This window comes from Aquimarina sp. KJ22-3, assembly GCF_055808215.1.
The window spans coordinates 4,143,518-4,374,203 of sequence record NZ_CM147859.1 but is presented as its reverse complement, the minus strand read 5'-3'; the positions used below and the strand labels follow the sequence as shown (position 1 = coordinate 4,374,203).

Genomic DNA, 230,686 nt, shown 5'->3' with positions numbered 1-230,686 from the left:
ATGATAATGAATACATCGATATTACTATGGGGATGGGGTCTTGCATTTTTGGTCATCAGCCAGATTTTATCGTAGAGGCTATACAAAACCAATTACAAAAAGGAATTAACATAGGACCATTGGCTGAATTATCAGGAGAGGTAGCCAATTTGATTTCAGAAATAACAGGGATGGAGAGGGTATGCTTTGCAAATACAGGTAGTGAAGCAGTTTCTTTTGCATTGCGTTTGGCAAGATCGGTTACAGGAAAAAATAAGATCGTAATCTTTTCTGGGTCCTATCATGGACATTCAGAACTTATTCTGGGAGTTGCAGGAGATAGTGAAACAGATATCGAACCTATGGTATCAGGAATTCCTAAAAATATGGTTCAGGATCTAATTGTGCTGAACTACTCTGATGATGATATTTTGGATCAAATCAGGGCTCATGCAGACGATTTGGCTGGAGTAATGATAGAGCCCGTAAGAAGTAGATATCCCGGATATCAACCTATTGAATTGATCAAGGAATTAAGAGCTTTGACCAAAGAGTTGGATGTACCTTTCATTTTTGATGAAATGATCACTGGTTTTAGAATTATGCCAGGAGGAGCTCAGGAATACTTTGGAATAAGAGCAGATATTGCTACCTATGGAAAGATCGTTGGAGGAGGTATGCCGATCGGGGTTATCGCTGGTTCTAGCAAATATCTTGACGCTGTAGATGGAGGAAATTGGAATTATGGAGACGATTCCTATCCAGAAGCTAGTAAAACGCTTATTGCAGGAACTTTTACCAGACATCCTTTGGCCATGGCGGCATCAAAAGCAGTATTACTTAAGATTAAAGAAATAGGAGTAGAAGCGTATCAACAACTCAATCAAAAAACAGCAGATCTTATAGCAAGACTTAATCAATATTTTAAGAAAGAGTCTCTTCCTATCGAAATGCATCATTTTGGATCACTATTCTGTTTCAAATACAAAGGCAATTTTGATCTACTACTTTTCCGTCTTATCGAAAAAGGAATATATGCCTGGGCAGCCAATAATTTATTTTTATCATTTGCCCACGACGAAAAAGATGTTGAAGAAATTTATGAAGCGATCTGCGAATGTGTGCTTACGGTACATCGATTAGATGGCACTGGTTCAAGAGATATTGATCACAAAAACGTTTTGCCTTCTGTAAAGTCGCATGAATCTACTTTGGCTCAAAGACAATTGTTTTTATTAGATGAAATTAACAAGGAGCAGTCCTTGGGATATATATTGTCTTTTAGCATTGATATGAAAGGAAAGGTAAACCTTCAATACTTAGAAAAAGCATTGGATAGTTTACTCAATAATCATGAAATTTTAAAAAGTAAATTTTCTGAGGACGGGGAATTTTTGATCTACGATGATTCGATTACGATCCCACTCCACCAAATAGATATATCTGATGTAGCGGATGAAAATAAAGTTGAGAAGTATCAACTACTTATTAAAGAAGAGCTAGATCAGCCATTTTCTTTTACCGAAGGACCTTTGATCCGTTTAAATTTAGTGAAGCTGGATCAGGAACAACATGTTTTGTTAGTTTCTCTACATCATATTATTTCTGATGGTTGGTCGTGCGCATTGTTTATTGAAGAACTTACAGATGCTTATAAAGCAATAAGTAAAGGTGAAATTCCTAATAAAGCAGTTGAAGTTCAATTTTCGGATTATGTAAACTGGTTAAATGAGTATAAAGCAAGTCAGCGATGGAAAGAGGATGAAACATACTTTAATACATTGTTTTCTGACAAAAAACTTAAAATAGATCTTCCTTTTCACAGAGACACCAAGGCGAACGAAAATCAAAGTGATTTTGTAAAATGTGTGATTTCTTCAGAAGAACTTAATAACTATAAGCAATGGAGTAACAAGCATGGGTTGACGCTGTTTATGACTTTTCTTTCAGCATTTGAGTTGTTACTTTTTAAATTAAGCCAATCCAAAGATATTGTTCTAGGGATTCCGGTAGGAGGAAGAGGAATGTCGAATGTTGAAAAATCTATCGGTTATTTTTCACACATCATGCCTTTAACCTCTCATTATGATCCAAAAGAATCGGTAACAGCATATGTAAAAGATCTTAGACGTAGATTATTTGATGCTTTTGATCATCAGGATTATCCTTACGGTTATTTTATTGATTTACATAGGCAAGAAGGACAAAAGTTGTATGAGGGAATGAATGTGTATTTCAATTTTGATGTGGGTGTAAAACCTATTGAAATTGAAGAATTAACATTAAGCCTGGAAGAACATAGGACATTGTACACAGACATTGACCTGATGTTGAATACCATTGAAAACGACGATGAATTAATCATGAGCTTAGATTTTAGAAGTTCACTATTGAGTAAATCGTTGGCAGAACAAATTCTAGCATGTTTTAAGTATGTTGTTGATCAGATTACTACTGACGAAAATACATACCTGTCTGAAGTAAAAGTTATTTCGGAAAAAGATCAAAAACAACTGTTGACTAATTGGGATGCAGTAAAGTACCCAATCCCTTCAAATACCAGTGTTTTGACTTTATTTGAAGATCAGGTGTCGGCCAATCCAAATCATATAGCTTTACGTTTTGAAGATCAGGTAATTTCTTATAAAGAATTGGATGAACGTTCTAATCAATTGGCTCATTATTTGATTAAGAAAGGTGTGCAAAAAGAGGAGTTAGTTCCTATTTGTACGGAGCGATCTGTAGAAATGATTGTTGGTATTTTGGGGATACTAAAATCAGGAGCAGCTTATGTTCCAATAAGCACCAAAGATTCAAAAGCAAGAGCTCTTCATATACTTTCTGATACCAACTCCAAATTGGTGTTGAGTGATACGGCGAATAGATCCTTTATTGAAGGAGCTGAGAATTTAGACATTGTTTTATTAGATAAAGATTTTGAAGAGATTTCAAAAGAACCTATTGCAAAATGTGATGTTGTGATTGATACCAATCAATTGGCCTATATCATCTATACATCAGGTTCTACTGGTTTGCCAAAAGGGGTAATGATAGAACATCACGCAGTTTTGAATCATATTGTGTATCATAAAGATCAATTTGGTATTGATAGTACAGATACTATTTTATTATTTTCAAATTATGCTTTTGATGCTTCTGTAGAACAAATGTTCTTGGCATTAACATCAGGAAGCGCTTTGATCGTTCCAAAAGAAGACATACTACTAGATGTAGATGCTTTCCAAAAATTTATCAAGCAAGAGGAAATTACGCATTTACATGCTACACCAAGTTTTCTGATTAATTTGCCATTTGATGGAGGCTATACTGCTCTTAGAAGGGTTATCGCTGGTGGAGAATCTTGTCCACTAAGTCTGGCAAAACTGTGGGGTGGCACTTATGAGTTTTACAATGAATATGGACCAACAGAAACTACAATTACTTCGATAGCATGTAAATTTGATCCTACTATTGAGGAAGATGATATTCTTCCAATAGGAAAACCAATCGGAAATACACAAGTCTACATTTTAGGCGATAGTCTAGAGGTTTTACCAGTGGGAGTAGTAGGCGAGTTATGTTTAGGCGGATCCGGATTAGCCAGAGGCTATTTAAATAGAGAGGAATTAACTAGTGAGAAGTTTATCGCTCATCCCTTTAAGGAAGGGGAGCGATTATATAAGACGGGAGATTTAGCCCGATGGTTACCTGATGGTAGTATTGCCTTTGTAGGTCGTAAGGACGATCAGGTAAAGATTAGAGGGTATCGCATCGAGCTAGGGGAGATCGAGAGTGTTTTACATGATGTGGCAGGAGTTGTACAGGGCGTTGTTCAGGTGACTACCGATAGTCAGGGCGTAAAGCGTTTGGTAGGTTATGTAGTTGTAGAAGCAGATTTGGATCGAGAAGGGATTATAAGCGGTTTAAGTGAGCGCCTGCCAGACTATATGATCCCACAGTTATGGGTACTACTGGATAGTCTACCATTGAACCGCAATGGTAAGGTAGATAAGAAGTCTTTACCAAGTGTTGATGTATCCGAGCTACAGGGAGTTGAATATGTAGCTCCACAAACAGCTACAGAAGTAAAATTATCACAGTATTGGTCAGAGTTATTAGGAGTAGAAAGAGTGGGTATAGAGGATGATTTCTTTGTATTGGGAGGTCATTCGTTACTAGCGACCAGAGTAGCTACTTATATCCGCAGTGAGTTTGAAGTGGATATTCGTATTAGAGACTTGTTTAGTTACACCAGGTTAGTAGACTTGTGTAGTTATATTGATAGTTTAGAGAAGAGCAGTGTAGTAAGCATCGGTAGTGTTGAGCGTCCAAAGCGTATTCCACTATCCTTTGCACAGGAGCGTTTATGGTTCCTAGACCGATTTATCGAAGGAGATACTTCGTACCATATGCCCGGTGTCTTCAAAATCAATGGAGATATCGATATTGAGATCCTACAAGCTTCTATAAACGTAATCATCAATCGCCATGAAGTGTTACGTACTGTATATAAAGAATTTGCAGGAGAGGCATATCAACAGGCAATACCAGAAAATGAATGGCAATTAGAACCTACATTATCAATCGATGGATTGTCCTCAGTAGGGCTAGAGACCTTAATTAATAATGAGATTGAGCGTCCCTTTGATTTGAGTTGTGATCATATGCTACGAGTTACGTTACTAGAAGAAGAAGGTAAAGCGAAGTTATTGATCTTTAACATGCATCATATTGCTTCAGATGGTTGGTCTTTTTCCGTACTTCTAAACGAACTATTACAAGTATACGAATCTATATTGTCGAGTGTTGATTTACATTTAGCAACCTTACCGATTCAGTATGCGGACTATAGTATTTGGCAACGGGAGTACCTGTCAGGAGAGCGTTTGGATACGCAACTAGGATATTGGAAAGACACTTTAGATGGAGTTATTCCATTAGAATTACCGTTGGACTATGTACGTCCCAAAGAGCAAAGCCTGGAAGGAGCCAGCTTAAGTTTTGAGTTGGATAGTGATATTGTTGAAGGGATTAAAGAACTGTCTAAAGAACGTGGGACTACCTTGTTCATGACTTTGTTATCTGCCTTTAAAGTATTGATGCACAGATATAGTGGTCAGGATGATATTTGTATAGGTACTCCTATAGCAAATAGAGAACAGGAAGAGGTTTCCGAACTGATCGGATTTTTTGTAAATACCTTGGCTTTGCGTAGCGATTTGAGTGGTAATCCAAGTTTTGAAGAGGTGCTTTCTCAGGTTCGCGAAAACACCTTGGATGCCTACGAACATCAACAAGTTCCTTTTGAGAAGATTGTAAGTGAAGTAGTACCAGATCGCGACATGAGTCGTAGTCCCCTATTTCAGGTGATGTTTGCTTTACAAAATAATGAGGTGTCAGATAATGAGATGAATTTTGAGCTTGGAAACACCAAGATGATCAAACAGGATCTGGAAACTCGCACTTCACAATTTGATTTAAGTTTGGATGTTGTTGAGATAGATAATGTCTTAGAAGTAGATATAGAATATTGTACGGCTCTTTTTCGTAGACCTACAATCCAACGTATGGCGGCACATTTTGAGGTGTTATTGCGCAGTATTGTTAAGAATCCTGATGAAGCCATTAGTCACTTAGAAATACTTACAAGTGAAGAAAAAGAACGATTGTTATTGGAGTTTAATGCAACAACCTTTACTTATGATGAAACTCAAACAGTAGTTGATCTGTTTTCTAACCAAGTAAAGAAAACACCTAATAAAGTTGCTTTAATTTATGGCAACGATTCACTTACCTATGCAGAATTAGATGCTCGTTCAACACAATTGGCGTATCATCTAAGAAATAAAGGAGTTACAGAAAACACCCTGGTAGGGATTAGTATCTCTAGATCAATAGAGATGATTATAGGAGTTTTGGGAGTAATCAAATCCGGAGGCGCTTATGTGCCTATTGATCCAGAATATCCATCAGATCGTATCAATTATATGTTAGAGGATTCTGGAGTAGTGTTAGTACTAAGCAGTAGTATTGATACAGAATCAATATCCATCAAAGAAGGGTTGGATGTTATTTTACTGGATACTGATTGGAACAAGATCGGTGAAGAATCCACAGAAAGTATACTAACTTCTTTGCAACCAGAGGATACAGTTTGTCTCATCTACACTTCGGGTACTACAGGTCATCCAAAAGGAGTAATGGTGAAGCATTCTTCTTTATTGAATATTGCGTTAAGTTGGCAAGATGAGTATGGTCTGGATGAAGATACTAAATTATTGCAGATGGCGAGTTTCTCATTTGATGTGTTTACTGGCGATGTATGTCGTAGTCTTTTATTCGGTGGTACGATGGTGATCTGTCCCGCAGAGATTCGTTTTGATCCTGAAGGTTTCTATGAATTACTATCCTTACACCAGATCAATATCATAGAGTTAACTCCCTCGTTAGCCATTCCTCTAATGGATTATGTGTACGAAGAGTCATTACCAATTTCATGGTTACGTTTATTGATCCTGGGATCGGATTTATGTGCAACAGTTGATTTCAAACGTTTATTAGAGCGTTTTGGAGCTTCTGTTCGTATCATCAATAGTTATGGTACAACTGAAACCACCATAGATAGTTCATATTTTGAAGCTGAAGATATTTCTAGCTTAGATCGTTTATCGAGCGTTCCAATTGGTAAGCCATTATCCAATACTACTTTTTATATCCTGGATTCGAATCAGCAGTTACTACCGATTGGTATTGCAGGAGAGTTATACATCGGCGGTTCTGGTGTATCCAAGGGATATCTCAACAAAGAGGAATTGACTTCAGAAAAGTTTGTACCACACCCATTCAAAGAAGGAGAGTTGCTGTACAAGACTGGAGATTTGGCCAGATGGTTACCCGATGGTAATGTTGATTTTATAGGTAGAAATGACAGTCAGGTGAAGTTACGAGGATATCGTATAGAACTTGGTGAGATCGAGAGTATTTTGTTGGAATTAGAAATCGTAAAACAAGGGGTAGTTGCGATAAAAGAAGATGAGAACAATAGTAAACATTTGGTTGGATATGTTGTTTCTGAAGGAGAATTTAACAGAGAAGCAATCATAAGGCACCTTAGGGCTAAGTTACCAGATTATATGGTTCCTCAACTATGGATTGCATTGGACGAAATGCCACTAACCAGTAATGGAAAAGTAGATAGAAGAGCTTTACCAGGATTGGATATTTCTGCAATGTTGGATCAGGAGTTTGTAGCTCCTGGTACCGAGATAGAAATCAAACTGGCAGAGTTATGGCAGGATCTTCTGAAAGTAGATAATATAGGTGTTCATGACGATTTCTTTCTGCTAGGAGGGCATTCTTTATTAGTCATTAAGATCATATCTATTATTAATAATGAGTTTTCAATTAACCTACCCGTAGCAACATTTTTTGAGTATTCTAATATTTCCGATTTGGCAAAGTATATATCTATTATGCAACCAATCGAGGATGAAACAGAATTTGAATTATTTGATTTATAATTAAACTTCATGCAAAATGGAAATTACAATAGTTGACAAAATAACAAGAGAAGAGTTTTACAAAGAATTTGTAAACAAATCCAGGCCTGTCGTGATAAAGAATATGGCAAGTTCCTGGAAAGCTCTAGACTGGAGTAAAGAATACTTCAAGAACTTGGACACCGATATTAAAGTTCCGGTTAAGACCAAAGACATCACCAAAGGAAACAAAGAACAGATTCTTTTGAGCGATTACATCGGATTGTTAGAGGAACATGAAAACGATCAAAACAATAATGGCAAACCGCCAGCAATGTATCTTCATGATTATCCTTTCTTTTATCAGCATAAGCAGTTTATAAAGGATATAGAACCTTTCCCGGTAGAATTGTTACCCAAATGGTATTCCAAAAACTACGAAAACTATATTCAGTTTTTTATGGGAGGTAAAAACAGTTTAACACCGCTTCATTTTGATACGCTGTGTACGCATAATCTGTTTTTTCAAATCATGGGAAAGAAAAAATTTATTTTAATTCCTCACGATCAAAAAGAAGATTGTTACATGGATGGTTGGCGTTGGGCAAAATTCGATCCTAGTCAACCAGATTATAGCATTTTTCCTAATTCGAAGAATGTAGAATCAATGGAAGTTGTGATCGAGGGAGGAGATATTCTGTATATCCCTTCTGGAATGTTACACCAGGTTCATGGGTTAAGTTATTCCATCTCGTTTAACATAGATTGGCATACACCCTCTAGTGCGTTTAAAGGAATTCGAAGTATACTTAAAGGTGCACCTTTACAAAATTTGTATTACAACTTTTTGATTTTCCTTGGTGTTACGTGCAAAGTATCTCCAAAAGCGATATTCAAGTACTATAAGTCATATTTGAATTATACCAGCTAAAAAACGCTATAAAACAATACACTAGAATTATTGGTTTATGAGACGTATAAAAGTTCAAATAGCAAACAACACTCATTTGCAATACGCAAGAGAGATTAGCGAAATGCTAACCAGTTCTGCCGGGGTAAGAGGAACAGTTATAGCTATGCGTAGTCCAGCATATATTGCTTCAAAAATGAGTGCTAACGATGCAGTAATCGCGTTATACAAAAATCAACTGGCAGGTTTTTGTTATATCGAAGTGTGGGATAATAAGCAGTATGTGGCTCATTCGGGGTTAATCGTACATCCTAATTTTAGAAATCAAGGATTAGGAAAACGAATTAAAGATTATGTATTTAAGCTATCTTTAAAAAAATATCCAAACTCCAAAGTTTTTGGAATAACCACAGAACTTGCTGTAATGAAAATTAATTCTGATCTGGGGTATCAACCTGTGACTTTTTCAGAATTACCCAATGATCCTCAGTTCTGGAACGGTTGCAATACATGCACAAATCATGATATTCTTCTCGCAAAGAAACATAAAATGTGTTTGTGCACAGGAATGCTGTATACACCAGAAAAAAAATCCATAGAGAAAAAAGAATGGCTCAGTATTAAAATGCCTTTTTAATCTCTGGTAGGTATCATTACTTACCAAAACTTCAAAAGTGGTTAGTCCACTATTCAACTAGAAATCAAATTTCTAAATCATAGATCCTTAGACTTTCATGTCGAGTTGGACATAGGGATTACCTATGTTTCATTAGTATAATTGATGTTTACCATAAAACTATTATTGTGAATCAGAGCAGTCAAATTCTTGAATTATTACAAGAAGCAAAAGAAAACGGGGTTAATTTACTTTTAGATCAAAATAATTTAAAGGTAAAAGTAAATAAAGGGATTACTATAGATCCCAAGATATTAGCGAATCTTAAAGCCAACAAAGAAGCAATTATCACTTTTTTGGATAAAGAAGCTAATAATCAGAAGAAAAATGTATCCAAACTACCCGAAATAGTAGCTTATGACAGAAAAGATGAGGACAAGGTTCCATTGTCATTTTCTCAAGAGCAATTATGGTTCATAGACCAATTGGGAGATGGAAGTTCTAATTACCATATGTCAGGTATTTTTGAGGTTACCGGTGATATACATACCGAAATCTTGGAAAAGGCAATTCGTAATGTGGTAAATCGACACGAAGTGTTAAGAACGGTTTATAAGGATGAGGATGGAATAGGTTATCAAGAAGTATTGGATAGTGATGGATGGAATTTTGAAGAAAGTATAGCCATAGATCAACTGAACGAAGAAGAGATTAGAGCTATTGTAGCCAAAGAAACGGGGAAACTGTTTGATTTGTCCAAAGATCATATGCTTAGAGTTACCCTTTTGACACAAGGAGGAAAGACCAAGCGAATAGTCATTACTATGCATCATATTGCTTCTGATGGTTGGTCTTTGGGGATTCTTTTGAAAGAATTATTAGTATTCTATCAACAAGAATTAACCGGAGAGTCAATTGATTTGCCAAAGCTACCAGTGCAATACAGCGATTATAGTATTTGGCAGCGATCCTTTCTTTCAAAAGAAACATTATCAGAGCAATTGGCATATTGGAAAGATAAACTTTCTGGAGTTCCTGCTCTGGACTTACCCCTAGACTTCAAAAGACCGAAAGTTCAAGATACATCAGGGCGTACACTGAATTTTAAGTTCGATTTGGATGTATTAAATCGTCTTAAAAAATTGTCTAATGAAAAGGGGACTACTTTGTTTATGACCCTACTAAGTGCCTTCAAAATTCTGATGCATAGATATAGCGGTCAGGATGATATTTGCGTAGGAATTCCCGTAGCCAATCGCGAACAAGAAGAAATCTCGGGGTTGATTGGTTTTTTCATAAATACTTTGGCTTTACGAAGTGATTTAAGCGATGCACCTAGTTTTTCAGAATTACTTTCTCAGGTAAAAGAGACTGCAATGGATGCATATCAGTATCAGCAAGTACCCTTGGATAAAGTAATAAGAGAAGTGGTAAAAACCAGGGATACCGAAAGGAGTCCACTATTTCAGGTCATGTTTGCGATGGATACCAACGAAGGTGCTTCAGATAATTCCGCAATCAACGCAAATGGATTTGAATTAACAGAAATTCCATTCGATGATCATACGTCAAGATTCGAACTAAGTATGGATGTTTCCGAAGAAAAAGATGGGTTAGGGGTGATGATTACCTACGCGACATCTTTGTTTAGCGAAACAACTATTCAAAGATTGGTGGCAAATTTTGAAGAATTATTAAGATCTATCCTTATAGATCCAGAACTGGAAGTAGGGAAATTATCTATTTTACCAGATTCAGAAAAGGAAAAGCTTCTGCTTGATTTTAGTAACGAACACCAGCCAAATTCAACAGGAGAAACTATTGTTGATTTATTCAGAAAAACAGTAAAAAACCGTGAAAATGATACCGCATTGGTATTTGGTAATACAATACTAACCTATGCACAGATTGAAGAAAGATCGAATCAACTAGCGGCGCATTTAATCCAAGATCACCATATCCAAGTAGGAGATCTGGTTGGGATTAAGTTAGAAAGAAGTGAATGGATGATCATTGCTATCCTGGCTGTGATAAAGACAGGTGCAGCTTACGTTCCTATTGATCCTGCGTATCCAGAAGAACGCATTCAATATATGTTAGAGGATAGTGGGTGTACATTGTGTTTGGAGGAAGAAAAACTAGATAGTTTTATTGAAATCCAGGATACATTTTCTAAAGAATTTGTAGCTCCAAAAATTACCGATGAAGCTCTGTTATATGTAATCTATACTTCTGGAACAACAGGAAATCCTAAAGGAGTAATGATTCAGCATCGTTCGTTGGTAGCAAGATTGTTTTTCTATAAGGAATACTATGAGTTAACAGAACAGGATACCGCTTTGTTTTATCGATCTTTTAGTTTCGATGGAGCATTAGAAGAGTATATGATGCCTTTTATTCTTGGGGTGAAATGTATTATTGCAGCACCTGATTTTAAATACGATTTAAGAACAAACTTTGTATCCTATATCGAGCAATTTGGAATTACCAAAGTAAATATGCCGCCGGTGTTATTGCATGATTTGTTAGAAACGCTTAGCGATAGTGATATTGATAAGATTGCTTCGCTGAGACATGTGATATCGGGAGGAGACAAATTAGCGCATCAGGATTACATCAAGTTTAATGAAAAAATTGGGCAAAGAATTAATGCACACTTGTACAATTCATACGGTCCAACAGAAAATACGATCGATTCGACCATATTCAAGTTTGAAAATGGAAATACAAATACCACTGTCCCTATCGGGAAACCGGTAGGAAAATCAAGCGTTTATATTGTAAATGAAGCCAATGAATTACAACCTATTGGATGTGTTGGAGAAATCTGCGTGGCAGGACCAGGACTTTCGTTAGGATATCTTAACCGACCTAATCTAACCAATGAGAAATTTGTACAGAATCCTTTCTGTAAGAATGAGAAAATGTACAGAACAGGAGACCTAGGTCGCTGGTTAGAAGATGGCAATGTAGAATTTATAGGAAGAAAAGATGATCAGGTAAAAATACGAGGATATCGTATTGAGCTTGGAGAAATTGAAAGTGTTTTGAATGAAGCACCTTCTGTAGATCAAGGAGTTGTTCTGGTAAAAGAAGATGATAATGGAAGTAAAAAACTTATTGGGTATGTAGTAAGTCGAGGAGAATTTCAAAAAGAAGACATTATAACGCATCTTAAAACAAGGTTGCCAGAGTTTATGGTTCCTCAATTATGGGTGTCGTTAGAAACTATACCATTAACGAATAATGGAAAAATCGATAAAAAATCATTACCAGAACCAGATTTTGGGAGCTCACCAGATGTTTCGTACGAAGCTCCAAGAAATCCTTTAGAAGAAGACTTAATCGAAGTTTGGCAAGACCTGCTAGGGGTGCAAAATATAGGAATTCACCATAATTTTTTCGAATTAGGTGGAGATTCTATTATCAATATTCAAGTAGTAAGCAGAATAAAACGACTTGGATACCAGGTAAAACCAATGGATTTATTCAAACACCAATCCATTGCCGAGTTGTCTGGAGTGATATTGAATAATACTTCAAAGAATGCAAATGAACAAGGTATTTTGGAAGGGGAGAGTGAATTAATACCTATTCAGAAACGTTATTTTAAGAACGCTCATCTGGCAAATACGCATTATAATCAGTCGGTTAATTTGGCTATTGATAAAAGTGTATCAGCATCTTCTTTGAAAGATATTACCAGAGCCTTGGTAAAACATCATGATGCGCTTCGTTTTCAGTATGCACAGGATGGAGATGGAGTTTGGAAACAGTCCTATGGAAGTGATCAGGAAAATGCTTTTCAGGTAGAAGATATTCATACAATCCCAAGTATTTATTTAGATCAAGAGGTGACAAAAATTTGTAATCACTACCAACGTCAACTTTCTATTGAAAATGGAGAGGTGTTTAAAATAGTTCTTATGAAAACTGGGAATGATGAAACTATGAATCGTTTGTTTGTAGTTGCTAATCATTTAGTGATCGATGGAGTATCCTGGAGAATACTATTAGACGATATTGTTCTTTTGTTAGAAGGCGTGAATAAAGGGGAGTATACTATTGATTTGGGAGAAAAAGCTCTTCTTACAGACAATGGGCCGACGCACTCACAAATTATGCATTAAGTGAAGAATTAAAACCAGAAATACCATACTGGCAATCTGTTGTCGATGCGTATACAGAATTACCTGTAGACAAAAAGAATGGAGCTTCTGCGTCGAAGGATGTAAAAGAGTTTGCTGTTACATTGGATCAAAAGTTGACTAAAAAACTGCTTCAAAAGACCAACCATGCATACACAACAGAAATCAATGATATCCTATTATCAGCATTAACTAAAACAATAAATGACTGGTCGGGAGCTAATGAAGTAATCATTGGTTTAGAAGGACATGGTAGAGAAAACATTTCAGAAGCAATAGATGTTAGTCACACCGTAGGATGGTTTACCAACCTGTATCCGGTTTCATTAACCTCAGAATCTAAGATGACAGAGGGAGATATTGTTAAATCTACCAAAGAAGCACTTCGAAAAATTCCGAATAAAGGGATGGGATATGGTGCTTTGGCATATATGCATACTTCAGAAGAAGTAAGAGAATCGTTAACCAAACTTTCTTTTGATGTTATATTCAACTATTTGGGGCAGTTAGATAATGTTATTGGTAATAATGAATTTCTTGAAGTAGCTCCAGAATCAAAAGGTAAAGATGAAGGCGAGGATTTTCCTTTCAAAAGCAAATTTGTAATCAACTCTGAAATTATCAATGGAGAATTGCGGATCACATGGGGGTACTCGAATAAGCAATACAAGAAAAGTACAGTACATACTTTAGCGAACAATTATCTAATTAACCTCGAGGCCATTATTACTCATTGTAGTGCACAAACAGTTACTACACATACACCTTCAGATTTTGGATTGGGAGATCATGTGTTGTATACTTATTTTGATCTGTTTACACAAAAACTTGAAGATTTGGGAGTCAAAACTTCGTCAATCTATAAGCTTAGTCCTTTGCAAGAAGGGATGTTATTTCATGAGCTTTTTGATGATGAACCTACTAATTATCTGAATCAAACTATAGTGAGCTTTCCAAAGGGAATCAATATACCAGCTTTTGTGGCTTCCTGGGAGTCTGTTATCAAGAATCATACTATTTTAAGAAGTTCATTTTTTCATAAGGAATTACCTATTCCTGTTCAATGTGTACATGATGAGGTGAATTTACCGGTTTTTGAGTTGGATTACAGTGGGTTTAGCGAGACTGAGATAGCGACAAAGATGGCGAAGTTATGCAAAGATGACCTTGAAACGGGTTTTGAAATGGAGAAAGCGCCGTTGCTTCGACTTACCTTTATTAAGACAGGAAAAGAATCATATACTCTTTTATTTACTCACCACCATATTTTGGTGGATGGATGGTCAATGTCCAACATTTTTGATGAGTTATTAAGAGGTTACGAAATAATTGTACGGGGAGGGGTTGTAGAGCCCATAAAAGAAGATGCTTACAAGGACTATATCGATTATATCCAGGAAAAACAGGATGTAAGAGAAGAAGGTTTTTGGAAGGAGTATTTAAAGGATTTACACTCTACAACAGTTCTCCCCTTTACAAATATTGATAATAAAAGAAATAAAACAATCAACGAGGTTGTCGTATCAGATTTGTTATTGTCCGAAGAGTCAACTAACAAACTCAAAAGTTATGCACAAACCAATAGATTGACAGTAAATACAATTCTTCAAGGGGTATGGGCTTACTTGTTACATAAATACAACAATGCTAGTAATATATCTTTTGGAGTAACGGTTTCTGGAAGACCACCAGAACTGGAAAATTCTGATAAAAGAATTGGGCTGTATATCAATACATTACCGTTGTTTTCAAAACTAGATAGTAATGAATTGATATTAGATTGGCTGAACAATATACAAACAGAACATACCGTATGTAGAGAACATCAGTATACAAGTTTGTCGACTATTCAAAGATTGAGTGGTGTAACCAACGATTTGTTTGATAGTATCCTGGTTTTTGAAAATTATCCAATTGCAGAAGTTCTAAAAGAAAACAAACAGGTTTTGGATATTGATCATTATGAAAGTATTGATTCGTCGAATTACTTGATGACGTTGATTGCCAGTATGGATGATCAACTTAAAGTATTGTTTAGTTATGATGCTTCTCTATTGAATGAAATTGAGGTTGAAAATATCAAAAGACATTTTGCAAGTGTACTTGGGCAGATCATCAATGGTTCGGCAAATAAAACTTCAGATTTGGAGTTGTTATCACCTTCAGACCGTTCCCAGATACTAGATGGATTTAATGCTACGGCTTTGGATTATGGTTATGGATCATCGATTGTAGATTGTTTTAGTGCTGTTGCAGCAGATTATGGGGATCGTGTAGCGATCAAGGATGGAGAAACATCCTTTACCTATAAGGAGTTGGATGTTTTATCCAATCAGTTAGCACATTATTTATTATCCAATCACCAGATCGGTTTGGATGATTTGGTAGGAGTTAAACTAGAGCGAGGCTCTTGGTTATTGGTATCGTTATTAGGTGTTTTAAAATCAGGAGGTGCTTATGTTCCTATTGATTCTGGTTATCCAGCAGATAGGATTGCTCATATAGAATCAGATAGTGGTTGTAAAATTACTATTGACCCTTCTTTTATAGCATCATTTAGAGATGCTGTTTCAGATTTACCTACAGATTTACCTTCGGTTGTTATTAATCCAGATACTTTGAGTTATGTGATGTATACCTCTGGATCTACTGGTATGCCAAAAGGGGTAATGATTACTCATGATAATGTAGTTAGTTTATCCAAGAGTTGTGATTACATTCCATTAGATACCGATACAGTTTGGTTATCTACGGGTTCAGTATCATTTGATGCAACTACAATAGAGTTTTGGGGGACCTTACTCAATGGAGGATGTTTGATTTTAAGTGATATGGATTCACTATTAGATTCCTCATCTTTAGGGAATTTAATTGATACTCATAAGGTCACTACATTATGGATGACAGCCTCTTGGTTTCATCAGGTCGTGGAGGAAGATCTAAGTATTTTCTCTGGATTATCGTATTTACTAGTAGGAGGAGATAAGGTATTGTATAAGTATACCAATAGAATCAAGGAAGCTTACCCAGATTTGAAATTACTCAATGGATATGGTCCTACAGAGAACACTACATTTTCGACAACGCATACAATTTTAGGAGATCAGGATCAGGATCTTCCTATCGGTAAGCCGATTAAGAACAGTACAGCCTACATTTTAGACGATAGTCTAGAGGTTTTACCAGTAGGCGTAGTAGGCGAGTTATGTTTAGGCGGATCAGGCTTAGCCAGAGGCTATTTAAATAGAGAGGAATTAACTAGTGAGAAGTTTATCGCTCATCCGTTTAAGGAAGGGGAGCGTTTATATAAGACGGGAGATTTAGCCCGATGGTTACCCGATGGTAGTATTGCCTTTGTAGGTCGTAAGGACGATCAGGTAAAGATTAGAGGGTATCGCATCGAGCTAGGGGAGATCGAGAGTGTTTTACATGATGTAGTAGGAGTTGTACAGGGCGTTGTTCAGGTTACAACGGATGCTCAAGGCGTAAAGCGTTTGGTAGGTTATGTAGTTGTAGAAGCAGATTTAGATCGAGAAGGTATTATAAGTGGTTTAAGTGAGCGTCTACCAGACTATATGATCCCACAGTTATGGGTACTACTGGATAGTCTACCATTGAACCGCAATGGTAAGGTAGATAAGAAGTCCTTACCAAGTGTTGATGTATCCGAGCTACAGGGAGTTGAATATGTAGCTCCACAGACGGTTACAGAAGTAAAATTATCCCAGTATTGGTCAGAGCTACTAGGAGTAGAAAGAGTAGGTATAGAGGATGATTTCTTTGTACTGGGAGGTCATTCCTTACTAGCGACCAGAGTAGCTACTTATATCCGCAGTGAGTTTGAAGTGGATATTCGTATTAGAGACTTGTTTAGTTACACTAGGTTAGTAGACTTGTGTAATTATATCGATAGTTTAGAGAAGAGCAGTATAGTAAGCATCGGTAGTGTTGAGCGTCCAAAGCGTATTCCACTATCCTTTGCACAGGAACGTTTATGGTTTATCGATCAGTTAGAACAAGGGAGTTCTAGTTATCATATGCCAGGAGTTTTTGAGATCAGTGGGGTTTTAGATAAAGATGTATTAGTAGGCTCGATCAATAAGGTGATCAATCGTCATGAGGTATTACGTACGGTCTATAAGCAAGAAGACGGCGTAGCGTATCAAGAGGTAATGCCAGAGGATCAGTGGATATTAGAGAAGAACATCAAGATCGATGGTTTATCAAAAGAAGCTATCGATACATTGATCGATAAGGAGATTGCACGTCCCTTTGATTTGAGTAGTGATCATATGCTACGAGTTACGTTATTAGAAGAAGAAGGTAAGGCGAAGCTATTGATCTTTAACATGCATCATATTGCTTCTGATGGTTGGTCTCATCCGATATTGTTAGAAGAGTTATTAGGATATTACCGCTCGAGTATACAAGGCGAGGCTTTAGCGTTAGCTGATTTACCGATTCAGTATGCGGATTATAGTATTTGGCAACGGGAGTATCTATCAGGAGATCGATTAGCTACACAGCTAGGCTATTGGAGAGATACCTTATCAGGAGTTAGTCCCTTGGAGCTACCCCTGGATTATGTACGTCCTAAGGAACAGAGTATGGCAGGGGATAGCCTAAGCTTTGATTTGAGTTCAGATATCTTAGAAGGTTTAAAGGCTATTTCTAAAGATAAGGGGAGTACCTTGTTTATGACGTTGTTATCGGCCTTTAAGGTGTTGATGTATAGGTATAGTGGTCAGGATGATATTTGTATAGGTACCCCTATTGCGAATAGAGAACAGGAAGAGGTATCGGGCTTGATCGGCTTTTTTGTCAACACTTTGGCATTGCGAAGTGATTTGAGTGGTAATCCAAGTTTTGAGGCGTTACTGGCTCAGGTAAAGGATACGACTTTGAGTGCTTATGAGCATCAGCAGGTTCCCTTTGAGAAGATAGTAAGTGAGGTGGTACGCGATAGAGATATGAGTCGCAGTCCACTATTCCAGGTGATGTTTGCATTACAGAACAATGAGGTATTGGATAGCGACACGAGTCAATCTAATGATGGATTTGAGTTAGAAAAGTATAAGCACAATGAAAATACATCTCAATTTGACCTAAGTTTTAATGTGGTAGAAGACAATAATGAACTTATTGTAGATATAGAATATTGTACAGATCTTTTTCATAGATCAACGATTCAACGAATTGCATCTCATTTCGAAGTATTGTTGAGAAGTATTGTTCGTAATTCTACTAGTAAAATCATCGATCTAGAGATCTTAACAGAAGTAGAATCAGATCAATTATTGAACGATTTTAATGCTACAAATGTCACCTATGATCAGAACCAAACGATTCTTGATATATTCTCTAGTCAAGCCAAAAAGACACCAGATCAGATAGCTGTAATTTATGGTGATGATTCACTTACCTATGCAGAACTGGATGCACGCTCAACACAATTGGCGCATCACTTAAGAAATAAAGGAGTTACAGAAAATACCCTAGTCGGGATTAGTATCTCTAGATCGATGGAAATGATTATAGGAGTTTTGGGAGTTTTAAAATCAGGAGGTGCTTATGTGCCTATTGATCCAGAATATCCATCAGATCGTATCAATTATATGTTAGAGGATTCTGTAGTAGCGTTAGTGCTAAGCAGTAGTATTGATGCAGCCTCAATATCAGTCAAAAAAGGGTTGGATGTTATTTTACTAGATACGGATTGGGATAAGATTAGTAAGGAATCCACAGAGAATATAATAACTGCGTTAGAACCCAATCACTTGGCTTATATGATCTATACTTCTGGAACCACTGGAAATCCAAAAGGAGTAATGGTTACACATTCATCTTTATTGAATATTGCTTTAAGTTGGAAAGACGAGTATAGCTTAGACGAAGAGATACGACTATTACAGATGGCAAGTTTTTCATTTGATGTGTTTACAGGTGATGTATGTCGTAGTCTTTTATTCGGTGGTACGATGGTGATCTGTCCCGCAGAGATTCGTTTTGATCCCGAAGGTTTCTATGAATTACTATCCTTGCATCAGATCAATATCATAGAGTTAACACCCTCATTAGCAATTCCTCTAATGGATTATGTGTATGAGGAGTCATTACCAATTTCCTGGTTACGTTTATTGATCTTAGGATCAGATGTATGTTCTACAGTAGATTTCAAGCGTTTATTAGAGCGTTTTGGAGCTTCGGTTCGTATCATCAACAGTTACGGTACGACCGAGACCACCATAGATAGTTCATATTTTGAGGCTGAAGATATTTCTAGCTTAGATCGTTTATCGAGCGTTCCAATTGGTAAGCCATTATCCAATACTACATTTTATATCCTGGATTCGAATCAGCAATTGCTACCGATTGGTATTGCAGGAGAGTTGTATATCGGTGGGTCTGGCGTATCCAAGGGGTATCTCAACAAGGAGGAATTAACTTCAGAGAAGTTTGTACCACATCCATTCAAAGAAGGAGAGTTGTTGTACAGAACTGGGGATTTGGCCAGATGGTTACCCGATGGTAATGTAGATTTTATAGGTAGAAATGATAGTCAGGTGAAGTTACGAGGATATCGTATAGAACTTGGTGAGATCGAGACTGCTGTATTAGAATTACCAGCGATTACACGAGCTGTAGTTTTGGTTAAAGAAGATGAAGCTGGCATTAAGCGTTTGATCGGGTATGTTGTATCCGAGGCGAATTTTGATCGTGATATGATCGTAGAAGGCTTACAGGATAGGTTACCAGATTATATGATTCCTCAACTATGGATTGCATTAGATGAAATGCCATTAACCAGTAATGGAAAGGTAGACAGAAAGTCGTTACCAAATCCTGATATAGCAGAGTTATTAAATGATGCGTACGTAGCACCAACTACTGAAATAGAGCTGAAAATCTCAGAATATTGGAAAAACATTCTACATCTTGAACAAATAGGAATTCATGATGACTTTTTCATGTTAGGAGGACATTCGTTACTAGCAACCAGAGTGGCGACTTTTATCCGAAGTCACTTTAAGGTGAATATACGGATCATGGATTTATTTAGATACACTACCATTCATGATTTATCCAAGTATATCGAAACCCTGGAACAATCAGAGGTGTCAGTTATCAAAGCAGAAGAAAGACCGGATTTGATTCCATTATCATTTGCGCAAGAACGTTTGTGGTTCATTGATAAGTTAGAAGAAGGAAGTGCCAGTTATCACATGCCTGGAGTTTTCGAAATTTCAGGAACTTTGGATAAAGGGGTATTAGAGCGAGCGATCAATAAGATTGTTAATCGTCATGAAGTATTACGAACGGTATACAAAGAACAAGATGGGGTTACCTATCAAGAGATCATGCCAGAAGATGTATGGTCTTTTGAACCTATCATTGATATTAACGAAGTGCCTTCCGAAGAATTAGAAAAAACTATAAATAAAGAAATAAACAAACCTTATGATTTAAGTAAAGATCATATGCTAAGGGTTACTTTACTAGAAGAAAAAGGAACTCCTAAGCGATTGATTTTTAACATGCATCATATTGCTTCAGATGGATGGTCACAACCAATTCTACTTGAAGAATTATTAAAATTATATCGCAGTGAAGCTAAGGGTGAAAGCACAGATTTACCTTCATTAGCTGTTCAATATGCAGATTACAGTATTTGGCAAAGAGAATACCTTTCTGGAGATAGATTGGCAACTCAATTGGGATATTGGAGCGAGAAGTTGAACGATCTAAATACTTTAGAACTTCCGCTAGATCACGCCAGACCTGCAGAACAAACGATGAATGGAGCTAGCATCCAATATACCTTAGATGATGCCATAGTAAAAGGAGTTAAAGAGCTATCAGAGAGAAAGGGAGTCACGATGTTTATGACCTTACTTAGTGCTTTTAAGGTATTAATGTATCGTTATAGCGGACAAGAAGATATCTGTATAGGAACTCCGATTGCAAACCGTGAACAAGAAGAGGTTGCTGGTTTAATAGGGTTCTTTATCAATGCATTGGCATTGCGAAGTGATCTAAGCGGCAATCCAAGTTTTGAAGAATTGTTGGCTCAGGTTAAGGATACCACGCTAGAAGCGTATGAATATCAGCAAGTTCCTTTCGAGAAGATTGTAAATGAAGTGGTAAAACAACGTGATATGAGTCGTAGTCCACTATTTCAAGTAATGTTCTCTCTTCAGAATAATGAGGACTCAGAAATTGAAATTAGATACGAATCTGAAGGTTTTAAGCTTGTAGAATTATCTTACGAAACAGAAAATACACCTTATGATTTAAAGTATGATGTTTCTGAAACAGGAGACCAACTTGAAATTAATATTGAATATTGTACAGATCTATTTTCACCATCTACTATAGAACGCATGTTCTATCACTATGAGGAATTACTACGATCGGTACTGGCTAATAGTACAGAACGAATAGATGAATTATCCATCCTTTTAGATAATGAGCGCGATCTAATTTTAGGACGTGTTGGAACGGCTGATGGAGATTGGTTTAATGCAGGCAGTGTAGATTTGGGTAACGATCGTCCGATCAATGTTTGTTTTGAAGATATAGTGTCGGATTATAAGACTTCGGTTGCTGTTGTTCATAATGATCAGGTATGGAATTACAAAGAGTTAAATGAATATGCTAACCGATTAGGGCATTTACTTCGTAATCTGGGAGTAACTTCTTCAGATTGTGTAGGGGTGTATTTGGATCGCAGCCCAGAGTTTTTGGGATGTTTGATGGGGATCATCAAAAGTGGAGGTGTCTATACACCACTAGATACGCAAAATCCTTCACATCGTATAGGATTGATGTTATCCAAACCTGAGATGACTACGTTGATCACAACTAGCGAGTTGCTGGCAACTTTAGAAGATGTGCCTCAATCCAGAATTATCATAATTGATGAAATTGACAATGCTTTGGAAACAAGCACTAGCAAATCAGATGTTAAGGTCTATGATCAAAGAGATCTGCTATCAATGCCAGTTGATAATGTTGAGAATCAAAATCGTTTAGACAGCTGGGCATATGTATTGTATACATCCGGATCTACAGGAGAGCCTAAAGGAGCGATTACGCGTCACGACGGTGCCATGAACCATATTTTGGCAGAGTACGATCTTATGAATTTACCAGATGGTTTCAGATTTTTACAAAGTGCTGGGATAGGTTCTGATATTTCAGTGTGGCAGATGTTAGGGGCGATTTTGAAAGGAGGAACTTGTGTGATTGTAGATAAATATGATTTGTTGGATTACAATAAGTTGTTACATATCATTACAGAACATCAAGTAAATCTTGTCGAGTTTGTTCCTACCTATATGTGGGGCTTATTAGAGCATATAAACAATCTTTCATCTGGCATAGCACTTCCAGATTTGAACTGGGTGATGTTAACAGGAGAGTCTGTGCCGCCAATGTTGATTAACGAGTTAAAACGTTTATATCCAAATATTGGATTAGTGAATGGTTATGGACCCTGTGAGGCATCAGATGATGTGATTCAATATGAGTTTGTAGAAACATTACCATCAAATCAATCTCGTGTACCTATCGGAAAGGTTATTCATAATATGAATGCCGTGATTTTGGATAAACAAGGCAATTTATGTCCTATAGGAGTGATCGGAGAGATTGGTATTACCGGAGTAGGAGTAGGAGCTGGGTACCTTGGTTTGCCAGAGCGTACTGCACAGAGTTTTGTAGCAAATCCTTTTGAAGATTTGTTAGGAGATGTTATGTATAAAACTGGAGATTTAGGTCGCTGGTTACCTGATGGGACTATGGAATTTTTAAGAAGAATAGATAGTCAGGTTAAAATACGTGGACATCGCATAGAACTAGAAGAAATTGCATCATGCATTCGTAAAGACGAGCGAGTATCAGACTGTCATGTTATGGTGCATAAGAATAGTGAGAATAAAGAATATCTAATATCCTTTGTTGTTTTAAATTCGGTTTCTGAAGAAGTATCTAAGGTAATGGATGAATTACGCGAAGTATGTAAGGGGGAATTGCCTGCTTATATGCATCCATCACATTATTTGATTATAGATGAAATGCCTATTAATTTGAGTAACAAGGTTGATAGTAAACAATTACTGTCCATGTTCTTTACTCAGGAAGATTTAGGAGAATTAACAACAACGACTTATGTAGCTCCTCAAACGACTACTGAGGTTGCTTTGGCAGCGTATTGGTCAGAGTTATTAGATGTAGATCGAGTAGGGATAGATGATGATTTCTTTGTATTAGGGGGTCATTCATTATTAGCGACTAGAGTGGCAACATTTATTCGCAGTGAGTTTGGAGTCGATTTACGTATTCGAGATTTATTTAATTATACAAGATTAGTCGATTTATGCAACTATATCGATAGTCTTGAAAAGAGTACTGTCGTTCGTATAGGTAATGTGGATCGTCCAGAACGAATTCCTTTATCCTTTGCCCAGGAGCGATTGTGGTTTATTGATAGGTTTATCGAAGGAGATGCTTCTTATCATATGCCTAGTCTTTTTGAAGTAAAAGGAGAAGTTAATCCGGAACTTTTAAAGGATGCGATCAATAAGGTGATCAATCGCCATGAAGTATTGCGTACCGTTTACAAAGAATCTGCCGGTGCTGCGTATCAAGAAGTGATGCCAGAGAATACATGGGAACTAGAACGTAGCTTAAGTATCGATGGTTTATCAGATGATGCATTAGAACGTTTAATTAGTAATGAAATCGAACGTCCCTTTGATTTAAGTAGCGATCATATGTTGAGAGTTACGTTACTAGAGAGCGAAGGTCGAGCGAAGCTATTGATATTTAATATGCATCATATCGCTTCAGATGGTTGGTCCTATCCAATTTTGTTGGAGGAATTATTAGGATACTATCGTTCTGAATTAAAAGATGAAACATTAGATATACCGGCATTACCAATCCAGTATGCAGATTATAGTATTTGGCAACGGGAATATTTATCCGGAGATCGTTTAGATACTCAGTTAGGATATTGGAAAGATCAGCTAGAAGGGGTCGCTCCGCTAGAGTTACCTTTGGATTATACACGACCTAAAGAACAGAGTATCAATGGAAATTCTTTAGAAATTACTTTAAGTAAAGAAGTTTTAGATGGTCTAAAAGCGATTTCAAAAAATCAAAATAGTACCTTGTTCATGACCTTGCTAACAGCTTTTAAAGTGTTGATGCATAGATATAGTGGTCAGGATGATATTTGTATAGGAACTCCGATAGCCAATAGAGAACAAGAAGAAGTTTCTGGATTAATCGGCTTCTTTGTCAATACGTTGGCTCTGAGAAGTGATTTGAGTGGTAATCCAAGTTTTGAGGAGTTACTGGCTCAGGTAAAGGATACTACCTTGGGCGCCTATGAGCATCAGCAGGTTCCTTTTGAGAAGATCGTAAGTGAGGTGGTACGAGATCGGGACATAAGTCGCAGCCCATTATTCCAGGTAATGTTTGCACTTCAGAATAATAAATTTTCTGATAGCGAAATGAACTATGAAAATGATGGTTTTGCTCTAGACGAAATTTCTCATGCCGATCGTACAGCACAATTCGACTTAAGTTTTAATCTTGCCGAGGTTAACGAAGAATTAATTATAGATATAGAATATTGTACTGACCTTTTCTATAGATCCACTATAGAACGAATGGCTAAACACTTTGAGGTGTTGCTACAGAGCATTATCCTTGATTCGAGTCAGGTTATAGGGGCATTATCGATATTATCCAAGAAAGAGCAACAAGAAATTTTGTTTGACTTTAATCAAACCGAGGTTGCTTATAAAAAGGGTCAAACTATCCTTGATGTATTTGCTAGTCAGTCCAAAAAGACACCGGATAAGGTTGCAGTAATTTATGGAGAAGCGTCACTTACCTATGCAGAACTGGATGCTCGTTCGACACAGTTGGCACATCATCTAAGAAATAAAGGAGTTACAGAAAACACCTTGGTAGGGATTAGTATATCCAGATCGATCGAGATGATTGTCGGGGTTTTGGGAGTTATTAAATCCGGAGGTGCTTATGTGCCTATTGATCCAGAATATCCATCAGACCGTATTAAGCATATGCTCGAGGATTCTGAAGTAGGCATTGTACTTAGTAGTAGTGTTGATGCAGAATCAATATCCATCAAAGAAGGATTGGATGTTGTGTTACTGGATAGTGGGTGGGATGCCATTAGCAAAGAATCGACAGAAGATGTAGAGACTTCTCTACAGGTTGATGACTTGATTTGTGTAATTTACACTTCTGGAACGACAGGACATCCAAAAGGAGTGATGGTTACTCATGCTTCTTTATTAAATATAGCGTTAAGCTGGAAAGATGAGTATGGTCTGGATGAGGATACTAGATTATTGCAGATGGCGAGTTTCTCATTTGATGTGTTTACTGGCGATGTATGTCGTAGTCTTTTATTCGGAGGTACGATGGTGATCTGTCCAAAGGTTACAATGTTTAATTTTAAAGAACTGTATCAATTATTAGCCTTACATCAGATCAATATTATAGAGTTAACACCTTCATTAGCCATTCCTCTAATGGATTATGTATATGAAGAGTCATTACCAATTTCATGGTTACGTTTATTGATCCTGGGATCAGATGTATGCTCTACAGTAGATTTCAAGCATTTATTAGAACGTTTTGGAGACAGAGTTCGTATCATCAACAGTTATGGTACGACCGAGACTACGATAGATAGTTCGTATTTTGAGGCTGAAGATATTTCTAGTTTAGATCGTTTATCGAGCGTTCCAATTGGTAAGCCATTATCCAATACTACATTTTACATTCTGGATTCGAATCAGCAATTGCTACCGATTGGTATAGCAGGAGAGTTATATATCGGTGGATCAGGTGTATCCAAAGGATATCTCAACAAAGAGGAATTAACCTCAGAGAAGTTTGTACCGCATCCATTCAATGAAGGAGAGTTGTTGTACAAGACTGGAGATTTGGCCAGATGGTTACCCGATGGTAATGTTGATTTTATTGGTAGAAATGATAGTCAGGTGAAGTTACGAGGATATCGTATAGAACTTGGTGAGATAGAGACTGCTGTATTAGAATTACCAGCAATTACACGAGCTGTAGTTTTGGTTAAAGAAGATGAAGCAGGGATCAAACGTTTGGTAGGATACGTAGTATCCGAGACCGATTTTGATAGAGAAAACACCATAGAAATTCTAAAGGATAAATTACCAGATTATATGGTCCCTCAGTTATGGATTACATTAGATGAGATGCCTTTAACCAGTAATGGAAAGGTAGACAGAAAGTCATTACCAGATCCTGATGTAGCAGAATTATTGAATAGTGCGTATGTCGCTCCTGAAACAGAGATAGAGATAAAACTGGCGGAGCTATGGAGCAACTTATTGAAAGTAGAAAAAATAGGAATTCACGATGATTTCTTCACCTTAGGAGGACATTCTTTAATGATTGTTCGTTTATCAACTTTGATCAGTGATCATTTCTCCGTAGAAGTACCTATTCGAATTTACTTTGAATTTACAACGATTGCAGAGTTTTCAAAATATATCAAATTGATTACCGCAGATCAGGAAACCGAAGAATTCGAGGTATTAGATTTCTAAATCCATTAAGCATAAACATTTTTTAATTAAGAAACATAGAGTAGTATAGAACAATCTTGTTCTTACCAAAGTATATCAATACCTGATATATAACATCTTTTTCCGAACGGTAAAACTTCAATCAGGTTCGGGTCAAACAAATAGTATCAATCAGTAAAAGAATTAAGTATGAAAGATTTTTCAAAAATGCATCTTGCAGAGACGTCACGTATAATAACTTCAGAAGTACCAGGAAAAAGTCTAGGGAATTATTGCATCTCCAGCAAAAAATCGAAGGTAGTATTGTTTCCTACCCAAGAAAAATGCCAATAGCTATCAAAAAGGCCAAAGGAGCCATTATTGAAGACATGGATGGGAATCATTTTATCGATTTTTTTGCAGGTTGCGGGGTATTAAACGTGGGACATAGCAATGAAGAGGTTTTACAAAATGTAAAAGAACAAATCGAAAATGTGATCCATGTATTAGATTTTCCAACAGAAACTAAAATGGCAGTGATTGAAGAGATTTTGGATCAATTACCATCCTCTTTTAAAGGTCAGTATAAAGTAAGTTTTGGTGGACCTACGGGTTCTGATGCTATTGAAGCAGCAATAAAACTTGCTAAAATTAAAACCGGAAGGGATACTATTATTTCTTTTAGAGGAGGGTATCACGGAATGAGTTCTGGTGCTTTAGCCCTTACCTCGGATACTGGTTTTAGAAACAACATTACTTCCTTAATGCCAAATGTGCATTTCGCCCCTTTTAATTATCCGTATAGAGCCAAAGGAAACAACTATGATAAAGCGAGTTGCCTGGAATACTTTGAGAGTATTTTCAAAAATAGCCATTCTGGTATTCCTAAACCAGCTGCCATTGTAGTAGAGCCAATTCAAGGTGAAGGTGGTAATATCGTTCCAGAAAAAGGATATCTGGAAGAGTTAGTACGAATCGCTCATGAGAATGATGTGCTGGTTGTATTTGATGAAATTCAGAGTGGTTTTTTCAGAACGGGAGAGTTCTTGGCATTTATGAATACCGATGCGCAACCTGATATTATTACAATTTCTAAAGGACTAGGGGGTATTGGCTTACCATTATCAGGAATCATTTACAAGAAAGAAATCGAGGCTTGGGGGCCAGGAGCACATATCGGGACTTTTAGATGTAATCAAGCAAGTCTTGCAGCTGCCAAAGGCGCCTTCGATTTTGTGAAAAAATACAATCTAAAGGACCATGTAAAAAAGATGGAAGTGCTGTTGAAAGATGGTTTAAAGAGATTACAAAACCGCTATCCTGTGATTGGAGATGTTAGAGGTCAGGGACTAATGATAGGTGTTGAAATTGTAAAAGACATCGAAAGTAAAGAGCCTTTCCCAGAATTTGTAAGTCATTTTAGACAAGTATGCTTCGAAAATGGTTTGCTGTTTGAAGTAGGTGGGCATCATGATAATGTAGTCAGAATCGTACCACCACTCAATATTACACCAGAAATCATTGATTCTGCATTGAATATTATGGAAACTGCATTTAGAGCTTCTTATGATTTCTACTTTGAAAAAGAAGAAGCCAAGGTAATCGCCGAGATTTTTAACTCATAAATTAATTTGAAATGAAATTTTTTAAACTTTTAAACAAAAAATCCAACCTGTTTTTCGTTTTTCTAGCGCTTTTAGGTTTAATCGATAGTGTATGGATTACAATGTTACTTGCATTTATCGATACCAAAATCACAGGTGAACCATTACCTATTTCAATTGTAGAAGAGTATGATGCTATTTTTTATGCTGGAGCAATGGTTTTGTCCTTTATCGTTTCCAGATATTTTCAGTCTCATATGGTAAAACTGACGTGTACCTTTGGAACAGACCTGGCACTTTCTATTTTTGATAAATTACGATTTACTAATTATTATGAATTTCAGGAATTAGGTCAGGATAGAATACGAACGCTTATGGGAGATGTGGGAACTATCCAACGATTTCCAACCACATTTATTGAGGTTTTTAAAGCCGGAGTTATGACGCTAATAGGCGTTTCTTATATGTTTTATACGCATTTTTTCGCGGCGCTAATTTTATCCTCGGTATTGCTGGTACTAACCATAGTGTTTTATTTCAGGAATATATCTATCGGAAATGATATAGAAGACCTGCGAGATCTCCAGAATACCAACGAGCAACACACGAATAACTTTTTAAGAGGTTTTAAAGAAATCAAAACCAGTATTACAAGAAGTGGAGCTATCTTTAAATATATCAGCGAAGTGAGAAACGGAATGAAATCACTGAATATAAAGATATTGTCAAAGTATATTATTAATGAACTTTTGGCTAGTCATGCAGTATATTTGGTAATAGGGGTGATCCTGTTTGTACTTCCTGTATTGATGAGTGTTGAAGCTTCGGTAATTGCAAGTTTTATTATGATCATATTCTTTTTGACAGGGCCTCTTACAGTGCTGGTTTCCGAAGTTGAAGAATTCACTCGAATGAACACCGCGTACAAACGTGTGGACGAATTTAATCAGATCATTAATGCATCTCAATCCATTAGTATTGGATACGGGGATTTGACCGATATCAATGAATCTTTCCAAAGCCTGAGATTCGAAAATCTGGTATATGAATATACAGATAAGGAAAAACAATCTACTTTTACTTTGGGGCCTATTAACTTAACGATTAATAAGGGAGAGTGCGTTTTCATTACAGGAGGTAACGGAAGTGGGAAAAGTACATTTATCAATTTACTTACTGGTTTATATCTACCTATTTCTGGTAATATTTACCTAAATGATCATAAGATTAGTGCAGAAAATTACCCATTTTACAGAGATCAGATATCAAGTATTTTTACCGATACCTATTTGTTTGATGAAAACTATAATGGTTTCGATATTGATCCGATCAATGCAGAACTAAATAGCTTGATCGAAGAAATGAAGATCTCCAGTATCTTGAAAATAGATGATGAAAAGAAGGTGTTTAACCTAACCTTGTCAAAAGGACAGCAGAAAAGGTTGGCACTTATCTATGCGCTTCTCGAGAGAAAAGAGATTATTGTACTCGACGAATGGGCAGCAGAACAAGACCCAAGATTTAGAAAGTACTTTTACGAAAAGTTAATCCAAAAAATTACTGCTTCAGGAAAAACTTTGATCGCAGTAACACACGATGACGAATACTTTGATTGTGCAGAAAGATTAATTGAATTTAAGTACGGCAAAGTGTACAAAGATCATCAAATAAAACAATTACAAGAGGTCTAGATGATATTCATGTCAACTATACACCCGACGCATACAAATAATGATGTGATTATTGGTTGAAAAGCCATAGCATCTGTAGTCTTTTCTTCAGCTTATTTCACACAATTCTTTTAGAAGAAACGACACCGAAATTCATCCTTAAATACAAGATTTCTAACCTCAAAACTTTGCTTTTAAAAGGTTTTGAGAAGGAGTTCGCATCTCTTTTTTAGAGGTTTTAAGACAAAATTAAATTACAAATACCAATTCAAGAAAATGAACAATACAGCATCAATAAGTATCATAGATATATTTGACAAGGCTCTTGATAAAGGAATTACATTCTTTTTAGATGGAGATAATTTGAAAATTAAATTATCAAAAGGGAAAGAGTTGGATAAAGAATTTATGAGCTCTATAAAACCGTATAAAAATGAGATCATTTCTTTTTTGAAGAAATCTTCTACTGAGAATGAAACAGGTACTGTAAAAAGAGAAAAAATCACAGTTAATTCTAAAGCAAAGAAGGGAAAAATACCTCTTTCTTTTGCTCAGGAACGTTTGTGGTTTATCGATCAGCTTGAAGAAGGAAGTATCCATTATCATATGCCAGCAGTTTTTATGGTTTCAGGTCCAATGGATATGAACGTATTAGAAAGTTCTATAAGAACCATTGTGAATCGGCACGAAATCATACGTACCATATACAAAGAAGACAATGGGGTTCCTTACCAGGAAGTAATGGATAAAAATCAATGGGCTTTTGAACCTATTCTTGATATTTCTGGAAAAGACAAAAAGGAAGTTGAAAATATCATTGATGATGAAATCAACAAGCCTTTTGATTTGAGTACAGACCATATGTTGAGAGTTACCTTGTTAGAAGATCAAGGTGTGGTAAAGCAACTCATCTTTAATATGCATCATATCGCTTCAGATGGATGGTCTCAACCTATTTTACTTCAAGAATTATTGACCATTTACTGGGGAGAGGTTTCCGGAGAGAAAGATGTTTTACCACCTTTGGATATTCAGTATTCAGATTATAGCATTTGGCAAAGAACATATTTATCTGGCGAGCAGTTAGAAAACCAGCTAGCGTATTGGAATAATAAATTAGCTGATGTTACTCCATTAGAGTTACCATTAGATTATGGGCGTCCTCACGAACAAAGTATTGCCGGTAGAAATATTGATTTTGTTTTTGATGCTAAACTTTGGGAAGGCTTGAAAACCTTGTCTCAGGATCAGGGTACAACGATGTACATGACGCTATTAGCAGCCTTTAAGGTGTTGTTGCATAAATATAGTGGTCAGCAAGATATTTGTGTGGGTACTCCTATAGCCAATAGAGAGCAGTCTGAAGTGGCTGATTTAATAGGTTTTTTCGTTAATACTTTGGCCTTACGCAGTAATGTGAGTGGAGAGGAGAGTTTTGTTGAACTATTAAGCCAGGTAAAAGAAACCACTTTAGAAGCTTATGAATATCAACAAGTACCTTTTGAGAAAGTTGTAAATAAAGTTACCGATTCTAGAGATGTGAGTCGCAGTCCATTATTTCAGGTAATGTTCGTAATGGATGAAAACGAGGAAGCACTTGAAGAAGGAGGATTGACAGCTCATGATTTTGCATTGAAAGAAGTACATTTTGAAAAAACTATTTCAAAATTTGACCTCACATTTTTTATATCAAATACAGCTGAAGGTTTAGCGGTAACTATCGAATATTGCACAGACTTATTTACAGAAGCTACCATAAGAAATATGGCTTCTCATTTCGAACAGTTGTTAGGCGCTATTATTAGTCAACCCAATGGAGAAGTGAGTGAATTATCAATACTTTCTGAATCAGACCGTTCCCAGATATTAGATGGATTTAACGCTACAGATTTGGATTATGGTTATGGTTCATCGATTGTAGATTGTTTTAGTGCTATTGCAGCAGATTATGGGGATCGTGTAGCGATCAGGGATGGAGCAGTTGCTTTGACATATACGGAGTTGGATGTTTTATCCAATCAGTTAGCACATTATTTATTATCCAATCACCAGATCGGTTTGGATGATTTGGTAGGAGTTAAACTAGAGCGAGGCTCTTGGTTATTGGTATCGTTATTAGGTATTTTAAAATCAGGAGGTGCTTATGTTCCTATTGATTCTGGTTATCCAGCAGATAGGATTGCTCATATAGAATCAGATAGTGGTTGTAAAATTACTATTGATCCTTCTTTTATAGCATCATTTAGAGATGCAGTATCAGATTTACCTACAGATTTACCTTCGGTTGTTATTAATCCAGATACTTTAAGTTATGTGATGTATACCTCTGGATCTACTGGTATGCCAAAAGGGGTAATGATTACTCATGATAATGTAGTTAGTTTATCCAAGAGTTGTGATTACATTCCATTAGATACCGATACAGTTTGGTTATCTACGGGTTCAGTATCATTTGATGCAACTACAATAGAGTTTTGGGGGACCTTACTCAATGGAGGATGTTTGATTTTAAGTGATATGGATTCACTATTAGATTCCTCATCTTTAGGGAATTTAATTGATACTCATAAGGTCACTACATTATGGATGACAGCCTCTTGGTTTCATCAGGTCGTGGAGGAAGATCTAAGTATTTTCTCTGGATTATCGTATTTACTAGTAGGAGGAGATAAGGTATTGTATAAGTATACCAATAGAATCAAGGAAGCTTACCCAGATTTGAAATTACTCAATGGATATGGTCCTACAGAGAACACTACATTTTCGACAACGCATACAATTTTAGGAGATCAGGATCAGGATCTTCCTATCGGTAAGCCGATTAAGAACAGTACAGCCTACATTTTAGACGATAGTCTAGAGGTTTTACCAGTAGGCGTAGTAGGCGAGTTATGTTTAGGCGGATCAGGCTTAGCCAGAGGCTATTTAAATAGAGAGGAATTAACTAGTGAGAAGTTTATCGCTCATCCGTTTAAGGAAGGGGAGCGTTTATATAAGACGGGAGATTTAGCCCGATGGTTACCCGATGGTAGTATTGCCTTTGTAGGTCGTAAGGACGATCAGGTAAAGATTAGAGGGTATCGCATCGAGCTAGGGGAGATCGAGAGTGTTTTACATGATGTAGTAGGAGTTGTACAGGGCGTTGTTCAGGTTACAACGGATGCTCAAGGCGTAAAGCGTTTGGTAGGTTATGTAGTTGTAGAAGCAGATTTAGATCGAGAAGGTATTATAAGTGGTTTAAGTGAGCGTCTACCAGACTATATGATCCCACAGTTATGGGTACTACTGGATAGTCTACCATTGAACCGCAATGGTAAGGTAGATAAGAAGTCCTTACCAAGTGTTGATGTATCCGAGCTACAGGGAGTTGAATATGTAGCCCCTCAGACGATTACTGAAGTGAAGTTATCCCAGTATTGGTCAGAGTTATTAGGCGTAGAAAGAGTAGGTATAGAGGATGATTTCTTTGTATTGGGAGGTCATTCGTTACTAGCGACCAGAGTAGCTACTTATATCCGCAGTGAGTTTGAAGTGGATATTCGTATTAGAGACTTGTTTAGTTACACCAGGTTAGTAGACTTGTGTAGTTATATTGATAGTTTAGAGAAGAGCAGTGTAGTAAGCATCGGTAGTGTTGAGCGTCCAAAGCGTATTCCACTATCCTTTGCACAGGAGCGTCTATGGTTTATTGATCAGTTAGAACAAGGGAGTTCTAGTTATCATATGCCAGGAGTTTTTGAGATCAGTGGGGTTTTAGATAAAGATGTATTAGTAGGCTCGATCAATAAGGTGATCAATCGTCATGAGGTATTACGTACGGTCTATAAGCAAGAAGACGGCGTAGCGTATCAAGAGGGGCTGCCAAAGGATGAGTGGAGATTAGAGAAGCATATCAAGATCGATGGTTTATCCAAAGAAGCTATCGATACATTGATCGATAAAGAGATTGCACGTCCCTTTGATTTGAGTAGTGATCATATGCTACGAGTTACGTTACTAGAAGAAGAAGGTAAGGCGAAGCTATTGATCTTTAACATGCATCATATTGCTTCTGATGGCTGGTCTCATCCGATATTGTTAGAAGAGTTATTAGGGTATTACCGTTCGGAGTTAAAAGGTGAAGCTTTAGCGTTAGCTGATTTACCGATTCAGTATGCGGACTATAGTATTTGGCAACGGGAGTATCTATCAGGAGATCACTTAGCTACACAGCTAGGCTATTGGAGGGATACCTTATCAGGAGTTAGTCCCTTGGAGTTACCCCTGGATTATGTACGCCCCAAGGAACAGAGTATGGCAGGAGATAGTCTAAGCTTTGATTTGAGTTCAGATATTTTAGAAGGTTTAAAGGCTATTTCTAAAGCTAAGGGGAGTACCTTGTTTATGACGCTATTAAGTGCCTTTAAGGTGTTGATGTATAGGTATAGTGGTCAGGATGATATTTGTATAGGTACCCCTATAGCGAATAGAGAACAGGAAGAGGTATCGGGCTTGATCGGCTTTTTTGTCAACACTTTGGCATTGCGTAGTGATTTAAGTGGTAATCCAAGTTTTGAGGCATTACTGGCTCAGGTAAAGAATACGACTTTGAGTGCTTATGAGCATCAGCAGGTTCCCTTTGAGAAGATTGTAAGTGAGGTGGTACGCGATAGAGATATGAGTCGCAGTCCACTATTCCAGGTGATGTTTGCATTACAGAACAATGAGGTATTGGATAGTGATACGAGTCAATCTAATGATGGCTTTGAGTTAGAGGAGTATGGTTTTGGTAACTATAACACTAAATTTGATTTAAACTTTAATGCGGTAGAGACCGAAGAAGGTATTACTCTTCGAGTAGAGTATTGTACGGATTTATTCAAGGCAGAAACCATACAAGATTTAGTAGAACATTTTGAATTACTACTCAACAGTATTCTTATTGATCCAAGTACCGAAATAGGGAATTTGAGAATGCTTTCAGCAGAGGAGTCAGATCGATTATTATATAATTTCAATGAAACAACATTTGATTTTGATAAAGACCAAACAATCACTGATTTATTTTCGACTCAAGTAGCAAAAACACCAGATAATATTGCTTTGGTTTTCGAGGATAGAGAACTAACTTATAAAGAATTAGATGAACTGTCTAATCAATTTGCGAACTACTTGAAATCTCAAAATGATATTCAATCAGAAGATATGGTTGGAATACTTTTGGATCGAAGTGAATGGATGATGATTTCCATCCTAGCAATACTTAAATCCGGAGGAACCTATGTGCCTGTAGACCTTTCCTACCCTCAAGACAGAATAGATTATTTGCTTTCTGATAGTTCTTGCAAAATGTGCATAGATGAAAACGCTATTTCCGCATTTATTGAAACCCAAAAAGATTTTTCAAAGCAGTTCACAGCAACAGCTTCTATCTCATCTTCAAATCTGGCCTATGTAATTTATACATCAGGAACTACGGGAAAACCTAAAGGAGTAATGATAGAACAACGCTCTTTGGTTTCAAGGTTGCTTTTTTACAGAAAATTCTATGCTTTAGATACCAAGGATACCACATTGTTTTATCGTTCATTCAGTTTTGATGGGACATTAGAAGAATATATGCTCCCTTTGACTATAGGAATGAAATGCGTGATTGCTTCGCCAGATTTCAAATTTGATTTACAAAGAAATTTTGTTTCTGCAATAGAACAGCACCAGGTTACTTTGGTAAAAATGCCTCCAGCGTTACTTCATGAATTATTAGAAACACTTAGTGAAGAGGATATTTCAAGGATTTCTTGTTTACGTCATATCATTTCAGGAGGAGATAAACTATCATTACAGGACTATAACAAATTTAGCGAGAGAATAGGTTCGAAAATAAAAGCTAACCTATACAATTCTTATGGACCAACCGAAAATACAATTAACTCAACGATTCATAAGTTTGAAAAAGATACCACATATCATGTAGTTCCAATTGGTAGACCGATAGGAAATTCAAGTGTGTACATCCTTGACGAAAATAATAATCTGCAACCTTTTGGATTCGTAGGTGAACTATGCGTAGGAGGAGTAGGTTTGTCGAGAGGTTATTTGAACAAAGAAGAACTAACTAAAGAGAAGTTTATCGCCCATCCTTTTATTGATGGAGAACGCATCTATAAAACTGGGGATTTAGCGAGATGGCTACCAGACGGAAGCGTACAATTTATCGGGCGTAAAGACAGCCAGGTAAAAATAAGAGGGTATCGTATCGAGCTGGGAGAAATAGAAAGTGTACTACAAGAAGTCGAAGAGATAAACCAAGGCGTAATTGTAGTGAAAGAAGATGGCATAGGAAATAATTTCCTGGCTGGTTATATAGTGGCCGAAACAGATTTTGATAGAGAAAAAATAGTAGCACTACTAAAGAGTAGATTACCAGAATACATGGTCCCTCAATTATGGGTGCCATTGGATGAAATGCCGTTAACAAGTAATGGTAAGATCGATAGAAAATCGTTGTCAAAGGCCGAAATCAAAGATGTGTTACGGGTTGAGTATACCGAGCCTGAGAGTGAGTTAGAAATAACAATAGCTACATATTGGCAAGAGCTGTTAAAAGTAGAAAAGGTAGGTGTTGATGATGATTTCTTTGCCTTAGGAGGGCATTCTCTATTGGCAACTCGGGTTACTACTTTTATCAGAAGTCATTGTAACGTAGATATCCGAATAAAAGACATATTTAGATATACTACCATCCGAAACTTAGCTACCTATATCGAAACGCTGGAACAATCAGAAGTGTCTGGTATCAAAGCAGAAGAAAGACCAGAATTTGTTCCGTTATCATTTGCACAAGAACGTTTATGGTTTATTGACAAATTAGAAGAAGGAAGTGCGAGTTATCACATGCCAGGGGTTTTTGAGATCTCAGGAACTTTGGATCGAGCAGTTTTAGAACGTGCTATCAATAGAATTGTAAATCGCCATGAGGTATTAAGAACCATATATAAAGAACAAAATGGAGTTACCTATCAAGAGGTCATGCCAGAAGATTTATGGTCTTTTGAACCTACCATTGATATTAGTAAAATAACTTCAGAAGAATTAGAAAATACTATAGATAGAGAGATCAATAGATCTTTTAATCTAAGCAAAGATCATATGCTAAGAGTTACTCTGTTAGAAAATGAAGGAGTAGTTAAGCAGTTGATTTTTAATATTCATCATATCGCTTCAGATGGATGGTCACAACCTATTTTATTAGAAGAATTGTTGAGTTTTTATAGAGGAGAACTCTTGAATGAAGAAGTAAATTTACCTTCTTTACCTGTTCAATATGCGGATTATAGTATTTGGCAAAGAGAATATCTTTCAGGAAACAGATTAAAGACGCAATTAGGATATTGGAAAAATAAACTCTCAGGCGTTAAACCTTTAGAATTACCTTTGGATTTTGCCAGACCAAAAGAACAGAGTTTGGATGGGAATACGTTGGACTTTACACTGGATCGTTCAATAGTAAATAAGATCAAAGAACTGTCCAAAGAGCAAGGAGTCACTATGTTTATGACCTTGCTTAGTGCCTTTAAGGTACTAATGTATCGTTATAGTGGGCAAGAAGATATCTGTATAGGTACTCCGATTGCAAACCGTGAACAAGAAGAGGTTGCAGGTTTAATAGGATTCTTTATCAATGCTTTGGCATTGCGAAGTGATCTAAGCGGTAATCCGAGTTTTGAGGAATTACTGGCTCAGGTTAAGGATACTACGCTAGAAGCTTATGAATATCAGCAGGTTCCTTTTGAGAAAATTGTGAATGAAGTGGTGAAACAACGTGATATGAGCCGTAGTCCACTGTTTCAGGTAATGTTTGTGTTGCAAAATAATGAAGAATCAGAGATTGATGTACATTACGAATCTGAAGGATTTGAATTAGAACAACTATCGTTTGATCGAAAAATTTCTCAATTTGATTTAAAATACAGTGCAAGAGAAGATAATGGGGATTTACAAATCACCATCGAGTATTGTACAGATTTATTTACGCAATCTACTGTAGAACGCATGTTCTATCATTATGAGGAATTGCTACAATCTGTGCTTGCTAATAGCACGCACCGAATAGATGAGTTATCTATTCTTCTAGAGGATGAACGCGATCTAATTTTAGGACGCGCTGCAACAGTTGATGGAGATTGGTTTAATGCGGATAGTGTAGATTTAGGTAATGATCGTCCGATCAATGTTCGTTTTGAAGATATTGCTGCGACCTATGAGACTTCGGTTGCTGTTGTTCATAATGATCAGGTCTGGAATTATAAAGAACTAAATGAGTATGCTAATCGATTAGGACATTTACTTCGTAATCTGGGAGTAACTTCTTCAGATTGTGTAGGAGTGTATTTAGATCGTTGTCCGGAGTTTTTGGGATGTTTGATGGGGATCATCAAAAGTGGAGGTATTTATACGCCACTAGACACACAGAATCCGTCACATCGTATAGGATTGATGTTATCCAAACCTGAGATGACTACGTTGATCACAACTAGTGAGTTCTTGGCAACTTTAGAAGATATCCCTCAATCCAGAATTATTCTTGTGGATAAATGCAGTAATGAGTTGAGGATGTCTTATTTTAATAAGAGAAACATCATTATTCGAGATCAAAAGGATCTATCATCAATGCCAGTTGATAACGTGGAGAATCAAAATCGTTTAGACAGCTGGGCATATGTGTTGTACACATCTGGATCTACAGGAGAGCCCAAAGGAGCGATTACACGTCATGATGGGGCGATGAACCATATTTTGGCAGAGTATGAACTAATGAATTTGCCAGATGATTTCAGGTTTTTACAAAGTGCAGGGATAGGTTCAGATATTTCCGTATGGCAAATGCTAGGCCCTGTTTTGAAAGGAGGAGCATGTGTAATCGTCGATAAATATGATCTACTGGATTACAATAAATTATTAAAAATTATAACAGAACATCAAGTAAGCCTTGTCGAGTTTGTTCCTACTTACATGTGGGGCTTATTAGAACATATAAAGAACATTTCATCTGGGGTTGCACTTCCACATTTGGATTGGGTAATGCTTGTTGGAGAATCGATTCCTCCAATGTTAATCAACGAACTAAAACGTTTATACCCTAATATGGGATTAGTGAATGGTTATGGGCCTTGTGAGGCATCAGATGATGTGATTCAATACGAGATTTTAGAAGTATTACCATCAAATCATTCACGAGTGCCTATCGGAAAGGTTATTCAGAACATGAATGCCGTGATTTTGGATAAACAAGGTAACTTATGTCCTATAGGAGTGATCGGGGAAATTTGCGTTAGTGGAGTAGGTGTGGGAGCCGGTTATCTTGGTTTGCCAGAGCGTACTGCGCAGAGTTTTATTGCAAATCCTTTTGAAGATTTATTAGGGGATGTTATGTATAAAACCGGAGATTTAGGTCGCTGGTTGCCTGACGGAAACATGGAGTTTATCGGGCGTTCTGATAACCAAGTGAAAATCCGTGGACATCGAGTAGAGTTAGAAGAAATTGCATCATGCATCCGTAAGGACAACCGAGTGTCTGATTGCCATGTTATGGTATATAAGGCGGATGATGGACAGGAATATCTATTATCATTTGTTGTTTTGAATTCTGTTTCTCAGGAAACATCTTCAGTAATAGATGAATTGCGTGAGTTATGTAAGGGGGAATTGCCTGCCTATATGCATCCATCGCATTACATGATCGTAGATGAAATGCCAATTAACTTAAGTGATAAGGTAGATGGTAAAAAGCTATTGTCGATGTTCCTGGCTCAAGAAGATTTAGGAGGATTAGGAACAACAGCATACGTAGCCCCTCAGACGGTTACAGAAGTGAAGTTATCCCAGTATTGGTCAGAGTTATTAGGCTTAGAAAGAGTAGGTATAGAGGATGATTTCTTTGTACTGGGAGGTCATTCCTTACTAGCGACCAGAGTAGCTACTTATATCCGAGGTGAGTTTGAAGTGGATATTCGTATTAGAGACTTGTTTAGTTACACCAGGTTAGTAGACTTGTGTAGTTATATCGATAGTTTAGAGAAGAGCAGTGTAGTAAGCATCGGTAGTGTTGAGCGTCCAGAACGTATTCCACTATCCTTTGCACAGGAACGTTTATGGTTTATTGATCAGTTAGAACAAGGGAGTTCTAGTTATCATATGCCAGGAGTTTTTGAGATCAGTGGCGCTATTGATATTGAGATCCTACAATCTTCCATAAACGCAATTATCAATCGTCATGAGGTATTACGTACGGTCTATAAGCAAGAAGACGGCGTAGCGTATCAAGAGGTGATGTCAGAGGATCAGTGGGCATTAGAGAAGAACATCAAGATCGATGGTTTATCAAAGGATGCTATTAATACATTGATCGATAAGGAGATTGCACGTCCCTTTGATTTGAGTAGTGATCATATGCTACGCGTTACGTTATTAGAAGAAGAAGGTAAAGCGAAGCTATTGATCTTTAACATGCATCATATTGCTTCTGATGGCTGGTCTCATCCGATATTGTTAGAAGAGTTATTAGGGTATTACCGTTCGGAGTTAAAAGGTGAAGCTTTAGCTTTAGCTGATTTACCGATTCAATATGCGGACTATAGTATTTGGCAACGAGAATATCTATCTGGAGATCGCTTAGCTACACAGCTAGGCTATTGGAGGGATACCTTATCAGGAGTTAGTCCCTTGGAGTTACCCCTGGATTATGTACGCCCCAAGGAACAGAGTATGGCAGGGGATAGTCTAAGCTTTGATTTGAGTTCAGATATTTTAGAAGGTTTAAAGGCTATTTCTAAAGCTAAGGGGAGTACTTTGTTTATGACGCTATTAAGTGCCTTTAAGGTGTTGATGTATAGATATAGTGGTCAGGATGATATTTGTATAGGTACTCCTATAGCGAATAGAGAACAGGAAGAGGTATCGGGCTTGATCGGCTTTTTTGTCAACACTTTGGCCTTAAGAAGTGATTTGAGTGGTAATCCAAGTTTTGAGGCGTTACTGGCTCAGGTAAAGGATACGACTTTGAGTGCTTATGAGCATCAGCAGGTTCCCTTTGAGAAGATAGTAAGTGAGGTGGTACGCAATAGAGATATGAGTCGCAGTCCTCTATTCCAGGTAATGTTTGCATTACAGAACAATGAGGTATTGGATAGTGATACGAGTCAATCTAATGATGGCTTTGAGTTAGAGGAGTATGGTTTTGGTGGTCAAAGCGCAAAGTTTGAGATGACCGTTTCTATGGCTGAGCTAGAGGATGGTCTAGGACTAACGATTGGCTATTGTACAGATTTATTCAAGGCAGAGACCATTACCAGGTTAGTGGCTCACTTTGAGATCTTGCTGAGAAGTATCATTAGGGATACGAGTCAGGCGATAGGAGGATTAAAGATGTTATCGGCCAGGGAAGAGCAAGAAGTGGTATTTGATTTTAACCAGACAGAAGTTGGGTATGCAACAGATCAAACGATTTTGGATGTATTTTCAAGACAAGTAGCGGCACATCCCGATAAGGTTGCTTTGGTTTACAAAGAGGAGGAGCTTACCTATAGAGCGCTAGATGAGTTATCGAACCAGTTAGCACACTGCTTGAGATCTCAAGGGGTTAGCTTAGGATCAGGAGTAGGTATTTTATTCCGTCGTAGTACAGAGATGATCGTAAGTATTTTAGGAGTTTTAAAATCAGGCGGGGTGTATGTTCCTTTAGACCCTACCTTACCTTTATCACGATTATCCTATATCCAGGAAGATGCAGATTTATCATGTATCGTTAGTAATGATATAGATTTATACAATGAGATAGGTCTTGATGCATCCTTGTATTTGGAGTATAATCAGTTTACAGGATATCCAGTATCTGGATTTGATTTTGAAGGTGATATTACTTCTTCGGCCTATGTGATGTATACCTCAGGTACGACAGGTCGTCCCAAAGGTATCGAGATCACCCAGGAAAATATTTTGACATTGATCTATGATCAGGGTAGTATTGTTATCGGCGAAGATGATCGCGTGTTACAATGGTCGAACTATGCCTTTGATGGATCTACCTATGAGATTTTTGGTAGTTTATTAAGCGGAGCTAGTTTATATATGATCAGTGAATCAGAGGCCCCTTATGCTTCAGAGTTAAGTGGAGTGTTTAAGCGTTATGATATTACGGTTAGTTTTATGACTACGGCGCTGTTTAATTCTTTTGTGGATTATGATGTAGACGGCTTATCGGGTGTTCGTAAGTTATTATTTGGAGGAGAGCTGGTCTCTGTTCCTCATGTAGAGCGAGCCTTGTCAGCTTTGGGTAGTGATCGATTGATTCATGTGTATGGTCCTACCGAGACTACTGTTTTTGCGACGTATTACCCGATTGATTCCGTAGCGAGTCTAGGAGTTACCGTTCCGATCGGTTATCCATTATCGAATATGCAGACCTACATTTTAGGCGATAGTCTAGAGGTTTTACCAGTAGGCGTAGTAGGCGAGTTATGTTTAGGTGGATCCGGCTTAGCCAGAGGCTATTTAAATAGAGAGGAATTAACTAGTGAGAAGTTTATCGCTCATCCGTTTAAGGAAGGGGAGCGTTTATATAAGACAGGAGATTTAGCCCGATGGTTACCTGATGGTAGTATTGCCTTTGTAGGTCGTAAGGACGATCAGGTAAAGATTAGAGGGTATCGCATCGAGCTAGGGGAGATCGAGAGTGTTTTACATGATGTGGCAGGAGTTGTACAGGGCGTTGTTCAGGTGACTACCGATAGTCAGGGCGTAAAGCGTTTGGTAGGTTATGTAGTTGTAGAAGCAGATTTAGATCGAGAAGGTATTATAAGTGGTTTAAGTGAGCGCCTGCCAGACTATATGATCCCACAGTTATGGGTGCTACTGGATAGTCTACCATTGAACCGCAATGGTAAGGTAGATAAGAAGTCTTTACCAAGTGTTGATGTATCCGAGCTACAGGGAGTTGAATATGTAGCTCCACAGACGATTACTGAAGTGAAGTTATCCCAGTATTGGTCAGAGTTATTAGGCATAGAAAGAGTAGGTATAGAGGATGATTTCTTTGTATTGGGAGGTCATTCCTTACTAGCGACCAGAGTAGCGACTTATATCCGAGGTGAGTTTGAAGTAGATATTCGTATTAGAGACTTGTTTAGTTACACCAGGTTAGTAGACTTGTGTAGTTATATTGATAGTTTAGAGAAGAGCAGTGTAGTAAGCATCGGTAGTGTTGAGCGTCCAAAGCGTATTCCACTATCCTTTGCACAGGAAAGACTATGGTTTATCGATCAGTTAGAACAAGGGAGTTCTAGTTATCATATGCCAGGAGTTTTTGAGATCAGTGGCGCTATTGATATTGAGATCCTACAATCTTCCATAAACGCAATTATCAATCGTCATGAGGTATTACGTACGGTCTATAAGCAAGAAGACGGCGTAGCGTATCAAGAGGTGATGTCAGAGGATCAGTGGGCATTAGAGAAGAACATCAAGATCGATGGTTTATCAAAGGATGCTATTAATACATTGATCGATAAGGAGATTGCACGTCCCTTTGATTTGAGTAGTGATCATATGCTACGCGTTACGTTATTAGAAGAAGAAGGTAAGGCGAAGCTATTGATCTTTAACATGCATCATATTGCTTCTGATGGCTGGTCACATCCGATATTGTTAGAAGAGTTATTAGGGTATTACCGTTCGGAGTTAAAAGGTGAAGCTTTAGCTTTAGCTGATTTACCGATTCAATATGCGGATTATAGTATTTGGCAACGGGAGTATCTATCTGGAGATCGCTTAGCTACACAGCTAGGCTATTGGAGGGATACCTTATCAGGAGTTAGTCCCTTGGAGTTACCCCTGGATTATGTACGCCCCAAGGAACAGAGTATGGCAGGGGATAGTCTAAGCTTTGATTTGAGTTCAGATATTTTAGAAGGTTTAAAGGCTATTTCTAAAGCTAAGGGGAGTACTTTGTTTATGACGCTATTAAGTGCCTTTAAGGTGTTGATGTATAGATATAGTGGTCAGGATGATATTTGTATAGGTACTCCTATAGCGAATAGAGAACAGGAAGAGGTATCGGGCTTGATCGGCTTTTTTGTCAACACTTTGGCCTTAAGAAGTGATTTGAGTGGTAATCCAAGTTTTGAGGCGTTACTGGCTCAGGTAAAGGATACGACTTTGAGTGCTTATGAGCATCAGCAGGTTCCCTTTGAGAAGATAGTAAGTGAGGTGGTACGCAATAGAGATATGAGTCGCAGTCCTCTATTCCAGGTAATGTTTGCATTACAGAACAATGAGGTATTGGATAGTGATACGAGTCAATCTAATGATGGCTTTGAGTTAGAGGAGTATGGTTTTGGTGGTCAAAGCGCAAAGTTTGAGATGACCGTTTCTATGGCTGAGCTAGAGGATGGTCTAGGACTAACGATTGGCTATTGTACAGATTTATTCAAGGCAGAGACCATTACCAGGTTAGTGGCTCACTTTGAGATCTTGCTGAGAAGTATCATTAGGGATACGAGTCAGGCGATAGGAGGATTAAAGATGTTATCGGCCAGGGAAGAGCAAGAAGTGGTATTTGATTTTAACCAGACAGAAGTTGGGTATGCAACAGATCAAACGATTTTGGATGTATTTTCAAGACAAGTAGCGGCACATCCCGATAAGGTTGCTTTGGTTTACAAAGAGGAGGAGCTTACCTATAGAGCGCTAGATGAGTTATCGAACCAGTTAGCACACTGCTTGAGATCTCAAGGGGTTAGCTTAGGATCAGGAGTAGGTATTTTATTCCGTCGTAGTACAGAGATGATCGTAAGTATTTTAGGAGTTTTAAAATCAGGCGGGGTGTATGTTCCTTTAGACCCTACCTTACCTTTATCACGATTATCCTATATCCAGGAAGATGCAGATTTATCATGTATCGTTAGTAATGATATAGATTTATACAATGAGATAGGTCTTGATGCATCCTTGTATTTGGAGTATAATCAGTTTACAGGATATCCAGTATCTGGATTTGATTTTGAAGGTGATATTACTTCTTCGGCCTATGTGATGTATACCTCAGGTACGACAGGTCGTCCCAAAGGTATCGAGATCACCCAGGAAAATATTTTGACATTGATCTATGATCAGGGTAGTATTGTTATCGGCGAAGATGATCGCGTGTTACAATGGTCGAACTATGCCTTTGATGGATCTACCTATGAGATTTTTGGTAGTTTATTAAGCGGAGCTAGTTTATATATGATCAGTGAATCAGAGGCCCCTTATGCTTCAGAGTTAAGTGGAGTGTTTAAGCGTTATGATATTACGGTTAGTTTTATGACTACGGCGCTGTTTAATTCTTTTGTGGATTATGATGTAGACGGCTTATCGGGTGTTCGTAAGTTATTATTTGGAGGAGAGCTGGTCTCTGTTCCTCATGTAGAGCGAGCCTTGTCAGCTTTGGGTAGTGATCGATTGATTCATGTGTATGGTCCTACCGAGACTACTGTTTTTGCGACGTATTACCCGATTGATTCCGTAGCGAGTCTAGGAGTTACCGTTCCGATCGGTTATCCATTATCGAATATGCAGACCTACATTTTAGGCGATAGTCTAGAGGTTTTACCAGTAGGCGTAGTAGGCGAGTTATGTTTAGGTGGATCCGGCTTAGCCAGAGGCTATTTAAATAGAGAGGAATTAACTAGTGAGAAGTTTATCGCTCATCCGTTTAAGGAAGGGGAGCGTTTATATAAGACAGGAGATTTAGCCCGATGGTTACCTGATGGTAGTATTGCCTTTGTAGGTCGTAAGGACGATCAGGTAAAGATTAGAGGGTATCGCATCGAGCTAGGGGAGATCGAGAGTGTTTTACATGATGTGGCAGGAGTTGTACAGGGCGTTGTTCAGGTGACTACCGATAGTCAGGGCGTAAAGCGTTTGGTAGGTTATGTAGTTGTAGAAGCAGATTTAGATCGAGAAGGTATTATAAGTGGTTTAAGTGAGCGCCTGCCAGACTATATGATCCCACAGTTATGGGTGCTACTGGATAGTCTACCATTGAACCGCAATGGTAAGGTAGATAAGAAGTCTTTACCAAGTGTTGATGTATCCGAGCTACAGGGAGTTGAATATGTAGCTCCACAGACGATTACTGAAGTGAAGTTATCCCAGTATTGGTCAGAGTTATTAGGCATAGAAAGAGTAGGTATAGAGGATGATTTCTTTGTATTGGGAGGTCATTCCTTACTAGCGACCAGAGTAGCGACTTATATCCGAGGTGAGTTTGAAGTAGATATTCGTATTAGAGACTTGTTTAGTTACACCAGGTTAGTAGACTTGTGTAGTTATATTGATAGTTTAGAGAAGAGCAGTGTAGTAAGCATCGGTAGTGTTGAGCGTCCAAAGCGTATTCCACTATCCTTTGCACAGGAGCGTTTATGGTTTATCGATCAGTTAGAGCAAGGGAGTTCTAGTTATCATATGCCAGGAGTTTTTGAGATCAGTGGGGTTTTAGATAAAGATGTATTAGTAGGCTCGATCAATAAGGTGATCAATCGTCATGAGGTATTACGTACGGTCTATAAGCAAGAAGACGGCGTAGCGTATCAAGAGGTGCTGCCAGAGGATCAGTGGGCATTAGAGAAGAACATCAAGATCGATGGTTTATCCAAAGAAGCTATCGATACTTTGATCGATAAGGAGATTGCACGTCCCTTTGATTTGAGTTGTGATCATATGCTACGAGTTACGTTACTAGAAGAAGAAGGTAAGGCGAAGCTATTGATCTTTAACATGCATCATATTGCTTCTGATGGCTGGTCACATCCGATATTGTTAGAAGAGTTATTAGGGTATTACCGTTCGGAGTTAAAAGGTGAAGCTTTAGCGTTAGCTGATTTACCGATTCAGTATGCGGATTATAGTATTTGGCAACGAGAGTATCTATCAGGAGATCGCTTAGCTACACAGTTGGGCTATTGGAGGGATACTTTATCAGGAGTTAGTCCCTTGGAGCTACCCCTGGATTATGTACGTCCTAAGGAACAGAGTATGGCAGGGGATAGCCTGAGCTTTGATTTGAGTTCAGATATCTTAGAAGGCTTAAAGGAGATTTCTAAAGACAAGGGGAGTACTTTGTTTATGACGCTATTAAGTGCCTTTAAGGTGTTGATGTATAGATATAGTGGTCAGGATGATATTTGTATAGGTACTCCTATAGCGAATAGAGAACAGGAAGAGGTATCGGGCTTGATCGGCTTTTTTGTCAACACTTTGGCATTGCGAAGTGATTTGAGTGGTAATCCAAGTTTTGAGGCGTTACTGGCTCAGGTAAAGGATACGACTTTGAGTGCTTATGAGCATCAGCAGGTTCCCTTTGAGAAGATAGTAAGTGAGGTGGTACGCGATAGAGATATGAGTCGCAGTCCACTATTCCAGGTGATGTTTGCTTTACAGAACAATGAGGTATTGGATAGTGATACGAGTCAATCTAATGATGGCTTTGAGTTAGAGGAGTATGGTTTTGGTGGTCAAAGCGCTAAGTTTGAGATGACCGTTTCTATGGCTGAGCTAGAGGATGGTCTAGGACTAACGATCGGCTATTGTACAGATTTATTCAAGGCAGAGACCATTACCAGGTTAGTAGCTCACTTTGAGATCTTACTGAGAAGTATCATTAGTGATACGAGTCAGGCGATAGGAGGATTAAAGATGTTATCGGCCAAGGAAGAGCAAGAAGTCGTATTTGATTTTAATCAGACAGAAGTTGAGTATGCAGCAGATCAAACGATTTTGGATGTATTTTCAAGACAAGTAGCCGCACATCCAGATAAGGTTGCTTTGGTATACAAAGAGGAAGCACTTACCTATAGAGCACTAGATGAGTTATCGAACCAGTTAGCACACTGCTTGAGATCTCAAGGGGTTAGTTTAGGATCAGGAGTAGGTATTTTATTCCGTCGTAGTACAGAGATGATCGTAAGTATTTTAGGAGTTTTAAAATCAGGCGGGGTGTATGTTCCTTTAGACCCTACCTTACCTTTATCACGATTATCCTATATTCAGGAAGATGCAGATTTATCATGTATCGTTAGTAATGATATAGATTTATACAATGAGATAGGTCTTGATGCATCCTTGTATTTGGAGTATAACCAGCTTACGGGATACCCAGTCTCTGGATTTGATTTTGAAGGTGATATTACTTCTTCGGCCTATGTGATGTATACCTCAGGTACGACAGGTCGTCCCAAAGGTATCGAGATCACCCAGGAAAATATTTTGACATTGATCTATGATCAGGGTAGTATTGTTATCGGCGAAGATGATCGCGTGTTACAATGGTCGAACTATGCCTTTGATGGATCTACCTATGAGATTTTTGGTAGTTTATTAAGCGGAGCTAGTTTATATATGATCAGTGAATCAGAGGCCCCTTATGCTTCAGAGTTAAGTGGAGTGTTTAAGCGTTATGATATTACGGTTAGTTTTATGACTACGGCGCTGTTTAATTCTTTTGTGGATTATGATGTAGACGGCTTATCGGGTGTTCGTAAGTTATTATTTGGAGGAGAGCTGGTCTCTGTTCCTCATGTAGAGCGAGCCTTGTCAGCTTTGGGTAGTGATCGATTGATTCATGTGTATGGTCCTACCGAGACTACTGTTTTTGCGACGTATTACCCGATTGATTCCGTAGCGAGTCTAGGAGTTACCGTTCCGATCGGTTATCCATTATCGAATATGCAGACCTACATTTTAGGCGATAGTCTAGAGGTTTTACCAGTAGGCGTAGTAGGCGAGTTATGTTTAGGCGGATCCGGCTTAGCCAGAGGCTATTTAAATAGAGAGGAATTAACTAGTGAGAAGTTTATCGCTCATCCGTTTAAGGAAGGGGAGCGTTTATATAAGACAGGAGATTTAGCCCGATGGTTACCTGATGGTAGTATTGCCTTTGTAGGTCGTAAGGACGATCAGGTAAAGATTAGAGGGTATCGCATCGAGCTAGGGGAGATCGAGAGTGTTTTACATGATGTGGCAGGAGTTGTACAGGGCGTTGTTCAGGTGACTACCGATAGTCAGGGCGTAAAGCGTTTGGTAGGTTATGTAGTTGTAGAAGCAGATTTAGATCGAGAAGGTATTATAAGTGGTTTAAGTGAGCGCCTGCCAGACTATATGATCCCACAGTTATGGGTGCTACTGGATAGTCTACCATTGAACCGCAATGGTAAGGTAGATAAGAAGTCTTTACCAAGTGTTGATGTATCCGAGCTACAGGGAGTTGAATATGTAGCTCCACAGACGATTACTGAAGTGAAGTTATCCCAGTATTGGTCAGAGTTATTAGGCATAGAAAGAGTAGGTATAGAGGATGATTTCTTTGTATTGGGAGGTCATTCCTTACTAGCGACCAGAGTAGCGACTTATATCCGAGGTGAGTTTGAAGTAGATATTCGTATTAGAGACTTGTTTAGTTACACCAGGTTAGTAGACTTGTGTAGTTATATTGATAGTTTAGAGAAGAGCAGTGTAGTAAGCATCGGTAGTGTTGAGCGTCCAAAGCGTATTCCACTATCCTTTGCACAGGAGCGTTTATGGTTTATCGATCAGTTAGAGCAAGGGAGTTCTAGTTATCATATGCCAGGAGTTTTTGAGATCAGTGGGGTTTTAGATAAAGATGTATTAGTAGGCTCGATCAATAAGGTGATCAATCGTCATGAGGTATTACGTACGGTCTATAAGCAAGAAGACGGCGTAGCGTATCAAGAGGTGCTGCCAGAGGATCAGTGGGCATTAGAGAAGAACATCAAGATCGATGGTTTATCCAAAGAAGCTATCGATACTTTGATCGATAAGGAGATTGCACGTCCCTTTGATTTGAGTTGTGATCATATGCTACGAGTTACGTTACTAGAAGAAGAAGGTAAGGCGAAGCTATTGATCTTTAACATGCATCATATTGCTTCTGATGGCTGGTCACATCCGATATTGTTAGAAGAGTTATTAGGGTATTACCGTTCGGAGTTAAAAGGTGAAGCTTTAGCGTTAGCTGATTTACCGATTCAGTATGCGGATTATAGTATTTGGCAACGAGAGTATCTATCAGGAGATCGCTTAGCTACACAGTTGGGCTATTGGAGGGATACTTTATCAGGAGTTAGTCCCTTGGAGCTACCCCTGGATTATGTACGTCCTAAGGAACAGAGTATGGCAGGGGATAGCCTGAGCTTTGATTTGAGTTCAGATATCTTAGAAGGCTTAAAGGAGATTTCTAAAGACAAGGGGAGTACTTTGTTTATGACGCTATTAAGTGCCTTTAAGGTGTTGATGTATAGATATAGTGGTCAGGATGATATTTGTATAGGTACTCCTATAGCGAATAGAGAACAGGAAGAGGTATCGGGCTTGATCGGCTTTTTTGTCAACACTTTGGCATTGCGAAGTGATTTGAGTGGTAATCCAAGTTTTGAGGCGTTACTGGCTCAGGTAAAGGATACGACTTTGAGTGCTTATGAGCATCAGCAGGTTCCCTTTGAGAAGATAGTAAGTGAGGTGGTACGCGATAGAGATATGAGTCGCAGTCCACTATTCCAGGTGATGTTTGCTTTACAGAACAATGAGGTATTGGATAGTGATACGAGTCAATCTAATGATGGCTTTGAGTTAGAGGAGTATGGTTTTGGTGGTCAAAGCGCTAAGTTTGAGATGACCGTTTCTATGGCTGAGCTAGAGGATGGTCTAGGACTAACGATCGGCTATTGTACAGATTTATTCAAGGCAGAGACCATTACCAGGTTAGTAGCTCACTTTGAGATCTTACTGAGAAGTATCATTAGTGATACGAGTCAGGCGATAGGAGGATTAAAGATGTTATCGGCCAAGGAAGAGCAAGAAGTCGTATTTGATTTTAATCAGACAGAAGTTGAGTATGCAGCAGATCAAACGATTTTGGATGTATTTTCAAGACAAGTAGCCGCACATCCAGATAAGGTTGCTTTGGTATACAAAGAGGAAGCACTTACCTATAGAGCACTAGATGAGTTATCCAACCAGTTAGCACATTATTTATTGTCAAATTATGATCTTGCTGTTGAAGATTTAGTAGGGATCAAGTTAGATCGCAGCCAATGGTTACTCGTTTCCATTCTTGGAATTTTAAAAACAGGAGCTGCTTATGTACCTGTTGATCCGGATTATCCGGCAGAACGAATTTCTTATATAGAAAAGAACAGTAATTGTAAAGTAACCATCGATAGTGATTTCATATCCGAATTTAACTCAGCGTTAGCATCCTATAGCGTTTCTGTTCCAAATGTAATAGTAACATCAAATGATTTGAGCTACGTAATGTATACTTCGGGATCAACAGGTGCTCCCAAAGGTGTAATGATTACTCATGGTAATGTGGTTAGTTTGGCGACATCCTGTGATTATATTCCATTGCAGCCAGATACGATTTGGCTATCTACAGGTTCGGTATCTTTTGATGCAACCACGATAGAGTTCTGGGGGACCTTATTAAATGGTGGGCAGTTGGTACTAACAGATACAGATAGTTTACTAGACACTATAAAATTAGAGAATGCTATTTCCTCTTATGGTATAAATACCATGTGGATGACAGCTTCCTGGTTCCATCAGGTAGCAGAAGAAAATATTTCTATTTTCTCAGGCCTTGACTATTTAATGGTAGGTGGAGATAAAGTCTTGTTTAAATATACCAATATGTTGAAGCAAGCTTATCCAGAAATTACACTTGTAAATGGATATGGTCCTACAGAAAATACTACTTTTTCTACAACATTTACCATTCCGGGAGGGTATGGTAAAGATCTTCCGATAGGGAAACCAATACTAAACAGCCAGGCATATATTTTGAGTAATAACTTGGAAATAGTGCCTGTAGGTGTAGTTGGAGAACTATGCTTAGGAGGTTCTGGATTATCCCTAGGATATCTGAATAGAGAAGATCTCACAGATGCTAAATTTGTGTCGAACCCATTCAAAAAAGGAGAAAAGATCTACAAAACCGGAGATTTAGCAAGATGGTTACCCGATGGTAATATCGAGTTTCTAGGTCGTAAAGATGATCAGGTAAAGATCCGTGGTTATCGTATAGAACTAGGAGAGATCGAAAGTGTTTTACAAGAGGTAGAAGGAGTTACCCAAGGTGTTGTTGTAGTTCATCAAGATGAAGAAAACACCAAGCGCTTAGTAGGATACGTAGCAGCAGAAGAGACAACAGATCGTGAAGATATTATCTCTTCATTATCTACTCGTTTGCCAGACTATATGATTCCACAGTTATGGGTTCGTTTAGACGCACTTCCATTAAACAGAAATGGTAAAGTAGATAAAAAAGCATTGCCGTCACCAGAAGGTATAGCATTAAATGATGTGCCTTATGTAGCACCAGTTACACCAACACAAATTGCATTAGTAGAGTACTGGCAAAATCTGTTGGAGCATGATAAAGTAGGTATAGAGGATGATTTCTTTGTATTGGGTGGTCACTCTTTGCTTGCAACAAGAGTTGCAACCTTTATTCGCAATCACTTTGAAGTAGATATAAGAATTCGAGATTTATTTATCCATACAACCATACATTCATTATCAAATTATATTGATCATTTGGATCAAAGTGATGTGGTTCGTATTGATACGATTGATCGTTTAGATAAAATTCCACTATCATTTGCACAAGAACGTTTATGGTTTATTGATCAGTTAGAGCCAGGGAGTTCAAGCTATCATATGCCTGGAGTTTTTGCAATAGAAGGAGATTTGGATACAGCTGCCTTATTGGTATCAATCAATAAAGTAATAAATCGACACGAAGTGTTACGTACGGTTTACTATGAGGTAGATGGGGTGCCATATCAAAAAATAATGCCTGAAAATGGTTGGCAGTTTGAACCAAGTATTCATATAGAAGGTTTAAGTGAAAAAGAAGTTTTTGAAATTGTAGATAACGAAATCGTACGACCTTTCGATTTGAGTAGGGATTACATGCTACGTATAACCTTGTTAGAAGAAGACGGAAAACCGAAGCTATTGATTTTTAATATGCATCATATTGCTTCTGATGGTTGGTCGCGCCCTATTTTATTACAGGAATTATCGGCTACATATAGAGCAGAGATAGCAAATAATGAAGTACAGTTACCAGCCTTACCAATTCAATATGCAGATTATAGCATTTGGCAACGTGAGTATCTATCAGGAGATCGATTAGAAACCCAGTTGGGGTATTGGAGAGATCAGTTGTTCGGAGTTACGCCTTTAGAACTACCATTAGATTTCGATCGCTCAAAAATACAGTCTATATCCGGAAATCATTTGAGTTATCAGTTAAACAATGAAATCCTATTAGGACTAAGGGAAGTATCACAACAAGAGGGTACAACCATGTTTATGACTTTATTAAGTGCTTTCAAGGTTTTGATGTATCGTTATAGTGATCAAACAGATATTTGTGTAGGTACTCCAATAGCCAATAGAGAACAAGAGGAAGTAGCTGGGTTAATCGGCTTTTTTGTCAACACTTTGGCACTACGCAGCGACTTGAGTGGTAACCCAAGTTTCAAAGAGTTACTTAATCAGGTAAAGAATACAACCTTACAAGCATACGAACATCAACAAGTTCCATTCGAGAAAATCGTAAGTGAGGTAGTAAGAGATCGTGATATGAGTCGCAGTCCACTGTTTCAGGTAATGTTTTCTATGCATAATAGCACAAAAACTACAACTCAAACATGTGTAGATAGTAATGGACTTAATCTTGAGGATATCTCCGTTGATACTTCAACTTCGCAATTTGAACTGACATTTTCAATAGCAGAATTTGAGGACAGCCTGGGGATTAATGTAGAATATTGCTCAGATTTGTTCAAAGAAGAAACAATTTCAAGAATGTTAGGTCATTTTGAAGTCTTATTAGGTAGTGTTCTTCAGGATATAAATCAAGGAATTGCTGAGTTAGAGATACTTCCTTCTTCAGAAAGACAACAGCTATTATCTGTTTTCAATCCGAAGAAAATTTCGGATGCTGATGAGGATACCATACTGGACGCGTTTGCAAGACAGGTGGCAGATACTCCTGATAATATCGCAATAGTGTTTGAGAATAAGAAGTTTACCTACCAGGAGTTGGATATGTGTTCTAATCAATTAGCGAATTATCTAGTACATCAATATAAAGTTTCCGTAGAGGATCTTATCGCAATTCAGCTAGATCGCAGTGAATGGATGATTATTTCCATATTAGCCGTTCTGAAATCAGGAGGAGCTTATGTTCCTATTGATCCAAGTTATCCGGTTGATAGAATAGAGTTCATAACAAAAGATAGTGCTTGTAACGTTACTATTGATCAGGGTTTTATAAAGGAATTTAACAAAGAACGTTTATCAACAGATGAAACAATCCCAGAACTAACTATTTCTGGAGACAGTTTGTCTTATGTGATTTATACTTCAGGATCTACGGGGCAACCTAAAGGAGTACTAATAGAACATGCTTCTTTGTTGGATTATGCAAAAACGTTTGCCTCTTATTTTGAGCTTACTGATCAAGATAGTATTTTACAGCAAGCGAGTATTTCTTTTGATACTTCTGTTGAGGAGATTTTCCCAATATTAATTTCGGGAGGAACGCTTATTGTATCCAAAGACTCACAAGATCTGGAAGAACTAGTATCCGAATGTGAAAAACATTACATCACTTTACTTAGTACCAACCCGTACGTTCTAGAATATCTGAACGAACATCATCATGAATACGATCTTTGTATCCGTGCCTTGATAAGCGGGGGAGATGTGTTGAAAAAAGATTTTGTTTCTAACATTTATACAAAGTTTGATATTTTTAATACTTATGGTCCTACAGAAAGTACGGTGTGTGCTACGTATCATAAAGTTGAACGACTCGATTTTAGTATTCCTATTGGTACTCCTATTGCAAATAGAGATATTCTGATTTTAAATGAATATGGTCAACTCACACCAACAGGTGTTGTTGGGGAACTATGTATCGGAGGAAAAGGTTTATCCAGAGGATATCTAAATCGTGCAGCGTTAACACAAGAAAAATTTGTTGCTCATCCATTCCATAAAGGAGAACGTTTATATAAAACAGGAGATCTGGCAAAATGGTTGCCAAATGGTTCGATAGATTTTATTGGAAGAAAAGATGATCAGGTTAAAATTCGAGGGTATCGTATCGAATTAGGAGAGATCGAAAGAATTCTTCAAGAAGAACATACCGTGAAGAGTTGTTGTGTTCTTGCAAAAGAAGATAACTCAGGCAATAAACGTCTGGTAGGATATGTAGTTGCTGCGGATCGTTTTGATAAGGAAGAGATCGTCACTTCTTTAAAAGGAAGATTACCAGAATATATGGTTCCTCAGCTATGGGTAGAGTTAGAAACGCTTCCATTATCCAATAATGGAAAAGTGAATACCAAAGCTTTACCTGAGTTAGATGTTAAAGCGATGTTGACTACAGAGTATGTTGCTCCAAGTTCGACAATAGAAGTAAAATTAGCTAAGATTTGGGAAGACTTGCTTGATATTGAAAAAGTAGGAGTTCATGATGATTTCTTCAATTTGGGAGGACATTCATTAATTGCAGTGAAACTGGTAAGTCGTATTAAAAAAGAATTTAATACACCATCAGTTACCATTAGACATATTTTTGAAAATTCTACAATTGAGTCGCTTTCTGAATTCATAACAACAGCAGATAAAGTGATCGAGAATAAAAGGCTTACGCTTTTGAAACCAGGAAATGATACTCCTCCAATTTTTATTTTACCAGGAGTTTTTGGAGTGGCTGATTTTTACTACGACTTAGGAACTGCTTTTGATACAAATCGACCAGTATACGGAATTGACATGTTTGGGCTTAATGAAGGCGAAAAACCTTTCGCTAATATTGAGGATATCGCAAAAGCAAACATAGAACTCATTACTTCCATACAGCCCGAAGGGCCATATGATTTAGTAGGTCATTCTTTTGGAGGTTTGGTGGCAGCTGAGATGATGAAACAATTCTCTCAGGAGCTTGATAAAGAAGCCAAGGTCTTTGTGTTGGATGTATTCCCAGAATTTAAACCGTATTCAGGAGACGAATTAGTTCAAGCTATCATGTACTTACTGTATGAGTTTGTAAGTAATGACTATTTCAGAATTAAAAAATCTTCTCAAGATATGGATTTACAACACGAATTAGAGACGAAATTAAAAGCGTCTGATGTAGCGCAATATTGGGAGGTTATTGGTCAATTTATCGAGGCACATACTACAGGAGATGATGATATATCAGAATTTGAAAGAATTTATAAAGTCTTCCACAGTAATATGATCATGCAGTACCAGGTAGCACCTACGGTAGCCGACGAGTTGTTTTTGGTAATCGCAAAAGAGCAGGGCGAAGTAGAAAATCACTCATTAATGAGGCAACAGTGGAAAGCGATAGTACCGCATATACACATTCTGGAAACAGAAGGGAATCACAATACGATGATTAAAGGTGATTATGCCAAACAACTTGCATCACAAATCGTGACCTTCTTTGAATTATCATCTGAAGAAGAAACCATCTAGAATTAAAACACAAAACATTATGAAAATACTAGCATTTCCCTTTGCAGGGGGAACAAACACTCATTGTCTTTTTTAAGAAGGTTTGTTCCCAAAGAAATTGAGCTGATTACCCTGGATTACCCAGGTAGAGGAACAAGAATTCAAGAGTCTTTATTATACGATATTCACGAAATAGTTGAAGATGCATTTTCCAATGTTTGTCAATTAATTCAACATGGTGATTATATCGTCTACGGACATAGTATGGGGGCTTTGGTGGCTACCTTACTCTGTAAAAAAATAGAAGACGAAGGACTAAATAGACCGTTGAAACTTATGGTCTCGGGTCGTTCGGCACCTTCTGTAGAAAGAAAAAAAGAAACATATCCGATTTACCGGTTCATTCTTTTTGGCAAGAAGTAATTGCCTTAAACGGAATGCCCTCTGGGTTTATGGAGGAACCTTCCTTAAAGGAACTCTTTGAACCAATTCTCAGAGCCGATTTCAAGGTCGTAGAAGGATATACATACAAAGAAAATTTGCAATTGAACATACCTATCGATGTTTTCTATGGAGATCAAGAGCTTAAAGATCTCGGAGACATCGATAAATGGAAGGAGGAGTCTAACAGACCAGTTACTATTCACGAATTAAAAGGAGATCACTTTTTTATTTACAATCATGGAGAATATATTACAAAGTCCCTTGTCAAAGAGTTTTTTCAATACCACTAATGGAAACACAAACATCTATGTTCTCTACAGTATTTTGGATGAACCAATAGCCGAAAATGTCTTTAACAGATATTTGAACTATTTGCCAATTCATTTACAAAAAGAGGTGTTGAAATACAGAAAATTGAAGGATAAACAGAATTGTCTGGTAGGAAAAATTCTGTTATACATTGGGTATAGTCAAATAGAGAAAAAAGAACTGGATTTTAATTCTTTGAAAAGAGATGAATTCGGAAAACCCTATATCATAGGGAGTAATTTCGAATTCAACATCTCTCACACAAATAATGCAGTCTTGTGCGCTTTTAGTACCGACAAAATAGGAGTCGATGTAGAGACAGTGCGCGAGATTGATCTGAAGTATTTCGAAAGTGTATTTTCTGACAAAGAAATGGGAGCTATACGATCAAAAGGCATCTATAAATTCTATGAGATTTGGACCAAAAAAGAAGCCTTGGCCAAAGCCATTGGGAGAGGGTTAGGAATTGATTTTCTAACCATCAAAGTTGATGAAGAATCACTAGAATATGAGAATGAACAATGGCAAACCAACCACTTCAAACTAGATAACAATTTCTGTTCATTAGTTTTTAAGAAACCAGCAAACCGAATTAGCATAGAGTGCTTGCACGTTTGATTTCGAGGTTTTTAACGCTTTTTTCTTTAGGTATACTGCTTTAGAAATACCAGAGAAACCATCTAATACTTTTTGAAACTAAGGCTGTTCGATGTGTCATTTAAGCATGTCGAACACTACCGCTATTCTACAATGTTGATAGCATAGAAAATGAGTAAGGAGGTAACCGAAAATCCTGTAAAGAGTAGGTGAATTTTAAATTTTTAACAATGAAAAACAAACATGTAAACTTGGAAGAATTCGAAGTAGAACAATTGGAACAACGTCTTGAGATGAGAGATTGGGATCTGCCAGATCCAGATGAGTTGGATGATGTAGGGAAACCAAAACCTAAGGAAATTGAATAAACAAGACGTGAGAGAATTGATCAAATAGTATCAAATATAACTTCTTGAATAGATTGTATTACCGCCGATTGAATAGGAGGTTGCCGAAAATCCTTCTAAAAAGAGAGTAGGCAAAATTTTAAACTTTTTAATGATGAAAAAAACACAAGTGAACTTAGTAGAGTTCGAAGTAGAGCAATTAGAACAACGTCTTGAAATGAGAGATTGGGATTTGCCCGATCCAGATGAGTTGGATGATGTAGGGAAACCAAAACCGAAAGAGATTGAATAAGCAACTGATGTAGGTTAAGTAAATAATAGTAATGATAAGGTTAGAGGAGTTTGTAACACTCTAATTATATCTAACCTTTTCATTCTATTTTGTTGTAATCTATAGACCCCAAATAGTCAAAAGTGCTTTATAGCACAAGTGAAATTTTTAACTTTTTAATGATGAAAAATAGGAATATAGGTATAGGAGAATTTGAAGTAGAACAATTAGAACAACGTCTAGAAATGGGAAGATGGTCTCCGCATTCGGATGTATGTCATGCACCACTTCACCTTTGTGACCAGGATTCAGATCTGATCATTCGATAATAAAAATCTAAACGATATTATAACATTAAAAGTAAAGTGCAAAACTGAATAAATAAAAGTAGAGTAATGATACAGACAGAGATACAGCAACAGAGATCAATCAGCCAAGCAAATGATTTTATTTCTAAACTAAACAATTTTATTGAAGAAAAACATTTACCTAAGGTGTTTGCACCTGGGATTGCGGATAAAAATTTCATAGAGAATAATCCCTTATATTATACATACTATCCTTATTTATTCAGTAATGCCTTTCAAATCTATGATCAAGAAGTTTTGGATCAGCTTTCGATAGCAGGTTTTTTGTATTACAAAGCCGTTATTGTGTTGGATCGAATGTTTGATACGAAACAACCCCAAAATTTATTCGAAAATTATTTAATATCGGATGTATGTAAAGAAGAGGCGATGAAACTATTGTCTGATCTGTTTCCGTCTTCTCATGAGTTTTGGAAATTCTGGAACGGAAGAAAACTAGAATATATTAAAGCATATGAGATCGATCAAAAATCCCATAGTGTACAATCCTTTGAAGATTTTGAACAATTAGCGGATTTTAAATGTGCCTTTGGGAAGGTAGCAGTAGATGCTTTATTCCATTTGTCAGATTCAAAAGATGAAGAAGTATACACCAACATATTAGCGTCTCATAAACTGTATTACGCTGCTTTTCAAATTGAAGATGACATTAATGATTTTGTCGAAGATTATGAAAACAAGCAGTTCAATATAGCTCTTTTCGAGTTAGAGAAACACCTGGGTAAAGAAAAAGTAGCCAATAGTTCTGTAAGTGACTTAAAGAAATTACTCTATTTAGAAAATATAGCAGACGCATTATATAATAAAGCGCTTCAATATTTAGAAAGAGCTCAAGAATATGTGAGAGGATACGATGTGGATCCATGGAACTACGAGTTACAAAAATTGTATAATACTATTACAATTCATCAGCTTAATGTAGATGGTTTTATCAAAGTGTTTTGTGCAAAACAAAGCTTTTCTAACCTCAAAAAAAGTAGCAATTCGCTAGACACTGCACTAGCATCTGCAGTTAGTTTTATCAAGAAAAATCAGGATAAGATTGAAGGGAATTGGAATGATTTCTTTAACGATGCCGGAGTTAGTGACGTTTGGTCTACGGCCTATATCCTATCCCAGTTGAATGAACAAATTGCAAAAAATGAAAATATAGCTTTTGATCAAGCAGTTGCATTCCTGCAAGAACATAAGAACACAGACTCACTTTGGGGATATAACAGGACATGGATTTCTGATGCTGATAGCTCCACTTTTGCAATGTTGGGTTTGCTAAATAACGGAGTAGCCATTTGTGATCAAACTTTGGATGTATGGCTTTCTTATCAAAATAGTGACGGCGGTTTTGCCACCTATAATAACAAAGATGAAGTTATCACTTCTCTTAATTCTGAAGTGATAGAAGATGTAGGTGGATGGGTGCAGTCACATTTCTGTGTAAGTGCAGCAGCATATCTGCTTCTTTGTAAAACAAGACCAAATAGTACCAGTTTTACCGCTTTAAGAGAGTACTTGATTAAAAATTTACAGAAAGATACAGCGACATATTCATATTGGTGGACAGAGAATGTTTATGCCTATAATCTGATTATAAAAGGAGCTTTGCATCATGAAGATCATGAATTATTTGCGATAGTTATTTCAAAAATTGAAACGTATTTGGATAGTCATCAATATCAAACATTGATAGACCAAAACAATTTCTTTTATCTAGGTTTAGTATTGGATACACTTAATCATTCAGAGTATTTACAAGATAAATATGATGATCTGTCAGAAGTGTTAGTAAATGTGATCGTATCCAGTCAGTTAGAAGATGGTTCCTGGCCCGAAAGTTATGCGCTAAGGATTCCTCATCCGCAAGAAGTGGATCCCAACAGTAAAGAAATTTTTTGGCAAAAAGGAGATAAAGGGACCAACATTATCTTGCCAGATTTTCATCGATTATTTACAACAACCACTTGTGTCACTGCATTGGAAGGTTTTCAGCAATAAAAACTTGTTCAAAAAGGAAATAGAGCAGTTGGCGCCTAGCTCTTGCTAAGCAACCAAAGGGGATATACAAATCAATTAATAGAAAGAAAGATGAGCAGTATTATAGAGATTATACCGGTAAAATCTCAAGATATAGATATTTTACCTTATGATGGTCCGGGATATTTGATTGTACACAAAAAACTTCAATACAATCTCAAAGTAAATCAACTTGTGGTTGATGTGTTGGATATGATTGATGGGAAAAAGAATATTGAGCAGATATCTTCTTCGTTTTCAGAAACATTTGGAAAAGAACTTAGTGCCACAAAGGTGTATGAGTTGTTGTTCAAAAAATTAGGGAGGTACCATATTATCGAAAATGATGATTTTGAGTATACACAGGTGGGAAAACCGGACTATTTGAAGTTAAGTTTTACCGTACTTAAAAAAGAATGGATCAAACCATTGATCAAACAGATGGTTCCTCTTTTTTCAAGATCATTGTTTTATCCAGCTTTGATTTTATCACTTTTTTCTATTGCTCTTATTGGAGTGGTACATTATGATGTGATCATTGAAGGAATTATGGCAGGAAAAAAAGATCTGAATGTACCTTTTATGGTATTTGTAAGTGCGATCACCATTTTTATGCACGAATTCGGGCATATTGCGGCGTGTGATTATTACAAAGTTGATCATGGTGATATAGGTTTTGGTTTTTACCTGCTATCTCCCGTAATGTATGCCGACGTATCCAATATTTGGAAACTAAAAAGAAAAGAAAGAATTGTCGTAAATCTGGGTGGGTTATACATACAGATATTAATCGCTCTCTTATTCGGAATATTGTTTTTGGTTTTCGGGAAGGTCGAGTTTTTGGCTTTGATGTATATGTTAGGGATCATAAGTGTCTGTTTCAATTTAAATCCTCTATTCAGAACAGATGGGTATTGGATTCTTTCGGATTTTACCGGGGTTCATAATCTTCGGGAACGCTCCAATCAATGTTTGCTAAAGTTTTTTGGTTGGGTATCTGGCAAAGAACGCTTTGATTTTAAAAAAGAAAATGTACTGCTGGCTTTATATGCATTAGTAAGTATGAGCTACATTTTCGTTTTTATAGCGGTACTTCTGATCAATGATTTTTATGCATTCCTTCATTTTCCGGTAGACTTCATACAATTTATCAAAGATTGGGTATTTAACTGGCAAAGACCTTCTGTGAGTGCTGTAGACGGATTTATGATCTATACACTTCTATATTTTCTTCTTTTCAAGCTTGTTTTACGGAAGCTGAAAAAAATTAGAGTTAGGATAAGAAACACTTAGTTTCATGATAACTCTGTATATAATCAATTAATTATAAACGAAAATTGTTAATTATGAAAGTGCTAAAGTTTGGGGGAACCTCTGTAGGTTCTGTAGAAAATTTATATAAAATCAAGGATATTCTTCAAAAAGAGAATACCCAAAAGATAGTAGTATGTTCGGCAATGTCGGGAGTAACGGATCAGCTAATAACACTAGCAGAGAGTATTAAAAATAAGGATTTTGATGCCATCTCCAGACATATCTATTTCTTACAACAGAAACATGTTGGGGTGATAGAATGTTTGATAGAAAATCAAGTAATTCAAGACAATCTTAGAAACTATTTGTCAGAGGCTTTTTCAGAAATCTTCGAATTGTCAAATGAGACATTTTCCGAGAGTATTCGATCAAGGATTATTACCTCTGGAGAGTTTATTTTGACTCGAATTTTTTCAGAGTTTTTGAATGAAAATGGAGTTAAAAATATGTGGTTAGACGCAAAGGATTTTATGCACGTAGACAGTGTCGAAAGTCCAAACGTTGATAAGGTTTCCAAAAGGTTAAAAGGCGTTCTAAAAGATAAAACTTCATCAAATGTTTATATCACACAAGGTTTTATCTGCAAGACAGTAAATAATAAAATTAGTCATCTTAAAAGAGGAGGGAGTGATTATAGTGCAACGATTATTGCTGCGGCACAAAACGCCTCAGAAGTACAGATTTGGACCGATATTGATGGACTTCATAATAATGACCCTAGATATGTATCCAATACGTACCCTATCTCACATATAACCTATAAGGAAGCTTCAGAATTGGCATATTTTGGAGCAAAAATCCTGCATCCGCAAACCGTATCGCCAGTTAAAGAAAAACAGATACCCGTTTGGATCAAAAATACATTCGAGCCAGAAGCTTTCGGGACTCTGATTTCTGATCATACTCTACAAAGGGGATTAAAAGCTATTTCGGCAAAAGATGGGATTACTACAATCAATATTAAATCCAATAGATTGTTAATGCCTCATGGATATTTTAAGAGAATATTTGATATTTTTGATAAGTACGAGACTTCTATTGATATGATCACTACATCCGAAGTCGAAATTTCTTTGACAATTGATAGCGAAAAGCATTTGGATACTATTGTTGAAGAGCTGAATACGTTTTCTAATGTTGTAGTCAATCCATCTTCAAGTATCATATGTATTGTTGGCGAGTCGGTAATTGAAGATAAAAGTTCCTCCAAAATTTTTGACCTTTTAAATTATATCCCTTTACGAATGATTTCTTATGGAGGGAGTAATGATAGTATTTCAATTTTAATCGATACAAAAGATAAAATAAATGCGCTTAAGTTTTTGAACGATAGATTATTTGATACATGTCCACAGCAATATGTGGTATAGGTATACACAAAGCGTATTTGAAACCCGTTCTTAATTTGCAATCATTACCCGATTGCTACGTATAATCCAAAAAACAAATTATTTATTTTAAAACTCAAAATCATGCAAGAAATTCATTGTAAGAAAAAGACCAAAAATGTGGTGAAAGAAAAAATACTAGCGATCATTCTGATCAATTTTTCTTTTTTCAGCACCGAAGTTGTGTTAGCACAGTCCAAAAACATAGCTGTGGATCGTTTTGATGAGGTATTAGTTAGTTCTCATATCGAAGTAACTTTCAAAAAAGGAGATAAAGAATCTATTTACATCGAAGAGATTAGCGTGCCCATGGAAAAACTAAACGTTAAAGTCAAGAAGAAAAAACTAAGCATTTATCTCGAAGGCGAGAAAATGTTTTTAGAATCTGGGAAAGAATACAAAAAATACAAGAAAAGAAAACGGCCATTATACGAGGGCACCGTGGTTAAGGCAGTAGTCACCTACAAGGACCTGAATAAACTTTCGGTAAAGGGTGATGAAACTTTTGTTTTTGCAAGCCCGGTAGAACGAAATAATTTTAGTCTAGATATTTTCGGAGCATCACGTGTGCTTCTCAACGAAACTAAATTGAATACCATGGAGGCTTCTGTGTATGGAGAAGGATACCTTGAGGTGAAAAAAGGTTCGATAACCAACCAAAATTATACTGCTTACGGAGAGAGTGAGATCAATACCCTCGAGGTGGATAATCAAACCACCGATATCACCGCTTATGGTGGAGGTGATTTTCAGTTAAACGTTTCAAAACTAATTACGGTTTCTGCTTATGGCGAAAGTAGAATTAGATATAAAGGAAATGCAACAGTTCAAAAAGAAATATTAATCGGTAATACCAGCATCCAGAAAATCAATTAATTTTTTAATTAAACTCTTAAAACCAATACAATGAAAAACCTAAATGCACTATTTGTGCTTATTACAACCTGTTTGTTTGTATCCTGTGATCAAACCAATGATGACGTAATCATCATACCAGATTCCGAAAATCCCAAAAGTGAAATCAGAAACTTAAATACGTTTGATAAAATCGACGTTGCAGATGGTATTGAAATAGTAGTAAATAAAGGTAATACTCAGTCTGTACAAGTATTTACAGATGAAGCTGCTTTACCAAATGTTTCGACTACAGTCTCAAACGGTACATTGACAGCTCGGGTAACAGGATCTGTAGAAGTAGATGAACTACGCATTGAAATTAATCTTCCAAGTGTATCAGAAATTACCATGGATGAAGGGAGCAGTGGAACCTTATCCGGTTTTGAAAACCTTCCTCATTTAAGCCTACACCTTTCTAATGGTGCAAGTTTTGATATTTCCGGGTCAGCCAATACATTAGACGCTGTGGTTTCAGATGCGGCAAGTTTAGAAGGCTTAGGATTTGTGGTGTCAGAATGTAATGCAACAGTATCTTCTGCAAGTCAAATGTCCATCTTCTGTACATCAAATTTATCAGGCTCGGTATCCTGGGTTTCTAGATTATCGTACAAAGGGAATCCAGAAGTAAATGTAGCTGTATCATCATTTGGACAGCTAGTAAATCTGGATTAAGTTATTCAAAAAATCATACCGGTTATTATCAATGTTTTCCCAGCTTTAAAGTGATATCAAGTACAGAATAATCGTGGAAAATGGTATTGCCGGAGTATTAGCAATGCTTGAATCATTAGGGAATATATTATTTGTAGGTAACCATAACATTTTTTGAATTAGAGAACATTTAGATAGAAACATAAAAATTATTAAAATCATGAAAAAAAAGGTAAAAAAAGTTTAGAGCTAAAAAAAGTAACTATCACTAGGGCGAATATGGAACATATTAAAGGAGGGTCTATTGGTCCAACATTTTTATGTAAATCTGTAATTTACAATGGTGAGGATAATTGTGTATCCATAATAAATCAAAATTAGAAAATATCTGTTTTTAGTTTTTTTGAGGGAGGGTCTAGTGATAGGCTCTCCCTTTTTTTGTGATAAACGAATATTATTTCCTTTAATTTGTATAAAAGTGCTTGCCAGAATGATAAAGAGAATAGTTTTAAGTATGTATATCCTTGTTTTTAGTACTGCTTGTGTTCAGCAAAAAACAGAGGATTTACGTATTGCTGTTTCTGCAAATATGCAATTTGCTATTGATGATTTGGTTGCCGCTTTTACAGAACATACAGGAATAGGGTGCCAGGTAATTATAGGTTCTTCAGGTAAACTTACTGCGCAAATCAAAGAAGGAGCTCCATTCGATGTTTTTGTCTCTGCAGACACCAGTTACCCCAATCAATTATTTAAAGAGGGGTATACAATATCAGCACCAAAAATTTATGGATATGGGAAGTTGGTCGTGTGGTCCAGATGGCGTGATACAGTGCCTCTGCCTCAGCTACTAAAAAATCAAGAAATAGGTCATATTGCCATTGCCAATCCCAAATTAGCACCTTATGGTAGGGCAAGTGTCGAGGCTCTAAAAAAAATGGGAGTTTATGATGAGGTCAAGGATAAACTGGTTTTTGGAGAAAGTATTCTACAAACTAATCAATTTGTTATTTCTGGAGCTGCAGAAGTAGGTTTTACTTCAAAATCTGTAGTTTTATCAGATAAAGTTAAGGATGTAGGGAGTTGGATTGCTGTAGATCAAAGAGACTATTTGCCGATTTCCCAAGCGTTGGTGGTAATTAAGCAAAAAGGAGATAAAGAGAAAAAAGCCAAAAGATTTCAGGAATTTTTCTTTACCAATACTGCCAAAACAATTTTAGAAAGATCTGGTTACGCTGTAAATAATGAGGAATGAATAGCTTAAAAGGAACGATTAGTACTATTAAAAATAATGACGGAATATCTTTGATAAGTGTCAACTTAGATACCACAGTATTTCATGTGCTAATTATAGAAACCGAAGATGAAGCGACATACCTTGGTGTGGGCAATACAGTGAAGCTGATTTTTAAGGAAACGGAAACTATATTGACTAAAACCGATAAAAACACTACTAGTATCCCAAATACTATGGTAGGACAAGTTTTGACGGTACAGGAAGGAGCAATTTTATGCAAAATCACCATCGATGTAGCTGTAGCCAAAATTACCGCGTTAATTACCAGAATGATGCAAGATCAGTTGCAATTTAAAACAGGAGATAGGGTTACAGCGTTGATAAAAGCATCAGAAATTATGTTATCAGAATGATAGATTGGCAACCTTTGATATTAACATTTAAACTGGCATTAATTACAACATTTTTGCTTTTTATCTTATCGATACCTTTATCGTATTGGTTGGCTTACACAAAGTCCAAAATCAAACCTGTTGTAGAAACATTGGTGAGTATGCCTTTGGTATTACCTCCAACCGTGCTTGGATTTTATCTTTTGGTTGTTTTTAGCCCCAACAGTTGGTTAGGAGGGTGGATACAAGAGTATTTAGGGGTTCAATTTATTTTCTCTTTTCCTGGTTTGGTGTTGGCTTCCATGATGTATAGCCTTCCATTTATGGTCCACCCCATACAATCGGGTCTTTCAGGACTTAGTTCGTCGCTGACAGAAGCCTCTTATGTACTGGGGAAATCAAAACTCACTACACTTTTTAAAGTACTTCTTCCCAATATAAAAACCTCATTACTCACAGGTATTGTATTATCCTTTGCGCATACTATTGGTGAGTTTGGTGTGGTACTGATGATAGGTGGCAGCATCCCTCAAAAGACTAAAGTGGCTTCGATAGCAATTTACGAAGAAGTAGAAGCACTAAATTATGAAGCGGCGAACATTTATTCGCTGATTTTGTTTGCTATTGCATTCTGTATTTTGCTGGTCGTTTATTTAGGGAATGGTGGATATTTAAAAAGATTTTGGAAATGATTCATGTCAACATACAAAAAAAGCTACAAGGAGCTATGAGTGAGATGCTGCTTGATGTGGATTTTACCATTGAACAGGGCTCGTTTGTTACGTTATTTGGAGCTTCTGGAGCAGGAAAAACATCGATACTTCGTATCATTGCTGGCTTAATGCGTCCTGATGCAGGACAAATCATAGTAAATCAAGAAAAATGGTTCGATAGTGAGATGAAGGTTGATCGCAAACCTCAGGAAAGAAAAATTGGTTTTGTTTTTCAGGATTATGCCTTATTCCCGAATATGTCGGTAAAAGAAAATTTACTTTTTGCATTAGAAAAGAATCAAGATCCTCAAACTGTAGAAGAATTGATTCAAATTATTGAATTAGAAGATCTGCAACATCGTAAACCTGAAAAATTGTCGGGCGGACAAAAACAACGAGTGGCTTTGGCTAGAGCTTTGGTGCGTAAACCAACAATTTTGATGCTGGATGAACCGCTCTCTGCGCTAGATGCCAAAATGAGAGCTAAACTGCAGGATTATATTCTTAAAGTCCATAAACAGTTCAATTTAACCACTCTATTGATTAGTCATGAAGTGAGCGAAGTCATAAAAATGTGTGATCGTGTCTTTATGATTGAGAATGGACGCATTGCGAAAAACGGAAAACCCATGGAGGTGTTTGCCAATCAAAAGTTAAGTGGTAAATTCCAATTTTCTGGAGAAGTTGTTGAAATTTTAGAACAGGAAATAATTTGTATCGTGACCGTATTAGTGGGGGTGAATTTTGTGAAGGTTATTGCTGATAAAGAGGAAATTAAAACCATGAAAATTGGAGACAAAGTATTAGTAGCTTCAAAAGCTTTTAATCCAGTGCTTCAAAAAATTGAATAGAAGAATTGATATATGCCAAAAATATATATTGATTTTGTGCACCAGCAATGGTTAAATAAAACCTAAGAACGGTAAAGGATACACCAGGATTTGTATATTGCTAGTAGGCAAAATTGTAAGAATATATAGTAGATGGCACAATCATTATTGTTTATACCAGATATTTCGGGGTTTACACATTTTATTCAAAATACCGAGGCAGAACATAGCCAACATGTGATATCCGAATTATTGGAAGTTCTTATTAATGCAAACACACAGAATCTTAAATTGGCAGAGGTAGAAGGAGATGCCTTGTTTTTTTATAAAGTAAATGAAATTCCTTCGCAAGAAAAGCTATTGGCGCAGATAGAAACTATGTTTACTGCATTTTATAGTCATTTGAAACTGCTAGAAAAAATCGAATTTGCCCTTGCAATGCCTGTGCTACCGCTCCAAATCTTCAATTGAAAATTGTGGTGCATTCAGGAGAGTTACAATTCATTACCGTTCAAGGAAAAAGAAAACCGTTTGGCCAATTTGTGATTGAAGCACACCGTTTACTTAAAAACTCAATTCCTAGCGATAACTATGCGCTAATAAGCAATTCGGTTTGCGAAATGGTGGGGCTCACAGAATCATATCAAAGTAAGCTATATAGCTTTAATGAGGGTAACGATCGTTATGACGATCAAAATATTGGGTATTTGTTTTCAGAAATAGACAAAGAAAAGCTAAAATTAAAGTCCTTTGCGATCCCAGAAGAAGTTGATCTTAAATGCGAGTCTTGTATTGTACTTGAACGTAATTTTATGATTCCTGCTCCCGAATTATTGGAATATATTACGAATTATGGGTATCGACATTATTGGGCAAAAGGAGTCGATAAATTTGAATATAATCCTGATGAAATTACCCGATTAGGCACAGAACATGTTTGTGTAATTGATGGCAAAAGGCTCAATTTTACAGCGGTAACCAAAAAAGCTGAGGCGGATGAAATTGTCTATGGAGAACGCACTAATGATGTGCCAATTGATGAGCTATACCAGTTTTTTATTATTACTCCCATTTCGAACACTAGCTGTAAATTAAGGGTAGAAATGTACCCCAAAGCGAGGTCGATTTTCAAGAGGTTATTGATTTCTTTGGTGCTCAAAAAAGCGTTTAGAAAATCTATGAATACCTCTATAGATAACTTAGAGATAGCGGTAAAAAACCAATTGATGAAGGAAGTGAATTAAAGAAGATCCAAAATCCGTTCAAGTTGCATCCCTCTCGAGCCTTTGATTAGAATGTGTGCGTTGCTATTTGGGATATCTAAATGATTCGAAAAATCTTCAAAATTTTCAAACCTTTGTACACGAGTATCCGTACCCTTTGTCTTATAGAAATTGCTGCCGATTAAATAAATTCTATCAGTAGAAGTGTTGGTAATTAAATCTGAAATTCGTTGATGTTCGATTTTTGCTTCAGTACCCAGTTCAAACATATCCCCCAAAAAGACAAGCTTGATACCTCCTTCAAATTGATCAAAATTATGGATTGCTGCTTCCATACTTGTAGGATTGGCATTATAAGCATCAAGAATAATCGTATAATTACTCCTTTTTATCACCTGTGATCTGTTATTGGTAGGGATATAGGATTCTATCGCTGTCTTAATTTTTTCGGTACTAATTTTAAAATAGTGCCCTATGGTAATGGCAGCTGCAATATTGGTAAAATTATAGGATCCAACTAAATTACTTTTAATCTCTTGTTGTTGATAAGAAACCACTACATCCGGTGCTGCCTTTTCAAATTGAATTTGAACGTTGCAATCGTCATTTTTAGAAAAGCTAAAGGTGTTCATACCTGCAGCGGCATTAACTAGTTTGGGATCGTCAATATTTAGGAAAATCTGTTTGTCGTGTTTTTTTAGATGCCTATAGAGCTCTGTTTTTCCTTTAAGTACGCCTTCTATACCTCCAAAACCTTCTAGATGGGCCTTTCCTATATTGGTAATATATCCGTAATCGGGTTTGGCAATCTCTGATAGGGTTGCTATCTCACCCTGGTGATTAGCTCCCATTTCGACTACACCTATTTCGGTTTGCTTGTTCATCGATAAAAGCGTTAAAGGAACACCAATGTGGTTGTTCAAATTTCCTTCTGTGGCTTTTGTGTTGAAAGTAGTAGAGAGTACAATAGCAATCAGTTCTTTGGTGGTTGTTTTTCCATTACTACCGGTTAGTGCAATAATGGGTATTCCCAGATATTCCCTATGATAAGTAGCTAGATGCTGCAAAGTTTCTAAAACATCATGTACTAAGATATGTTTTTCTGAAACTTTGTAGTTGGAGTCATCTATTACCGCATAAGAAGCTCCTTTTGATAAGGCTTCATTTGCATAAGAGTTACCGTCAAAATTCCCTCCTTTTAGAGCAAAAAAGATAGTGTTGTTTTTGATTTTTCGAGTATCTGTTGAGATACCATCACTTTGTAAAAACAGCTCATGTAGGGTTGAAATTTTCATAAATACTTTAGTTTAGTATAGTAAAAAGCCCTGTACAAGTACTTTGCCAGGGCTTTTTCAATATAACGAACTTTAATATACTTCTATATTATCCTCTTGGTTTTTGGTGACGAGGAGTTTTCTTTCTTTTTGCTTTTGTTCCTACTCTAGACATTGCATTTCTGAAACCGATGTAATCAGTTGCCATATCTTGTGGAAGGAATCTTCTTTGTGCAGGGTCTAACCAATATGCTCTGTCTTTCCAAGATCCACCTTTGTATACACGTACATTGTCGTCTACAATGGTTGTTCTTTTACTAGACTCATCATATCTTCTTTCTAGTTTAGTACTATCTTGTGCGTCTGGCCCTACATAATGAATTGGCGCATTGTACATTCTTCTATTTGGAAGGTTTTCATCTTGGTATCCTTCAAAATATCTAGAAGAGCTTTTATCACCATCTCTATAGTTTCTGTTGTCACTTTCTGTAAAGTTAGTTCTCATATAAGTGTCTTCATCGGTGATAGGCACCTGAAGAATACCTCCTGGTAACACTCTTGAGATAATTCTACCATTACTCAATGTATCGTATACAATAGAGTCTGTCATTACGATTTTTACTGTTCCGTCAGGGTTGATAGCATTTTTAGTATATACATTACCTCTATAGTAGTTAAAATCATTGTACTCATCGTCTACAATTGGTCTGTATACATCAGCAACCCATTCTGCTACGTTACCAGCCATATCATATAAACCATAGTCGTTTGGATCATAAGATTTAACAGGAGCTGTAATATCAGCACCGTCATCACTCCAACCAGCTATTCCACCATAATCACCATCACCTTGCTTGAAGTTAGCCAATTGGTCCCCACGAGTTCTTCTTTTTCCAGAACGCGTGTATTTTCCATTCCATGGATATTTTTTTCTACCTCTATAAATGTTATAACTTCTGATTTCTACTAAACCTAAGGCAGCGTATTCCCACTCTGCTTCTGTTGGTAGTCTATACTTTGGTAATAGAAGACCATCCTTACGTTGAATGTATAGACCGGTGGAATCGTTATCTTTTGCGTATCTTTCTGAGGCTCTTCCACCACGAATAGCTTCATCGTTACCTCCATATGTTTGAGAAGGAGCATTAAGATATGTTTCAGTGTCGAAAGTACTTTCTGCAGAAACATCCTCAAATGGTGCATTTTCTCTAATTACACCTTCTTCTTCAAGAATTCTTTCATTAACACGGTTAGTTCTCCAGTTACTAAATTCAACTGCTTGAATCCAGTTAACACCTACTACAGGATAATCTGCATATGCAGGGTGACGAAGGTAATTGTTAGTCATCATTTCATTGAATCCTAAACGATTTCTCCATACCAAGGTGTCTGGAAGAGCCCCGTAATATATGTTTCTATATTTTGGTTCAGTTGGAGGATAAACACCTTTTAACCAATCTAGGTATTCCAAATACATGATGTTGGTTACCTCGGTTTCATCCATGTAAAAAGATTGAACGTGCTGTTGCGTAGGGGTGTTATTCCAATCGTGCATAACATCATCCTGTACTCGTCCCATAGTAAAAGTACCTCCTTCGATAAATACTAAACCAGGTCCTGTTTCTTGTTCTTTGTAGTTTGTTGCTACCTGAAAACCACCTTCCTTGGAATTGTATTTCCAACCAGTGGCTCTAGAACTACTCCCATAATCGTTCTTCGAGCAACTAAACAATAAAACACTAACGGAAAGTGCCATTAGCGACTTAAAAATAAACGCGTTTTTCATAATCTTAAGTTCGTTAAAGTAGAAATTAGGGCTTGCAATATAACAATTAACGTTAAATTTACCCTAAAATTTTTAAAATATTATCAATTCACAATTTTTTATGAATTGCCAACGACTTTGGTTTAACGCAATAATTTGTTGTTTATTATTTATTATTTAAGAAAAACCGAAAAAAAAGAAACCTGAAAAAAAATGGTTTTTACAGTGATCAGTATATGTGGGATATCGGGTTTGTGATGGTTTAAAAAGTATGTTACTCTTCAAATAAAAAAGGTGAATTTTTTTTAATTTTTTTTAGGGTAAAATAAAGGTTGAGTGTAATAGAAAAGAAAGATATAGTAATAGTGTCGTTTTTTTGTCACTAATAATGACTAAATTGATCCAGTATTTTTTAGGTACTACTATAAAGGTGTTTATCGAGATTTAAAGAAATCAACACCTACCATATAAGATATTGGTAAATTTTACGTTAAGAAAAGAACGAGTTTAAAAAATTAAACAACACACACTTTTTTAATCACTAAATAACTATATATTTGTCAAACTCAATTTTTGCAGGTATGAAAAAAACAATTATTCTTGGTCTTGCCTCTTTACTGTTTTCTAATCTTACTATCAAGGCACAAGAAAATAGAGCCATTACTACAGCTACCCCATTTTTATTAATTGCAGCAGATGCTAGAGCAGCAGGTTTAGCTGATCAGGGGGTTGCTACTTCGCCCGATGCTTTCTCACAACAGTGGAATCCGGCGAAATATGCATTCGCAAAAACAAAACAAGGGGTTGGGGTAAACTATACTCCTTATTTAAGTAATCTGGTAAATGATATCTTTTTAGGAAATCTTAATTACTATAATAGAATTAATGAAAGAAGTGCAGTAGCTGCAAGTTTCAGATATTTTAGTTTAGGAGATATTGAGTTTAGACAAACTGCAGATGGTGCCGCTAATACACAAAGACCTAACGAATTTACGTTAGATGTGTCTTATGCATTGAAACTTAGTGATCATTTCTCTATGGCAGTTGCTGGGCGCTATTTGCGATCTGATTTAAGATTGCAAACAGAAAATGCCGATGATGCCAGTGCAGCAGGAAGTTTTGGAGTTGATGTAGCAGGTTTCTTTAGAAGTGAAGAGATTGCTTTCAATTCTTTTAACGGTAGATGGAGAGCTGGATTTAATATTTCGAATATCGGACCCAAAATAAGATATGACGATGCAGGTCAGGAAAACTTTATTCCAACTAACTTTAGAGTGGGTGGAGCTTTTGATTTTATCTTCAATGAAGATAACAGAATTACACCGACATTAGAATTCAGTAAGTTGTTGGTGCCTAGTCCTCAGGATTTTGATGGTGATGGAGATATCGATGCAGAGGATAACAGAGAGTATCAGGATATTAGTGCTTTTGGAGCGATCTTTTCTTCTTGGGGAGATGCAGATGGTGGATTTAGCGAAGAGCTAAAAGAAATTACCTGGGCTTTAGGAGCAGAGTATATGTATAGAGATGTATTTGCTTTTAGAGCAGGATATTTTAACGAGAGTGAAGAAAAAGGAGCACGTCAGTTCCTTTCTCTAGGAACAGGTTTCAGATATAACGTAGTTAATCTAGATGTATCTTACTTGTTTTCAACATCATCAGTACGTAGTCCGTTAGAAGGAACGCTTCGTTTCGGTCTTACGTTCAACTTCGGAGATGAATATTACGATTAAATAGAATAGATATAGTGTTCAGAAAAAAGTATCAAACCATTGGCTTGATACTTTTTTTTGTTTGTAGTACCTTGTCGTCCCTTTTTTGAAAAAGAAATTTAAGACAGCATGAAGGAAATACAAATTACTTCAGTATTACAGATTTACGATTCGTTTGACGAACTACCGGAAGATATCCAGGATTTGATGAAAAAATCCATGGAAATTCGAGATAAGGCTTATGCGCCTTACTCAGAATTTTTGGTTGGCGCTGCACTATTATTAGAAAATGGAGAAGTGGTTCTGGGTAACAATCAGGAAAATGCATGTTATCCTTCTGGATTATGTGCAGAGCGAACTGCAATTTATTATGCAGGAGCCAATTATCCGGATGTCGCAATCCAGAAGATGGCGCTTACTGCAAAATCCTTAAAATATAAGTTGGTAACACCAACTCCTCCTTGTGGAGCTTGTAGGCAAGCTATTGCAGAATATGAGGTAAAGCAAAAAGCACCCATAGAGATTTTTTTATGGGAGAGACAGGAAAAGTGGTTAAATCTTCTTCTTTATCTAATTTATTGCCTCTTATTTTTGATAATTCGTATTTATAACGTTTTCGTAGATTTTATTGGTGAAACTGTTTTTCCCTTAATTTCGAATACCTTATTTTTGTTTTTCGTTCAGTTTTGAACGAAATCGGAAAAATTTAATAATTACCATTTTAGGTAATTAATTGTTACACTTATCAGCACAATTGTAAATGAAAAAAATAACCAAAGAAGTATACCTGAACTGGTATGAAAAAATGCTTTTCTGGAGAAAGTTTGAAGATAAACTTGCTCAAGTATATATCCAACAGAAAGTAAGAGGGTTTTTACACTTGTATAATGGCCAGGAAGCTATCTTGGCAGGGGCTTTGCATGCCATGGATCTTACAAAAGATCGTATGATTACCGCGTACCGAAACCATGTGCAACCTATAGGTATGGGAGAAGATCCAAAACGAGTAATGGCCGAACTTTATGGCAAAGGAACGGGTACTTCGCAAGGTTTGGGAGGATCTATGCATATTTTCTCAAAAGAACATCGTTTTTATGGTGGTCATGGTATTGTAGGAGGGCAGATTCCTTTAGGTGCTGGATTAGCATTTGCTGATAAGTATCATAAAAGAGATGCAGTTACACTTACCTTTATGGGTGATGGAGCTACAAGACAAGGATCTTTACACGAAACATTTAACTTAGCCATGCTTTGGAATTTACCAGTAGTATTTTGTGTGGAGAACAACCAATATGCTATGGGAACGTCAGTGAGTAGGACGGCAAATCATACAGATATTTGGAAATTGGGACTTGGGTATGAAATGCCTTGTGGTCCTGTAGATGCAATGAATCCTGTAAATGTAGCTGAGGCATTGGATGAAGCTATTACCAGAGCAAGAACAGGTGGAGGGCCGGCATTCTTAGAGTTAAAAACCTATCGATATAGAGGGCATTCTATGAGTGATGCACAAAAGTACCGTACCAAGGATGAGGTAGCAGAGTATCAAAAATTAGATCCAATTACGCAGGTATTGGATGTGATTAAAGATAAAAAATATGCTACCGATGAGGAAATAGCAACGATAGATAAGAGAGTGAAGGATCGTGTGGCTGAATGTCAGAAGTTTGCAGAAGAATCACCATTCCCAGAAAAGAATGTGATGTATGATGTAGTGTACGAACAAGAGGATTATCCATTTTTATCACACAAACCACAATAAATTATGGCTACAGTAATCAATATGCCACGTTTAAGCGATACCATGGAAGAAGGGGTAGTTGCAAAGTGGCTTGTAAAAAAAGGAGATAAAATTAGCGAAGGAGATATCCTTGCTGAGATAGAAACTGATAAGGCAACGATGGAATTCGAATCGTTTTACGAAGGTACTTTGTTGCATATTGGTATAGAAGAAGGAGAAACAGCCCCAGTTGATAAATTATTAGCAATTATTGGGGATGAGGGCGAAGATATATCTTCATTATTAAATGGAGATGCTGCACCTGCACCAGAAGCCACACCGGAAGAAAAGACCGAAGAAGCTCCTGCTGCAAGTAATGCTGCTACAGAAGTGCCAGAAGGTGTTGAGATGATTACAATGCCACGGTTAAGTGATACGATGGAAGAAGGAACAGTAGCTACATGGTTGAAAAAAGTAGGCGATACCGTCGAAGAAGGAGATATCCTTGCTGAGATAGAAACCGATAAAGCAACTATGGAGTTTGAGTCGTTCTATAATGGAACATTACTTCATATAGGTATAGAAGAAGGGCAAACTGCTCCTGTAGATGCGTTATTGGCGATTATTGGTCCAGCAGGTACTGATGTTTCTGGACTTAAAGACGGAACTGCCGTAGCAAGTGCTAAAAGTGAAGCTACTACCGCTCCCGTTGCTCAAGAAGAAATTAAAAAAGAAGAGCCGCAAACTTCAGTAACGAGTACTACAGCATCAGGAGGTAGGATATTTGCGTCTCCTTTAGCTAAAAAGATAGCTAGTGATAAAGGAATAGATCTTTCTCAGGTAAAAGGAACTGGTGAAAATGGACGTATTGTTAAAAAGGATGTAGAATCTTTTGTTCCAACAACGGTATCAGTGCCAGCTGAGTCTAAAGAAGTAGCTGCAAGTCCTGCCGTTCAGGCGTTTGTTCCAGCAGGAGAAGAGAGTTTCGAAGAAGTGAAAAATTCTCAGATGCGTAAAGCAATTGCAAAAGGATTGTCTGCTTCCAAATTTACTGCTCCGCACTACTACCTTACTATAGAATTGGATATGGAGAATGCAATGGCTTCTCGTAAAAATATCAATGAATTGCCTGATACGAAAGTGTCTTTTAATGATATGGTAGTAAAAGCGTGTGCTATGGCATTACGTAAACATCCGCAAGTAAATACACAGTGGACAGATACGGCAACTAGATATGCCAAGCATATTAATATTGGGGTTGCTGTAGCGGTGCCAGATGGATTAGTAGTGCCAGTATTACCATTTACAGATCAAATGTCATTAACACAAATAGGTGCATCTGTTAAGGAACTGGCGGTTAAAGCCCGTAATAAAAAATTAACTCCGCAAGAAATGTCGGGAAGTACCTTTACCGTTTCTAACTTAGGAATGTTTGGTATTCAGGAGTTCACTTCTATTATTAATCAGCCTAATTCTGCTATTTTATCAGTAGGAACTATCGTGCAAAAACCTGTGGTAAAAGATGGGCAAATTGTGGTAGGAAATACTATGAAAGTAACTTTGGCTTGTGATCATAGAACTGTAGACGGAGCTACTGGAGCTCAGTTTTTACAAACCTTAAAGCAATACTTGGAAAATCCAGTTACTATGCTGGCCTAATTATATTAAAACTTATTATAAGATCCCGCTTCAGCTTGAGGCGGGATTTTTTTATCTTTAGCATCAAATAATTGAGGTATGAAAAAGTATTTAGGGATAATAGCAGTATTAAGTTTGTCTTTGGCTTGTAAACAGGCTACCGTTGTAGCACAATCTGATGTAAAAGAAGCACATGCACAGATCGATAAAAAGAACAATTCAGGGGATATCACAGCAGAGTACGTAGCAACGACTATGAAGTTTTTGGCAAGTGATGAGTTAGAGGGTAGAGACACCGGGAGTAAAGGGTATGAAGCCGCTGTACAATTTGTAGAAAAGGAATTTCAATCTATGGGAGTGGCGCCTTATTTTGATTCGTATCGAGACCCCTTTGAAGCTAAAGGTGTTCCTACGATGAACGTAGTAGGTTACCTAAAAGGTAATGACAAAGAACTTGCTAATCAATTCGTAGTGGTTGGAGCGCATTTGGATCATATAGGAAATGGTAGCGAAGTGAACGGAGATGCAATTGCCAATGGTGCCAACGATAATGCAGCAGGGAGCACTGCAGTTTTGGCTTTGGCCAAACAACTGTCTAAGCTTAAATCGAATAAACGAAGTGTTTTATTTGTTCTTTTTGGGGCCGAAGAAAAAGGATTGCTGGGGTCTAAGCATCTGGCTCAGGTATTAAAAGATAAGGATATAGATTTGTACACAATGGTCAATTTTGAGATGATCGGCGTACCTTTAAACGAAAAGTCGTACAAAGCTTATATCACAGGCTATGAGAAATCAAATATGGCTGCAAAAATAAATGAATATTCTGGTGCAGAGTTAATTGGTTTTTTACCAAAGGCAAAAGAGTATCAATTGTTTCAGCGTAGTGATAATTATCCTTTTTTCAAACAATTTAATGTGCCCTGTCAGACGATATCGACGTTTGATTTTACGAATTACAACTATTATCACCATGTGGATGATGAAGTCTCTGAAATGAATTTCGAGTTTATGGCAGAATTAATCAATGCTTGTCTACCTGCAGTTGTAAAGATTGCAAGTACTTCAGAAAAAGAAATAAAGCTAAATTAAGCAGCTTACACAAATGAGTCATAGAAATATTATTATAACTGGGGCAAGCCGTGGTATAGGGTATGAATTAGCAAAATTGTTTGCAGACGAGGGGCACCATGTACTTGCGCTATCTCGTAATGAAGCCCCGATTCAAAAATTAAATCATAAAAACATAGCCAGTTTTCCTTTTGATATTTGTGAACCACAAGATCTTGTGAAAATGACTGATTATGTTACCAAAAATTGGGATCGGGTCGATGTTTTGATCAATAATGCTGGGAAATTACTGAATAAACCTTTTGCCGAAATCACTACAAAAGAATTTGAAGAGGTGTATCGGGTGAATGTTTTTGGCGTGGCAGAAATTACCCGACTAATTCTTCCATTTATGAAGTCGGGAAGCCATGTGGTTACCGTGAGCAGTATGGGGGGCATACAAGGAAGTATGAAGTTTCCTGGTTTGGCAGCGTATAGCTCAAGTAAAGGAGCAGTAATCACTTTGAGTGAATTGTTAGCAGAAGAATATAAGGAGAGCGGGATTGCTTTTAATGTGCTTGCTCTTGGAGCGGTGCAAACAGAAATGTTACAAGAAGCATTCCCAGGGTACCAAGCTCCCTTATCGGCTCTTGAAATGGCTAGTTATATCAAAGAGTTTTCTCTTACAGGAAACAGTTTTTATAATGGTAAAGTACTACAAGTGTCTAGCAGTACTCCATAATCAAAAGGGAAGCGCTTGCTGCTAATTGTTGTTCTTTGCTTTTGTTTTATGTCTTTCAAAATAAACCTGGGTTGTTTTCAAGGGTTCTCCATCAATTGTTATTGTGCTTGTTTTGATAACAGTTAATATGGTATCTATAGCTGTAGGGTAGATGATTTTTGTTTTTACCGATTGTACCGAGTCAGAAACAGCCTGAAACGAATCGATAAATTCTATGTTTGAAATGAGGGTGTCTGTTGTGTTCCCAATAATGTTTTCTGCTTCTGAAGTTATTTTAAATTTGGGATGAGTTGCGATCAGTTGTTTTTCATCTAGTAAAGCTTTTAATTTCTGAGTCACTAGAATTTTATAAGCTTCTTCTTCGGAAATTATACTGGTTTCCGTACTAGTTTCAGAAAACTCGAATTCAGGTACAGACAGGTCATTAGCCTCTTTTGAAGCTCTTTTTGAGCATCCTATAAAGAGGAGAATGATGAAGGTGATATAACTGAATTGAAACTTCATAATCGTACTCTGAATTTTAGTTTTACAATTTGTCCATTCAACCTTTTGGATTCTATAATCTCGATATTTTTTAATTGTTCTGTTGGGGTGGTAAGTGTATTGATAAATTTTGTCTTAGAATACATCTCAATACCTAATCCATGAGGTAATACCTGAAAAATGGTAGCATCTTTTGCGATGAGTTGAGATAGTTCTTGCTTGCGATGTTCCCAGTCTTCTATCTTACCATTGGCATAGTAATGGAGCATTAACGCGTAGTCATCCGTTCGTATTTGTATTTCTTCATTTTTTATTGAAGAAACAATTCGGTAAATCGTGTCTGTTTTATGATATGGGGATTGTACCACAAATTGAATAAAATCATCTTTGGTAGTCCAACTAAAACACCCTAAACTATCACTTTTGGTATAGAAAGGAGATTGTTGATCATTAAGAATGATAATATCCATAGGGATCGTATTGATTGGTTGTTTTCGATCCTGATCAATAAAACAAAAATTAAAAGTGTTGGTTTTTGGAGTGAACATATATATAATGGTCAACAGAACCAGGCTCGATAGTAAAAGAATGGTTGCTTTTAAAAGAACAGGTTTTTTGTTCTTTAATTGGTCTTCGGAATGAGTAGCTTTAAAATCATTCCAATTTTTATAATCACAATATTGAGAAAGCAGATTTAGGATGTCTACCCTAGGGAGTTTTTCAGGAGCATTCTTAAAGTAACTGTAAAACGATTTTTCGCTAATACTTCCTTTTACTTTTTGCTGTAGGTCCTCTTGAAAAGAAATGATATCCTGTCCTTTCCAAAGAGAAATATCCTTGCTTGAAGCATTGTTTTTTGATAAAAACTCCCGAGCAACAGCTTTTTTAAGCTGATCAAATAATATGTTGTCGTTTGTAGTGATTTTCTAAGTTTTTGATAAAAAGGTAATTACTCTTTGTAAAACAGATTACAAGTGTTTTACAAGTAAGCTACAACTCATGTCCATGACCTTCCAATACTTTTGATTTCAGTTTAACAAGATAAAAAATATAACAATGAATACGTTAAAATTAGGAAAAGTGTTATTGGTGAGTTTTGTGTTCTTTCATCTTTCATGTAGTCAAGAAAAAAGTAATCTGGATATGCATTCAGAATCAATTGCTCTTGAGACTACAGGAGAAACATTGGAGTTTAACAGTTACGAAATCGAAGAAGAAGGAAGTAAGAAAGAGTTGCAAAAAAAGAAGAACGATGATCGTTCTTTTGAGACAAAAATTATCAAGAATGCAAATTGTCGTCTTAAAGTAAAAAATGTTGAAGAGGTTACAAAAAGAACAAAGGCCTTTGTGGCATTGCATCAAGGGTATGTCGCCGACGAGAGGTTTACACACACCAATTATTCCAAAGAAAACAGATTTGTGATTCGTGTGCCAAAAGATAAATTTGATATCGTATTGGATAGCGTTTGTAAGTGGGCTGAGTTTGTAGATCATAAGAATGTTTCTACAGTGGATGTAACCGAGGAGTATATGGACGTGTCCAGCAGATTGAAAACAAGACTAGAAGTAAAGGAACGCTACGAAGCTATTTTGAGGTCAAAGGCCAAAACGGTCGAAGATATTTTGAAGGCTGAAGACAAAATAAAAGATATTCAGGAAGAAATAGAAGCAGCTCAGGGACGAATACAGTATTTAAGCAATAAGGTTTCTTTTAGTACAATACAGATAGATTTGTATGAGGCTGTTGTTCCTAAACCTGAGCCTACAATATACGAACCTAGTTTTGTAAGTAAGGCAAAAGAAGGGTTCTCTTTTGGTTGGTCGATTATTCAAAATGCTACATTACTGCTCTTTTATATTTGGCCTATTGTATTTTTGGCGGTATTGGTTCTGGTGTATTTCAAATGGATAAGAAAATAAAATTAATACAAGCGTATCTTTGTGATGCGCTTAATTTTGTATTTTTCACTCGTGAAAGAGATTTTAGCGCGATATATTCCTGAAAGAGCTATTGATCAAGCCTTTGATTTGATTGTTGCCTGTAATGTGCACCTTAAGATCGTTAATGAAAGAGTGACTCGTCATGGGGATTATCGCAGAACTCCAGATGGAAGGCACCAGATTACAGTAAATGCTTCACTTAATAAATATCGTTTCTTAATTACGCTTATTCATGAAATTGCTCACCTGGTTGCTTTTGAAAAGTATGGTCGTTTTATCAAGCCTCATGGAATAGAGTGGAAAAGAGTTTTTCAGCAATTAATGTTGCCCTATATCAATCCAGAAGTTTTTCCATCAAAATTATTGCCGGTTATTGCTAATCACTTCAAAAATCCGAGGGCTAGTAGTGATACAGACGAAAAATTGTCGCTAGCTTTAAAGCAATATGATCCAGACAATGATAAAAGTTATATATTTGAATTACCTTTCGGAAGTACCTTTAGATTATACAATGGAAAAATTTTCAGAAAAGGAAATAAAAAGGTAAAACGATATGAGTGCGTCGAAATTGCAACAGGTAGAGTATACCTATTTAACCCCAATGCAGAAGTCGAACTGTTACATTAACTTATGAACAAAAATTATTATGCCATATTGATGGCCGGTGGAGTAGGGTCTCGTTTTTGGCCCGTTAGCACAACTAGTTTTCCAAAGCAATTTCATGACATGTTGGGTACGGGAGAAACCTTGATACAAAAAACGTTTTCTCGTTTAGCCAAGATTGTACCCGTAGAGAATATTTATATTTTAACCAATGAGTTGTATAATGATTTGGTATTAGAACAGTTGCCATCGGTTACACCAAAACAGGTAGTCACAGAACCTGCAATGAGAAATACAGCTCCTTGTATTCTTTATGCAGCGATGAAAATTCAAAAAGAGAATCCTGATGGCGTTATGGTGGTGGCACCAAGTGATCACTGGATCGAGGATGAAGATGCTTTTATCGCTGACTTGCAACAAAGCTTCGAAGCCTGTAGTGCCAAAGAAATGTTGATGACTTTAGGGATTCAGCCTACATTTCCAAATACGGGATATGGATATATCAAATATCATAAAGAAGATAGTGCGATCAAGAAGGTAGAGCAGTTTACCGAAAAACCGGACTACGAAACCGCAAAGACTTTTTTGAATGAAGGAAACTATCTTTGGAATGCAGGGATTTTTATCTGGAGTGTAAGTAGTATTGTTAATGCATTTGCTCAATTTCAGGAAGAAATGACTACATTGTTCAAGAAAGGAGAGGATGTCTACAATACAGAACAAGAAAAAGCATTTATAGCAACCCATTATGCATTAGCAGAAAATATTTCTATAGATTATGCTATTTTGGAAAAAGCAAAAAATGTATTTGTTCTTCCTGCTAGATTTGATTGGAATGATTTAGGAACATGGGGGTCATTATACGATAAATTGGATAAAACCAATGAAAAAAATGCAGTGGTGAACGCAAGAGTCCTGACTCAGGATGCTTCGGGAAATATGATAAGAACTACAAAGGATAAAATTGTAGTTGTAGATGGATTGACAGATTATATCATTGTTGATAAAGAAGAGGTGCTGCTCATTTATCCCAAGAAAAAGGAACAACATATAAAAGAAGTACGTACAGAAGTAAAAGATACCTTTGGAGAAAAATATACATAATACAATGGAAGAGAATACCAAACCACCAGTATCTAATCAAGAAGAAATGACCGAGTCTGTAAAAAGAGACGCTAAAGGTCTTTTTACAAGTGTAAAAACATTTCTTCGAGAGTTACTGGATATAAGGTCTGAAACCGATAAGGATCAAACTATAGAGGATGTTAAGAACGATATTCCTTTTAAAGGGCATACGGCCTGGATTCTTATATTTTCGGTTTTTGTAGCATCTATTGGGCTTAATGTAAGTTCGACTGCGGTAGTAATAGGAGCCATGTTAATCTCTCCCTTAATGGGTCCGATCGTTGGGGTTGGATTATCCATTGCGATTAATGATATCGATACTTTAAAAAGATCGTTGATCAACCTTGGGGTGATGGTTGGGTTAAGTGTTGCAGCAGCTACCTTGTATTTTTGGCTCTCTCCACTAACAGAACTCACGCCAGAGTTAGAATCGAGAACAGCGCCTACCATTTTGGATGTATTGGTAGCAGTATCTGGTGGATTGGCATTAATTGTCGCCAAATCAAAGAAAGGGACCATGCCCAATGCTATAGCGGGAGTAGCAATTGCTACCGCATTAATGCCGCCATTATGTACTGTGGGATATGGGATTGCTGTTTGGGAACCCAACTTCTTTTGGGGGCGTTATATCTGTTTAGTATCAATGCTATATTCATTGCATTATCTACTTTTATCGTAGCCAAACTATTGCGTTTCCCGATGATACGGTATGCAAATTCTGCAAAGCGAAAACGTACTGCACAATTAGCGTCATTATTGGCGATATTAGCGATGATCCCAGCAAGTTATACATTTTATGTAACGTTAAAAGAAAGTAATGCAGAACGGGATTATTCTCATTTTATAGAAGATGAGGTGAATGCGAATGAAAATTTATACTTGCGTAAGGACTTCTATAATTACAACGAAAGAACCATTAAACTATATTTTGATGGAGAAATGCCAGAGGCAGTGATGAGTGATTTAAAAAATGAAATCAAAAACTACAAGCATATTTCAGATTTTGAGCTGACCATTAACGGGAATAAAGCTCGTGGATTGGATCAGGTGTCAAAAGCCTATGATCGCGCAATTGTAGAGCTGGATCGCATGCAAAAGGAGAATGATAAGTTGTTGGATGAGATCGAAGACCTTAAAATACAAATGGCTGGTCTGGAAACTAGCCTGAGAGAGGCGAATAAAGAGGTTCCAGTTGAAGTGTTGCCTTATTTTAATATTTCTAAAGATGCCAAAATTCGGTTTCCGGATTTGGAAACGCTGGGATATGCAGAGATGTTGAAATCAAATTTCTTGCGTATGGATACCGTTCAGGTCATCTTCCCGAGATGGAAGTTTAAAGTGTCTGACAGTCTTGAGATCGATAGAAATCAAAGATTAAGAGAATGGATTACCAGAGAGTTGAAAGCAGATACTTTATATCTTGAATAATCATCCTGAATAGCTAAAAAATCTTTTTGGTCAGTTGGTATACTACAAACCCTTTAATTGTGCATCCCTTACCTTTTTGAACAGGTTCGAGGAGTATACAAAGTCGGTAACAGCTTTGTTATCGGTTTTAAAAATTTGAGTTTTATCACCTTCCCATTCCAGATACCCTTTTTGCAGAAACACGATTTTCTCACCGATCTCCATCACAGAATTCATATCATGTGTATTGATTACCGTAGTGATATCATTCTCTTCGGTGAGTTCCTTAATCAGGTTGTCAATTACGATAGCCGTTCTTGGATCCAAACCAGAGTTGGGCTCGTCACAAAATAAGTATTTGGGTTGGGTTACTACTGCTCTGGCAATAGCAACACGTTTTTGCATCCCTCCACTAATTTCTGAAGGTAACTTTTTCTCTGCGTTTTCAAGATTAACACGCTGAAGTACTTCGTGTACTCGGTGTAACATTTCCTCTTTACTCTGTTTGGTAAACATCATCAATGGGAACATAACATTCTCTTCTACCGTCATAGAATCGAATAAGGCACTCCCTTGAAATACCATCCCCATTTGTTCTCTAAGATCTCTTTGTTCCTGCTCGTTCAAATCAGAATATGTTGCTCCGTCATAGCAGATAGTTCCTTTTTCTGGAGTAAATAGTCCTAATAAACATTTCAGGAAAACCGTTTTACCACTACCACTTTGTCCAATAATCAAATTCGTTTTTCCACGATCAAAAGTAGTTGTGATTCCTTTCAGAATCTCTTCTCCGTTAAATCCTTTATGTAAACCTTTTACTTCTATCATTAGCTAAGTAATAATTGAGTGATTAAATAATTAGAGATAATAATAACCACAGTAGTCCATACAAAAGCTGTAGTGCTGGCTTTACCTACTTCTAGTGCACCTCCTTTCATATAATACCCATGAAACGAAGGGATGGTAGCTAATAGAAAAGCAAAGAAAAAGGTTTTTATAAATGCGTAGGTAAGGTGAAACGGCATAAACTCTTCTCGTAATCCAATCAGAAAATCAGTACTCGATATAAACCCTCCATATACTCCAGCTACATAAGCTCCTACAATACCTATAAACATTGCAATAGCGATTACAAAAGGATAGGTGAGCATAGCTATGATTTTTGGAAATACCAAATAGTTTAAGGAATTGATACCCATTACTTCGAGTGCATCAATTTGTTCAGTTACCCGCATGGTTCCGATACTAGAAGTAATAAAAGACCCTACCTTACCGGCCATGATAACCGAAATAAAAGTAGGAGCAAACTCCAATATGACCGATTGTCGAGAAGCAAAAGCGATCAACTTTTTGGGAATTAAAGGATTGGTCAGGTTAAGAGCTGTTTGGATAGCAACTACCGCACCAATAAAGAACGCAAGGAATACTGTTATACCCAAAGATCCTATAATTAAGTCGTCTATTTCTTTAAATATTAAATTTCGTAAAACAGAACCTTTAGTCATACGACTAAAAACTCCTTTTAACATTAAAAAATAACGACCAATATCGTCTAGATAAAACATATATTCCCAATTAGAAAAGCTAAAATAGAAAAAAATATCCTTAGCATTTAACCTTTCATTAAAGTTTTGCTTTTATATAAACTGCGAATTTACAGCCTAAATTGTACAAGGTAATGATTATACGAAATTCTATAAGCCATGTTTATAAGTATTGTTGGTTTTGGGATGGAAACAAAAGGAATTATAAAAGGTGTTGAAGTATGTTTTGTACACTTCTTACTGCGCCTTCCATATATCCTCCAAACTGAGGTGAGGTTTCTGATCCTGCGATATAGAAGTTATTGTCATAAAATCCATTTTGATAGTCATGGTTTCCATTGTTTTGGTGTGGGAAAATAAACTGATTTGCATCAAAGGTTGTAAATGCTTCGTTTCTCCAGAGGGTTTCATGATATGCAGTATAAGAAAGAATGTCGTTGCCAAACATCTTTTGAAGCTGATTTAGAACTTTGGTTTGTCTTTCTTTGGCAGTGTCGAGATGCATTTCATTTTTTATAAAACCTTTTAGGGCGTATTTGTTGTTTTCATAATTAGAATGATCATACAATTCTGTTACCGGTCCCACATTACTAAAAACAGCACCAGATTATTGATGTTCTTTCCAAAAAGGTTTAGAAAAAGAAAGTCCTACCTTTATGGAGTCACGCATCCATGTGTGTGTTTGGTTGGCAAGAATGGTTATGTTTTTAGGTAAGTTGGGAGTAAATCTTACCGTATTCATCAATAACAATGGAGGAATGGTAGATACTACTTTATTAGATGTAAATTGTTGGTTTTCGGTCTTTACAATGCATCCATTGATCTCATCATAACTAATTTCGTTGACTTTACAACCTAATACTATTTGGTTTGCAGGTATAGTATTGGCCAGTTGGTGTGTCAATGTACTGGTTCCTCCTTGTATTCTATAACTTGATGGTTGGTTTTCTGGTATTTGAATGCGTTGAGGTGGTGAAGTAGATAAGGATTCAAAAAGTGTGATGCCTCCCATTGATTGCTCAAAAACAGGAATTTTTAATTCTTTCAGTAGTTTGAATAAGGCAGTATGTTGTGTTCCTAACCAGGTGGCACCCATTTCTATTGGAGTATGATCGGGAGTATAAGTGGTGTGTATTCGACCTCCTATTCGATCTCGAGCTTCTACAACGGTAAAAGATATGCCATGTTGTTGCAGTCTATATGCTAGTAATAGTCCAGTTAACCCTGCCCCAATAATCGTAACGTCTGTTTTCATTGCATTTCAAAATTAAAAATAAAGAGTAAAGCTGTTGTATAGCTTTACTCTTTATTTTAGCATAAAAGTTGGTTTTATTTTTCCATTAAATGTGTGCCATGAACCACTGCGGCACCTGCTCTAAGTGCAGCTGCAATAAATGTAGTTTCTGCCAACTCTTCTTGAGTTGCACCATGTTTTATGGCGTTGTTTTTATGGATTTCCAGACAATAAGGACATTGTGTGGTTAAAGCTACAGCAACTGCCATTAGCTCTTTATATTTTACCGGAATAGCACCTTCTTCTAATGCAATACTATCAAAAGCCTGAAATGCTTTCATTGCCTTTTCGGCATTTTTACCAAGTTTACCTAATTGCTTTAGGTTATTCATATCGTACATAGCGTAATTCGAATTTAGATTAGTTTCTACCAGCTATTACTCCTCCATCAGTATCCCAAATAGCACCAGTTACCCAAGATGCCTTGTCAGAAAGTAAAAAGGTGATACTATCTGCGATATCTTGTGGGGTTCCGTTTCTTCCGATCGGGTGGAAATTGTTGAAACCTACTAATGCTTTTTTCGCTTCTTCGGCACTTCCGAACACGCTATCGTATACAGGAGTCTCTACCACCGCAGGAGAAACTGCATTCACTCGTATACCTTCATCAGCAAGTTCCATCGCCAGGTGTTGCGTAAGCGAATGTAAACCTGCTTTTTGCATGGAGTACGCAGAAGATGGAGTGGCCTTCACCGCTTGTTTAGCCCACATAGAACCTACATTTACAATGGACCCGTACTGATTTTCTTTCATCTTTTTGGCAGCAGCTTGGGTAATAAAGAAAAATCCTCTGTTCAGATCCTGATACGAATCGTAATCGGCTACCGTGTGATCCAAAAATGACTTCGGTCCAAAGATTCCTGAAGCATTTACCAGATGATCCAAACGATCAAGACTTTCAATTTTGTTGATTAAGGCGTTTACACTATCCTGACTAGTTATGTCTACCTGGTGTTTGATCACGTTGGCTGCGTCTTCTATTTTAGAAGTGTTTCTTCCTACTACGTGCACCGTCGCACCTTCGTTAATTAGATTTTGTACGGTAGCTTTACCGATTCCGCTAGTTCCTCCTATGACTAAGGCAACTTTGTTACTAAATGTGTTCATGTTTTATAGTTTTAAGTTAATATTGAACAGACAAGTCTGTCTTTTTTTTGATAAAAAAATTATGCTACTAAACTTCTGCAAAGTGACAGGCCAGTCTCGATAGGCCATTTGCTTTGATGTAGTTTACTTTCTGAAATCGCACTTTCGTACAATAAATAAATCTTTCTTGCTAATAGTTCTTCTTCTTGATCAGTAGCTTGGCTCAAATTTTTATTGATTAAAGCCTTAATAAATTGGATAAATTCTTCTTTTTGTTTCTGAATTTCCTGTTGCACTCTTTCGCTTCCATGCGGGAGTTCTGCAATGGTATTTAAACACCAACATCCATTAAAATCCTTCTGATCAAAGAATTTCTGTAAAAACCCAAACAATGCATACAATTGATCCTTACCTTCTTCAGCTTGATTTACAAAATCTTTGATGTCTTTGGTAAAGGTGCTGTTCTTATATTGAAGATAGGCAAGGCAAATATCTTCTTTTGAAGCAAAATGATTATACAAAGTAGCTTTGGCAATGCCTGCTTCTTTGATAATTTCATTGATTCCGGTTAGATTATATCCGTTACGATAAAACAGGTTAGATGCGGTTTCAATAATATGTTGCCTAATTAATGAATGTTTCATGGTGCAAACATAGATAAAAAACAGACAAGTCTGTCTGATTTTGTTTAATTTTAACATTTTTTAGGCCCAGAAGAAGAAGGGTTAGAGTAGTTTTTTTCTAATTTTTTTCCATCGTAATGCACGGACAAACTTACCTTCGTTGGCAGATATGAGATAAGTTTTCTTTTCTTTTTTGGCTTTAAAAAAGCCCATGATATAATCTTTGATAAGAATAGGTCGCTTTTTGAGCAATGCTAACTTTATTGAGGCAATTAGGGTAATCCAAAACCCATAACGCATTCGGTAAAAGGCTTCTCCTTGTTTGTATTTTGCTTTGGGATTGTAGGTGTTTCCAGTTGGTTTCAGATGTTTTACTGCTAAATGTTCATCAGTTTTGATCTCCCAATTATGATATTGTGCTAGCAGTTCGTCTATGGTGTCCCAACCCATTGCTGTCTTTAATCCGCCAATATCTGTAAAGCAGTCTTTTCTATAGGCTTTAAGGGCCCCACGAATATGATCTTTGTTGGTTAAATTCTCTAGTACCCATTCTTCATTTTTCTGAATAAAACAAAAACCTCCTACCATACCAATTTGAGAATTGGATTCGAAATGAGAGACCATTTTTTCTATATAATTGTCGGGAAAAATCAAATCGGCATCAAATTTACAGATGATATCGTAGTCCTGATCTAATGTTTCATATCCGTTGTAAAAAGCATTGATGACTTTGCTACCTGGTAAATGAAGTTCTGAAGCCGAGGTTTTTATTTGAGTTATGAAGTTATATTTTTCGGTATAACCATTAACGATGGTTTCAGTATTGTCACTGGAATTATCATTTACTACAACGATTTTCTTGGGTAGTAATGTTTGCGAAACCAAAGAATCCAAAGTTTTGGCGATAAAGCGTTCTTCGTTATGAGCAGGTATGACGATATAAACCTTCAAATTTTATTGATTTTTTAATCTGTTATCCTTTCTGCATAAACCATATAATAGCGTGGAGTAAAAAGTCGTAGCAGAGGTCTGAATCCTATTTTTTTTACCGGATGTGTCCATTTTTCCCTTGCAATGATCTTCCAACCCGCCTTTTCTAATAACCAATCAAATTGCCAGTCTTCGAATTCGTGATAGTGTCGGTCCCAGGGATCAGTCTTACTGCGGTATGCCGGAGAGAACCACAGTTTCAATGGAATAGAAGCAACTAATTTGTTAGCCTTTATATCTCTAAGCACATTAAAAGGTGCTATTAGATGTTCAAAAATTTCGAAAGCCGTTACCATATCAAAACCCTCATTTATAACTGCTGTTGTATCAAGATCCAGATCTTCGCCTGTGGTATTCGCGACTGCGTATCCTTCTTTTTCCATGAATTCTACAAAAGGGTTTCGTACCCCAAGATCCAGAATGTTGGAAGGGGCAGGGGTGTGATTCCGTAAGAATTCTAGCGTTTTTTGATATCGTTTATGAGGAAAAGTTCCTTCGTACATAGTAATAAGTGCATTATTGCCTGTAAAAATAGACAATTACTAAGATTAGCTGCACTTGTTCTTATAATTTTATCAATATCTAATGCTGATATAGAAAAGCATTAATGTTCATTCCGGCACCAACACTGGCAAATAGTAAATAATCACCTTTGTTAATGGTTTGATCGTCAATTTTATTATTTAGAATAAGATCGTAGAGGGTAGGAATAGTGGCTACACTACTATTACCGAGTTTTTGAATGCTCATCGGCATCACATTTTCAGGGACTTCTTTTCCATAAAGCTCATAAAACCGTTTTACAATGGCTTCGTCCATTTTTTCATTAGCTTGATGGATAAGTATTTTTTTGATATCACCAATACCAACATCCGTTTTATCCAAACAAGCTTTCATCGCTTTTGGGACATGATTTAGGGCAAATTCGTAGATCTTTCTACCGTACATTTTGATGTATTTGTTGGGGTCGGTAGTATTTTGATTATAGGTTTTTCCGAAAAACAGAAAGTTGGCTTCTTCCAAAGTGTAGGATGCGCTTATTGAAGAAATGATTCCTCCTTTATCTTCGGAAATCTCAATTATTGAAGCTCCAGCACCATCAGAATAAATCATAGAATCCCGATCATGTGCATCGATCACTCGGGATAAAGTCTCTGCCCCAATGACGAGGCATTTTTTAGCCATTTTACTTTTTATAAACGACTGTGCTTGTATCACACCTTCAATCCAACCAGGACAACCAAATAATAAATCATAGGCAACACAATAAGGGTTTTTGATTTGTAATTTGTGTTTTACTCTTGCTGCCAAACTAGGAACTGTATCGGCTTGCGAAGTATTTTTGTCTACATCGCCAAAGTTATGAGCTACAATGATGTAGTCCAGAGTTTCAGGGTCAACTTTTGCATCTTTTATGGCTGCTTTTGCGGATAGAAAGGCCAGATCAGAGGTGTTTTGTTCTTGAGAAGCATATCTACGCTCTTCAATACCGGTGATTTTTTTGAATTTTTCAATGACCACTGAAGTTGGATGATGTATTTCGGTACCATCTGCGTTCAAAAACTGATGACTTAAAAAATCCTCGTTTTGCTCTATTAGTGCTGGTATGTAGCTTCCTGTGCCGGTTATCTTAATGTTCATTGTATTCCTTTTCCTGTTGAATACATAAGATAGGTAATACAATCTTTTTTGCTATGCATGCATAATAAAAATTACGATGCCCAACCTTAGGTTTTTGCATGAAAACCTTTGATAATTTGCTTTTTACTGCATTTTTATACGCATTACAGTAGCGATAGAAAGCGCTCTCGTTTTCATCAGGTTGGCAAGGTCTCCTTCGAAGTTTTGATCAATAGCTTTATTGAATAAAGCAAGCCAAGTTTGAAAATGAATTTCTTCAAACTTCTTTTTGTCATTAAGATCTAAATGGATTTGTAATACATTTTTTTGATAGCGCCCTTTTCTGAATAATTGTTGTTCCCAAAAATCTGTAATTTCTGGTAAATGTTCTTCAAGATGTAGACGAGCTATTTTGGTAAAGAAGTCTCCGATTATAGGATCAACAAGTGCTTCGGTATAGAAAGTTTGCATTATGTGCTCAATATCTTGTCTTGAAGAAATATCTCTCATTATGTTGGTATTAAAAAAAGAGGCAACAAAAAGTTGCCTCCTTTTACTATCTAAACTTTTAATTAAGCTTCTGCTTCCATATATTCTTCGATAGGAGTACAAGTACAAATAAGGTTGCGATCTCCGTATGCATCATCTACTCTTCGTACCGTTGGCCAGAATTTATTATCCGCAACATAAGATAGGGGATAAGCCGCTTGCTCTCTGCTATACGGGAAATCCCATTGATCTGAAGTAAGCATTCCCATAGTGTGAGGTGCATTTTTCATCACATTGTTTGGGTTGTCCTTGCTAGCTTCAGCGATCTCTTGACGTATGGATATCATAGCATCGCAGAAACGATCTAGTTCTGCTTTACTTTCACTTTCTGTAGGCTCGATCATTATGGTTCCTGCAACAGGGAAGGATACCGTTGGAGCATGAAAACCATAATCCATTAATCGTTTTGCAATATCGGTAACTTCTATTCCATTTGCTTTAAAAGGTCTGCAGTCAACAATCATTTCGTGTGCAGCTCTTCCTCGCTCACCAGTGTATAATACATCATAATGCCCATCCAAACGCTCTTTGATATAGTTTGCGTTAAGAATAGCATACTCGGTAGCTTCTTTCAAACCTTTGGCTCCAAGCATAGTAATGTATCCGTAAGAAATCAAACAAGCCAATGCAGAACCCCAAGGGGCACTAGATATAGCTGTTATTGCTTCTTCTCCTCCTGTTGGTATAACAGGATTACTAGGAAGGAATGGTGCCAGTTGTTTTGCAACACAAATTGGACCTACTCCAGGGCCACCTCCTCCGTGCGGAATAGCAAATGTTTTATGTAGATTAAGGTGACAAACATCGGCTCCAATAGCTCCAGGGTTGGTTAGTCCTACCTGAGCATTCATATTGGCTCCATCCATGTATACTTGTCCTCCATTATCATGAATGATTTTGGTAATTTCTTTAATTGCCGATTCGTATACACCATGAGTAGAAGGATATGTAACCATAAGCGCAGCTAAGTTGTCCTTATGCAGAAGCGCTTTTTCTCTTAAATCATCAACATCGATGTTTCCTTCTTCGGTAGCTTTGGTAACCACTACTTTCATTCCAGCCATTACAGCTGATGCCGGGTTTGTTCCGTGAGCTGATGAAGGAATCAAACAGATGTTTCTATGATGATCGTTACGAGATTCGTGATAAGCACGTATCACCATAAGGCCTGCAAATTCTCCTTGAGCACCAGAGTTAGGTTGCAACGAAGTAGCAGCAAAACCTGTAATCTCGTTAAGTTGATCTTCTAGCTTTTTAAGTACGATCTGATAACCTTCAGCTTGATTGAGCGGAGCAAATGGGTGAATGTTCCCCCATTGCGGATTGCTTAACGGCAACATTTCTGAAGCAGCGTTAAGTTTCATTGTACAAGAACCTAGAGGAATCATAGAATGATTCAAAGAAAGGTCTTTACGCTCTAACTTTTTGATATAACGCATCAACTCCGTTTCAGAGTGGTACGTATTAAATACTTCATTAGTCAAAAACTCAGTATCTCTCTTGACAGTTACATCAAAACCAGTTGTAACATGCTCATCAATAGCAATCGTTGCTGTGCCTTTTGCTTTGGCAAAGATGGCAATGATGGTATTAATATCTTTTACTGTGGTAGCTTCGTTGATTGAAATTGAAACCGTATTCGCATCAGGATAATAAAAGTTTACTTCATGCTCCACGGCGATTTGCTGAATTTCTTTTGCATCAGCAGCAATACGGATAGTATCAAAATAGGCAGTATTAAGCTGTTGATACCCTAATTTTTCTACTGCAACACTCAATTGAGTAGTTAGAGTGTTTACTTTGTTTGCAATATATGTTAATCCTTCCGGACCATGGTAAACCGCATACATACCTGCCATAACAGCCAGGAGTACCTGAGCAGTACAAATATTAGATGTAGCTTTGTCCCGTTTGATATGTTGTTCTCTGGTTTGCAACGCCATTCTTAGCGCTCGGTTGCCATCAGTATCTTGAGTGACTCCGATAATACGTCCAGGGATATTTCTTTTAAATTCTTCTTTTGTAGCAAAGTATGCTGCGTGTGGTCCTCCGTATCCTAAAGGAATACCGAAACGTTGTGTAGTTCCTACTACCACATCTGCACCGATACTTCCAGGAGATTTTAGCATTACCAAACTTAGAATATCAGCTGCAACAGCTACTTTTATTTCAGATTGATGTGCTTTTTCTATAAAACCGGCATAATCATATACCTGTCCCGATTTACCAGGATATTGTAGAATAGCACCGTAAAAATCTTCAGAGAAATCAAATTGCTGGTGATCACCTATTACTAACTCGATACCTAATGGAATTGCACGGGTTTTTAATAGAGAAAGCGTCTGAGGTAGAATTTCTTCGGAAACAAAAAACTTGTTGGTTCCATTTTTTTCTGGGCTCTAGAACGTACCGCAAAAAGCATTGTCATCGATTCTGCCGCCGCTGTACTCTCATCCAGCAGAGATGCATTGGCCAATTCCATACCTGTAAGATCACAGATCATGGTTTGGTAATTCAATAATGCTTCTAATCTTCCTTGTGCGATTTCGGCCTGATAAGGAGTATAAGCGGTATACCATCCCGGATTTTCGAGAATATTACGCTGAATAACAGCTGGTAAACAAGCTTCGTGATATCCTAAACCGATATAGGATTTAAAAACTTTATTTTTTGAGGATAATTTCTGTATGTGAGCAGAATATTCTTGTTCACTCATCGCAGCATCCAGATTCAATGGATTTTTTAAAAGAATATCATCAGGAACAGTTTCATATACCAGTTGTTCCATCGAATCAGCTTTGATAGTGTTTAACATGCTGTCCAGATCCTTCTCTGAAGGGCCTATATGACGCAGTTTAAATGAGTCAGTTTTCATAGCTAAAAAAACAGTTGAGATTCAGACGGCAAAAGTACATATTTAATTGCTAAAAATTTCACAATTAATTAACTCGACCGTGCCAAGTTTTTAACCATTTTCGAGTGTTATTAACAGATTACCCTAAATTTACAGTGTGAAAACCTTAAAAAGCCTATTTCAATTTTATATTAACGGTAGTATTCATGTTGCATTAGCTATTTGTGCTTTGGTACAAATTACCTTTATAAAGCTCGGTGTTTCAGAACGCTATGCTTTTCTTCTTTTTAGTTTTTTTGGAGCTATAGCAGCCTACAATTTTGTGAAATACTCAAAGGTTTCCAAATTGTATCATAGACGATTAAACAAGTCTATGAAGGGTATTCAGATACTTACCTGGGGATCACTTTTGGTATTTTTATATCTCGCTTTTGATGTTTCCAGAGATACTTTATTGTATATGATTCCCTTTATTTTGTTGACAGTGCTTTATACGGTTCCGGTTTTTCCAAATAAAAAGAACTTAAGGAGCGTAGCAGGAATCAAAATTTTTATCATTGCTATCGTTTGGGCGGGGATCACAGTTTTGGTGCCTCTAACTTATGCCGAGGAGGCTATAAGTTTTGATATGTCCATAGAAATGATACAGCGCTTTTTGTTTATCGTAGTGATGATGCTTCCTTTTGAGATAAGAGACCTGGAATATGATGATGAGAAGCTAGTAACTGTGCCTCAAAAAATCGGAATTACCAAGACCAAGGTGTTCGGGAGCGCCTTACTAGTGTTGTTTTTATTACTAACTGCTATTAAAGATGAATTGTCTCCGATAGAAATCTTAAGTACCATTTTGGTCACTACCATCAGTTTATTGTTTCTTTGGGGAACGGATAAGAAACAATCAGAATATTACTGTTCTTTTTGGGTAGAAAGTGTTCCGGTAATGTGGTTACTTATTTTGCTGATACTAAAAGAACTATTTGCTTAACTCTTTTTCCAGAAGCTTTTTCATTTCTTCCTTTTGAGAAGAGCTTATAGTTTGTACTTCAGCTTTTTTCATTGTTTTGGTAAGCTTGGTATTCCTTCTTGAATATGCTCTGGTTACCTTGCAATATATCAAACGTATATTAAGTTTGATAACTTCCATGAACGAAGCCTCTCCATACTGATTTTTGTCACAGATATGTTTTGCTTCCTCACAGGATACAAATAGTCTATTTGATGTAGAAGTGCTCATTACAATTTTTGTTCTTTTTTTATTTTAGGGGGCGTTTGTTATATAAAATCTACATTCTTTCTGGGGGAAAGAATCTTATTCACTCATTTTTTGTTTTAGTCGTTCTTTCATAGCATTCTTTACATTTTGTTCCATGCTAATTACTTTAGGGTCTTTTACCAGCTTACTTAATTTATTATTGTTAGCAGAATACTTTCTACAAGCTCTACAATATATAAGATGTAAATTCAGCCTTATTTTTTCCCATAAAGTGGCTTCTTTATACTGATTTTTGTCACAAAAATGATTTGCATCAGAACAGCTTACAAAAATTTTGTTTCCCTTTTTCATTTTACTTAAAACCAATCTTTTTCAAGGCATTCAGCCATGGCCGTACGAGCACGATGGATGATTACCCACAGGTTAGACGCGGTTATATCAAATTCATTACAAATGGCTTCTGTATCGAAACCTTGTATCGTTTTCATTTTGAAAATGGAAGCTTGCTTTTCAGGTAATTTTCCTAAGCAATTATGGATTGCCATCCCTAATTCTTCATTCTCAATATCACCTTCTGCATTTTTGTCAAAAGGATCAGCAACACGTTCTTCCAGCCAATCACCTTCGGTTTCACTATCTCCGGTGTAGTTGATTCTAACCTCTGCCTTACCTTTATTACTATTAATCTTTCTATAATGATCAATAATTTTTCTTTTCAGTATCGATATCAGCCAGGTGCGCTCACTAGCTTCACCTTTGAAGTTTTTCATTGATTTCAGGCCTGCAAAAAAAGTCTCTTGAACCAAATCCTGCGCTATTTCCTTGTCATCAACTCTTACGATGGTGTAGTTAAACAGATAATCACTGTATTTATCAACCCATGTAGTGGGGTCTATGGTGTTTGTTGACATGATCGTATCTATTGTTGTATTCACCAAAAATAGGATAAAAAGTTGAATATTAATATATGCTTTACAGAATGTGTATTAAGTAGTTGTTTTTATTTCAACCTTACAGTTTGTTTCTAAATAAAATTTTAGAGATTGATTGCGTTTTTTAAGGAATTGAGTTAAGTGTTTTTTTAATAAAAAATAATCGAAAATACGTCCTACTAGACCATAGGGAACATCATATTCTACAATGTCGGTCATGAGAGTACCATTTGCTACTTCCTTAAAATGATGTTGATGTTTAAAGTATTCGAACTTTCCCTGCAGCATTTCGTCAGTAAATGAATATGGATAATTGAATTGAGAAATAACGCTTTTGTGGTGTAGGTGAAAACCAAAATGTTTCCCTCGCCAAGTTACAGTTTCGTGCAGTTCTATTAATCCAGATGTTCTTCCTGCTATAGCTTTTTCATTTGTTTGTTTTGCAGAAAGCATATGAAAATCAATATTTCTCGATAGATCAAAAACCTGGTTGATGGGCGAATGGATCAAAGTTTTAAATTGCAATTTGGTCATCTTTTTACTTTTCTGCAGTTATGATATAATATCCAAATGATTTAAAATGTAATCCGGACAGTAAGGCAAACAAAGAGCCTTTTAAATTTTTAATGCTTTGTGGTTTTAAGGGTTGTTTTTTGAAAAGCTTTTTTAGCATAAAACCGGTTATAGCAAACGGCACATGCAAAACGGAAGGTGCGACTCGATGGGAGACGTTGTTAATTGTTATTTTAGAGAATCCCAATTCTTTCAAACGGTTTTGTACTTGTTGAATACTCCCTAATCCTTGTAGACTCCATCCTTGACAAAGTTGTTCGTAGCAATAATTACTTCCTATACATAACTGGGTTTCTTCTTTTTTAAGAAAAGCATCTGCTATTACTAATCTAGCACCTGGTTTTAGTATACGATGAGCTTCTTTTAATGCAAGGTAGTTATGTCCAGAATGACATAAGCTTTCTATAGCATAAGCAGCATCTACAGAATTGTTTTTGAAGGATGTATTATGATAGTTTTCTTCAAGAATAAGTCCGTTCATATTGGTTAATCGCTTGTTTCCCTCTCTAACCTGAAAAGGGGATAGGGTGATCCCTATGATACGTAGCAAGGGGTATTTGCGCAGCCCATATCGCATAGTGCCGCCTATACCACATCCTAAATCCACTACCAAAGAATTACGTTTAGGAACTTGCAATCGATCAAATACCTGGCGGTTCATTTCGTTAAGCATAGTATCTCTTTTCAATAGACTAGTTTTGAATGGGATATAATATCCAAAGTGCATATTGAAATCTTTACTCCAGAATTCATAATCCTCTGTGGCTTCGTCATAAAAAGTAGTGATATTCTGCTTTGAAGCTGATCGTTTTTGTCTTAGTCTTTCTGCAATGGAAATGGTGCTCATAATATTGAATTTAGATGTTAAAATACCCAACACAGTTATGGATAAGTAATAGTGTATTGACAATGGCGAATAGTACGAAAAGACAATTCATAAAATAACTCCCTATTTTAAAGATCGTTTTCTGAGGGATATCATACATAGGGTAGTAGGCAACCTGAGTGGCTACTTTTCCTATCCAGTACGCTGCAATAAGTCCAGTTAAAGCTATTGCAAGTACAGATTGTTCTTTAAGATGTGTTGTTAGTAGTATAGCGATTAGTCCAAAAGAAAAGTTTAACCCTTGAATGTACCTGCCATAGGTCTTTGCGATTTCTTGATTTAGGGGTTTTAGTTGTTTCACATCGTTGTACCAATCAAACACCTGATGACGGATGTATGGGTAGATTAACGCTGTGAATATTTGACCACCTCCTGCTACGATAATGATCCAGTTTGGGATATATGCTTCCATGTTTTGTTAATTTTAAATTTTCAAAAAATATTGAAACTTATATTGAAAAATAAAAGGAGATTTACCCTCCTTTATTTGAGATATTAGTATTGTTTTACTTGACTAGTTTTACCAATGCTTTTGTAATCCAGTTGTTTCCTTGGCCCACCACCTTGTTCATCATAATATCTAGCGTCTCTGCCATTTCGTGTAATGCTTTGGTTTGCTTAATCAACTCTTTAGTTTTATCGGTGCCATCATCCTTGATGTTTGAAACATCATTCAAAATCTTGATAGTCGGTTGTAGCTCTCTTCGACTTCTTTCTTTAGCAATTTGTCGTGCCAATTCCTGAACGTCTTTTTCTGAGGTGAAGAACTCTTTGCGTTCTCCAATTTTGTTTTCCTTAAAAACGATTCCCCAGTCCATCAATTGACGAAGGTTCATACTGGTATTTCCTCTAGAAATATGCAGTTCTTCCATGATATCTTCCATAGAAAGTGGTTCTGGAGAAATTAATAACAACGCATGGATCTGTGCCATGGCTTTGTTGATTCCCCATAAGGTTCCTAATGAACCCCAGGTCGAAATAAATTTACTTTTTGCGTCATCGTATTTCATAGTACAAATATACAAAAAATATCAAACTTTCAAAAAATATTGAAAGTTTGGTGATGTGAAAGCTTCTTTCAAGAATTTTTCTAGGTGAATACAGTTATTATTTTGCGGCTCCCCCGTTTTTGTTAAATGCTGATTTTGTGTAAGTTATACTACTAACACAAACTCGTATTTATAATGAAAAAATTAAATCTAATTATTTCAGCAGTATTGCTGTGCTTACTCTTTTCGTATAGCCATGCACAACAAACCAATGACATGTTTTTTGCTACCATGCAAACTAATGATGCGAAAGAACTATTATTGAATCATCCAAATGACATTCAAATTCTGAAATCTGCCAATGGCTACAGCGCTGTAAAACTCAGTGATAAAGCTGCAGAAGAGCTACATCACAAAGTATTGGTACACGGCCCTGGATTTGTTTATGAAAGCTCGGCCAAAAAAGCCATCGCGGCAATTGGGGCTATCTCCAAAATGTCGAATACCGTTCAGCAAAAGATGAGTTACGCTATTACTCAAGATGCTTTGGTAAGGCAAAGTCTGGATTTGGTGAACAATCTTAATATTGCTGATCAAATTCAGGAGTGGGAAAATTACGGCACACGTTATCATACCACCAACACTGCACGACAAGCTATTTTGGACCTAAAAACCAAGTGGGAAAGTATTGCAGGTGGGCGTAGTGATGTTTCGGTAAGAGTAGTAGAACACACAAGTACTGCAATGCCATCGTTGGTAATGACGATCACCGGTTCAGAAAAACCTGATGAATTTGTTGTGCTGGGTGGACATGCAGATTCTACCGCTGGAGGCAACAATGCAAATGCACCAGGAGCAGATGATAATGCCTCTGGAATTGCAACTATTACTGAAGCAGCTCGTGTATTGTTTTCTATGAATTTTACACCCAAAAGAACGATCGAATTTATGGCATTTGCCGCAGAAGAGGTTGGATTAAGAGGATCTAGAGAGATTGCCGAGGACTACCGAAGTCGTAATGTTAATGTGGTGAGTTATATGCAGCTGGATATGACCAACTACAAAGGATCTACAAATGATGCTTTTATTTCTACCGATTCTTATAATGATGATACCTTAAATGATTTTATGATCAGTTTATTGAATCATTATAATGCTTCAGGCACCCACAGAATCACTTACGGTACTTCTCAATGTAATTATGGATGTTCAGACCATTATAGCTGGGCACAAGAAGGATACCCCGTTACCTTTCCTTTTGAGGCAAGGTTCGGAGAACACAATCCCCACATCCATACAACAAGAGATACCTTTGATCGATCGCCTACCCCAAATGCAACACATGCAGCCAAATTTGCTAAGCTTGCTCTGGAATATTTAATAGAAATTTCCAACGGAGTATCTGGAGGACCAGGAGGTGGAGATACATGTGCTACTAGTATCACCACTTACCCGTATCAACAGGGTTTTGAAAGTAATGTAGGAAGTTGGACCCAATCTGCTAGTGATGATTTGAATTGGACAGTAGATAGCAATGGAACACCTTCTAATGGAACAGGGCCAGGCAATGCTGCAGAAGGTTCTTCGTATATTTATGTAGAAGCTTCTGGAAATGGAACAGGCTTTCCGAATAAACGGGCTATTCTTACATCCCCTTGTTTTGATTTGGCAGCTTTGTCTTCGGCAACTTTTAGTTTCAAATATCATATGCAAGGAAGTGCTATAGGAAACCTTGCAGTAGAAGTAAGTGCAGATAATGGGACATCATGGACAAGTGTATTTGCTCAATCGGGAGATCAGGGGAGTGCCTGGAATGATGCTTCTGTTGATCTTGCTTCCTATATCGGGTCAACGATACAGTTGAGATTCAATACCGTTACAGGAAACAGTTGGCAAGGAGACGTTGCGGTAGATGATGTAAAATTAACTGAGTCTGGTGTTGACCCAGGTCCTGGTAACTGTACGGCTTTAAATTTTAATGATTTTACGGTTTCCTCATTCTCTAATCAGGACAATGCAGGTGATTTTTCTGTTGTTAATGGTGGATCAGGGTTGTCTTTACAAAATAATACCTGGAAATCTATAGCATATGATTATGTGGTAACCGCATCGACAGTTATCGAATTTGAGTTTAGCAGTACTAATCAGGGAGAAATTCATGGAATCGGTTTTGAAGATGATAACAGTTTGACCTCTTCTAGATATTTTAAAGTGCATGGGTCACAAAATTACGGAGTGACTAATTATGACAATTACTCCAGCGGGACTACAACATATACCATTCCTGTAGGTACTTTTTATACAGGAACCATGAATCGTTTGGTGTTTGTTAATGATAATGATGCTGGAAGTGGTAATACTTCTGTGTTTTCTAATGTGAAAATATATGAAGGTTCTTGTTCGGGTGCTTTAAAAGAAAGGATTGACTTTGGAGATATTACTCCAGTTTTGGGAACAGAAGGCGAGGGAATTTTGGCAGCAGTAAAAATTACTCCAAATCCAACTACGGATAGCTTTACCATCAATATGCCTACGAAAGTTTCAACTGCCGTTCATGCTTCGATACATACGCTATTAGGCAGAGAGATCAAGCATATGGAGTTGACTTCTGGTACCAATACAATTTCTGCCAAACAATTATCTCTACAAGCGGGAGTGTATTTGATCATTCTGGAAACCAAAGGAGAGGATTCTTTGACACAAAAAATAGTAATTCAATAAGGTCTAGAGCATAAAAAAGGTGCTTCAATATTTTTTGAAGCACCTTTTCTATATAGTGTAATTACTTTACTAATCCTGCTCGCTTTAACAAAGCTTCAGGTTTAGGTTCTTGTCCACGAAACCGCTTATATAACTCCATAGGGTTTTCGGTTCCTCCTTTGGATAAAACATGATCCTTAAAGCGTTTGGCAATTTCTTGGTTAAAGATTCCGTTTTCCTTAAAATATTCAAATGCATCAGCATCCAATACCTCTGCCCATTTATACGAATAGTAGCCTGCGGAGTATCCTCCTTGAAAGATATGTGAAAATGCCGTACTCATACAATTTTCTGCTACATCAGGGTACATTGATGTTTCGGCAAATACTTTTTTCTCGTGTGCTTTTACATCGGTAATTTCACTTGGATCCTGAGCGTGCCAAGACATATCCAGTAGTCCAAAACTTAATTGTCGAAGAGTTGCCATACCCTCCATAAAAGTGGCAGATTCTTTGATTTTCTGTACCAACTCCATCGGGATTACTTCTCCGGTTTCGTAATGCTTTGCGAACAATTCCAGAGTTTCCTTTTCGTAGCACCAGTTTTCTAGAATTTGACTTGGTAACTCTACAAAATCCCAAAATACGCTAGTTCCCGAAAGACTAGGATACGTAGTATTGGCCAGCATACCATGTAGCGCATGACCAAATTCATGAAACAAGGTAGTTACTTCATTAAACGTAAGTAAAGAAGGTTTACTAGGTGTGGGTTTGGTAAAATTACACACTATCGAAACATGAGGTCGTATATTCTTGTCATCTGCTCTCATTTGAGATTTGTACGAAGTCATCCAGGCTCCATTTCGCTTACCAGGTCTTGGATGAAAATCTGCATAAAAGAGAGAGATGAAATTGCCGTCAAGATCAAATACTTCGTATGTTTTTACTTCGTCGTGATAACGATCTATAGTATTTACTTCTTCAAAACGAAGTCCAAATAATTTGGAAGCCACTTCAAACACTCCGTTGATTACGTTTTCAAGCTTAAAATAAGGCTTCAGTTTTTCGTCGTTAAGATCAAAAAGTTGTTGTTTTAACTTTTCAGAATAATAGGCTCCGTCCCATTTTTGCAAAGCGTCTATGCTATCTAATTCTTTTGCAAAATTGGTTAATTGTTGAAATTCTCTTTCGGCAGCAGGTTTTGCTTTTTTCAGAATGTCATTAAGGAAGGAGAATACTTTTTCGGGTGTTTCTGCCATTCTTTCTTCCAATACAAAATGAGCATGAGAATCATATCCTAATAGTTGTGCTCTTTGATGTCTTAAATTCGCAATCTGTAAAACAATATCCTGGTTGTCTACATCGTCATTTTTGAAGCTTTTGGATCCAAAAGCTATAGAAAGTTTTTTACGAAGTTCTCTATTATCGGCATATGTCATAAAAGGAACATAACTGGGATAATCCAAGGTAAATAACCAGCCTTTTTTATCCTTAGCTTCTGCCATGGCCTTTGCAGCTTCTTTAGCTCCATCAGGAAGTCCTGACAACTCCGATTCGTTTGTAATAAGCATTTCAAACTTATTGGTTTCTGCAAGAACATTCTCTCCAAATTGTAAACTTAATTTAGATAGTTTCATATCAATATCCCGTAGTTGTGCCTTTTTGTCTTCAGGAAGATTAGCTCCATTTCTAGAAAATGACTTATATCTTTTCTGAAGCAAGGTTTGCTGTTCAGGAGTAAGGTTAAGTGTATCTTTTTGGTTATAAACAGCTTCTATTTTTTTGAATAGGTTTTCGTTTAATGAGATGTCGTTGCTGAATTCAGATAGCAAAGGTGAGGCTTCTTGGGCTATTTTTTGGATGTCTTCATTAGTCTCAGCACTGTTTAAGTTAAAAAAGACACTAGTCACTCTATCCAAAAGTTGACCACTGTAATCCAAAGCTTCTATGGTATTGCTAAACGAGGGTTCGTCTGTATTATCAACGATAGCGTCAATTTCTTTTCGGGCTTTTGAGATTCCATTCTTTATAGCAGGAAGAAAATGTTCGGATTTTACTTTTGAAAAAGGCGCTTGGTCAAAATATTCTAATAAAGGATTATTCATTATTAATTATAATTTCTTGTTGTACATTCTTATCAAGGCCACTCATCGAAAAAGAGTGTATTTTATCGATAAATGTGGGATTGATTTCATCAATTTTGGCTTTCACTAACCTTTATTCACCTAGTTTTGGATTAGGTTTATTAGTGATGGTCTTGTAATGAATATAGCTACATTATTGTATCAGGGGTATGGATGTTAATAATTGTTTTTCATTACGTAGACCAAATATATTGAAAGAGCTGCAATTTTTTGCAGCTCTTTTTATTTTATTAGTATGGTTTTTACTTGTATAAAGCAAAAAAATTGTATGCTTTTTCGATCAAATTAAATTTTAAAGATCTATTTATATGGATTTTATCGATAAAATAGGTGTTTTATCGAAAATTGTTAATAAGTTTTCATTACTTTTATTGTGTAATCAAAGTAAGGTTTTACCTTTGTACTAGGTTTTAAGAGTATGGTCTTACGATGAATTTTTTTGTGTAATATATTTAAGTTGGTTAATAAATATTGTTATATTCCTTTGTAAGACCTAATATTTAAAAGAGTCACTGAAAAGTGACTCTTTTTTCATTTGCGAAATATTAGGTGTAAATCTTATTTCTTTATGTCCTTTGCTCCTTGGATAACTTTTTGTTTTAAACCTTCTTTGTAAACTAATACTTTGTCTAAAACACATTTGTCTTGTGATCCAATAATTTGTGCAGCCAAAATACCAGCATTGAGTGCGCCGTCTAGCGCTACCGTAGCCACTGGAACTCCACCTGGCATCTGAAGAATAGATAACACAGAATCCCATCCATCAATAGAATTTCTGGATTTTACCGGAACCCCAATTACAGGAAGTGGAGAAAGAGAGGCGACCATACCTGGTAGATGTGCAGCTCCACCAGCACCTGCAATAATCACATTGATACCTCTGGTATGAGCATTTTTTGCATAATCAAATAGTTTTTCTGGTGTTCGATGTGCCGAAACGATATCAACTTCTACTTCAATATCAAAACCTTGTAAAACTTCTACTGCCTTTTCCATAACGGGCATGTCACTGGTACTGCCCATGATAATTCCTACCTTGCTCATTGGTTAATTCTGTTTGCTATTATTAATAAAAATGCTTTTTAAAATTTATTTACTAATTACCTTGATGGTGTTTTTTACTTTTTCAGCAATCTTTCTAGCTTCATTAATATCTTCATTGATAATGGTAACGTGCCCCATTTTTCTAAACGGTCTCGTTTGCTGTTTGCCATAGATATGAGGAGTAACACCTCTCATCTGCATTATTTTTTCGATATTTTCATACTCAACGTCTCCGGCGTAGCCTTCGGCACCCACCAAATTAACCATAATTCCGCCAACAATACTTTCTGTGGCTCCAAGAGGTAAATCTAGAATTGCTCTGATATGCTGTTCAAATTGATTGGTGTAACTCGCTTCGATACTATAATGGCCACTATTATGAGGCCTTGGTGCTACTTCGTTAACTAGAATTTCATCTTCCTGGGTCTGAAACATTTCTACTGCCAAGATCCCTACATGTTCAAAAGATTCAGAAACTTTTTGAGCTACAGCTATCGCTTTTTGAGCCACTTTATCATCAATTCGAGCAGGGCAGATCACATATTCTACCTGATTTGCTTCGGGGTGAAATTCCATTTCTACTACAGGATAGGTTTTAATCTCCCCACTTGGGTTTCGCACTACAATAACAGCCAATTCATTTTTGAAATTAACCATTTCTTCTGCAATACATTCTACATCAGGTAATTTTGCTAGATCTGCACCAGTCTTTATAATAGACACTCCTTTACCATCATACCCCCTTGCGTACTTTTCCATACAAATGGAAGCCTGATTTTGTTATTGGTAATCCCTTCCGCCAAATGTGCTTTATTAGAGAATACTACAAATGGAGCGGTAGGGATATGATATTTTTGATAAAATAACTTTTGCCGTCCTTTGTTTTGAATATTTTCTAGTGTTTTTGCACTTGGGTATACCTTTTTTCCTTCTTTCTCTAATTGTGCAAGAGCTTGAATATTTACGGTTTCAATTTCGAAAGTAAGTATGTCTACCTTTTTTCCAAAATTGTATACAGTATCGTAGTCCATTAGACTACCCTGTTGAAAGTGATCACAACCCACTTTGCAAGGTGCCTCTGGATTAGGGTCAAGAACAAATGTCTTGATATCATATTTTCTGGTTTCATACAACATCATCTTTCCTAATTGTCCTCCTCCCAGAATTCCGAGCTTAAATTTTGACGAAAAAAAGTTTGTCATTATTGGGGTATTTTTTGGCTTAAAAACGCAAAAATAATTTTTTCAGAAGGATTTACCATAATTATAGCGGTTAAATAGTGTAGTCAAAGTGTATTTATCATTATCTTTGCCGCTTTAATAAAAAAGGAAGATCACCGAAACCTAAAAAGATAGCATGATTACGTTGCACGATCTACAATTCGTTCCATTTATTGCTGAAGATCAAATTACTACGGCAATAGACGAGCTATCTGAAAACCTTAATCAAGACTTTGAAGGCAAAACTCCATTGTTTATTGGGGTGCTTAACGGAGCATTCATGTTCTTTTCTGAAGTGCTCAAAAGATATAAAGGTGATTGCGAAGTTAGTTTTGTAAAGCTGGCTTCTTATCAAGGTACGCAAACTACAAACAAGGTACAGGAACTCATAGGATTAGATGAAGATGTGTCTGATAGAACAGTAGTGATTCTGGAAGATATAGTAGATACAGGAAATACCATAGAAGTTCTTATGCAAATGTTGAAGGATAAGGGTTGTAAAACCGTTAAGATTGCTACCCTATTTTTTAAAGAAGAAGTATATACCAAAGAGATTACCATCGATTATGTTGGGATCACAATCCCAAATCGATTTATCGTGGGATATGGTCTGGATTATAATGGACTAGGTCGTAATCTTACAGATGTTTACCAATTAAAAATGAATAAAATGACAAATTTAGTGCTATTCGGTCCTCCGGGAGCAGGAAAAGGAACCCAAGCTGAAGTTTTGAAAGAAAAATACAACCTGGTGCATATTTCTACCGGTGATGTGTTTCGATACAACATCAAAAATGCAACCGAATTAGGTACACTGGCTAAATCATATATCGATAAAGGACAATTGGTTCCTGATGAAGTAACGATTAATATGCTGAATGCTGAAGTAGAAAAAAATCCTGAAGCTAATGGTTTTATTTTTGATGGTTTCCCAAGAACCGAAGCACAAGCAGATTCGTTGGCTACATTGTTAGAAGATAAAGGATCAGAAGTAAGTGCTATGATTGCTCTAGAAGTAGATGATGAGGTATTGGTAAATCGATTATTAGAAAGAGGAAAAACTTCTGGAAGAGCGGATGATGCAGATGAAAGTGTAATTAGAAACCGTATCAAAGTATATTACGACGAGACTGCAATCCTGAAAAACTACTATCAAAAACAAAGTAAGTACTTTGGTGTGGATGGAGTTGGAGCTATCGAAGAAATTACAGATAGACTAAGCAAGACTATAGATAACTTATCATAGTTTTATAAAGATATAAAAGGTATACAAATAGATTAACGATCCTGATCTGGAAAGATTAAGTATTGAATTATGACTGAAGGGAATTTTGTAGATTACGTAAAACTACACGTTACTTCCGGAAACGGAGGTAAGGGATCTGTGCATTTGCATCGCGAAAAGTATATCCAAAAAGGTGGACCCGATGGTGGAGATGGGGGTAGAGGAGGACATATTGTCTTACGTGCAAATTCTAATATGTGGACCTTATATCACCTCAAATTCAAAAGGCACTTTAGAGCTGGACATGGTGGGCACGGTAGTAAAAATAGAAGTACCGGAGCTGATGGGGAAGATATCTTTATAGATGTTCCGTTGGGAACGGTGATCCGAGATACCGAAACCCAAAATGTAATCACCGAAATTACAGAAGATGGTCAAGAGTACATCGTGGCCGAAGGAGGAATGGGAGGTAGAGGAAACTGGCATTTTAAAAGTGCTACCAATCAAACTCCCAGATATGCTCAACCTGGTATAGAAGGGCAGCAGCACGATATTACTCTGGAGTTAAAAGTATTGGCAGATGTGGGATTAGTTGGTTTTCCGAATGCAGGTAAATCCACACTTTTATCTGTGATTACGGCAGCAAAACCTAAGATTGCAGATTATGAGTTTACCACACTAAAGCCTAATCTTGGAATTGTTGAGTACAGAGATTTTCAAACTTTTGTGATGGCAGATATTCCTGGAATTATTGAAGGGGCTGCCGAAGGAAAAGGTATTGGACATCGATTTCTACGTCATATAGAACGCAATTCTACCTTATTATTTTTGATTCCTGCAGACGCTCCGGATATCAAGGAGCAATATGAAATTTTACTGGATGAGTTGCGTAGATACAATCCAGAACTTTTGGATAAAGAACGACTTATTGCCATATCCAAATCTGATATGTTGGATGACGAACTACAAGAAGAACTGAATGCAGAACTTGATGAACAACTGAAAGTTCCATATTTATTTATTTCTTCAGTTGCTCAAAAAGGACTGCAAGAGTTAAAAGATCGACTTTGGAAGATGCTAAATGCTTAAATATATAATACGCTTAGGATTGAGAAGCTTCAGGTGTCATTAGTGTAGCTCTTCCTATTCGATTCCATGTATTTATTGCACAAACGGCCATGATGATATCCGCGACTTTGGTAGCATCAAAATGATCCATTGCTGTTTGGTAAAGCTCGTCACTCAATCCCTGTTGCGAAATCATTGTAATTTGCTCGGTCATTTGTAGGATGATTTTTTCATCTTCAGTAAAAAATGGAGATTCTTCCCAGACCGATAAGGCATGTATGCGATATTGTTTTTCTCCATTGTCAATGGCATCTTTGATATGCATTTGTAGGCAATAAGCACAACCGTTAATTTGGGATGCTCTTATTTCGATAAGCAAAAATTCTGCTGGTGATAATGTGCTATTTTTTAAGTATTGGTGGAGATCAAATAAAGGTTGATATGCTTTTGGTGTAATCTGATTGATATTAATTCTTTCTGTTTTCATGTCGTTATATTTTTTAAAATACACTACAAAATTCGAAAGGTAATACCAGCCAAAAATTAATCTAGTTCAAGAAATATATCACTTTTTTTTACGTGCTCTTATTTTACTTAAAAATTCTGGGGTAAAACCAAGATATGAGGCTAACATATATTGAGGGACACGTTGCACGAATTTTGGATTATGCTCACAAAAAGAATGATATAATTCTTCTCCCGAAAGGCTGTACATAAATTTGATCCGCCTTTGATCGGCTATACGTACTTTTTCATGTATCATTCTGAAGTATTGATTAATTACGATAGATTCCTGTAACAAAAGATCTAATTTTTGTTTGCTGATTTTGAGTACGATTGAGTCTTCTGCGGCTTGTATATGAAGTTCGGAAGGGCGATTGTGGATCAAACTATCAAAATCTGTGATCCACCAATCTTCGATACCAAAATTGATTACTTTTTCTGCTCCACTATTATGTGTAAAATAAGATCGAAAACACCCTTGGACAATGAAGTATAGATGTAAACAATACTGTCCCTCTTTGATTAGATATTGCTTATTGGAAATCACTTCGGTTTCAACAGCATCCAACAGCAACTGAAGCTCTTTTTCCGAAGGTTTTACAAATTTGAGAACATGGTCACGTAGCGAAGTTAACATGAAAGAAATAGTATCTGATTTACCCTTTAAAAATAGGGTTTTTCTGACAATCAAAAAACACCCTGAGGATCATCCAACAGGGTGTTTTTTTACTATTACAAAATAATGGGTGTGTCGCTAATAAGTTTCCATGATCCTTTTTCGGTTTTGATTAGATCCATAAGAGAAACAAAAGTGGCTTTTTTGCCTTTAAGTACCACTTTGGCGGTAGCTACGTTTTCATTAACAATTATGTTTTTGAAGCTAACCTGGCGTTGGTCTCCTCCCCATTCTTTACTTTTTATCTTTTCAAGATAAACCGATCGAGGGACTATGGCCACTTCAGAACTTCCAAAAAGCCTATTCATTACTACCCGATAATTTGAGTCAAGGTGTTGTTCTAAGGTCTGAACGTCATTTTGATCTCCTGCCTTGGCAAAGGCAAGTACAGTGTCCTTAATTTCTTTTTCATCTGTGGATTGAGCCTGCAAAGGTGCGTTTGCAAACAACACAATCAATCCAATTAAAATGGTGTTTTTCATTGTATACGAATTTTTAAGTTAATATTTAATCATGTTAAATCAATTGTTGATATATCAATTTTAAAATCAAAAAAAACTAGCTCATGTTTCTCTGTATTTTTAATAAAATCGTTCTCAAGGATTCAATTTCATCAGAACTAAGTCCTTCAATACTTTTTCTTCTATGCGCTTTGATCATTTCCATATTATTTTTTACGAAAGTGTTTCCTTGGATTGTAAGTTCGATATGGTATTGTCTTCGATTATTAGGTATAGGGTTTCTCTGTATAAGCTGTTTTTTCTCTAGAATATCCAGTGTTCTTGTGATCGAAGCTGGATCTCTGAGGGATTTATCCGCAAGTTCTCTTTGCGAAATAGGTTGTGTTTCTTCTATTATTTTTAGTAAAATCCATTGTTCAATAGTGATTCCCAGCTTTTTTTGATCAAATTCTCGCTGGGAGTATTGTTTCGAAATTTTACTGGTCTTGTCAATTTGAAACAAAATTACATTTTCAATGTCTTGGTTCTTCATAACGTAAGGAATGATTCAAATATATAAAAATTGTTGATATATCAATAGTTTATTCTTGAATTTAACTTTATGATATTGATCTAGTTCTTTAGAATCAAGAATTTATTATCCATTACATTGCCCGTTAGAATCATATCCTGAAAAGGAGTGGCTACCGAAGATCCGGACATCAAATCGCCTTTATCTACAAATATACTTTCTGTAGTATAATTTCCTTTTTTACGATATGTTACTTTGATGATTTCTGAAGGAGCTGTGGTTTTGTTTCCTTTGGCATATGCTTTAAATCTTAGCAGGTTTGGGTGTCCTGCCGTCCATAAATTCCCTTTGGGATCAATTTCTACATTATCTACTCCAGTACCACAGGGGATATCTTCAGTAAAAGTTAAGGTCCCGTCTTGATTTCTAGAATATACCTTAATTTCAAAACCTCTGGGAGAAGCTACATACAACAGGTTTTTGCTTGGATCAAAGTTAATCCCGTTGGCATAAGCGATTCCATCGGCGACTTCAATAAAATCGGTCCCATCAAAATAAACTACATTCGAAACCGACAGTCCTAGGTATTCTTCAAAAAACTTTCCCATTCCCTTGGTATACCCATGATCATTTGTAAAATAGAATCGATTTTGATCAATCAATACAACATCATTAGGGCTAATCATGGATGGATGTGAATATGTTTTTTCAAACACCAAGCTATCACCCATTAATCTGAATTTTTCTATAGAGTGTCCATTTTTGGTATGATTTACCGCAAGAATAGTATATACTCCATCTTTTTTGAACATAGAAACCCCATGTGGAGCAAAAGGTTTAGAAAAGGATTTGCTGAGATGAATAGTGGTAAACGAATTGTTCTGTAAATCTAATTTATAGAGTCCGCCTGATTCTTCTTCGGTTGGAGGGTAGATATTTCTTTTTGTAGAAGAAACAAGCGCAAAATTATCAGTATGGCTTATGGTAATATCTTCTGCACCTTGCAAGGGTATTTGTTTTAGTACTGAACCCTCAAAATGATTTTCCACAGTTCTAAAAAATCCTGTGGATTGTAGTGTGTAAAAAACATAGCCTAGAAATACTATCAATACAAGAAGAGCAATTTTAACAGATCTACGTCGCATAATATCTTATGATTTTAAAGGATTAAGATTACTCTATTTTTCCGTCATGAAACCCGGCTCTTTTCCAACTCCCGTTTTGATGTACCCAAAAATTAGTAACCCGATATTGGTTTTGTTGTGTAGTATCCCCTTTTGAAGTGGAAACGGTAATTTTTGCAGTAAGAATGGCTGTATGATCATGGAATTTGATATCCGTTTCCTCCATTTGATATGTATTTACTTTGATATCGCCATTTTCAATTTGAACACTTCGTTTGGTTAAGTACCCAATCCAATCATCTTTACTAATAGGCTTTGCGTTTCCATTGGTATGATGATAATCATCTGTGATCATAGATTCTAATTTTTGAACATTACCTTCTTTAAAAGCTTGGTTAAACTCGTGTACAGTTGCCAAGAGCTCTTTTTCCTGATCTACAGGATGAGGTGTAGTGTTCGTGCAGTTGATCATCAAATTGGAAAGTACGATCAAAAAACACAAAGTAAACATCTTCATGTGGTAAAAGGTTTGTAAGGTTGTATATAGGATGAATTCTTTAAATATACCAAATATATCTCATCAGGAATTGGTTTTAACAAAGACTTCGCATTCTGGAAATTTTTCAAATAAGAACGCATTCTAATCCAACTAAGACGGATACTCATTTGTTAACAAGCTTTAACTTTTCTTGAAATATATTTAACAGGTAAAATCATACTACAATCCTCAGAAAACAGTTTTGTAGTAGAGCACATTTTTTGACGAAACTAAATTTAAAGCATGAATTTTAACAAACCCCTTTTCGCACTTTTAGCATCTAGTTTTTTATTTTTCACATCCTGTTCTGAGTCCAAAAAAATGGATACCAAGGATAAAAATGACAAATTGATCGCTCAGGCGAATATTGTTACTGAAGAAAAAATACCCAACCTTTCAGAATTAGTATCAGGAGATATTGGTTTCGAAAAATTTAATACCCTTATTGCTGATACCGAATTCAAAGAATTGCTAGCGCAAAAAGGGCCTTACACTGTATTTGTTCCTTTAAACGGAGCTATCGAAAAATTACATCCTAAATTAATAGAAAGTCTCAAAAAACCGGAAAGTAAAGCTAAACTTACTCAAATTATGAATTGCCATATCATTCCGGGGCTTATCAACAGGGATGATATTGTAAAAGCGATCAAAGAAAATGGAGGTAGTGTTACGCTAAAAACCTTGGGTGGTGTACGCTTGCTAGCTTCAATGAAAAGAGATAAAATCTACCTTATAGACAAAGCAGGAAACGCTGGTAGGTTAATGGTAAATGACTTAGAAGCTACCAATGGTATTGTTCATACTATAGAGTCGGTAATGATGCCCAAATAATGACTGTTCACTGATATAGTTTTTGATACTTAAAGAAAAGGAAATCCATAGCGGGTTTCCTTTTTTTCTGAATTAGTTTTGATGAATGTCAATTAGTCGAAAATCATAAGGCGTCCAGAGGCAGGCTTTGGCTTCGCTTTGTTTCAAACCAGAATTTACCCAGGTGTTACAAGTGTTGAAACAGTTGTAATTACCAGTTGCTTCATAAAAATCATCGTTTTTATAATATCCTATACCTGGCAACAATATTTTTTGATGATTTTGATCTAATCTGAAAGCATTAAGTATATACTTGTTCATTCGATCCAGTTGTTGAGATGTCATTTTGATGGCAGCCCAATCTTGGTGCATTGCATTGTATCTGGTAACATGAAGTAGGGTAGAGGTGTTTACAAACAATGCTCTAAATCCATTGATAAAGGTAAGATCTGCCCAGGTTGGAGTTTCTACATAAAATGTTTTATCTCCCCATCCAAAAGAAAAGAACAAATCCTCATCGGTATAGGTTAGTCCTTCTAATATGGCAGGAGCTATTTCTGATCGGGGAATAATAATTTCCAGATGCACTCCATTAGAACTTAGATATACTGTGTGATCTTTTGTTGCAGACGTGTCTTCTGAATTCACAGTGATGTAGGTTGAGATCAGGGAAACGATGGAATACACTAATGGTATTACTAATACAAAACATAGATATTTTGCTATCTTTTTTATCAATGCCATAAAACGAATTACAGCTATTTAGATTTAAATCGCAAACAAAAAATAAAATAAACCTGCTGTAAAAGTAATACAGCAGGTATTCTGGATTAATTAATATGTACTCTTATACCTTCAGAGTGGCTTGTGAATTCTGGAGCATACATACTCTGTATGGTGGTGATTCCATTCGAGAAGTCTCCACTATTATTTACTCTCAAATCATATTCAAACACATGTACTCCTTTTGGTAAATAATCAAAGAAGAAATTAGTGGCAGCATCTCTTGTGCTTTGGTAGTAGCCTAAACCATCTTGCCATTTGTACTGAGAGATGACATTTATGGGTTCAAAGCCTGCGGCTCTCATATCTTTCATATGTACAAATTCCATAGCACGGTCGGATCGTAATTCGATGCGTACCCGAACAAGATCTCCTAGTTGCAATTGAGAAGCATCTGTGATCTCAGTAATTTCTTCTCCCGTATCTGTATTCTTTTTTACAAATAACTTTTTCTTCAGTGATAGCGGGGTTTCTGCAACTGTGATTTTATCCAAATCTTCAAAATATTGCCAGTACAGGGCTCCCCAAGCAATTCCTTTTCCTTTTTTGGTAATTTGCGCCGTAGCCATGTTTGGTTGTATCTCGGATCCATTCCAAGAGGTTTTAAAGTATCCGGTTCCTGCTTCGACACTTACATCTTCGATAGTGGCAGGGTCAATTTTTTGATCTCCAAGTACAATGTCTACCATATCGGTAACCGATATCCAATCACTTCCTTGCAATAGCAATGCATATACTGCATCAGCTGTCGCTTTTGTGGTTTGCCATCGGTTGGTTTGCTTGTTTTTGAGTAACCAAACCTTAAGATTATCTACGATTTCTGTACGTTTTGGCTCTTTTTCTACTTCAGAAAACACTTCAATCATTAAAGATTGTGTTTCTATCGGTGCCTGATACCAATACCAACTTGCTACATTTGATTTCCAGTACATACCCAACTCTTCGTTGTTGATACTTCTCTCGTCAAGTGATCGAATGATCTTTGTTGCGGTAGAATTATCGTTGTTTCTGTGTAAAACTAGTGCTAACATTCCTTGAGCGTACAGATTTTGTTTCAACCAATATTTTTTGGATTGACCCATGTAGTATTCCCAGGCTTCATTGGTGTTATTTGGTCTTTTGATATCCGGAAAGAAACTCCTCATATACAGATAGTGGATTTGCGTATAACTAAGGTGATTCTTATTGATATCAATTTTATTTTTCTTGCAATATCTTTTCAGTTCTTTGTATTCTTTTACAAAAGCATTGTCCAGGTATCGAATAGCGTTTTGAAGCATGTTTTTGGTACTGCTATCATATTCGGCTACGTTAAGCTTGGCGAGATGCCCAAATCCAGTTATGATATGTTGCGTGATATAGCGATTTTCTCTTCCGCCTTCAAACCAAGGGAAAGCACCAGAACCGTATTGCATTTTCTTCAGTTTATTTAATGCAGATTGCAATTCATTGTTCATTTTGTTAAGATCAAAAAGCAATGCTATTCGTTTCTTTTGCTCCGTTTCACTTTGTGCATCTCTTAACCATGGGGTTTCCTGAATGATCAGTGATTTTAATTCCTGATTCTTTTCCAGATTACTCAATAAAGCATCGGTAGATTTCCATTGATTAAAAACCTCTTGTATTCTTGGTGTAGAATTAGCAATATGACTAGCCAAAGCATTGGCATAATATCTAGAGAAGGTTTGCTCAGAACACTCATAAGGATACTCCATCAAGTAGGGTAGTGCTTGTACAGCATACCATGCTGGGTTTGATGTCATCTCCAATGTTAGTTTATGATGCTTGAGCGTGTTTGAACTGTTGTTTTTAAGCTTGTCTAAAGTAAATGTCTTGCTTTGGTTAGAACGAATCCACATCGGCATTGTCTCTGTAACCAGCATTCTATTACTTAATACCGGTAACATACTTTGTTCCCCATCAGAAAACTCACCTGCCTTGGCTACAATTTTATACAGAACAGTTTGTACATCATCAGGCACTTGCAATTTCCAGGAAACATTAGTATTTCCTTTTGTGATCACTTCAAAATTCTGACGTCCGTTAGTGTTACTTAACTTATCATCTATTTTAGCATTAGTCAAGGCATCAAATAACTGCAATTCTACGATTCCATTCAGAGCTTGATCAGAAAGATTAGAAATTTTACTACTCAAAACTATAGTGTCTCCTTCTCGCAAAAATCGTGGAGGATTAGGAAGTACCATTAATTCTTTTTGAGTAACGGTTTCTAGCATCTGCGTACCTGCGTTCATTTCTTTGGTATGAGCCAAGAGTTGTAATTTCCATTGCGTTAATGCTTCTGGAGCGGTAAAGGTAAAACTAATATTACCCTCTGGATCCGTAGTAAGCTGTGGCAAAAAGAAAGCTGTTTCCTGTAGGTTTTTCCTGATTTTTACTCCTTCAAGTGAAGTGTCTTTTTGATCTGTACTTCTCTTTTCTTCCTGGTCAGCTTCTGCATTGGCCTCTTCTCTAAGTCTATCTTCGTTTCCTTCAACAACAACTTCGCTTAATTCTGCTTCATCTGCTACTTCTGCACTTTTCGCAGCAAGTGGAGCGGCTGCAACCTCCATAGAGTTATACATTCTTTTGCTTCTTCGGAGACCAGAATACCCTTGTCCAAAGTATAACCCAAACCATTCTAGCTGATCATAAGATCGGTATCCGTAATAGGAACCATAACTCGGATCGTTATAAAGACGGAATGCATTGGCACCAAAACTATGTGTTGATCGACGTTCATATTGGGTATAGTAAAGTGGTCTTGCTACAGGGGTAAAATACCATTGATGCGGTTTAAACTGATCCAACGACATGTCATACATGCTAGCCAATAGTTCAGCACTTACCTTATCGCCTTTTGGTCCTTTGATCGTAAAGCTCCAGGTTTCAGACTGTCCTGGTTGCAATTTGTCTCTAAATGTTTTAGTTTCTATGCTTAGCTCCGTAGGTTCATAAGGTACTGCAATAGGAAGCACCCCATGTTGGTAACTATTATAGTTTACAAAACTATAATTCACAGAAAACCCACCAAGATCATCTTTGGTTACAGGTATTTTTATGACTTTGCTGTTCTTTGAAAGTCGGATAAGTTGTGTCTCTACAATTTTGTAGTTTTTTTCAATATCTATAGTTACCGTGATATCTTCAGAAGCCGAACTTAATTTCACCAAAGCAACATCACCATTCTTATACGCGGATTTATCGGTTGTGATTTCAAATAGTTGATTATCGCTTATCACTTTATCAGATTGTTGATAGAGCGTTGTGTATCTGATATCTTTTACTGCCTGCCCAAAAGGGTCTTTACTTTCTAGTTCAACAACATATTTGCCAGACTCCCATTTTTTGATATTCCCCAGCGTAATTTGTTGGCTACCCAAAGGATTACTTTTGGTGGTGTTCGTATTAAAATTGGTATTGAAAACCAAAGTTCCTTTTTTCCACTTTCTAAAATCGTGTTCATCTTTAAAAGCGTCGTAGGGGAACAGCTTTTCAAAAGCTTCTTTTTCGAACCCAGGGTAATCGGGTGCTGCCCAAGGGCGTTTACGCAAAGGGTGCGTAGGAGCTTCTAACTTATAGATTTTGATGGTGCCACTAGCAGCTACCGCTTCTCCATTAAGATTTGCTGTAGTAACACTAATCGTTTGATCTTTTTCTTCTTTGTTAATGACTCCATTTATAGTTAAACCAGCCGTTATCGAATGATATCCAACGTTAACAATAGTGGTGGTACTTCTAGTTTCACCATTGATATCAATAACATCAGCAGTAACTTCATAGTTAAAAATGGGTTGATTTTCTTTTAAAACGGATGGATCCGGTAAAGCCTTAAAATTGATGAAGTATTCTCCATTTTGATTGGTGGTAGTCTCACCATTTACAATTTCTTGAGAATCTGAATTGTAGCTAGGAAACCAGTAGCACCAACGTGGGTATTGTACTTTTCGATGTACTCGATACACCACCTTTGCATCGGTTATATTACTACCAGCATATGCTTTTGCGGTTCCGGTAAGTTTTACGGTGTCATTTACGGTATAAGTTTCTACCACAGGATTGAAATTGGTTTCAAACTTTGGTCGCTTATATTCTTCTACCGAAAAAGAAATACTTTGGTAATCATCTGTTTGTATAGTGTATAAACCTGTTAGTCCAGAAGAAGGCAAAATAAACTCTCCGGCAAAAGATCCATATTCGTTGGTGGTAAATTGCAAGGTTTCTAGTTCTTGACCATTCACATCTCTCAGACGGGCAAAGGCAGAAGTGTTAGGAACCACTTTGAAGTCTTCTTTGCGTTTAGAAGACATTCTTATTCCTTTAAAATATACAGTTTGCCCTGGTCGGTAAATGCTGCGATCGGTAAACAGAAATGTAGAATAACGGGTGCTGTCATCATTTTGATTAGGCTCGTAGTTTCTGTTTAAGTAATACCCTTCAAAAATAGCTTTATCCTTCTCGTGGGTAACGGTAATCGTCACATCATAATAATATTCATTGAGCTTTAAGGAAGCTTGTCCATTAGCATCGGTATAGATGGTTTTATCCAAACTTTGTCGATACCCTTGGTTAGAAGATTTTAAATGTATTTTAGCATTAGAGACTGGTGCTCCGTTATGACGATTTAGCACTTGAAAAATAGATGCAGAAGGAGCAGTGTGTTCAATCAAAGATAAATCTGTGATTTGCATATGCCCATAAGAGAACATGGTCTCTTTGGATAACTCTGATTCTTGAGTAGCCAATATGAGGTAAAAACCAGCATCTAGTTCTGGGAGTAATACTTCTGTATCATGTTTTTGGTAGTCATTTTCATTCCGCATTTCGGCATCCCAGGTGGTGCTAACTCTCAATCCATTCAAGAACTTGATCTGTTTCTCTAATTCGTAGATTCTTTCAAGTGTTTCGAGTTGTTTAGGAGTTATTTTTAGGGCTTTAAAATATAGTTTGTTTAGGTTCTTGTATGACACCAATAAGCGTCCTGGGGTTTGTATAGGGACAAACTTTTCAGTTTTGATGTCAAGTTGTTGATCAAGAATTTCATCTTGTAAGGCTTCACAATTATCTGCACCCCTTGATTCTGGAAACTTTTTGATGGTGTTTTTACAAATTTCTAAAGCTTCTTTTAGTCGCCATCTATGCGTTTCATTTTGTCCTGGAATATAAGAGGAACCTTGTTCTTTATATAGCAATGCAATTTCAAAATCGTATAATGCAGATACCTGGTGTTGACTGTGTTTTTCTTTTTCGAGTTGTAAGGTTTTTAGTAAAACGTCTTGTTTATCGGCAAACACCGCATTCTCATAAATAAATTTTAAGCGCTCGATGTTTACCTCGGTAAGCGCTACTGGAGTAGTGTCTCTTTTATGAAATTGGATGAGGTCTTGATATAATTTCAAGGCATTTCCTTGTAGTGACAAGGTGTCTTTGGATTCAATTCGTAAAGTAGAGAATGTATTATGATCACTTAAAAAACTTGGGTTGTCTAGGCGAAATGCATACGAAGGTTTGGTGATGCTAGTTTCTGAAGTTTTATAAAACTGAAGCGCATTATGCATTAAGAAATCATAAAGCGTGGGGCGATACTTTTTTGAATCATAATAGGTGTTCAGGATGTCATCAAATTTTTTGAGATCGGTTTGCTGTGCTAGCACTCCATTTTGAATCGACTTTTGAAAATGGGCGTGTATTTCCTCAAACAAGGTGTCCAGATCCCAACTTCTAAAATCTTCTTCATCTACCTTTTGTGCAGTCTTTGTGCGGTTATAAAATTTCCATCTATTTTGTTGAAAATATTGCCAATACAAATTGGCAAGAATACTTTCTAATATATTTTTTTGGGAAATGCACTTTCGTTGATTTCGGTTTTGAAATCGTTGATTATCGTAAGTTGTGCATTTTCTTCTAAGGTCAATAAGTGCTTTGATTTATACAACAACGCTTTAATTACCTGGGGATCATTATTTTCTTTTTTAGCCTTGGCATATATAGTCTTTACCACTTCTATGGCAGATTTGGGCAATCCTTTTTGTTCAAAAGCGACTACTTTTTTCCAATCCTCCTGATAGTTATGTTGACCGTTCATAAAAAATAGGTTTGTTAGACAGAATATGGTAAGAATAAAATACTTTTTCATCATACTGATTTATAGGTTGTCAAATAAACTCAAACAATAGGTATACCATTTTTTGAAGTAAGTGTTTTATGCTTATTAAAAACAATATAAAGCTACATATTTGAAATGAGTCTTTACAATAATTTTATCGTTTAAAATACATTTTAAGTATACGACGATGCTAAAAAAAGTAGAATTACTAACGTAAAAAACCGGGAATGAGTAAAACTGCGGTTTGATTGAGGGTGTCTGTATTTTTGAATAGGATCTTTTCCTTATGCCATATTGGTTTGTATATTTACCGTTAGAATTAAAGAATAGCTATGCGTGTACATTTTATAGCAATAGGGGGAAGTGCCATGCACAATCTTGCCATTGCCTTACATCAAAAAGGATATCAGGTTACAGGAAGCGATGATACCATTTTTGAACCCTCAAAATCGAGATTAGATCGATATGATTTATTGCCAGATGCTTTTGGTTGGTTTCCAGAAAAAATAACTTCTGATCTTGATGCTATTATTTTGGGGATGCATGCAAAAAAAGATAACCCAGAATTGCAAAAAGCTCAAGAATTAGGAGTTACTATATATTCTTATCCTGAATTTCTTTATGAGCAATCCAAAAATAAAACGCGTGTAGTTATTGGAGGATCTCACGGTAAAACTACCATTACATCGATGATTCTGCATGTATTGCACTATCATGATAAAGATGTAGATTACATGGTGGGAGCGCAACTAGAAGGTTTTGATACCATGGTACGTCTTACCGAAGAGAACGATTTTATGATCCTTGAAGGGGATGAGTATCTGTCGTCTCCTATCGATCGTAGACCAAAATTTCATCTATATCAACCCAATATTGCATTGGTAAGCGGTATTGCCTGGGATCATATCAATGTATTTCCTACTTACGAAAACTATGTGGACCAGTTCAGGATTTTTATGAACTCTATTGTTAATGGGGGTGCTCTGGTGTATAATGAAGAAGATGCTGAAGTGAAACAGCTGGCAGAAGCAATCGAAATTCCGATCCGAAAATTTCCATACGCTACTCCGGGTTATAGTATTGAAGATGGAAGTACCCTTCTCGATACTCCCGAAGGAGAGATGCCGATTGAAGTATTTGGAGCGCATAATCTAAGTAATCTGGCTGGAGCAAAATGGATATGCCAACATATGGGAGTCGATGAAGATGATTTTTATGAAGCTATTGCTTCGTTCAAAGGGGCATCAAAACGATTGGAGAAAATAGCCGAGAATTCCACCTCGGTGGCGTATAAAGATTTTGCGCATAGCCCCTCTAAAGTAAGTGCTACTACAAAAGCTGTCAAAGAGCAATATGCAAACAAGACAGTCATCGCTTGTTTGGAGTTACATACCTACAGCAGTCTCAATGCGGAGTTTTTAAAAGAATATGAAGGGGCTCTAGATTCTGCAGACAAAGCGGTGGTATTTTATTCTCCCCATGCCGTAAAAATTAAGCAACTAGAAGAGGTTTCTACAGATCAAATTGAAAAAGCCTTCAAACGAGATGATTTAATCATTTACACCAACCCTGACGAATTCCAAACTTTTTTGAGACAGCAAGATTTTACGGATACCGTACTACTTTTGATGAGTAGCGGTAACTACGGAGGGTTAGATTTTGATGAGGTAAAGAGCTGGTTTTAATATCTAATGAGACGAAAAGTGTAGCTCATACATTTGGTTTACAAAATCGGCAACCTGTTTTTGATTGTTTTGTATTAATTCTTTTTTGGCGTTCTCTATGTCATTCGGTGTTTTATCCTGACTGATTTTGAACTTCCCTTCCCAAGAGTCAATCGCTATTTCGAAACAATGTATGTAGGGCACTAATCGATCCATTCGTGGGTCATCGATATCTAGAATGAACTTTTGATTGGTTCCTTCCAGAAACTCAGTCATTCGTACAATGGATTGTTTGATCTCATCCGGATTTACAAGCGTTTTAGCCTTACCATTGGCATGGGAGATAATGTAATTCCAGGTAGGGAGCTGTTTTGTTGTGTAAATTGAAGGTGAGATGTAAGTGTTTGGCCCCTGAAAAATAGCAGTAACAAAATGATTTTCTTTCAATAAATTGACGTGTGGGTTGTTACGATCGATATGTCCTACAAGTTTATCATTGTGAAATATCAAAGGTGCATGTGTTATGAAAGGAACTGATCCGTCTGAAGAAACTAAAGTAGCAAAAGGATAAGCTTTGGCTACACTTTTGATCGTTTCTGTATTGTAATCTTGGTGGTGTTTTGGTGGATACACGAATTATGCGTTAAATTGTTTAAGATGATGATCCAAATGTTTGTATTGCATTTTTCCCCATTGCTCTCGGGTGAATTTACCAAACATCGGGTGTGGATCCCATTGCTGTTTGTCTCTTTGGTTGGAAAATTCTTTTGCGAGTTCCAGTAATTGTTGTTTTTCAGACTCAAACTCTTTTTGATCTTCGACCTTTAATTTAGAATGGGTGGGTAGATTTTTTTTCCAAGGTTTGTCATTATACATGGATTTTTTGAAGAATAGTTTGGCTAGAAAATTAGGTTTGAGTTCGGGATGCTCTTTTTGCAAAGCAATTTTCAAGGGAAACTGACAATGATGAAACATTTGTGAAGCATTCATTTTTCCCCAGGCAGGAGAAGTGGTGTCAGAAATTTGATCTATGCGATTTTCTATTTCCTGTAAGGTTGATTCTTCAAAAAGTGATTTCATAATGAGGGTATTTTTGGATGGATGCTCACCAAAAATAAAACATTATTTATATAAAAATAAAAAAGGCGAGTTTTATTAACTCACCTTCTTAAATATATATGTTTGATTTTAACCTACTTTATCAAAGAATAAACTTAAGAAACCGTCTAGATCATCTTCGCTAGCGATATCATTAGGAGTTCCTAAGTTGATCATCAATGGTTGATCCTTAATAGTTCCTCTTAAAAAGAACTGATATGTGTTTCCTGTTTTGAATTTGAAACCTTTCAATTCAGAACCAAAAGAAGTAAACTTTACTTCAGTTTTTGCAGCACTACCTTCAGCGAAAGCGGTAATAGTTGCATCAAATACAGCAGACAACATATCATCTGTATAATAATCCCACTTAATAGAGGTACCATTACATGCCTGTAATTCATATTCTGAAACAGCTTCACATCCTCTTGGGACTTGTATGTTATTTCCTACTAAGTTCAAAAAGGAAACTTTCTTGTCTTGACCGTGAAAATTAAGTGCAGTAAGGAATAAAACGATAGTAAAAATATTCTTCATAAATAGGTTAATTTGAAGGTTTTAAATTATTCATTTTTGGATTAAGGGTGCCCAAATATAGTAAAACTTTCATTTTCAAACAAATATATGCTGTATAATATTAAAGGATTGTTAAATAGAATTGTGTTTTTTTGTGGATAATTCAATGAATAATGTATTGTTTTTGAGGGAAATAGTTTGTAAATATACTATGTAATATTTTTTTGTTTTAACGATAAAAATTAACATATGATCGATAAAAATTCTTCTTTTTCTATTAAGAAATGGAGTGAAAATGATCGTCCAAGAGAGAAATTAATCGTCAAAGGTAAGAATGCTCTTACGGATGCCGAGTTGATAGCTATACTAATTGGTTCTGGAAATAGAGACGAAAGTGCATTGGCTTTAAGTAAAAGGATTTTGGCAAGCGTCGATCATAAAATAGGCAGATTAGGTAAATTATCATTAAAGGATCTTATGCAATTTAAGGGTATTGGGGAGGCTAAAGCAATTTCGATTATCGCAGGTTTAGAGTTGGGTCGAAGAAGAGGAGAGGATATTGAAATCTTGCCTGCAATTACTTGTAGCAAGGATGCATACGTTTTATTCGATAGAGTTATGGGGGATCTGGATCACGAAGAATTTTGGGTACTTTACTTGAATAATGCAAATAGAGTCATTCAACAAAAGCAAATTAGTGTTGGAGGGAAGACAGTTACTGTAGTAGATCCCAGAGTAGTTTTTAGAAATGCCTTAGAGTATGGAGCAACAAGCATTATCATTGGTCATAACCACCCGAGTGGAGGTTTGAAGCCTAGTACTGCAGACATTAATTTAACCCAAAAACTAAAACAAGCTGGTATAAGTTTGGATATTAAGGTCATTGATCACCTGATTATAGGCGAAAAAAGCTATTTTAGCTTTGCCGATGATGCTATGTTATAGGATTCGGTGTATTATTCAATTTACTCGTAGTCCAGATTATGTTATTGATACATACCCAAAAAGTCACTTCTAGAGTTTCTTACACGTTTAAACAAATTTGTAAGAGAATTTTGGGACTTGAGATAGATTTGACATCCAAAATAGAACTTTTTATTGCGCATGATGGACCGAAATTTTCCTACGGGAAACAGCCTTTGGGTAAAGAGTTGTACTTTCAGAGTGTTGATTTGCTCTTCGAACAAGGATTAAATGATGTCGAGGTGCAGGTTTCGGATTGGGAAGGAGTAAAATGTTTTTTTGAAGTAAAGCACGAAGATGCCGTATTGCCATATGATATTTTTGCAGCTACTTTTTATTTGCTTACCCGATATGAAGAATATATGCCGCATGTAAAGGATCAGATGGGGCGTTTTCCAGCTACCGAAAGTATAGCGTTTCAAAATGATTTCTTGAAAGATCCTGTTATAGATATTTGGGCACATAGATTTAAAAAGATCCTCTTAGAGAAATATCCTGATCTTGTTTTTAAAGAGAAAACTTTTTCGGTTATGCCGATTGTAGCAGTTAGTCAAACTTTTGCATACAAAAATAAGGGGGTGTTACGATCGATAGGTGGTGGTATTCGAGATCTTTGGAGACTCAAATTAGATGAGTTTAGCGACCGTATACGTGTGCTTTTGGGGTTTCGGAAGGATCCCTACGATATTTTTGATTTTATAATTCATTTGCAAAAAAGCAAGCTTAGAAAAGCAAAGGTATTGTTCGGAATAGGAGATTTTTCTAATTACGAAAAAAATATTGGTTACAATAAACCTAAGCACCGCACGGTTATAAAACATATAGCCGACTATGTTGAAGTAGGACTCAAAGCTTCTTATGAAGCAATTGAGAACCTTCAAACTCTCAAAAAAGAAAAAATAAGAATAGAAGGAATTCTAAATCGAAGGTTGAAATATACCATTTGTTCTTTTTTCAAACTAAAATTACCCGAGGCCTACCGTAATTTTATTGAACTTGAAGTAAAAGAGGATTTCTCTATGGGGTATGCAAAATATTCTGGATTTAGAGCAGGTACCTGTACTCCGTTTATGTTTTATGATTTGGATTACGAGGTGCAAACTCCTTTGGTGATTCATTCATTTTGCTTTACGAATATTGGAATACACGAAGATTTGAGTAATGAAGACGAAATAAGAAGAGAAATGATGGACCTGATAGGTAGGGTAAAAGAAGTTAAAGGTGTTTTTATAACAGTACTTAGCAATACAGTACTTAGCGAAAATCATGAACATCAATCATTTTGGAAATCTATTTTTGAATTTATTTGGAATATAGAAAATGAATAATTCGATACGACACATTTTTTTTGATTTGGATCATACCCTTTGGGATTTTGATAAAAATTCATTGTTGGCTTTTGAAGAGATATTTAAAAAGTTTCAGATTGACTTAGAATTGGATCAATTTTTGAGGGTATATCGTCCGATAAACATGAAGTACTGGAAGCTATATCGGGAAGAAAAGGTAGGTAAAAAAGAATTGCGAAGAGCGAGACTTACAGAAACTTTTTCTGATTTTGATATGCAGTTTGATGTGAAGGTGATTGATCAAATGTCTGATGATTACATCGACTTTTTGCCACTTAATAATTATTTGATTGATGGTGCTAAAGAGTTATTAGAATATCTGCACCCCAAGTACGAAATGCATATCATTACCAACGGTTTTAAAGAAGTGCAACAAACAAAATTGGTAAAAGCGGGCATACATGATTATTTTAAAACAGTAACGAATAGTGAAGAAGTTGGAGTCAAGAAACCGAATCCCGTTATTTTTGAGCATGCATTAAAAAAATCAGGTGCAAAAACAGCTCATAGCGTAATGATAGGGGATAACTATGAGGCTGATATTTTAGGAGCCGAGGCCTTAGGTTTTAAGACGATTTGCTTTAATTATCACAATGAAACGTTACCATCGGGGAATATTCAGGTAACAGAATTAAAAAGTATCAAAAATCATCTTTAGAAATAAATATTTGTATTTTAGTTAATTATAAACATTGCCCCACCGATGAAAACAAAAAAAATAGTGAGATTGCTATGCTTGATTTGTATAGCATCAATGTCGATTTCTTGTGTTAAGGATTTGGATTTTGATCAGGTAGAAGATGTAGTACTAACTCCAATATTTGAGGTAGATTTTATATTCTCCCGATTTGAAACCGATGAATTTGTGGATCCTGGTATTGATCCATCCATAGTAATTCCAGAAGTAGTTGTTAGAGATACCCTGAATTATGATCTTTTAGCAACAGATTTCATTGTTGATAATCTGGAGCAAATAGAATTAACTTTCGAATTTAGAAATACCATCCAAAGAGCTTTTGATTTTGATTTCGGTTTTCTGAATGATGCAGACCAAATTGTTGGTCCGTCATTTAGTTTTACTGCCGCCGCTGGTAATGGTCCGGGTACAGAACCTGTAGTGACTACCGAAGTTATAGTTTTAGATAGTGCGACTATCGATGTACTTGGAGGAGCAAGAAGGTTGATTTCGTCGATTCGGGTTCAGAATGTAAATAGTGGATTAGAAGGCGTATTAGAGTTAAGGTCAAAAGGTACTTATTTTATCAATTACGAGTTATGAGAGCAATTTTAGTGTTATGTTTTATCTTCTGGGGCTCTCACATATATTCTCAAAATAAGGAGACATTGTATGATTTCAATGATTTGCCGCAGTCTTTGATGCTTAACCCAGGTGCCAAAGTTGGGTTTAAAAAGCATATTGGTATTCCGTTTTTATCTCAATTCCATGTCAATGCAGGATTTAGAGGAGCTTCCTTATTCGATGTTTTTGGTGATGATGGAAGAGATATCAATGAAAAAATAGAAACCACCCTCAATACTCTTACCAGTAACGATTATGTAACGCTTACTCAACAGCTGGAAATTGCAAATTTTGGATGGGAAAGCAAACGCAATGAGGATGTTTATTTTTCTGCCGGGATTTATCAAGAATTAGACGTAATTGGTTTTTTTCCTAAGGATTTTGCGGTATTGGCTTATCAGGGGAATCGGGATTTTATTAATGTGCCTTTCCGGTTTTCTACGATAAACGCTTCTGGAGAGTTGCTTATGGTATATCATTTTGGGTATAATAAAAGAGTAAATAAGAAATTTACTTTTGGCGCAAGAGCTAAGTTATATTCGAGTATGCTCCATGCACGATCTGCCAGGAATACTGGGACTTTTACTACTGTAGAGACTCCGCAAGGAAGAAATATATACCAACATATCGTTAGCAATGCCGATGTAGAATTAAGAACATCAGGATATGCTTCTTTACGCGATATCGAAGGAGAAACAGGTTCTGAGCAGGTAAAGAATGCGGTCAATAAGCTAATTGGAAGAGCACTTTTAGGAGGTAATCTAGGGGTAGGAGTTGATGTTGGATTTACACATAATATTAATGATCAATTAAGCGTAACAGGAAGTGTAAATGATCTTGGTGTAGTGTTTTATACTAACGATGTAGAGACATATCGAGCTAGAGGAAACTATATATTTGATGGTTTTGAAACTCCTATTCAATTTTCTGGAGAAGAGTCCCAGAATTTTCTTGATGAATTAGAAGAAGCGATCCCTCTGGATACTTTAAGTAATACCTATGTTAACATGCGGCCTATGAAATTAAACGGTTCTATTCGATATTCGTTTAATCAGTATGATGATGGGAAGTGCTATTATTGCGTAGAAGGAGAAGATCCTCCTTATCTTGATGCGGTGGGCTTTCAGGTATTTACTCAATTTAGACCTAATCGACCTCAATATGCAGCATCGTTGTTTTATTATAAAAGGTTATTTCACTTTTTACGCACCAAAGTAACCTATACAGTAGATGATTTTTCGCCATATAACCTAGGTTTTTTGGTTTCAACCCATATTAATAAATTTAATTTTTATCTTTCAGCAAATAATGTACTCGAGTACACTAATCTGGCAAAGGCTAGGGGTGCCTCGGTTCAATTAGGGTTTAATATTATAATGTAAAAAGATATGTTAAGAGTTTTTTTGTTAGTGATTGCTTTTTTTATGGTTTTTAGTGGGAATGCACAAAAGAGTGTAAATGACTATAAATATGTAATTGTACCTACTCGATATAATTTTTTAAAGCAAGACGATTCCTATCAGTTAAACTCATTAACCCAGTTTTTGTTCAAGAAATATGGTTTTCATGCAATACTACAAGGACAAGAGCTTCCTGCTGATCTTATTACCAATGGTTGTAAGGGATTACAGGCAGATGTAACCAAAAATTCTGGCCTTTTTGTAACAAAGTTGGTAGTTACCCTCAAAGATTGTAACGGTAGAGAGGTGTTTACTTCGGCAGAAGGAACAAGTAAAGAAAAAGACTTTAAAACGGCCTATCATGCTGCATTGAGAGATGCTTTTAAGAGTGTAGAACAGCTTAATTACAGCTACAATAGCAATGCAGAAGCAGTTGCGCAACCTGAGAGACAAACCGTATCCCAAACACCAACACCAAAAACTGTTGAAAATAAACCAGTGGTAAATACGCCACAAAGTCAGGAAAAAGTATTGCAACCACAACCAAACCCTGCAGTGCCTGCAGCGAAAGAAAATACTACGTATCTTTTAAACGGTAATACGTATACCTTAAAGAAAACTAGTTTTGGATTTGAACTGCATCAAAATCCATCAGGTGCTAAAGGTAAAATATACCAATTAGAACGAAATAATAGTTATCTGATCAATGCAGGAGATCTAAGTGGTTCTGGTTATTTTGATGGTTTTGGGAACTTCATTTTGGAAAGGGTGAACCCAGTGACCGATAAAGTTATCAAGGACATCCTAGCTCGGCAATAAGGGAGTTAGTAGTCGTATTTATCTTTCCATCTTGATTTAAGGAAATTTCGAAAAGCATTTTCTCTTTGATTATCACCTGGATCGTATAATTTGGTATTTGCGATTTCATCCGGCAAAAACTCTTGACTCACAAAGTTGTTTTGATAATCATGTGAGTATTTATAATCCTCACCGTATCCCAATTCTTTCATAAGTTTTGTAGGAGCATTTCTAATATGTAGAGGAATGGATAAATCTCCGGTTTGTTTTACCAATTGTTGAGCATTTTTAATTGCCATGTACGACGCATTACTTTTGGCAGAGCTGGCCAAATAAACAGTACATTGACTTAAGATAATTCTGGCTTCAGGATACCCGATGGTATTTACTGCCTGAAAGGTGTTGTTTGCCAGAATTAATGCAGTAGGGTTAGCATTGCCAATATCCTCAGAAGCCAATATTATTAACCTTCTAGCGATAAATTTTAGGTCTTCTCCGCCTTCTATCATTCTTGCTAACCAATATACGGCTGCATTAGGGTCGCTCCCTCTTACCGATTTGATAAATGCAGAGATGATATCGTAGTGTTGTTCTCCAGTCTTGTCATACCGTACCGTATTTTGCTGAACGAGTTTTAGAACTAGATCATTTGTAATCACTATGGGATTTGTGTCTTGACTAGAAACTATTAACTCAAAAATGTTCAATAGCTTTCTGGCATCTCCGCCACTAAGTCGTAACAAAGATTCAGTTTGTTCTAGAACAATATCTTTGGATTTTAAGAGGTTGTCTTCTTGCATCGCTCTATTGAGCAAAGCTTCTAACTCCTTTTTTCCAAATGGGTTAAGTGTATATACCTGACAGCGTGATAGCAATGCTGGAATTACCTCAAAACTTGGGTTTTCGGTAGTAGCTCCTATAAGTGTGATCCATCCTTTTTCTACGGCTCCTAATAGGGAATCCTGTTGGGATTTACTAAATCTATGAATCTCATCGATAAATAGAATAGGGTTTTTTGAGGTAAAAAGCCCCCCGCTTTGTTTTGCTTTATCAATGACTTCACGTACTTCTTTTACACCACTATTGATGGCACTAAGCGTGTAAAAAGGACGTTCAGACTCTTTGGCAATGATATTGGCCAACGTAGTTTTTCCTACACCTGGTGGTCCCCACAGGATTAAAGAAGGGATCACACCTCTTTTTATTTGCTGTCTAAGAGCGCCATCGTTTCCTACTAAATGTTCTTGACTCAAATATTCTTCAAGGGATTGGGGACGTATGCGTTCTGCCAAAGGTTGATTTGTATCCATACCTACAAAGGTACAAAGCTAGTTACAATCCTGAATAAGAAAATAGAGGATAGATGAGGGCAATTGATAACTAAAACTGCCATTTTAGCTGTATTTGGTGTTTTGGACTTTTTTTGATACTTTACTACATATGAAAAGAGATCAGGAATTATTTGAATTCAATACAGGAGTTATTGGGTATCCGATAGTGTTTGTTTTGATGATTTGGATCGTATTTTGGGCAGAAGTGCGACTGGGGCTGGATATTAAACAATTTGGAGTGTACCCTAGAACGTTTGTAGGACTTAGGGGGGTATTGTTTTCTCCTTTTATCCATTCTGATATGACACATTTATGGCATAATACGCTTCCTTTGTTCATATTGTCAAGTGCCTTATTCTACTTTTATAATAACAATGCATGGCGAATACTGGTCATTGGAGCTTTGCTTACTGGTATTTTGACATGGATATTGGGTAGGCCTGCTAATCATATTGGGGCAAGTGGGATCGTGTATCTCTTGTTCGGATTCTTGTTTTTTAAGGGGATCATTGCTAGAAACTTTAGATTAATGGCTTTGTCCTTTGTTGTCGTGTTTATTTATGGTAGTATGGTCTGGTATGTTTTTCCTGTGGATCCTAAAATTTCCTGGGAGGGTCATTTTTCAGGACTATTTTCTGGGGCTTTGTTGGCATTTTTAATTCGAAAGGGAATAGCAAAACCCAAAGCATATTCCTGGGAATCTCCCGATTACAACCCAGAAGAAGATGAGTTTTTGAAGCATTTTGACGAAGATGGAAACTTCATAGAAACCTTACCTGAGGATGAGGATCCAGAAGAGATAATAAATCAAGAGATAAAGATCAATTACGAATACAAGGAAAATAAGAAGAGAGAAGGGTTATAGTCGTTGTCGTATAGTTTCGTAGAGAAATACACCACATGCAACCGATACATTAAGCGAAGCAATCTCTCCATGCATAGGCAATTTAGCACGTTCATCTACTAATTTTAGTACAGAGTTCGATATCCCTTTACCTTCGCTACCCATAATAATTGCCGTAGGATTGGTTAAATCCAGATCGTAAATTGTGCCCTCAGCTTTCTCTGTTGCTGCGATAACCGTTACTCCAGAACCTTGTAAATAGAATAAAGCATCTTTGATATGATCTACCTTACAAATAGGAATGTTGAATATTGCTCCGGCAGACGTTTTTATAGTGTCTGCGCTTACCGGTGCTCCACCTTTTTTCTGAATGATAATACCATGTACTCCGGTACACTCTGCAGTTCTTATAATAGCTCCAAAATTGCGAACATCTGATAATTGATCAAGAATTAAGAAGAGAGGAGTTTCTCCAGACTCGATTACATCGAGTACCAGATTTTCAAGATTGTGAAATTCAATAGGGGAGATGAAAGCTACAACTCCTTGATGATTTTTTTTGGTAAGACGGTTTAGCTTTTCAAGAGGGACATAAGAAAACGATATGCCATGCTCCTTTATTTGTTTCCAGAGTTCTTTTGACAATTCTCCATGAAGTCCTTTCTGAATAAATAATTTGTCTATTGTTTTTCCAGAAATGATGGCTTCCATAACTGCTCTGATACCAAATACTAATGTTTCGTCTTTCACCCTATGATTGTTTATTTTCTGCCTGCAAATATAGGTATAAAAAAACATCCCTCTGAAAATTTCAGAGGGATGCTTTATTATATTAAAAGTGTTTTTAAAACAACTTTAATTTTAGTTTTGGAAGTACATTGGAGTGATCAATGCCTCAACCGCTGGAGCATTAGGGTTAGAAGTAATCTCACTTAATGGAACCTGATATCTGTTAATGTTATCAGTAAGTACAGTTTGAATAATAGGCTCATAAGCAGGAACCTGATTTCTTCTAATAGTTGTCCAAGATTCCATGTGTCTCATGAAATCAGCAACATAGTGCTCTTCGTGGATTTTTCTTAATGCATCAGCTTGGCTGTCACCAGCGATAGATCCTCTTGCAGAAGCTAAATAAGTAGTTTTATCTGCAGCAGGCACTTCGTTTGGAAGACCATCATAACGACCTAAAGAAGTTGAGATACCAGCTTGATAGAATGTGTCAGCAGCAGCTTGTCCACCTGAAATTAATCCTAACAAAGCAGCTTCTGCCAAGTAGAAGTTAGTTTCAGGAGCAGTAGCATATCTATCAGGTAATGTAGCAACAATAATGTCCTCAGAAACCTGAGAGAACTGAGCTGTATCCAAGATTAAAGAACCTTGTGGCTGCCCGGCAAATCCTCCACCGTCTAGCTCTTCAAAATATGCAGCTCTACGTGGGTCATTGTTGTTGTTCATTAAAGTTACTAAAGTAGAACCTCCAGAATAGAAGTTTTGGTTACCACCAGCAAACTGTACAATTAATGTAAAGATTGGGTTTTGGTTACCTGCTTGATCTATATAGTCTAATTTAGCTTCGTACTGATTTTCAGTAATCATTGGCTGACCTACTAGAGCTTGGATATCTGCAGCTACAGAAGTAGGATCAACATTTGCGATAAGCATCAAAGATTTTAACTTTAAAGAGTTAGCAAAACGAATCCAGTTTTCTCTGTTTCCTCCGTAGATTAAATCTCCACCATCAACAATATCAGTATCAGTTGCTAGCTCAGCAATTGCTTCGTCTAACAATACTGGAATTCCTCTTAATACATCTTCCTGGCTATCAAAGTTAGGATTAGGGAATTCATCTACCTGAATTGCTTCGCTAAATGGAATGTCACCAAAAATCTGAGTCAAGTTTAAGTAAGCAAATGCTTCAAGAACTTTAGCCTGTCCGATAATGTTTCTAGCCGTAGGATTGTTACGCTCAGTAAGAATTCTCATTTGAGCTAAGTTCCTCAAGGCAGTTGTGTAGTTACCAATCCAAATGTTATTTGTTGTATTTGGACTAATAGTACCTCTTTCAGGGTTACGGAATACTCCAAAGTTAGCAGAGAAAGACCAATGCTGAGAGTGAGTACTCATTTGAAATTGTTCTACTGTTCTGTTTGCTGTAATACCTCCAAGTAAAACCTGTGGCATCAATAATGCCGGGTCAATTTCTAAGGCAGCAAGGGGATCAGAGTTAATACCTTCAATAGTATCCTCACAACCTGTAAATACGATTGCTGATACCAAAACAAGAAGTATACTGATCTTATTTTTAAATATATTTTTCATTTTGTTCATTTTAGAAATTTGCTTGAATGTTAAATCCGAAACTCTTAGTAGATGGTACACCACCTCTTTCAATTCCTTGCAGGTTACTAGCAGAACCTCCTAAACCAGCTTCTGGATCGATATGAGGAACATCAGTATTAAATAAAGCAAGGTTTCTTCCTTCTAAAGCAATTTGTAATGCTTTGATAGGTGTCTTCTTAAGAATCTCTGAAGGGAAAGTATAAGCTAAACTAATTTCTCTCCATTTGATGAAAGTAGCATCAAATACGTTACCTTCTACAACACTAGCGTTTGCAAATCCACCCCAGTAGTTTTGTACACTTGAAATTGGAGTAGTGTTTGGAGCAACAATTGTAGAACCATCAGGATTTGTACCCGTAGCTACAAATGTGTTAGGATCAACAAATACTTCACGATTATTTACAGCAGTTTCTTCAGCTAAACCTGCTCTTCTTAACTGACCTACAGTGTTAGAGAATATTTTTCCACCTTCTCTGTAATCGAATGTAGTAGATAATCTCCAGTTTTTATATCTGAAAGTCGAAGTTATACCCATTGTATAATCAGGGAAGATGCTTCCAAGAGGAGCAGACTGACCAACCTGACGGATACCATTAGCATCAACAACGATTTGATCATCGATATCATTTCCTTCAGCATCAACTGCTCTTAACCAACGTGGACCAAATAACTGAAGATCTTCACCTTCGATTGCTCTTACGGCAATACCATTAAATCCAGTTGCTAAGTTTAAAGCACCACCTGGTAGAGAACCAAGGTCTTCTACTTTAAATTCGTTAGTTGTGAAGTTATAGTCTAAATCCCAGCTAAAGTTGTCATTTTGAATAACTTTTGCATTGATTTGTAATTCAATACCTTTGTTACTAATCTCACCAACGTTAGTTAAGAATCCTCCAAAACCAGAAGTTTGTGGAGTAGGTACAGTGATAATCTGATCCTCAGTAAAGTTTTCGTAGTATGTTGCGTCAATGAATAATCTGTTATTCAATAAACCTAATTCAACACCAATTTCGAAGTTTTCCTGATTTTCAGGCTTCAAATTTTGATTGGCTAAAGTTCCATCAGAGTTAAATGCTAACTGTCCGTCGAATGGGAAAGTACCTCCCTGTCCAAACTGTTGGAAGAACCCAGTATCTGGATTAAACGTAAAGTCTAATAGGAATGGTGCAGTATCAACACCTACGTTTGCCCATGCTCCTCTAATCTTACCATAGCTTAAGAAATCACTCTGAATGTTAAGAGCATCAGAGAATATCCAACTCAAAGAAACAGAAGGATAGAAGAAACTATTGTTACCAATAGGTAGTGTAGAAGACCAGTCGTTACGACCAGTTGCATTTAAAATTAACCAGTTCTTGTAGTCTAAAGTAATGTCTCCAAATGCACCAAAGATTCTTCTTAATGTGAAATCTTTTACTACTGCATTCACTTCCGCATTACCTGGATCAAATAATTCTGGTACTGTTAAGTTAGTACCTGTGTTTTGTAAACGATCTAGTACCCTTTCGTTCCACTGAACACCACCACGTACTGTTAAGTTGAAAGCATCAGAAAGAGACTTGTCATAAGTAGCGATAAGGTCTAAAGTAAGCTCACGTCTTTTGATGAAATCATCAACAAAACTACCACGTAAAGCACCGATAGTACCGATACTGTTTTGGATTAAACGTTGATCAGTAAATGTATCGTAACCAGCTCTACCTAAAACATTGAAGTTTTCAGTAGGAGCAAAAGTTAAAGATGCATTACCGAAGAAACGCTCTACTTGAGTTTGAGTAGCATTCTGACGAGCAATAAACAATGGGTTGTTCGATTGTCCTCCTGGATCATTGATCTGATTTCCGAATTCGTCAACATCTGGATCGAATAAAGAGAAGTCAGTTAATCTTGAAAGACCATTAACAATATTTGTTAATACGTTAGGGTCATTTGCTCCCTGAGCAGCAGTACCTATTGTATTTGTTCTAACATAGTTTACACTAAATCTTGAACTTAATTTCTCATTAAACTCTTTACCTGAGTTCAAACCAATATTAGTTCTATTCAAGGAAGAGTTAGGGATGATACCTTGTTGATCAGTGTAAGCAACACTTAATCTGTAGTCATCACCATTTTGACCAGCTCCAGAAACAGTTACACTATTAATAGAAGTGATACCAGTGTCGTAAAAATCTTCAACACCATCTTCGAAAATTCTGAAAGGAACATTTTCGTCTCTTAGGTTAACAAATGTCTGTCCTGCAAGAGATGGGTCATTAATAGAAGGACCCCAACCAACAGTAGTCTGGTCTCTTTCATTCTGTGTAAAATCATATACACCTTGATCACCACTGATAAATTCGTTTTGGAAATCTGGTAACCTTAAAGGAGAGTCAAAACGTAAACTAGAGTTAAAGCTTATACTAGCTTTAGAACCTTGCTTACCTTTCTTAGTAGTAATGATGATAACCCCTGCAGATGCACGAGATCCGTAAAGAGCAGCTGCAGAAGCACCTTTCAGTACAGAAATAGTTTCGATATCATCTGGGTTGATATCCTGAGCACGGTTACCAAAGTCAAATCCTCCAGTTATACGTGATCCGGTAGCAATATTCGAGTTCGAAATAGGTACACCATCTACAACAAATAATGGTTGCTGGTTACCCTGTAAACTTGAGATACCACGAATAAGTATTCTTGTAGATCCACCTACGTTACCACTCTGATTTTGGATTACTACCCCGGAAGTCTTTCCTTGTAGTGCTCCAAGAAGGTTGGTTTCTCTTACCTCATTCAGATCTTCAGATTTAATAGTAGATACTGCATAACCAAGAGATCTTGCAGAACGCTCAATACCAAGAGCCGTTACTACTACTTCTTCTAATTCTGAAGCTGATGCCGCCAACTGTACGTTGATATTGTCATTATCACCAACTACAACTTCTTTGGTTGTGAAACCAACATAACTAAACGATAATACAGCACCTTTGTTGGCGGCAATACTATAATTACCATCAAAATCGGTCTGTGTACCGCTAGCTGTGTTTTTCACAACGATATTAACCCCTGGTAATGGTAACCCTCTGTCGTCGGTTACATTACCTGAGATAGTTTTTTCTTGCGCAAAAGTTATTTGCACAACAAACGCCAAAAGTAGCGTTAAAATTCCACTAAACTTTGTTCTCATTTTACAATTTATTTGAATTAGCCAGCTCCAAAAATGATAATAATATCTTTATAAAACAACTTTTTACTATTAAAATTTGAATTATTGCTTTAAGTGGTTTAATAAATAGTAAACTCTTACTAAAACGTTGTAGTAGGGGGTTTGTAGGATATTTTCGGATTTTTTTATCTAATTTTGAGTGTGTTATTACGCGATCAGGGTCGTAATTATCTTGATTATTATTACTCTTTAATAATAGATGCTTTAATTAGAATGTTGTTTGCAAAATGCTTATTTAGAGCTATTTGTATTGCGCCTAAAAAAGGATATGCTATCGTTGTTAAACCCGGATATCAGATATTCACCTTGATTAAGTGTTAATTTTTTTAAGAACCTCAGTTCTTTATTATGTAAGTTTAGTCCTACTTTTTTTGGTGATATATGGGAGAACGTGTTTTTTGTCCTGCTTTTTGTGATCAAAAAGCCTGGATTAGAATTGAATATACCGTGATACGTGTTAAGGCCATAAAAGTTTCCTCCCAAAAGTATTTGTTGATAACCTTCTCCTAGAAAATCATCAGCCAAAAAGCAGTTGATAGTGGATAATTGTAGTGCAGGAGGGAACTCAACGAAATCCTCAAATGTGCCATTTGTATTGTGAAGATAACCGCTTTTCAGTGTAGCCACGCTACTAGTGTTTTCTGTGGTGTCTATATTTAATGACTTCAAAATTTCTTCTATGGTTTGATTTGCGTAACTTTTATAATCGGTATAATGCTTATTAATGATATTAATTTGTGAAGCGAATTCATCTTTAGAATTGACCGGGTAATACTTTCCGTCTACGGTGTAAGCTAGCAGCGTTTCGTTTTTGTTGTTTTTGTCAAAATCACCATAGTACATCATTAGAGGGTGTTCTTCGGTAGGCTTAAACTTGGTATTTTGCCCCCAGTTGCCTAAAAGAATATCCTTATCTCCGTCAAAGTCTATGTCGTAAAAGGCGATGGATTGCCAAAGACCAGTGATATTAGCTTTTATCTTAGTTTCTTTAAGAATACCCTTATTGTTTATAAAAATTCTAGGTTTATCCCATTCCGTGGTAATTAATAGGTCCTTTATATTATCACCGTTGATGTCTTCCCAAATGGCGTCAGTTACCATACTGGTCAATGAGAAGTTTTCATCTTTTACAAAGTGTAAGTCTCCTTGATTCTTTAATAGATAAGAATTTACCTTCTTTCCAAAGTTGGAACTGTCCGATCTATTCCCTACAAAGATATCGATATCTCCATCTTGATCATAATCGTAGGCTTGAACAACTGCAGTATTCAAATTGTTTCCAGGTATTGGTATAGAAGATTTTGAGAAATTACCGGAACCATCATTGATATATAGTCGGTCATTCTGAAATTCGCTATGTCTAGAATTAATAATTCCAGATGCAACATAGAGGTCTAGGTCGTTGTCTCCGTCAGCATCAAAAAAAGCAGCATCAATATCTTCACTAATAGAATCATTTGCTATAGCAGGAATTGGTAGATGTTGAAGTTTTTGATTTTTGCTAACCAGTAATCTTGACTTTTGTAAAGATGCTCCACCGATAAATACATCTTCTTGTCCATCATTGTTGATGTCTCCTATGGCAATTGCGGGACCTTGAGTAGATACTTTGTAGGGAATGAGCTTATTTACATCAAAATCATTGTACTGATCTTCTTGATGCTTGAAATTTGCTAGTTGTTCTTTTTTGAAAATCGGATTAATTGTTTGACGCTCGTACGTATAAGGTGTTAGATTTTGAGTATCGTATTTAATTTCGATGTTTTTGCTTTTGAAATCTGCCAGGTTGATATTCTGACAAGTGTTGTCTGGCCAGATCACTTTTATGGAGTCGATATTTTTCTCGCCTAATCCAAAGTGTAATTTAGGTTCTACGGAAGAGATAAAGCCTCTCGATGTAAATAATTGCTTGTTCTGAATTTCGTTATTGCTGTAAACGAAAACTCTGGTGCCAATACCTGATTTGTTTGTTGGTTTATAATCAAACCTTATAGAAAGGGAAGATTTGTTAGAGTCATCAGAACTTCCATTTTTGTATATACTAGCAAAATCATTTAAGTTGTTTACAATTAAATCGAGATCTCCGTCATTATCCAAATCTGCATAAGTCGCTCCATTAGATAGAGTCGGGGTATTTTTGATCCAATCTCCAGTTTTGTTATGGAATGTTTCGCTGTTTCCTTCAAAAATGGCGTTGGGGGTTTCTCCAGTAGGCATTACTTTTAGAGATTTTATCAACCATGTATTCTTTTGTTCTTTACCTCGATGTTGATTTTTGAAAGAATTCGACATATATCTCATAAAATCAAGGTTATTGGGTCTTTTGTATATTCCATTGGTGATAAACAAATCCTGATGCCCATCAAGATTGTAATCTGCAATAAGAGGAGCCCAACTCCAGTCTGTAGCTGCAATATTATCATATAGCCCTTTTTCTATGAAAAAATCTCCAGATTTATTCATTTGAAGCATGTTTCTGGCATACTGTTTTTGATACCCTTGGCTAATCAAGAATTCTTGAGTTTTGTAAGAAACATCTCCATCTGATTCTTTGAGCACTTTTTCCTGATAGGGCAGCATGTCAAGAGTGATTAGGTCCTGAAATCCATCACCATCTAAATCTGCTGCATCACTTCCCATAGAAAACCTACTGGTATGCGAAAAGTGTTTTGGAAGCTCTTCGTTAAAAGTACCATCTCCTTGGTTGATGTAATAATAGTCATCTTCATGGAAATCATTACAGACATAAATGTCGTCCCACCCATCGTTGTTAAAATCAGCAATTGACGCGCTAAGTCCATATCCATTAGCGCCTCCATGGATTTTAGCTTCAAGACTTACATCGGTAAATTTTGAGTTTTCGTTTTTGAGCAATACATCTCCTACATAGTCGGTCCTTTTTTTGCGGATGTAAGAGGGACCATGAGATGTTTTGGTGTGTAATGCGTGATTTACAATGTAAACATCCAGATCATCGTCTTTATCATAATCAAAAAAATAGGCTTGGGTAGCATAACCTTTATAGTTTAAACCATATTTTTCTGACTCTTCGGTAAAAGTTCCGTCTCCGTTATTGATAAATAGCTCATTATGCCCTTGAAAACCTAATATATTAATTACTGCGCAAACATAGATATCCAGAAATCCGTCCCCATTAATATCTACCATGGTTACTCCTGTGTTCCAATCAGAGTTTCCTTCGGTACCAGAAGTGGATGTGATGTCTTTAAATTTGAGGTCACCTTGATTGAGGTACAATTTGTTTTGACCTCTGTTGGACACAAAATACAAATCTGGTAAATCGTCATTGTTGATATCTCCTACAGCTACTCCTCCGCCATTATAGTAATAAAGGTAGTTGACAATATTGTATTTTTCATCTTCCTGGATTTGATTTTGAAAATCGATTCCTGTGGTAGTGTTGTCTAATTTTGAAAATAAATATGATGTCGGATTTTGCTCCTCCTTTTCGGTACAGGAAAAGAACAAAATCAAAAGAAGTGATGTTAGGATGTTTTTCATGGGTTAAATGTAAAAAAGAGGTTGTGAATCCACAACCTCTTTTATTTGAAACTATATTTTACTTACTATTAGTTAGGAGTAGGTGAGATAGGGTTGAAATCTGTCTCGAATGCTGGAACTGGCCAGTATTCTAAGTATCCATAGTTAATAGTTGCGTTGGTGTTTACATTACCATTTTCGTCTAGAACTCTAGCGCCAGTTCTTGATCCTGCAGCAACTCCATAACGACGAGCGTCATAGAAAGAAACTGCTCTCATGATTAGTGCAAGACGACGTTCTTTTCTGATTTCCTCTAATGCTTGATCTTGTGTTAATCCGGTTCCTACAGTAGCAGCTAGACCAGAGGCTTGTAAAGTTCTTACAGCATCCAAGTGTGCAAGACCACCTTCGATATCGTTGGTTCTTACTTTTGCTTCTGCTAAGAATAACTGATTTTCTTCAAAATTCCCTGCATAGTACATCGTGGCACCTAATGGGTTAGAAGAAACGATAGGAGTATTGTCATTCCAGAATCTTGACGCACCATATTGGATTCCTCTACCTCTTGGGTTAGGGAAATCGAAATCAGGTTCGAAGTATAATTCTAAACGCAAATCACCAGCGTTGATATCCTGAAGTAATCGATCACTTGGGAAATACCAGAAACCTGTTACCTGACCTGGCATCCAGTTGTTATCGATAAACGAAGATTCAGACTGCATGATAAATGCATTTGCGTTTCCTGATACTCCATTGTTTGCCAAAGTAATTACCTGATTCCAGTCAGCGGCAGTCATGCTCGCAACAGGAGTGTTGTATACTAAGTTACGTACTCGTAAAGAGTTTACGTTTTCTTGTAATCCAGCAAGGTTTACTTTTGAAGTCAAATAGGCTAATTGTAAACCAGTAAATCTGGTGTCAAATGTAGCAGCATCTGTTACTCCATTTAATAATGTTTCTAATTCAGTTAATAAAGCGTTTGATTTATTAATCAATTCAGAGTTAGATACAAAATTCGTATTAGGCTCAGAAGTAGGGTTAGAAATTAATCCTTGATCGTTGATTAATCCTTGCTCATACATAGATCCTAATCTGTGGTATGCATAAGCTCTCCACCATAGAGACCATGCTCTAAAGGCAGCTATAGTAGCGCCATCAGCTTCTAGGTTGTCCAATGCTTCTGCAATAGTATTACTTTGTACGATAATTCCGTACATGTCTCTCCACTCGTACTGAGTTGGGTTGTCACTACCAGCTGCTCTTGTGTTTCTGATAGCAATTTCTCCCGGTTGAGGACCTCCTGCTGGAGGCAATACTACAGTACCGTCATCCAATGTTACAGATGTAGTTTGGTTTACCCATCTACCTCCAAAATTACCCCATGGCATACACATTACATCTCCCATGGTTTCGTGATATCCATAGGTGAAGAAAAGCATTGGGCTTTCTAATTCTGCTCCAACAGATTCGAATACATCATCAGATGCTAAGAAGTCATATACACCTTTAGAAAAGGTAGTCAATCCGTCTACATTATTTAGAGATGCAGTAGAAGGAAGGTTGTTGTCAACAGGGTCAATGTCTGTATCTAAAATATTATCTTGACAAGAGACCACAAACGATAGCGCTATAAGTAACGCTGCTTTGTTTAATAAACTTTTCATAGTCTTATTTTTTTAAAATGCTAGGTTTAATCCAAAATTATAGCTCTTTACGTTTGGATGCGTAAATTCATCAAATCCTCTTTGGAATGTGTTTCCAAATCCTCTTGCTGCTTCTGGATCTAGACCTTTGTAATCTGTGATGGTGATTAAGTTTCTTCCTGAGATGCTTAAGTTGATGTAGTCAAAAGCTTCTAGGTTAAGCACGTTGTTTAGTTTGAAATTAAAACTAATATCTCTAAATCTTAAGAATGAACCATCTTCAACAAATTCTGACGTTGGTACATTGGTGTTGTATAAAGAAGTATAGTAGCTTACAAAAGCTCCGGTTTGTACTGCACCAGTTGGGTCTTCAATAGATACAGGGATTGCAGTGTCAGAATGCAAACCGTTGTTGTATAACCACTGTCTTGCACGGTTGTATACATCAAGACCTTGGAACCAATCTATCTGGAAAGATACTCCCATGAAATCATTGAAAAATGAGAAGTCATTAATAAATGTCATTACAAAATCAGGCTGAGTACTACCTGCTACTACTTTGTCTGGTCCAATCACAACTCGACCAGTATTTTTGTTTACAACATATCCTGAGCTAGCCACTGTAAAGTCGTTTACGTCAGCTTCAGGAATGATTCTGTTTCCGCTAGCATCAAGAGCATCTAAGCTAGTAATAACTGGGAATACAGAGAAAGTACCAATTTCTTCTCCTTCGTCAAGAACGAAGTTGTCATTAACAACAACTGGAAGTCCATTCGCGATTCTATCAAGTACTGCTGTAGATTTTGTAAAGCGTAATCCGAAATTCCATCTGAATTTTTCTGAAGTAAACATGGAAGCGTCTATAGAGGCTTCAACACCGTCACTTGAGATATCATATGCATTCGAGAAAATCGCACTTGTTCCGGTACTACTTGGAAGACCCAAACGGAATATTGCTCCATCCGTCTTTCTGTCAAAATAGTTCACAGAACCGTCTAATCTAGTAAACCAAGCTCCTTTTCCAGGAGTGAAGGTGTAATCTATACCAACTTCAAGTTCTTTTGAAGTTTCTACCTCAAGACTTGGATTTGCTACAGAAGAAGGAATTCCTGAGATTACCTCACTTCCTACTGTTGTAGTAGCAAGAGTAAAGATGTTCTGGCTGAATAAAGGTTGGATACCAGCTTCACCATAGGCACCTCTAATTTTTAAGTTACTTACTAAGTCAGATTCAAACAATTCTGCAATATTAAGATATGCATCTGCTCTTGGGAACGTAAAGTCTAAGTTGTTACCGAATCTGTTAGAGAAGTCACGTCTGAAACCTGCAGAGAAACCAAATGTACTTTCATAATCAAACTTTTGGTTCAATAAGAAACCATAAGTTCTGAATGGTTCATCGCTAAACTCATTGAATGTTTTAACAACAGCTTGATTCACATTAAAAGAACCGAATGGTCCTGTTGGTAAGTTTGTTCCTTGAACATCAGTGGTACGAGATCCTAAATCTCTCCAGTCAAAATTAAATGTTGTGTTCGACGTAAAAGGAATGTTGATTTTAAGATCTTCTTTAAAATCTAAAGTCAAGTTTGTCGAGATCAATAAGTTTTGGAAAAACTCTTGTGTATCTACTTGATTTATAATACCAGAAACATTGGTTCCGATAGAGGAAGCCTGTTGGTGGTTAGTTTGATTTTCTTGGAAGAAAGTAAACTGTTGAGAGAAGGTATCGTATCCGTACTTGAAGTTTAGAGATAGTACTTCAAAAGGTTGATATGTTACATCAAGATTTGCAATATATCTAGTGATTTTATCTTCTCTTGTTTGAATTTCTTGGTAAAAGAAAGGGTTTGTAGAGTTAGGATCAGTAGCATCTGGTGATACCGTAAGATCTCCATCAGAGTTTCTGTTGAAGAAATCTACGTGAGGAAGATTTTGAAATACGTTATTGATCAAGTTGTTTGCATTTGCATTATCCGTATCTGTACCTGTGGTGTTCGTACTATTGATAACATCAAACCTTGTGTTGATCTTAATTTTTTCTCCTAGATCGAAGCCTAAATTAATACGGCCGTCATATTTTGTATATTTTCCAATTACTAAAACACTCTCTTGTTCTGTTCTGTTTCCAGAAACAAGATATCTGATGCCCTCTGATCCTCCAGATACAGTAATACCATTTGTAGTATTAATTGCGTCTCTAAAAAGAATATCGGTAGCATCAAAAATTGGTTCCCTGAACGGAGTGTCATTAATCCCTTCTGCACCTAGCGCTGTTCCGTTGATATTTCTTTCATCAGGATCTACTGCTAAATATTGTGCTTCATCGTTAAGCTGTGTTACTGGTGTACCATTTAAGTCTACCAAAAAACCAGCGGCATTTGTAGAATAGTGGTGTAAATCAGCTCTTAATCGATCTTTTCCCGTGATTGCTTGCGCAACACTTACTGAAGATCTAATGTTTACAACAGGAGCACCAGCTGAACCTTTTTTGGTGATGATGTTGATCACCCCGTTTGCTCCCTGCGCACCATAGATGGTACCTGCTGCAGCTCCAGAAATGGTTTCAACTCGTTCTACATTAGAAAAGTCAATATCTGCAAGACGAGAACTCTGGTTTGAAGCTCCACCTACACTTGACTCCGAAGTAGAAACCTGAACTCCATCAATTAATATCATTGGCTGAGACGAATTTAAACTGTTAATCGATCTTAGAATGATATTTTGTTGCTGACCTGGTTGACCTGTAGTCGATTGGATAATAGTACCGGCAATTTTACCTTGAAGAGCTTGATCAATTGCTTGAGCCCCCTGTACTTGAAGATCTTCTGCTTTTACTGAGTTTACAGAAACCCCCAATTTACGTTTGCTTGTTCCGGAAGCAACCCCTGTTACTACTACTTCTTCTAGTACTGCAGCATCTTCTTGGAGTGTTACATCAATTTGATTACTGCTTCCAACAGTAACTTCTTGTGTTGTAAATCCAAGATAACTGAATACTAAACTTGAACCCACACTAGCACTTACCGAATACTTTCCATCAAAGTCGGTTTGAGTTCCACTATTGGTTCCTTTTACAATAATGTTTACTCCTGGTAGTGGGGATCCCCCATTGTCCGTTACAGTACCTGTAATGGTTTTGTCTTGTGCAAAAGAACTCTGCACTCCTAATGCTAGGAATAGCATTAGGATTCCCTTTAATAAAGATTTCATTGTGTTTTGTAATTTTAGAATTAGCCACGCTAAAAATCTTAATTATATCTTAATAAAACAACTTTTTCGATATCAAATTTACTTGTCCATTTCTTTTTTTGAATGAGAACACGGTGTTACATTACTGTAAAACAGTACTTTGTGTCTGTTTTGAGTTGTAGTTAAAATTTATGCTTTTTTCAGGGTAAAGGAGAGTTTTTTATTAAATTAACAAAAAAAGATCTTTCTGGTTAAAGAAAGATCTTAAAAAACTTATGATTTGGATGTTTTTTTACTAAATATTCATTTTTTCATCTTTATTGTAGGAATAATCTGTAATTATCTCGTCAATAATGCTGGCCAAACTTTACCATCTGGTCGAGTTAGAATTACAGTTCCTCGGTCTCCAGCAGAATTGCTAAAGTCTAATGTCATGTCAGAACCAGAAGTAGAAACGATGGTGTATACATATGAGAATTCATCTTCATCTCCATTTCCGTTTTGTACAGTTTCTATAGTTCCTTCTGCTACCAAATTGATACAATCCCAAACGATTTGTACATCGTCAAAAGTAATGGAGCTAAAGACGTCAACATAGCAGCTATCGAACTGTCCAAAGCTTATGTCTGATGTAGTATATTCTCCGGGAGTATCAGTTTCTTCCCAAGTTACTTGACCAGACAGCGGAGCAGCCGGACAATTACTTCTTCCTCCAGGTGCCGAAGTTAAGGCAGTTATTTGATAGGTGTATGTATCGGCAAGACTTTCTGTAATCGCGCACGCTATTGGTGTTCTATAGGTGTATGGAGAAGAAAAGTATGATCCTCCAGACACATTACCACTTGCATCGTCTTCTGAGAACGTACGTCCATCTGTTAATGTTAATACAAAGTTCAGCTCAAAATCATCTCTTCCCTCTATTAATGTTTCGTCTACACCGGTAAAAGCTACAAGTTCATCTGCTGTGAATGTAATTTCTGTAATAGGTACTCCGCGACTACCTGGTTGAAAATCCGCAGCGGTCAATGTGCGGATCACACCAACTTGTGTGGTAAGATCTGCATCATCACCATCAATGGTTCCATCCATATTAGTGTCTACTCTTGTGTTTTCTACAAAACGAGCAGAAATCTCAATAGATTCTAGGAGTTCACCTTGTTGTGCGTCCTGTTCTTCAATAGTAAGTACATAATTGGATCCGGTCTCAAAGGATAATGTTACATCGTTGTATACCAAATTGTTGTCAATATCAATTGTTCTTAATACTGCTCCAGTTGTTACATTGGCAAGTACATCGTCAACAGTTTTGTCATCGCCACTACAAGCAAACATTATTATAGTGAGTAGCGCTATGTTTATATATTTAAAAAATCTTTTCATTGTTTTGTCTTTTTGTGATTCCTAAATGCTATTCATTTTAGTTGGCTGGTGGGAAAGCTGGGGAATCAGGGTTAGTATCCCAAAAAACTTTTTGATCCGTATTCGGTTTTTGTTGTACTGAAGAATTGTTTGTAACAAGATCAGCAGGATAAAAGAAAGATCTTATCAAATTCCCAGGATTAGGCTCGATATTAGGTTGTAAGGTAGTAGGGTAACCTGTACGACGATAAAAGTTGTAAGAATCGATACCGTTACCAAATAACGCTACCCAATACTGTTCTGCGATTACATCCCAACGATCATCAGGTGTTGCTGCAGCATCAAAATCAGCAAGACGATCATTAACAAAACTAGAAATAGCTGTTGCGTTAGGTGCAAACGACAAGTTTGCAGAAGTGTCTAAAGCTCCAAAAGTGGCTACCTTTGCTATCGATTTGGTTAATCCGTTATTCAGTGCTGTTCTTGCACCAGGAATGTCCATATTAAGCATGGCAACTTCGGCGATCATGAAATCTACCCATGAAGATAGGATGATCGGAGTAATACCAGCTCCTTGCCCTCCATCTCCTTGAGAGATACCTTGAAAACTACTATCGTCAAATCGACCTGCAGCAGGATAAACCCCAAAAGTCGTTCTTAGGAAACCGTCCGGTGGTGTTCCGTCATCATCTCCATGATCACGTCCCCAGTATCCATTATTTAGAAAACAAAATGTGAAATTACCATCGATATAATGCTGAGGAGCACTTTCTAATGAGCAACTTAGTGTTTCTTCATTAGGAGCAATTTCTGCACCTGGTACGGCATTGGTTTGTCTGTAAAAGTAATATCTGATTCTTGGGTCATCATTATTAGACATCTGGTTCATTAACCAGTTTGATAGGTATTCGTCGGCACCATCACCTTCGTAATTGTTTGCGTATCTAGGGTGACGGTTGTCTGGTTGAATTTCATTAGCTCCCCAAGAAAATTGGAAGTCTTCAGAAGCGGTTTGAATGTAATCTCCAGAGGTAACAATAGCGTTAAAATCTGCAATTGCATTGTTATCTACCAATCTGCGTTGCAAATAGATTTTCATTTTTAAAGTGTTTGCAGCCTTAATCCAATTGTCCCAATCACCATTGTAGTAAAAATCATTTTCTGGTTCATTAGCCGCATCCCTTTCGAAATTTACAATAGCCTCGTCTAATAGATCTAGTGCAGCTGCATATATGGTTGCTCCGCTATCCGTTACAGGATTTAGATTTCCAATGCTTCCTTGAACAGCTTCAGTGTAAGGAACATCGCCAAAAAAGTCTACCAAAGTAACTATAGTATAGGCTTCAATTACCTGGCTTATGGCCAAATGATGATACAATTCTCCGTCTATCGCTAATGGCTCCAATGCTCTTACATCAGCCAAAATACCATTAAATGTCTGACTATGTGCGTTTTGATCATCAAAAGATTCTCCAGTTGATTGGTAAGAACCACTCCATACATCATTGAAATCAGCTGGTGAATAAGTGTTTTGATAGTTTCTTCCGAACATATTATCTATTCGGGTTACTTGCCCGGCAATAGCTCCAAAACGCTCCACAACTTTTCCGAAGTCTACTTGTATAGAATTCAAGAAAAGATCTGGGTTGGATTGATCAGGTGTTAATTGATTTGGGTTGTCTGCCAAATCAAGCTCTAAACTCTCGCAAGAGGTAAATAACATTCCTACAGAGAGGATTGCTATGAGTGATATTTTATATGTCAATTTTATTGTATTCATGATGTTGTTTTTTTTGATTAGAAAGAAGCTTTAACACTGATACCATATCTTCTTGAACTCGGTCCATTCAAAAAGTCAAAACCTCTACCGTTACCTACTCCTAATCCAGCTACGTTAGGATCGAAATTCGTTCCATCAGGAATGTTGAAGGCGTCAAACCATAAATTATATCCTGTAAGGTTCAGACTAAGTGAACCAAAAGGAGTGTTGTCTAAATATTTTGTGGGTAAAGAATACCCCAAAGACAGTTCTTGTAATCGTAGTACTGTTCCATCAAAAACTCCAAGTTCATCAGGTCCAAATAATACATTCGAGAAATAGAACGTAGAGTTGTTGATCTGAATGTTGTTTTGAGAACCATCTTCTCTTACTCCTGGTAAGATAAAGGTGTTTTCTCGATCAACCGTATCTGTTGTTAATCCTCTTCCTAATAAAGTAGATACTGTTCTTGAATAAATATCTCCTCCCTTAACAAAAGTGAATAAGAAGCTTAAGTTGAAGTTCTTGTAAGAGAATGAGTTGTTTACGTTCAGCAAGTAATCAGGGTTAGGGTCACCAATTACGAATGTACCCTCTTCTTCTCTATAATTACCGGCATCGTTAACCAAAAAGTTTCCATTGGCATCTCTTTCTATTCTACTACCTACAATGACACCTAAAGGTTCTCCTTCGATAGCGGCATTACCTAAGTTTGAGAAACCTGAGTACACAATAATATCGGTGTCGGCCCCAAGGTCCTCCACGGTAGTTTCGTTAGTGGTAAAATTGACGTTGGTGTTCCAATTGAATCCGTTGTCTGGAAATTGAATAATATCTATACCTAAATCGACTTCTAAACCATCACTTTTGATTTCTCCAATGTTTTCACTGGTTACTGTAGCACCAGTAGAATTGTCTAATGGTCTGTCGATGATCAGGTCTTTAGTGATCCTGTTGTAGTAAGAAACGTTTAATGAAATTCTGTTTCTAAAGAATCTTGATTCGATCCCTAGTTCGATCTCGTTAAGACGTTCTGGCTTCAGGTCTGGATTTCCTAGTCTAGGAGCCGCAGAATTGGTTACAATATCTGTTCCGGAATCCTGGAAGTTTTGAGTGTCTAAGTCAAGAGTAGTAGCTACTGGGAATCCAGTTGGGAAGTTTGCTGAAGTTCCGTAACCTGCTCTTATTTTAAGGTAGTTAATACCGTTGTCTGTTCGTAATCCTTCTATTGCGGTTGTTGGTAAAAATGAAATACTGGTACTTGGGTAAAAGATAGATCTGTTAGCAGAACTTAGGTTGGATACCCAATCGTTTCTTCCAGCTAGAGTAACATATAACATTCTTTTGTAATCAAAGTCTGCTTGTCCATACAAACCAACAATATTTCTTTCTTGTTTGAATTCTATTTCGTTTTGATTAGCAAAGTTTACATGTCTAAAAACATCAAATACTTGTTGATCGCTACTGGCAACACCGTTACGTTCAAAAACTTCTCGTCGGCTTGTTGCACCTAGGTTAAATGTCATTCCTACTTGTTCGCTAAGAGAGTAGCTACCATTAATGATAAAGTTATGGTCAAAAATGGTGTTAATATTAGTCCATGTTTGATAGATACCACTACGCAAGGAAGCATCATCGCTTACTCCACCTTTGTTTTGTTGGTTAACATTAGATTCGGTATAGTTATCCAAACCAAAACGGTATACAAGATTTAAGTTGTCGTTGATGTCGTATTGAATCGTTCCATTACCAAATACACGATTGGTAGTTTGGCGGTTTAAGGCATTGTTAACTGTCCATAGTGGGTGCTGTATACTGTTGTTTTGACGATAATAAACACTAGATCCATCTATTGGATTCTGAAACGGTAATCCTATTAAATCAACACTACGTGGGGTAAAGAACAATTCTCCAAATACCGACGAACCTGTTCCGAAAGATCCGTTACCTCTACTCGCCGATACCGGTGGAGTTCGGAAATCTGTTTTTGAATAGTTCAATGTATTCGAAAGTGTGATTTTGTTGGACAGTTGTGCTTTTCCTCCAAAACCAAGAGTGTTTCTTCTTAATGTGTTTCCTGGGGTAAAACCTTCATCTTCTAGGTAACTATAGTTGGCGTTATAACTTAAAGTATTGTCTGCAGTAGTTCCTCTGAAGTTGATAGCGGTGTTGGAAACTGTTCCTGTTCTGAAAAAGTTTTCTACACTATCGTAAGGTCTCCATTCATATCTCGCACCTGCAAATTGTGGGAATGCTGCAGGAATTCCGGTGGCAGCAGCTGCCGTGCTATACGGGTGGGCTAGAGTTCCATCTTCGTTAAATCCTCTGTTAGGGTCTGAGTTAATTCCATTTCCCCAACCGGCAACACCATCTCTTTCGAAACTAGGTCCCCAGTTACTGAAGAACCATCCAAAAGCTTGGTCAAATCCATTACCAAATTGATCTTGGTAATCAGGTAGGGAAGCAATTTCATTAAAGAAAAATGAAGAGGTTATGGTAACTTCGTTTTTTTTGAGAGCTCCACCTGTAGAACCGTTTTTGGTAGTGATAAGAATAACACCATTACGTCCAGCAGTACCGTAAAGTGTTGCAGCAGCCAAACCTTTTAATACGTTTACACTTTCTATACTGTTAGGATCTAAATCCAAAAATCTACTTGATCCGGAGTTTCCATCGATAAAGTCATTCTGACTGTCTCCATCATTACCTCCTTGCGAGTTAGTGTCACTACTGAAAGGAACACCATCTACAATAAATAGAGGTTGGTTGCTGCCGCTAAAAGAACTAAGGCCTCGAATTACGATATTGGTACCTGATCCCGAAAGTCCATTTTGCTGTGTAATATTTACACCAGAGGCTTTTCCGAAAAGTACCCTACCGATATCTCCTTCTGCTCTTTGTTCTAATTGTTCGTCTTTTACTTCTGCTACTGCGTATCCCAGTGCTTGTTTCTCACGGCGAATACCCTGTGCAGTTACAATTACTTCTTCGAGTTCTGAGGTCGAAGATTCTAATTGCACATCAATAGTATTTGATGCGCCTACCAGTACTTCCTTGTTGGTGAATCCAAGGAAGCTAAATACAAGAGTGCTTCCTTGAGCAGTTTCGATACTGTATTTTCCGTCAAAGTCTGATTGTGTTCCAGAGTCTGTTCCTTTTACAATGATGTTTACTCCCGGAAGAGGGGATCCTGCATCGTCTGTTATTGTTCCTGTGATTGTTTTTTCTTGTGCATACGAGAGGTGCACTACCAGCGCTAGGAATAGCACCAGCATTCGATTTGTCGGTGATTTCATTTATTTTAATTATTAGAATTAGCCAACTTCAAAGTTGATAATAAATAATAACTAACAACTGTTCTTTTAGATTTTTTTAACGTTTTTCGTTACGGTTTATCTGTTAATTTATGATAATTTAAGAGGACTTCTTCAACTTTTTAAAGTTTGCGATTGATTGTCTTAACGGCTGAAAATCAAACGAGTAATTTTGAACTCTTTTTAGAACTGACTGTAGATTAGTTGTTTGTTTCGGTAAAATGAAATTTACAATCTTTTTTATTTGGTCAGGTTTTGTTTTCAATTTTTAGAATGTAGTGGCTTTGTTTTTCTTACCATATATACTATGAGTTCTTTGGTCGGAATGTGGTTAGTGGATTCTGAAAATGAGTTTTTCTTCTGTTCTTATTTATGATGTATTTTTGCAGGTATTTTTAATTCTTTAAAAATTAATGTACTAGGATTTGATTTGCTCAAAAATATTTCTACCTTTGCAGCCCTTTTAAAGGGATATTTTAAAATTTTTAATAATAGTGTAAAGCAAATTATGCCAACAATTTCACAATTAGTACGAAAAGGTAGAGCCAAAATAACTAAGAAGAGTAAATCGGCTGCTTTGGATTCGTGCCCGCAACGTCGCGGTGTATGTACTCGTGTATACACTACTACTCCTAAGAAACCAAATTCTGCGATGCGTAAAGTAGCGCGTGTTAGGTTAACTAATGGAAAAGAAGTGAATGCATACATCGGTGGTGAAGGTCACAATCTCCAGGAGCACTCGATAGTATTAGTTAGAGGTGGAAGGGTAAAAGATTTACCAGGAGTTAGATATCACATTGTTCGTGGAGCTTTGGACACCGCTGGTGTTGAAGGTAGAACACAACGTAGATCTAAATACGGTGCAAAACGCCCTAAAAAGTAATTAAAAAACTTTAAGAAGAAATGAGAAAAAGAAAGGCTAAAAAAAGACCGATTTTACCAGATCCTCGTTTTAACGATCAATTAGTGACTCGTTTTGTAAACATGATGATGTGGGATGGTAAGAAATCTGTTGCTTTCAAGATTTTTTATGATGCGATTGATATCGTAGATCAGAAAAAACAAAATGAGGAAAAAACTGCATTAGAAATGTGGAAAGATGCATTGTCTAATGTAATGCCTCACGTAGAAGTACGAAGCCGAAGAGTTGGTGGAGCTACTTTTCAAATTCCTAATCCAATCAGACCAGACCGTAAGATATCTACTGCTATGAAGTGGTTGATTCAGTTTGCTCGTAAGAGAAACGAAAAATCTATGGCTCAAAAACTTGCTGCAGAAATTATCGCTGCAGAAAAAGAAGAAGGAGCTGCGGTTAAGAAAAGAGTTGATACTCACAAAATGGCTGAAGCAAATAAAGCATTCTCACACTTTAGATTTTAATCAATAACAGAAATGGCTAGAGATTTAAAATATACAAGAAACATAGGAATTGCTGCGCACATTGACGCAGGAAAGACAACGACTACAGAGCGTATTCTTTATTACACTGGTGTAAGTCATAAAATAGGTGAGGTGCACGATGGTGCGGCTACTATGGACTGGATGGAGCAAGAGCAGGAAAGAGGTATTACAATTACTTCTGCTGCTACCACTTGTACGTGGAACTTCCCAACAGAAAATGGTAAGCCAACTGCAGATGCAAAAGGATACCACTTCAATATTATTGATACTCCGGGACACGTTGATTTTACCGTAGAGGTGAATCGTTCTTTACGTGTACTTGACGGATTAGTTTTCTTATTTAGTGCAGTTGATGGTGTAGAGCCTCAATCTGAAACTAACTGGAGACTAGCTGATAATTACAAAGTTCCAAGAATGGGGTTTGTAAACAAAATGGATCGTCAGGGATCTAACTTTTTAGCGGTTTGTAATCAGGTAAAAGAAATGTTAGGATCAAATGCTGTCCCTATCGTTTTGAATATCGGTGAAGAAGCTGATTTTAAAGGTATTGTTGATCTTGTGAAGAACCGTGCTATCGTATGGCATGATGAAACTCAAGGAGCAACATTTGATGTTATCGACATTCCTGAAGAACTTAAAGCTGAAGCAAAAGAACTTAGAGGTAAGCTTATCGAAGAGGTAGCTGCTTATGACGAGGATCTTTTAGAAAAATACATGGAAGACGAGGAGTCTATTACTGAAGAGGAAGTGCATGCTGCACTTAGAGCTGCGGTAATGGATATGTCTATTATTCCAATGGTATGTGGTTCTGCTTTTAAAAATAAAGGAGTACAGTTCTTATTAGATGCTGTATGTCGTTACCTACCTTCTCCAACGGATAAGGATGCAATTGTTGGAACTGATCCTAACACAGATGAAGAGATTTCTCGTAAGCCTGATGTTAAGGAGCCGTTTTCTGCATTAGCATTTAAGATTGCTACAGATCCTTTCGTAGGTCGTTTGGCTTTCTTCCGTGCGTATTCAGGTAGATTGGATGCAGGTTCTTATGTGTTAAATAACCGTTCTGGAAAGAAAGAACGTATTTCTCGTATTTACCAGATGCACTCTAACAAGCAAAATGCAATTGAATATATTGAGGCAGGAGATATTGGTGCAGCTGTAGGTTTTAAAGATATTAAAACTGGAGATACATTATCAGATGAGAAGAATCCAATTGTTCTTGAATCAATGGACTTCCCTGATCCGGTAATTGGTATCGCTGTAGAGCCAAAAACAAAGGCTGACGTAGATAAATTAGGAATGGCTTTGGCTAAGTTAGCAGAAGAAGATCCTACATTTACTGTAAGAACAGATGAAGCTTCAGGACAGACTATTATTTCTGGAATGGGTGAGCTTCACTTAGATATTATTGTTGACCGTTTAAAGCGTGAATTTAAAGTAGAGGTTAACCAAGGGCAACCACAGGTTGAGTACAAAGAAGCTATTACCGCTCGTGCAGAACATAGAGAAGTGTACAAGAAGCAATCTGGTGGTCGTGGTAAATTCGCAGATATTGTATTTACTATGGAGCCTGCTGAAGAAGGTAAAGTTGGTCTTGAATTCGTTTCTGAGATTAAAGGTGGTAACGTTCCTAAAGAATTTATCCCTTCTGTAGAAAAAGGATTCAAAGTGGCTATGAAAAATGGACCTTTGGCTGGATACGAAATGGATGCAATGAAAGTGACACTTACCGATGGTTCTTACCACGATGTGGATTCTGATCAATTGTCATTCGAATTGGCTGCGAAATTAGGTTACAAAGCTGCCGCAAAAGCTGCAAGAGCTGTAATCATGGAGCCAATCATGAAGCTAGAGGTAATCACTCCAGAAGAAAACATGGGAGATATCGTTGGTGACCTTAACAGAAGAAGAGGTCAAGTTAATGATATGGGAGATCGTTCAGGATCAAAAGTTGTGAAAGCTATCGTTCCTCTTTCAGAAATGTTTGGTTATGTAACTTCATTAAGAACATTATCTTCTGGTAGAGCAACATCTACGATGGAATTTTCTCACTATGCAGAGACTCCTTCTAATATTTCAGAAGAAGTAATTGCAGCTGCAAAAGGAGTTAACGCTTAATTATTACAGAAATGAGTCAAAAAATCAGAATAAAACTAAAATCTTACGATCACAACTTGGTAGACAAGTCTGCTGAGAAAATCGTAAAGACGGTAAAGAGTACAGGAGCTGTAGTAACTGGGCCAATTCCTTTACCAACACATAAGAAAATTTTTACTGTACTACGTTCTCCACACGTAAACAAAAAGTCAAGAGAGCAATTTCAATTAAGTTCTTACAAAAGACTTTTGGATATCTATAGTTCTTCTTCAAAAACGATTGATGCGTTGATGAAGTTAGAGTTACCAAGTGGTGTAGAAGTAGAGATCAAAGTATAATTGATTTAGACTCCGCTCAACAACGTTAATATTAAATTGTTGAGCGGAGTCAAAACAAACATGTCCCAAGCTGCGTGCGAGGGAAAAACGGCAAAAATACATTTCAGGGTTGAAGGTATTTTTAGCCCTGTTTTTTTGTAAAAGAATAAAGAGAAGTCAAGATGTAGTTTTGACTTTAAATAAGAATAATTAATAAATAATTTAAATATGTCTGGGTTAATAGGAAAAAAGATCGGTATGACCAGCATCTTCGACGAGAATGGAAAGAATATTCCATGTACAGTGATCGAAGCTGGGCCATGCGTGGTTACCCAAGTCAGAACCAATGAGGTTGACGGTTATGATGCTGTTCAATTAGGTTTCGATGACAAAGCAGACAAAAATGCTTCAAAAGCGGCTTTAGGTCACTTTAAAAAAGCAGGAACTGTTGCTAAACGTAAAGTTGTCGAGTTTAAAGGTTTTGATGAGGAGTACAAATTAGGTGACACGATAACAGTAGAGCACTTCGCAGAAGGAGAGTTTGTTGACGTTTCAGGAACTTCAAAAGGTAAAGGTTTCCAAGGGGTTGTAAAAAGACACGGTTTTGGCGGTGTTGGACAAGCAACTCACGGACAGCACAACCGATTAAGAGCTCCTGGTTCTATTGGTGCTGCATCCTACCCTGCAAGAGTATTCAAAGGAATGCGTATGGCAGGTAGAATGGGTGGAGAAAAAGTAAAAGTTCAAAACTTAAGAGTGTTAAAAGTAGTTCCTGAAAAGAACTTACTTGTAGTAAAGGGATGTGTTCCTGGTCATAAAAACACTTATGTAACGATTCAGAAGTAATGAAAGTAGCAGTTGTTGATATAAACGGAAAAGAAACAGGAAGAAAGGTAGACCTTTCTGATGCTGTTTTCGGTATAGAGCCAAACAATCATGCTGTATACTTAGATGTGAAACAATTCTTGGCGAATCAACGTCAGGGAACTCATAAAGCTAAGGAAAGAGCTGAGATTGCTGGTAGTACCAGAAAGATAAAGAAACAAAAAGGAACTGGAACTGCCAGAGCTGGTAGTATCAAGTCTCCTGTTTTTAAAGGAGGAGGTAGAATTTTTGGTCCAAGACCACGTAACTACTCTTTTAAATTAAATAAGAACTTAAAAAGATTAGCACGTAAATCTGCCTTAAGTATCAAAGCAAATGACAAAGCGATAACCGTTATCGAAGACTTTAATTTTGATGCTCCAAAGACAAAGAATTTTACAGCAATTTTGAAGTCCTTAGGGCTTGAAAACAAAAAATCTTTGTTTGTGTTGGCAGAGTCAAATAATAATGTATATTTGTCGTCGCGCAATTTGAAAAGTTCAGAAGTTATAACCGCTTCAGAATTAAGTACTTACAAAATACTTAATGCAAACAGCGTTGTACTTTTGGAAGGTTCTTTGAAAGGAATTGAAACGAATTTAAGTAAATAGAAGCCATGAGTATCTTAATAAAACCTATTATTACGGAAAAGGCTACTAACGATAGTGAAGTATATAACCGCTATGGTTTTGTAGTAGATAAGAAAGCGAATAAGGTAGAGATCAAAAAGGCAGTTGAGGCTGCTTATGGTGTATCTGTTACTAAAGTTCGCACAATAAATGTCCGTCCGGATCGCAAGGTTCGTTATACCAAAACTGGTATGATCACTGGTAAAACAAGCGCTTACAAAAAAGCAATTGTACAGGTGGCGGAAGGTGATGTAATTGATTTATATAGTAATCTTTAAGACTAGAAAATGTCAGTAAGAAAATTAAAACCAATTACCCCAGGTCAGCGTTTTAGAGTAGTAAATGGATTTGACGCAATTACTACTGATAAGCCGGAGAAAAGTTTATTAGCTCCGAAGAAAAGATCTGGAGGTAGAAACAGTCAAGGAAAGATGACAATCCGCTACAAGGGTGGAGGTCATAAAAGAAGGTATCGTATTATTGATTTTAAACGTGATAAGCATGGAATCCCTGCTACCGTTGCAACAATCGAATACGATCCAAACAGAACTGCTTTTATAGCGTTAGTAAATTACCAAGATGGTGAAAAGCGCTATGTTATCGCTCAAAATGGACTTCAAGTAGGGCAAAACATTGTTTCTGGAAACAATGTGGCACCAGAAATTGGTAACGCAATGCCTTTAAGTGATATCCCATTAGGTACTATTATTTCTTGTATAGAGTTAAGACCAGGTCAAGGTGCTGTTATGGCACGTAGTGCTGGTTCTTTTGCTCAATTGATGGCTCGTGATGGTAAGTTTGCAACTGTAAAGTTACCTTCTGGCGAGGTGAGAATGGTATTGGTTAACTGTATGGCAACTATCGGTGCAGTATCTAACAGTGATCATCAATTGATCGTTGGTGGTAAAGCTGGTAGATCTAGATGGTTAGGTCGCAGGCCACGTACAAGACCAGTAGCGATGAACCCGGTAGATCATCCAATGGGTGGTGGTGAAGGACGTTCTTCTGGAGGTCACCCACGTTCTAGAAAAGGTCTTCCTGCAAAAGGATTTAGAACCCGTTCTAAGACGAAAGCGAGTAATAAGTATATTGTAGAACGTAGAAAGAAATAATAAGATATGGCACGTTCATTAAAAAAAGGACCTTACGTTCACTATAAGTTAGAGAAAAAAGTAGCTGCTAATGTAGAGGCTAACAAAAAGTCTGTAATCAAGACTTGGTCTAGAGCATCTATGATTACTCCTGACTTTGTAGGGCAAACAATTGCAGTTCATAATGGTCGACAGTTTGTTCCTGTATATATTACAGAGAACATGGTAGGTCATAAATTAGGAGAATTTTCGCCAACTCGTTCATTTAGAGGACACGCTGGTGCTAAAAATAAAGGTAAAAAATAATTTAAGCTATGGGAGTTCGTAAAAAAGAAATGGCGGATAGAATTAAGGAAGAGAAAAAGCAAGTTGCTTTTGCTAAGCTTAATAACTGCCCTACGTCACCACGCAAAATGCGTTTGGTAGCAGACTTGATCCGTGGTGAGAAAGTAGAAAGAGCGCTTCATATTCTTAGATTTAGCCAAAAGGAGGCAGCACGTCGTTTAGAGAAGCTGTTGCTTTCTGCTATAGCAAACTGGCAGGCGAAAAATGAAGACGCTAGTATAGAGGATGCGGATCTATTCATTAAAGAAATTCGTGTAGACGGAGGAAGTATGTTAAAGAGACTTCGTCCAGCTCCACAAGGTCGCGCACACAGAATTAGAAAACGTTCAAATCACGTAACAATCGTGTTAGGAGCAAAAAATAATACACAAAGCTAATATAGACTATGGGACAGAAGACAAATCCAATCGGAAATCGCCTTGGTATCATTAGAGGTTGGGAATCCAACTGGTACGGAGGTAATGACTACGGTGATAAACTTGCCGAAGACGATAAGATTAGAAAGTATGTACATGCGCGTTTATCAAAAGCTAGTGTATCAAGAGTAATCATTGAGCGTACGCTTAAACTTGTAACCGTTACTATCACTACTGCTAGACCTGGTATCATTATCGGAAAAGGTGGTCAAGAGGTAGACAAGTTAAAAGAAGAGCTTAAGAAGATTACAGAGAAGGAAGTTCAGATCAACATCTTTGAAATCAAGAGACCTGAGCTGGATTCATACTTAGTAGCATCAAGTGTTGCAAGACAAATAGAAAGTCGTATTTCTTACCGTCGTGCAATCAAGATGGCTATTGCGGCTGCAATGAGAATGAATGCAGAAGGAATTAAAATTCAGATTTCAGGGCGTTTGAATGGAGCTGAAATGGCACGTTCAGAAGCTTACAAAGAAGGTCGAATTCCTTTATCTACATTTAGAGCTGACATAGATTATGCTTTAGTTGAAGCTCATACTACTTACGGTAGATTGGGTGTGAAAGTATGGATCATGAAAGGCGAAGTATATGGTAAAAGAGAACTTTCTCCTTTAGTTGGTTTATCCAAGAAACAAGGAAAAGGTGACAGAGGTGGACGAAGTGGTGGTAATAAGTCACGTCGTAGAAAGTAATTTTTTAAAGTAAATTAACAATGTTACAGCCTAAAAGAACAAAATTCCGTAAGCAACAAAAAGGTCGTATGAAAGGTCTTTCTCAAAGAGGACACCAGCTTTCAAACGGTACTTTCGGAATCAAATCATTAGATTCAAATTTTGTTACTGCTAGACAAATTGAAGCAGCTCGTATTTCTGCTACTCGTTATATGAAAAGAGAGGGGTCTCTGTGGATTAAAATTTTCCCAGACAAGCCAATTACAAAAAAGCCTCTTGAAGTACGTATGGGTAAAGGAAAAGGTGCGGTTGAATACTGGGCAGCAGTAGTAAAACCAGGAAGAATATTATTTGAAGTTAGTGGTGTGCCTTATGACGTAGCTAAAGAAGCATTACGTTTGGCAGCTCAAAAACTTCCCGTGAGAACTAAGTTTATTGTAGCTAGAGATTATCAAGCTTAAAATTGAAGATTTATTATGAAGCAATCAGAAGTTAAAGAATTATCTACAGCTGAATTACAAGAAGAACTTGGTAAGTCACAAAAAGCATATTCAGATTTAAGAATGGCTCACGCGATGTCTCCACTAGAAAATCCTTTACAATTACGTAAAGTAAGAAGATCTATTGCAAGAATTGCTACAGAGCTAACAAAAAGAGAATTAAACGGTTAATTCTGCTGAAAGATGGAAAAAAGAAACTTAAGAAAAGAACGTATAGGTGTTGTTACAAGTAACAAAATGCAGAAATCAATCGTGGTTTCTGAGGTGAAAAAAGTAAAACACCCGATGTACGGAAAGTTCGTGTTAAAAACGAAAAAATACGTTGCACACGACGAGAAAAACGACTGCAATATTGGTGATACTGTAAAGATCATGGAAACAAGACCTATGAGTAAAACCAAATGCTGGAGATTAGTAGAAGTAATTGAAAGAGCGAAGTAATTATGGTACAACAAGAGTCTAGATTAAAAGTAGCCGATAACACAGGGGCTAAAGAAGTTTTAGCAATTCGTGTTCTAGGTGGTACAGGAAGAAGATACGCCTCTGTAGGAGACAAAATAGTTGTCAGTGTAAAAGAAGCGACTCCTAATGGAAACATCAAAAAAGGAGCGGTTTCTACTGCAGTTGTAGTTCGTACTAAAAAAGAGGTACGCAGACCAGATGGTTCTTATATCCGTTTCGATGATAACGCATGTGTTTTATTAAACCCTGCCGGAGAAATGAGAGGAACTCGTGTATTTGGTCCTGTGGCAAGAGAACTTCGTGATAAGCAATTCATGAAGATTGTTTCACTAGCGCCAGAAGTGCTTTAAAATAATTTAAAGATGACAAAGCTTAAAATTAAAACAGGAGATACAGTAAAAGTTATCGCTGGTGCTCATAAGAGTACTACGAACAATGCTGTTACTGGAAAGGTATTAAAGGTACTACGTGAAGAAAACAAAGCTATCGTAGAGGGAGTGAATATCGTAAAGAAACATGCGAAACCAAGTGCTCAGAATCCTCAAGGTGGTATTGTAGAAAAAGAAGCACCTATTCATATTTCTAACTTAGCGTTGATGACTTCTAAAGGAGAGGCAACAAGAGTTGGATATAGAATGGAAGGAGATAAGAAAGTGAGATTTTCTAAAAAATCTAATGAAGTAATATAGTTATGGCTTATATCCCAAGACTAAAACAAGAGTATAAAGACCGAGTTGTGTCTGCTCTTACAGAAGAATTCAGCTATGATAATGTAATGCAGGTACCAAAACTTAAAAAAATAGTTTTGAGTAGAGGTATTGGAGCTGCAGTTGCTGATAAAAAATTGATCGACTATGCAGTTGATGAATTGACAACAATCACTGGTCAAAAAGCTGTGCCTACGATTTCTAAGAAGGATGTTGCTTCTTTCAAATTACGTAAAGGAATGCCAATTGGAGCAAAGGTTACGTTAAGAGGAGAAAGAATGTACGAATTTTTAGATCGTTTAATTACTTCAGCATTACCACGTGTAAGAGATTTTGGTGGAATCAACGCTAAAGGTTTTGATGGAAGAGGTAACTACTCAATGGGTATTACTGAACAAATCATCTTTCCTGAGATCGATATCGATAAGGTAAACAAAATTTCAGGAATGAATATTACTTTCGAAACTTCAGCGGAGACTGATAAAGAAGCAAAATCATTGTTAACCGAACTAGGATTACCTTTTAAAAAGAATTAATTATGGCTAAAGAATCAATGAAAGCCCGTGAGGTGAAGAGAGCTAAAACTGTAGCTAAATATGCTGAAAAAAGAAAGGCTTTAAAAGAAGCTGGAGATTATGAGGCGCTACAGAAATTACCAAGAAATGCTTCTCCTATCCGTAAGCACAATCGTTGTAAGCTTACAGGAAGACCAAAAGGGTACATGCGTCAGTTTGGAATTTCTCGTGTAACATTCAGAGAAATGGCAAACAAAGGATTAATTCCAGGAGTAACAAAAGCTAGTTGGTAGACTAATTTGAATTAATTGGTATAAGGTTCGGTAAACATCGAAAACCAATACCATAAACTATAAATAATGAATACAGATCCTATTGCAGATTATTTAACTAGAATTAGAAATGCAAATAGAGCTCAGCACAGAGTTGTTGAGATTCCTGCATCTAAGGTTAAAAAAGAAATTACTAAGATATTATTCGATCAAGGATATATCTTAAGTTATAAGTTTGAGGATAACTCAGTACAAGGTACGATCAAGATCGCTCTTAAGTATGATAAAATGACTAAAGAGCCAGTAATTAAAGAATTACAGAGAATAAGTAAGCCAGGTTTACGTAAGTATGCTGGATCAAAAGATATTCCAAGAATTCTTAATGGATTAGGTATAGCAATCGTTTCTACATCTCATGGTGTTATGACTGGTAAGCAGGCAAGACAAGATAATGTAGGAGGAGAAGTACTTTGTTACGTATATTAACAGTATAAAAGGCAAAAGAAATGTCAAGAATAGGAAAAAATCCAGTAACTATTCCGTCTGGTGTCACTGTAGAGGTGACAGGTAATGTTGTTACTGTTAAAGGAAAATTAGGAGAGCTTTCTCAAGAGTTTGATGCTGTTGAAGTGAAAGTAGAAGAAGGTCAGGTTGTTGTAGAAAGACCTAGTGATGTTAAAGATCATAAAGCTAAACACGGTTTATACCGAGCTTTGATCCAGAACATGGTAGTAGGTGTTTCTGAAGGTTTTACCAAAGAGTTAGAATTAGTAGGAGTTGGATATAGAGCTTCTAACCAGGGTCAAAAATTAGATTTGGCGCTTGGATTCTCGCATAACATAGTTTTAGATTTAGCTCCAGAGGTTAAGGTTGAAACTATTTCAGAAAAAGGTAAAAACCCTATTGTAAAATTGACTTCTCATGATAAGCAGTTGGTAGGACAGGTAGCCGCTAAGATTAGAGGTTTCCGTAAGCCAGAGCCTTACAAAGGAAAAGGAGTTAAATTCGTAGGAGAACAATTAAGAAGAAAAGCAGGTAAATCTGCATAATAACGAAGTTATGGCATTCTCAAAAGAATCAAGAAGATTAAAGATAAGAAAGCGAATCCGCGGAAGAATTAGCGGAACAGAACAACGTCCTAGATTATCTGTTTATAGAAGTAATAAAGAAATCTATGCTCAAGTTATAGATGATGTAACTGGTAAGACAATCAGTTCAGCTTCTTCAAGAGATAAAGACATTGCTAAGGCTAATGGAACTAAAGTTGAAATCGCAAGTTTAGTTGGAAAAGCTTTGGCAGAAAAAGCGATTAAAGCCGGTGTAGAAACAGTATCTTTTGATAGAGGAGGGTATTTGTACCACGGTAGAGTTAAATCATTGGCAGAAGGTGCTAGAGAAGCAGGACTTAAATTCTAAGAAATTATGTATCAGAAATATAAAAACGCAGAATTAGTAAAACCAAGCGGACTTGAACTAAAAGATCGTTTAGTTGGTGTGCAACGTGTGACTAAAGTAACAAAGGGTGGTAGAGCATTCGGTTTCTCTGCAATCGTTGTTGTAGGTGATGAAAACGGTGTTGTTGGTCATGGTCTTGGTAAGTCTAAGGAGGTAGCAGAAGCTATCGCTAAGGCTGTAGAAGATGCAAAAAAGAATTTGGTTCGTATTCCATTACATAAAGGTACTTTACCTCACGAACAAAAAGGTAAGTATGGTGGAGCAAGAGTATTATTAATGCCTGCTGCAACTGGTACCGGAGTAATTGCTGGTGGTGCTATCCGTGCAGTATTAGAATCTGTAGGTGTGCATGATGTACTTTCTAAGAACCAAGGATCGTCTAACCCACACAATGTAGTGAAAGCAACCTTTGATGCGTTGTTACAATTACGTAGTGCTCAGCAAGTAGCTGCACAACGTGGTATTTCACTAGAAAAGGTGTTTAAAGGATAAATTAAGGAACGATGGCAAAGATTAAAATTACTAAAGTAAAGAGCGCGATTAATCGTACTCAGAGACAGAAAAGAACTCTAGAGGCTCTAGGGCTTAAAAAGATCGGCCAGGTAGTGGAGCATGATGATACTCCTAATATCCTTGGGATGGTAAATAAAGTTAAACATTTAGTTTCAGTAGAAACAAAATAATATAAGCACATGGATTTAAGTAACTTAAAACCTGCTGCAGGTTCGGTAAAAAATAACAGTAAGCGAGTAGGTCGTGGACAAGGTTCTGGAAAAGGAGGAACTTCTACTCGTGGACATAAAGGAGCAAAGTCACGTTCTGGATATTCTAGAAAAATTGGTTTTGAAGGTGGACAAATGCCACTTCAAAGACGTGTGCCTAAGTTCGGTTTCAAGAACATCAACAGAAAAGAGTATCAAGGAATCAATCTTGACACGCTACAAAAATTAGTAGACGAAGGAAAGATAAAAGATACTGTAGATCTTGACGTGATCTTGGCAACTCGTTTAGCTAGAAAGAATGATTTGGTGAAAATACTGGGAAGAGGTGAATTGAAGGCGAAATTGAAAGTCTCAGCTCACAAATTTACAGCCACTGCAAAAGCTGCTATTGAAGCTGCTGGTGGTGAAGCAGTAACCTTATAATAAACAATTCATGAAATTCATCGATACAATAAAAAATATTTGGAAAATAGAGGAGCTAAAGAATAGAATTTTAGTCACTCTAGGCTTACTTTTGGTATATCGTTTTGGAGCTCAGGTAGTATTACCTGGTGTAGATGCTGCACAACTTGCAAATCTTAGTACCCAAGCTCAGGATGGGCTATTAGGGTTATTAAATGCCTTCACAGGAGGTGCGTTTGCAAATGCATCGGTATTTGCTTTGGGTATTATGCCTTACATTTCTGCATCTATTGTAGTGCAGCTGATGGGAATAGCGATACCGTATTTACAAAAGCTTCAAAAAGAGGGAGAAAGTGGTCGTAAAAAGATTAATCAGATAACACGTTGGTTAACAATTGCCATTACATTGGTACAGGGACCTGGGTATATTTACAATCTTTTTGCACAACTTCCTGCAGAGGCATTTGTTATTCCAAATCAAACAATTTTTGTTGTGTCATCTGTAATCATTCTTACTACAGGATGTATTTTCGCTATGTGGTTAGGAGAGAAGATAACAGACAAGGGTATTGGTAATGGTATTTCATTATTAATTATGGTAGGTATCATTGCTACATTACCTCAGTCTTTTGTACAAAACTTCTTCTCAAGAGTTTCTGGAGACGGAGGAGGAATGATTATGGTATTGATCGAATTGGTAATCTGGTTTGTGATCATATTGGCTTCAGTGCTATTGGTGATGGCGGTCCGACAAGTTCCTGTGCAATATGCTAGAAGAACAGCAAGTGGAGGATACGAGAAAAATGTTTTTGGATCTCGTCAGTACATCCCGTTAAAGTTAAATGCATCTGGAGTAATGCCAATCATTTTCGCACAAGCAATTATGTTTGTTCCTGGTTTGATTGCTGGAAGTCTTTCAGAGTCTGAGACTGCTCAGGGTATTACTGCTGCTTTTAGTGATATTTTTGGACTATGGTATAACATTGTATTTGCGTTGTTGATTATTGTATTTACCTATTTCTATACAGCGATTACAGTGCCAACAAATAAAATGGCAGACGATCTTAAACGTAGTGGTGGATTTATTCCTGGAATTCGACCAGGAAGTGAAACAGCCGAGTACTTGGATAAGATTATGTCTCAAATTACATTGCCTGGTTCTATATTCTTGGCACTTATAGCTATTTTTCCTGCTATAGCGGTAAAATTGCTTAATGTGCAAGCAGGATGGGCGTTGTTCTTTGGAGGTACTTCTTTACTTATTATGGTAGGTGTAGCGATAGATACAATGCAACAGGTAAATTCGTACTTATTGAATAGACATTACGACGGATTGATGAAATCTGGTAAAAACAGAAAAGCAGTAGCATAATGGCAAAACAACCAGCAATAGAACAAGATGGAAGTATCATAGAAGCATTGTCAAATGCAATGTTTCGTGTAGAGCTAGAAAACGGTCATGTAGTAACTGCTCATATCTCTGGAAAGATGCGAATGCACTACATTAAGTTGTTGCCTGGAGATAAGGTAAAGCTAGAAATGAGTCCATACGATTTGACAAAAGCTCGTATCACATACAGATACTAATTTTAGAAGATATTGTTATTTAATTTTTTTCCGTAATTTTGCACGCTGAAAAAATAAATAAATATCTCTATAGATGATATCCTGTTTTTCAGGAATATGAAATAAACAATAGAGGAAACCGACAGGATTGAGATTGTTGGTTTTTTAAAAACAATTATCTCAGTTGTCGAAGCATATAATCTGACAGTTGAAAAACTTAAGAAATAACAGATGAAAGTAAGAGCATCATTAAAAAAGAGAAGTGCCGAGTGCAAGATTGTGCGTAGAAAAGGCCGACTTTACGTAATTAATAAAAAGAATCCTAGATTTAAACAAAGACAAGGGTAATTATGGCAAGAATTGCAGGGGTAGATATACCTAAACAAAAGCGAGGAGTTATAGCATTAACCTATATCTTCGGAATCGGTAGAAGTAGAGCTAAAGAAATTTTAGCTACTGCCAAAGTAGATGAAAGTATAAAAGTTTCTGATTGGGATGATGATCAAATTGGTCGTATCCGTGAAGCTGTAGGAGCCTATACCATCGAAGGAGAATTACGTTCAGAAGTTCAGTTGAATATCAAACGTCTTATGGATATAGGATGTTACAGAGGTATTCGTCATAGAGCTGGTTTGCCACTTAGAGGACAACGCACTAAGAACAATTCAAGAACACGTAAAGGAAGAAGAAAAACAGTTGCAAACAAGAAAAAGGCAACTAAATAATAAGTAGTATGGCAAAGTCAACTTCAAAAAAACGTAAAGTAATAGTAGAATCTGTAGGTGAAGCTCACGTTACAGCTTCTTTCAACAATATTATTATTTCGTTGACCAATAAAAAAGGAGATGTAATCTCTTGGTCTTCTGCCGGTAAAATGGGATTCAGAGGATCTAAGAAAAACACGCCTTACGCAGCGCAATTGGCAGCAGAAGATGCAGCAAAAGTAGCTATCGAGGCTGGACTTAAAAAAGTAAAAGTTTACGTAAAAGGTCCAGGTAACGGAAGAGAGTCTGCAATACGTTCTATCCATAATTCAGGTATCGAGGTATCAGAAATTATCGATGTAACGCCAATGCCGCATAATGGTTGTCGTCCTCCTAAAAGACGTAGAGTATAATTTTTTCCCGAGCATATGCTTGGGTTCTCTTTTTAATTATAACTAAGTAAGTAATCTAATTTGAGGAAAATTGATTATCGAAGGAAAGTGACCTTAATTCATAATCACCTCAATAACTAATTTATTAATAATGGCAAGATATACTGGTCCAAAAACTAAAATCGCTCGTAAATTTGGTGAAGCGATCTTCGGAGACGATAAGTCATTCGAAAAAGAAATTACCCTCCTGGGCAACACGGAAACAACAGGCGTAGAGGAAAGAAAAGTGAATACGCTATCCAGTTAATGGAAAAGCAGAAAGCAAAATACACTTATGGTATTTTAGAGCGTCAATTCCGTAACATGTTCGAAAAAGCAACCCGTGCTCAAGGTATTACGGGTGAGGTATTACTTCAACTTTGTGAATCTCGTTTAGACAATGTAGTGTTTAGAATGGGACTTGCTAACTCTAGAAGAGGAGCAAGACAATTAGTTTCTCACAGACATATTACTGTAAACGGAGAGTTAGTAAACATTCCTTCGTATCAGTTAAAAGCTGGAGATGTTGTTGGAGTAAGAGAAAAATCAAAATCATTAGAAGTAATCCAGAATTCATTGGCTAACAATAGCAAGGTATATGAGTGGATTACTTTCAATAACGATACAAAAGAAGGATCTTTCGTATCAGTTCCGGCAAGAGTTCAAATTCCGGAAAATATCAATGAGCAATTCATCGTCGAATTATACTCTAAGTAATAACGCTAAAGAAGAAACAATAACATGGCAATATTAAATTTTCAGAAGCCCGATAAAGTTATCATGATCGACTCTACAGAGTTCGATGGTAAATTTGAATTTAGACCATTAGAACCTGGGTACGGATTGACAGTTGGTAACGCTTTACGAAGAGTTTTGCTATCTTCTTTAGAGGGATTCGCTATAACTTCTCTTAGAATCGAAGGAGTAGATCACGAGTTCTCAACTATTTCTGGGGTGGTAGAAGATGTTACCGAAATCATCCTAAATCTTAAACAAGTACGTTTTAAGCGTCAGATTGAAGATATAGATAATGAGTCTGTGACTATTTCTATTTCTGGTCAAGAGCAGCTTACTGCTGGAGACTTCCAAAAATTCATTTCAGGATTCCAGGTATTAAACCCAGAATTGGTGATCTGTAATATGGATAAGAAGGTAGCGTTAAACCTTGAAATTACTATTGAAAAAGGTAGAGGTTACGTACCTGCTGAAGAAAATAAAAAAGCTAACGCTCCTATTGGAACGATTTTTACCGATTCTATTTACACTCCGATCAAGAATGTAAAGTATAGTATCGAAAACTATCGTGTAGAGCAAAAGACCGATTATGAAAAATTAGTTTTCGAAATCGTTACTGATGGTTCTATTCATCCAAAGGATGCCTTAACAGAAGCAGCAAAAATATTAATCCATCACTTCATGTTATTCTCTGATGAGCGTATTACATTAGAGGCTGATGAGATTGCACAAACTGAAACGTATGATGAAGAATCGCTTCATATGAGACAGTTATTGAAAACAAAACTTATCGACATGGACCTTTCAGTTCGTGCGTTAAACTGTTTGAAAGCTGCAGAAGTAGATACACTAGGAGACTTGGTATCTTACAACAAGAACGATTTAATGAAGTTCCGTAACTTTGGTAAGAAATCTTTAACTGAGCTTGAAGAGCTTGTAAATGTTAAAGGGCTTAACTTTGGAATGGATCTTTCAAAATACAAATTAGATAAAGATTAAGTAATCTATCATATTTTGCTCCTCATAGCGGGTAGAGCAAGATGATGATTAAACAAAAATGTCATGAGACACGGAAAAAAAGTAAATCACCTAGGAAGAAAGACTGCACATCGCAAGGCGATGCTTGCAAACATGGCTTGCTCTCTAATAGAGCACAAAAGAATCAATACGACTGTAGCAAAAGCAAAAGCGCTTAAGCAGTTTATTGAGCCTTTAGTGACCAAGTCTAAAGCAGAAAACAACACAACTACTGTAGAGTCGACTCACAACAGAAGAGTTGTTTTTAGCAGACTTAGAAGTAAAGAGGCTGTAGCAGAGTTGTTTGGAGATGTTGCAAACAAGATAGGTGATAGACCAGGAGGATATACTAGAATTATCAAGTTAGGAAATCGTCTTGGAGATAACGCCGATATGGCAATGATCGAATTAGTAGATTACAACGAGCTATACAATGCTGGTAAACCTGCTAAGAAGAAATCAACAAGAAGAAGTAGAAGAGGAAAAGCAAGTGCACCAGCGGCACCAGCGCCAGAAGTTACTAATTCTGAAGAAGAATAAATGAAGAGTGTGAATAACACATAATAACAAAAGGATAAACGTTTGGCGTTTATCCTTTTTTTTAAATAATTTTGAAAAAGTTTTCTCAATAGAAATAATTATAAATAATGAAATATCAATCTCGAAAAAAAGCAATTCTTTTATTAGCAGATGGTACCATTTTTTACGGCAAAGCTGTAGGGAGAGAAGGGACTGCATTTGGTGAAGTATGTTTTAACACCGGTATGACTGGGTATCAGGAAATTTTTACAGATCCTTCGTACTATGGTCAGCTTATGGTGACTACCAATGCGCATATAGGTAATTACGGAACTAATGATCAGGAAATAGAATCTGATTCTATTAAGATTGCTGGACTGATTGTAAAGAATTTTAGTTACGAATATTCTAGAGTAAAAGCAGACAGATCTTTACAGGAGTTTTTAGAGCAACATAATTTATTAGCGATTTCGGATGTAGATACCAGAGCATTGGTGAGCTATATCAGAGATAATGGAGCCATGAATGCTGTTATTTCTACAGAAACAGAAGACATAGATAAATTAAAGAAAGAGCTTGCAGCAGTTCCAGATATGAATGGATTAGAGCTGGCATCTCAAGTATCTACCAAAGAACCATATTTCTACGGAGATCCTAATGCTACCTACAAAATTTCGGCGCTTGATATCGGGATTAAGAAAAATATACTACGTAACCTTGCACAGAGAGATGCGTATATCAAAGTGTTTCCTTACAATGCCTCTTTTGAGGAGATGAATGAATGGGGACCAGATGGATTCTTTTTATCCAACGGGCCTGGGGATCCACAACCTTTAAAAGAAGCGATTTCTACAGCCAAAGAAATTATTGAAAGAGATTTACCATTATTCGGAATATGCTTGGGACACCAGGTAATCGCTTTGGCCAATGGAATTGGTACTTACAAAATGCATAATGGACACAGAGGGATCAACCACCCGGTTAAAAATTTGGTAACTGGTAAAGGAGAAATTACTTCTCAAAACCATGGGTTTGTGGTGAGTAAAGAAGATACCGAAAAACATCCAGATATAGAGATGACTCATATTCACCTTAACGATGATACGGTAATGGGAATTAAACTGAAGAATAAAAACTGTTTTTCAGTACAGTACCACCCAGAAGCTAGTCCAGGACCAAATGATTCTGTTTACTTATTCGATGAGTTTATAGAAAATATCAAAAAGGCAAAATTGGCCGTATAAATCAATACAAATATTGAATCGTATACTACCGGTTTTGATAATGTCTTAACCTACAACGTTATAGTTGATAACTTCGTTAACGTATTACGTTTTTGGTAGGAAATTAGCACTTTTTTAAAGGGGTCAGAACATACCGGTTTCGTATATTGCGAAGAATTAAAATTATCCAACAAAATAAATAAAACAATGAGTGTAATTATTAATATTCACGCTAGACAAATTCTTGATTCTCGTGGTAATCCAACAGTTGAAGTTGATGTGATTACCGAAAATGGTGTGTTAGGAAGAGCAGCTGTTCCTTCGGGAGCATCTACGGGAGAACATGAGGCAGTAGAGTTGAGAGATGGAGGTGATAATTATATGGGGAAAGGAGTACTTAAGGCTGTAGAAAATGTAAATACAGTAATCGCTGAAGAATTATTAGGGTACTCGGTGTTTGATCAAAACTTGTTAGACCAGAGAATGATCGAACTTGATGGAACTCCAAATAAATCAAAACTAGGTGCAAATGCTATTTTAGGAGTTTCTTTGGCTGCTGCAAAGGCTGCTGCCAATGAATTAAATATTCCATTATATCGATATGTAGGAGGAGTTAATGCCAATACACTACCTGTTCCAATGATGAATATTATCAATGGAGGTTCTCATAGTGATGCTCCAATAGCTTTTCAAGAGTTTATGGTAATGCCGGTAAAAGCTAAAAATTTTACTGAAGCGATGCAGATGGGAACCGAGATTTTCCATAATCTGAAAAAAGTACTACACGATAGAGGTTTGAGTACAGCTGTTGGAGATGAAGGAGGATTTGCTCCTACATTAGACGGAACAGAAGATGCTCTAGATTCTATCAAACTAGCCGTAGAAAAAGCAGGATACAAGTTTGGAGATGAAATCATGATCGCTTTGGATTGTGCTTCTGCAGAATTCTATGTGGATGGAAAGTATGATTACACCAAATTTGAAGGAGATACAGGAGTAGTTCGTTCTAGTGAAGAACAAGCAGATTACCTTGCTGAGTTAGCTTCAAAATATCCTATTATTTCTATCGAAGATGGTATGGATGAAAATGACTGGGAAGGATGGAAATATCTTACTGACAAAGTAGGGGACAAAGTACAATTAGTAGGTGATGATTTGTTTGTAACCAATGTAGAGCGATTATCTCGAGGAATTGAAAACAATACTGCAAATTCAATTTTGATCAAGGTAAATCAAATAGGAACACTTACAGAGACTATTGCAGCTGTAAATATGGCACATAATGCAGGGTATACATCAGTAATGTCTCACCGTTCTGGAGAAACAGAAGATAATACCATTGCAGATTTGGCTGTAGCCTTAAATACGGGACAGATCAAAACAGGATCAGCTTCTAGAAGTGATAGAATGGCAAAATACAATCAACTACTTCGTATAGAAGAAGAGTTAGGAAGTGTGGCCTACTATCCGAAAGAAAAAGCTTTTAAAGTTAAACGCTAGATTAATCTTTATGCTAAAAAAAAGGACTATTTTTTGAATAGTCCTTTTTTTATTGCGAATAATTTTGAAAATAGTTTGTAAGGGTAAAAATCATGTAACGATTAATAACATATTAACACTATATTTCGTAATTTAGCAGCCCTTAATGTAATAGCAAAATTCTAAATAATCATATGTCAAAAATAGCTACGTTAGAAATCGACGGTAATAAATATGAGTTCCCAATTATTAAAGGAACGGAGAATGAATTAGGAATAGATATCAAGGCACTCAGAGGAGCGACAGGAGGAGTAACAACGATTGATCCTGGATATAAAAATACAGGTAGTTGCGAGAGTGCAATCACCTTCCTGGATGGAGAAAAAGGAATCTTACGCTACCGAGGATATTCTATCGAAGAACTTGCCGAAAAAGCAGACTTTCTTGAAGTAGCTTATTTGTTGATTTTTGGAGAACTTCCAACAGCAGCTCAACTGGAAAAATTTGATAAGGATATCAAAGAAGAATCTCATGTGGATGAAGACATGAAGAAAATTCTAGATGGATTTCCTAAAAGCGCTCACCCAATGGGAGTATTGTCTTCTTTGACAAGTGCTTTGATTGCATTTAATCCTGGATCTGTTGATGTGGATTCTGAAGAAGAGATGTATGGCGCTATTGTTAAGATCTTAGCAAAGTTTCCTGTGCTTGCGGCTTGGACAATGAGAAAAAGAAAAAGCCTTCCTCTAGATTATGGAGATAATTCTTTGGGGTACGTAGAGAATTTACATAAAATGATGTTTGCAAGACCGAACCAGGCGTACGAAGCAAATAGAATTGTAAATGACGCTTTGGATAAGTTATTGATCTTACATGCCGATCACGAGCAAAACTGTTCTACTTCTACCGTGAGAATCGTAGGATCATCTCATGCTGGATTATTTGCTTCTTTATCTGCAGGTATTTCTGCATTGTGGGGACCACTTCACGGGGGAGCTAACCAGGCGGTTATCGAAATGTTAGAAGCGATCAAAGCAGATGGTGGTGATACTGCAAAATATATCGCAAAAGCTAAAGATAAAAATGATCCATTCCGTTTGATGGGATTTGGTCACAGAGTATATAAAAACTTCGATCCTCGTGCAAAGATCATTAAAAAGTCTGCAGAGGAAGTATTAGGAGATCTAGGAATCGAAGATCCTGTATTAGATATAGCAAAAGGATTGGCAGACGTAGCATTGAAAGATGAATACTTTGTACAAAGAAAGTTATATCCTAATGTTGATTTTTATTCAGGAATCATTTATAGAGCATTGGGTATACCTACCGAAATGTTTACAGTAATGTTTGCTTTAGGAAGATTACCAGGATGGATTGCTCAATGGAGAGAAATGAGACTTCGTAAAGAACCAATCGGAAGACCAAGACAAATATATATCGGAGAGAATCACAGAGCTTTTAAAGCGGTTTCTGAAAGATAATTAAGGAATTATACCATATTTTAAAAAAAGGCGCTGAATAGTTCAGCGCCTTTTTTGGTTATTTAAAAGCGTAGAAAAGCTGCTACAAAAAAACATAACAATTTGAAGGTTACTTTTTCATACAAAACCAGCGTCATAAAATTGTCTATTTATATATTTGCGTAACTACTCAAACATTTACACTTAAAAACTAACATTGTTGAAATTAAATATACAAAACGAGACATCACGACTTCGGGCAGTGGTATTAGGAACTGCAGCAAGCAATGGTCCAGTACCTAAAATTGAAGACGCTTACGATCCAAAGTCAATAGAACACATCAAAGCAGGAACCTATCCGAAGGAATCGGATATGGTTTTGGAGATGGAAGCAGTGGCCAAAGTGCTGAAGAAATATGAAGTAAAAGTATACCGACCAGAAATTATCGAGGATTACAACCAAATTTTTGCAAGAGATATCGCTTTGGTTATTGAAGATAAGTTCATTAAGTCTAATATTTTACCGGATAGAGAAAAGGAAATAAAAGCTATCGAACATGTAATAGCAGAAATTGATCCCAACAAAGTATTTAAAGCACCTTCAGAAGATATTCACTTTGAAGGAGGGGATATTATGGCACATAATGACTATATTTTTATTGGCACTTACCTAGGAGAAGATTATCCGGATTGTATTGTTGCTCGTACAAACATGAAAGGAGTAGAGTACATTGCCTCTCTTTTTCCAGATAAGAAGGTAAAAGCATTTGACTTGAATAAATCTATGCAAGATCCCAAAGATAATGCGTTACATTTGGATTGCTGTTTTCAGCCTGTAGGTCATAATAAAGCGATCATACACAAAGAAGGGTTTCGAGATCCCTTGGATTATGAGTTTTTATTAGATTTTTACGGTAAAGACAATCTCTTTCATATAGATAAAACAGAGATGTACTATATGAATTCTAACATCTTTTCTATTGCCGAAGATGTGGTGATTTCTGAAAAGAACTTTACGAGATTGAATGCCTGGCTAAGAAAACAAAATATTACTGTAGAAGAAGTGCCTTATGCAGAAATAGCAAAGCAGGAAGGGCTATTACGTTGTTCTACAATGCCATTGATTAGAGATTAAGCAAATTATAATTAAAAATTTTTGAAGGTGTAGGAATGCACTATGGTTTTTGATATGAAACAAGTAACAAATACAATTGTAATGATTCGTCCTGTACAGTTTAGGATGAATGAGCAAACTGCCGTAAATAATTATTATCAAGAAGATGCAGGAGTAGCCAAAGAAGATGCAAACTCGAAAGCTCAACAAGAATTTGATGGGTTTGTAGGTAGATTGAAAGAAGTAGGAGTTCGTGTAATTGTAATTGATGATGATCCCAAGAATGATACTCCGGATTCTATTTTTCCTAATAATTGGGTGTCCTTTCATGAAAATGGAGACATCGGTTTATACCCAATGTTTGCAGTAAACAGAAGAAGAGAACGAAGACCAGAGATCCTTGACGAAATTGAAGCTTCTGGATTCGAGATAAAAAATGTAGTAGACTACACTAGCGCTGAAGAAGAAGAGGTTTTTCTTGAAGGGACAGGAAGCTTGGTTTTGGATCGCGTACACAGAAAAGCGTATTGCGCACTCTCTCCCAGAGCCGATGAAAGCCTGTTTATCGAGTTCTGCGAGGATTTTGAATATACACCAGTAGCTTTTACAGCTTATCAAACTGTAGATGGAAAGAGATTGCCTATCTATCACACCAATGTAATGATGGGAGTAGGAGAGACCTTTGCAGTGGTATGTTTAGATTGTATTGATGATAAAAAAGAACGAAAAAACCTGATTGATCATCTAAAAGAAACAGGTAAAGAAATTATAGCAATCACAGAAGAACAGCTTAATAATTTTGCGGGCAATATGCTTCAAGTTGTAGGTTCCAATGAGAAACGTTATCTTGTAATGTCATCTGCGGCGTATAATAGTCTAACCGAATCTCAAATCGAGAGTATCAAAAAACATTGCGAAATTCTTCATAGTGATTTGAATATGATCGAAACTCTAGGAGGAGGAAGTGCAAGATGCATGATGGCAGAGGTGTTTCTACCTGCCAAATGATAAAAATATGCTTTCAAAGAAAACAAAATACGGATTAAAAGCGCTTACCTATATAGCCAGGAAGAAATGTGATCATCCTGTGCAAATATCAGAAATCGCTCAAAGTGAAAATATTTCTCAAAAGTTTTTAGAAAGTATATTGTTAACCCTTAGAAAGAATGGATTTTTAGGGTCCAAAAAAGGAAAAGGTGGAGGCTATTATTTGATCAAAGAACCAAAAGAAATCATAATGGCCTCTATTATTAGAGTCTTGGAAGGGCCTATCGCAATGTTACCTTGTGTAAGTCTTAACTTTTATGAAAAGTGTGATGATTGCCCAGATGAAGATGCTTGCGCTGTACACAGTCTTATGATAGAAGTGAGAGATAATACCTTAAAAGTTTTGGAGAACAAAACATTAGAAGATTATACCAAATAGGGTTTATTTGTCGGTTATTCTTTTGTATTTGAAAGGACCTTTTATTTTTCCCCAAACTTGTTTTCCTTCTTTATTATACCCTCTGTTCCAAATAGATATTTTATCCCTACTTACTACAAAATCAGAAGTAATATAATCTACATGTTTGATACTACTAGAACAGGTTTTTTTATTGGTCTTTCCAGAATATATGGTAGAAGTGTTTTTTACAAAATAAACTTGGCACCCTTCTCTAACTTCTAGGCTATCCAAGGTTAATTTATTCAGAAGCTTAGCATGTTTCCAGCTTGAGTTGTAATCTTTGGCATTTAAGATTTTATAACTGGTGCTTTGAAATCGCAAGGAGTCTACTCGCTCGTAGTGTAAGATCCGTTGTCCGTAAACCCTATTTTCGTCTTTGGCATCAAAAAGTTCACTATATACCCAGTGTCCAGGGCGATCTTTCCATATCTTAATATTTACTAATCTAAGAAATGGATAACTAGAATCACTTTGCGTCTGTTCTTCGTTAGAAAACTCTCCTACCATCAATGATACCAGGTCATTTAATTCTGGGTCACTAACCGCTTTGGAGCTACATCCAAAGGTTAAAATTAGTGAACAAAGAAGAAGGAGAATTTGCCTCATGCAGTTTTTGATAAATATATGAAAAAAACTAAGAAAAATGCAATTAATCGATAAAATCAAGCATTTTATCCTAGTAAATTAAGAATTAGATGCTATTTTACGGATCATTCCACCAAAAATAAAGTAGTGAAAAGGAATCATGAGATACCAGTATAAACGCCCCCATATTCCTCTGGGTCTAAATGTGGCTGTTTGGTGTAAAATATTGTTTTGATCGATATCAAATTCTAACCAGGCTTCTCCTGGAACCCTCATTTCGGCAAATAACAATAATCGCTTGTTTTTTTATCGGCAACCAGAACACGCCAAAAATCCAACGCATCTCCAGAGAATATATCATCAGGATGTGTTCTTCCTCTTCGTAAACCAACTCCCCCAAAGAATTTATCGATATGCCCTCGTATTTTCCACATCCAATTCCCATAATACCAACCGGTTTCACCGCCAATGGCCCAAATGCGTTCTAAAGTATTTTCGATATTGGTCAGCTCTATTTTTTTGATGTCTTTAAAACATCCTCTTTTAGGAACTCTAACATATTTCTGAATACTACGATTAAAACGACCACTGATCATAGAATCTTTCCAGCTAGAAACCACCTGGTTCTGTTCGATTTTAATAAATGCCAGTTCCAAAGCTCGTTCATAGGGCATAGGATGAATATCCAAGAGCTCGTTCAAACGCTTGTCATTGGCAATAACAGGAATTTTCATACTATCCACCAGGTTCAAAGCAAGTTTAAACGAGGTCGAAGTCACAAAATATAACCAGTAAGAAGATAGCCTTGGCGTCATCACCGGGAGGGTGAATATAAAGAGTTTAATTCCTCTTACTCTGGCATACCGATATAGCATTTCTTTATAAGTGAGGATATCAGGACCACTGATGTCGAATGATTGATTGTAGCATTTTTCATTGAGTAATACTCCCGTCATAAATTTCAGGACATCTCGAATTGCAATAGGTTGGGTTTTGGTGTTTACCCATTTAGGAGTAATCATAATCGGAAGTTTTTCACATAAATCTCGGATGATTTCAAACGAAGAGCTTCCAGATCCCACAATGATTCCTGATCGTAATACGGTTAAATTATAATTACCCTTGTATAATGTCTCTTCAACATTTTTACGAGACCATAAATGTCTTGATAGGTTTTTCTCGTTAACAATACCACTTAGATAGATGACCTGTTTGATATTGGTTTCAGCAAGATAGGTATTGAAATTTTTTGCAGAGATTTCCTCTTTGGTATCAAAATCCTTGGTCGAGGAGCTCATAGAATGTATCAGATAATACGCTACATCTATATTTTTTGGTAATTTGGAAGGTTCAGGAGTTTTTAAAAAGTCAATCTCAACAATTTCGACCTTTTTTTTGGTCTCTTGGTCAATGGCCAATCTGTTCTCATCCCTCACGCAACATATCACATCATGTCCAGCATCTAATAAAAGGGGTAGCAATCGCATACCAATGTATCCATTAGTACCTGTAAGAAGAATTCGCATTTTTTCTGATTAAGTTACAAAGAATTTGAATGAGATAAAATTTATATCATGAAGATATCTCAACTTTTTTTGGAAAAGCAAAACGCTCAAACCTAAGCTTGAGCGTTTTAGATGATAACCTAACGGTTTCTTAAATATTAATGAAAATAACAGCCCGTTAACCAAAGAGAATCAGTATACCCTCCTCCTTTTACTGTGTTCAATTTCTTTTTGTCTAAAGTCGTAATTACTTTTTTGTCGAATTTTAGTTTTTTAGATTTTGATTTTTTCATTTTGTGTAAAGATTTTTTGCCTACTCTGTTCATGGATTTTCGGTTTACTCCAGACAGACATATTTTGTCTAATCTCTACTAAGTTAGATCTAGGATTTGCAGGCCACAAATAGTAGTTCCCCATATTCATCAATTTGAGGGGTTAATTGTTTGTGATGAAGAGCTTCAGAATCATTGCGAGGTCTTATTTTATGAAAAAGATAGTGTACAGAAACTTTTCTAATGTCAAAAAAAGGGAATAATGAATTGGATTCGACGATGTGGTTTTCAGAATAGAATAAGTATTGTTACCCTATAATTCTTTTTATTGTATAGCGGATGAAATACAGTGTAAAATCGGATAGTGTACCTTTATAATTTCTCTTATCTTTGCAGCCTAATTTTTAGACGATGAGCTTACAACAAATCATTTCCGAGAAGGTAAAAGGAGGTATACAAACACTATTTGATGCGCAACTTGAAACTGTAGAGTTACAGGCTACCAGAAAAGAGTTTGAAGGCGATATTACTGTAGTGGTATTCCCTATGCTTAGAGTGGTGAAAGGGAATCCTGTGCAAATCGGTGAAGCTTTGGGTAAGTTTTTGAAAGAAAATGTAGATGAAGTTGATGATTTTAATGTGGTAAAAGGATTTCTGAACCTTGTAATCTCTGATCAGTACTATCTTTCATTTTTTAATACGATTAAAAATGAAAATCAGTATGGTTTTCAAACGCCTTCGAGTGGGGAAAGATCGGTTATGGTAGAGTATTCTTCTCCTAATACAAATAAACCACTGCATTTGGGGCATATCCGAAATATTCTTCTGGGGTATTCTGTATCGCAAATTATTAAAGCTAGTGGTAAAAAAGTGTACAAGACCCAAATCATTAATGACAGAGGGATTCATATTTGTAAATCAATGTTGGCCTGGAAGAAATTTGGGAATGATGAAACACCACAATCTTCGGGGCTTAAAGGAGATAAATTGGTGGGGAATTACTATGTGAAGTTTGATCAGGAATATAAAAAACAAATCTCAGCTTTAATTGAGCAGGGTACACCAGAGGAAGAAGCAAAAAAAGAAGCGCCATTTTTAAAAGAAGCACAAGAAATGCTTCGCAAATGGGAAGCCGGAGATCCAGAAGTGGTGGAACTATGGAAAACGATGAATGGATGGGTGTATGATGGATTTGATCAAACCTACAAAGCATTGGGAGTAGATTTTGACAGCTATTATTACGAAAGTAATACCTATTTGTTAGGAAAAGATAATATTGAAGAAGGTTTGGCAAACGGAGTATTCTTTAAAAAGGAAGATGGATCCGTATGGTGTGATCTTACTGAAGAGGGGCTAGATGAAAAATTGGTTTTACGAAGCGACGGTACGGCAGTGTATATGACTCAGGATATTGGTACAGCGATCCAAAGAGCCAAAGATAAACCTGATGTTGGGGGAATGATTTATACAGTGGGTAATGAGCAGGATTATCATTTCAAAGTGTTGTTCTTGATTCTTAAGAAGTTGGGCTATGATTGGGCAGAAAATTTACACCACCTCAGTTATGGAATGGTGGACCTTCCTAGCGGTAAAATGAAAAGTAGAGAAGGAACCGTGGTAGATGCAGACGATCTGATCTATGAGATGGCGCAAACAGCCGAAGAAATCTCTGAAGATCTAGGTAAACTGGACGGTTATACAGAAGAAGAAAAGAAACAAGTCTATAGCACGATTGGATTGGGAGCGCTAAAATATTATATCCTGAAAGTGGATCCTAAAAAACGAATTCTTTTTAATCCCGAAGAATCCGTGGATTTTCAAGGAAATACTGGGCCATTTATTCAATATACCTATGCTAGAATACAGGCGATTTTACGCAAGGCAGATTTTGAGTTTGATCAGGAAATCACAGGGATAACCATTCACGAAAAAGAAAAAGAGGTCTTGAAACAGCTTGAGCTATTTCCAGGGGTGATTCAAACTGCTGCCAACGAATTAAGTCCGGCTTTAATTGCCAACTATACCTATGATCTGGTGAAAAGTTATAACTCCTTTTTTCAGAATGTATCCATCTTTGGAGCTGATCAGGAAGAAGAGAAAAGATTTAGAGTACAACTCTCTAGTATGGTAGGTAACGTGATTAAATCGTCTTTTGGACTTTTAGGAATCAATGTTCCTGAAAGAATGTAATTGTTGTTAATAACTTCTTAAATATCGTATTATTTTGATTTTCAGTGGAGTTATTATGCAATATATCGACTTTTTTACCGTTTTATCTGTTTTCTTCAATTAAAAAAGCGTGCAAATCCTTGCAAAAACGCCCTGTTTTTTTATTTTAGAGTTATGAAATTTCAAATATCCAGGGCTACAGATACGGATTTATCGCTGATGCAACGCTTGTTCTATCAGACAGTCACTTCTTATGGGTCTTTGATATTTACCAAAGATGAAATCAAAATCTATTCTCGATTAGCAACCAATAAAGAATATTGGCATAAAAAATTTAGAGAAGATTTTATCTACAATGCCAAGTTAAATGGTGAAATTATAGGTTCTTTTTGTATGGACAAAAAAGGAATTATAGAGTATATTTTTGTGCATATGAATTACCATGGCCAGGGGATAGCTAAGGCTATGTTTAAAACCTTAGAGCAGATTGCCCGACAAGAAAATATTGATACGCTTACCACAGAAATCAGCATATTGACCAAAGGCTTTTTCCAAAAACACGGTTTTGAGATGATCAAAAATTCTGTCAAAGTGGTGGGAGGCGAAGAAGTGGTTACCTACACCGCGGTTAGACATCTCAAAAATTAATACGTAGTACTGCATTGGGGGTGAATCCTAACCCTAATTGTTGAACTTCCTCGACATTTCCATTGTCATTTACTCTGTAATAATTATTGACCACATTTTCCCGACTGGTAGGATTCCACAAGGAGAGACCAGCAGTCGCTTTTATACCCTTAGTCAAATTAAAGACGTAAGTTGCCGAAGCATCCCATCTAAAATAGTCCTGTAGGGTATCGCTATTTGGAGCTTGATAGTTGATGTTTCCGTTTGCCAAAATTTGATTTTCTAATGCAGGTCGTGTCGTTGGTCTTCCGCTATGCCAGTTGATACCTGTAGAAAGTTTTAAATTGTTTACTGAATAAGCTACAGCAAAGTTGATATTATGCCTAATATCAATGTTGTTTGGGAAGTCACGAGGAAAGAGTTGATTAAATGTATAGTCATTTTTGGCATAAGAGTAGCTCAACCATGTGCTCAGGTTTTTAAAACGCTTATTGATCAAAAAATCTACACCTCGGGTAGTATAACTCCCATGATCCGGAACAAATTCAAATTGGTTTTGAAACCCTTGACTTTTTGATAAGATTCCTGATACATTTTTGTAAAAGGTGTCAACATTGATTAGCCAATTATTATGGGTATATGTTATTCCCAAAGAAACCTGCTCACTTTCTATAATTGGGATATCTTCTTCATTTGACAATACCCAATTTCGATTCTCTACGCCCAAAAAGTTATTTTGTGATTCGATAACTTGAGAAGTGACCTGACTCTTTAGTTCCCCTAGTACTTCTACTGTAAAATGATCTAGAAAATTATGAGTAACACTCAATCGGGGTTCCAATAAGGTCCGGTCTAATTTTCCATAATGATTAAGTCGAGCCCCAGCAGTGATATGGGTACTGTTGTTTGGGGAGTTGTAATTAATTTCAGAATACAAACTATTCGTTCTGATCACTTCTTTTGTGAAATCTCTGAAGGTAGGATTGTTTACATCTCTTAAATTTGAAATACCAGTTTCATTAAATTGATACCCACTAAACCAATGTAAATTGGGATGTATTTTGAACGATCCATTTATTTTAACGCCACTTTCTAATACTTCATTCTCTTGCAAAAGCCGTTGATTATTGATAATATCAGAATTAATGGCTTCGAGATTGTAATTGGTACCGTACAAGATGATTTCGGTGTTGAAGGCATCATTCCAATTTCTTTGATAAGACAAACCTCCGGCAGTGTTATTTTGTTTAAGACTGCTTGCTCTGGCTTCATTAACACTATTCACAATAGCATTTTCCTGAAACATAAGATCATTGCGGATAAGTAATGCATTTATTTTGATGAGATCCTTTGGACTGAACTGGTATAACCAACGTAAACTAGTGTCATAAAAAGAGAACTCATCATTGGTATTAGAAATTTCATTGGTATTCTCGACTACTTCCGAATCTTGAAATGACTTGTCAAAAAATTGACGATATGTTGGTGTTTCCAGGACTTCACTAATAGACTTCCGGACAGAGAGTTGAATAGAAGACTTTTTACCCAATCTAAGATCAGTATACCCATCAATACTGGTCATATTTATACCAAAACTTGTGTTGTTTTGTTGAGCTACCTCATTATCTGTACTCATAGCAATAACACTGGATACCCCATCTCCGTAACGTGCACTAGTACCATTTTTGAGTAATTCTACATTTTTGGTTAAGTAGGGATTAAAAGCGGATATTAGCCCAAAGAAGTGTCCGGACTGATACATCTTTATACCATCCCAGAGTATTAGATTTTGATCATTGGTTCCACCTCTCACATTAATGTCAGAAACGGTTTCTTCTGTACTTAAGATACCAGGTAGCGCTTGGATAGTTTGCAAAAGATCTGGCTCGATCAATCCGGGTAGGATTCCAAAATCATCATAATCAATACGTATAGATCCATCGTTTTTTTTACCAATTCCCTTAATTAGATAATCATTCAAAATAATCTCATTTAGGTATTGCACCTCTCGTGTCATCATAATTTCTTTACAGGGCTGCTCAATAAGATCCCTGGCGGGCAATTGAAGTGCGGTATACCCTAGAAACTGAATTTTGATGAGCTGATTGAGATCAGCTAGTTCAATAGAAAAAGTTCCGTTTTGATCCGTGACGGTAGTTTTATTTTGACTTTGAATAGTAGCGTTTGTAATGACCGTATTCTCAAAAGCTGAAATGAGTACCCCACAAACGGAGAACAAACGTGCACTTATAGTGATCGTAGTAGGATCGAGATACGTAAAATTAAGCAGGGTTTGTTTTTGTAAGTAAGTAACAGCTGCTTTTAGGTCAAGATTTTTATTAGGAGCTTCAACCGTAATGTTTTCAAGGTCATTATCAACGTAAGAGAAACTACAACCAAATCGTTTTTGTAATTCGTTTAACACCGAAATTAAAGGTAACGAGTCACCTTCAGACTGTGCAAATGACTGAAAACAATTTAAGAGAAGAATAAAAAGTACAACTGTGATTTTGGTTCTGATCACTGTTTATACAGGGTTACTTGGTTTTCGTTAATTTCATATTTCAAACCCATTGGTATCGTAATAGACTCCAATGCCATTTGAATATTTGAATGTACAAAATTACCAGTAAAAAGTAAGTGTTGATCAATGTTTTTTGAAGAGATGACTACATCATATTGTCTTTCGAGCTCTCCTAATACTAAATAATAAGGTTTACTCTTAAAAATGCTTTTATTTTCTATCCAGGAAGGGTTGGTGTCAACGGTATTGATTTTATTAATTTTTTTAGAAAACAATTCAATACCTTTTCCCGGAGGCAATCGGTAGGTCTTTTGCTGGTAAGATACACTGACCAGACCTTCGTAGCAAATCACTTCAAAATACCCTTTTCGTTGCTTAACATTAAACTCTGTTCCTAATACGGTAACCACTCCTAGTGGTGTGAGGACATCGAACTTTTTTCCTTTCGCAACTTTGAAATAGGCTTCACCCTCAAGATGTACTTCTCGATTGTTGTCCCAATCCTTTTTATTGTACACTACTTCTGATAAGGCATTGAGTTGTACCTTGGTTTGATCTGGGAGTTCAATATTTACCTTTTGTCCAGCTAAGGTATTAATCTGAGTATCTTGATTGGCGAAAAACGTATACACTCCTAGACCTAATACAAATACCGCTGCAATTCTAAGCAGAATGCCCAAATAGGATTTATTTTTGGAAACTGTACGTTGCGAAATATGTTGTTGTATTTCGTTTAATTCTTCGGTTACGTCATAAGACGGAGGAAGAATTTTTTTGCTAGTATCAGAAATTTTGATGTAAGAATCATAGGCGTCTAATTTCTTAAACGCCTTTAATTCTTCATCGGTCAGCGCATTATCTAACCATTTTCTAATAAGATCTTTCTCTTTCATAACAAAGTTCCTATATATATAACACCTTAAAGTCGAAAATTCCTACCTTATTTTTCAAATTCCTTCAATTTCTTTTCTTAATTTTTCTAATGCCCCATAAATTCTCTTTTCTACGGCTTTTCTCGAAATGCCTAAAAGCTCTGCAATTTCTTTGTGCTTTTTTCCTTCAACCCTATTTAAAAGAAATGCAACACGCTGAGGTTCTGTAAGGTTCGCAAGGGCTTTTTGATACTTTTGTAAATACTCTTTTTCCTCCAAAATAAATTCTGGAGATTGATTAGTATAATTTTTATGGTCTTCTTGTTGAAACTTTAGTTTTACCTTATCGTGTTTAAGCTGATTTAAGGATAAATTGTTAGCAATTGTGAACAGAAAACTTTTTGCTTTTTGCAGGGGAACTTTTTTACAATTATCCCAAAGTTTAATAAATGCCTCTTGAACCTTGTCTCGGGGGCTGATATGCTCCCCGTACTTATAATAAATAAAATTATGTAGTTCTTGAGCATGTTTCTTGAAAAGTTCGGCAAACAACTTTTCTTCGCAAACATTGTCATAGAGGTTCTTAGACATTACTATATTTTTTGTTAAAATTATAAAAAATACTATTTACCAGTAGGAATTTTCGTGGTTTAATTGTTATTATACAAACAGTTGTTGGAAAAAGAAAAAAATGAAGACAAGGATATTAATTTTCTGTTTGGCGGCGATAATGAGTTTGATGGGATGTCAGGATGAAGAAAGAGAAATTATCGATCCTACCATTGATGACACGATTCCTAGAGATTCTCAATTGGCAAATTTGATTAAGAATGTAGTGACGCATGATGGTTCTTTTGATAATATAGTAGATAAAGGACATTGTTTTAGCATCAAATTGCCTTATAGGGTTTTAAGAAATCAAGAGGAGTTTTTAATAGACGACCTAAATGATTATCAATTGCTGACAGATACTGATAACATACAGATTCAGTTTCCGGTGGTGGTTACCTTATTTAATTATCAAGAAGTCGACATCGAAAATCAAACCCAGTTAGATGCATTGTCAAATGCTTGTGTGGAAAATGATCCGGATATCGAGTGTATTGATTTTACCTATCCAATTCGAATATCCACCTTTGATAGTCGTACGAACCGGTTAGAAACTTTAGATCTATTTCATGATTCAGAAATGTTTGAATTTATGGATCAGACGGACGAGACAGTTTCGATGAGTATTAATTACCCCATAGATTTGTTACTACACAACGGCCAAAGTTCGCAAGCACAACATAACACCGCTTTGTTGAATGCTATTCTCGAGGTAGCAACCTCCTGTGATGAGAACGATTTGTAAATCAGTAAAATAAGTAGAAAAGCCGCTATTGTAGCGGCTTTTTTTGTTTAACATTTTTGATTAAAACGTTAAACAAAAAGTTAAATAAATGCTAAAACCCCAATACCAGGGTTAGAGTTTTTAGGATTGAGTTGTTTAATCATCAAACAATAAATTTAAACACCATGAAAATGAAAAATTTCCTCAAAACAGTTTTGATAGCATTTTTAACCATTACTGTTTTTTCGTGTTCGGATGATGATGATACTACCTTTCCCCCTTCATCCACAACGATTGCCGATTTTGTAGCAGCAAATGCAGATTATAGTTCTTTGCTTGCAGCATTAGAAAAAGCTGAACTAGTACAAACTTTATCCGGAGAAGGAAGTTTTACTGTTTTCGCCCCAAACAATGCGGCATTTGATGCATTGCTAACAAGTCTGGGAGTAACGTTAGATGATCTTTCAAAAGATGATTTAACACCAATCCTATTAAACCATGTATTAGGATCAAGACTTACCTCGACACAATTAACTACCGGATATTCTGATAACCTGGCAGGTTTTAGTACTTATGTAAATACGTCTAATGGAGTGCAAATCAACGGAATCTCTACAGTAACACAAGCTGATATCGAGCAATCCAATGGGGTAATTCATGCTGTAGATGCTGTAATTACATTACCTACGGTAACTACCTTTGCCGTTGCAGATCCTAATTTTGATACATTGCAAGCGGCACTAACGGATCTTACTCCAGATACAGATTATGCAACGGTGTTGAGTACAGCAAACGGAACTGACCCAGCTCCATTCACGGTGTTCGCACCTACAAATGATGCATTCACCGATCTTTTAGCTAGGTTCAATATTGAGATAGCGGATCTTACCGCTGCTCAATTAGAAATCGTACTAAATTATCATGTAATTGCAGGAGCTAATGTTTTGGCAGCAGATCTTCCTGGTATTCCTGATGGAGTAACCCCAGCTACTTTACAAGGAGAAACATTAACGCTAAACCTAGAAGGAGGAGCATTTTTACGTGATAAAACAGGAGTAGATTCTGAAATCATCGCTACAGATGTAAAGGCTACCAACGGTGTGATTCACGCTATTGATAAGGTGCTTTTACCGAACGCCGCACTAGATGCCCTAGGAAGAAGTTTTACCGCCGTAGCCTTTAATGGAGGAGAAGCAAGTGATTTTTCTTCTTTGTACGCCGCTCTTCGTATCACAGGTTTAAATGACGCTTTAGACAGCGCAACCATGCGTACTGTATTCGCTCCTACCAATGCAGCATTCGATGCCTTGTTGGATGGTGCTAGCCTAGAAGATTTACCAGTAGCTACTGTAACACAAATATTATTGAATCATGTGATAGATGGAAAGTTATTATCTACTGATTTGTCTACAAGCTATGCGAATACACTGGCAACTTTTGGGGATACTATGAACAATTTGAGTATCTATATCAATACCAGTAGTGGAGTGGTACTTAATGGAGGTATGGCCAACGGAGGAGCAACAGTAGCAACACCTAATGTAGAAACGCGTAATGGAGTAATCCATGTGGTGGATGCAGTAATAGGGTTACCAACTGTAGTAACATTTGCGGTTGCAGATTCTAATTTCTCTACTTTGGTTTCTGCACTTACGGACCTTACACCAGCAACTGATTTTGTAAGTGTGCTAAGTACAGCAAACGGAACAGATCCAGCACCTTTCACGGTGTTTGCGCCTACTAATGATGCATTTTCTGCGATAACAATCCCAGGAGAATCAGAACTTACTCCAATACTTCAATATCATGTAGTTGCAGGAGCAAATGTTAGAGCAGCAGATTTATCAGATGGTCAAGTAGTTACTACCTTAGAAACAGGAACTTTTACCGTAAATGTTGGTAGTAGTGTAACTATAACTGATGAAAATAGTAGAGTTACCAATGTTGTTGTAACCGATGTTCAGGCAGCAAATGGAGTTATCCATGTTGTAGATCAAGTATTATTACCGATGATGTAATTCAATATATATCCAGGCTCACTCGAGCCTGGATATTTCCTTCACATATTTCACACTTCTTAATTTCTAACTCTTAAAATTAAATTGCTATGAAAAAACTAACCAGTAGGTTATGCATGTCGATCTTTTGCATAATTGTATCGAGTATGTTTGTGGCTTGTCAAAACGATGATGAGGTACAAAATGAACCAGAGCTTATTGAATTCGAAGAATCTAAAATTATCAGTTTTGATGCAATCGAAGAAATGACAAAAACGCTTCTTGATGGTGAATTAACCGTTAAGGACGAAGACAAAACATTTGGAATCAGTAGAGAAAAAAGAGTATATGATTTTTCTGCTGAAGTACTACAAGGTGCAGGATCTGGAACACAGCTTTCGGGAGAACTCTCGTTAAACTTCACTTTTTATCATGCCAGTTTTACCATCGTACGAGGTAATCTAGAATTACCTGATGGCACAAAAGCACGGGCTAGGGGAGCCATTATAAGTGATGGGATTTTCTATATCATTATTGATCCACCAGGTAGAGATTTGATTTTTGGTATCGGTAGAGTACGAGACAACGGAAATGTGGATGGAAGTTTTAAATTCTTTACCCGAGGAGGTTTAGGAAGAGGATTGTGGACAGCAGAATTGCTAGAAACTACCATACCTAATAAAACTATAGTAGAGCTTATCGTTGAAGATGGAAGATTTACCTCTTTGGTCGGAGCGTTACAAGCAGCAGATCTAGTGGAACCGTTATCAGGAGAGGGACCTTTTACCGTTTTTGCTCCTACCGATGAAGCTTTTGAAGCTTTGGAGGAAATCCCACCATTAGAAACGTTAACACAGATTTTACTATATCATGTTGCCAGTGGAAGATTAAATACCGCAGAATTATTAGCTCAAGAGTTGACAGAAACACTACAAGGTGAAAATGTAAAAGTAAGCTTAAATGAGAATAATGAGATTGTTATCAATGATACCGTAAAATTACTCTCTGCAAATATTGGCGGTTCAAATGGTATCATACAAGTTATTGATGCGGTGTTGATCCCGCCTTCTTTTGAAACGCAACAAAGTATTGTAGAAATTGCAGTTGCCACTCCAGAGTTATCTACATTGGTAGGTGCTTTACAGGCTGCAGATTTGGTGGATACATTGAATGGTGATGGCCCTTTTACCGTGTTTGCACCAACAAACGATGCTTTTGCAGCCTTATCCGAAATACCATCTGGAGATGCATTGACCGAAGTGTTATTATATCATGTAGCTTCGGGAAAACTTACGGCAGAAGAATTGATCGAAGGTCAAACAGTGACTACCATACAAGGAGAAGAGGTTACAGTTGCTTTAAATAATAATGGCAAAATAATTCTTAATGGATCGATAGAAGTGCTAATGGCGGATATACAAGCCTCTAATGGAATTGTGCACGTAATTAATGGAGTTTTATTACCTCCAGCAGAATTACAAAGTATTGTAGAGATCGCTGTGGCTACTCCAGAATTATCTACACTGGTGGGTGCGCTACAAGCTGCAGATTTGGTAGATACGCTTAACGGGGAAGGCCCTTTTACGGTGTTCGCACCTACGAATGATGCATTCGCAGCTTTGTCCGAGGTTCCATCTGGAGATGCATTGACCGAAGTGTTATTATATCACGTTGCTTCCGGAAAATTAACTGCAGAAGATCTATTAGCAGGTCAAACGGTAACTACAATTCAAGGAGAAGAAGTAACCATTGCTATGAATGATGATGGTAAAGTAATTTTGAATGATACCATCGAAGTGTTGATGGCAGATATTGAAGCATCTAATGGAATAGTTCATGTAATTAATGGAGTTTTGTTACCCCCCGCAGAACTACAAAGTATCGTAGAGATTGCAATCAGTACCCCTGAGCTTTCTACCCTAGTAGGAGCATTACAGGCAGCAGATTTGGTTGATGCACTTAGCGCAGAAGGACCTTTCACAGTGTTTGCACCAACCAATGCTGCCTTCGATGCATTGAGCGCAATTCCTTCTGGAGACGCACTAAGAGAAGTGTTGCTATATCACGTAGCTTCAGGAAAATTAACTGCAGCTGAACTACTTGCCGGCCAAACGGTAACTACATTGCAAGGAGATGAAGTTACTATCGAGATGGTAAATGGCGAAGTAGTATTAAATGGAAACATAAGAGTAGCCATGGCCAATATTGAGGCATCCAATGGTATTATTCATGTTATTGAGGGAGTTTTGATTCCTTCAGCTCACTAATACGTGTTAATTTAGGTTTAGCCACCTTATAATTAATTTTCCAAAAAAAGCCGTCGAAAGAAATCAATTTATCGATTTCCTTTGGCGGCTTTTTGTATTATTTCTGAAATAGAAAACATTTTGATATAGAATTCTCAAATTATCCAAAATGATTATAATTCTGCATTTCCTTTCTTTTATTAATACACTACAAATGTGTAAATTTGCAGCTATCTATCGATAAAGGTAGTATTGCAAAACAGAGAATTTTATGTTTGATAATTTAAGTGATAAGTTAGATAAGGCCTTACATATTCTTAAAGGTCATGGTCAGATTACAGAAATAAATGTAGCCGAAACCCTAAAAGAAGTAAGAAGAGCCTTAGTTGATGCGGATGTAAACTATAAGATAGCCAAGGATTTTACTGCAAGAGTAAAAGAAAAAGCAATAGGAGAGAACGTATTAAAAAGTCTTAAGCCAGGCCAGTTAATGGTAAAACTGGTAAAAGATGAACTTACGGAATTAATGGGAGGTGACGCTGCAGGGATTAATTTGTCTGACTCGCCATCGATCATTTTAATGTCTGGATTACAAGGGTCGGGTAAGACGACATTCTCTGGAAAACTTGCGAATTATTTAAAAAATAAAAAAACCAAGAAACCTCTTTTGGTCGCCTGTGATGTATACAGACCTGCAGCGATTGATCAGTTGCATGTAGTAGGAGAGCAGATCAATGTTGAAGTGTTTAGTGATAGAGGAAATAACGATCCTGTAGCAATTGCCAAGGCTGGTGTGGCTCACGCAAAAGCAAATGGAAACAATGTTGTAATTATAGATACGGCAGGTCGTTTGGCGGTTGATGAAGCCATGATGAGCGAGATCGAGAATATACATAAAGCTATTTCTCCTAGCGAAACACTGTTTGTGGTAGATTCGATGACTGGTCAGGATGCGGTCAATACTGCGAAAGCATTTAACGATGTTTTGAATTTTGACGGTGTAATTCTTACCAAGTTAGATGGTGATACTCGAGGTGGAGCTGCAATATCTATTAAATCCGTAGTTAATAAACCGATCAAGTTTATAGGTACCGGAGAGAAAATGGAAGCTATTGATGTTTTCTACCCTTCGCGTATGGCAGATCGAATCCTTGGGATGGGAGATGTAGTATCGCTGGTAGAACGTGCGCAAGAGCAGTTTGATGAAGAAGAAGCTAGAAAATTACAGAAGAAAATAGCAAAAAATCAATTCGGTTTTGATGATTTCTTGAAGCAAATCCAGCAAATCAAGAAAATGGGTAATATGAAAGATTTGGTGGGGATGATACCCGGAGCCGGAAAAATGATGAAAAATATGGATATCGATGATGACGCGTTCAAGCATATTGAGGCGATTATTCATTCGATGACTCCTGCAGAACGTGCAAAGCCACAAATTATCAATGCGAGTAGAAAAAAGCGTATAGGTAAGGGATCAGGAACCTCGATTCAACAGGTAAATCAGTTACTAAAGCAGTTTGATCAAATGAGCAAAATGATGAAGATGATGCAAGGTGGCGGTGGCAAACGTATGATGCAGATGATGGGTAAAATGAGATAAATTAAAACACAACATAAACTATTTAAGCACATTATAGGGGGATGGAATTATTAGACGGAAAAAAAGTTAGCAACGATATTAAAGACGAAATTGCTGTCGAGGTTCAAAAAATGAAGGACAGAGGAGAGAAAGTTCCTCATTTGGCGGCGGTATTGGTAGGTAATGACGGTGCAAGTTTAACATATGTAGGCAGTAAAGTAAAAGCTTGCGAACGTGTAGGTTTTGAGTCTACTTTGGTAAAAATGCCGAGTACAACTAGCGAAATTGAGCTGTTGACTAAAATCAAAGAGTTGAATGAGGACGATAATATCGATGGATTTATCGTACAATTACCTCTTCCTCCGCAAATTGATACGCAAAAAGTTTTATTAGCAGTAGACCCTGACAAGGATGTTGATGGTTTTCACCCGATGAACTTTGGTAAAATGGCATTGGATATGTCTACTTTTATTCCTGCAACACCTTTTGGAATCTTGGAATTGTTAGAACGTTATGACGTAGATACCAAAGGAAAGCACACTGTGGTTATCGGTAGAAGTCATATTGTTGGGCGCCCTATGAGTATCTTGATGGGTAGAAAAGGATGGCCAGGAAACTCTACGGTTACCTTAACACATAGTCATACCAAAAATATTACGCAAATTATATCACAAGCAGATATTGTGATCTCTGCTTTAGGAGTTCCTAATTTCTTAAAAGCTGAAATGGTGAAGGATGATGCGGTAATTATAGATGTGGGTATTACCCGTGTTACTGACGAAACTAGACCAAAAGGATATAAGATTGTGGGAGATGTTGATTTTGAGAACGTAAGTAAAAAAGCTTCTCATATTACACCAGTTCCTGGTGGAGTAGGACCTATGACCATAGCAATGTTATTGAAAAACACCTTATTGGCAAGAGAAAGACATCATAATAACAAGAAATAATTGTTGTATAGCTACATAATTATAAACTAGTATATATATAACCAAATAAAAAAATGCTCGTTATCCATGGATAACGAGCATTTTTTTATTGTGATTTCTGTTACAATACTTGCTAGAAGCAAATGAATGTATCAAGTAAACAGAAATAACCAAAAAGTTAGACCTATGTCAGGTCTAACTTTTCGTTACATTTATATTTTGGTGATTTTAATCTTTTTAATTTCTTAGTTTTTATTCCACTCGTCTGCAGAAATATCATCTTGTCCAGCTGTTGCATACCCACCACCGCTAGGTAATAAGTCAAGAGACAAGTTGTAAGAAGGAACGTTAATACCTTTTGAAGTTTTAACTGTTTGGAAATCTAAGATTTGTTCGCTCTTTTCATATAAAGCATTCTTGGTAAAAGTTCCATATTTCTTACCATCGATTACCGTTTCTTTCCATTCTCTACCGTAAGCGATCTTTAAGTAGTACTCACCTTCGGGTACGTTTCTGATAAATTGAGTAGTGTTGCTGTTGATATACGTTACACGTACAAGTTGATCATCACTAGCTGATTTACCCATTTTGTACATTTTAACAACAACTTCTGTGTTTTTACCTACTTTGATTTTTAGGTAGTTATCTAATTTGTAGTCAAACTTCCCTTTGAAGTTGAATGACTTAGGAGTAGCTCCTGATTTATAAGTCTTTTTCTCCCAGCTTGAATATTTATCTTCTCTAGAAACTTCTATACTAGCTGCTTTTGGAGTAGCTGGTTTGCTGCTCGATCCATAAGAAGGTGTAGCTGACTCAATTGGTGTTGAGGCTACATCATCAATACCTTTTGCTGCTCTAGCTCTAGCTGCTTTCAGAGCTGCTTCAGTTTCTTGAGCGTCTTGACGGGCTTTTCTAGCTGCTTCGTCTTTTGCGTATTGAGCTGATTCTGCTTGAGCGATTGCTGCTGCTGCTTCCGCTTCAGCTAATTCTCTAGCTCTTTTTGCTTCCAAAGCTGCTTTTCTAGCTGCCTCTTCTGCTGCTCTTCTTGCTGCTTCTGCCTGAGCGATCGCTGCCGCTGCTGCTGCTTTAGCTGCTTCTCTTTGTGCTGCCGCTTTAGCTGCTGCTGCTTCAGCATCTGCAATACGACTGTCTTCTGTTAAGAATTTGGTAACAACGAATCCGTTGATCTTCTTATACTGAATCGCACTCCATTCTCCATAGTTAGAACTCATTACATATACCTGAGTTCCCTGAGGAATTTCTGCAATAGTATTAAAATTTAGACCTGGACCACTGTGTACAGTCAACTTGTTACCTGTCATCATGTACTGCTCCGCTTGCGAATACGCAGAAGAGAAAGTCATCACCAAAAGTAGAATAAATGTAAAAATAGATTTCATATCTCTTGTTTTAAGTAGATTGGGTTATAATATTTAACTATAAATTAATTTTTTCATCATAATTTCTAAACAAAATGTTAGAATTTACCATCAAAATTCGCTTTTCAAAAAGGGTGCCAAAAATAATTTTAGTCTTATTTCTTCTAGTAACTATCGCATGATAAAAACTAAAATCTCCCACTTTTTAAAGAACTAATTTTATCATTAAGTATTTGTTTTCTAGTATTTTACGAAAGATTTGCTTTAGTAAAACTTCAATATTTATGATTAAAATACTGATAAGAAAACCCTTAAATCAGATTCAAAAGTAAGGTTTTAATATGAAAAACACAACATCTTTTGATTTTATTTCTACAAAAATATCAATTTTTTTTCATTGAATTGTGTTATTCAACGAATATTTTATGTATTACACCGGATTTATTTGATGGTTTAAATCAAGTTTGTCGGTTTTGGTTTTACAAGGGTGTAAGACAACTTTTACTGATGTTTACAAGGTTTTTGGGATGAAATGCTGAGATGTTTTAATTTAACACATTTTAACATTGCTTAATCAAATTGTTTAATGCTTACTCTTAATAAGATGAGGGAACTTGGATTGGAATTTCAATAACCTTGGTATAGATACATTTCTAATATATGGATTATTAGGATTTCTCTTTTCATAATCTTGATGGTAATCTTCTCCTATCCAAAACTTTTGGAAAGGAAGAATTTCGGCAGCAATGTTTCTATTTAGTTTTTTGGCTAATGCAGATTTTTTCTCTTCAGCGATTTTTTTCTGTTCATCATTCTGGTAAAAAATGATAGATCTGTATTGTGATCCGTGATCCGGTCCTTGTCCATTTATTTGAGTAGGGTTTTGGGACCCAAAATAGATGTCTACCAACGTCGCAAATGAAACCACTTCAGGATTGTAATAAATTTCTACAGCTTCTGCATGTCCTGTGCGTCCGGTGTTGCTGGCTGCGTAGGTTGGGTTGTCTGTATGTCCTCCAGAGTAACCTGAGATGGATTCCTTTACTCCATTTACACTTTCATAAATTGCTTCTACACACCAAAAGCATCCGCTGGCAAAATATGCTCTTTCGTAACCATCTACCGCACTGGTTTGTACCGGAGGTAGATTTTTGAGTGACTCTTGCTTAGGATTAACAGATTGGCCATTGCTTTGGCAGCTTGCAAATAAAAAAAGAATACCTATAATAAAGTAGTGTGGGTTTTTCATAATTCATACATATTTAGTACTTGGTTCTTAATAGCTAAGAAAACTTTCAAGATATTTGAGTAAAAGTACATTTTTGCCTAGTGGACATTTCTTAAAATAGGTTTAAAATAAAAATGACTACCCCAAAGGATAGTCATTTTGTCAATGATATATAAAATGAATTAGCCGTTCATTGATATTAAAAACTCGTCGTTGTTTCGAGTTTGTTTGAAACGTTCGTTAATGAATTCCATCGCCTCTACAGGATTCATGTCTGCAAGGTACTTTCTCATGATCCACATACGCTGGATAGTGGCATCATCTAGCAATAAGTCATCTCTTCTTGTACTACTAGAGATTAAATCAATTGCAGGGAATATACGTTTGTTGGCAATACGTCTGTCTAACTGAAGTTCCATGTTACCAGTTCCTTTGAATTCCTCAAAGATTACTTCGTCCATTTTTGAACCTGTTTCGGTAAGAGCGGTTGCAATAATAGAAAGGGATCCTCCTCCTTCGATATTACGGGCAGCACCAAAGAAACGTTTTGGTTTGTGTAGTGCATTTGCATCAACACCACCACTCAATATTTTTCCACTGGCAGGTTGCACAGTGTTGTATGCTCTTGCCAAACGTGTGATAGAATCCAAAAGTATCACTACGTCATGGCCGCATTCTACTAATCGTTTTGCTTTTTCCAAAACAATATTAGCTACTTTTACATGTTCATTCGCTTCTTTGTCAAAAGTAGAAGCAATGACTTCACCTTTTACATTACGTTGCATGTCGGTAACTTCCTCTGGTCTTTCGTCTATAAGAAGAATCATTTGGTATACTTCAGGATGATTTGCAGCAATCGCGTTAGCTACATCCTTTAGTAACATTGTCTTACCAGTTTTTGGTTGTGATACAATCATACCACGTTGCCCTTTTCCGATAGGAGCGAATAGATCCATAATTCTTGTAGAAATAGTACTTTGCTTTTCTGCAAGTTTGAATTTTTCCTGTGGAAATAATGGAGTAAGGTGTTCAAAAGAGACGCGATCTCTTACAACCTGTGGGTCTAAACCGTTAATTTTGTTAACCTTGATAAGTGGGAAATATTTTTCTCCCTCTTTAGGTGGTCTTACTTGTCCTAGTACAGTATCTCCGGTTTTAAGACCAAAAAGTCGTATTTGAGATTGAGATACATAAATATCATCCGGAGATGAAAGGTAATTATAGTCGCTAGATCTTAAGAACCCATAACCATCTTGCATGATATCCAAAACACCTTCACTTTCAATAATAGCATCGAACTCATAATCAGGTTCTTTGTAGCGATTTCTATTATCGCGATTTCCATTATTGTCTCTGTTATTGGTGTTGTTATTGTCTTTTTTGTTTCCTCTACCTTTTTGATTAGACTTATCGGTATTCTTATTTCTATTATCTTTTTTGTCTTCCTTCTTTTGTTGAGGTGTATTCTCTTCTTTTGTTTCTTGTTTAGGCTTGTTGTTTTCTTCAGAAACTTTTGGAGAAGGTGCGGTAGTATTGTTGCTGTTCGCCTGTTCGTTTTTGTTGTCGTTGGTCGCAGTATTTGCTCCCTCTGGCTTTCTCGTTCTTGGTCTTCTTTGACGAGGGTTTGCAGGCTTTTTTGAGTTTTCTCGCCTGTAGGTGCCGAATCTTTGGCTGCAGTTTCTTTTAAGGCATCAGGATTTGCTGCCTGATGATCCAAGATTTGATATACCAGATCTAATTTCTTTAAAGAACGGTATTTGGGTACATTAAGGCTTTTTGCAATTTCCTGCAATTCAGGAAGCTTCTTCGCTTTTAATTCTGAAATTTCTAACATTTAAATGTGTTATATAATTTACGTTTGATATAAATTTTCTTAGGTATAAATTTCTAAAGAAGATTTCTAGGAAAATTTTATTTTGAAGGTAAGTAACCTTGATTGAATGGGTTACAGATTTTGTGCTGCAAGTATACGACTTTATTTTTAATTTTTAAGCCTATTTATAAAAAGAAACTCTTATTTTTGCTTTCCCGTAAGAAAAAGTTGTAATGCTACAAAGAATTCAAACAGTATATCTATTATTAGCGGCCGCAGTATGTGGTGGTGTAAGTATGGTATTTCCTTATGGTTTTGATCAACAAGGAGTAGAATTATTTGTGAAACAACAGCCTCTATTAATAGGTTTGTGTTTTGGATCTGCAGCCTTGTCTTTGGGTAGTATTTTTTTGTTTAAAAATAGAAAGCTTCAATTTGTATTGGGGCGTATCAATATCTTATTAAACTTTATTTTACTAGGAGTATTTGTTTATTGGTCTCTAACTATATCTGGAGAAACTATGATTTCTGAGAAAGGTATTGGGATGCTGATTCCTATTATTTCTATCGTTTTATTAGTGTTGGCGAACAAAGCCATTAAAAAGGATGAAGATCTTGTAAAATCTGTTGATCGATTACGATAAACCTAACATCTTAGTAGTATTAGTGCGTTAAAACCCGGAGTATGCCAACTTCGGGTTTTATTTTTTTCCAAGTTCAATAACTTCAAGGTTTTCTATAGCTCCATCATGAACCGTGAAACGAAGCATTGTTCTTACCTTGTGAAAACCGTGTTTTCCAGCTGCTCCCGGATTCATATGTAACAATCCGTTTTTTGGATCGGGGATTACTTTAAGAATATGCGAGTGACCACAGATAAACAGCTTGGGAGGATTATTTTGGATTTCGGCTCTGGTTTGTGGATTGTATTTTGGAGGGTATCCACCGATATGTGTGATCCAAACAGGGACTCCTTCGCAAACAAAACGCTGATGTAACGGGAAGGTAGCTCTTATTTTGCTATCATCTATGTTACCATGTACTCCCTTTAGTGGGGTCAGTGCTTCAATAGCGTCGGTAACTTTTAGGTCTCCAATGTCGCCAGCATGCCAAACTTCATCAGCTTCTTTTGCATAATGTAAGATTCGCTCATCAATGTAGCTGTGGGTGTCGCTTAATAAAAGAATTTTTTTCAAAATAGTAGAATTAAATAGGGAATCAAGAAGTGCGATAAATCTCTATTTTTAGAGTTATATTTGCTTCTGATTTTATGCAAAAATAAAATACTTTGAGATACTTTTTAGAACTTTCTTATAATGGTGTTCCATATCATGGATGGCAGCGTCAACCGAATGCAATTTCGGTTCAGGAAGTAATTGAAAACGGTTTGTCTACTGTTCTTAGAACTAAGATTGATATTGTTGGAGCAGGAAGAACGGATACAGGAGTTCATGCCAAACAAATTATGGCTCATTTCGATATCGAAAAAGATATAGATTCTGAAGATTTAAAATATAAATTGAATTCTATTTTGCCTCCGGAGATAGCGGTAAGAAACGTACAAGAAGTAGCTGTAAATGCACATGCGAGATTTGATGCAGTAAGTAGATCTTATGAGTATCATCTTACACTGGTAAAGAATCCTTTTATGTTGGATAAATCCTATTATTTTAAAAAGAAACTGGATGTAGATAGCATGAATGAAGCTGCTAAATTACTGTTAAACTATACCAATTTTAAATGCTTTAGTAAGTCCAAAACCGATGTAAAAACGTATAATTGTACCATTACTGAAGCATATTGGAAAAAATATGGTGATGATTTGGTCTTCTCGATTTCAGCAAATCGTTTTCTGCGTAATATGGTAAGAGCGATTGTTGGTACACTTATAGAAATTGGTGAAGGTAAATTAGCAGTTAGTGATTTGATTACCATAATTAAAAGTGAGGATCGTAGTAGAGCAGGGTATTCAGTACCAGCTCATGGATTATACCTTACTAATGTTCAATATCCTGATAATATTTATCAACTAAATGGCAGAAAAGAGCGGTAAAGCATTTGATTTCAGACTTTTTAAACGGTTGATTTCATATACCCAACCCTATCGATTTACATTTTATTTTGTTGCTTTTGCAGCAATTATGCTATCGGTTTTTGGTGTGTTGCGTCCTTATTTATTACAACAAGTAATCGATAAGACTATTATACCCAAAGACGGAGAGTTGTTGATGTACTTCATTTCTTTGATGGTTGGAGTCCTGTTTCTAGAAGTAATCTCCCAATTTTTATTCATCTATTTTGCTAATTGGTTAGGGCAACAAGTAATTCTGGATATTAGAATAAAGTTGTTTCGCCATATGCTGGGTTTCAAGAAACAATACTATGATCAATCTGCTGTTGGGCGTTTGGTAACGAGGGCAGTAAGTGATATTGAAACCATAGCCAGTATATTTAGTCAAGGGTTATTTATGATCATTAGTGATCTTCTCAAAATGTTGGTAATCCTTGGGTATATGTTCTACCAAAGTTGGCAACTTACGCTTTTGGTGTTAGTGATATTACCGCTTATTGTATATGCTACCCGAGTTTTTCAAAAGAAGATGAAAGCCGCTTTTGAAGAAGTAAGAACTCAAGTTTCTAATCTGAATTCTTTTGTGCAGGAACGCATCACGGGGATGAAGATTGTGCAATTGTTTACCCGAGAAGAAACTGAATTTACCAATTTCAAAGAAATCAATGAAAAACACAAAAAAGGCTGGATAAAAACAGTGTGGTATAATTCTATCTTTTTTCCCATTGCCGAAATGTCAAGTTCTGTAACAATAGGACTTATTGTTTGGTTTGGAGGATTAAAAGCAGCGCAGGGAGATGTGATTACTCTGGGTGTAGTAGTAGCGTTTATAGAACTGTCTCAAATGCTATTTAGACCATTACGTCAGATAGCAGATAAGTTCAATACCTTACAAATGGGAATGGTAGCAGCCAACAGAGTTTTTGCCGTATTAGATACTGAGGCTACTATCGAAAATAAGGGGTCGATTACATTGAATAATATTCATGGAGATATAGATTTTGAAAAGGTTCGGTTTAGCTATCTTGAAGGAGAAGAAGTACTTAAAGGTATTTCTCTAAATGTAAAAGCTGGAGAAACGGTGGCGATTGTAGGAGCAACCGGAGCCGGAAAGTCTACCATCATTAATTTGTTAAGCAGGTTTTATGAAATTGATAGTGGTACTATTTCTATCGATAAAACAGATATTAAAACAGTCTCACTACCATCACTTCGTAGTCATATTGCGGTAGTACTTCAGGATGTGTTTTTGTTTGCAGATACCATATTAAATAATATTACACTCAATAATCCAGAAATTACAGAAGAACAGGTGCAGGCTGCAGCCAAAGAGATTGGGATTCATGACTTTATTATGAGTCTTCCCGAAGGGTATCACTATAATGTAAAAGAAAGAGGAGTGATGTTGTCCTCTGGTCAAAGGCAATTAATTTCATTTTTGAGAGCTTATGTAACCAATCCGGGAATTTTAGTGTTGGATGAAGCCACCTCCTCAATCGATTCTCATAGCGAGCAACTAATCCAAGATGCTACTGATAAAATAACAAAAGGAAGGACTTCTATAGTCATCGCACATCGCTTGGCAACAATCAAAAATGCAGACAAAATTATCGTAATGGATCAAGGAACTATTGTAGAAGAAGGTAATCACAATGAACTTTTGAAAATTAGTGATGGATATTATCGCAATTTATACGAGGTGCAGTTTGCCGAAGTGTAATTTGTGGTAATTAGAATAACATTGCCGTTTCGTTGTTAAACCTTCCTTCCATTACAACCTTAGCGATAGCTATGATGATTGCTACAAGAAATAATATAATGGAAAGTACAAAGAGTATTAAAAACAATCTTAAGGTCTTTAAGGTTATTTGTTTCCAATTCAATTGGTATAGATCTTTGAAAGCATAAATACTGTATAGAAAACTAAAAAGTAGCGTAAAAAATGAAAGATCTTGGTACCGAAACCCAAAAATCAATAATGTCATTATTGGAACAAACATAGCTATCGATGAATGAGCTGTGATATACATGTTGATTACAATATGCTCGGTAAAATTGTACTTCTTGTAATTTGAAAAAACCTTTTTGGATATCCATGCATAGAGAGGGATAAAGGCAAAACTTGAAATCCCTTGATAATCATATAACATGTCATAGAAAGTGGTTATCCATTCTTGATCCTCTTTGATGCTACTCAAATCAACAACAGACTGATTAAAATACTTTTTTAAAGAAAAAAGGGTAAGTCCATTTAATGTGATCGAAATCAAAAAATAAGAAATCACATTGATGTATTTTTTACGCACCCCATTGATAAACCCATCAATTACAACACCTGGTTTAATCATGAGATCTTTAATAGTTCGAATTAGAGAGTTGTCTATGTTGAAATATTTTTCAGTAAGCTCTTCAGTGAGGTTTCCGAATGTAATGCGTTTCGTAATTTTTTTTGCGCCACAATCGGGGCAAAAGTTATGATGTTCAACTTGGGTTCCACAGTTTTTACAATTGGAAATAGGAATCAATTCGCTCATTAACTCAAGTCTCTTTTTATTTTTTCAATTAGTTCTTCTTCGGTTTTAAAAATGACAAATTCGCCATTTTTGATATAAGAAAGTTTCCCGGTTTCCTCGCTTACTACCAAGGCAAGAGCATCTGTCTTTTCGGTGATTCCTACCGCAGCTCTATGTCGAAGTCCAAAACGCAAAGGCATTGTACTTTCTTGGGTCACCGGTAGAATTACCCGAGTAGCGAGAATGTGATTATCCTCTATAACCATGGCCCCGTCATGCAACGGACTGTTTTTATAGAAAATACTTTCTATGATAGGCGTATTGACCAAAATATCCATAGCATCACCAGAAGTTTTTACAAAATCCAAAGATGTGTTTCTTTTGATAACGATCAGTGCACCTGTATACGTAGTCGACATGCTCTTGCAGGCCTCAACGACAGCTTTTACATTGGTTGCACTATCTTCGGGAGTATCTCTTATAAATTTGAGTTGCCTTAGAAATTTTCTTCTTCTGCCAAAATTGGTAGATCCAATCATCAATAGAAATTTTCTGATTTCTTGCTGAAAAACAACAATCAAGGCAAACATCCCAACACCAATAAATTCGCCCAAAACACTACTCAACATCTCCATAGCCAGAAACTGGGTGAGTTTCCAAACCAGATAAATAATAACGATCCCAATAAAAATGTTGATTGCCGCTGTACCCTTAACCAACTTATAGATATAGTACAATAGAAAAGCAACAAGTACAATATCTAATATATCAAGTATTCTTAGGTTGATTAAATCCAAAAGCTCGGTGTTTTTGTAAAAATAGAAAAAATTAACTTTTCAGTGCATTGATTAAAGAAACACATTCTACAGCTTCTTTTATATCATGTACTCTTAATATCGATGCTCCTTGGGTTAAGGCTATAGTATTCAGGCTTGTAGTTCCGTTTAGAGCATCGGTAGGATTGATATCTAATGTTTTGTAAATCATAGACTTTCTGGATAAGCCTGCTAAGATGGGTAACTTATGAAATTGTAGAATTTCTAGATGTTTTAATAACTCAAAATTTTGAGTTACGTTTTTTGCAAAACCAAAACCTGGGTCAATAATGATGTCATCAATTCCATGTTTTCTTGCTATAGCTATTCGTTCAGAAAAATATAAGTTAATATCGGTAAGGAGATTATCATATGTGGCCAAGGTTTTCATGGTCTGAGGAGTACCTTTCATATGCATCATGATGTAAGGGACTTTGAGATCTCCAACCACAGGAATCATCTCTGTATCCAAATTACCAGCAGAAATATCGTTAACTAGAGCTGCACCGGCTAATATGCATTGCCTTGCAATAGTACTTCTAAATGTATCAATGGAGAGCAGGATTTCTGGGAACTTTATAACCAACAACTCAATAATAGGTAGGATTCTTGCTTTTTCTTCTTCTTCAGAAATGTGATCCGCTCCAGGCCGAGAAGAATATGCGCCTACATCTATAAATGTAGCTCCTTCTTTCAGCATTTTTTCAGTTTGTAGTAAAATTTGAGCTTCATTTTTATACTTACCTCCGTCATAAAATGAGTCTGGAGTAAGATTGAGTATTCCCATTACTTTTGGGCTAGATAAATCAATTAAAGAACCTTTACAGTTTATCGTCATTCTTGAGTTTTTGGGTTTTTTATTTCTAAACTTGAGCTATGATTTTTTTAATTCCCATATTAAAGCGAAATTTACGCAAAATTCAACAGTTATATGCAAGATACTTCGATACAATATGATGAAGTAATTAGCACATGTCGAGATCTCTTTGTAAAGAAAATGAAGGATTACGGTAGTGCATGGAGAATCCTTAGACTTCCGTCTTTAACAGATCAAATTTTTATAAAAGCACAGCGTATACGTAGTCTTCAGGAGAATGCCGTGCGAAAGGTGGATGAAGGAGAAGTGCCGGAGTTTATTGGGATTATCAATTATAGTATCATGGCTCTTGTACAAATAGAAAAGGGAATCGTGGATCAGCCAGATCTGGAAGTAGAAGAAGCTACCGCTTTGTATGATAAGCATATTACAATTACCAAAGAGTTGATGATGAATAAGAATCATGATTATGGTGAGGCTTGGCGTGATATGCGGGTAAGTTCGCTAACAGATTTGATCATTCAGAAATTATTAAGAGTCAAGCAAATTGAAGATAATAAAGGGAAAACCCTTGTGAGTGAAGGTATCGATGCCAATTATCAGGATATGATTAACTATGCAGTGTTTGCCATGATTCATCTGGGTGAAGAAGACAAGAAATAGGTATAAAATAGTGTTAAACTAAAAATAACAATCTACAATCCACACTATATTGTGCAGGATTTCCCTAAAAAAATAATTACATCATCACATGAAAATACTAGTCACTTTCTCCAGAATTTTTGTTGCAGCACTTTTTTTGTTTTCGGGATTTATTAAACTTAATGATCCATTGGGTTTTTCCTATAAGCTTCAAGAGTATTTTGGTGAAGGTGTACTTAATCTTGAATTTTTAATTCCGTATGCCCTATTAATAGCCGTGTTTCTGGTAATTTTTGAGGTTGTTTTGGGAATTACACTAATTCTGGGTTATTTACCAAAGTTTACGGTGTGGTCGTTGTTATTGATGATTGTGTTTTTTACATTCCTCACTTTTTATTCGGCATATTTTAATAAGGTAACCGATTGCGGATGTTTTGGAGATGCGCTACCGTTAACACCCTGGGAATCCTTTACCAAAGATGTAATCTTGTTAATCCTAATATTAATCTTGTTTTTTGGACGACGTTATATTACTCCAGTCGGTCCGATTCCTACTCACAAATGGATTGTTTTTGCAAGTTTTACCGCCTGTTTAGGGTTTGCCTACTACGTGCTGATGCATTTACCGGCATTTGATTTCAGAGCGTATAAAGTAGGAGTGAATATCGAACAGGGTATGCAGGTGCCAGAAGATGCTCCAAAAGCTGAATTTGCTTACCATTGGAAATTTGAAGTTAATGGAGAAGAACAAATAGTAACCACTAGTGGAGATTATCCAAAAGTTGAAGGAAAATTTATTAGTGTCGAAACAGAAACTGTAAAAGAAGGGTATGAGCCACCGATTCATGATTTTGCTATAGAAAAAGATGGTGGAGATTATACATCAGAGTTTTTGTCTCAGGATAATTTAATACTGATTGTTACCTATAATTTGTCAAAAAGTGAGGCAGAAGGTTTTAATGCGGTCAAAGGAATAACCGATAAAGCCATTGCAGAGGGGTATCAGGTAATCGGACTTACCGCATCTACTCCAAAAGATATTGCCGAAGTGAAAGTAAAATACAATCTCAACTTCGATTTTTATACGACAGATGAAACCGCGTTGAAGACTATTTTACGTTCAAATCCGGGAATTGTTAAACTGAAAAAAGGTACTATTGTACAGAAGTTACATTGGAATGACGCCGAGAAACTTTCTTTATAAAAACCAGAAACAATAATGGTAGGTTATTTCCTTAATAAAATAGGGTATGCATTACTTACTTTGCTGGGGGTGATAACCGTTATTTTTCTGCTTTTCACCTTATTACCTGGAGATCCTGCACAAATGATGCTCGGTCAAAACGAAACCGAAGAACAACTGCAGGCGGTTCGAAAGAAATACGGGTTTGATCAACCGGTTTCTAAGCAGTATATGTATTATCTCAACGACTTATCACCTGTATCTTTTCATAGTCAAAACCCTGATGACTTTACATTTTTAGATGATAATAAATATAGTTACAGTCGCTTATTTAGTGTGGGGAATACGGCGATCGTTGTCAAGCTACCCTATTTAAGAGCTTCATTTCAGAAAAATGGAAAAAAGGTAAGTCAAGTAATAGGAGAAACGCTACCAAATACAGCAGTTTTGGCAATCTCGGCAATTTGCATTGCCATATTTTTAGGAATTTTTCTAGGAGTTGTTAGTGCATTAACCAAAGATACCTGGGTAGATAGAACGATTCAATTATTAAGCACTTTAGGGATGAGTGTTCCTTCGTTTTTTAGTGCAATCATTTTTGCTTGGTTATTTGGGTATGTATTACACGAATTTACCAACCTTAATATGACAGGTAGTTTATATGAAGTTGATGATTTTGGAGAGGGAAGTTATATCCAATGGAAAAACTTGATATTACCTGCAATTGTTTTGGGAATACGGCCTCTGGCTGTAGTAACTCAGCTGATGCGTAATTCGTTATTGGAGGTAATGAATCAAGACTATATCAGAACGGCAAAAGCAAAAGGTCTATCGCTGGTAAAGATCATACGAAAACATGCGCTCAAAAATGCATTAAACCCTGTGGTAACAGCAGTATCGGGTTGGTTTGCATCTATGTTAGCTGGGGCTGTATTTGTAGAGTATATTTTTGGATGGAATGGATTAGGAAAAGAGATTGTAGACGCATTGAATACACTGGATCTGCCTATAATAATGGGTTCTGTATTAATCGTAGCCACAATGTTTATTCTAATCAATATATTTGTCGATATTATCTATGGCTGGTTGGATCCTAGAATTAGAACTTAAACAGCCTTCAACAACATTTGTAACCACACGTTAACCAAATTATAAATCAAAATTCATGAGAAAAAAATTGTAGCCGGAAACTGGAAAATGAATAAGAATCTGGCCGAAACTGAAACTTTGCTTTCAGAATTAAAAAGCAAATTAGGAGAAACATCTGCAGATATTATTGTGGCACCTACGTTTGTTAACCTATATGGTGCTAGTCAAGCATTGAAAGATACCACTATAAATGTAGCTGCTCAAAATATGCATCAGGCCGAGAATGGTGCATTTACTGGGGAAATAGCAGCAAGTATGCTTAAAAATATAGGGATAGAAACCGTTATTCTAGGGCATAGTGAACGACGTGCATATTTTGGTGAGACTGATGCGCTATTAGCAGAAAAAGTAAATACCGCTATCAAACATAACATGAGAATTATTTTCTGTTTTGGAGAAGAGCTAGAAGATCGAAAAAGCGGAAATCACTTTGCTGTCGTAGAAAGTCAACTTAAAAATGGATTATTTCATATCGCTGCCGAAAATTGGAAAAATGTAGTATTAGCGTATGAACCTGTTTGGGCCATAGGAACGGGTGAGACCGCATCACCAGAACAAGCTCAAGAAATGCATGCGTTTATTCGAACAACTATTGCAAAGGCATTTGATAACGACATCGCTGATCAGGTTTCCATCTTATACGGAGGAAGTGTAAAACCAAACAATGCCGAAGAGATCTTTGCCAAAGAAGATGTAGATGGGGGATTGATTGGAGGAGCTTCTTTGGATGCCGAAAGTTTTTCTGCAATTGCCAACGCGATTTAAAGATATACTGATATAATTTAGTTGAAGCACTTCATATACTGATGAGGTGCTTTTTTTGTTGGTAAAAGATTACCTTTGCGCACAAAATAACACCATGTCTAATCCAATATATTTGGGGTATTATTTCACGATAACCCCATTGCAACCAGCTTCAGAAATTCTTATTGCAGAGTTAGGATATGCTGGTTTTGAAAGTTTTGTAGAAACCGAAGAAGGAGTACAAGCATTTATCCAAAAAGAAGAATGGAATGAGCATATTCTTGACGAAATACACATACTACAATCAGAAGAATTTAAAATCACCCATACCTTTGAAGAGATAGAGCAGGTAAACTGGAATAGTGAATGGGAAAAGAATTTTAATCCTATTGTTGTAGACGGAGTATGTTCTGTGCGAGCACCATTTCATGATCAACCGGATACGGATTATGATATCATTATCGAACCAAAAATGTCATTTGGTACAGGACATCATGAAACTACGCATATGATGATACAGCATCTATTACGTATGGATTTGAATGATAAAAAAGTGTTGGACATGGGATGTGGTACAGGAGTGTTAGCTATTCTCGCAGAGATGAGAGGAGCCTCACCAATTGACGCGATCGACATTGATAATTGGTGTTATTTGAATACTATGGAGAACGTCGAAAGGAATCAATGTGTCGCTATAACTGCATATGAAGGGGATGTGGCCCTGATCAAAGACAAGAAATACGACTTAATTATCGCAAATATCAATCGTAACATCTTATTAAAGGATATACCCAGGTATGCCGAATCACTTTCGGATAAGGGAACATTGCTCCTGAGTGGTTTTTATAAAGAAGATTTACCGGTAATTACAGAAGCTTGTGAACAGCAAGGTTTTCAGTTTGTGAATAATTTTGACAGAAATAATTGGATAGCAGCTTCTTATGAGTTGAAATAATCATACAATCTGTTAATTGAAACGCTTAAGTTAGTATATTTGTATAAAATTATCCTCCATGAGTACTCAGGAAAAAGTATTAGAAGAAGTATTGGAAAAATCAGTTGATCAAAGCAATAATGAAATTGTTTTATACAACGATGATGTAAATACCTTTGATCATGTGATTGAGACATTGATCTATTCTTGTGAGCATACCCCGGTTCAGGCCGAACAATGTGCTTTATTGGTACATTATACGGGAAAATGTACGGTAAAAACAGGTGCTTATAAAGAATTAGTACCGCGTTGCTCGAAACTACTTGAAGCAGGTCTTAGTGCCGAAATAGTGTAAATAATATAATATATATACATAAAAAAACAGCCTTTTTGGTTGTTTTTTGCGTTTTAAGACAATGATTAAGTCATATTTTTTTGACTTAAATCTGTGTAAAAATTAAGTTTTCGGTTTTTTTCGTCAAGGATAAGCTCATTTTTATAATTTGTAGGAAAATACTTTCTGTCGGGTTTTGTTTTGTCAGGAATTTATTCTCTTTTATGAAAGTGTTAACAACTCATGAAATACGGTAGGTTTTAATAGTTTATTAACAAAAAATACTCTTAAATAAACTGTGTATTTGGTCGATTTTTGCCTTGATTAAATCGAAGTGAATTTTATTTTTCTTTGAAAAAATCGTACGGTTTTCCCGTATTTTCAATAAATAGTTCAAAATATTAACTGATATTTCAAAAAAAATGTCATATATTCAACCCGCAAATTCGTAAAAGTTCAAAGCTTTATCAAAATTTGCAAGCAATATAAAAGGTAACTGTTTTATATTGTATTAGTAACTACACAAACTCAACTTATTAAAAATGAAAAAAATCAAATTATTAGCACTATGTGCTATTGTAGCTGGTTTTGCTACATCTTGCCAAAAAGACGAAATCGCTAACGAAACTGCACCTGAAGTTGCATCCGAATTAACTGAAGAGCATAAAGCTGGTTTATGGGCAGCGGGAGTTAATCCTGGAGATGCCTATTATGGAAGTCAGAAACACTTTGACTTACCTGCTCAAAAAGGTATTTTTGCCGGTGATATTTTTATTCCACTTAATCAGCTTGCTGATCATGCACTAGAAGCCGATGGTAACGACAAACAGTACAGAACTAATAACCTTATTAGTAGTGGTAATAGAACTATCGATATCTTAGGATATACAGGTTCTTGTTGTGCGCTTACGTCTAACATGCGTACTGGATTACAGTGGGCGGTTAACAACTATAATAGAATTAATACTACATTAAACTTTAGATTAACTTTTGGTACAAACTTCCAGGCAGCTGATATGGTAGTTTATAACAATGGAGCGTCTGGAGCTGGAGGACAAGCTGAATTCCCAAGTGGAGGAAGACCAGGTAAGTTCATCCAAATCAACGCTGGAACAGGAACTTTCGGTGGAAGTAATGTAAACAACGTAAATGAGCACGTAATCGGGCACGAGATCGGTCACGCTGTTGGTTTTAGACACACAGACTACGCAAGAAGAAGATGTGATAACATTAACGAAGGTGCTAGTACTGTTGGTGCTATCAATGTACCTGGAACACCAAGTGAAAATCGTTGGGGAGCTTCAGGACTTGATTCTGGTTCTTTAATGATTTCTTGTTTCGATGGAAGCGAAGACGGAGAGTTTAGTAACTTCGACGTTGTAGCTTTAGAATTCTTATACTAAGAAACAAATTAATATCTGAGAATAGAATTAAGCTTTGAACTTTTACAATAAATAACCATCCCGATATCGGGATGGTTTTTTTATGTCTATAGCCTTAGGATTTAATTTCTCCACTAGAAATTGCTTTGTCCAGGTTGATTTTTACCGTAGCGATACGATTAAAGAATTTAAGTCCATCTTTCCTTTTTACGGTTACCACATTTTTTCCATTACTGGTATCTACGTTGGTAATAATTACCGTCTTTCCGGTAAGAGCTTTATAATTTGCTATTCCTCCTTTTTTGATGATAAAATTTGTTTTCGGAAAATGAATATGTTCAAATTCTTGAGAAGAAGGAGCACCTATCACTAATTCATCACCAACTGTAGCGTTGGTTTGTTTAACGTTGCTTTCTTGAGCATTGGTAGTCAAAAATACCAAAAACGCAATAATTAAGATTTTTTTCATTGTCAAATTAGTTTATTGTTAATTGAGAGTTACTTTTTTTACAAATTTAACAATATCATTGATTTCTTAAAAGCTGCACATGGGTTAAATAAAAGTTAATCTGTTATGATGTAATAGTATTACTTTTATTTTTGCACATAATAATTTTAAAATTGCGAGCAAATGAAATTCTTGTTGCAAGATTTAAAGGTAAATATCAACGATAAGATCTATATCAAGGATCCAGAATCTTCGGATTTAGGGAAACGCATTATAGAACATAGCATTCTTATGATTCATGAAATAGGGTTTGAGGGCTTTACCTTCAAAAAACTAGGAGATAAAATTGGATCTAATGAGAGTTCTATATATAGGTATTTTGAAAATAAACATAAGCTATTGCTCTATCTTACCTCTTGGTATTGGGGGTGGTTAGAGTACCAATTGGTTTTTGCTACCAATAGTATTCCTAATTCAGAAGAGAAATTGAGAAGAGCGATAGAAATTATAACCCAAACTGTACAGCAAGATTCCTCTTTTTCTCATATTAATGAGGTGCTTCTCAACAAAATTGTAATCAATGAATACTCAAAATCTTATCTGACCAAGGAAGTTGACCGCGAGAATAAGGAAGGATATTTTTTGATCTACAAGCGTTTAGTAACTCGGTTAAAAGATATGATTCATGAATACAATAAAAAATATAAATACCCTTCAAGCTTGGCAAGTACAGTAATCGAAGGTGCATTGCATCAACATTTTTTACAGGAGCACTTTGCTACACTTACCGATTGTAGCGAAAAAGTTACTCCTTCAAATTATTTTGTAGACCTAGTGTTTAAATCTTTAAAATAACCCAAATGGCCAAAACTGTTTTAACCGCTTGGCAAAGACTAATAGGTCTTTTGCAGCTGGATAAAAAAGATATTTTACAAACCTTTTACTATGCTATTTTTGCGGGATTAGTGAATTTGTCTTTACCCCTGGGTATACAGGCAATTATCAACCTCATACAAGGAGCTCAAATTAGTACTTCCTGGATCATCCTCGTAATATTGGTAACCCTTGGGGTTGTTTTTGCAGGAATGCTTCAATTGATGCAGATCAGAATTATTGAAAATGTTCAGCAAAAAATCTTTACTCGTGCTTCTTTTGAGTTTACGTATCGTTTTCCAAAGATAAAGATGAGTGAACTACGTAATTATTACCCTCCAGAATTGGCAAATCGCTTTTTTGATACCTTAACAACTCAGAAAGGTTTGTCGAAAATCCTGGTAGATTTTCCGGCGGCATTGTTACAAATTATATTTGGATTGATGCTCTTGTCATTCTACCATCCGTTTTTTATTATCTATGGAATTTTACTGCTGTTGCTGGTATATGTGGTGTTTAAATACACGGCAAAGAGAGGATTAGAAACCAGTTTGAAAGAATCTAAAAGTAAGTACAAAGTGGCTCACTGGATTCAGGAAATTGCTCGATCTATTGTGAGCTTTAAATTGTCTGGTAAGACCAACTTAGCATTGCAAAAAAATGATGCTTTGGTGACCGAGTATCTTTCAGCAAGAGAAAGTCATTTCAAGGTGTTGGTCATTCAGTTTATTCAAATGATTGGTTTCAAGGTACTGGTAACTGCTGGTTTGTTACTTATTGGAGGTATTCTAGTACTCAATCAGGAAATGAATATCGGGCAATTTGTGGCAGCAGAGATTATCATTGTATTGGTTATTGGATCTGTAGAAAAACTGATTACTGGCCTAGAATCAGTTTATGATGTGCTGACCTCTCTTGAAAAGCTTGGGCAAGTAGTTGATAAAAATCTAGAACCACAGGAAGGTGAGAAGCCATTCAAAGAAAATGAAGGATTTACTGTAGAGCTAGATCATGTAACCTATACAACCCGAGAAGCAGGTAAGAAAATTTTGGATGATATCTCATTGTCTATAACAAAAGACTGTACCATTTTGGTACAAGGATCCAATGGATCGGGTAAATCCACCCTGTTACGCTTAATCGCAGGTTTGATAAAGCCTGATACGGGTAAGGTCTATGTAAATAATGTAGATCTATCTGGGATCAATTTAAACTACTACAGAGCGCATTTGGGGCAATCGCTTACCGAGGAATCACCGTTTGAAGGAACCATCTTAGAAAATATCACCTTTGGAGATAGTACAATCCCACATGAGGATGTGTATTGGGCATTAGAGCAAGTGGGATTAACACAATTTGTAAAAGAACAAGCCAAAGGGTTGAATACCATTATTTATCCCGAAGGAAAGCAAATCTCTTACACGGTGTCCAAAAAAATAGTGTTAGCTAGAGGTATAGTGCGAAGACCAAAATTATTGATCCTTAAAGATCCTCTGGATCAATTCGATGAAAATGAGGTGTCTCGTATTATGGATTTCCTAACCGCTCCAGAAAGACCTTGGGCATTGGTTGTAGTGAGTCAAAATAATAAATGGGCCAAAAGATGTGGTCGTATTATTCAGATAGAAAAAGGAAAAATTGTAAGTGAAAAATAAAGCGTTATGTTGAATATCACCCATAATAAACTAAATAAAAAGGTAGATCTTTCAGAATATAAGGCTGTAGAGAAAGTCTTTCATAGAAGGCATTACAAATACTTTAATCGTTTTTTGAAGGTGTTTGCCGGGATTACTATTATCATTATGTTCTTGCCCTGGACACAAAATATTTCGGGAGTAGGGAATGTAACTACCTTAAAACCTGATCACAGACCGCAAACTATTCAATCTCCTATACCAGGGCGTATCGAACAGTGGTATGTGAAGGAAGGAGATTTTGTTAAAAAAGGAGATACAATCTTGTTTATCTCCGAAGTAAAGAATGAGTACTTTGATCCCAATTTGGTGCAACGAACAGGGAAGCAAATCAAGGCGAAATCGATGGCGGTGACCTCTTATCAGGAAAAGGTAAAAGCTCTGGACATTCAAGCCAATGCACTCATCAATGAAAGAGGTTTGAAATTGCAACAAGCTAAAAATAAGTTGATGCAATCTCGATTAAAAGTACAAAGTGATAGTATTGATCTGGAAGCAGCCAAAACCAATATTTCGATTGCGCAGCGCCAATATGATCGTACTGTGCAGCTAGAAAGCGAGGGACTTAAGGCATTGACCGATGTAGAAGAAAAACGATTAAAGCTTCAGGAAACGCAAGCAAAATTAATTTCACAAGAGAATAAATTATTGGCGAGTAAAAATGATGTTATTAATGCCGAAGTAGAAATCAATCGAGTGACAGCCGAATATACAGATAAGATCGCAAAGGCTCGTAGTGATAAGTTTACTGCCCAATCTAGTCAGTTTGATGCAGAGGCTCAAGTGACCAAGCTGGAGAATGAATATACGAATTACGAAATTCGTAATGATTTATACTACATCCGTGCTCCACAGGATGGTTTTATAAATAAGGCTATTCGCGCTGGTGTAGGTGAAACTTTTAAAGAAGGAGATCAGTTGTTAAGTGTCATGCCTGCTGACTATGAACTCGCAGTAGAAACTTTTGTAAAACCTATCGATTTACCATTGATTCATATTGGTGAAAAAGTGCGTATACAATTCGACGGTTGGCCGGTGATTATATTTAGCGGTTGGCCAAATGTATCTTACGGTACCTATGGTGGTAAAGTGGTGGCTATCGAAACGTTTATTAGTGATAACGGTAAATACCGTGTACTTATCGCTCCAGATGCTGATGATCATGATTGGCCCAAAGACATACGAGTAGGATCAGGAGCTAATTCTATTGCATTGCTAGAGGATGTACCCATTTGGTTTGAGTTATGGCGAAAACTGAATGGTTTCCCACCAAATTATTATCAACCTGTAGGAGAGACAGCAAAAGTTGGAAAGAAATAAGATGAAGAAAATCGCATTTTTGATCGTTTTATTAGGGATAGTTTCTTTGCATGCCCAAGACAATAATGAGTTGACACTTCGCTTTGAAGAGTACTTAGGGTACGTAAAAAAATATCATCCTATTGCTAGGCAAGCAGAGCTGAATATTAATATAGGAGAGGCTAATTTGATGAAGGCCAGAGGAGGTTTTGATCCCAAAATTGAAGTAGACTACGACCGAAAGAAGTTTAAAGGAAGTGAGTATTACGATTTGTTGAATGCTACTTTCAAAATCCCTACCTGGTATGGTATTGAGCTCAAAGGAGGTTTTGAGCAGAACGAGGGTGAATTTTTGAATCCAGAAAACTTCATCCCCGAAGATGGGCTTTTTAATGCTGGTATTTCGGTTTCTGTAGCAAGAGGGTTTTGGATCAATGAGCGTATGGCTACGTTGCAAAAGGCAAAGATTTTTAGAGAGCAAACCAAAGCCGATCGCGATCTATTGGTCAATCAAATTCTATATGATGCCTCCTTGGCGTACTTTGATTGGTTAAAAGCATTTAATGAAAAGGAGATCTATGAGAATTTTTTGAATAATGCTGAGATTAGATTTCGAGGGATTAAGCAAAGTGCTTTGGCTGGAGATAAAGCAGCAATCGATACGGTTGAAGCCAAAATCACTGTGCAAAATCGTGCGTTGAGTTTGGAACAGGCCAAAGTGAAGTTGATGAAAACTTCGTTACAGTTATCTAATTTCTTATGGTTAGAAGGAAATGTTCCTGTAGAGTTACAACCCGAAGTAGTTCCTGATAACAACCTGGATCAAATTATTGATGTTACTTTAGAGATTCAAGGGAATCCATTGAGTGAATTTACTTTGGAAAACCACCCGAAACTAAGATCACTAGGGTATAAGATTGAAGGATTAGAGGTTGATCGGAAATTAAAGGCGAATAAACTCTTGCCTAGAATAGATCTGGAGTATAACTTTTTGACCGAGACGCCCGATGTGGGTAATTCGTTTACCACACGAGAATATAAAGGAGGAATTACCTTTGAGTTTCCGTTGTTTTTGAGAAAAGAAAGAGGGGACTTAAAGTTGGCTAAATTCAAGGTTCAGGATGCTAAATTTGAAAGACAAACTACCGAATTGCAAATTCAGAATAAAATCAATGCCATTTATGCTGAGTTAGAGTCTTTTGAAACACAAAACGAACTAATAGCAAACATCGTTAAAGACTATACCACTTTATTACAGGCAGAGGAACGTAAATTCAGTTTTGGCGAGAGCTCTGTGTTTTTGATTAATTCTCGAGAACGCAGCCTTATCGATGCCAGATTAAAAGGAATAGAAGTACAGAATAAGTTCTTTACGGCAAAAGCCAAACTGTTTAATAGTTTGGCTACCAATCCGGTGGACTTATAAGAATGCGTCTAGAAGTATTTGGAGATAGAGATCCTTAAAAAACTATCCTCTCTAAAGTTGGAAAGAATGAACTCGTTTTGATCGATATCATTAAAAATTCGAGCTTCAATTTCTGCGGTCCAGGTACTTCCAAAACGTCTGGATGCCTCTAGGCTAAAAATAGTGCTACTGGATTCTAAGTCAGAAATCCCACCAATCAGAATTGAAGTGTCTTGAGTATCGTTAAAAGCAATACGACTTCCAAAGAAGATGTCATTTTGTAAAGCATTAAGCGCGAGCTCATCACGTTCATCGTACAAATACTCTCCCAAAAGGCCTATATCTAGACCATTTCCGTCGATATTAGAAAAAGTATACTCTAATCCTGCGGTAAGGGCTACAAACTCCTGAGCTTCAGCATGACGATAGATGGATTCTAATTTCCATAGAAATGCATTATGAGTAATTTGCAGATCCAACCCGGCCTGATGTATGATGGGGTAAAAAGCATTTATATTTCCCGTGGTATCAAAAGTAAAAAGAGGTTCTCTTCCGTTACCATGAAAGTAAGAAAGCCCAATATCAAAAGCATTAAAATAGTGCTTCCAGCGAAAAGCAAGGTCTTGTCTCCACTCTTCGGCTCCACTTTCATACTCCAAATCATCTTTATCAATTACCACCGGAAAGCGTAATCTTCCTTTATCACCTGCAAAAGTACGCCTACGATGGTATGGCAGATAAAAAAAGTCGAAAGTCCCAAATTTTTGAGTGATCCAGGTAAACTGGGCCATAGGTTGGCCTAACTTTTCTTCGCCATCAAAAGTCTCAACCGCATCTGTCTGGTTGATGATATCAACCAGATGATTACTCTCTGTAACTCCCCAGTAGATCTTTTTGACACCCAAGCTCAATTCCCAGTTGTTTTTTGCCTTTTGATAATACAATTCGCGTATATCCCAATGCGTACGTTCATCATCTACGTCCAAACGAAAAAAACCTTTAAAATTGATGCTTTCATAACCTTTGTTCCAGGAGATATTATATTCTGGTCGAACAGCCAAAGAAGGGAAATGGTCCTCCTGCCCTTCAAATAAGGCATCATTATAGAAATAACGATACTCTCCTTCTAATTCTAATTCGAATTCTTGAACCGCTTTTTTGGTATCATCGTTTTGTGCATGCATGTTGAACCCTGCGCATAGGAGCGCTACAAATGTGATATATATAATTTTCATGTATTTACTTTTTTAATTCCTGGTCTTTTACCATTCCAAAAATTGTGATCAAAATCCCGATAAGAATAATAAATAGCAGCATGACGAAAAATGGATTTTGATAGATGCAGAATAGTACAATTGAGCATATACTAAAGAACAATCGTATAGGTATTGTCCATTTGTATATTTTTTGAACACGATACCAAAAACCAAAGTGATGAGAGTGCCCAACCCTATAAACATCATGCCTAGCAAATTTGCGATATCGGGTTGATATGAGGTGTTGCTGTTTAATATTGAAAACACAAGGCTAGGTTGTATTATTAATAATAATCCACTAACTAAAAGAACAATAATAGGATATAACAAACTAAGCCTTGTGTATTTCATCATGAAATAAAATTTACTGACCGGCTCGTTGTAATGCTACCTGTGTAAAATCCTCGTCTGATAATTTGATGTCAAAATTGTATTCTTCGAACTTCAGTAAGGTTTCTTTATTACTTTGGTGATTTACCATATTGAAGGTAAGTGCTCTCCAGTACTTTCCTTTGTATAACTTATAATCGGTGTAGGTAAGCGTTTTAAGAAGGGAGTTTTTACGATCATAGAACTCTACTTTTTCAATACGATATCCTTTGTCTTTGTTGTAAGTCACAACACGACGTGTATACCCTGATTTTGGGTCTACAGGATCTTGTTCTACTACCAATAAATTTCCTTTTTCTTCCAGGAATTTGTAGGCGTATTTTTCTACTTCTTGAGAAGATAGATCTTCATAAGCAAACTCGCTTCCTACAAACGGACCAGATTTATTATTAGAAGATATTCTTTTTACTCGCTTGATAGAAGGTAAAAATAACCACTGATCATCAGAACCTACTTTATGAGTAAAGGTTAGGGTTGAAGTACCTTTTACATCCTTTGGACTATTAAACACGATTAAAGACTTATCTCCATCTTCGGTAAGTTCTAAGGTTCTTGTTTCTAAATATCGTTCACTGGTCTGACCATTTTTATTCTTTAAGGTCATTTTTAGTTTTACCTTAGAACTTCCAAATCCCAGGTCAGCTTGTTCTGCTGCTTTGGCAATTTGTAACCCTCTTTCTTCTGCGCTTTGAGCAGATAAAGAAGCGATTCCTGCTATTGCAATAATTGCAAAAAATAACTGTTTCATTGTTTTTATAATTTTTAGTTAAGAATAACAGCAAGATTCGGGTGATTCGTCTCGGGCCAATCAGCCCAAACCCTACTGTTATTAGAAGTTTTTGATTTATTTATCCAATTGTATTTGTGGTTGTAATGAACGTACGTTTTCTTTACTTTCACTCTTTTTACTGATCAGAATAAGTAGTGATGGTAGTAAGATGAAATCAATGATCAATGCCGCTACAATAATAATTACCGTTATCCTGGCCATATAGCTGTTCAATGCGAACGAAGAGGTAGATAAGACCGCAAAACCAGCTAACAAAACAATGGTTGTCGTCACCAAGGCTTTACCTACGGTTTCGAAAGCGTAGATAACTGCTTGTTTAGCATCGTAATTGAGTTCTCGTCGAGCCCTTAAAAATTTGCTCATAAAGTGAACCGTATCATCTACGATGATTCCTAGAGTCATACCAAAAACAATCACCATCCCGGTATTAATTTGTGCTTTGTACATGGCCCAGAAACCAAACCCTACCAGAACTGGGGTCACATTAGGGATGATACTTAGTAATCCTAATTTGAAGTTGCGCAGTGCAAGCATTAGTACTATGGATATCAATATCAAGGCGATGATATTTCCTTTAAACATACTATCGGCTTGTCTGAACCCAAGTTTTGAAAACATGAGTGTTGGACTTACTCCTATAGCATGCATCGCTTCCGGAGTATGATCCTCTAACCAACGTTCTGCACGTTTGGAGAAGGCGATCATTTCTGCACTAGAGATGTTTTCGATAGTCGCTGTAACTCTTGTTTCGGATTTGTCTACATTAATTTGATTATTCAGATCAAGTCCAAAAGGAAGAGATAATTCATATAACAACAAGTATTGAGCCGCTTCTTCCCGATTAGCGGGTACTTTGTAGTAAGACTCATTATCACCGTGCATCGATCGATTAACCCTACGAGCTACTTCGCTAAAGGCATTTACATGTACTACCTCTGGTTGTTGATTCAGCCAGTCTTCAAATTCATTAAGTTTTTGAAGGTATTCTGGATTGTTGATTCCTCCACTTTCTCCACTGCCAACAGAAAATTCAACATTATAAATTCCTGTTAGGTTATCACTGATATAGTCCGTATCACTTCTAAACTGGACAGTTTCATCAAAATAATTAATAAACTCATCATTAAATTGATTTTTTGTGGCTAGATACGTTAAGCCTCCAATAACTGCTATCGAAATAATAGTAAGTCGAACAGGTTGCTTGGTAACAAATAGCCCAAGATTGGTATACCATCCAAATTTTTCAGGTGTATTTTCTGCTTTTTGCTTTGTTTTTACAGGAAGAATAGCCATCAATGCTGGCAAAGTACTGGTAGAGTAGATAAAAGCCATTGTCATACCAAAGGCGGTAATATTTCCTAGATCCCAAAATGGAGGAACATCTCCAAAATTCATGGTTAGAAACCCGATTACCGTAGTAAGACTCGTGATAAATACCGGCATAAAATTAAGACGCATAGATTCTACTAAAGCGTCATGTTTGCTGTATCCCTCTTTTCGCATTTTTTGAAGCATGGTAATCAGGATATGAATACTATCTGCAACTGCCAGAGTAAGAATCATGGTTGGGAACACAGAAGAAGGAGGGGTGAGTTTAATTCCCATTAATCCCACAAATCCTACTGCACTCATTATAGAAAACATTACCACAACCAACGTAGCTAAGGTGCTCACAAAATTTCTGGTAAGGATAAGAGTGGTGATCACCACAATGATTAGCATAATCATGGTCAACATTAAATCCCGCATCGAAGACTCAAAAAAGGCAGTGTTTAAAGGGACCAAACCGGAGGAATGTACTTCAAAATCAGGATGCTTTTCTTGGAAATTCGAGATCGTACTGCGTATAAAAGCGGTTACTTCTGGTATTTCTTTAGCACTGTCTTCTCCTGGGAGCCTTACCGTTACGTTTATAGCGGTAACACTACCTTCTTCGTTTAGTAATCGATTTACTAGTAAAGGTTCTTTGAGTGCTTTTCTTCGTATTTCTGCTATTTCCTGAGGTGTCTTGTTCGCAGACTCGTAGGAAAGATCATCTACATAGAGATCATCTCCTTGTGCACTAGTATGTTGAAAATTGGTAACCGCGTCTACTCTGGATGAGTAAGGAGTATTCCATGCTTCGACGGTGAGTTCTTCTATGGCGACCAAATTTTCTTTGGTAAAAATGTTACCATTAGAAGGAGATAATACAATTACGATATTATCATCTTTGGTGTATTTTTCTTGTAAAGCGTCAAAAGCTTCAAGCTCCGGGTTCGATTTACTGAAAAACACATGATAATCTCCATCAAATTCCATGGCTCCTTGGGAACCTAATCCCATTGAAAGGATAATTGTTGCTAGTAGGACATACCACTTGTTTTTGATCACAAATTGCGCCCATCGCTTAGCAAAAGTGTTCGTAACGTTACTTGCTTTTTTAAGTGCATTCATAATTACAGTTGTTAGTTGACCAGTCAATTAGTAATAGAAAATACTATTCAATTGATCTTTGTTGTTAAGAGTTATTTGTATGTAGACGATTAGATCGAATTTATTTGGACAGGGGTGTTCAAATACTTTTTTATAAAGTTGACCAGTCGTCTATAAATGGATTAAAAATTTTTTATCGGGATAAAATTAGAGTTTGTTTCATATAATTTTGTTATTAGATTGTTAATAATTGACCAGTCGTCTATTAAAATTTCAAAAAAATTATTTTAGAAATAGGAGTTTGGTCATTTTCATCACATTATCAATAGGTTCGGCACTTTTCATTTCTTTCATAGTGGTCATTGCACCTTTTCCCGCATCTTCGAGAAAAGATACCATAGCTTCCACATCAATATCGGCTTCTACTTCACCAAGTCGTTGTGCTTCCAATCCAACAGCAACGATTTCATTTTTTACCTTATTATGAAGTGTTAGTATGGCTTCTCTGATATTATCATTATGTTCAGACATTTCATTACTCAGATTACAACCCATACATCCCATTTTACATTCTAGCTCTTCCTTCACAACATCAATACGATGTTCATAAAAGTTTAGTAAACGTTGTTTGGGGGAACTAACTGAGGAGTCGTGTAAAATGCCCAATGCGGTTCCAAATTGCATATCAAAATACTTCCTCAATGCTTTGATAGCAAAATCTTCTTTACTGTCAAAGTAAAAATAAAAAGAACCCTTAGGTACATCTGCAGCTTTTACAATATCATTGACACTCGTACCATTATATCCCCTAGACCAAATAATATGCAGACCTTTTTCTAAAAGGTAATCTGCCTTTGTTTCATGTTTTAGGGTTTTAGACATCTTTTTCTTAAAATTTTGCTAGCAAAAATATGACCACCCGTCTAGTAATTCAAAATTTTAAATGTTAAATTTTTGTTTATTGAATTTATTTTTAGGTTTAAGTATTTAATTGTCAGGTCGTTGTGTTTGTTGTGCTAATAAGTGTCACCCATATACACCAAACTATTCTTAACATGGTGTTTTGGCATCACAGGAGCAACCATACAACAAGTAGAACCCAAATAGAATAAGGCGATCTCATCAATTTTGGAAACCCTGGACCCCAATTGAATATGTTCTGGGAGTTTAATGGTGCCAACCGCGGGTCCCCCTACAATGGATAAATGCCATTTTTGATGCTCATCGTCTGTGATATCAATATTTATTCGTTCATTCCTGAAGGCAGGAATAGAAGGATTGTCTTTGTAGAACCAAGGTCTTAAAATAACTAAATCCCCCTTAATATGTTGTATACGTGTAATTGTACCATTTACAGGGGCATGAATTCGATGATAGTTTTTATTATGCAAAAATACATTGGTAAATACATAATCCTTATTGATTTCGTTTTCACCCACTCCAAAGATGTGATGCACTGCTCGAAGATCTCCTTTTACATTTGATTTTTGGATGTTATATACAAAATCCATATCACAAAGTAATCCTTCACAAGGCCAAACGGTTGGAGAGGAGTTTTTGGGAAGTTCTTTAAACTGTCTAACAAAGAAGTCCTGAAAGTTGAGATACTTTGATCTACCAAAAGGAGGTTTAAATTGACTTAGATAATCAGTTTCTTCATAATGGAATCTGCAATAAGGCTTAATGAGAAACTTCGAAATATGAAGATTGAAGACATTGGCGTAAATTCCGGAAATAAACCGTTGAAACCAACTAGGAAAGAACCCCCAAACTCTTAACGATAGGAATTCGTAAAAGGACGCGTGTTTAATTTGAACTGAATCTAAGACGTTTGTTTTGTCATCTAAAGATGCAGTCATTTGAATCTCTTTCGACATTTGATTTTTGATTAATGAATGAATGGTTTCTAATTTAGATACTTTCAAAACGCCTGTCAATAGGGGATTACACAAAATATTCTTAAATAAATTAATAGATGTTAAACTTTGAATAGATTTTTTTGAATTATCAGTACTATCATTACATAAAAATGGAGCTATTTCCACACTTGAAACAATAAATCTCTCTCTTTTTAATTAAGATATGATATTGAAAATAAATAGGTTATATTGATTTACGAAAATTACAAACCTAAGTTTCGGGGATTTTTAAGAAAGTAATTCCTTTTCCAAAGAAATAGTAGAAATTTTACCGCAAAGAAAAATCGTGAAATGTATTATATAGGATTTGACATAGGAAGCTCTTCGATCAAAGCAGCACTGGTAAATGCTGAAAATGGGAAGTCCATAGCTTCTGTAAATGAACCCGAAGAGGAGATGGATATCATTTCTGTCCAGAAAGAATGGGCTGAACAAAATCCAGAATCCTGGTGGGAAAATGTATGTAAAGCTTCTAAGAGATTACTGAAAGAAAATACAATTCGACCAGAGCAAATAAAAGGAATCGGAATTTCATATCAAATGCATGGCCTGGTGGTTGTGGATGACAAAGGAGAGTTGATTCGGGATTCAATTATTTGGTGTGACAGCCGGGCAGTAGCAATAGGAAATAAAGCTTTTAAAGAGATAGGGGAAGAAAAGTGTATGGACAATCTATTGAATTCTCCAGCCAATTTTACTGCCTCAAAATTAAAATGGGTACAACAAAACGAACCTGAAAAATATGAACGCATCCATAAATTTCTGTTACCAGGAGATTATATAGCGTTTAAATTTACAGGAATCATAAACACTACAACTTCAGGTCTCTCTGAAGGGACTTTATGGGATTTTAAAGACGATAAACCAGCAAATTGGTTATTAGAACATTATAACCTTGATGCATCATTAATTCCAGATATCGTTCCTACTTTTTCGAATCAGGGAGAACTATCAGCAAAAGGAGGGAGTGACAGCGGGCTTAATCCGGGAACTCCTATTTTATATCGTGCTGGTGATCAACCCAACAATGCACTATCGCTTAATGTTTTTAAAGCGGGAGAAGTAGCAGCTACTGGGGGGACTTCTGGAGTAATCTATGCAGTTACCGATAGCCTTTCTGCTACAGAGGGACTTAAACTGAACAATTTTGCGCATGTCAATCATTCACAAAACCAGCCCAGTATTGGTAAACTTTTGTGCATAAACGGAGCTGGAATTCAATATCGATGGTTGAAAAATAATCTGAACCTGGAAACAAATTCGTATCAAACCATGAATTCACACGCATCAAAGGTATCGGTTGGATCCAATAATCTACAATTGATTCCCTTTGGAAATGGAGCCGAGCGTATGTTTGATAACCAAACCATAGGAACTCATATTTGTAACCTAAACCTCAATAAGCATAATCGTTCACATATTTTTAGAGCAGCACTCGAAGGGATAGCATTCTCTTTTGTGTATGGTATGGAAGTATTAAAAAAGGATAATACCACAATCAATGTGATCCGTGCGGGGAATGATAATTTATTTCGATCAGAAATCTTTTCGAATACCGTAGCTACCTTGATCAATCAGGAAATTGAAATTTATAATACCACTGGTGCAATAGGAGCAGCTCGAGCAGCAGGTTTAAGTGATGGTACATTTGATGATTTTGGAACAATGATCACCAAAAATGACCATGTAATGACCTACCACCCTTTACAAAATCAAGACGATTACAAAGAAGCATATAAAAACTGGAAAAGAGAATTAAATAGAATTTTAAAAAATAATGATATGGCCTTAGTTGGAGATAAAGAATATTTTAAAACCATAAATGATATACAATTTGAAGGAAAAGAGTCGGATAATCCTTTAGCATTCAAATATTATGATGCGAACCAAGTGGTAGCAGGTAAAACGATGCGCGAGCATTTTAAATTTGCCGTTGCTTATTGGCATACCTTCTGTGGACTTGGAGCCGATCCCTTCGGACCAGGAACTCAAAAATTCGAATGGGATACTGCTTCAGATCCTATTCAGGCGGCCAAAGATAAGGCTGATGCAGCCTTCGAGTTTATTACCAAAATGGGATTTGATTATTTCTGTTTCCATGATTATGACCTGGTTCAGGAAGCGCCTACGTTTTCAGAATCTGAAAAAAGACTAGCTACGATCGTAGATTATCTCAAACAAAAGAAGGAAGCTTCAGGGGTAAAATTATTATGGGGAACTGCAAATTGTTTTTCGAACCCCCGCTATATGAACGGAGCGGCTACAAATCCTGATTTTGATGTGTTGGCAAGAGCTGGAGGACAAGTCAAATTAGCCTTGGATGCAACGATAGCATTAGATGGCGAAAATTATGTGTTTTGGGGTGGTAGAGAAGGTTATATGTCATTGCTCAATACCAATATGAAAAGAGAGTTGAATCATATGGCACGCTTTCTTACCGTAGCAAGAGATTATGCCAGAGCACAAGGTTTTAAAGGAACATTTTTTATAGAACCAAAACCGATGGAGCCTACAAAACATCAATATGATTTTGATACGGCAACTTCTATTGGCTTTTTGAAAGAGTATGGTTTGGATAAAGACTTTAAAATCAATATCGAGGTCAATCATGCAACTCTGGCGCAACATACATTTCAACATGAATTACAGGTGGCAGCAGATGCGGGTATGTTGGGAAGTATCGATGCCAACAGAGGAGACTATCAAAACGGATGGGATACCGATCAATTCCCAAATAACATATTAGAAGTGACAGAAGCTATGCTGGTATTCCTAAAAGCAGGAGGACTACAAGGTGGAGGGATAAACTTTGATGCTAAGATCCGTAGGAATTCTACAGATCTGGAAGATGTCTTTTTAGCGCATATTGGAGGAGCGGATACTTTTGCTCGCGCATTGATTACTGCCGATAAAATTCTTTCGGCTTCGCCCTACCAAAAACTTAGAGAAAAAAGGTATGAATCTTTTGATGCAGGTTATGGAAAAGCATTTGAAGAAGGGAAATTAGACCTTGAAAATCTATACGATATCGCTGTTCAAAATGGCGAATTGGATTTACAAAGTGGAAAGCAGGAGTTGTTTGAGAATATTGTAAATCAGTATATATAATTAAAATTGTCTAATTTTAATTTATGCTAACCTGAAGAATGAATAAAACAAATAGAACACAATAAGAAATTACCGTTGAAAACGACACAACCAAAAATAAAAAAAAGTCCTGCGGATATCATATGAATAAGGAACTTTTTGTTTTATCAATTATTAATGAAAATGGAGCTCTTCTACGTATTACAAATTTTGCAGCCTCCGTATTGAGCTTAGAAATTCAAGATAAGAATGGGGAATTGATTAATGTGATAGTCGGTCTCGATGCATTACAAAACTATGTTGAGATGTCTCAAAATAGGAAGTCTCAATATTTAGGGGCATCTATAGGAAGATATGCCGGGAGAATCTCTGGTGAAAAAATCACAATTAATAGTATTGATTATCCCATATATCATGAAAACGGAGTGCATTTGCATGGTGGTAAATACGGTTTTGACCAAAAAATATGGAATGTAAAAGATGTGGATGAGGATCAACAATCGGTTACTTTTTCTTATGTAAGTAATCATCTTGAAGAGGGGTATCCGGGTAATATGCATGTCAAAGTAACTTACCAACTTACTAATGATAACGAGTTCTTAATTACCTATTGGGCAAATTCAGATATGGATACAATTCTTAATCTTACCAATCATGCCTATTATAACTTGAATGGAGAGGGTTCGATTACAAATCATGCGTTGCAGCTTAAATGTAATCGATATCTCGAGGTGGATCAAAAAAATATTCCTACCGGAAAAATAAATAAAGTAGATGATACAGCACTTGATTTCCGAAGAAGTAAAAATTTAGAAGAATTAAGTATAACAGGAATAATTGACGATACTTTAATTTTCGATTCTACGGAAAGTGGTGTAAAAGGGAAAGTGTTTTCATCGAAAACAGGTATATGCATGACAATAAAAACAGATCAACCTTCTGTGGTGATTTACACACCTGAAAAATTTGAAGATTGGAATTTTAGAAAAAGTAAGGTATACAGCAAGTTTCCTGCTATTTGTTTTGAAACTCAAAATTACCCTAATGCACCTCATCATTCCCATTTCCCTTCTAGTATATTAAGAGCTAATGAGGATTACGAGAACCATACTCGTTTTATATTTGATATTGTATTGGATTGATAGAAAGTTTTGTTGCTTATTATTCAACCGAGTAGATTTTGAGAATAACAACGATATGGCTTAGATATGGATGTTATAGATCTATTAAAAATGAAACAAAGTAGGATATACTAGTCCCAGCAAGAATTCGTAACTTTAACAGAGATGTTTTACCCCAACTTGAACCCAACTTGGTTCGGGTTGGGTTATTTTTTTATAAAAATGACTGGAAATTGTATGTGTTACTATCTAGAATAACTTAATCGTTCAAATCATGACTGTAGAAGAGCTTACTATTAAAAAACTAAAAGAAGAGATCAAGAATACCGCCTTTACCCGAAGAATTGGGGTTTTAAAATGGATGGTTATGGTTGTTGGTTCTGTTTTGCTTTTTATCATTATTCAGCGACCAGAATCGATACTCAACAGGAAAAGTTCTCAAGAAAGTATTAATCGTGAGAGAGCAAAGATTGTCTTGGATTTACTAAAAACAAAAAAAGATCCGAATGATGTTTTGTTGGGTTTAGCAGTTCTGGAAAAATCGTATCCGGAGACAGATAATGATTGGGTACAGGATATGATCGAGATTTTTAAGGCTAGGGCAGAGACCTCTAATTCTATTAAACTTCAGGAAACCAAAATCAAATATTTACAAAGTCAGGTAGATGCTATGCGTGCGAATATTTCGAGACCCAATACCGCTCAATGGAGAGAGTTAACGGCTATAAAGGATTCGATCGCTGATGTGAACAGGAAGATCACTATAGAAAAGGGACTGGTCGAAAAACTATTGCGTCGTAATTAGGATAGCAAAGAGGAGCCTGGTGTCTCTAATTCTAATGCTTAAATATTGATGAATGATTTCAAGAAACACCAAAAGTTGATTCCCTAACAATCAGCTCGGTTTTGATTTCAATTGTTTTTTTGACCATGAGATCGGTATCATTTTCATTTTCGATTTCTTGGATAAGGTATTTTGTTGCCGTTTTTCCAATAGTATTACCAGGTTGATTTACAGTGGTGAGATTAGGTTCGATAATCTTGGCGTGTTTAGAATTACTAAATCCCACCACAGCAATATCCTCAGGGATTTTGATATTGAATTTATTTAAGGTTTGGATGACACCAATCGCAGCACTATCGGTGATTGCAAAAATAGCATCGGGTCTTTCTTTGAGACTCAATAAGATATTAGCCATTCTTTTTCCTTGTTGTAAGGAAATGTCATCAACACTGATGATGATTTTTTCATCAATTTCTATTTGGTGTTCTTTCAAAGCTCTTAGATATCCTGCAAATCTCTTTTCTGAAGTATAGGAGAACTCCCGTTCCTTGATAATAGCAATTCTTTTTTTCCAATATTAATAAGGTGCTCAATCGCGTTAAAGGCAGCTTCTTCATCATTTATAGTGATCTGGGTACAAGGAATCTTGTCGGATACCTTATCAAACAAAATCAAAGGAAGTGTATCAATAATGGGGAGAATATTGCCTATATCTCTAGTCATTTTAGTCAAAGATGCTAATATTCCGTCTACACCAAATTGTATCATGGTATGAAACATTTCATTTTGTTTTTTTACGTCATTATTCGACTCTGATATGATTACTCTGTATCCCTGCATCGAAGCTTGTTCCAGTATGCCTCGAACGATGGTAGCCGTAAAGTAATGCGTAATATTAGGCACAATCACACCAATAATATTGGATTTGTGTTTTCTGAATCCTTTGGCAAAAATATTTGGGATATAGTTTTTGGATTGTGCTAGCTGCTTCACTTTAGTTTTGGTATCCTCACTGATATCCGGATGATCATTTAGTGCTCTGGAAACCGTTGAAATAGAGAGATTCAAGGCCTGAGCTAGCATTTTCATGGTGGTAATCTCTTTTTTCATATCAAAACTTTATTAAAAACAAATTGCAAACGTTTGCGAAAACGTTTGCATACAAAAATGATAATTTTTTGGCATTTTCTATAAGGTTATAACAATAAATTTGAGAAATACTTCACAAAAACTTATTAATAATGAAAAAAGCTATCACTGTATTGTTATGTGTATTTTGCACATTAATAGCATTCTCGCAAACAGAAATTTCAGGAAATGTTACAGACAACACAGGTTTACCCCTATTAGGAGCTAACATTACTATTTTGGATAGTAACTCAGGTACCGTTTCGGATTTTGATGGAAAATTCAGTTTTTCATCAAATCTAACAGGACCTAAGCAAATACAAGTTTCTTTTTTAGGATTTAAAACCCATACGGAGTCTATCGAACTTAATGGAACCCCCATAACACTTCAAATCACTTTACAAGAAGGAAATACATTAGATGAAGTGCTTCTCACAGCTTCATCTACTTTTAGATCACAAAAACAAGCGCCTTTATCTATTAGTTCTAAAGGAATTAACGAAATCACTAAACTTTCTGCCAATAGTCAGGCGGATATTTTAAGAGACGTTCCCGGTATTACCGCAGAAGGTGGAGGTGGAGAAACAGCTACCAACTTATTCGTAAGAGGATTGCCTTCTGGGGGGCAATATGTATTCAACCCCCTACAATATGATGGAATGCCGTTAACCAGTACTTTTGGACTTAACTCTTCGGCCCACGATGTATATGCAAGGCCTGACATAGGATTTAAAGGCGTAGAATTTGTACGAGGTGGTGCCGCTGTATTATATGGTGCAGGGTCTGTTGCGGGTATCATCAACTATACCAGTAAAACGGGAGATACCAATGATGAAACGGTAATTAATGTAGAATATGGAAATAGAGGAAGGTTAAAAACTGACTTTTACAGTGGAGGTAAATTAGGAGGTGAAAATTCGAATACCTATTATGCATTTACCGGTTTTGTAAGAAAAGATAATGGCCCTATCGAAACAGGGTTAGATACAAGAGGTGTACAGTTTAGAGCAAATATCAAAAAGAAATTCGACAATGGATCTTTTACGGTGCATAGTCAATTTATTAATGATAGAGTACAATTCTTCCTTCCTTTACCGCTCCAGGGAGGCTCTAGAGAACGTATCAATGGTAATGATGGAGATGAGGTTGAACAGCTTTTGTCCGGCGAATTGGCCAATACGTCTTTCTTAACTCCTGGAGGGGTGTATGAAAGCCC

At 36.6% G+C, this 230,686-nt stretch carries 171 protein-coding genes and 10 pseudogenes (2 of these 181 cut by a window edge); 112 read left to right on the top strand and 69 right to left on the bottom strand.

What is annotated here, in order from left to right; all coding sequences use genetic code 11:
• From AC0L3Q_RS20110 to AC0L3Q_RS19990, 25 genes and pseudogenes are all read left to right on the top strand, one after another.
• Nucleotides 1–7,499, top strand: the 3' portion of a protein-coding gene (locus tag AC0L3Q_RS20110; RefSeq protein WP_473282335.1) for an amino acid adenylation domain-containing protein. 5,575 nt of this gene lie to the left of the window's left edge; only the last 7,499 of its 13,074 coding nucleotides appear in the window; its start codon lies beyond the left edge, outside the window; its stop codon occupies nt 7,497–7,499.
• A 16-nt stretch (nt 7,500–7,515) separates the two neighbouring features.
• Nucleotides 7,516–8,388 carry a cupin-like domain-containing protein gene (locus AC0L3Q_RS20105; RefSeq protein WP_473282333.1) on the top strand — a complete coding sequence of 291 codons (873 nt, stop codon included), beginning with the start codon at nt 7,516–7,518 and terminating at the stop codon, nt 8,386–8,388.
• Nucleotides 8,389–8,425: 37 nt separating this feature from the next.
• Nucleotides 8,426–9,004, top strand: a complete 579-nt coding sequence (locus tag AC0L3Q_RS20100; protein ID WP_473282332.1) for a GNAT family N-acetyltransferase — start codon at nt 8,426–8,428, stop codon at nt 9,002–9,004.
• Between the two features lie 167 nt (nt 9,005–9,171).
• The gene (locus AC0L3Q_RS20095) at nt 9,172–13,113 is read left to right on the top strand and encodes an amino acid adenylation domain-containing protein (RefSeq protein WP_473282330.1); all 3,942 of its coding nucleotides are present in this window, start codon (nt 9,172–9,174) and stop codon (nt 13,111–13,113) included.
• A 14-nt stretch (nt 13,114–13,127) separates the two neighbouring features.
• Nucleotides 13,128–19,937, top strand: a pseudogene (locus AC0L3Q_RS20090) (amino acid adenylation domain-containing protein); the annotation flags it as partial.
• Nucleotides 19,926–26,762: an amino acid adenylation domain-containing protein gene (locus tag AC0L3Q_RS20085; protein WP_473286983.1), complete on the top strand. Its 6,837-nt coding sequence runs from the start codon at nt 19,926–19,928 to the stop codon at nt 26,760–26,762. The pseudogene AC0L3Q_RS20090 and the gene AC0L3Q_RS20085, both read left to right, overlap by 12 nt.
• A gap of 302 nt (nt 26,763–27,064) precedes the next feature.
• The gene (locus tag AC0L3Q_RS20080) at nt 27,065–28,345 is read left to right on the top strand and encodes an aspartate aminotransferase family protein (RefSeq protein WP_473282328.1); all 1,281 of its coding nucleotides are present in this window, start codon (nt 27,065–27,067) and stop codon (nt 28,343–28,345) included.
• 11 nt (nt 28,346–28,356) lie between these two features.
• Complete coding sequence (locus AC0L3Q_RS20075; protein ID WP_473282326.1) at nt 28,357–30,015, top strand: cyclic peptide export ABC transporter; 1,659 nt, start codon at nt 28,357–28,359, stop codon at nt 30,013–30,015.
• A gap of 255 nt (nt 30,016–30,270) precedes the next feature.
• Complete coding sequence (locus tag AC0L3Q_RS20070) at nt 30,271–56,592, top strand: non-ribosomal peptide synthase/polyketide synthase (RefSeq protein ID WP_473282324.1); 26,322 nt, start codon at nt 30,271–30,273, stop codon at nt 56,590–56,592.
• A gap of 63 nt (nt 56,593–56,655) precedes the next feature.
• Nucleotides 56,656–56,994: a thioesterase II family protein gene (locus AC0L3Q_RS20065; protein WP_473282322.1), complete on the top strand. Its 339-nt coding sequence runs from the start codon at nt 56,656–56,658 to the stop codon at nt 56,992–56,994.
• A gap of 14 nt (nt 56,995–57,008) precedes the next feature.
• Nucleotides 57,009–57,305: a thioesterase II family protein gene (locus tag AC0L3Q_RS20060; protein WP_473282320.1), complete on the top strand. Its 297-nt coding sequence runs from the start codon at nt 57,009–57,011 to the stop codon at nt 57,303–57,305.
• Nucleotides 57,253–57,942, top strand: a complete 690-nt coding sequence (locus AC0L3Q_RS20055) for a 4'-phosphopantetheinyl transferase family protein (protein ID WP_473282318.1) — start codon at nt 57,253–57,255, stop codon at nt 57,940–57,942. Before AC0L3Q_RS20060 ends, AC0L3Q_RS20055 begins: the two co-directional genes overlap by 53 nt.
• 209 nt (nt 57,943–58,151) lie before the next feature.
• A complete protein-coding gene (locus AC0L3Q_RS20050; protein ID WP_473282316.1) occupies nt 58,152–58,289 on the top strand; it encodes a hypothetical protein in 138 nt (45 codons plus the stop codon).
• Nucleotides 58,290–58,422: 133 nt separating this feature from the next.
• On the top strand, nt 58,423–58,560 hold the full coding sequence (locus AC0L3Q_RS20045) for a hypothetical protein (protein WP_473282314.1): 138 nt from the start codon (nt 58,423–58,425) through the stop codon (nt 58,558–58,560).
• A gap of 161 nt (nt 58,561–58,721) precedes the next feature.
• Nucleotides 58,722–58,868: a hypothetical protein gene (locus AC0L3Q_RS20040; protein WP_473282312.1), complete on the top strand. Its 147-nt coding sequence runs from the start codon at nt 58,722–58,724 to the stop codon at nt 58,866–58,868.
• Between the two features lie 66 nt (nt 58,869–58,934).
• Nucleotides 58,935–60,899: a hypothetical protein gene (locus AC0L3Q_RS20035; RefSeq protein WP_473282310.1), complete on the top strand. Its 1,965-nt coding sequence runs from the start codon at nt 58,935–58,937 to the stop codon at nt 60,897–60,899.
• Nucleotides 60,900–60,989: 90 nt separating this feature from the next.
• Nucleotides 60,990–62,210, top strand: coding sequence for a zinc metalloprotease (locus AC0L3Q_RS20030; RefSeq protein WP_473282308.1), 1,221 nt, complete (start codon nt 60,990–60,992; stop codon nt 62,208–62,210).
• A 53-nt stretch (nt 62,211–62,263) separates the two neighbouring features.
• Complete coding sequence (locus AC0L3Q_RS20025) at nt 62,264–63,601, top strand: aspartate kinase (protein ID WP_473282306.1); 1,338 nt, start codon at nt 62,264–62,266, stop codon at nt 63,599–63,601.
• Nucleotides 63,602–63,703: 102 nt separating this feature from the next.
• Nucleotides 63,704–64,495, top strand: coding sequence for a GIN domain-containing protein (locus tag AC0L3Q_RS20020; RefSeq protein WP_473282304.1), 792 nt, complete (start codon nt 63,704–63,706; stop codon nt 64,493–64,495).
• 30 nt (nt 64,496–64,525) lie between these two features.
• Nucleotides 64,526–65,188 carry a GIN domain-containing protein gene (locus AC0L3Q_RS20015; RefSeq protein WP_473282302.1) on the top strand — a complete coding sequence of 221 codons (663 nt, stop codon included), beginning with the start codon at nt 64,526–64,528 and terminating at the stop codon, nt 65,186–65,188.
• A 469-nt stretch (nt 65,189–65,657) separates the two neighbouring features.
• Nucleotides 65,658–66,422, top strand: a complete 765-nt coding sequence (gene modA / locus AC0L3Q_RS20010; protein WP_473282300.1) for a molybdate ABC transporter substrate-binding protein — start codon at nt 65,658–65,660, stop codon at nt 66,420–66,422.
• Complete coding sequence (locus AC0L3Q_RS20005) at nt 66,419–66,817, top strand: TOBE domain-containing protein (RefSeq protein ID WP_473282298.1); 399 nt, start codon at nt 66,419–66,421, stop codon at nt 66,815–66,817. The genes modA and AC0L3Q_RS20005 overlap by 4 nt, the downstream gene beginning before the upstream one ends.
• Nucleotides 66,817–67,488, top strand: a complete 672-nt coding sequence (gene modB, locus AC0L3Q_RS20000) for a molybdate ABC transporter permease subunit (RefSeq protein WP_473286979.1) — start codon at nt 66,817–66,819, stop codon at nt 67,486–67,488. Before AC0L3Q_RS20005 ends, modB begins: the two co-directional genes overlap by 1 nt.
• Nucleotides 67,485–68,360: a sulfate/molybdate ABC transporter ATP-binding protein gene (locus AC0L3Q_RS19995; protein WP_473282296.1), complete on the top strand. Its 876-nt coding sequence runs from the start codon at nt 67,485–67,487 to the stop codon at nt 68,358–68,360. Before modB ends, AC0L3Q_RS19995 begins: the two co-directional genes overlap by 4 nt.
• Before the next feature lie 132 nt (nt 68,361–68,492).
• Nucleotides 68,493–69,583 (top strand): annotated as a pseudogene (locus AC0L3Q_RS19990) (DUF2652 domain-containing protein).
• Here the strand turns inward: AC0L3Q_RS19990 and AC0L3Q_RS19985 are convergent.
• Both AC0L3Q_RS19985 and gldJ read right to left on the bottom strand, forming a co-directional pair.
• Nucleotides 69,580–70,857 (bottom strand): UDP-N-acetylmuramoyl-tripeptide--D-alanyl-D-alanine ligase, encoded by a 1,278-nt coding sequence (locus tag AC0L3Q_RS19985; RefSeq protein ID WP_473282294.1) that lies wholly within the window; start codon nt 70,855–70,857, stop codon nt 69,580–69,582. The pseudogene AC0L3Q_RS19990 and the gene AC0L3Q_RS19985 sit on opposite strands and share 4 nt — an antisense overlap.
• An 88-nt stretch (nt 70,858–70,945) precedes the next feature.
• Nucleotides 70,946–72,622, bottom strand: a complete 1,677-nt coding sequence (gene gldJ / locus AC0L3Q_RS19980; RefSeq protein ID WP_473282292.1) for a gliding motility lipoprotein GldJ — start codon at nt 72,620–72,622, stop codon at nt 70,946–70,948.
• Nucleotides 72,623–73,182: 560 nt separating this feature from the next.
• Here gldJ and porV point away from each other — a divergent pair.
• The 6 genes and pseudogenes from porV (at nt 73,183) to AC0L3Q_RS19950 (ending at nt 79,460) form a co-directional block, all read left to right on the top strand.
• Entirely contained in the window at nt 73,183–74,334 is a 1,152-nt protein-coding gene (gene porV, locus AC0L3Q_RS19975) for a type IX secretion system outer membrane channel protein PorV (protein ID WP_073316706.1), read from the top strand.
• Nucleotides 74,335–74,442: 108 nt separating this feature from the next.
• Nucleotides 74,443–74,924 (top strand): annotated as a pseudogene (locus AC0L3Q_RS19970) (cytidine deaminase).
• A 149-nt stretch (nt 74,925–75,073) separates the two neighbouring features.
• On the top strand, nt 75,074–76,075 hold the full coding sequence (pdhA, locus tag AC0L3Q_RS19965) for a pyruvate dehydrogenase (acetyl-transferring) E1 component subunit alpha (protein ID WP_473282290.1): 1,002 nt from the start codon (nt 75,074–75,076) through the stop codon (nt 76,073–76,075).
• A 3-nt stretch (nt 76,076–76,078) separates the two neighbouring features.
• The gene (locus tag AC0L3Q_RS19960) at nt 76,079–77,692 is read left to right on the top strand and encodes a pyruvate dehydrogenase complex dihydrolipoamide acetyltransferase (protein ID WP_473282288.1); all 1,614 of its coding nucleotides are present in this window, start codon (nt 76,079–76,081) and stop codon (nt 77,690–77,692) included.
• Between the two features lie 78 nt (nt 77,693–77,770).
• A complete protein-coding gene (locus tag AC0L3Q_RS19955; RefSeq protein ID WP_473282286.1) occupies nt 77,771–78,760 on the top strand; it encodes a M20/M25/M40 family metallo-hydrolase in 990 nt (329 codons plus the stop codon).
• A 13-nt stretch (nt 78,761–78,773) separates the two neighbouring features.
• Complete coding sequence (locus AC0L3Q_RS19950) at nt 78,774–79,460, top strand: SDR family NAD(P)-dependent oxidoreductase (RefSeq protein ID WP_473282284.1); 687 nt, start codon at nt 78,774–78,776, stop codon at nt 79,458–79,460.
• 21 nt (nt 79,461–79,481) lie between these two features.
• On the opposite strand, the gene AC0L3Q_RS19945 is transcribed toward AC0L3Q_RS19950, so the two are convergent.
• Both AC0L3Q_RS19945 and AC0L3Q_RS19940 read right to left on the bottom strand, forming a co-directional pair.
• A complete protein-coding gene (locus AC0L3Q_RS19945) occupies nt 79,482–79,964 on the bottom strand; it encodes a hypothetical protein (protein ID WP_473282282.1) in 483 nt (160 codons plus the stop codon).
• Nucleotides 79,961–80,491: a hypothetical protein gene (locus tag AC0L3Q_RS19940; protein ID WP_473282280.1), complete on the bottom strand. Its 531-nt coding sequence runs from the start codon at nt 80,489–80,491 to the stop codon at nt 79,961–79,963. Before AC0L3Q_RS19940 ends, AC0L3Q_RS19945 begins: the two co-directional genes overlap by 4 nt.
• 508 nt (nt 80,492–80,999) lie before the next feature.
• On the opposite strand from AC0L3Q_RS19940, the gene AC0L3Q_RS19935 reads away from it, so the two are divergent.
• From AC0L3Q_RS19935 to AC0L3Q_RS19920, 4 genes and pseudogenes are all read left to right on the top strand, one after another.
• Nucleotides 81,000–81,863: a DUF4349 domain-containing protein gene (locus tag AC0L3Q_RS19935; RefSeq protein ID WP_473282278.1), complete on the top strand. Its 864-nt coding sequence runs from the start codon at nt 81,000–81,002 to the stop codon at nt 81,861–81,863.
• A gap of 51 nt (nt 81,864–81,914) precedes the next feature.
• Nucleotides 81,915–82,511, top strand: coding sequence for a SprT-like domain-containing protein (locus AC0L3Q_RS19930; RefSeq protein ID WP_473282276.1), 597 nt, complete (start codon nt 81,915–81,917; stop codon nt 82,509–82,511).
• Nucleotides 82,512–82,514: 3 nt separating this feature from the next.
• Nucleotides 82,515–83,591, top strand: coding sequence for a mannose-1-phosphate guanylyltransferase (locus tag AC0L3Q_RS19925; RefSeq protein ID WP_473282274.1), 1,077 nt, complete (start codon nt 82,515–82,517; stop codon nt 83,589–83,591).
• A 46-nt stretch (nt 83,592–83,637) separates the two neighbouring features.
• Nucleotides 83,638–85,040: pseudogene (locus AC0L3Q_RS19920) on the top strand (DUF389 domain-containing protein).
• A gap of 42 nt (nt 85,041–85,082) precedes the next feature.
• On the opposite strand, the gene AC0L3Q_RS19915 reads toward AC0L3Q_RS19920, so the two are convergent.
• From AC0L3Q_RS19915 to AC0L3Q_RS19860, 12 genes and pseudogenes are all read right to left on the bottom strand, one after another.
• Entirely contained in the window at nt 85,083–85,847 is a 765-nt protein-coding gene (locus tag AC0L3Q_RS19915) for an ABC transporter ATP-binding protein (protein ID WP_473282272.1), read from the bottom strand.
• Nucleotides 85,847–86,584, bottom strand: coding sequence for an MlaE family ABC transporter permease (locus AC0L3Q_RS19910; protein ID WP_073316728.1), 738 nt, complete (start codon nt 86,582–86,584; stop codon nt 85,847–85,849). Before AC0L3Q_RS19910 ends, AC0L3Q_RS19915 begins: the two co-directional genes overlap by 1 nt.
• A 181-nt stretch (nt 86,585–86,765) precedes the next feature.
• A pseudogene (locus tag AC0L3Q_RS19905) lies at nt 86,766–87,818 on the bottom strand (flavin monoamine oxidase family protein).
• Between the two features lie 74 nt (nt 87,819–87,892).
• Nucleotides 87,893–88,189 carry a carboxymuconolactone decarboxylase family protein gene (locus AC0L3Q_RS19900; protein ID WP_244548153.1) on the bottom strand — a complete coding sequence of 99 codons (297 nt, stop codon included), beginning with the start codon at nt 88,187–88,189 and terminating at the stop codon, nt 87,893–87,895.
• 28 nt (nt 88,190–88,217) lie between these two features.
• Complete coding sequence (locus AC0L3Q_RS19895; protein ID WP_473282270.1) at nt 88,218–88,964, bottom strand: SDR family NAD(P)-dependent oxidoreductase; 747 nt, start codon at nt 88,962–88,964, stop codon at nt 88,218–88,220.
• Nucleotides 88,965–89,023: 59 nt separating this feature from the next.
• Nucleotides 89,024–89,587 carry a TetR/AcrR family transcriptional regulator gene (locus AC0L3Q_RS19890; protein WP_473282268.1) on the bottom strand — a complete coding sequence of 188 codons (564 nt, stop codon included), beginning with the start codon at nt 89,585–89,587 and terminating at the stop codon, nt 89,024–89,026.
• Between the two features lie 81 nt (nt 89,588–89,668).
• Nucleotides 89,669–90,517, bottom strand: a complete 849-nt coding sequence (locus tag AC0L3Q_RS19885; protein WP_473282266.1) for a glycosyltransferase family 2 protein — start codon at nt 90,515–90,517, stop codon at nt 89,669–89,671.
• Nucleotides 90,518–90,531: 14 nt separating this feature from the next.
• Nucleotides 90,532–91,059 carry a methyltransferase domain-containing protein gene (locus tag AC0L3Q_RS19880; protein WP_473286977.1) on the bottom strand — a complete coding sequence of 176 codons (528 nt, stop codon included), beginning with the start codon at nt 91,057–91,059 and terminating at the stop codon, nt 90,532–90,534.
• A 79-nt stretch (nt 91,060–91,138) separates the two neighbouring features.
• The gene (locus tag AC0L3Q_RS19875) at nt 91,139–92,197 is read right to left on the bottom strand and encodes a 3-oxoacyl-ACP synthase III family protein (RefSeq protein ID WP_473282264.1); all 1,059 of its coding nucleotides are present in this window, start codon (nt 92,195–92,197) and stop codon (nt 91,139–91,141) included.
• A gap of 123 nt (nt 92,198–92,320) precedes the next feature.
• Nucleotides 92,321–92,686, bottom strand: coding sequence for a group III truncated hemoglobin (locus tag AC0L3Q_RS19870; RefSeq protein WP_473282262.1), 366 nt, complete (start codon nt 92,684–92,686; stop codon nt 92,321–92,323).
• Between the two features lie 62 nt (nt 92,687–92,748).
• Nucleotides 92,749–95,079, bottom strand: coding sequence for an aminomethyl-transferring glycine dehydrogenase (gcvP, locus tag AC0L3Q_RS19865; RefSeq protein ID WP_473286975.1), 2,331 nt, complete (start codon nt 95,077–95,079; stop codon nt 92,749–92,751).
• Complete coding sequence (locus AC0L3Q_RS19860) at nt 95,052–95,600, bottom strand: hypothetical protein (RefSeq protein WP_473282260.1); 549 nt, start codon at nt 95,598–95,600, stop codon at nt 95,052–95,054. The genes gcvP and AC0L3Q_RS19860 overlap by 28 nt, the downstream gene beginning before the upstream one ends.
• A 136-nt stretch (nt 95,601–95,736) precedes the next feature.
• Between AC0L3Q_RS19860 and AC0L3Q_RS19855 the strand changes: the two genes are divergently transcribed.
• Nucleotides 95,737–96,564, top strand: a complete 828-nt coding sequence (locus tag AC0L3Q_RS19855) for a UbiA prenyltransferase family protein (RefSeq protein ID WP_473282258.1) — start codon at nt 95,737–95,739, stop codon at nt 96,562–96,564.
• Here the strand turns inward: AC0L3Q_RS19855 and AC0L3Q_RS19850 are convergent.
• The 7 genes from AC0L3Q_RS19850 to AC0L3Q_RS19820 all read right to left on the bottom strand — a co-directional run bounded on the left by AC0L3Q_RS19850 (nt 96,553) and on the right by AC0L3Q_RS19820 (nt 100,193).
• Entirely contained in the window at nt 96,553–96,813 is a 261-nt protein-coding gene (locus AC0L3Q_RS19850; RefSeq protein ID WP_473282256.1) for a hypothetical protein, read from the bottom strand. The two genes, AC0L3Q_RS19855 and AC0L3Q_RS19850, sit on opposite strands and share 12 nt — an antisense overlap.
• A gap of 75 nt (nt 96,814–96,888) precedes the next feature.
• Entirely contained in the window at nt 96,889–97,143 is a 255-nt protein-coding gene (locus AC0L3Q_RS19845) for a hypothetical protein (protein WP_473282254.1), read from the bottom strand.
• A gap of 5 nt (nt 97,144–97,148) precedes the next feature.
• Complete coding sequence (locus AC0L3Q_RS19840) at nt 97,149–97,703, bottom strand: sigma-70 family RNA polymerase sigma factor (RefSeq protein WP_473282252.1); 555 nt, start codon at nt 97,701–97,703, stop codon at nt 97,149–97,151.
• Nucleotides 97,704–97,778: 75 nt separating this feature from the next.
• Nucleotides 97,779–98,258, bottom strand: a complete 480-nt coding sequence (locus AC0L3Q_RS19835) for an SRPBCC family protein (RefSeq protein WP_473282250.1) — start codon at nt 98,256–98,258, stop codon at nt 97,779–97,781.
• Between the two features lie 4 nt (nt 98,259–98,262).
• Nucleotides 98,263–99,144 carry an SAM-dependent methyltransferase gene (locus AC0L3Q_RS19830; protein WP_473282248.1) on the bottom strand — a complete coding sequence of 294 codons (882 nt, stop codon included), beginning with the start codon at nt 99,142–99,144 and terminating at the stop codon, nt 98,263–98,265.
• Nucleotides 99,145–99,154: 10 nt separating this feature from the next.
• Nucleotides 99,155–99,595, bottom strand: coding sequence for a hypothetical protein (locus AC0L3Q_RS19825; protein WP_473282246.1), 441 nt, complete (start codon nt 99,593–99,595; stop codon nt 99,155–99,157).
• Between the two features lie 94 nt (nt 99,596–99,689).
• Nucleotides 99,690–100,193, bottom strand: coding sequence for a GbsR/MarR family transcriptional regulator (locus AC0L3Q_RS19820; RefSeq protein ID WP_073316760.1), 504 nt, complete (start codon nt 100,191–100,193; stop codon nt 99,690–99,692).
• A 174-nt stretch (nt 100,194–100,367) separates the two neighbouring features.
• On the opposite strand from AC0L3Q_RS19820, the gene AC0L3Q_RS19815 reads away from it, so the two are divergent.
• The gene (locus AC0L3Q_RS19815) at nt 100,368–102,893 is read left to right on the top strand and encodes a M20/M25/M40 family metallo-hydrolase (RefSeq protein ID WP_473282244.1); all 2,526 of its coding nucleotides are present in this window, start codon (nt 100,368–100,370) and stop codon (nt 102,891–102,893) included.
• A 61-nt stretch (nt 102,894–102,954) separates the two neighbouring features.
• Here AC0L3Q_RS19815 and AC0L3Q_RS19810 read toward each other — a convergent pair whose 3' ends face one another.
• From AC0L3Q_RS19810 to AC0L3Q_RS19800, 3 genes and pseudogenes are all read right to left on the bottom strand, one after another.
• On the bottom strand, nt 102,955–104,976 hold the full coding sequence (locus AC0L3Q_RS19810; RefSeq protein WP_473282242.1) for a M3 family metallopeptidase: 2,022 nt from the start codon (nt 104,974–104,976) through the stop codon (nt 102,955–102,957).
• A 597-nt stretch (nt 104,977–105,573) separates the two neighbouring features.
• Nucleotides 105,574–106,059: a 5-(carboxyamino)imidazole ribonucleotide mutase gene (gene purE, locus AC0L3Q_RS19805; protein WP_473282240.1), complete on the bottom strand. Its 486-nt coding sequence runs from the start codon at nt 106,057–106,059 to the stop codon at nt 105,574–105,576.
• 45 nt (nt 106,060–106,104) lie between these two features.
• Nucleotides 106,105–107,261, bottom strand: a pseudogene (locus AC0L3Q_RS19800) (5-(carboxyamino)imidazole ribonucleotide synthase).
• Between the two features lie 154 nt (nt 107,262–107,415).
• Between AC0L3Q_RS19800 and AC0L3Q_RS19795 the strand changes: the two are divergent.
• Together AC0L3Q_RS19795 and obgE are read left to right on the top strand one after the other, a co-directional pair.
• Nucleotides 107,416–108,525, top strand: coding sequence for an adenylate kinase (locus AC0L3Q_RS19795; RefSeq protein WP_473282238.1), 1,110 nt, complete (start codon nt 107,416–107,418; stop codon nt 108,523–108,525).
• Between the two features lie 69 nt (nt 108,526–108,594).
• Nucleotides 108,595–109,593, top strand: coding sequence for a GTPase ObgE (obgE, locus tag AC0L3Q_RS19790; protein ID WP_473282236.1), 999 nt, complete (start codon nt 108,595–108,597; stop codon nt 109,591–109,593).
• 13 nt (nt 109,594–109,606) lie between these two features.
• Here obgE and AC0L3Q_RS19785 read toward each other — a convergent pair whose 3' ends face one another.
• The 6 genes from AC0L3Q_RS19785 to AC0L3Q_RS19760 form a co-directional block, all read right to left on the bottom strand.
• A complete protein-coding gene (locus AC0L3Q_RS19785; protein ID WP_473282234.1) occupies nt 109,607–110,059 on the bottom strand; it encodes a carboxymuconolactone decarboxylase family protein in 453 nt (150 codons plus the stop codon).
• 78 nt (nt 110,060–110,137) lie between these two features.
• Nucleotides 110,138–110,713, bottom strand: coding sequence for a Crp/Fnr family transcriptional regulator (locus AC0L3Q_RS19780; protein ID WP_473282232.1), 576 nt, complete (start codon nt 110,711–110,713; stop codon nt 110,138–110,140).
• A gap of 95 nt (nt 110,714–110,808) precedes the next feature.
• On the bottom strand, nt 110,809–111,234 hold the full coding sequence (locus tag AC0L3Q_RS19775) for a nuclear transport factor 2 family protein (protein WP_473282230.1): 426 nt from the start codon (nt 111,232–111,234) through the stop codon (nt 110,809–110,811).
• A 76-nt stretch (nt 111,235–111,310) separates the two neighbouring features.
• Entirely contained in the window at nt 111,311–111,745 is a 435-nt protein-coding gene (locus AC0L3Q_RS19770) for a MarR family winged helix-turn-helix transcriptional regulator (protein WP_473282228.1), read from the bottom strand.
• Nucleotides 111,746–111,825: 80 nt separating this feature from the next.
• Entirely contained in the window at nt 111,826–112,869 is a 1,044-nt protein-coding gene (locus AC0L3Q_RS19765) for a strictosidine synthase family protein (protein WP_473282226.1), read from the bottom strand.
• A gap of 28 nt (nt 112,870–112,897) precedes the next feature.
• A complete protein-coding gene (locus AC0L3Q_RS19760) occupies nt 112,898–113,365 on the bottom strand; it encodes a nuclear transport factor 2 family protein (protein ID WP_473282224.1) in 468 nt (155 codons plus the stop codon).
• 342 nt (nt 113,366–113,707) lie between these two features.
• On the opposite strand from AC0L3Q_RS19760, the gene AC0L3Q_RS19755 reads away from it, so the two are divergent.
• Complete coding sequence (locus AC0L3Q_RS19755) at nt 113,708–114,217, top strand: fasciclin domain-containing protein (RefSeq protein WP_473282222.1); 510 nt, start codon at nt 113,708–113,710, stop codon at nt 114,215–114,217.
• Between the two features lie 72 nt (nt 114,218–114,289).
• Here AC0L3Q_RS19755 and AC0L3Q_RS19750 read toward each other — a convergent pair whose 3' ends face one another.
• The 3 genes from AC0L3Q_RS19750 to AC0L3Q_RS19740 form a co-directional block, all read right to left on the bottom strand.
• Nucleotides 114,290–114,844: a DUF2459 domain-containing protein gene (locus AC0L3Q_RS19750; protein ID WP_473282220.1), complete on the bottom strand. Its 555-nt coding sequence runs from the start codon at nt 114,842–114,844 to the stop codon at nt 114,290–114,292.
• Nucleotides 114,845–115,026: 182 nt separating this feature from the next.
• Nucleotides 115,027–120,786, bottom strand: a complete 5,760-nt coding sequence (locus tag AC0L3Q_RS19745; protein WP_473282218.1) for an alpha-2-macroglobulin family protein — start codon at nt 120,784–120,786, stop codon at nt 115,027–115,029.
• A gap of 17 nt (nt 120,787–120,803) precedes the next feature.
• A complete protein-coding gene (locus AC0L3Q_RS19740) occupies nt 120,804–121,064 on the bottom strand; it encodes a hypothetical protein (protein WP_473282216.1) in 261 nt (86 codons plus the stop codon).
• Nucleotides 121,065–121,417: 353 nt separating this feature from the next.
• On the opposite strand from AC0L3Q_RS19740, the gene AC0L3Q_RS19735 reads away from it, so the two are divergent.
• Nucleotides 121,418–122,770, top strand: a complete 1,353-nt coding sequence (locus tag AC0L3Q_RS19735; protein ID WP_473282214.1) for a UDP-N-acetylmuramate--L-alanine ligase — start codon at nt 121,418–121,420, stop codon at nt 122,768–122,770.
• A gap of 3 nt (nt 122,771–122,773) precedes the next feature.
• Here AC0L3Q_RS19735 and AC0L3Q_RS19730 read toward each other — a convergent pair whose 3' ends face one another.
• From AC0L3Q_RS19730 to AC0L3Q_RS19720, 3 genes are all read right to left on the bottom strand, one after another.
• Nucleotides 122,774–123,382, bottom strand: coding sequence for an FMN-binding negative transcriptional regulator (locus AC0L3Q_RS19730; RefSeq protein WP_473282212.1), 609 nt, complete (start codon nt 123,380–123,382; stop codon nt 122,774–122,776).
• Between the two features lie 3 nt (nt 123,383–123,385).
• Nucleotides 123,386–123,829, bottom strand: coding sequence for a DUF1569 domain-containing protein (locus tag AC0L3Q_RS19725; protein ID WP_473282210.1), 444 nt, complete (start codon nt 123,827–123,829; stop codon nt 123,386–123,388).
• 108 nt (nt 123,830–123,937) lie between these two features.
• Nucleotides 123,938–124,381, bottom strand: a complete 444-nt coding sequence (locus AC0L3Q_RS19720) for a hypothetical protein (protein ID WP_473282208.1) — start codon at nt 124,379–124,381, stop codon at nt 123,938–123,940.
• 228 nt (nt 124,382–124,609) lie between these two features.
• On the opposite strand from AC0L3Q_RS19720, the gene radC reads away from it, so the two are divergent.
• The 6 genes from radC (at nt 124,610) to AC0L3Q_RS19690 (ending at nt 130,191) form a co-directional block, all read left to right on the top strand.
• Nucleotides 124,610–125,305, top strand: a complete 696-nt coding sequence (gene radC / locus AC0L3Q_RS19715; RefSeq protein ID WP_473282206.1) for a RadC family protein — start codon at nt 124,610–124,612, stop codon at nt 125,303–125,305.
• A gap of 110 nt (nt 125,306–125,415) precedes the next feature.
• Nucleotides 125,416–126,651, top strand: coding sequence for a polysaccharide deacetylase family protein (locus AC0L3Q_RS19710; protein WP_473282204.1), 1,236 nt, complete (start codon nt 125,416–125,418; stop codon nt 126,649–126,651).
• Complete coding sequence (locus AC0L3Q_RS19705; protein ID WP_473282202.1) at nt 126,644–127,330, top strand: YjjG family noncanonical pyrimidine nucleotidase; 687 nt, start codon at nt 126,644–126,646, stop codon at nt 127,328–127,330. The genes AC0L3Q_RS19710 and AC0L3Q_RS19705 overlap by 8 nt, the downstream gene beginning before the upstream one ends.
• A 45-nt stretch (nt 127,331–127,375) precedes the next feature.
• The gene (locus tag AC0L3Q_RS19700; RefSeq protein WP_473282200.1) at nt 127,376–127,951 is read left to right on the top strand and encodes a hypothetical protein; all 576 of its coding nucleotides are present in this window, start codon (nt 127,376–127,378) and stop codon (nt 127,949–127,951) included.
• Complete coding sequence (locus tag AC0L3Q_RS19695; RefSeq protein ID WP_473282198.1) at nt 127,948–129,354, top strand: DUF5723 family protein; 1,407 nt, start codon at nt 127,948–127,950, stop codon at nt 129,352–129,354. Before AC0L3Q_RS19700 ends, AC0L3Q_RS19695 begins: the two co-directional genes overlap by 4 nt.
• A gap of 6 nt (nt 129,355–129,360) precedes the next feature.
• Nucleotides 129,361–130,191 (top strand): hypothetical protein, encoded by an 831-nt coding sequence (locus AC0L3Q_RS19690; RefSeq protein ID WP_473282196.1) that lies wholly within the window; start codon nt 129,361–129,363, stop codon nt 130,189–130,191.
• A gap of 5 nt (nt 130,192–130,196) precedes the next feature.
• On the opposite strand, the gene AC0L3Q_RS19685 is transcribed toward AC0L3Q_RS19690, so the two are convergent.
• Nucleotides 130,197–131,480: a replication-associated recombination protein A gene (locus tag AC0L3Q_RS19685; RefSeq protein ID WP_473282194.1), complete on the bottom strand. Its 1,284-nt coding sequence runs from the start codon at nt 131,478–131,480 to the stop codon at nt 130,197–130,199.
• 130 nt (nt 131,481–131,610) lie between these two features.
• Here AC0L3Q_RS19685 and AC0L3Q_RS19680 point away from each other — a divergent pair, with 130 nt between their 5' ends.
• Nucleotides 131,611–132,366: a rhomboid family intramembrane serine protease gene (locus tag AC0L3Q_RS19680; RefSeq protein ID WP_473282192.1), complete on the top strand. Its 756-nt coding sequence runs from the start codon at nt 131,611–131,613 to the stop codon at nt 132,364–132,366.
• On the opposite strand, the gene rlmB is transcribed toward AC0L3Q_RS19680, so the two are convergent.
• The 9 genes from rlmB to AC0L3Q_RS19635 form a co-directional block, all read right to left on the bottom strand.
• Nucleotides 132,361–133,095 (bottom strand): 23S rRNA (guanosine(2251)-2'-O)-methyltransferase RlmB, encoded by a 735-nt coding sequence (gene rlmB, locus AC0L3Q_RS19675; RefSeq protein WP_473282190.1) that lies wholly within the window; start codon nt 133,093–133,095, stop codon nt 132,361–132,363. The genes AC0L3Q_RS19680 and rlmB overlap by 6 nt on opposite strands.
• 111 nt (nt 133,096–133,206) lie before the next feature.
• Nucleotides 133,207–134,664 (bottom strand): SusD/RagB family nutrient-binding outer membrane lipoprotein, encoded by a 1,458-nt coding sequence (locus AC0L3Q_RS19670; RefSeq protein WP_473282189.1) that lies wholly within the window; start codon nt 134,662–134,664, stop codon nt 133,207–133,209.
• Nucleotides 134,665–134,674: 10 nt separating this feature from the next.
• Nucleotides 134,675–137,851, bottom strand: coding sequence for a SusC/RagA family TonB-linked outer membrane protein (locus AC0L3Q_RS19665; RefSeq protein WP_473282187.1), 3,177 nt, complete (start codon nt 137,849–137,851; stop codon nt 134,675–134,677).
• Between the two features lie 270 nt (nt 137,852–138,121).
• Nucleotides 138,122–141,412, bottom strand: a complete 3,291-nt coding sequence (locus AC0L3Q_RS19660) for a VCBS repeat-containing protein (protein ID WP_473282186.1) — start codon at nt 141,410–141,412, stop codon at nt 138,122–138,124.
• Between the two features lie 68 nt (nt 141,413–141,480).
• Nucleotides 141,481–143,055, bottom strand: a complete 1,575-nt coding sequence (locus AC0L3Q_RS19655) for a RagB/SusD family nutrient uptake outer membrane protein (protein ID WP_473282184.1) — start codon at nt 143,053–143,055, stop codon at nt 141,481–141,483.
• Between the two features lie 12 nt (nt 143,056–143,067).
• Nucleotides 143,068–146,247: a SusC/RagA family TonB-linked outer membrane protein gene (locus AC0L3Q_RS19650; protein WP_473282182.1), complete on the bottom strand. Its 3,180-nt coding sequence runs from the start codon at nt 146,245–146,247 to the stop codon at nt 143,068–143,070.
• Between the two features lie 318 nt (nt 146,248–146,565).
• Entirely contained in the window at nt 146,566–147,606 is a 1,041-nt protein-coding gene (locus AC0L3Q_RS19645; protein ID WP_473282180.1) for a hypothetical protein, read from the bottom strand.
• A gap of 37 nt (nt 147,607–147,643) precedes the next feature.
• Nucleotides 147,644–149,365 carry a SusD/RagB family nutrient-binding outer membrane lipoprotein gene (locus tag AC0L3Q_RS19640; RefSeq protein ID WP_473282178.1) on the bottom strand — a complete coding sequence of 574 codons (1,722 nt, stop codon included), beginning with the start codon at nt 149,363–149,365 and terminating at the stop codon, nt 147,644–147,646.
• Between the two features lie 17 nt (nt 149,366–149,382).
• Complete coding sequence (locus tag AC0L3Q_RS19635; RefSeq protein ID WP_473282176.1) at nt 149,383–152,640, bottom strand: SusC/RagA family TonB-linked outer membrane protein; 3,258 nt, start codon at nt 152,638–152,640, stop codon at nt 149,383–149,385.
• Between the two features lie 526 nt (nt 152,641–153,166).
• On the opposite strand from AC0L3Q_RS19635, the gene rpsL reads away from it, so the two are divergent.
• The 38 genes and pseudogenes from rpsL (at nt 153,167) to AC0L3Q_RS19445 (ending at nt 177,198) form a co-directional block, all read left to right on the top strand.
• The gene (rpsL, locus tag AC0L3Q_RS19630; protein ID WP_024770883.1) at nt 153,167–153,541 is read left to right on the top strand and encodes a 30S ribosomal protein S12; all 375 of its coding nucleotides are present in this window, start codon (nt 153,167–153,169) and stop codon (nt 153,539–153,541) included.
• 20 nt (nt 153,542–153,561) lie between these two features.
• Entirely contained in the window at nt 153,562–154,038 is a 477-nt protein-coding gene (rpsG, locus tag AC0L3Q_RS19625) for a 30S ribosomal protein S7 (protein WP_073316841.1), read from the top strand.
• Between the two features lie 12 nt (nt 154,039–154,050).
• A complete protein-coding gene (gene fusA / locus AC0L3Q_RS19620; protein ID WP_473282174.1) occupies nt 154,051–156,177 on the top strand; it encodes an elongation factor G in 2,127 nt (708 codons plus the stop codon).
• Between the two features lie 11 nt (nt 156,178–156,188).
• The gene (gene rpsJ / locus AC0L3Q_RS19615) at nt 156,189–156,494 is read left to right on the top strand and encodes a 30S ribosomal protein S10 (protein WP_010181931.1); all 306 of its coding nucleotides are present in this window, start codon (nt 156,189–156,191) and stop codon (nt 156,492–156,494) included.
• A 207-nt stretch (nt 156,495–156,701) separates the two neighbouring features.
• Nucleotides 156,702–157,319: a 50S ribosomal protein L3 gene (gene rplC, locus AC0L3Q_RS19610; protein WP_073316845.1), complete on the top strand. Its 618-nt coding sequence runs from the start codon at nt 156,702–156,704 to the stop codon at nt 157,317–157,319.
• Entirely contained in the window at nt 157,319–157,948 is a 630-nt protein-coding gene (gene rplD, locus AC0L3Q_RS19605) for a 50S ribosomal protein L4 (RefSeq protein WP_073316847.1), read from the top strand. The genes rplC and rplD overlap by 1 nt, the downstream gene beginning before the upstream one ends.
• A gap of 5 nt (nt 157,949–157,953) precedes the next feature.
• Nucleotides 157,954–158,244, top strand: coding sequence for a 50S ribosomal protein L23 (rplW, locus tag AC0L3Q_RS19600; protein ID WP_073316849.1), 291 nt, complete (start codon nt 157,954–157,956; stop codon nt 158,242–158,244).
• 9 nt (nt 158,245–158,253) lie between these two features.
• Nucleotides 158,254–159,078, top strand: a complete 825-nt coding sequence (gene rplB / locus AC0L3Q_RS19595; protein ID WP_073316851.1) for a 50S ribosomal protein L2 — start codon at nt 158,254–158,256, stop codon at nt 159,076–159,078.
• A gap of 6 nt (nt 159,079–159,084) precedes the next feature.
• Complete coding sequence (gene rpsS, locus AC0L3Q_RS19590; RefSeq protein ID WP_024770876.1) at nt 159,085–159,363, top strand: 30S ribosomal protein S19; 279 nt, start codon at nt 159,085–159,087, stop codon at nt 159,361–159,363.
• Between the two features lie 8 nt (nt 159,364–159,371).
• A complete protein-coding gene (rplV, locus tag AC0L3Q_RS19585; protein ID WP_473282169.1) occupies nt 159,372–159,779 on the top strand; it encodes a 50S ribosomal protein L22 in 408 nt (135 codons plus the stop codon).
• Between the two features lie 8 nt (nt 159,780–159,787).
• Nucleotides 159,788–160,510 carry a 30S ribosomal protein S3 gene (gene rpsC, locus AC0L3Q_RS19580; RefSeq protein WP_073316854.1) on the top strand — a complete coding sequence of 241 codons (723 nt, stop codon included), beginning with the start codon at nt 159,788–159,790 and terminating at the stop codon, nt 160,508–160,510.
• A gap of 20 nt (nt 160,511–160,530) precedes the next feature.
• On the top strand, nt 160,531–160,950 hold the full coding sequence (gene rplP, locus AC0L3Q_RS19575; RefSeq protein ID WP_473282168.1) for a 50S ribosomal protein L16: 420 nt from the start codon (nt 160,531–160,533) through the stop codon (nt 160,948–160,950).
• Between the two features lie 15 nt (nt 160,951–160,965).
• A complete protein-coding gene (rpmC, locus tag AC0L3Q_RS19570; RefSeq protein ID WP_027411972.1) occupies nt 160,966–161,160 on the top strand; it encodes a 50S ribosomal protein L29 in 195 nt (64 codons plus the stop codon).
• A gap of 12 nt (nt 161,161–161,172) precedes the next feature.
• The gene (gene rpsQ, locus AC0L3Q_RS19565) at nt 161,173–161,430 is read left to right on the top strand and encodes a 30S ribosomal protein S17 (RefSeq protein ID WP_034243856.1); all 258 of its coding nucleotides are present in this window, start codon (nt 161,173–161,175) and stop codon (nt 161,428–161,430) included.
• A 2-nt stretch (nt 161,431–161,432) separates the two neighbouring features.
• Entirely contained in the window at nt 161,433–161,801 is a 369-nt protein-coding gene (gene rplN, locus AC0L3Q_RS19560; RefSeq protein WP_073316857.1) for a 50S ribosomal protein L14, read from the top strand.
• A gap of 12 nt (nt 161,802–161,813) precedes the next feature.
• Complete coding sequence (gene rplX, locus AC0L3Q_RS19555) at nt 161,814–162,140, top strand: 50S ribosomal protein L24 (RefSeq protein WP_473282165.1); 327 nt, start codon at nt 161,814–161,816, stop codon at nt 162,138–162,140.
• A 2-nt stretch (nt 162,141–162,142) separates the two neighbouring features.
• Nucleotides 162,143–162,694 (top strand): 50S ribosomal protein L5, encoded by a 552-nt coding sequence (rplE, locus tag AC0L3Q_RS19550; protein ID WP_073316860.1) that lies wholly within the window; start codon nt 162,143–162,145, stop codon nt 162,692–162,694.
• 2 nt (nt 162,695–162,696) lie between these two features.
• Nucleotides 162,697–162,966 (top strand): 30S ribosomal protein S14, encoded by a 270-nt coding sequence (rpsN, locus tag AC0L3Q_RS19545; RefSeq protein WP_073316862.1) that lies wholly within the window; start codon nt 162,697–162,699, stop codon nt 162,964–162,966.
• A gap of 66 nt (nt 162,967–163,032) precedes the next feature.
• A complete protein-coding gene (gene rpsH / locus AC0L3Q_RS19540) occupies nt 163,033–163,431 on the top strand; it encodes a 30S ribosomal protein S8 (RefSeq protein WP_073316864.1) in 399 nt (132 codons plus the stop codon).
• 20 nt (nt 163,432–163,451) lie between these two features.
• Nucleotides 163,452–163,994 (top strand): 50S ribosomal protein L6, encoded by a 543-nt coding sequence (gene rplF, locus AC0L3Q_RS19535; protein ID WP_473282163.1) that lies wholly within the window; start codon nt 163,452–163,454, stop codon nt 163,992–163,994.
• 10 nt (nt 163,995–164,004) lie between these two features.
• Nucleotides 164,005–164,361 carry a 50S ribosomal protein L18 gene (gene rplR, locus AC0L3Q_RS19530; protein ID WP_073316867.1) on the top strand — a complete coding sequence of 119 codons (357 nt, stop codon included), beginning with the start codon at nt 164,005–164,007 and terminating at the stop codon, nt 164,359–164,361.
• 6 nt (nt 164,362–164,367) lie between these two features.
• Nucleotides 164,368–164,892 carry a 30S ribosomal protein S5 gene (rpsE, locus tag AC0L3Q_RS19525; RefSeq protein ID WP_073316869.1) on the top strand — a complete coding sequence of 175 codons (525 nt, stop codon included), beginning with the start codon at nt 164,368–164,370 and terminating at the stop codon, nt 164,890–164,892.
• 11 nt (nt 164,893–164,903) lie between these two features.
• A complete protein-coding gene (gene rpmD / locus AC0L3Q_RS19520) occupies nt 164,904–165,083 on the top strand; it encodes a 50S ribosomal protein L30 (RefSeq protein ID WP_027392536.1) in 180 nt (59 codons plus the stop codon).
• Nucleotides 165,084–165,092: 9 nt separating this feature from the next.
• The gene (rplO, locus tag AC0L3Q_RS19515) at nt 165,093–165,545 is read left to right on the top strand and encodes a 50S ribosomal protein L15 (RefSeq protein ID WP_473282160.1); all 453 of its coding nucleotides are present in this window, start codon (nt 165,093–165,095) and stop codon (nt 165,543–165,545) included.
• A 10-nt stretch (nt 165,546–165,555) separates the two neighbouring features.
• Nucleotides 165,556–166,896 (top strand): preprotein translocase subunit SecY, encoded by a 1,341-nt coding sequence (gene secY / locus AC0L3Q_RS19510; RefSeq protein WP_473282158.1) that lies wholly within the window; start codon nt 165,556–165,558, stop codon nt 166,894–166,896.
• A complete protein-coding gene (gene infA / locus AC0L3Q_RS19505; RefSeq protein WP_008613577.1) occupies nt 166,896–167,111 on the top strand; it encodes a translation initiation factor IF-1 in 216 nt (71 codons plus the stop codon). The genes secY and infA overlap by 1 nt, the downstream gene beginning before the upstream one ends.
• Before the next feature lie 210 nt (nt 167,112–167,321).
• The gene (gene ykgO, locus AC0L3Q_RS19500) at nt 167,322–167,438 is read left to right on the top strand and encodes a type B 50S ribosomal protein L36 (RefSeq protein WP_073316873.1); all 117 of its coding nucleotides are present in this window, start codon (nt 167,322–167,324) and stop codon (nt 167,436–167,438) included.
• A gap of 2 nt (nt 167,439–167,440) precedes the next feature.
• Nucleotides 167,441–167,815, top strand: coding sequence for a 30S ribosomal protein S13 (gene rpsM / locus AC0L3Q_RS19495; protein ID WP_073316874.1), 375 nt, complete (start codon nt 167,441–167,443; stop codon nt 167,813–167,815).
• Nucleotides 167,816–167,823: 8 nt separating this feature from the next.
• Nucleotides 167,824–168,207 (top strand): 30S ribosomal protein S11, encoded by a 384-nt coding sequence (rpsK, locus tag AC0L3Q_RS19490; RefSeq protein ID WP_073316875.1) that lies wholly within the window; start codon nt 167,824–167,826, stop codon nt 168,205–168,207.
• A gap of 130 nt (nt 168,208–168,337) precedes the next feature.
• Nucleotides 168,338–168,942: pseudogene (gene rpsD / locus AC0L3Q_RS19485) on the top strand (30S ribosomal protein S4).
• A 24-nt stretch (nt 168,943–168,966) separates the two neighbouring features.
• A complete protein-coding gene (locus AC0L3Q_RS19480) occupies nt 168,967–169,959 on the top strand; it encodes a DNA-directed RNA polymerase subunit alpha (protein WP_073316888.1) in 993 nt (330 codons plus the stop codon).
• 63 nt (nt 169,960–170,022) lie between these two features.
• Complete coding sequence (gene rplQ / locus AC0L3Q_RS19475; RefSeq protein ID WP_473282154.1) at nt 170,023–170,517, top strand: 50S ribosomal protein L17; 495 nt, start codon at nt 170,023–170,025, stop codon at nt 170,515–170,517.
• A 107-nt stretch (nt 170,518–170,624) separates the two neighbouring features.
• Nucleotides 170,625–171,740 carry a glutamine-hydrolyzing carbamoyl-phosphate synthase small subunit gene (carA, locus tag AC0L3Q_RS19470; protein ID WP_473282152.1) on the top strand — a complete coding sequence of 372 codons (1,116 nt, stop codon included), beginning with the start codon at nt 170,625–170,627 and terminating at the stop codon, nt 171,738–171,740.
• Nucleotides 171,741–171,926: 186 nt separating this feature from the next.
• Entirely contained in the window at nt 171,927–173,219 is a 1,293-nt protein-coding gene (gene eno / locus AC0L3Q_RS19465; protein WP_473282150.1) for a phosphopyruvate hydratase, read from the top strand.
• A gap of 173 nt (nt 173,220–173,392) precedes the next feature.
• Complete coding sequence (locus AC0L3Q_RS19460) at nt 173,393–174,679, top strand: citrate synthase (protein WP_473282148.1); 1,287 nt, start codon at nt 173,393–173,395, stop codon at nt 174,677–174,679.
• Nucleotides 174,680–174,875: 196 nt separating this feature from the next.
• Entirely contained in the window at nt 174,876–175,793 is a 918-nt protein-coding gene (locus AC0L3Q_RS19455) for a dimethylarginine dimethylaminohydrolase family protein (RefSeq protein WP_473282146.1), read from the top strand.
• Between the two features lie 54 nt (nt 175,794–175,847).
• Nucleotides 175,848–176,780, top strand: a complete 933-nt coding sequence (ctlX, locus tag AC0L3Q_RS19450; protein WP_473282144.1) for a citrulline utilization hydrolase CtlX — start codon at nt 175,848–175,850, stop codon at nt 176,778–176,780.
• Nucleotides 176,781–176,787: 7 nt separating this feature from the next.
• Complete coding sequence (locus tag AC0L3Q_RS19445) at nt 176,788–177,198, top strand: RrF2 family transcriptional regulator (RefSeq protein WP_073316900.1); 411 nt, start codon at nt 176,788–176,790, stop codon at nt 177,196–177,198.
• A 3-nt stretch (nt 177,199–177,201) separates the two neighbouring features.
• Here AC0L3Q_RS19445 and AC0L3Q_RS19440 read toward each other — a convergent pair whose 3' ends face one another.
• From AC0L3Q_RS19440 to AC0L3Q_RS19430, 3 genes and pseudogenes are all read right to left on the bottom strand, one after another.
• A complete protein-coding gene (locus AC0L3Q_RS19440) occupies nt 177,202–177,825 on the bottom strand; it encodes a chromophore lyase CpcT/CpeT (RefSeq protein ID WP_473282142.1) in 624 nt (207 codons plus the stop codon).
• Between the two features lie 78 nt (nt 177,826–177,903).
• Nucleotides 177,904–179,330: pseudogene (locus tag AC0L3Q_RS19435) on the bottom strand (SDR family oxidoreductase).
• Nucleotides 179,331–179,467: 137 nt separating this feature from the next.
• Nucleotides 179,468–179,602 (bottom strand): class I lanthipeptide, encoded by a 135-nt coding sequence (locus AC0L3Q_RS19430; RefSeq protein ID WP_473282140.1) that lies wholly within the window; start codon nt 179,600–179,602, stop codon nt 179,468–179,470.
• Between the two features lie 390 nt (nt 179,603–179,992).
• Between AC0L3Q_RS19430 and argS the strand changes: the two genes are divergently transcribed.
• Together argS and AC0L3Q_RS19420 are read left to right on the top strand one after the other, a co-directional pair.
• Entirely contained in the window at nt 179,993–181,771 is a 1,779-nt protein-coding gene (argS, locus tag AC0L3Q_RS19425) for an arginine--tRNA ligase (protein WP_473282138.1), read from the top strand.
• 153 nt (nt 181,772–181,924) lie between these two features.
• A complete protein-coding gene (locus AC0L3Q_RS19420) occupies nt 181,925–182,398 on the top strand; it encodes a GNAT family N-acetyltransferase (protein WP_473282136.1) in 474 nt (157 codons plus the stop codon).
• Here AC0L3Q_RS19420 and AC0L3Q_RS19415 read toward each other — a convergent pair.
• Genes AC0L3Q_RS19415 through AC0L3Q_RS19405 form a run of 3 tightly spaced genes read right to left on the bottom strand, consistent with a single transcriptional unit; the run spans nt 182,388 to nt 186,364 of the window.
• Complete coding sequence (locus tag AC0L3Q_RS19415) at nt 182,388–184,901, bottom strand: TonB-dependent receptor plug domain-containing protein (RefSeq protein ID WP_473282134.1); 2,514 nt, start codon at nt 184,899–184,901, stop codon at nt 182,388–182,390. The genes AC0L3Q_RS19420 and AC0L3Q_RS19415 overlap by 11 nt on opposite strands.
• The gene (locus AC0L3Q_RS19410; RefSeq protein WP_473282132.1) at nt 184,898–185,794 is read right to left on the bottom strand and encodes a FecR family protein; all 897 of its coding nucleotides are present in this window, start codon (nt 185,792–185,794) and stop codon (nt 184,898–184,900) included. The genes AC0L3Q_RS19415 and AC0L3Q_RS19410 overlap by 4 nt, the downstream gene beginning before the upstream one ends.
• Nucleotides 185,795–185,848: 54 nt before the next feature.
• On the bottom strand, nt 185,849–186,364 hold the full coding sequence (locus AC0L3Q_RS19405) for an RNA polymerase sigma factor (protein WP_473282130.1): 516 nt from the start codon (nt 186,362–186,364) through the stop codon (nt 185,849–185,851).
• A gap of 100 nt (nt 186,365–186,464) precedes the next feature.
• Between AC0L3Q_RS19405 and AC0L3Q_RS19400 the strand changes: the two genes are divergently transcribed.
• From AC0L3Q_RS19400 to AC0L3Q_RS19380, 5 genes are all read left to right on the top strand, one after another.
• A complete protein-coding gene (locus AC0L3Q_RS19400) occupies nt 186,465–187,127 on the top strand; it encodes a hypothetical protein (protein ID WP_473282128.1) in 663 nt (220 codons plus the stop codon).
• Between the two features lie 170 nt (nt 187,128–187,297).
• The gene (locus AC0L3Q_RS19395; protein WP_473282126.1) at nt 187,298–189,124 is read left to right on the top strand and encodes a fasciclin domain-containing protein; all 1,827 of its coding nucleotides are present in this window, start codon (nt 187,298–187,300) and stop codon (nt 189,122–189,124) included.
• A gap of 89 nt (nt 189,125–189,213) precedes the next feature.
• On the top strand, nt 189,214–191,370 hold the full coding sequence (locus AC0L3Q_RS19390) for a fasciclin domain-containing protein (protein ID WP_473282124.1): 2,157 nt from the start codon (nt 189,214–189,216) through the stop codon (nt 191,368–191,370).
• A gap of 250 nt (nt 191,371–191,620) precedes the next feature.
• Nucleotides 191,621–192,949: a signal recognition particle protein gene (gene ffh / locus AC0L3Q_RS19385; RefSeq protein WP_473282122.1), complete on the top strand. Its 1,329-nt coding sequence runs from the start codon at nt 191,621–191,623 to the stop codon at nt 192,947–192,949.
• A 41-nt stretch (nt 192,950–192,990) separates the two neighbouring features.
• Nucleotides 192,991–193,878 (top strand): bifunctional 5,10-methylenetetrahydrofolate dehydrogenase/5,10-methenyltetrahydrofolate cyclohydrolase, encoded by an 888-nt coding sequence (locus tag AC0L3Q_RS19380; protein ID WP_073316925.1) that lies wholly within the window; start codon nt 192,991–192,993, stop codon nt 193,876–193,878.
• A gap of 224 nt (nt 193,879–194,102) precedes the next feature.
• Here AC0L3Q_RS19380 and AC0L3Q_RS19375 read toward each other — a convergent pair whose 3' ends face one another.
• From AC0L3Q_RS19375 to rho, 3 genes and pseudogenes are all read right to left on the bottom strand, one after another.
• The gene (locus AC0L3Q_RS19375) at nt 194,103–195,257 is read right to left on the bottom strand and encodes an SH3 domain-containing protein (protein ID WP_473282120.1); all 1,155 of its coding nucleotides are present in this window, start codon (nt 195,255–195,257) and stop codon (nt 194,103–194,105) included.
• 562 nt (nt 195,258–195,819) lie between these two features.
• The gene (msrA, locus tag AC0L3Q_RS19370; RefSeq protein WP_473282118.1) at nt 195,820–196,485 is read right to left on the bottom strand and encodes a peptide-methionine (S)-S-oxide reductase MsrA; all 666 of its coding nucleotides are present in this window, start codon (nt 196,483–196,485) and stop codon (nt 195,820–195,822) included.
• 161 nt (nt 196,486–196,646) lie between these two features.
• A pseudogene (gene rho, locus AC0L3Q_RS19365) lies at nt 196,647–198,298 on the bottom strand (transcription termination factor Rho).
• Between the two features lie 212 nt (nt 198,299–198,510).
• On the opposite strand from rho, the gene AC0L3Q_RS19360 reads away from it, so the two are divergent.
• Nucleotides 198,511–198,921 (top strand): DUF4293 domain-containing protein, encoded by a 411-nt coding sequence (locus AC0L3Q_RS19360; RefSeq protein ID WP_473282116.1) that lies wholly within the window; start codon nt 198,511–198,513, stop codon nt 198,919–198,921.
• 57 nt (nt 198,922–198,978) lie between these two features.
• Here the strand turns inward: AC0L3Q_RS19360 and AC0L3Q_RS19355 are convergent, their stop codons facing one another.
• Nucleotides 198,979–199,473 carry a metallophosphoesterase family protein gene (locus tag AC0L3Q_RS19355; protein ID WP_473282114.1) on the bottom strand — a complete coding sequence of 165 codons (495 nt, stop codon included), beginning with the start codon at nt 199,471–199,473 and terminating at the stop codon, nt 198,979–198,981.
• A gap of 92 nt (nt 199,474–199,565) precedes the next feature.
• Between AC0L3Q_RS19355 and truA the strand changes: the two genes are divergently transcribed.
• Nucleotides 199,566–200,330, top strand: coding sequence for a tRNA pseudouridine(38-40) synthase TruA (truA, locus tag AC0L3Q_RS19350; protein WP_473282112.1), 765 nt, complete (start codon nt 199,566–199,568; stop codon nt 200,328–200,330).
• The gene (locus AC0L3Q_RS19345; protein ID WP_473282110.1) at nt 200,311–202,068 is read left to right on the top strand and encodes an ABC transporter ATP-binding protein; all 1,758 of its coding nucleotides are present in this window, start codon (nt 200,311–200,313) and stop codon (nt 202,066–202,068) included. Before truA ends, AC0L3Q_RS19345 begins: the two co-directional genes overlap by 20 nt.
• Before the next feature lie 10 nt (nt 202,069–202,078).
• Here AC0L3Q_RS19345 and AC0L3Q_RS19340 read toward each other — a convergent pair whose 3' ends face one another.
• From AC0L3Q_RS19340 to folP, 3 genes are read right to left on the bottom strand one after another with little or no spacing between them, the layout of a single operon-like run.
• Complete coding sequence (locus AC0L3Q_RS19340; RefSeq protein WP_473282108.1) at nt 202,079–202,882, bottom strand: DUF3667 domain-containing protein; 804 nt, start codon at nt 202,880–202,882, stop codon at nt 202,079–202,081.
• Entirely contained in the window at nt 202,882–203,658 is a 777-nt protein-coding gene (locus tag AC0L3Q_RS19335) for a diadenylate cyclase (protein WP_473282106.1), read from the bottom strand. Before AC0L3Q_RS19335 ends, AC0L3Q_RS19340 begins: the two co-directional genes overlap by 1 nt.
• Before the next feature lie 31 nt (nt 203,659–203,689).
• Complete coding sequence (folP, locus tag AC0L3Q_RS19330) at nt 203,690–204,514, bottom strand: dihydropteroate synthase (protein ID WP_473282104.1); 825 nt, start codon at nt 204,512–204,514, stop codon at nt 203,690–203,692.
• A 93-nt stretch (nt 204,515–204,607) separates the two neighbouring features.
• On the opposite strand from folP, the gene AC0L3Q_RS19325 reads away from it, so the two are divergent.
• The 7 genes from AC0L3Q_RS19325 to AC0L3Q_RS19295 all read left to right on the top strand — a co-directional run bounded on the left by AC0L3Q_RS19325 (nt 204,608) and on the right by AC0L3Q_RS19295 (nt 210,882).
• Nucleotides 204,608–205,156 (top strand): DUF1599 domain-containing protein, encoded by a 549-nt coding sequence (locus AC0L3Q_RS19325; protein ID WP_473282102.1) that lies wholly within the window; start codon nt 204,608–204,610, stop codon nt 205,154–205,156.
• Nucleotides 205,157–205,244: 88 nt separating this feature from the next.
• Nucleotides 205,245–206,339 carry a BT_3928 family protein gene (locus AC0L3Q_RS19320; protein ID WP_473282100.1) on the top strand — a complete coding sequence of 365 codons (1,095 nt, stop codon included), beginning with the start codon at nt 205,245–205,247 and terminating at the stop codon, nt 206,337–206,339.
• A 15-nt stretch (nt 206,340–206,354) separates the two neighbouring features.
• Nucleotides 206,355–207,428 (top strand): ABC transporter permease, encoded by a 1,074-nt coding sequence (locus AC0L3Q_RS19315; RefSeq protein ID WP_473282098.1) that lies wholly within the window; start codon nt 206,355–206,357, stop codon nt 207,426–207,428.
• Nucleotides 207,429–207,479: 51 nt separating this feature from the next.
• A complete protein-coding gene (tpiA, locus tag AC0L3Q_RS19310; RefSeq protein ID WP_473286973.1) occupies nt 207,480–208,232 on the top strand; it encodes a triose-phosphate isomerase in 753 nt (250 codons plus the stop codon).
• 94 nt (nt 208,233–208,326) lie between these two features.
• Nucleotides 208,327–209,166: a 50S ribosomal protein L11 methyltransferase gene (gene prmA / locus AC0L3Q_RS19305; protein WP_473282096.1), complete on the top strand. Its 840-nt coding sequence runs from the start codon at nt 208,327–208,329 to the stop codon at nt 209,164–209,166.
• Between the two features lie 58 nt (nt 209,167–209,224).
• A complete protein-coding gene (locus AC0L3Q_RS19300) occupies nt 209,225–209,500 on the top strand; it encodes an ATP-dependent Clp protease adaptor ClpS (protein WP_073316942.1) in 276 nt (91 codons plus the stop codon).
• 521 nt (nt 209,501–210,021) lie between these two features.
• Nucleotides 210,022–210,882 (top strand): M57 family metalloprotease, encoded by an 861-nt coding sequence (locus AC0L3Q_RS19295; RefSeq protein WP_473282094.1) that lies wholly within the window; start codon nt 210,022–210,024, stop codon nt 210,880–210,882.
• 94 nt (nt 210,883–210,976) lie between these two features.
• Here the strand turns inward: AC0L3Q_RS19295 and AC0L3Q_RS19290 are convergent, their stop codons facing one another.
• On the bottom strand, nt 210,977–211,330 hold the full coding sequence (locus tag AC0L3Q_RS19290; RefSeq protein ID WP_473282092.1) for a hypothetical protein: 354 nt from the start codon (nt 211,328–211,330) through the stop codon (nt 210,977–210,979).
• 162 nt (nt 211,331–211,492) lie between these two features.
• Here AC0L3Q_RS19290 and AC0L3Q_RS19285 point away from each other — a divergent pair, with 162 nt between their 5' ends.
• The 4 genes from AC0L3Q_RS19285 to AC0L3Q_RS19270 are packed head-to-tail and all read left to right on the top strand — an operon-like array spanning nt 211,493 to nt 216,601.
• Entirely contained in the window at nt 211,493–212,164 is a 672-nt protein-coding gene (locus AC0L3Q_RS19285) for a TetR/AcrR family transcriptional regulator (protein ID WP_473282090.1), read from the top strand.
• A 5-nt stretch (nt 212,165–212,169) separates the two neighbouring features.
• Nucleotides 212,170–213,837, top strand: a complete 1,668-nt coding sequence (locus tag AC0L3Q_RS19280; protein ID WP_473282088.1) for a peptidase domain-containing ABC transporter — start codon at nt 212,170–212,172, stop codon at nt 213,835–213,837.
• A 6-nt stretch (nt 213,838–213,843) separates the two neighbouring features.
• Nucleotides 213,844–215,196, top strand: a complete 1,353-nt coding sequence (locus tag AC0L3Q_RS19275) for an HlyD family secretion protein (protein ID WP_473282086.1) — start codon at nt 213,844–213,846, stop codon at nt 215,194–215,196.
• A gap of 1 nt (nt 215,197) precedes the next feature.
• The gene (locus AC0L3Q_RS19270) at nt 215,198–216,601 is read left to right on the top strand and encodes a TolC family protein (protein WP_473282084.1); all 1,404 of its coding nucleotides are present in this window, start codon (nt 215,198–215,200) and stop codon (nt 216,599–216,601) included.
• 8 nt (nt 216,602–216,609) lie between these two features.
• Here the strand turns inward: AC0L3Q_RS19270 and AC0L3Q_RS19265 are convergent, their stop codons facing one another.
• The 5 genes from AC0L3Q_RS19265 to AC0L3Q_RS19245 all read right to left on the bottom strand — a co-directional run bounded on the left by AC0L3Q_RS19265 (nt 216,610) and on the right by AC0L3Q_RS19245 (nt 223,308).
• Nucleotides 216,610–217,815: a hypothetical protein gene (locus tag AC0L3Q_RS19265; RefSeq protein ID WP_473282082.1), complete on the bottom strand. Its 1,206-nt coding sequence runs from the start codon at nt 217,813–217,815 to the stop codon at nt 216,610–216,612.
• A gap of 385 nt (nt 217,816–218,200) precedes the next feature.
• Nucleotides 218,201–218,974 carry an outer membrane lipoprotein-sorting protein gene (locus AC0L3Q_RS19260; protein ID WP_473282080.1) on the bottom strand — a complete coding sequence of 258 codons (774 nt, stop codon included), beginning with the start codon at nt 218,972–218,974 and terminating at the stop codon, nt 218,201–218,203.
• 96 nt (nt 218,975–219,070) lie between these two features.
• Nucleotides 219,071–221,452 carry an efflux RND transporter permease subunit gene (locus AC0L3Q_RS19255; RefSeq protein WP_473282078.1) on the bottom strand — a complete coding sequence of 794 codons (2,382 nt, stop codon included), beginning with the start codon at nt 221,450–221,452 and terminating at the stop codon, nt 219,071–219,073.
• 261 nt (nt 221,453–221,713) lie between these two features.
• Entirely contained in the window at nt 221,714–222,313 is a 600-nt protein-coding gene (locus tag AC0L3Q_RS19250; RefSeq protein WP_473282076.1) for a TetR/AcrR family transcriptional regulator, read from the bottom strand.
• A gap of 134 nt (nt 222,314–222,447) precedes the next feature.
• Nucleotides 222,448–223,308, bottom strand: coding sequence for a phosphatidylserine decarboxylase (locus AC0L3Q_RS19245; RefSeq protein WP_473282074.1), 861 nt, complete (start codon nt 223,306–223,308; stop codon nt 222,448–222,450).
• Between the two features lie 333 nt (nt 223,309–223,641).
• Between AC0L3Q_RS19245 and AC0L3Q_RS19240 the strand changes: the two are divergent.
• The 4 genes and pseudogenes from AC0L3Q_RS19240 to AC0L3Q_RS19225 all read left to right on the top strand — a co-directional run.
• A pseudogene (locus tag AC0L3Q_RS19240) lies at nt 223,642–225,126 on the top strand (xylulokinase); the annotation flags it as partial.
• A 6-nt stretch (nt 225,127–225,132) separates the two neighbouring features.
• Nucleotides 225,133–226,458: a xylose isomerase gene (xylA, locus tag AC0L3Q_RS19235; RefSeq protein ID WP_473286972.1), complete on the top strand. Its 1,326-nt coding sequence runs from the start codon at nt 225,133–225,135 to the stop codon at nt 226,456–226,458.
• Between the two features lie 122 nt (nt 226,459–226,580).
• Entirely contained in the window at nt 226,581–227,579 is a 999-nt protein-coding gene (locus AC0L3Q_RS19230) for an aldose epimerase family protein (RefSeq protein ID WP_473282072.1), read from the top strand.
• Between the two features lie 253 nt (nt 227,580–227,832).
• Nucleotides 227,833–228,363, top strand: coding sequence for a hypothetical protein (locus AC0L3Q_RS19225; protein ID WP_473282070.1), 531 nt, complete (start codon nt 227,833–227,835; stop codon nt 228,361–228,363).
• Between the two features lie 58 nt (nt 228,364–228,421).
• Here the strand turns inward: AC0L3Q_RS19225 and AC0L3Q_RS19220 are convergent, their stop codons facing one another.
• Both AC0L3Q_RS19220 and AC0L3Q_RS19215 read right to left on the bottom strand, forming a co-directional pair.
• The gene (locus AC0L3Q_RS19220) at nt 228,422–228,895 is read right to left on the bottom strand and encodes a substrate-binding domain-containing protein (protein ID WP_473286970.1); all 474 of its coding nucleotides are present in this window, start codon (nt 228,893–228,895) and stop codon (nt 228,422–228,424) included.
• Nucleotides 228,841–229,452 carry a LacI family DNA-binding transcriptional regulator gene (locus AC0L3Q_RS19215; RefSeq protein ID WP_473282068.1) on the bottom strand — a complete coding sequence of 204 codons (612 nt, stop codon included), beginning with the start codon at nt 229,450–229,452 and terminating at the stop codon, nt 228,841–228,843. Before AC0L3Q_RS19215 ends, AC0L3Q_RS19220 begins: the two co-directional genes overlap by 55 nt.
• A gap of 131 nt (nt 229,453–229,583) precedes the next feature.
• Here AC0L3Q_RS19215 and AC0L3Q_RS19210 point away from each other — a divergent pair, with 131 nt between their 5' ends.
• Nucleotides 229,584–230,686, top strand: the start of a protein-coding gene (locus AC0L3Q_RS19210) for a TonB-dependent receptor domain-containing protein (RefSeq protein ID WP_473282066.1). 1,561 nt of this gene lie beyond the right edge of the window; only the first 1,103 of its 2,664 coding nucleotides appear in the window; it begins with the start codon at nt 229,584–229,586; the stop codon falls past the right edge of the window.

What these genes read in the sequence shown, in the direction of transcription:
- AC0L3Q_RS19655 (WP_473282184.1), bottom strand. Translation starts at nt 143,055, where the DNA reads ATGAAAAGTTTATTAAACAAAGCAGCGTTACTTATAGCGCTATCGTTT.
- AC0L3Q_RS19870 (WP_473282262.1), bottom strand. Translation starts at nt 92,686, where the DNA reads ATGAGAGATATTTCTTCAAGACAAGATATTGAGCACATAATGCAAACT.
- rplN (WP_073316857.1), top strand. Translation starts at nt 161,433, where the DNA reads ATGGTACAACAAGAGTCTAGATTAAAAGTAGCCGATAACACAGGGGCT.
- AC0L3Q_RS19815 (WP_473282244.1), top strand. Translation starts at nt 100,368, where the DNA reads ATGAAAAAATTAAATCTAATTATTTCAGCAGTATTGCTGTGCTTACTC.
- prmA (WP_473282096.1), top strand. Translation starts at nt 208,327, where the DNA reads ATGTCTAATCCAATATATTTGGGGTATTATTTCACGATAACCCCATTG.
- AC0L3Q_RS20075 (WP_473282326.1), top strand. Translation starts at nt 28,357, where the DNA reads ATGAAATTTTTTAAACTTTTAAACAAAAAATCCAACCTGTTTTTCGTT.
- radC (WP_473282206.1), top strand. Translation starts at nt 124,610, where the DNA reads ATGATCGATAAAAATTCTTCTTTTTCTATTAAGAAATGGAGTGAAAAT.
- msrA (WP_473282118.1), bottom strand. Translation starts at nt 196,485, where the DNA reads ATGAAAAACCCACACTACTTTATTATAGGTATTCTTTTTTTATTTGCA.
- AC0L3Q_RS20060 (WP_473282320.1), top strand. Translation starts at nt 57,009, where the DNA reads ATGCCCTCTGGGTTTATGGAGGAACCTTCCTTAAAGGAACTCTTTGAA.
- AC0L3Q_RS19910 (WP_073316728.1), bottom strand. Translation starts at nt 86,584, where the DNA reads ATGTTTTATCTAGACGATATTGGTCGTTATTTTTTAATGTTAAAAGGA.
- AC0L3Q_RS19275 (WP_473282086.1), top strand. Translation starts at nt 213,844, where the DNA reads ATGTTGAATATCACCCATAATAAACTAAATAAAAAGGTAGATCTTTCA.
- AC0L3Q_RS19300 (WP_073316942.1), top strand. Translation starts at nt 209,225, where the DNA reads ATGAGTACTCAGGAAAAAGTATTAGAAGAAGTATTGGAAAAATCAGTT.
- AC0L3Q_RS19700 (WP_473282200.1), top strand. Translation starts at nt 127,376, where the DNA reads ATGAAAACAAAAAAAATAGTGAGATTGCTATGCTTGATTTGTATAGCA.
- AC0L3Q_RS19780 (WP_473282232.1), bottom strand. Translation starts at nt 110,713, where the DNA reads ATGTTAACTTCGCTACGTGACCATGTTCTCAAATTTGTAAAACCTTCG.
- AC0L3Q_RS20080 (WP_473282328.1), top strand. Translation starts at nt 27,065, where the DNA reads ATGCCAATAGCTATCAAAAAGGCCAAAGGAGCCATTATTGAAGACATG.
- AC0L3Q_RS20055 (WP_473282318.1), top strand. Translation starts at nt 57,253, where the DNA reads ATGGAGAATATATTACAAAGTCCCTTGTCAAAGAGTTTTTTCAATACC.
- rpsC (WP_073316854.1), top strand. Translation starts at nt 159,788, where the DNA reads ATGGGACAGAAGACAAATCCAATCGGAAATCGCCTTGGTATCATTAGA.
- AC0L3Q_RS19280 (WP_473282088.1), top strand. Translation starts at nt 212,170, where the DNA reads ATGGCCAAAACTGTTTTAACCGCTTGGCAAAGACTAATAGGTCTTTTG.
- AC0L3Q_RS20020 (WP_473282304.1), top strand. Translation starts at nt 63,704, where the DNA reads ATGCAAGAAATTCATTGTAAGAAAAAGACCAAAAATGTGGTGAAAGAA.
- AC0L3Q_RS19480 (WP_073316888.1), top strand. Translation starts at nt 168,967, where the DNA reads ATGGCAATATTAAATTTTCAGAAGCCCGATAAAGTTATCATGATCGAC.
- AC0L3Q_RS19755 (WP_473282222.1), top strand. Translation starts at nt 113,708, where the DNA reads ATGGATACCAAGGATAAAAATGACAAATTGATCGCTCAGGCGAATATT.
- AC0L3Q_RS19245 (WP_473282074.1), bottom strand. Translation starts at nt 223,308, where the DNA reads ATGTCGAAAGAGATTCAAATGACTGCATCTTTAGATGACAAAACAAAC.
- rplV (WP_473282169.1), top strand. Translation starts at nt 159,372, where the DNA reads ATGGGAGTTCGTAAAAAAGAAATGGCGGATAGAATTAAGGAAGAGAAA.
- argS (WP_473282138.1), top strand. Translation starts at nt 179,993, where the DNA reads ATGAGCTTACAACAAATCATTTCCGAGAAGGTAAAAGGAGGTATACAA.
- rpsH (WP_073316864.1), top strand. Translation starts at nt 163,033, where the DNA reads ATGAATACAGATCCTATTGCAGATTATTTAACTAGAATTAGAAATGCA.
- rplE (WP_073316860.1), top strand. Translation starts at nt 162,143, where the DNA reads ATGGCTTATATCCCAAGACTAAAACAAGAGTATAAAGACCGAGTTGTG.
- rplW (WP_073316849.1), top strand. Translation starts at nt 157,954, where the DNA reads ATGAGTATCTTAATAAAACCTATTATTACGGAAAAGGCTACTAACGAT.
- AC0L3Q_RS19660 (WP_473282186.1), bottom strand. Translation starts at nt 141,412, where the DNA reads ATGAAAAACATCCTAACATCACTTCTTTTGATTTTGTTCTTTTCCTGT.
- AC0L3Q_RS19760 (WP_473282224.1), bottom strand. Translation starts at nt 113,365, where the DNA reads ATGAAGATGTTTACTTTGTGTTTTTTGATCGTACTTTCCAATTTGATG.
- AC0L3Q_RS19340 (WP_473282108.1), bottom strand. Translation starts at nt 202,882, where the DNA reads ATGAGCGAATTGATTCCTATTTCCAATTGTAAAAACTGTGGAACCCAA.
- AC0L3Q_RS20100 (WP_473282332.1), top strand. Translation starts at nt 8,426, where the DNA reads ATGAGACGTATAAAAGTTCAAATAGCAAACAACACTCATTTGCAATAC.
- rplP (WP_473282168.1), top strand. Translation starts at nt 160,531, where the DNA reads ATGTTACAGCCTAAAAGAACAAAATTCCGTAAGCAACAAAAAGGTCGT.
- AC0L3Q_RS19380 (WP_073316925.1), top strand. Translation starts at nt 192,991, where the DNA reads ATGGAATTATTAGACGGAAAAAAAGTTAGCAACGATATTAAAGACGAA.
- AC0L3Q_RS19740 (WP_473282216.1), bottom strand. Translation starts at nt 121,064, where the DNA reads ATGAACGGTCAACATAACTATCAGGAGGATTGGAAAAAAGTAGTCGCT.
- rplD (WP_073316847.1), top strand. Translation starts at nt 157,319, where the DNA reads ATGAAAGTAGCAGTTGTTGATATAAACGGAAAAGAAACAGGAAGAAAG.
- AC0L3Q_RS19895 (WP_473282270.1), bottom strand. Translation starts at nt 88,964, where the DNA reads ATGAACACATTTAGTAACAAAGTTGCCTTAGTCATAGGAGGAACTAGC.
- AC0L3Q_RS19770 (WP_473282228.1), bottom strand. Translation starts at nt 111,745, where the DNA reads ATGAAGAACCAAGACATTGAAAATGTAATTTTGTTTCAAATTGACAAG.
- AC0L3Q_RS20015 (WP_473282302.1), top strand. Translation starts at nt 64,526, where the DNA reads ATGAAAAACCTAAATGCACTATTTGTGCTTATTACAACCTGTTTGTTT.
- AC0L3Q_RS19925 (WP_473282274.1), top strand. Translation starts at nt 82,515, where the DNA reads ATGAACAAAAATTATTATGCCATATTGATGGCCGGTGGAGTAGGGTCT.
- AC0L3Q_RS19670 (WP_473282189.1), bottom strand. Translation starts at nt 134,664, where the DNA reads ATGAAAAATATATTTAAAAATAAGATCAGTATACTTCTTGTTTTGGTA.
- rpmD (WP_027392536.1), top strand. Translation starts at nt 164,904, where the DNA reads ATGGCAAAGATTAAAATTACTAAAGTAAAGAGCGCGATTAATCGTACT.
- AC0L3Q_RS19360 (WP_473282116.1), top strand. Translation starts at nt 198,511, where the DNA reads ATGCTACAAAGAATTCAAACAGTATATCTATTATTAGCGGCCGCAGTA.
- rplQ (WP_473282154.1), top strand. Translation starts at nt 170,023, where the DNA reads ATGAGACACGGAAAAAAAGTAAATCACCTAGGAAGAAAGACTGCACAT.
- AC0L3Q_RS19785 (WP_473282234.1), bottom strand. Translation starts at nt 110,059, where the DNA reads ATGAAAACAGAAAGAATTAATATCAATCAGATTACACCAAAAGCATAT.
- AC0L3Q_RS19695 (WP_473282198.1), top strand. Translation starts at nt 127,948, where the DNA reads ATGAGAGCAATTTTAGTGTTATGTTTTATCTTCTGGGGCTCTCACATA.
- AC0L3Q_RS19230 (WP_473282072.1), top strand. Translation starts at nt 226,581, where the DNA reads ATGAATAAGGAACTTTTTGTTTTATCAATTATTAATGAAAATGGAGCT.
- rplR (WP_073316867.1), top strand. Translation starts at nt 164,005, where the DNA reads ATGGCATTCTCAAAAGAATCAAGAAGATTAAAGATAAGAAAGCGAATC.
- AC0L3Q_RS19250 (WP_473282076.1), bottom strand. Translation starts at nt 222,313, where the DNA reads ATGTCTAAAACCCTAAAACATGAAACAAAGGCAGATTACCTTTTAGAA.
- rpmC (WP_027411972.1), top strand. Translation starts at nt 160,966, where the DNA reads ATGAAGCAATCAGAAGTTAAAGAATTATCTACAGCTGAATTACAAGAA.
- AC0L3Q_RS19725 (WP_473282210.1), bottom strand. Translation starts at nt 123,829, where the DNA reads ATGAAATCACTTTTTGAAGAATCAACCTTACAGGAAATAGAAAATCGC.
- pdhA (WP_473282290.1), top strand. Translation starts at nt 75,074, where the DNA reads ATGAAAAAAATAACCAAAGAAGTATACCTGAACTGGTATGAAAAAATG.
- AC0L3Q_RS20105 (WP_473282333.1), top strand. Translation starts at nt 7,516, where the DNA reads ATGGAAATTACAATAGTTGACAAAATAACAAGAGAAGAGTTTTACAAA.
- AC0L3Q_RS20045 (WP_473282314.1), top strand. Translation starts at nt 58,423, where the DNA reads ATGAAAAAAACACAAGTGAACTTAGTAGAGTTCGAAGTAGAGCAATTA.
- AC0L3Q_RS20035 (WP_473282310.1), top strand. Translation starts at nt 58,935, where the DNA reads ATGATACAGACAGAGATACAGCAACAGAGATCAATCAGCCAAGCAAAT.
- purE (WP_473282240.1), bottom strand. Translation starts at nt 106,059, where the DNA reads ATGAGCAAGGTAGGAATTATCATGGGCAGTACCAGTGACATGCCCGTT.
- rpsG (WP_073316841.1), top strand. Translation starts at nt 153,562, where the DNA reads ATGAGAAAAAGAAAGGCTAAAAAAAGACCGATTTTACCAGATCCTCGT.
- AC0L3Q_RS19325 (WP_473282102.1), top strand. Translation starts at nt 204,608, where the DNA reads ATGCAAGATACTTCGATACAATATGATGAAGTAATTAGCACATGTCGA.
- rplO (WP_473282160.1), top strand. Translation starts at nt 165,093, where the DNA reads ATGGATTTAAGTAACTTAAAACCTGCTGCAGGTTCGGTAAAAAATAAC.
- AC0L3Q_RS20070 (WP_473282324.1), top strand. Translation starts at nt 30,271, where the DNA reads ATGAACAATACAGCATCAATAAGTATCATAGATATATTTGACAAGGCT.
- AC0L3Q_RS19845 (WP_473282254.1), bottom strand. Translation starts at nt 97,143, where the DNA reads ATGAAAAAGGGAAACAAAATTTTTGTAAGCTGTTCTGATGCAAATCAT.
- AC0L3Q_RS19705 (WP_473282202.1), top strand. Translation starts at nt 126,644, where the DNA reads ATGAATAATTCGATACGACACATTTTTTTTGATTTGGATCATACCCTT.
- rpsN (WP_073316862.1), top strand. Translation starts at nt 162,697, where the DNA reads ATGGCTAAAGAATCAATGAAAGCCCGTGAGGTGAAGAGAGCTAAAACT.
- AC0L3Q_RS19430 (WP_473282140.1), bottom strand. Translation starts at nt 179,602, where the DNA reads ATGAAAAAATCAAAATCTAAAAAACTAAAATTCGACAAAAAAGTAATT.
- AC0L3Q_RS19290 (WP_473282092.1), bottom strand. Translation starts at nt 211,330, where the DNA reads ATGAAAAAAATCTTAATTATTGCGTTTTTGGTATTTTTGACTACCAAT.
- infA (WP_008613577.1), top strand. Translation starts at nt 166,896, where the DNA reads ATGGCAAAACAACCAGCAATAGAACAAGATGGAAGTATCATAGAAGCA.
- AC0L3Q_RS20005 (WP_473282298.1), top strand. Translation starts at nt 66,419, where the DNA reads ATGAATAGCTTAAAAGGAACGATTAGTACTATTAAAAATAATGACGGA.
- AC0L3Q_RS19295 (WP_473282094.1), top strand. Translation starts at nt 210,022, where the DNA reads ATGAAAAAAATCAAATTATTAGCACTATGTGCTATTGTAGCTGGTTTT.
- AC0L3Q_RS20030 (WP_473282308.1), top strand. Translation starts at nt 60,990, where the DNA reads ATGAGCAGTATTATAGAGATTATACCGGTAAAATCTCAAGATATAGAT.
- AC0L3Q_RS19255 (WP_473282078.1), bottom strand. Translation starts at nt 221,452, where the DNA reads ATGAATGCACTTAAAAAAGCAAGTAACGTTACGAACACTTTTGCTAAG.
- AC0L3Q_RS19935 (WP_473282278.1), top strand. Translation starts at nt 81,000, where the DNA reads ATGAATACGTTAAAATTAGGAAAAGTGTTATTGGTGAGTTTTGTGTTC.
- rplB (WP_073316851.1), top strand. Translation starts at nt 158,254, where the DNA reads ATGTCAGTAAGAAAATTAAAACCAATTACCCCAGGTCAGCGTTTTAGA.
- AC0L3Q_RS19635 (WP_473282176.1), bottom strand. Translation starts at nt 152,640, where the DNA reads ATGAAATCACCGACAAATCGAATGCTGGTGCTATTCCTAGCGCTGGTA.
- AC0L3Q_RS19440 (WP_473282142.1), bottom strand. Translation starts at nt 177,825, where the DNA reads ATGAGGCAAATTCTCCTTCTTCTTTGTTCACTAATTTTAACCTTTGGA.
- AC0L3Q_RS19265 (WP_473282082.1), bottom strand. Translation starts at nt 217,815, where the DNA reads ATGAAAATTATATATATCACATTTGTAGCGCTCCTATGCGCAGGGTTC.
- AC0L3Q_RS19840 (WP_473282252.1), bottom strand. Translation starts at nt 97,703, where the DNA reads ATGTCAACAAACACCATAGACCCCACTACATGGGTTGATAAATACAGT.
- secY (WP_473282158.1), top strand. Translation starts at nt 165,556, where the DNA reads ATGAAATTCATCGATACAATAAAAAATATTTGGAAAATAGAGGAGCTA.
- AC0L3Q_RS19850 (WP_473282256.1), bottom strand. Translation starts at nt 96,813, where the DNA reads ATGAGCACTTCTACATCAAATAGACTATTTGTATCCTGTGAGGAAGCA.
- AC0L3Q_RS19915 (WP_473282272.1), bottom strand. Translation starts at nt 85,847, where the DNA reads ATGATAGAAGTAAAAGGTTTACATAAAGGATTTAACGGAGAAGAGATT.
- rpsE (WP_073316869.1), top strand. Translation starts at nt 164,368, where the DNA reads ATGTATCAGAAATATAAAAACGCAGAATTAGTAAAACCAAGCGGACTT.
- AC0L3Q_RS20025 (WP_473282306.1), top strand. Translation starts at nt 62,264, where the DNA reads ATGAAAGTGCTAAAGTTTGGGGGAACCTCTGTAGGTTCTGTAGAAAAT.
- AC0L3Q_RS19685 (WP_473282194.1), bottom strand. Translation starts at nt 131,480, where the DNA reads ATGGATACAAATCAACCTTTGGCAGAACGCATACGTCCCCAATCCCTT.
- AC0L3Q_RS19900 (WP_244548153.1), bottom strand. Translation starts at nt 88,189, where the DNA reads ATGAATAACCTAAAGCAATTAGGTAAACTTGGTAAAAATGCCGAAAAG.
- AC0L3Q_RS19445 (WP_073316900.1), top strand. Translation starts at nt 176,788, where the DNA reads ATGCTTTCAAAGAAAACAAAATACGGATTAAAAGCGCTTACCTATATA.
- AC0L3Q_RS19875 (WP_473282264.1), bottom strand. Translation starts at nt 92,197, where the DNA reads ATGAACATTAAGATAACCGGCACAGGAAGCTACATACCAGCACTAATA.
- rpsK (WP_073316875.1), top strand. Translation starts at nt 167,824, where the DNA reads ATGGCAAAGTCAACTTCAAAAAAACGTAAAGTAATAGTAGAATCTGTA.
- AC0L3Q_RS20040 (WP_473282312.1), top strand. Translation starts at nt 58,722, where the DNA reads ATGAAAAATAGGAATATAGGTATAGGAGAATTTGAAGTAGAACAATTA.
- AC0L3Q_RS19810 (WP_473282242.1), bottom strand. Translation starts at nt 104,976, where the DNA reads ATGAATAATCCTTTATTAGAATATTTTGACCAAGCGCCTTTTTCAAAA.
- AC0L3Q_RS19320 (WP_473282100.1), top strand. Translation starts at nt 205,245, where the DNA reads ATGAAAATACTAGTCACTTTCTCCAGAATTTTTGTTGCAGCACTTTTT.
- AC0L3Q_RS19225 (WP_473282070.1), top strand. Translation starts at nt 227,833, where the DNA reads ATGACTGTAGAAGAGCTTACTATTAAAAAACTAAAAGAAGAGATCAAG.
- AC0L3Q_RS19765 (WP_473282226.1), bottom strand. Translation starts at nt 112,869, where the DNA reads ATGCGACGTAGATCTGTTAAAATTGCTCTTCTTGTATTGATAGTATTT.
- AC0L3Q_RS20050 (WP_473282316.1), top strand. Translation starts at nt 58,152, where the DNA reads ATGAAAAACAAACATGTAAACTTGGAAGAATTCGAAGTAGAACAATTG.
- modA (WP_473282300.1), top strand. Translation starts at nt 65,658, where the DNA reads ATGATAAAGAGAATAGTTTTAAGTATGTATATCCTTGTTTTTAGTACT.
- AC0L3Q_RS19880 (WP_473286977.1), bottom strand. Translation starts at nt 91,059, where the DNA reads ATGTACGAAGGAACTTTTCCTCATAAACGATATCAAAAAACGCTAGAA.
- AC0L3Q_RS19950 (WP_473282284.1), top strand. Translation starts at nt 78,774, where the DNA reads ATGAGTCATAGAAATATTATTATAACTGGGGCAAGCCGTGGTATAGGG.
- AC0L3Q_RS19690 (WP_473282196.1), top strand. Translation starts at nt 129,361, where the DNA reads ATGTTAAGAGTTTTTTTGTTAGTGATTGCTTTTTTTATGGTTTTTAGT.
- AC0L3Q_RS19995 (WP_473282296.1), top strand. Translation starts at nt 67,485, where the DNA reads ATGATTCATGTCAACATACAAAAAAAGCTACAAGGAGCTATGAGTGAG.
- AC0L3Q_RS19680 (WP_473282192.1), top strand. Translation starts at nt 131,611, where the DNA reads ATGAAAAGAGATCAGGAATTATTTGAATTCAATACAGGAGTTATTGGG.
- AC0L3Q_RS19390 (WP_473282124.1), top strand. Translation starts at nt 189,214, where the DNA reads ATGAAAAAACTAACCAGTAGGTTATGCATGTCGATCTTTTGCATAATT.
- ffh (WP_473282122.1), top strand. Translation starts at nt 191,621, where the DNA reads ATGTTTGATAATTTAAGTGATAAGTTAGATAAGGCCTTACATATTCTT.
- AC0L3Q_RS19410 (WP_473282132.1), bottom strand. Translation starts at nt 185,794, where the DNA reads ATGAAAGAGAAAGATCTTATTAGAAAATGGTTAGATAATGCGCTGACC.
- ykgO (WP_073316873.1), top strand. Translation starts at nt 167,322, where the DNA reads ATGAAAGTAAGAGCATCATTAAAAAAGAGAAGTGCCGAGTGCAAGATT.
- rplC (WP_073316845.1), top strand. Translation starts at nt 156,702, where the DNA reads ATGTCTGGGTTAATAGGAAAAAAGATCGGTATGACCAGCATCTTCGAC.
- eno (WP_473282150.1), top strand. Translation starts at nt 171,927, where the DNA reads ATGAGTGTAATTATTAATATTCACGCTAGACAAATTCTTGATTCTCGT.
- AC0L3Q_RS19215 (WP_473282068.1), bottom strand. Translation starts at nt 229,452, where the DNA reads ATGAAAAAAGAGATTACCACCATGAAAATGCTAGCTCAGGCCTTGAAT.
- AC0L3Q_RS19270 (WP_473282084.1), top strand. Translation starts at nt 215,198, where the DNA reads ATGAAGAAAATCGCATTTTTGATCGTTTTATTAGGGATAGTTTCTTTG.
- AC0L3Q_RS19825 (WP_473282246.1), bottom strand. Translation starts at nt 99,595, where the DNA reads ATGGAAGCATATATCCCAAACTGGATCATTATCGTAGCAGGAGGTGGT.
- AC0L3Q_RS19890 (WP_473282268.1), bottom strand. Translation starts at nt 89,587, where the DNA reads ATGAAACATTCATTAATTAGGCAACATATTATTGAAACCGCATCTAAC.
- gldJ (WP_473282292.1), bottom strand. Translation starts at nt 72,622, where the DNA reads ATGAAAAACGCGTTTATTTTTAAGTCGCTAATGGCACTTTCCGTTAGT.
- obgE (WP_473282236.1), top strand. Translation starts at nt 108,595, where the DNA reads ATGACTGAAGGGAATTTTGTAGATTACGTAAAACTACACGTTACTTCC.
- AC0L3Q_RS19835 (WP_473282250.1), bottom strand. Translation starts at nt 98,258, where the DNA reads ATGACCAAATTGCAATTTAAAACTTTGATCCATTCGCCCATCAACCAG.
- AC0L3Q_RS19830 (WP_473282248.1), bottom strand. Translation starts at nt 99,144, where the DNA reads ATGAGCACCATTTCCATTGCAGAAAGACTAAGACAAAAACGATCAGCT.
- fusA (WP_473282174.1), top strand. Translation starts at nt 154,051, where the DNA reads ATGGCTAGAGATTTAAAATATACAAGAAACATAGGAATTGCTGCGCAC.
- ctlX (WP_473282144.1), top strand. Translation starts at nt 175,848, where the DNA reads ATGAAACAAGTAACAAATACAATTGTAATGATTCGTCCTGTACAGTTT.
- AC0L3Q_RS19775 (WP_473282230.1), bottom strand. Translation starts at nt 111,234, where the DNA reads ATGAAAAACACCATTTTAATTGGATTGATTGTGTTGTTTGCAAACGCA.
- AC0L3Q_RS19945 (WP_473282282.1), bottom strand. Translation starts at nt 79,964, where the DNA reads ATGAAGTTTCAATTCAGTTATATCACCTTCATCATTCTCCTCTTTATA.
- AC0L3Q_RS19285 (WP_473282090.1), top strand. Translation starts at nt 211,493, where the DNA reads ATGAAATTCTTGTTGCAAGATTTAAAGGTAAATATCAACGATAAGATC.
- rpsQ (WP_034243856.1), top strand. Translation starts at nt 161,173, where the DNA reads ATGGAAAAAAGAAACTTAAGAAAAGAACGTATAGGTGTTGTTACAAGT.
- AC0L3Q_RS19375 (WP_473282120.1), bottom strand. Translation starts at nt 195,257, where the DNA reads ATGAAATCTATTTTTACATTTATTCTACTTTTGGTGATGACTTTCTCT.
- AC0L3Q_RS19650 (WP_473282182.1), bottom strand. Translation starts at nt 146,247, where the DNA reads ATGAAATCTTTATTAAAGGGAATCCTAATGCTATTCCTAGCATTAGGA.
- AC0L3Q_RS19400 (WP_473282128.1), top strand. Translation starts at nt 186,465, where the DNA reads ATGAAGACAAGGATATTAATTTTCTGTTTGGCGGCGATAATGAGTTTG.
- rpsJ (WP_010181931.1), top strand. Translation starts at nt 156,189, where the DNA reads ATGAGTCAAAAAATCAGAATAAAACTAAAATCTTACGATCACAACTTG.
- AC0L3Q_RS19820 (WP_073316760.1), bottom strand. Translation starts at nt 100,193, where the DNA reads ATGAAATACGATGACGCAAAAAGTAAATTTATTTCGACCTGGGGTTCA.
- AC0L3Q_RS19260 (WP_473282080.1), bottom strand. Translation starts at nt 218,974, where the DNA reads ATGAAACAGTTATTTTTTGCAATTATTGCAATAGCAGGAATCGCTTCT.
- AC0L3Q_RS19860 (WP_473282260.1), bottom strand. Translation starts at nt 95,600, where the DNA reads ATGAAAACTGACTCATTTAAACTGCGTCATATAGGCCCTTCAGAGAAG.
- AC0L3Q_RS19985 (WP_473282294.1), bottom strand. Translation starts at nt 70,857, where the DNA reads ATGAAAATTTCAACCCTACATGAGCTGTTTTTACAAAGTGATGGTATC.
- AC0L3Q_RS19940 (WP_473282280.1), bottom strand. Translation starts at nt 80,491, where the DNA reads ATGTTCACTCCAAAAACCAACACTTTTAATTTTTGTTTTATTGATCAG.
- AC0L3Q_RS19955 (WP_473282286.1), top strand. Translation starts at nt 77,771, where the DNA reads ATGAAAAAGTATTTAGGGATAATAGCAGTATTAAGTTTGTCTTTGGCT.
- rplF (WP_473282163.1), top strand. Translation starts at nt 163,452, where the DNA reads ATGTCAAGAATAGGAAAAAATCCAGTAACTATTCCGTCTGGTGTCACT.
- carA (WP_473282152.1), top strand. Translation starts at nt 170,625, where the DNA reads ATGAAATATCAATCTCGAAAAAAAGCAATTCTTTTATTAGCAGATGGT.
- folP (WP_473282104.1), bottom strand. Translation starts at nt 204,514, where the DNA reads ATGACGATAAACTGTAAAGGTTCTTTAATTGATTTATCTAGCCCAAAA.
- AC0L3Q_RS19960 (WP_473282288.1), top strand. Translation starts at nt 76,079, where the DNA reads ATGGCTACAGTAATCAATATGCCACGTTTAAGCGATACCATGGAAGAA.
- AC0L3Q_RS19395 (WP_473282126.1), top strand. Translation starts at nt 187,298, where the DNA reads ATGAAAAATTTCCTCAAAACAGTTTTGATAGCATTTTTAACCATTACT.
- rpsM (WP_073316874.1), top strand. Translation starts at nt 167,441, where the DNA reads ATGGCAAGAATTGCAGGGGTAGATATACCTAAACAAAAGCGAGGAGTT.
- rplX (WP_473282165.1), top strand. Translation starts at nt 161,814, where the DNA reads ATGACAAAGCTTAAAATTAAAACAGGAGATACAGTAAAAGTTATCGCT.
- porV (WP_073316706.1), top strand. Translation starts at nt 73,183, where the DNA reads ATGAAAAAAACAATTATTCTTGGTCTTGCCTCTTTACTGTTTTCTAAT.
- AC0L3Q_RS20085 (WP_473286983.1), top strand. Translation starts at nt 19,926, where the DNA reads ATGCCATTAACCAGTAATGGAAAGGTAGACAGAAAGTCGTTACCAAAT.
- AC0L3Q_RS19405 (WP_473282130.1), bottom strand. Translation starts at nt 186,364, where the DNA reads ATGTCTAAGAACCTCTATGACAATGTTTGCGAAGAAAAGTTGTTTGCC.
- AC0L3Q_RS19315 (WP_473282098.1), top strand. Translation starts at nt 206,355, where the DNA reads ATGGTAGGTTATTTCCTTAATAAAATAGGGTATGCATTACTTACTTTG.
- AC0L3Q_RS19640 (WP_473282178.1), bottom strand. Translation starts at nt 149,365, where the DNA reads ATGAATACAATAAAATTGACATATAAAATATCACTCATAGCAATCCTC.
- AC0L3Q_RS19460 (WP_473282148.1), top strand. Translation starts at nt 173,393, where the DNA reads ATGTCAAAAATAGCTACGTTAGAAATCGACGGTAATAAATATGAGTTC.
- xylA (WP_473286972.1), top strand. Translation starts at nt 225,133, where the DNA reads ATGGCCTTAGTTGGAGATAAAGAATATTTTAAAACCATAAATGATATA.
- AC0L3Q_RS19720 (WP_473282208.1), bottom strand. Translation starts at nt 124,381, where the DNA reads ATGAAGAATATTTTTACTATCGTTTTATTCCTTACTGCACTTAATTTT.
- AC0L3Q_RS19665 (WP_473282187.1), bottom strand. Translation starts at nt 137,851, where the DNA reads ATGAGAACAAAGTTTAGTGGAATTTTAACGCTACTTTTGGCGTTTGTT.
- rpsL (WP_024770883.1), top strand. Translation starts at nt 153,167, where the DNA reads ATGCCAACAATTTCACAATTAGTACGAAAAGGTAGAGCCAAAATAACT.
- AC0L3Q_RS19735 (WP_473282214.1), top strand. Translation starts at nt 121,418, where the DNA reads ATGCGTGTACATTTTATAGCAATAGGGGGAAGTGCCATGCACAATCTT.
- rpsS (WP_024770876.1), top strand. Translation starts at nt 159,085, where the DNA reads ATGGCACGTTCATTAAAAAAAGGACCTTACGTTCACTATAAGTTAGAG.
- AC0L3Q_RS19795 (WP_473282238.1), top strand. Translation starts at nt 107,416, where the DNA reads ATGATTACGTTGCACGATCTACAATTCGTTCCATTTATTGCTGAAGAT.
- AC0L3Q_RS19345 (WP_473282110.1), top strand. Translation starts at nt 200,311, where the DNA reads ATGGCAGAAAAGAGCGGTAAAGCATTTGATTTCAGACTTTTTAAACGG.
- AC0L3Q_RS19420 (WP_473282136.1), top strand. Translation starts at nt 181,925, where the DNA reads ATGAAATTTCAAATATCCAGGGCTACAGATACGGATTTATCGCTGATG.
- AC0L3Q_RS19645 (WP_473282180.1), bottom strand. Translation starts at nt 147,606, where the DNA reads ATGAAAAGATTTTTTAAATATATAAACATAGCGCTACTCACTATAATA.